Genomic DNA, 229,881 nt, shown 5'->3' on the forward strand with positions numbered 1-229,881 from the left:
CGCGATCTATACCGCGATCTATGCCCATGCCCGGGGCAAACTGCGCCGTGAACTGATCGCCTGCCTGCGTCATGGCCGCAGTACGCGCCTGCCACGCGGTCGTGGCACCGATAGCCGTGGCCGCTCCCAGACATGGTCAGCATCCACGTGCGCCCGCCGGAAGTCGAGGGCCGCATCATGCCGGACCACTGGGACGGCGACCTCATAAAGGGTGCCGGCAACTAGTCCGCGACCGGCGTGCTCGTTGAGCAGACTAGCCGTCCAGTGTTGCTTGCGCGCATGGAAGATGCGACTGCTGCAGCATTGGCAGCCTTCATGTCCAAGCTCACTGCCATCAGTGCACCGTTGCGCCAGAGCCTGACCTACGATTAGAGCAAGGAAATGACCCGCCATGCCGACCTAGCGACCAACACCGGCGTGCGCGTGTATTTTTTGCGACCCACATAGTCCCTGGCAGCGCGGCACGTGCGAGAAGACCAACGGACTCTTGCGCCAGTATCTGCCCTCAAGAGAACGGACCTGTCGGTCTATAGCCAAGAACAGCTCGATGCCATCGCTGACTCGTCGTTCGGCACTTCTAAAGAGCGGGTTTCATGCATTTAGCCTACTTGAGTTACCGCCGGTGTGCTGGATGGCATGATTTGCGCAATAAAAACCCCTTTGGTAGATCAACGCCAAAGCAAAGGGAGAATTATCTCTATTTAAATTTAATAGGGATAATTCTGTGTTTACAGCTTACTTTTATCCATATTATTAGTTACTTTAGGGGAGGGGCCGTGGCTGCTGCCCCGTTACTCTACCGTGACCGACTTCGCCAGGTTCCTCGGCTTGTCGACGTCGGTGCCCCTGGCCAGCGCGGTGTGATAGGCCAGCAGCTGCAGCGGCACCACGTGCAGGATGGGGGAGAGCACGCCGTAATGCTCGGGCAGCCGGATCACGTGGATGCCTTCGCTGGAGGTCATGTGGGAGTCGCCGTCGGCGAACACATACAGCTGGCCGCCGCGGGCCCGCACTTCCTGCATGTTGGACTTGAGCTTTTCGATCAGGGTGTCGTTCGGCGCCACCGTCACCACCGGCATTTCCTCGGTCACCAGCGCCAGCGGGCCGTGCTTGAGTTCGCCGGCCGGATAGGCTTCGGCGTGGATGTAGGAAATTTCCTTGAGCTTCAACGCGCCTTCCAGCGCGATCGGGTAATGCAGGCCGCGTCCGAGGAACAGCGCGTTTTCCTTGCGGGCGAAGGCTTCCGACCAGGCGATGATGTGCGGCTCCAGCGCCAGCACGCTCTGCAGCGCATTGGGCAGGTGGCGCAGGTTCTTCAGGTGGAAGGCTTCGGCGTCGGCGTCCAGGCGGCCGCGCAGCTTGGCCAGGGTGGCGGTGAGCAGGAACAGCGCGGTCAGCTGGGTGGTGAAGGCCTTGGTCGAGGCCACGCCGATCTCGGCGCCGGCGCGGGTCAGGTAGGAGAGCTCGGTTTCGCGCACCATGGCCGAGGTGCCGACGTTGCAGATCGCCAGCGAATGCTTGTGGCCCAGTTCCTGCGCATACTTCAGCGCGGCCAGGGTGTCGGCGGTTTCGCCGGACTGGGAAATCACCACCACCAGGGTCTTCGGATTGACCGCCGGCTTGCGATAGCGGTACTCGCTGGCGATTTCCACGCTGGTCGGCAGGTTGGCCAGCGATTCGAGCCAGTAACGGGCAGTCATGCCCGAGTAGTAGCTGGTGCCGCAGGCAAGGATCAGCACGCTGTCGATATCGTTGAACACCTGCTCGGCGCCGTCGCCGAACAGGTCGGGCGAAAAGCCCAGCACGCCTTCCAGCGTGTCGGAAATCGCGCGCGGCTGCTCGAAGATTTCCTTCTGCATGTAATGGCGGTACGGGCCCAGTTCGATCGCGCCGGAATAGGCCTGCACGGTCTGCACGCGGCGCTCGACCGGCAGGTCCAGCTTGTCATGGATGCGCACGCTGTCGAGGTGCACGTCGACCACGTCGCCGTCTTCCAGGTAGATGATCTGGTCGGTGCTGCCGGCCAGCGCCATCGCGTCGGACGCGAGGAAATTCTCGCCATTGCCCAGGCCCACGATCAGCGGGCAGCCGAGGCGGGCGCCGACGATGCGCTGCGGCTCGTCCTTGGCGAACACCGCAATGGCGAAGGCGCCGTGCAGCTGCTTGACCACCCGCTGCACGGTGCGCAGCAGGTCGCCGTCGTAGTGATGGTTGATCAGGTGGGCAACCGCCTCGGTATCGGTCTGCGACTCGAAGACGTAACCCAGCGCCTTCAGCTCGGTGCGGATTTCCTCGTAGTTCTCGATGATGCCGTTGTGCACCAGGCCGATGCGCTGCTCGCCGTCCTTGGTCGAGAAATGCGGATGGGCGTTATTGGTCGCCGGCGCGCCGTGGGTCGCCCAGCGGGTATGCGCGATGCCGGTATTGCCTTCGAATTCGGTGGCGGCGACCTGCTCCTGCAGTTCAGCCACCCGCGCCACGCTGCGCGCGCGCTTCAAGCCATGGTTGTTGACGGCCACGCCGCAGGAGTCGTATCCGCGGTATTCCAGACGCCGCAGGCCTTCGAGGAGGATGGGGACAATATTGCGTTGCGCAACCGCGCCGACAATGCCGCACATGGTGTTTTTCCTATTTGGGTTGTTTGACGGGGCGCTTCCAGCCCTCGATCGTGGTCTGGCGGCCGCGGGAGACGGTCAGGCTGCCGGCCGGCGCATCCTTGGTCAGCGTGGTCCCGGCGCCGAGCGTGGCGCCGCGGCCGACCGTCACCGGCGCCACCAGCTGGGTGTCGCTGCCGATGAAGGCATCGTCCTCGATTACGGTGCGCAGCTTGTTGGCGCCGTCGTAATTGCAGGTGATGGTGCCGGCGCCGATGTTGACCCGCGAACCGACCGTGGCATCGCCGACATAGGCCAGGTGATTGGCCTTGCTGCCGGCGGCGATCTGGCTGTTCTTGACTTCGACGAAGTTGCCGATATGGACATCTTCCGCCAGCATGGTGCCGGGACGCAGGCGGGCATACGGCCCGATCACCGACTTCGCGCCGATGGCGGCGTCTTCAAAGTGGCAGAACGGCTTGATGCTGACGCCATCGCCAACCCGGACATTCTTCAGCACGCAGTTGGCGCCTATCGTCACGCCGTCGCCCAGCGTGACATCGCCTTCGAACACGCAGCCCACATCGATGCTGACGTCGCGGCCGCAGGTCAGGCTGCCGCGGATGTCGATACGCGCCGGGTCGGCCAGGGTTACGCCCTGCTCCAGCAGCCGGTAAGCCAGGTTGCGCTGGTGGATGCGCTCCAGCTCGGCCAGCTGCACCTTGCTGTTGACGCCCAGGGTTTCCCAGACCGCATCGGGCTGGGCCGATACCACTGGCACGCCGTCGGCAACCGCACGCGCGACGATGTCGGTCAGGTAGTACTCGCCCTGTGCATTGTCATTCGACAGCGTGGACAGCCAGGCGCGCAGGCGGGCGGTAGGCGCCACCATGATGCCGGTGTTGACTTCAGTAATCGCGCGTTCCTGCTCGGATGCATCTTTTTGCTCGACAATACGCACGATTCTGTCGTTATCGCGCACAATCCGGCCATAACCGGTCGGATCTTCCATATTCACCGTCAATATGGACAACTTGTCGCCGCCGGCCTGGTCCAACAGGCGACGCAGCGACTCCGACCTGGTCAGCGGCACGTCGCCGTACAGGATCAGGGTGGGCACGTCGTCCTGCAGCTGGGGCAGCGCCTGCATGACCGCATGGCCGGTGCCGAGCTGGGGTTCCTGGCGGGCGAATCCGAGATTGTCAGATCGCAACATCTGCGGCACCATGTCGCCGCCATGGCCGTAGATCACGCAGATGGAAGTGGGTGAGAGGGTGCGGGCGGTATCGATGACGTGGGACAACAGGGCCTTGCCTGCCAGCGGGTGCAGAACCTTGGGAAGCGCAGACTGCATCCGTTTTCCCATGCCTGCTGCGAGAATGACGATATTCATAAGTGATAGGTTGAAATGACGCAAAATTCTAGCATGGGGCGGTATACGGCATGGCTGCGACGGGCAGCGCTCTTGTTTCTTGTCGCATTATTGTCTTCCTGCAACATGGCGAGGCTAGGTTATAACAATGGGGAAACCATTTCCTATTTTTGGCTCAACAACTATGTCGGTTTCGATGCCGATCAAAAACCCTGGGTGAAAAAGGAAATCGGCAATCTTTTCGCCTGGCATCGCCGCACCCAGCTTCCCGACTACGTTGGACTCCTGACCCAGGCACAAAAAAGGATCGCCAGGCCGGTGACCGAGGCGGAACTGGCGCGCGACTACGAGGACATGCGTCGGCGCGTGCTGACGATTACCGACCGCGCTGCGCCATCGCTGGCGGACCTGGCGCTGGCATTGCGTCCTGAACAGATCGCCCGCATCCAGGAAAAATTCGATAGCAACAATGAAACCTTTCGCAAGGAGCATCTGCGCGGCGACCTGGCGGAGCGCCAGCGCCAGCGTTTCAAGCGCACCATGAAGCAGGCGGAACACTGGTTCGGCAATTTTTCCGGCGAACAGGAGCGCCAGATCCGCGCGCTGTCCGACGCCCGGCCGCTCAACGATGAACTGGTGCTGGCGGACCGCATGCAGCGGCAGGCGGAAATGATCAGGATGCTGCAGCGCATCGAGGCCGAAAAACCGACCCGCGAGGCGGCAGCCGCCCTGATACGGCAATATGTGTCCGGCACCATGGACCACTATGGCCACCCGGAATACCAGGCGTATTTCGAGAAATACCGCGCTGCCCAGATGCGCATGGTGGCCGGCATCATCAATGTGACCACGGCGGCGCAAAAGGAGCATTTCACGCAGGCGCTGCAGGGCTGGATCGACGATTTCCAGACCCTGTCGCGGCTCGATCCGGCGCCGGCGCAGCGCTTCAACGTTAACTGACCCGGCACCGGCCCTCTCATAGAAGAGGCTGGCGCCGGCATTCTTTCTGCCATAACCCATACGCCATTCCCGACCATGCAGATTCCCTCTTTCACCGTACTGCTGCTCGCCCTGTGCGCCGGCTCCGCCGCGCAGACCGCCCTGGCCGAGCCGGCGCCGCCGGCGCGCCAGGCGGAAGTCGCCGCCCGCGGTGCGCAGGTCATGCCGTTCGACCTGGCGGCCACCAGCCACATCTTTACCAAGAACCGCAATGGCGGACTGCAGCAGGTGCTGGTCAGGAACCCGAAGGACAAGGAGCAACTGCGCCTGGTGCGCAGCCATCTGCGCGAGATTGCCGGGCGTTTTCAGGCGGGCGATTTTTCCGCGCCGGCCCGGATACACGGCGAGGCCATGCCCGGCCTGGCCGAACTGAAGCAGGCCAAGCCCGGCGAGATCACGGTCCATTACCGCGAACTGCGCGATGGCGCCCAGATCCGCTACGCCACCTCCAATCCGGCGCTGGTGCCGGCGCTGCATCGCTGGTTCGACGCCCAGCTGTCCGACCATGGCGCCGACGCCCACGAAGGCCATGCGCATCACCACGGCGACCAGCCGCATCAGGCAAATCAGGCCCGTCAGCCATGACGGCGCGGGCGCCGGGCTGGGCCGGGTTCAGCTTGCCGCCATGCCGGTGCGGCGCAGCAGCCATTTTTCCGCTTCCACGATCAGCATCAGCGCCACGCCGAACAGCAGGATGCGGCCCCAGGCGCCGGCCTGCAGCGGCGCGGTGCCGAATGCCGCCTGCATCGCCGGCAGGTAGGTCATCAGCGCCTGCAGCACCGCCAGCACCGCCACCGCCAGCAGGATGTAGCGGTTGCCGGTCAGGCCGCGCCAGCCAAGGATGGAAGCGCCGAGGTGGCGGCAGTTGAACAGGTAGGCCATTTCCCCGACCACCAGGGTGTTGATGGCGGCGGTGCGGGCGGTTTCCAGCGTGGCGCCATGGTCCAGTTCCCACAGGTACAGGCCCATGCTGCCGGCCACCAGCAGGGCGCTGACCAGCACGATGCGCCAGGCCAGCCAGCGCGACAGCAGCGGTTCCGACGGGCTGCGCGGCGGGCGGCGCATGATGTCGCCCTCGGCCTGCTCGAACACCAGCGCCAGCGACAGCGTGACTTCGGTGACCATGTTGATCCAGAGGATCTGCACCGCCGTGACCGGCAGGGTGATGCCGAGCAGGATCGCCACGATCAGCATGCCGGCTTCGCCGCCATTGGTGGGCAGGGTGAAGGCGATCGCCTTCTTGATGTTGTCGTAGGCGGTGCGGCCTTCCTCCACCGCCGCCACGATGGAAGCGAAGTTGTCGTCGGCCAGCACGATCTCGGCCGCTTCCTTGGCCGCTTCGGTGCCCTTGCCGCCCATGGCCACGCCGACGTCGGCGCGCTTCAAGGCCGGCGCATCGTTGACGCCGTCGCCGGTCATGGCCACCACGGCGCCGCCGGCCTGCAGCGCTTCCACCAGCCGCAGCTTGTGTTCCGGGCTGGCGCGGGCAAAGACATCGGTCTCGCGCACCGCCTGGCGCAGCCGGGCATCGTCCAGCGCATCGATGCCGGCGCCCTGGAGGGTGCGGATCCGGTTGGCCAGCGCCAGCTGCTCGCCGATGGCGCTGGCGGTGGCGGCATGGTCGCCGGTGATCATGATGACGCGGATGCCGGCGGCGCGGCAGGCCGCCACCGCGCGCACCGCTTCCTCGCGCGGCGGATCGGCGATGGCCACCGCAGCCAGCAGCGTGAAGCCGCCGGCGCCGACGTCGGCGAAGTCGAGTTCGGTGCGATGGTCCGGTTCGCACCGCATCGCCAATGCCAGCAGCCGCATGCCCGACGCCGCCAGCCGCTCCATGCGCGCCGACCAGGCCGCGGCGTCGAGCGGCTCATCCCGCAGGCCGCGGCGTTGCAGGCGGCACAGCGCCAGCACCCGTTCCGGCGCGCCTTTCAGGAACACGTAGCCATGCCCTTCATGGTCGTGATGCAGCGTGGCCATGAAGCTGTGCTGCGACTCGAACGGAATGGCGTCGGTGCGCGGCAGGCCGTGGCGTTCGCCGGCGGCATCCAGCCCGGCCTTCATCGCCAGCGTCAGCAGCGCGCCTTCGGTCGGGTCGCCCGCCAGTTGCCATGCGCCGTTGCGGTTGACCAGGCTGGCGTCGTTGCACAGCACCGCCGCGCGCGCGATGTCGGCCAGTTCGGGATGCGCGGTGGCGCTGGCTTCGCGCCCGTCCAGCGCGAAGCCGCCGTGCGGCGCATAGCCGGCGCCGGAGACGGCCAGGTGCGCACCCGCCGTCAGCACCGACTGCACCGTCATTTCATTTTTGGTGAGCGTGCCGGTCTTGTCGGTGCAGATCACGGTGACCGAGCCCAGTGCCTCCACCGCCGGCAGCCGGCGCACGATGGCGCGCCGGCGGGCCATGCGCTGCACGCCGATGGCCAGGGCAATGGTCATGATGGCCGGCAGGCCTTCCGGTATCGCCGCCACCGCCAGGCCGACCGCCGCCAGGAACATCTCGCGCGGCGCATAGCCGCGCAGCAGCACGCCAAACAGCAGCACCATGCCGGCGCCGAGCAGGATGGCCGCGGTCAGCCAGCGGCTGAACCGGGCGAGCTTCCTGAGCAGCGGCGTCGACAGTGTCGATACCTGTTCCAGCATGGCGCTGATGCGGCCGATCTCGGTGGCGGCGCCGGTCGCCACCACCACGCCGGCGCCCTGGCCGCTGGTGACCAGCGTGCCGGAATAGGCCATGCAATGGCGGTCGCCCAGTTCGGCACCGGCGCCGGCTGGCGCCACCTGCTTCTGCACCGGCATCGATTCGCCGGTCAGCACCGATTCATCCACCTGCAGGTTGCGCATGTCGATCAGCCGCAGGTCGGCCGGCACCTTGTCGCCCGACGCCAGAAACACCAGGTCGCCCGTCACCAGCGATTGCGCCGGCACCTCCAGCCGCTGGCCGCCGCGCATGACCTGCGCCTGCGGCGAGAGCATGCCGCGGATCGCCTCCAGCGCCCGCTCGGCCCGGCCCTCCTGCACGAAGCCGATCAGCGCATTGATCAGCACCACGCCCAGGATCACGGCCGTATCGACCCAGTGGCCGAGCCAGGCGGTGGTGGCGGCCGAGGCCAGCAGCGCATAGATCAGCACATTGTGGAACTGCAGCAGCAAGCGCAGCACCGGCCCGCGCCCGGGCGCCGCCGGCAGGGTATTGGGGCCATGCTCTTCCAGGCGGCGCTGCGCTTCCTGCGGCGCCAGGCCCTCGCGTCGGCTGCCGGTCTGCCGCAGCACGTCGCTGGCCGGGATGGCATGCCAGGCAAGGGCATGGGTGTCGGATGCTGCCGGTCCGGGCTTTCCTTCGGCCACATCCATCGGCTTGTCCGACTGCCTATTTCACCAGCGTGACCGGCAATCCGGACGCATGCACCACGCGGCTACTGACCGAGCCAAGCGACACCGGGCCGATCACCAGCCCTACGCCGCGCATGCCCATCACGATGCCGTCGCAGCCGGCATGCACGGCATGCGCCACGATCTGCGGCGCCGCCTCGCCCTGCGCGACCTGTTCGCTGCACGGCACGGCGGCTGCCTGCAGCGCTGTGCGTGCCGGCGCCAGAGCCCGCTGCGCCTCTTCTCCCGAGATCGTTGCCAGTTCGGCATGACTGCGCCAGGCATGTTCGCGCACGCCGAACGGCTGCGAGACATGGAGCAGTTCGCAATGCAGCGATGCATTGTTGCTTGCAAGGGAAATGACGTAAGCGACTGCGCGAAGCGCGTTGTCCGAACCGTCGACCGGAACCAGAATTTTCAGCATGGAGACTCCAGGGCGGCCAGCATGCGGCGGTGCAAGGCTGGCAAGTCCATGCAGCATCGGGCCTGGCAGCCCGAAATTCCTTGCGTGACATCAAATCAGGCCGTCAACGGAAGATGCCGCCCGGCTTCGGCGCGCCCGTTCGCTCCAGCCTGCGAGGCGCGCTTGATCGCACACAAGCGGGGGAGGCGAACATCCTTTACTCTCTGCTCACTACTCTGCAGTAATCTCCGTCGACTGGGCCGCCGGCTCACGGCGCCATGCCTTGACGACAAGGCTGTCCAACAATCGGACTCTGCAAGGAGCGCCATTGCCAAACCTGCTGTTGCTCATCGTCCTGCTGCCCCTGCTTCTGTGCTGGGTGCCCATGGTCGCCGCGTCCAGCGGGCGCAACGCCAGTGCCTGGGCCGCTGCCGCCGTGCTGGCTGCGCCGCTGGCCCTGCTGCTGCTTCAGACAGGCGAGGTGTTCGGTGGCCGCACGCTGCTTGCCGGCTGGGACTGGCTGCCGCACATCGGCCTGCGTCTCTCGCTGCGCCTGGACGGGCTGGCTTTCCTGTTTTGCCTCCTGATACTGGGCATCGGCCTGCTGGTGGTGCTGTATGCCAGCTATTACCTGTCCGACGACGACCCGATCGGCCGTTTCTTTGCCTTCCTGCTGCTGTTCGCCGGCGCCATGCTGGGCGTGGTGACGTCCGAGAACATCCTGCTGCTGGTGGTGTTCTGGGAACTCACCTCACTGAGTTCCTTCCTCCTGATCGGCTACTGGCATCACCGCTCCGATGCCCGCGAGGGGGCGCGCATGGCGCTGGCCATCACCGGCGCCGGCGGGCTGTGCCTGCTGGCCGGCATGCTGCTCCTGGGACAGGCCGCCGGCGGCTTCGAGCTGTCGCACATCCTGCAGAACGGCGAGCGGGTGCGCGACAGCGCCACCTATCCCGCCATTCTCGGGCTGGTGCTGCTGGGGGCGTTCACCAAGTCGGCGCAGTTCCCGTTCCATTTCTGGCTGCCGCATGCAATGGCGGCGCCCACGCCGGTGAGCGCTTATCTGCATTCGGCCACCATGGTCAAGGCCGGCGTCTTCCTGCTGGCGCGCTTCTACCCGGTGCTGGCCGGGACCGACGCCTGGTTTGTCATCGTCACCACCACCGGCTTCATCACCTTCGCCTTCGGCGCCTATTCCGCGCTCTGGAAGCATGACCTGAAGGGGCTGCTGGCCTATTCGACCATCAGCCACCTCGGCCTGATCACGATGCTGTTCGGCCTGCAGACGCCGCTGTCGGTGGTGGCCGCCGTGTTCCATATCATCAACCATGCGACCTTCAAGGCCTCGCTGTTCATGGCCGCCGGCATCGTCGATCACGAAGCCGGCACCCGCGACATGCGCAAGCTCAATGGCTTGTGGAAATACATGCCCTATACCTGCCTGCTGGCCATGGTGGCTTCCGGCGCGATGGCAGGGGTGCCGCTGCTCAACGGCTTCCTGTCCAAGGAGATGTTCCTGGCCGAAACGGTGCATCTGAGCCGCTACACCGACTGGGGCTTCGTGGTGCCGGCGGCGGCCACGCTGGCCAGCGTGTTCAGCGTGGCCTATAGCGTGCGCCTGATCGACGATGTCTTCTTCAACGGCGAGCCGCAGGGACTGCCCAGCACTCCGCATGAGCCGCCGCGCTGGATGAAGGCGCCGGTCGAACTGCTGGTGATTGTCTGCCTGGCAGTCGGCATCTTCCCCGAACTGACGATCGCGCCGCTGCTGGCGATTGCGGCCAGCGCCACCGTCAATGGCGCGCCGCTGCCGCCTTACTCGCTGGCGATCTGGCATGGCCTGAACTGGCCGCTGGCCATGAGCGCGGTCGCGATGGCTGGCGGCGTCCTGGCCTATTACCTGTTGCAGCGCACCTATGACATCCACCGCTATGTGCATGGCCCTTTCAACGGGCACTGGATCTACCATCGCCTGCTCGGCCGGCTGCTTGCCTTCTCCGGCGAGCTGACCGCCGGCCTGGAAAACGGTTCGCTGCAGCGCTCTCTCGGCTGGATGATCGTCGTCGCGCTGGCATTGGCCGCTTCGCCCTTCCTGGCGTCGGGCTGGAGCGCGGGCGAGCGGCCGCTGCTGCCGGCCAATGGCATGGCGGTCGTGATATGGCTGATCCTGGCTGCCTGCATCGCGGCCACGGTGGCCATGCACCGGCAGCGGCTGACGGCGCTGATCATGGTCAGCGCCGTGGGACTGATTCCCTCCCTGGTCTTCGTGTACCTGTCCGCGCCCGACCTCGGCCTGACCCAGGTCACGGTGGAAGTGGTGACCATCGTGCTGCTGCTGCTTGCGCTGCACTGGCTGCCGCAGGAAACGCCGGCGCCGCCGCGCAGGCGGGTGCTGGCCAATGCCGTCGTGGCCCTGGCTTGCGGCGCCGGCATCGCCGCGCTGGCCTATGCGGCGCTGACGCGGCCGTTCCAGTCGCTGTCGGACTATTACCTCGCCAACAGCGTGCCGGGCGGCGGCGGCAGCAATGTGGTCAATGTGATCCTGGTCGACTTTCGCGGCTACGACACCTTCGGCGAGATCATCGTGCTGGCCATTGCCGCGCTGGGCATTGCGGCCATGATGGACAAGCCGCTGTCGCAGCGCCGCCTGGCCGATTGGCAGGGCCGGCCCTGGGCGCCCGATCCACACCCGCTGATGCTGTCGGTGCTGACCAGCCTGCTGCTGCCGCTGGCGCTGCTGGTGGCGGCGTATGTCTTCATGCGCGGCCACAACCTGCCGGGCGGCGGCTTCGTCGCCGGCCTGATCGCCGGCATTGCGCTGATCCTGCTGCATATCGCCAACGGCGCCGGCTGGGCCGGGGCACGTTTGAAGCTCGACTTCGCCCGGGTCACCGGCGCGGGCGTGTGCATCGCCGGGCTCACCGGCATCGCCAGCTGGCTGCTTGCGCGGCCCTTCCTGACCAGCGCGCACGGCCATCCGCACCTGCCCCTGATCGGCGAGCTGCCGCTGGCCAGCGCCATGGCGTTCGACCTCGGCGTGTTCCTGACCGTGGTGGGCGTGGTGATGCTGGTGCTGTCCAGCCTGGGCCGCGCCACGGCCGTCAACCAGGCCGAGGCCGAAAGGGAAATATGAGCATGGAACTCCTGATGGCCAGCGCAATCGGGCTGCTTACGGCCGGCGGCGTCTACCTGCTGCTGCAGGCGCACACCTTCCCGATGGTGCTGGGCCTGACCCTGGTTTCCTATGCGGTCAACCTGTTCATCTTCGTGATGGGGCGGCTGGCCTCGGGCGCGCCGCCGCTGGTGTCGGGCCAGGCCGCATCCTATGCCGACCCGCTGCCGCAGGCGCTGGTGCTGACGGCGCTGGTGATCGGCTTTGGCATGACGGCCTTCGTGGTCGTGCTGGCGGTGCGCGCCCGCCATGCGCACGGCAGCGACCACGTCGATGCGGGACCGCGCCATGAATGACTGGGGCCACTGGATCATCATGCCGGTGGTGCTGCCGGCGCTGGCGGCCGCGGCGCTGGTCATGCTGCGGCCAGGGCCGCGCGTCCAGCGCATGGTTAGCCTTGCCGTCTGCTCGGCCCTGGCGCTGCTGGCCGCATGGCTGACCAGTGTGGCGGCGCAGGGCAGCCATCATGTGTATGCGCTGGGCAACTGGCCGGCGCCATTCGGCATCGTGCTGGTGCTGGACCGGCTGGCCGCGCTGATGCTGCTGGCGACGGCGGCCATCGCGCTGTGCAGCATGCTGTATGCGCTGCGCAGCCGCGCCGCCGCCGGCGGTCACTTTTACGCGCTCTTCCTGTTCCAGCTCATGGGCATCAACGGCGCCTTCCTGACCGGCGACCTGTTCAACCTGTTCGTGTTTTTCGAGGTGCTGCTGATCGCTTCCTACTGCCTGCTGCTGCAGGGCGGCACAAAGGAGCAGCTGGTGCCGGCCCTGCATTATGTCGCCATCAACTTCACCGGCTCCTTCCTGTTCCTGGTGGGCGTGAGCCTGCTGTATGCGATGACCGGCACCCTGAACATGGCCGACATGGCGCTGAAGGTGGCTGCGGCGCCTGCCGCCAATGCCGCGCTGATCCGCGCCGGCGGCCTGCTGCTGCTGGTGGTGTTCGCCATCAAGGCGGCGCTATTCCCGCTGTACTTCTGGCTGCCGCGCGCCTATGGCGCCGCCGAGGCGCCGGTGGCGGCGCTGTTTGCGATCATGACCAAGATCGGCGTCTACGCCATCCTGCGCGTGGGCACCCTGGTGTTCGGTCCGGACGCGGGCGTCGCCGCCGCCGTGTTCGAACCGTGGCTCCTGCCCGCAGCCCTGCTCACGGTGGCCGTGGCGAGCTTCGGCGTGCTGGCAGGCCAGACGCTGCGCACCATGGCGGGCTATCTCAACATCGCTTCGGTTGGCGTGATCTGCATCGGCGTCGGCATGTTTTCGCCGGCCGCCATCGGCGCTGCGCTCTACTACCTGTTGCACAGCACCCTGGCGATCGCCCTGCTGTTCCTGCTGATCGATCTGATCCGCCGCCGTCGCGCTGAAGGCGACCGCATCGGGCGCGGCGCGGCGCCGGCGCATCCGGCCGCGCTGGGTTTGCTCTACTTCGGCGCCGCCATCGCCGCCGTCGGCCTGCCGCCGCTGTCGGGCTTTCTCGGCAAGGCCATGCTGCTGCAGGCGGCGCAGGCGCATCCCCTGGCGGTGCTGGTGTGGGCGGTGGTGCTGGCCAACGCGCTGCTGGCCTTGCTGGCGATGGCGCGCGCCGGCAGCCTGGTGTTCTGGCATACCACGCCGCCTGGCGAGGACGCGCCGCATCCGGTGGTGCGCGGGCTGGCATCCGAGGCCGCGCCGGCGATGCTGCTTCTGGCCGGCATCCTGGCGCTGAGCGCGGGCGCGCAAACCGCCGCCGCATACACGGCCGCCACTGCCGAACAACTGCTGCAGCCAGCACAGTACATCGGCAGCGTCCTGCGCCAGGGCGCGAGCGCGACGCCGGGAGCGGTGCGATGAAACGCTGGCTTCCCTATCCACAGGTGTCGCTGGTTCTGCTGGCGGTCTGGCCGATGTTGAACAGCACGCTGGCGCCGGCCCACCTGCTGCTCGGCGCTTTTCTGGCATGGAGCCTGCCGCTGCTGTGCGACAGCCTGCTGGGCCGCAGGGTGCCGCTGCGCCGGCCCCTGCACATCCTCCGGCTGCTGGCCGTGGTGATGGCCGACATCGTGATCGCCAACTTCCGGGTGGCGCGCCTGATCCTGGGGCCGGCGTCGGCGCTGCGGCCGGCCTTCATCGAAGTGCCGCTGGACCTGCGCGAGCCGTACGCGGTGCATACGCTGGCCAGCATCATCACCCTGACGCCCGGCACCATTTCCTCGCGCATCAGCCAGGACCGGCGCCGGCTGCTGGTGCATGCGCTGAACGTGCCCGACCAGCAGGAACTCATCAATGACATCAAGCTGCGGTATGAACAGCCGCTCAAGGAGATATTCGAATGCTGACCGTGTCCATCTGGATTGCATCCTCGTTCATGGGGCTGGCGCTGCTGCTGAACCTCTACCGCCTGCTGCGCGGCCCGGACATTCCGGACCGCATCGTTGCCCTGGACACCGCCTACGTCAATGCCTTGTCGCTGCTGGTGCTGTTCGGCATACAGCAGGGCAGCCGCGCCTATTTCGAAATCGCGCTGCTCATGGGCATGGTCGGATTCGTCGGCACGGCCATGCTGGCCAAGTACCTGCTGCGCGGCGACATCATCGAATGAAGGCGGAGCCATCATCATGTCTATCATCATGGAAGCGCTGATTTCCCTTTGTCTGCTGGCTGGCGCATCGTTTGCGCTGATCGGGTCATGGGGCCTGGCCAAGCTGCCCGACTTCTATTCGCGGCTGCACGGGCCGTCCAAGGCATCCACCCTGGGCGTGGGCGGCATGCTGGTCGCATCGATGCTGTATTTCGCCGCGCATGGCGCGCCGAGCCTGCATGAATTGCTGATCACCCTTTTCCTGTTCATCAGCACGCCGGTCAGCGCGCACCTGCTGGTCCGGGCGGCGCTGCACCTGAAAGTGCGCGCCGTCTGCCCGCTGCCGCATGAGGATAATCAAGACCACGCTTAACAGTTGCCCGGTTCTTGTCTTTCACGCAACCAAGGCGTCATCCGTGGGTCAGACAGCTTTGCACTCATGACACGCGGCAATGACCAACGCATTATGGTTTGTTCTGGTGGGCGTGCTGATGCTCACGCGTGGGCTCAGCGCGACTGCGATCAAGCGCCTGCCGTTCACCTCGGCCATCATCTATCTGGCCGTCGGCATCATCCTCGGGCCCATGGTCCTGGGCATCTTCTATTTCGACCCCATCGAGCAGTCGGCCCTGCTGGAGCTGCTCACTGAAATCGCGGTGCTGATCTCGCTGTTCTCCGCCGGCGTGAAGATGCCGGTGCCGGTGAAGTGGTCGACCTGGCGCGCCCCGGTGCGGCTGGCCTGGGTATCGATGACCATCACCGTCGGCCTGATCGCGGCCTGCTGCTATCTGTTCCTGGGCATGCCGCTGGGCGCGGGCATATTGCTGGGCGCCGTGCTGGCGCCGACCGACCCGGTGCTGGCCACCGACGTCCAGACCCGCCACCCGGGCGACAATGACCGCCTGCGTTTCACGCTGACCTGCGAAGCCGGCATGAACGACGGCACCGCCTTCCCCTTCGTGATGCTGGGCCTGGGCCTGCTCGGCCTGCATGAGCTTGGCGAGAATGGCTGGCGCTGGCTGGCGGTCGATGTCGCCTGGGCCACGCTGGGCGGCATTGCCATCGGCGTCATCGGCGGCATCGTGATTGCGCATGCCGGCTGGAAGCTGCGCGGCATGGAGCAAAAGCATGATGTACTGGACGACCTGGTGGGCCTGGGCCTGATTGCAGTGGTCTATGGCGTGGCAGTCCATTTCAGCGCCTGGGGCTTTCTGTCGGTCTTCTTTGCCGGCGTGGCGCTGCGGCAGGCCGAACTGAAGCTTGCCGGCTCGGCCGGCGTGAAGCGGGAACAGCTGGAAGGCGAGGACGCCGGCACGGCGTCGGCCGGCGAAGGCCAGCCGCAGCCGCCGCATATCGTCAGCGTGGAAGCGCTGGTATTCAAGGAACATCTGGAGCGGCTGTCGGAGCTGATGCTGGTGCTGCTGCTGGGCGGCATGATGGTCAGGCAATACTGGAGCTGGATGACGGTCGGGCTGGCGCTGTTCATCTTCCTGGTGGCGCGTCCGCTGAGCGTGTTCGTGGGCCTGATCGGCACCAACACCTCGATGCGCATCCGCTGCATCTCCGCCTGGTTCGGCGTGCGCGGCATCGGCTCCATCTATTACCTCAGCTACGCAATCCAGCATGGCTTGCCGACCGAGCTGGCGCGCGAGCTGATACAGATCACCCTGGTCGTCATCACCCTGTCGATCCTGGTCCATGGCACCAGCGTCAAGCCGCTGCTCAACCGTCTCTGGAAGCGGCCCGGCAAGGCTGGCAAACAGGTTCAGCGGGGCGCTGCGAACTGAGCCCCATCCACAACCGCCTTATTTGCAGACCATCCCCGGGTTCCTGAACGGCCCGGCGCGCGGGTCAAGGAGGAAACACGCATGAGCAAGGAAGAAAAATTCACATCCGCCCACCAGCCTGCCGGCGGGTGGGGTTCGGTCAAGGCCGTGACCTCCATGTTGCTCAAGGAAGGCGCGGCCCTCAACGGCAGCCGCATCCTGCTGCACCAGAACAAGCCCGGGGGCTTTGCCTGCGTCAGCTGCGCCTGGGCAAAGCCAGCGCATCCGCATCCCTTCGAGTTCTGCTCCAACGGCGCCCAGGCCACCGCCTGGGAAATCACCAGCAAGCGGGTGGCGCCGGACTTTTTCCTGCGCCATACCGCAACCGAGCTGGAAGGCTGGAGCGACCATGCGCTGGAAGAGGAGGGCCGGCTGACGGCGCCTCTGCGCTGGGACGCGGCCACCGACAGGTACCTGGAAGTGTCGTGGCAGCAGGCCTTCGACGAGATCGGCGCCGAACTGAAGAAGCTCGCGCCGCAGTCGGCCGTGTTCTATACCTCCGGCCGGGCGTCGCTGGAAACGGCCTACATGTACCAGCTGCTGGCGCGCATGTATGGCTGCAACAACCTGCCCGACAGTTCCAACATGTGCCATGAAAGCACCTCGGTGGCGCTGCCCGAGACCATCGGCGTGCCGATCGGCACCGTGGCGCTGGACGACTTCGAGAAGACCGACTGCATCTTCTTCTTCGGCCAGAACGTCGGCACCAACAGCCCGCGCATGCTGCACCAGCTGCAGGAAGCCCGCAAGCGCGGCGTGCCGGTGATCACCTTCAATCCCCTGCGCGAGCGCGGCCTGGTCAGCTTTACCAATCCGCAGGACCCGGCCCAGATGCTGACCGCCGACGAGACCGGCATCAGCACACAGTACCACCAGCTCAAGGCCGGCGGCGACAGCGCCGCGCTGATGGGCCTGTGCAAGTTCCTGGTGGAGTGGGACGATGCGGCGCAGCAGGCGGGCAGGGCGCGCGTGCTGGACGAGCGCTTCCTGGCGCAGCACACCCATGGCCATGCCGAATTCCTGGAGGCGGTGCGCGGCTGGCGCTGGGAAGACATCGAGCGCGAATCGGGCCTGGCGCGCAATGCGCTCGAAATGGCCGCCGGCGCCTATGCCAATGCGCGCGCCGTGATCGGCATCTATGGCATGGGCCTGACCCAGCACACGAAGGGCGTGCAGAACGTGCAGATGCTGTCCAACCTGCTGCTGTTGAAGGGCAATATCGGCAAGCCCGGCGCCGGCATCTGCCCGGTGCGCGGCCATTCGAACGTGCAGGGCCAGCGCACCGTGGGCATCACCGAAAAGCCGGAGCTGGCGCCGCTGGACAAGCTGGAGCAACAGTACGGCTTCAAGGCGCCGCGCGAGAAGGGCCTGGCCACGGTGGAATCCTGCGAGGGCATACTGTCGGGCGACGTCAAGGCCTTCGTCAGCCTGGGCGGCAACTTCGTGCGCGCCGCGCCGGAAACGGCCCTGCTGGAAGCGGCCTGGCGGCGGCTGCGGCTGTCGGTGCAGATCGCCACCAAGCTCAACCGCAGCCATGTGCTGCATGGCGAGGTGGCGTTCATCCTGCCCTGCCTGGGCCGCATCGAGATCGACCGCCAGGCCGGCGGCGAGCAGTCGGTGTCGGTCGAGGACAGCACCGGCCACATGCACGGCTCGCGCGGCGTGGCCGAGCCGGCGGCCGACAGCCTGCTGTCCGAACCGGCGATCGTGGCCGGCATCGCCCGCGCGCTGCTGCCGCCCAACCCCAAGCTGGACTGGGAAAAGTGGGTCGGCGACTACAGCCTGATCCGCGATGCGATCGCCGAGACCTATCCCGAGATCTTCCATGACTTCAATGAGCGCATGTGGCAGCCCGGCGGCTTTGCGCGGCCGATCGCGGCCAGGAAGCGCGAATGGAAGACCAAGACCGGCAAGGCCAACTTCATCGTGCCCGAAGCCCTGAATGAAAACCCCGACATGGCTGAGCCGGCCGACGTGCTGCGCCTGTTCACGCTGCGCTCGGACGGCCAGTTCAACACCACGGTGTACCACCATGACGACCGCTTCCGCGGCGTCTACGGCACCCGCATGGTGCTGCTGCTGAACCACGACGACATCGCGCGTCTGGGCCTGGCCGAAGGCGACCGCGTGACCGCCGCCACCCATGCCGGCGACGGCGTGGCGCGCAGCGTGGCCGGCCTGCGGGTCACGCCCTATGACATACCCAAGGGCTGCGCCGCCGGCTATTTCCCCGAATGCAATCCGCTGATCCCGCTCTGGCACCATGCCGAGGAAAGCATGGTGCCGGCGGCCAAGGCGATCTCGATTAGGCTCACCCGCATGGAGGCGGCATGAACGCCGTCGCCGACATGCAGGCGCTGGCGATGCCGGCTCCCACATGCGAAGTGGGCGCATGGCGGCATGGCATGGCGGCGCAGGCCATCGACACCGTTGTGGAGGAAGTGCCGGTGGCGCTGGTCTACAACGGCATTTCGCATGCGGTGCTGCTGGCCTCGCCCACCGACCTGGAAGACTTCGCGCTTGGCTTTTCCCTGTCCGAGGCGATCCTGGCCAGCCGCGCCGAGCTCTATGACCTGGACGTGGTGGCGGGCGAGCAGGGCATCGAACTGCGCATGACCATCGCCGGCGCCGCCATGCATGCATTGAAGCTGCGCCGGCGCACGCTGGCAGGCCGCACCGGCTGCGGCCTGTGCGGCACCGAGAGCCTGGACCAGGTGCTGCGGCCGGTCACGCCGGTGGCCGCGGGCGGCGTCGCGCAGGCATCGGCCATCCATGCCGCGATGCGGGCGCTGGCGGAGCGCCAGGCGCTGCACCAGGCCACCGGCGCGGCGCATGCCGCCGGCTGGGCGCGCTGGGATGGCGAACTGCTCTTCACGCGCGAGGATGTGGGCCGCCACAATGCGCTGGACAAGCTGGTCGGCGCCATCGCCCAGGCCGGCATGGATGCGCGGGAAGGCTTCGCCATCGTGACCAGCCGCGCCAGCGTCGAAATGGCGCAGAAGGCCGCATGCGCCGGCATCCGCCTGCTGGCGGCGATCTCGGCGCCCACCGCGATGGCGGTGCGCCTGGCCGACCAGAGCGGCCTGACGCTGGCCGGTTTCGTGCGCCAGGACAGGCAGCTGGTGTACAGCCATCCGGAGCGGGTGCGCCCGGACTGATCAGGCGCCCGGCGTTGAAGCTGTGGCCGCTGTGGCCGGTGCGGCGGCCGTGGCGGACTCGTCGCCGCGCTTGTCGGCCCGCACCTCGGCCGGCGCGCCGGCGGCGATCAGCCCTTCGCCGGCCGCATGGGTGGCGGCGTATTCGCTGTCCGGCACCAGCACCAGCTGCGCGCCGCTGGCCCTCACTTCCTCGGCCAGCCGGTCGATCGCCTCGATCCGTTCCGGGTCGGGATTCACATTGCGAATGTAGATGGCCTTGATGCGCTGCGGATGGCGCAGCACCAGTTCGCGGTAGATCTCCGGATCTTCCTGTCCGCTGTCGCCGATCAGCACGAAGGGCAGGTCGGCATACGTGCCGAAGATGCGCTCGATGCTGGCCAGCTTGTGTTCCTGGTGCCGGCCGGCGCCGAACAGGCTTTTCACGCCCAGTTCCTTCAGCATCAGCGGGCCGATCGGCAGGTTCTGGGAGCGCAGGAAGTCGACCAGCGGCGTGTACAAATGCCAGGGGCTGCTCGACACATAGAACAGCGGATTGGCTTCGTTGCCGTCGGCGCCCGCATGCAGCGCCCGGTAGAACGCGGCCACGCCCTTGAACGGCTTCCTGGTATGGGCGTTCGAGATGGCCAGCATCTTCAGCATGCGCATCTTGTTGGTCACATTGCTCCACAACACCGTATCGTCGATGTCGCTGATGATGCCGAATCTTGCGCTGGCCGGCGGCACCAGCACTTCGGCGGTGGCGCTTGCCTGGCCGGCGGCCGGCGCCGGGTCCAGCAGCTCCAGCGCCACCTGCTGCCAGCCGGCGTCCACCGGCTGCGACAGGATCAGCTCCGCCTGGAAGTAGCCGTTATCGTCGGTCACGATCTCCTGTTCCGCGCCCTGGAAACGGGCGCGCAGCCTTGCGCCGGGCACCTCGTCCGAGCCCAGCCGCTTGTACAGCTCGGTCAGGTTGCGCCAGCCGCTGTGCCCGGCTTCGGGCGTGACGAAGCCCTCGTCCTTCAGCACCCGGCCGCGCAGCAGCAGGCGTCCGGTCGTGCCGTAGCCGATATAGGGAATCACGATGGCCGCGCCGTCGGACGCGGCGAAGCGCTTGAAGCGCCGGCCTGCCAGGCGCGCCAGCCGGGCCGCGCTTTCCTGCGCCTGCTGCAGCGCGCGCGGCAGCCGCGAGGAGGGCGCCTCTTGCGACGTGTCGGCAAGTGCGCCGGCAGCGTCCGGCGGCGCGTATTCGATCCACAGCGGCCCATCGTCGGCCAGTCGCAGCGCCGCCGCCTCGCGTTCTGCCGGCGCTTGCGGATCGACCCGTTCCGGCAGCACCGCCAGCGCCACGCCCCGCTGGCGCAGCTGTTCGATCTCGTCATCCGAGATCACGTCCGGATTGACCCAGATCGCTTCCAGCGTCGCACCCTGCGCCATCAGGTCGTCGTAGCCTTGCCGGGTCAAGATCAGAAAGGTCATCGGTTCCTCCGTTGTGGCGTAACCTTATTCTGCGTAGATTCGGGGTGGACAGGCTGGTTGCGGGATATGTGGACCGGACTTTGGTCAATATGGTTGGGGTTAGCGGGCGATACGCTTTCGCGGTTGCGGTTGCGGTTGCGGTTAAAGCACGCGCAGCGACAGTTGCCGTTGCCGTTGCCGTTGCCGTTGTTTGTGAAGTGGCAGTGAAGTCCCGTTGAGCGCGCCGTGTCAGCGGTGCCCGGAGCGGGAAAAGGTGCGGCGTCTGTCTGAGCCAAGCGCAGCTTGGCGAGTTTAGCCGCGCCCCGCTCCGGGTACCGCTGGCACGGGCACCCCGCGCAGCGGGGCGCGATCACCGGGTCGCCTTTTTTTGGTTACTTTTTTTGGCGAAGCAAAAAAAGTAACCCGGCCGCCGGGACGGACTCCCGGCTTGTCTCCACGACAGTGCAGCCGTCTTGCGTCACCCGGCAAGGCACGGGCAGCACTGTCGGTGTTGTTGTTGACGTTCGTATTGAAACTTCAAACTTCAACTTCAAAAGCAACTGCTGCTTCGCAGTGACGCCTTACCCCTGGTGAAACAAGCCGACTGCACTGTCGTCATGACCAGGCCGGGTGTTCGCCCCGGCGGGCGAGTCACTTTTTTGCTTCGCCAAAAAAGTAACCAAAAAAGGCGACCCCGACTGTGCCGCCCCGCTGCGCGGGGTTCCCGTGCCGTCGATGCCCGGAGCGGGGCGCGGCTAAACTCGCCAAGCTGCGCTTGACTCAAACAGACGCCGCACCTTTTTCCGCTCCGGGCATCGCCGTCACGGCGGTACACAGACGGGGACCCTAACTGCAACGGCAACGGCCACTTCAAAAGCAACGGCAACGGCAACGGCCACTTCAAAAGCAACGTCAACGTCAACGTCAACGTCAACGTCAACGTCAACGTCAAAAGCCACCTGCACCGGCACAAGCCGCTGCGCCCACAAGCCGACGCCGGCCCGGTGTGAGAAAATACCGCCTTCGTCTGAATCCAGGCCCGACGCCGTCCGGCGCGAGTCTCCCGCAATCAGCAAGTCCAGGCCGGCGCCGCCGCGCGCCCCGCCATCCATGCCTTAACAAAGAGATCACGTATGAATACCGCTGTGAACCCGGTCAACGAGCCTGACATCGACATCGCTGCCGACACCGACGAGCAAACCTCCGCCCAGGAGATGATGCATACCGGTTCGCGGCGCTTTGAGATCCTGGAAAAGAATCTGCGCCGCCTGACCGGCAAGGCCGTGATCGACTTCGGCATGATCGAGGAAGGCGACCGGGTGATGGTCTGCCTGTCCGGCGGCGCCGACAGCTACACCATGCTGGAAACCCTGCGCTATCTGCAGCGCGTCGCTCCGATCCGCTTCGAACTGTTCGCCGTCAACCTCGACCAGAAGCAGCCCGGCTTCCCGGAGCACGTGCTGCCGCGCTATTTAGACGGCATCGGCGTGCCCTACAAGATCGTTGAGGAAGACACCTACAGCATCGTCAAGGACAAGATCGCGCCCGGCAAGACCACCTGCTCGCTGTGCTCGCGGCTGCGGCGCGGCATCCTGTACCGCACCGCCAAGGAGATCGGCGCGACCAAGATCGCGCTCGGCCATCACCGCGACGACATCCTGCACACCTTCATGCTCAACCTGTTCTATGGCGGCACCATCAAGACCATGCCGCCCAAGCTGCGCGCCGACGACGGCGAGAACATCGTGATCCGTCCGCTGGCCTACTGCAAGGAGTCCGACATCAAGAAGTACGCGGCGGCGATGCAGTTCCCCATCATCCCCTGCAACCTGTGCGGCTCGCAGCCCAACCTGCAGCGCCAGGCCATGAAGGAAATGACGAAGCAGTGGGAAGCGAAGAACCCGCTGTGGGTCAAGAGCATGTTCACCGCGATGGGCAATGTGACGCCGTCCCACATGCTGGACCGCGACCTGTTCGACTTCAATGCCTTCACGCTGAAGGAAGGCGCCCCGGTGGAAGGCGACCGGCTGTTCGACCCGGAAGAAACGCCGGCGCAGGGCGGCAGCGTGGTCAAGCTGATCTGAGGCGTTGCCCGCTTTCTGCACGGCGCTGCCACGCCGCCTTGTGCGGGATCAGCGGCCTGAAACGCTCACCTCGGAAACTGGATTCAGCTCTTCGCCGCTGCTTCATATTCGGTTCGCCAGTCGGAAATGACTTTTACCGTATTCCCCAGCAGGTAGCCTTGAAGCGCACGCAGCCTTTGTTGTCCGGCCTGCATTTCGGCTTTGGTAATACAGCCCCTGACTGCCTGCGCGAGTGTTTTCCTCGCTCTTGATGTCGCTATGCTTATGGCGGATGCGGGGAGTTGTCCGGCTCTCCATTGCCTGAGTTCCATCTCGGAAAAGCCGCATAGGCTGGCGACCATTTTTTCGTCGACGATGCGCGGATAGCCGGTTTTTTCATCCCTCAGAGTCCAGTTCAGACCCTCAAATAAAAACCCGAAATATTTCGGCTCTCCGCTTCTGGCAGGCCAGGACTGATCGTTGTCGATGCCCTTGACCTCTCCTTGGGCAGTTAAACGCATGTTGTCCTCATTACGGTCTATCTGGCCGCTGGCTTGGTCGAGCAGCATTAGCCACGTCAGATTCCGATAAAGTTCGGCGCCGGCGTCGGAACCGGCATCCGGCTTGGCCAATTCAGCACCTTGGAACCGGCGATAGGTTTCCTCCGCTTTTTCCATCATGACGCCTGGCATGAAGACGAAATCAGGAGCTTGGCGCCCTGTCCTGGCCTGGTATTCGGATTTTTCCGTGTCAGTAAGAGGCACAGTCGAAATCGCAAGTTCGGATTCAACGATAACGTCCGCTCCGAATGCCTTTGCCAAACGATAGGAAGCAAGATTGCGGCCAATAATGCGCGGATCCGCAAGCGTTTCCGGTCCTATCAGTCCAAAGATATGCAAGGTAAGCAGCCCCGAGTCGTTGCCTTCTCCCGCGATCAGCTCGCCAGCTTGCAAATCGCAACTCCTGACTGTGCCGTTGCCATTTGATGTCGCTGAAGCGGCAATGAATTTTTCCGGTTTGAATATTCTTTCCGCTTTCGCTGCGTGCACTGCTCTGACTGCAGGGTTTGGATGTTGCCCGTCCTTGATGAAGAACCTTGCAAAGACGGTATTGAATGCTCCGTTGCCGAATTCCCGTCCTTGGTTTTCTGCCCATGCGTCATGATGGTCCTGAAGAAAAAGCTCTGCCTGGGCCAGACTCGCTCGCTTGCCGAGCGTCTCCTCGAAAAATTCCCTGGTGTAACCGCGCTGTATCAGTTGCTTTGCAATTTGCCCTGTAATGCCGGTGCGTTTCAGATGAAGCACCTGTTCAGGCGCATAGCCGGCGTTTTTGAATGACAAGGCCTCCCTTGCTGAAAATCCCTTTTTTCGCCATGCGCGGAGGTAAGTCGGGTCTTTGGCTGCATGCTCGAATTCTGCCGGCGACACGCCCAGCATTTCCCAGTAACGCCAGTCAGTTCTTAACCCGCGAAGGATGTCCGCTTCACGCAAGCCGTTACGCAAGGCCTGGAATGCGCCACCCCGGCTGCTTCCCGGCTGATCAACGGCATTTTTCAGCGCCTCGTCCAGCGCTGTCAGTTTGCCTTGCAACTCCGTCTCTCGGACGTCGCAGTGCCAATAACGCCTTAGTTTGTCATTGTTGTATTCATTTGCCAGGGCGTTGTATTGATCCAGTAAACTGGCGGTTTCAGTTAGCACAGGATCATCCGGAGCAGGAAGCGCGGTGCCATCCGGCCCAACAATGGTATTGATCAGACGTAGCTGTGCCCCGGTTGGGAAACTCAGCAGGTAGGCATCGGTTCGCAGCTTTTCCAGCGAGGCGGATTTATCCGCGCTGACGGCGTCTATGCCTCCAAGGCATTCCCAGTCCTCGCTGGTCGGGGGGTGGATGGAATCAATGGATCGTGAGACTTCAGCCGACCTGCTTCCCGCATGCACAGGACGGTAAGGGCTCGCGCGCTTGTCACCTTGCACCGTATCCTCACGCGGTATCGGTGCTCGATCCCACCGGCCAAATCCTGTCCCGATCATTGTTCCCCCAAAAAGCTTCGTTATGGATTACTTGCGTAAACCATTTTGGAAACGAGGTTCGTAATTTTGGGAAACCGGAAAGTCAGTGAATGTCGTTCAAATCGGGACTCGACCCATGCTCTTTAATTGGTCAGCTGCACGGGAGGTGGCTGGCCCGGCAACCTGTACCAGGCTGATGAGTGTACGGGCCGCCTCAACCCTTCTTCACCTGAAACACCTCCACCCCCACCGATTCGCAGTCCGGATACACATCCGGCTTCTCGGTCGACACCCTGACCGCGCGCACTTTGGGATGGGCCAGCATCGCGCGCGCGACGTCATCGCACAGGGTTTCCTGCAGGTGGATGTGGCCTTCGGCCATGCGGCGGGCGATGGTGTCGCGCATGAAGTCGTAGTCGACCACTTCATCGAGCTGATCGGCCTGCGGCGTCGACATGGCCAGCGGGATGAAAAGGTCGACGTTGATCAGCACCCGCTGCTCGCCCTTCTTTTCAAATTCATGCACGCCGATGTTGATCTGCACTTCATAGTTGCGCAGGAACAGGCGGCGGCAGTCGGACAGTTCGGGGTAAAACAGGGTAGGCAGCATGGGTTTCTCTACAGGTTATGAAAAGGGTCACGTTCAGGTGGCAAGGAACATTACGTCGCGCGGCAGCGGCATCAGGTGCTGGCCGCCGTCGACCAGCAGCGTCGTGCCCGTCACCGCGCCAGCCTGTGCAAGGTAGCAGACCGCGGCGGCTACATCTTCCGGCAGGCTGGAGCGGCCCAGGGGCGTGACCTTGTGGGCTTTCGCGAAGGCTTCGGGCGTCTGGTCGCCCGACTGCAGCGTGATGCCGGGCGCCACGCCCACCACCCGCACCCTGGGCGCGAGCGCCTGGGCCAGCATGGTGGTGGCGGTTTCGAGCGCCGCCTTGGACAGGGTATAGGACAGGAAATCGGGGTTCAGGTTGTGCAGCTTCTGGTCCAGCAGGTTGATCACCACGGACTGCTCGTCCTCCGGCGTGATCGCATGGAGCGCCTGCGCCAGCAATACCGGCGCGGCCAGGTTGGCATGCATGTGCGCATCCAGCCGCGCCGTCGAAAAATCATCCGCGCCGTCCTCTTCGAACAGGGCGGCATTGTTCACCACGCAGGACACCCGGCCGAAGCCGGCCGCGCGCGGCAGCAGCGCCCGCACCGCGGCCTCGTCGGACAGGTCGCACTGCAGCGCCAGCGCGCGCCGGCCGCGGCTTTCGATGTCCAGCACCGTCAGGTCGGCGTCATCTTCGGAATGCCGGTAGTGCACCACGATATCCCAGCCCTGGTCGGCCATGGCCAGCGCAATGGCGCGGCCCAGGCGCTTGCCGGCGCCGGTCACGAGTGCAACTTTCCGGGCATTCGTGGTCTGATGTCTGCGTGCAAGCCTTCCGGCGCCGCGTAGATTCATGTACAACCTCCAAGCCTATTTGACTACAATACCGTCTATGCAACTGCAACTGCCTGATCCTGGTCTCGACGCGCTGATGGCCTCGCGCGCGCTGCAAAACCTCATCGCGAACGACATCCGCCACAACTCCGGCTGGATTCCCTTCTCCCGATTCATGGAGCTGGCGCTGTATGCGCCGGGCCTCGGTTACTACAGCGGCGGCGCGGCCAAGCTCGGCAGGGACGGTGATTTTACAACCGCCCCCGAGATGTCGCCCCTGTTCGGCCAGACCCTGGCCCACGTGGTGGCCGACCTGATAGGCAGGACCACGCCGCAGATCATGGAGTTCGGCGCCGGCACCGGCAAGCTCGCGCGCGACATCCTCAACGAACTCTCGGCCATGGGCGTGGCGGTGCACCGCTATTCCATCGTCGAGCTGTCCGGCGAACTGCGCGCCCGCCAGCAGGAAACCCTGCGCGGCTTTCCGCAGGTGACCTGGCTGGACCAGTTTCCGGCGGTGTTCTCGGGCGTCGTGCTGGGCAACGAGGTGCTGGACGCGATGCCCGTGCAGCTGGTTACCAAGACCGCGCACGGCTGGCGCGAGCGTGGCATCGGCCTGTCGCCCAGGGGCTTCGTCTACCGCGACCGGCCATGCGATGCGTCGCTGCTGGCGCAGATTCCGCATGCCGAGCTTTTGCCGGAAGGTTATCTGACCGAGGTGCATCCGATCGCGCTGGGCTTCGTGCGCACGCTGGCCGGTATGCTGCGCGCCGGCTTCGACTACACCGGCCACGGCGGCGCGGCCCTCCTGATCGACTATGGCTTTCCGGCGCATGAGTACTATCTGCCGCAGCGCACCGAAGGCACGCTGATGTGCCACTACCGCCATCATGCGCATCCCGACCCGTTCTACATGCCGGGCCTGCAGGACATCACTGCCCATGTCGACTTTACCGCCGTGGCGCAGACCGCGGTCGCCAACGGCCTGGACGTGCTGAGCTATGCAAGTCAGGCCGCCTTCCTGATCGACGCCGGCATCGCCGACATCCTGCAGCGCACCCCGGCCAGCGACCGCCTGCGCTATCTGCCGCGCTCCAACGAGGTGCAGAAGCTGACCTCGCCGGCGGAAATGGGCGAGCTGTTCAAGGTGATTGCGCTCGGCACCCGGGTCGAATTGCCGCCGCAGTTCGCGCGCAACGACCGCAGCCATCGGCTTTGAGTACAATCGGGCTTTCGCCGTCGACGTTCCACCTCACAGAAAGCCGCGCATGTTCCGCTGGGTCCTGACCATCTTCATTGGCCTGATCGTCTTTTCCGCGCTGCTGCCCTGGCTGGAAAAGCTGGGCGTGGGCCGCCTACCGGGCGATGTCAGTTTTTCATTGTTCGGCAAGAGAATCTTCCTTCCCTTCGCTTCCACCATCCTGCTCTCCACCGTGATTTTCCTGGTCGCCCGCTTCCTCTAGAACGAAGCGTAGGCCCGGCGCAAGCAGGGCCGCCATGCAACTGGGTATACTGCCCGGCCAAACAATAAAACCAGAGACACATGGCCCTGACCCGGGAACAACTGCAGGCGCGCTACGGCGAGCGACACAAATGGCTGGTCCTGGTGACCGTGATGATCGGCTCGATGGCGGCGATCATGTCCTCCACCATCGTCAATGTCGCGGTGCCCGACCTGAGCCGCCATTTCACGCTGGGCCAGGAACGCGCCCAGTGGGTATCGACCAGCTTCATGCTGGCCATGACGCTGTCCATGCTGACCACGCCCTGGCTGCTGTTGCGCTTCGGCCTGCTGCGCACCTATGCCGGCGCAATGCTGCTGCTGCTGGCCGGCGGCATCTTTGGCGGCATCTCCGTCAACTACGCGATGCTGATCGCCATGCGCGTGGCCGAAGGCCTGGCCTGCGGCGTGGTGCAGCCGATACCGGCCATCATGATCCTGCGCTCCTTCGCCAAGGAAGAGCAGGGCAGGGCGATGGGCCTGTTCGGCTTCGGCGTGGTGCTGGCGCCTGCGATCGGCCCCAGCATCGGCGGCTTCCTGGTCGAGCATTTCGGCTGGCGCTCGATCTTCTTTATCATGGTGCCGTTCTGCCTGACCGTGCTGGCCATGGCCAACCGCTACCTGCCGCTGGGCGGCAGCGGCGGCAACGGCAAGCCGCTCGACTGGCGCGGCCTGCTGCTGGCGGGCGTGGCCATCATCTGCCTGTTGAACGGCCTGGTGGAGGTGCGCCAGCAGGGCACGCTCGCGCTGGTGCTGCTGGCGCTCGGCGTGGCCGGCCTGGCCGGCTTCGTCGCCTACCAGCTGCGCACCGCCAACCCGCTGATGAACATGACCCTGTTCCGCTATCCGCAGTTCGCCATGGGCGCGCTGGTCGCCTTCATCTACGGCATGGGCCTGTTCGGCTCGACCTACCTGCTGCCGGTGTACATGCAGATCGGCCTGCATTACCAGCCGTCGCAGGCCGGCCTGGTGCTGCTGCCGGCCGGCGGCGTGCTGGCGGTGACGATCTGGCTCGGCGGCCGGCTGGTGGACCGCTACCGGCCGCATGTGCTGGTCGCCGCCGGCGTCTCGCTGCTGGCGCTGTCGTTCGCGCTGATGGCCATGGTGCAGGCCGATACCAGCTATGTCGTGCTGATGCTGTGGGCCATCGTCGGCCGCATCGGTCTGGGCCTGGTGCTGCCGGCGCTCAGCCTGGGCGCGATGCGCGGCGTCGACTACAACCTGATCGCGCAGGGATCCAGCACCATCAATTTCCTGCGCCAGCTGGGCGGCGCCATCGGGGTGTCGCTGGTGGGCATCGTGCTGGAATGGCGTCTGGCGCTCTACCCGGCCGGGGGCGCGCATCCGCTGCGCGCCTTCGACGAGACTTTCCTGTTCATCGCCGTGGTGTCGGCGCTGGCGGTGCTGGCGGCCTGGCGCATGCGCGAGCCGCAGGCGGCCGCGCCGAACTGATCCTGCCTAATCGTCCCATCCGCCGCGGCGTTTCTCGCCGCGCGCCGCGGCGTCGCGGGCGAACATGGCTTCCAGCTCGTCGCGCGCCTGCCGCGCCATCGACACGTACTGCTGCTGGTCGCGGTAATACGGATAGACGTCGAGCAGCGACTTCAGGGTATGGGCGCGGAATTTCATCGTCGCCTGGCGCGCCTGCCAGGCGCTTGCGCCGAGATGCTGCATCACGCGCCGGCCCAGCAGCAGAGCGCTCTCGAAGGTTTCGCGCTCGATCACGGTGACGCCGCGGTCCATCAGGTCGTAGTAGTGGCTGACGTTGCGGGCGCGGGCCAGGATGGGCAGGTCGGGAAACACCTCGCGCGCCGCGTCCACCAGCTTCAGGCTGTCCTCCACGTCGTCGATCGCCAGCACCAGCGCCCGCGCACCGGCGGCGCCGGCGGCATGCAGCAGGTCGATGCGGGTGGCGTCGCCATAGAACACCTTGAAGCCGAAGCGGCGCAGCAGGTCGATCTGGTCCGGGTCATGGTCCAGCACCGTCAGCGACACGCCGTTGGCATGCAGCAGGCGGCCGACGATCTGACCGAAGCGGCCGAAGCCGGCAATGATCACATGGTCTTCCTTGGCTTCCGGCTTGTCGTCCGGGCGTTGTTTCCCAGCCGCGTGGCGCGGCGCGATCACCTTGTCATGCCAGAGCAGCAACAGCGGCGTGGCCATCATCGACAGCGTGACCGTCACCACCAGCACCGCCGCCTGCTCCTGGCTGAACACCCGCGCCGTGGCGGCGGCGCCGAACACCACGAAGGCAAATTCCCCGCCCTGGGCCAGCACGAAGGCAAACAGCGCCCGCTGGCCGCGGGCAACGCCGAGCTTCATCGCCAGCAGATACAGCACCAGTCCCTTGATGACGAGAAACAGGACGACCATGCCCAGGATGCGCCACGGCTGGGCCAGGAACACGGCGAAATCCACCGACATGCCGACCGCCGTAAAGAACAGCCCCAGCAGCAGGCCCTTGAACGGCTCCAGGTCCGACTCCAGCGCATGCCGGTATTCCGAATCGGCCAGCAGCACGCCGGCGAGGAAGGTGCCGAGCGCCATCGACAGCCCGACCCATTGCATCAGCATCGCGATCGCGATCACCAGGAGCAGCGCAAAGGCGGTGAAGATCTCGCGCATGCCGGTTCCGGCGATCATGCGCAGCGCCGGGCGGATCAGGAAGCGCCCGCCCAGCACCAGCGCCGCGATCACCGCGATGATCCGCGCCGCGTCGACCCAGCTGGTGCTGTCCTGTCCGGACGACACGCCCAGCATCGGGACGATGGCAATCATCGGAATCGCCGCGATGTCCTGGAACAGCAGGATGGAAAAACCGGCCGCGCCGGCCGGCGTGGCCATCAGGTTGCGCTCCTCCAGCGTCGCCAGCGCAATCGCCGTCGACGACAGCGACAGCCCCAGGGCTGCGATCAGCGCCACTTTCCAGTCTATGCCGAACAGCAGCGCCGTCCCGGCCAGCGCCGCCGCCACCAGCAGCACCTGCGCGCCGCCGCCGCCAAAGATCGGCCGGCGCATCGCCCATAGCCGCTTCGGCTCCAGTTCCAGTCCGATCAGGAACAGCAGCAGCACCACGCCGAATTCCGAGAAGTGCAGAAGATTTTCCACACCGCTGATCAGGCCCAGGCCCCAGGGCCCGATGGCGATGCCGGCCAGCAGGTAGCCCAACACCGCACCCAGGCCGAGGCGCTTGGCGATCGGCACCGCCACGACCGCGGCCAGCAGGTAAATCAGGGCGTTCTGCAACAGGCTGTGATCCATCGCTTGTCCTCTTTTCCTTCTTAATAGCGCGGGGCGCCGGTGTCAGTGCGTTGCGCTAGGGAAGCGGGAAAGCCGGCCAGCAGGCTGCGGTAAGCCTCGACATGCGCCGCCACCGCCTCCTCGCCGGCCCGGCGGGCGCCATGCAGCACCAGCGGCGGCAGCCAGCGCATGCCGCATAGCGCCGCAGTTTGCCGGTAGGGCGGCAGGAACGCCGAAAAGGGGTGGCCGTGTTCGCCGCCTTCACTGTAGGACTGCGCGCTGCCGCCGGTCGTCACCGCCAGCAGGAAATGCTTGCCCGCCAGCGCGCGGCCATTGCGGCCATGCGCCCAGCCATATTCCAGCACCTGGTCCAGCCATTCCTTCTGCAGCGAAGGCATGCCATACCACTGCATCGGATGCTGAAGCACGATCAGTTCCGCCTGCGCCAGCAGGTTCTGCTCATGGTCGACATCGATCACGAAGTCCGGGTACAGCTCATAGAGCTCGCTGACGGTCACGTCCGGCACGGCGCGGGCAGCGGCGATCATGCGCCGGTTCACGCGCGAGGCGTTCGGCGCGGCATGGGCATATACGATCAGGATTCGGGACATGACAATCTGCAAGAAGGGCGATGCCGCATTATCAACGCCCGGCGTGGTTTTTTCAGCACAATACCGTCTTGTATGCCGCCAGGAACCGAACAGACGAAACTTTTTGCATCCGCAAGGCAAAACGCACTTTTATTTCCTGTGCGGCTGGTGCTATGATTCGGCTCCTTCGACATGAAGTGCAGCAAGAAAACACTTCGATGTTGACAGGCCGAGGGTTTCCCAATATAGTTCGGGGTTCCCTGCGGAGGGGTGGCCGAGTGGTTAATGGCAGCAGACTGTAAATCTGCCCTCTTACGAGTACGCTGGTTCGAATCCAGCCCCCTCCACCACAGGCGAGTAGCGGTAGGTGATAGTAATTTAGTTGTGAGTGGCTGTCTGGTCACCCTTGCGGGTGTAGCTCAATGGTAGAGCTGAAGCCTTCCAAGCTTATGACGAGGGTTCGATTCCCTTCACCCGCTCCAGTTTTCGGCTGTTGACGTTGCTTCAGGGCGTCAGGAGTCAAAGGTTTTGCCCTTTTAGCTCAGTGGTAGAGCACTCCCTTGGTAAGGGAGAGGCCACGTGTTCAATCCACGTAAAGGGCACCAAATTCAGTACGGGGCGCATCGCATCGCGCGATGCGCCCTTGGCAATGCGCACATCAGCAAGATAGTCGGGCCAGTGCCTGGACATTCTCATCAAATCGTTAGGAGTCTAAGATGGCAAAAAGCAAATTTGAGCGGACCAAACCGCACGTGAATGTGGGCACCATCGGCCACGTCGACCATGGCAAGACCACGCTGACCGCGGCAATCGCAACGGTTCTGTCGGCCAAGTTCGGCGGCGAAGCAAAGAAATACGACGAGATCGACGCAGCGCCGGAAGAGAAGGCACGCGGCATCACTATCAACACCGCTCACGTCGAATACGAAACCCAGAACCGCCACTACGCGCACGTTGACTGCCCGGGCCACGCCGACTATGTGAAGAACATGATCACCGGCGCCGCCCAGATGGACGGCGCGATCCTGGTGTGTTCCGCAGCCGACGGCCCGATGCCGCAGACCCGCGAGCACATCCTGCTGGCGCGTCAGGTTGGCGTTCCGTACATCATCGTCTACCTGAACAAGTGCGACATGGTCGACGACGAAGAGCTGCTGGAACTGGTGGAAATGGAAGTGCGCGAGCTGCTGTCGAAGTACGAGTTCCCTGGCGACGACCTGCCCATCATCAAGGGTTCGGCCAAGCTGGCGCTGGAAGGCGACAAGGGCCCGCTGGGCGAGCAGTCGATCATGGCGCTGGCCGATGCGCTGGACAGCTACATCCCGACGCCTGACCGTGCCGTTGACGGCGCGTTCCTGCTGCCGGTGGAAGACGTGTTCTCGATCTCTGGCCGCGGCACGGTTGTGACCGGTCGCGTCGAGCGCGGCATCGTCAAGGTTGGCGAAGAGATCGAAATCGTTGGTATCCGCGACACCCAGAAGACCACCTGCACGGGCGTGGAAATGTTCCGCAAGCTGCTGGACCAGGGTCAGGCTGGCGACAACGTTGGCGTTCTGCTGCGCGGCACCAAGCGTGAAGACGTCGAGCGCGGCCAGGTTCTGGCCAAGCCGGGTTCGATCAAGCCGCACAAGCACTTCACCGGCGAGATCTATGTTCTGTCGAAAGACGAGGGCGGCCGTCACACCCCGTTCTTCAACAACTATCGCCCGCAGTTCTACTTCCGTACCACGGACGTGACCGGTTCGATCGAGCTGCCGAAGGATAAGGAAATGGTCATGCCTGGCGACAACGTGTCGATCACCGTGATGCTGATCAACCCGATCGCGATGGAAGAAGGTCTGCGTTTTGCAATCCGCGAAGGTGGCCGTACCGTCGGCGCCGGCGTCGTTGCAAAAATCATGGACTAAGGAAAAGTCTGCTGCCTGCGCCGGTTCCCGGCGCGGCAGTCTCGACGGTTCCGGGTTTTACCGTTTTAACGTAGGGGCGTAGCTCAATTGGCAGAGCGTCGGTCTCCAAAACCGAAGGTCGGGGGTTCGAGGCCCTCCGCCCCTGCCACCGTTTCAGGTGCAGGGCACCGAAAGTAAAATTGTATGGCTAATCAACCCGTGCAGACCGTCAATACGTCAGGCGACAAGATGAAGGTCGGCCTGGCTATTTGCGCTGCTATTGCCGGTGTAGTGGGTTTCTATCTGTTGGCAGGCCAGTCCACCTTGGTGCGCACCGGCGCACTGCTTGCCGGTCTCGTGGTTGCCATCGGCCTGCTCTGGACTTCACTGTCCGGCCAAGGCTTTCTGGCATTCGCCAAAGAATCTGTTCGTGAAACCAAGAAAGTCGTGTGGCCTACCCGCAAGGAAGCCATGCAGATCACCGCAGTCGTCTTCGGCTTCGTGCTGATGATGGCAATCTTTCTCTGGGGTACGGACAAGATACTGGAATTCCTGTTGTACGACTTGATCCTGGGCTGGAAACGATAATGAGCGACAATCTGCAAGACGGCGTGCCGAGCGAGGCCGCAGTCACCGCGCCGACCGGCAACAAGCGCTGGTACGTGGTGCACGCTTATTCCGGAATGGAAAAGAGCGTACAGCGCGCGCTGACCGAGCGTATTGCTCGCGCCGGCATGGAAGACAAGTTCGGCCAAATCCTGGTGCCGACCGAGGAAGTCATCGAAGTCAAGAATGGTCACAAGTCCGTGACCGAACGCCGCTTCTTCCCTGGCTATGTGCTGGTCGAAATGGAAATGACCGACGACACCTGGCACCTGGTCAAGAACACCAGCAAGGTGACCGGCTTCATCGGCGGCAAGTCCAACAAGCCGACGCCGATCCCGCCGCACGAAGTCGACAAGATCCTGCACCAGATGCAGGAAGGCATCGAGAAGCCACGTCCCAAGGTGCTGTACGAAGTGGGCGAGCTGGTCCGCATCAAGGATGGTCCGTTTACCGACTTCAACGGCAACGTCGAGGAAGTCAACTACGAAAAGTCCAAGGTCCGCGTTTCTGTCACGATCTTCGGGCGCGCAACGCCGGTCGAACTCGAATTCGGCCAGGTCGAAAAAGTTTAAGCAGCAACCGCAGCGAAAGCGCCCATGCCGGGCGCTGCATCCATTGCGAAACCGGCATGCATCAAACGAGGAGCCCCCGCGAGGGCTAGTACTTCGCAGCGGCGCTAACACTCACTCAAACTGGAAGCATCATGGCAAAGAAAATCATAGGCTATATCAAGCTGCAAGTGCCAGCTGGTAAAGCAAATCCGTCCCCTCCGATCGGCCCGGCGCTGGGTCAGCGCGGCCTGAACATCATGGAATTCTGCAAGGCGTTCAACGCCCAGACCCAGGGTGTCGAGCCAGGTCTGCCCATCCCTGTCGTGATCACCGCGTTCGCCGACAAGTCCTTCACCTTCGTGATGAAGACCCCGCCGGCAACCGTGCTGATCAAGAAGGCAGCCGGCATCACCAAGGGTTCGGCTCGTCCGCACACCGACAAAGTCGGCAGCATCACCCGCGCACAAGCTGAAGAAATCGCAACAACCAAGCGGCCAGATCTGACCGCTGCCGACATGGATGCAGCCGTGCGCACGATCGCTGGCTCCGCACGTTCCATCGGTATCACGGTGGAGGGTCTGTAATGGCTAATCTGTCCAAGCGCGCCAAGGCAATCAAGGCAAAAGTTGACCGCACCAAGGTTTATCCCTTCGACAACGCCATCGCGCTGATCAAGGAATGCGCCACCGCCAAGTTCAACGAATCGATCGACGTCTCGGTTCAGCTGGGCGTGGATGCAAAGAAATCGGACCAGGTTGTCCGCGGTTCCGTCGTGCTGCCTGCCGGCACCGGCAAGAGCGTGCGCGTGGCCGTGTTCGCCAGCGGCGACAAGGCTGAAGCAGCCAAGGCTGCCGGCGCCGAAGTAGTCGGTATGGAAGACCTGGCAGAACGCATCAAGGCCGGCGACATGCCGTTCGACATCGTGATCGCTTCGCCGGACACCATGCGTATCGTCGGTACCCTGGGCCAGATCCTGGGACCGCGCGGCCTGATGCCTAACCCCAAGGTTGGCACCGTGACCCCGGACGTCGCAACCGCCGTGAAGAATGCCAAGGCAGGTCAGGTGCAGTATCGTACCGACAAGGCCGGCATCATCCACGCGACCATCGGCCGCAAGGATTTCGCCGACGCCGACCTGAAGAGCAACCTGGTTGCCCTGATCGACGCATTGAACAAGGCCAAGCCGGCCACCAGCAAGGGTATCTATCTGCGCAAGGTTTCGCTGTCGTCCACCATGGGCGCCGGCGTACGCGTTGACCAGACCACCCTGGCTGCTTGAGTACTGAATCAAGACCCTGCGCGAAATACCGCGTGGGGCGCATCTTTGGGCCGGGCCGGAGTCGTTGTCGGATGAAGGCCCGGGCAATCAAAGACCGTTGGGCGGAAGTGCATGCAGCTTGTGCACCATGTTAATAGCCAAGGGAGCGATCCCGAAGCACCCAACGCAGATGGCGAGCCCGAACAAGTTTTGTAGTCTGCCCGCTGTGCATGCAGTACCGCAACAGCAGTGAACTCCTGACTTCGGACGCCGTGTTCGAACCGATGCAAGGCAAGCAGCCAACTGGCTGTGTAGGCGCCAAGCATCATTTTTGGAGCTTGACCGTGGGTCTCAATCGGAATGAAAAACAGGCCGTAGTCGAAGAAATCTCTGCCAAGATCGCATCGGCACAGACCATCGCCCTGGCTGAATACCGTGGCATCCAAGTCGGTCAAATGACGCAACTGCGTTCCAAGGCGCGTGACCAGGGCGTGTACCTGCGTGTGTTGAAAAACACGCTGGCTCGCCGTGCAGTAGAAGGTACCGCGTTCTCCGGACTCGCCGACGACATGACCGGTCCGCTGATCTATGCGATCTCGGACGATGCTGTCGCCGCTGCCAAGGTCCTGTCGGACTTTGCCAAGGGCAATGACAAGCTGGTCATCCGTGGTGGTAACTACGCAGGCAAGCCGCTGGACAAGGCAGGCGTAGCAGCGCTGGCTAACATCCCGACCCGTGAAGTTCTGCTGTCCCAGCTGATGGGCATCATGCAGGCGCCGGTATCCGGATTTGCCCGTGCACTCGCCGCCCTGGCGGAAAAGAACGGCGGCGGCGCCGCAGCCGAAGAGGCTGCAGCACCGGCGGAAGCAGGCTAATCAGGCCTGTTTCGTTCGCGTCAATGACGACTTGATGTAACTATCGAATCAATTTAGGAGTTTCAAATGGCAATTAGCAAAGAAGACATCCTCGAAGCCGTAGGTCAGATGTCCGTGATGGACCTGAATGACCTGGTGAAGGCATTCGAAGAGAAGTTTGGCGTTTCCGCAGCAGCAATGGCCGTCGCTGGCCCGGCAGCTGGTGCAGGCGCTGGTGCAGCCGCTGCTGAAGAGCAGACCGAGTTCACCGTGATCCTGGCCGACTTCGGCGCAAACAAGGTTGGCGTCATTAAGGCAGTCCGCGAAATCACCGGTCTGGGCCTGAAAGAAGCCAAGGACCTGGTTGACGGTGCACCGAAGCCTCTGAAGGAAGGTGTATCGAAGGCTGACGCTGAAGCAGCGAAGAAGAAGCTGGAAGAAGCTGGCGCAAAAGCAGAAATCAAGTAATTGCGGCCTGCTAGCGCGACATACAGCGCATGAGTCAAAGCGCAGAGCCCTTTCCAAAAAGGAAGGGCTCGGCTTTGGCTCCTTTGTCGTTTTCGGACTTTGAAGACGATCGTACTGGAACCATGCAACACCCGCCCACAAAGGCGGTCTATTAAATCACAGATTTGAAGGGCCGAGACTTGAGGTTTCGCAGATCCCGGGAAACGCAGCCATATCGCGCCATCCGTGTCGAATCCTGAATTCTCTATCCTTCCTGTCACTCACGGAGTGTTCATGCACTACTCATTTACTGAGAAGAAACGCATTCGCAAATCATTTGCGAAGCGCGCCAACGTTCACCACGTACCATTCCTGCTTGCAACCCAGCTCGAATCCTATACCGGCTTTCTGCAGGCGGACAAGGCCCCGTCGCTGCGCAAGAACGAAGGCCTGCAGTCTGCCTTTTCATCGATTTTCCCCATCGTTTCGCACAATGGCTTTGCGCGTCTCGAGTTTCTTTCCTATGTGCTGGGCGATCCGCCGTTTGACGTCAAGGAATGTCAGCAGCGCGGCCTGACCTTTGCGTCGCCGCTGCGCGCCAAGGTGCGCCTGGTGATTCTGGACAAGGAATCGCCGACCAAGCCTGTCGTCAAGGAAATGAAGGAGCAAGAAGTCTACATGGGCGAACTGCCCCTCATGACCACCACCGGCTCCTTCGTGATCAACGGCACCGAGCGCGTGATCGTGTCCCAGCTGCACCGTTCCCCGGGCGTGTTCTTCGAGCATGACCGCGGCAAGACCCACTCATCGGGCAAGCTGCTGTTCTCGGCACGGATCATTCCCTACCGCGGCTCCTGGCTGGACTTCGAATTCGATCCGAAGGACATCCTGTTCTTCCGCGTCGACCGTCGCCGCAAGATGCCGGTCACGATCCTGCTGAAAGCCATCGGCATGACGGTCGAGCAGATCCTGGCCAACTTCTTCGTCTTCGACAACTTCACCCTGCGTTCCGATGGCGCCGAACTCGAGTTCGTGTCCGAGCGGCTGCGCGGCGAAGTCGCGCGCTTCGACATCACCGACCGTGAAGGCAAGGTCATCGTCGCCAAGGACAAGCGCATCAACGCACGTCACGTGCGCGAGATCGAATCGTCGGGCATCAAGCACATTTCCGTGCCGGAAGACTATCTCCTGGGCCGCGTGCTGGCGACCAACATCGTCGACGCCGACACCGGCGAAGTCGTGGCCAACGCCAATGACGAGTTGACCGAGGAACTGCTGGGCCGCCTGCGCGACGCCAACGTTGCCAACATCCAGACGCTGTACACCAACGATCTGGACCAGGGCGCCTATATCTCGCAGACCCTGCGCACCGACGACACCGCCGACCAGACTGCCGCCCGCATCGCGATCTACCGCATGATGCGCCCCGGCGAGCCGCCGACCGAAGATTCGGTCGAGGCGCTGTTCAACGGCCTGTTCTACAACGAAGACCGCTACGACCTGTCGGCCGTGGGCCGCATGAAGTTCAACCGCCGCATCGGCCGCGATGAACTTACCGGCGCCATGACGCTGTCTAACGAAGACGTGCTGGCCGTGATCAAGATCTTAGTCGAGCTGCGCAATGGCCGCGGCGAAGTCGACGATATCGATCACCTGGGCAACCGTCGCGTGCGTTGCGTCGGCGAACTGGCGGAAAACCAGTTCCGTGCCGGCCTGGTGCGCGTCGAGCGCGCCGTCAAGGAACGCCTCGGCCAGGCCGAAGCGGATAACCTGATGCCGCACGACCTGATCAATTCCAAGCCGATCTCGGCAGCCATCCGCGAGTTCTTCGGTTCGTCGCAGCTGTCGCAGTTCATGGACCAGACCAATCCGCTGTCGGAAATTACGCACAAGCGCCGCGTTTCCGCCCTCGGACCGGGCGGTCTGACCCGCGAGCGCGCCGGCTTCGAGGTGCGCGACGTGCATCCGACCCACTACGGCCGCGTCTGCCCGATCGAAACGCCTGAAGGCCCGAACATCGGCCTGATCAACTCGCTGGCGCTGTATGCCCGCCTGAATGAATACGGCTTCCTGGAAACCCCGTACCGCAAGGTCGAGGGCAGCAAGATCACCAACCAGATCGACTACCTGTCCGCGATCGAGGAAGGCCGCTACATCATCGCCCAGGCGAACGCGACCATCAACGAAGAAGGCACGCTGTCGGACGAGCTGGTGTCGGCCCGTGAAGCTGGCGAGACCATCCTGGTGTCGCCGGAGCGCGTGCAGTACATGGACGTGGCGCCTGGCCAGATCGTGTCGGTCGCGGCATCGCTGATCCCGTTCCTCGAGCACGATGACGCGAACCGCGCGCTGATGGGCGCCAACATGCAACGTCAGGCGGTGCCCTGCCTGCGTCCTGAAAAGGCGCTGGTCGGCACCGGCATCGAGCGCACGGTGGCGGTCGACTCCGGCACCACGGTGCAGGCGCTGCGTGGCGGCGTGGTCGATTACATCGACGCCGGCCGTGTGGTGATCCGGGTCAACGACGATGAAGCGCAGGCTGGCGAAGTCGGCGTCGACATCTACAACCTGATCAAGTACACCCGTTCCAACCAGAACACCAACATCAACCAGCGTCCGATCGTGCAGGTGGGCGACCGGGTTGCCCGCGGCGACGTGATCGCCGACGGCGCATCGACCGACCTGGGCGAGCTGGCCCTGGGCCAGAACATGCTGGTGGCCTTCATGCCGTGGAACGGCTACAACTTCGAAGATTCGATCCTGATCTCCGAAAAAGTCGTTGCCGACGACCGCTATACCTCGATCCACATCGAGGAACTGTCGGTGGTGGCGCGTGACACCAAGCTGGGCGCGGAAGAAATCACCCGTGATATCTCCAACCTGGCGGAAAACCAGCTGGCGCGCCTGGACGAGTCGGGCATTGTCTACATCGGCGCCGAAGTCGAGGCGGGCGATACCCTGGTCGGCAAGGTCACCCCGAAGGGCGAGACCCAGCTGACGCCGGAAGAGAAGCTGCTGCGCGCGATCTTCGGCGAGAAGGCATCCGACGTGAAGGACACCTCGCTGCGCGTGCCATCCGGCATGGTCGGCACCGTGATCGACGTGCAGGTCTTTACCCGCGAAGGCATCCAGCGCGACAAGCGCGCCCAGCAGATCATCGACGATGAACTGAAGCGCTATCGCCTGGACCTGAACGACCAGCTGCGCATTGTGGAAGGCGACGCCTTCCAGCGTCTGGAAAAAATGTTGATCGGCAAGGTGGTCAACGGCGGTCCGAAGAAGATCGTCAAGGGCACCGCGATCGACAAGGCCTATCTGGACGATCTGGACAAGTACCACTGGTTCGACATCCGTCCGGCCGACGACGATGCCGCTGCAGCGCTGGAAGCCATCAAGGAATCCATCGCCGAGAAGCGTCACCAGTTCGACCTGGCGTTTGAAGAGAAGCGCAAGAAGCTGACCCAGGGCGACGAACTGCCGCCGGGCGTGCAGAAGATGGTCAAGGTCTACCTGGCAGTGAAGCGCCGCCTGCAGCCTGGCGACAAGATGGCAGGCCGCCACGGTAACAAGGGTGTGGTTTCCCGCATCGTGCCGATCGAGGACATGCCCTATATGGCGGACGGTACCCCGGCCGACATCGTGCTGAACCCGCTGGGCGTGCCGTCGCGGATGAACGTCGGTCAGGTGCTGGAAGTCCACCTGGGCTGGGCCGCCAAGGGCCTGGGCCTGCGCATCGGCGAAATGATGGCCGCGCAAGCCAAGGCAGCCGAGCTGCGCACTTTCCTGACCACGATCTACAACGAATCGGGCAAGCCGGAAGACATCGAGAGCATGTCCGACGTGGAAATCCTGACGCTGGCGGAAAACCTGAAGAAGGGCGTTCCGTTCGCCACGCCGGTGTTCGACGGCGCGCACGAGAAGGAAATCCATCGCATGCTGGATCTGGCCTATCCGGACGACATCGCCGCCAAGCTGGGCATGACGCCGTCGAAGAACCAGGTCACGATGTACGACGGCCGCACCGGTGAAGCCTTCGAGCGCACCGTGACGGTCGGCTACATGCACATGCTCAAGCTGCACCATCTGGTGGACGACAAGATGCATGCCCGTTCCACCGGCCCGTACTCGCTGGTGACCCAGCAGCCGCTGGGCGGCAAGGCGCAGTTCGGCGGCCAGCGTTTCGGCGAGATGGAAGTGTGGGCACTGGAAGCCTACGGCGCGTCCTACGTGCTGCAGGAAATGCTGACGGTGAAGTCGGACGACGTGAACGGCCGGACCAAGGTGTACGAGAACCTGGTCAAGGGCGACCACGTGATCGATGCCGGCATGCCGGAATCCTTCAACGTGCTGGTGAAGGAAATCCGCTCGCTGGGTATCGACATCGACCTGGAGCGCGACTGATCTGCCTGCCCCGGAGCGGCGTCCTGCAAGGGATGCCACTCCGGGGGATAATGGCCGGTTGCCGCTCGGTCTTACAAACAAGTTTTTTCACGCCTACCTGGAGTGATAGATGAAAGCACTGCTCGATCTATTCAAGCAAGTTCAGCAAAATGAACAATTCGACGCGATCAAGATTGGTCTCGCGTCGCCCGACAAAATCCGTTCCTGGTCCTACGGCGAAGTCAAGAAGCCGGAAACCATCAACTACCGTACCTTCAAGCCAGAGCGCGATGGCCTGTTCTGCGCCAAGATCTTTGGCCCGATCAAGGACTACGAGTGCCTGTGCGGCAAGTACAAGCGCCTGAAGCATCGCGGCGTCATCTGCGAAAAATGCGGCGTGGAAGTCACGCTGGCCAAGGTGCGCCGCGAGCGCATGGGCCACATCGAACTGGCTTCGCCGACCGCGCATATCTGGTTCCTGAAGTCGTTGCCGTCGCGTCTGGGCATGGTGCTCGACATGACGCTGCGCGACATCGAGCGCGTGCTGTACTTCGAAGCCTACGTCGTGACCGATCCCGGCATGACCCCGCTGAAAAAGTGCCAGATCATGTCGGAAGACGATTACGCCGCCAAGTACGAAGAGTACGGCGACGACTTCACCGCTTTCATGGGCGCCGAGGGCATCCGTGAACTGCTGCGCTCGATCGATATCGACCGCGACGCCGACACGCTGCGCCAGGAACTGAAGGACTCCAAGTCCGAAGCCAAGATCAAGAAGTACGCCAAGCGCCTGAAAGTGCTGGAAGCGTTCCAGCGTTCCGGCATCAAGCCCGAGTGGATGATCATGGAAGTGCTGCCGGTGCTGCCGCCGGAACTGCGTCCGCTGGTCCCGCTGGACGGCGGCCGCTTCGCGACCTCCGACCTGAACGACCTGTATCGCCGCGTGATCAACCGTAACAACCGCCTGAAGCGGCTGATGGAACTGCGCGCGCCGGAAATCATTACCCGCAATGAAAAGCGGATGCTGCAGGAAGCCGTCGACTCGCTGCTCGACAACGGCCGCCGCGGCAAGGCCATGACCGGCGCCAACAAGCGTCCACTGAAGTCGCTGGCCGAGATGATCAAGGGCAAGGGCGGTCGTTTCCGTCAGAACCTGCTGGGCAAGCGCGTCGACTACTCCGGCCGTTCCGTGATCGTGGTGGGTCCGCAGCTGAAGCTGCACCAGTGCGGCCTGCCGAAGCTGATGGCGCTGGAACTGTTCAAGCCCTTCATCTTCAACAAGCTCGAACTGATGGGCCTGGCAACGACGATCAAGGCTGCGAAGAAGCTGGTGGAAGTGCAGGAGCCGGTGGTCTGGGACATCCTGGAAGACGTGATCCGTGAACATCCGGTGATGCTCAACCGTGCGCCGACGCTGCACCGCCTGGGCATCCAGGCATTCGAGCCGGTGCTGATCGAAGGCAAGGCCATCCAGCTGCATCCGCTGGTCTGCGCCGCCTTCAACGCCGACTTCGACGGCGACCAGATGGCTGTGCACGTGCCGCTGTCGATCGAGGCGCAGATGGAAGCGCGCTCGCTGATGCTGGCGTCGAACAACATCCTGTTCCCGTCCAACGGCGAACCGTCGATCGTGCCGTCCCAGGATATCGTGCTGGGCCTGTACTACGCGACCCGCGAAAAGATCAACGGCAAGAACGAAGGCATGCTGTTCCAGGACGTGTCCGAAGTGATCCGCGCCTATGACAACAAGGAAGTCGAGCTGACCACCCGCGTCACGGTGCGTATCGTCGAGTATCCGCGCAATGCCGAGGGCAATGGTTTCGACCGCACCGTGACTCGCTACGAGACCACGGTCGGCCGCGCCATCCTGTCCGAGATCCTGCCGAAGGGTCTGCCGTTCTCGGTGCTGAACCGCGCGCTGAAGAAGAAGGAAATCTCGCGCCTGATCAACATCTCGTTCCGCAAGTGCGGCCTGCGCGCCACCGTGGTGTTTGCCGACCAGCTGATGCAGTCGGGCTTCCGCCTCGCGACCCGCGCCGGCATCTCGATCTGCGTCGACGACATGCTGGTGCCGCCGCAGAAGGTCACCCTGATCGCAACCGCCGAGCAGGAAGTCAAGCAGATCGAGCAGCAGTATGCTTCCGGTCTGGTGACGGCCGGCGAGCGCTACAACAAGGTGGTGGACATCTGGGGCAAGGCCGGCGACGAAGTCGGCAAGGCCATGATGGAACAGCTGAAGGTGGAAGACGTCGTCAAGCGCGACGGCACCCAGGGCGTCCAGGAATCGTTCAACGCGATTTACATGATGGCCGACTCCGGCGCCCGTGGTTCGGCCGCCCAGATCCGCCAGCTGGCCGGCATGCGCGGCCTGATGGCCAAGCCTGACGGCTCGATCATCGAGACGCCGATTACCGCGAACTTCCGCGAAGGCCTGAACGTTCTGCAGTACTTCATCTCGACCCACGGCGCCCGTAAGGGTCTGGCCGATACCGCGTTGAAGACCGCGAACTCCGGTTACCTGACCCGTCGTCTGGTCGACGTGACCCAGGACCTGGTGGTGATCGAGGACGATTGCGGCACCTCCAACGGCGCGTCGATGAAGGCGCTGGTCGAGGGCGGTGAAGTGATCGAAGCGCTGCGCGACCGTATCCTGGGCCGCGTTGCCGCGACCGACGTCGTCAATCCGGAAAGCCAGGCTACGCTGTATCACGCCGGCACCCTGCTGGACGAAGACATGGTCGAAGAGATCGAGCGTCTGGGCATCGACGAAGTCAAGGTCCGCACGCCGCTGACCTGCGACACCCGTTACGGCCTGTGCGCGAATTGCTATGGCCGCGATCTGGGCCGCGGCGTGCTGGTCAATTCCGGCGAAGCCGTCGGCGTGGTGGCTGCGCAGTCGATCGGCGAGCCGGGCACCCAGCTGACCATGCGTACCTTCCACATCGGTGGCGCGGCGTCGCGTGCGGCGGTGGCTTCCTCGGTGGAAGCCAAGTCCAACGGCACGGTGCGGTTCACGGCGACCATGCGCTACGTCACCAACGGCAAGGGCGAGCAGATCGTCATTTCCCGTTCCGGCGAAGTGCTGATCACCGACGACATTGGCCGCGAGCGCGAGCGTCACAAGGTGCCTTACGGCGCCACCCTGATCGTCAAGGATGGCATGACGATCAAGGCCGGCACCGCGCTGGCAAACTGGGACCCGCTGACCCGCCCGATCATTACCGAATACACCGGTACGGTGAAGTTCGAGAACGTCGAAGAGGGCGTGACGGTGGCACGCCAGATCGACGAGGTCACCGGCCTGTCGACCCTGGTGGTCATCGATGCGAAGCGTCGCGGTTCGGCGACCAAGTCGCTGCGTCCGCAGGTCAAGCTGCTCAACGAGCAGGGCCAGGAAGTGAAGATCGCCGGCACCGAACACGCCGTGACGATTGGCTTCCAGGTTGGCGCGCTGATCACCGTGAAGGACGGTCAGCAGGTGTCGGTGGGTGAAGTGCTGGCCCGTATCCCGACCGAGTCGCAGAAGACCCGTGACATCACCGGCGGTCTGCCGCGCGTTGCCGAGCTGTTCGAAGCACGTTCGCCGAAGGACGCCGGCATGCTGGCGGAAGTCACCGGTACCGTGGCATTCGGCAAGGAGACCAAGGGCAAGCAGCGTCTCGAGATTACCGACATGGACGGTAACAAGCATGAGTTCCTGATCACCAAGGACAAGCAGGTGCTGGTGCATGACGGCCAGGTGGTGAACAAGGGCGAGATGATCGTTGACGGCCCGGCCGATCCGCAGGACATCCTGCGCCTCCTGGGTATCGAAGCGCTGGCCCGCTACATCGTCGACGAAGTGCAGGACGTGTACCGTCTGCAGGGTGTGAAGATCAATGACAAGCACATCGAAGTCATTGTTCGTCAGATGCTGCGCCGCGTGCAGGTGCTGGACGCCGGCGACACCAGCTACATCACGGGCGAGCAGGTCGAGCGCTCCGAGCTGCTGGACGAGAACGACCGCGTGATCGCAGAGAACAAGATCCCTGCGACTTACGAGAACGTGCTGCTGGGTATTACCAAGGCATCGCTGTCGACCGACTCCTTCATCTCGGCCGCATCGTTCCAGGAAACCACCCGCGTGCTGACGGAAGCCGCGATCATGGGCAAGCGCGACGGTCTGCGCGGCCTGAAGGAAAACGTGATCGTCGGCCGTCTGATCCCGGCTGGTACCGGTCTGGCGTTCCACCGCGCCCGCAAGGAGAAGGAGTCGTGGGAAGCGGAAGAGCGCACCGCGCTGCTGCAGTCCGAGAAAGCGGCCCGCATCGCCGAGGCGGAAGCCGAAATGGCGGCTGCCGGCAACAACATCGGCAACACGGACGAGCAGGGCTGATCAGGCTTTTCGCTCAAAACAAAACCCCGCAGAAATGCGGGGTTTTTTTATGCCTGTGAGGGCAGCATGAATGTCATCGATTCCAGAGGTATTGAGGTTAGTCCGACGCCAGGCACGTTGCTAACCACTTGCAGCCTGTATCGCTTGCCGTATCGTTGAGCAGGAACGGGATGCCCAGCAAACCCATGTGGGCATACCTGTTGCGGCAATCCGCACGTGCAGAACGAGACATGGCCCGTTCCACCTTGTCCTCGTTGGCTCGGCCCTCAAGATTGGACCTGGCGACGCCGGACGGCACTGAGTCCGCATGTCGCGGCAGCCAGCGCTGGTCCAATGCGCCGGCATTCGATGTCGAGCTTGGCGGCTGCACGCTCAAGTCCGCATTGTTGCAGGAAGCGGCGCGTTCGCCGGTGCCTGCAGTGTTCGCCGCATTGGTTTCCGGCGCCTCGCTGACAGCTTCTTCCATATCAATTCAACGGTGCACCGTTTCATCTGTAGGCCTGATGCGCCGATGCGCGGCAGGCAATCTGCTCGACGGCTGGGAAAGATGCTGTGCATGCTGCGACCCCCTTGGCGAAATCGGAGGTAATGAATCCGGGTTTTTGGCAGGTGCCAGAGTGACCGTCAACAGTTGCTCCGGAGCAGGCGGCTGAACACGGTCAGTTGACTGCAGGCCATGCAGGTAGGCGAGCAGCAGAATATGTAATGTTATAACTGCAAGAACGACAACGCATCTCGTGCGAGTCGCTGCATGGCCATAAGGCATGTTGGAAGCAAGGGGCCGGAAAAGGGAAGCAAGGGAAACAAAGGTCTGCTCTGCCACAGACCTCAACGAGGTGAAATGCTCTTCCAGCCACTGCGGAGATACGGTTTGCGCGGCGCCAGAATCAAAATTCAAGTCGCAGCTTGGCAATTTCTTCCAAAGGCAGCAGGGCCTCCGCCAGCTTGTCTGCGGTGAGTTCTACCGTGCTGATACTGAAGCAGGCCAGCAGCCGGTTCTCGTCCATATCCATGCCCAGCCAGACCGGCAAGCCAAAAGACTCTGACAATGTGGCGTTCATATACATGGCATAAAGCAGCTGGGTGCCTGACTCCTCGACGACCAAGGGTGCCAACTGCATCCTGCCAGCGACATAGGAACCGGCAGGGCTGTTCAATACGCCCAGAAAGAGAGGCGCTCCATAAACCTCGCACTGGCATCCCTCAAGCGAAGAATCAATCACCTTGCCACGCATTAGGCTAACTGCTTCCAGCATCATCGCGCTGTAGTCTTGTGGTGCCATACCGTTCTCCGCTTGATGGCGATGCTTCAGAATGCTTACTTATTTGTTCGCCTTGTTTGCCTGATCCGTGATTTGTGCATAGGCTTTATTGATCTCCTGCATTTTTTCGGCTGAGCCACCTCTATCCGGTTGGTTTTCCCTTGCGGCCTTGAAATAAGCCTTCTTGATCTCGGCCGGGCTCGCGTCTGCTTTCACTCCCAGTACCTTGAACGGGTCGGCAATGGGGTTGGAATCGGGTTGTGCCGGCCCTGCCTCGTCGGAACCGGCAGGCTTGGACTGGCTATAACGCGGCGCGTCGCTTGGGCGCTGCTGCGGTTTCTGCGTATGCTGCCGTTGGGTGTGGGCGTAAGAGCCCGAGGAGGACGAGGCCTTCGATCGGCTTTGCTCGTTGGATGCAGAACGTGTACTCGATCGACTTGAACTGCCTGATGCATAGGCTGATGCCTTCGGACTGTGCTCACTCCTTCTCTGGCTGGCAGAGGGTGACGGCCGCTGCAAGCCTTGCATTGTTTTCAAAACTTGCAACAGGATCAGCAGGCTCTTGGCCTGCCGTACAAGCAGGGCACGCTGCGCCGGCGTCCCGCGCAGCATTGCCAATGCTGCCGTACGGGCCTGGCCTGCATTGTGGCTGGACAGATGGATGTAGGGAGCACTCGCGTGACCCATCCGGGTCTTGGCGAAGTGCAGGCTTGCCACATAGGCGGCGGCCGGATTCTTTAGAGCCTGTGCAATGAAATGTGACTGCAGGCCCCTGTGCGCTGCATTGAATGCTGCAAATGACATGGATTTATCCCTTTCGAAGGTGAGCGACGATGATCAAACTGCCTCATCGCTTTCCAACTTGGTAAGGGAAACGGTAAGCAGGGTTCCTTGGCAGCTCGCCTTTGTCTGTGATATGGGGATCAACAGCTGGTAGTGATGTCCCGCTCCGCGCACTCTCGCCGCCGCCAGACTAGTCCCGCCGTTTCGTTCGTTTCAGGTCATCGACTTCTGTCGCGCAGACGCTTAACGGTCCCGAGGTAACGGCGTCTTCCGGCCAATGACTTCCCTGCAGTCACCCCTGAAGTCGGCGTCGTCGTAGTTGGTCCAGCCGTAGCTGTCAACGTAGCGCACATGACGTTCCAGTCGCCCGCTGAAGACGCTCATGCCCGGCTTCTCATCCGCATAGTGAATGTCGGCCATATCCAGCAGCGAATGAAACACGTTCTCGGTCGACAGCGGCATGGCCTTGTGGCGACGCAGCTGCGTCACCTTGTCCGGATAGGCCGCGCCATACAGGTCCGAATACCAGACCAGCCCCGGCACATGAAACTCGAACTGGGTGTTGTGGCCATGGAAAGCCAGCTTGCAGCTGCCGTCATACAGCGTTTGTCCGTGGTCGGCGACATACATCATTGCCGTTGCGGCTGGCATAGCTTTCAACTGCGCGATGACCTGCGCAAGCAGCCAGTCGGTATAGAGAATCGCATTGTCATAGCTGTTATTGATTTCAGCCTTGAGTTTCAAATCGGTATAGGCCGGCTTGTCCACGCCAAACAGCGAGGGCCGGAAGCGATCGAACTGGCGCGGATAGCGCTGGCTGTAATTCCAGTGGCTGCCCAGCGTATGCAGCACGATCAGTTTTTTCCCGGCGGGATCCCGCATCGCCTGCGCCAACGGCGCAAGCAGCACCTCGTCATGGCTGGAGTCGTTCCTGAATCCGCCCAGGTTGAAGAAGCGGGTGACGTCCGCTTCCTTGGCAAACACCGATACCGGCGTATCGAATTCGCCGAACGACATCTGGTTGGAAAGCCAGAATGTCTTGTAGCCCGCTTCCTTGTAAGCCGACAGGAAGGATTTCTCGGAAAACCCGGCGCGCAGGCTCTGCATTGCCGGCTTGCGCGACAGGATGACCGGCACCGACAGGCGCGTCGCCGAAACGGGTGTGATCAGGTCGCTGAAGCTCACCAGATTGCGCTCCAGTTCAAGCAGGGGGTTGGTGTGGCGGGAATAACCGTTCAGGCTCCACCGGTCCGCGCGGGAGGACTCGCCGAGCACCATGACTACTACCTCCGGCGACCTGGCGCCCGTGTCCTGACGGGCATGAAACCGGAATGCGTCGCTGCGCCCGGCCAGCTGGCTCAGGTAGCGCCGTTCCCGCCAGAATGCATAGGCCTGAAATCCCAGCCCGTAAGGCCAGCTGCTCGCCAGGAGCGGAACGTTCACCGATATCCGCGCCCATGCGGGCAGTTGATGGTGTTCGGGCGTCGATGCCTGGCGCAGCGCCGGGCTTGAGCCCGAAACTGCCGCTCCGCCGTAAAGCCAGACGGCCGCGCCGACGCAAAATGCAGCCAGCACGATCCGCCGCGAGGCGCCGCGCCAGTCAAGCTCATGGTTACGCAGGGCTGCGCGCCAGACCAGCATGAACCAGCCGCACACCAGCAACAGCAGCGCAACCAGCAGCCACAGGCCGCCGCCTACAAATTCCAGCGCTTCCATTGGCCCCGTTTCCGCGATTACGCCAAGGTGGTGACTCGAGATGCCCTGCCCAAAGTACAGTTGCAGATAGACTTCCACCGGCAGCGCCAGAAAGGCAGGGAACAGTAGCAGATGAAAAAGCGCAGGGCGGCCGAACAGGGCCCAGACCGCCAGCCACGCCAGTAATGTTCCTCCCAGCACCGGCGCGGGGGCGGCCGGTGGCCTGCCAAGCAGCGCCGGCAGCAATGGCAATGCCGACAGCAACACGTAGCTGGACAGAATGAGACGCGAGGAAGGGTTGAAGGGGATGCGCATGCCGCGAAGCGAAAACGAGGTCCGCCATTATCCCGTAAAGCAACCCCATTTCCTGTGCGCCGGCGTGGGATTCCCGCACAAGGCCGTTCAAAGAACAGTTGACCCATGCTCTTGACAAGCATATACTCGCGAGTTCTCGAATTTAAGCTTTCCCGGCTTAAGCGCTCTTTGGTCCGCAACATCCCGCCCACGGCACGCTTTACGCCCTGCAGCTGAATCGAAAGCGTCATGAACGTCCTGTCCATGCGCAAGTTTCCCAAGTTTTCGTCCCCGAACCCGTCAGGTATTCGGGTTTGTGTCTTTAATGCAGTAATTTTGTTGGATTTGAAACGATGCCAACCATCAATCAACTGATTCGCCACCCGCGCGTTTCCGCCGCGGTGAAGAGCAAATCGCCGGCGCTGGAAAACAGCCCGCAAAAGCGCGGCGTCTGCACCCGCGTATACACCACGACCCCGAAGAAGCCGAACTCGGCGCTGCGTAAGGTCGCCAAGGTGCGTCTGACCAACGGTTTCGAAGTCATTTCGTATATCGGCGGTGAAGGCCACAACCTCCAGGAACACAGCGTCGTGCTGCTGCGCGGCGGCCGTGTGAAGGACTTGCCGGGTGTGCGTTACCACATGGTGCGCGGTGCACTGGATACCCAGGGCGTCAAGGACCGTAAGCAGGCCCGCTCGAAGTACGGCGCCAAGCGCGCCAAGGCTGGCAAGAAGTAATCGAATTTCCGCCGCAAGCCGGTGGAACAGGTATCGGCCCCCAATGGGTCGAGTAAGTGGTCAGTCTGCATGGCTGGCCGCGGGCGGGCAGCAAAGATCGCGCTGCAGCTCAACTGAAGATCGAAAGGAATTGAAATGCCACGTCGTCGTGAAGTACCCAAACGGGAAATCCTGCCGGATCCGAAATTCGGCAATGTTGATGTCGCCAAGTTCGTCAACACCCTGATGCTGTCGGGCAAGAAGTCGGTTGCCGAAAACATCATCTATGGCGCCTTCGAATACATCCAGAGCAAGTCGGGCAAGGACCCGCTGGAAGTGTTCTCCGCCGCGCTGTCCAACTGCAAGCCGATGGTCGAAGTCAAGTCCCGTCGCGTTGGCGGCGCCAACTACCAGGTGCCGGTTGAAGTGCGTCCGGTCCGTCGCGCCGCGCTGTCCATGCGCTGGCTGCGCGAAGCTGCCAAGAAGCGCAGCGAAAAATCGATGCCGCAGCGTCTGGGTGGCGAACTGATGGAAGCCGCCGAAGGCCGTGGCGGTGCGATGAAGAAGCGCGATGAAGTCCATCGCATGGCTGAAGCGAACAAGGCGTTCTCGCACTTCCGCTTCTAAGAATAGAGAGAGCCCGCAGCCGCGCTGCGCGCAGCGGGTTTCCATCTCTGCAATCTGTACGAAGCCGGGCACATTTTTCAATGAGTTTTCACTGAATTAATGGCGCCCGGTTTTGTTCATTAAACGATTTAGGATCAATCATGGCTCGCAAGACCCCCATTGAGCGTTACCGCAACATCGGCATTTCCGCTCACATCGACGCAGGCAAGACGACCACCACCGAACGCGTGCTGTACTACACCGGCGTCAATCACAAGATTGGCGAAGTGCATGACGGCGCAGCGACCATGGACTGGATGGAGCAGGAGCAGGAACGCGGCATCACCATTACTTCCGCAGCAACGACCTGCTTCTGGAAGGGCATGGGCAACAACTTCCCAGAGCACCACATCAACATCATCGACACCCCGGGCCACGTCGACTTCACCATTGAAGTTGAGCGCTCGATGCGCGTGCTCGACGGCGCGTGCATGGTTTACTGCGCAGTCGGCGGCGTGCAGCCGCAGTCGGAAACCGTATGGCGCCAGGCCAACAAGTACAAGGTGCCCCGTCTGGCGTTCGTCAACAAGATGGACCGTACCGGCGCGAACTTCTTCAAGGTCTATGACCAGATGCGCGCTCGCCTGAAGGCAAACCCGATCCCGCTGCAGATCCCCATCGGCGCGGAAGAGAACTTCCAGGGCGTGGTCGACCTCGTCAAGATGAAGGCCATCTACTGGGACGACGCTTCGCAGGGCATGAAATTCGAATACCGCGACATCCCGACCGATCTGGTTGACCAGGCCAACGAGTGGCGCGAAAAGATGGTCGAAGCCGCTGCCGAAGCGACCGAAGAGCTGATGAACAAGTATCTCGAGGAAGGCGAACTGACCGAAGCCGAGATCAAGAGCGCGCTGCGCCAGCGCACCATCGCCGGTGAAATCGTGCCGATGATGTGCGGCACCGCGTTCAAGAACAAGGGCGTGCAGGCCATGCTGGACGGCGTGATCGAATACCTGCCGTCGCCAGTGGACATCCCGCCGGTTTCCGGCCTGGACGAAAACGACGAGCCGGTCACCCGCAAGGCGGAAGACGACGAGAAGTTCTCGGCGCTGGCATTCAAGATCATGACCGACCCGTTCGTCGGCCAGCTGATCTTCTTCCGCGTCTACTCGGGCACCATCAAGTCGGGCGACACCGTGTTCAACCCGGTGAAGAACAAGAAAGAGCGTCTCGGTCGTATCCTGCAGATGCACGCCAACCAGCGTGAAGAAATCAAGGAAGTCCGCGCCGGCGACATCGCCGCTGCAGTCGGCCTGAAGGATGCAACCACCGGCGAAACCCTGTGCGATCCGGCATCCGTGATCACCCTGGAGCGCATGGTGTTCCCGGAGCCGGTGATTTCGCAGGCCGTCGAGCCGAAGACCAAGGCCGACCAGGAAAAAATGGGCCTGGCGCTGAACCGCCTGGCACAGGAAGATCCGTCGTTCCGCGTGCGTACCGACGAAGAGTCGGGCCAGACCATCATCGGTGGTATGGGCGAGCTGCACCTGGAGATCATCGTCGACCGTATGCGTCGTGAGTTCAACGTCGAGGCAACCGTCGGCAAGCCGCAGGTTGCGTACCGCGAAACCATCCGCAAGTCGGTTTCCGACGTGGAAGGCAAGTTCGTCAAGCAGTCCGGTGGTCGCGGTCAGTACGGCCACGCGGTTGTGACGGTCGAGCCGCAGGAGCAGGGCAAGGGCTTCGAGTTCATCGACGCCATCAAGGGCGGCGTGATTCCTCGCGAATTCATCCCCGCAGTTGAAAAGGGTGTCCGCGAATCGCTGAACAACGGCGTGATGGCCGGCTACCCGGTGGTTGACGTGAAAGTCACGCTGACCTTCGGTTCCTACCATGACGTTGACTCGAACGAAAATGCATTCCGCATGGCCGGTTCGATGGCATTCAAGGAAGCTTGCCGCAAGGCCAGCCCGGTCATCCTCGAGCCGATGATGGCCGTGGAAGTGGAAACGCCGGAAGACTACGCCGGTACCGTGATGGGCGACCTGTCGTCCCGCCGCGGCATGGTGCAGGGCATGGATGAGATCGCCGGCGGTGGCGGCAAGATCATCAAGGCTGAAGTGCCTCTGTCGGAAATGTTTGGCTACTCGACCACGCTGCGTTCCGCAACCCAGGGTCGTGCAACCTACACGATGGAATTCAAGCACTACGCCGAAGCGCCGAAGAATGTCACCGAGGCAATCATCAGCGCCAAGAGCAAGTAATACACGCTTTCCGGCCCCGATAGAACGGGGCCGGACTTTTGCAGTCACAGACATCGTTCTTTTTGAAGGAAGAATCAAATGGCAAAGAGTAAATTCGAGCGGACCAAACCGCACGTGAACGTTGGCACCATCGGCCACGTCGACCATGGCAAGACCACGCTGACCGCGGCAATCGCAACGGTTCTGTCGGCCAAGTTCGGCGGCGAAGCAAAGAAATACGACGAGATCGACGCAGCGCCGGAAGAGAAGGCACGCGGCATCACTATCAACACCGCTCACGTCGAATACGAAACCCAGAACCGCCACTACGCGCACGTTGACTGCCCGGGCCACGCCGACTATGTGAAGAACATGATCACCGGCGCCGCCCAGATGGACGGCGCGATCCTGGTGTGTTCCGCAGCCGACGGCCCGATGCCGCAGACCCGCGAGCACATCCTGCTGGCGCGTCAGGTTGGCGTTCCGTACATCATCGTCTACCTGAACAAGTGCGACATGGTCGACGACGAAGAGCTGCTGGAACTGGTGGAAATGGAAGTGCGCGAGCTGCTGTCGAAGTACGAGTTCCCTGGCGACGACCTGCCCATCATCAAGGGTTCGGCCAAGCTGGCGCTGGAAGGCGACAAGGGCCCGCTGGGCGAGCAGTCGATCATGGCGCTGGCCGATGCGCTGGACAGCTACATCCCGACGCCTGACCGTGCCGTTGACGGCGCGTTCCTGCTGCCGGTGGAAGACGTGTTCTCGATCTCTGGCCGCGGCACGGTTGTGACCGGTCGCGTCGAGCGCGGCATCGTCAAGGTTGGCGAAGAGATCGAAATCGTTGGTATCCGCGACACCCAGAAGACCACCTGCACGGGCGTGGAAATGTTCCGCAAGCTGCTGGACCAGGGTCAGGCTGGCGACAACGTTGGCGTTCTGCTGCGCGGCACCAAGCGTGAAGACGTCGAGCGCGGCCAGGTTCTGGCCAAGCCGGGTTCGATCAAGCCGCACAAGCACTTCACCGGCGAGATCTATGTTCTGTCGAAAGACGAGGGCGGCCGTCACACCCCGTTCTTCAACAACTATCGCCCGCAGTTCTACTTCCGTACCACGGACGTGACCGGTTCGATCGAGCTGCCGAAGGATAAGGAAATGGTCATGCCTGGCGACAACGTGTCGATCACCGTGATGCTGATCAACCCGATCGCGATGGAAGAAGGTCTGCGTTTTGCAATCCGCGAAGGTGGCCGTACCGTCGGCGCCGGCGTCGTTGCAAAAATCATGGACTAATTGCAGTAAATAAAAGTCATTTGACTAAACATCACCGCGGACGCCAAGCCGTCCGCGGTTCGCTCTTTTAAGGATAATTCCCATGTCGACCCCAGTTACCAAGCTGAACCAGAAAATCCGCATCCGCCTGAAGGCATTCGACTATCGCCTGATCGACCAGTCCGCACTGGAAATCGTTGACACCGCCAAGCGTACCGGCGCCGTCGTCAAGGGTCCGGTTCCCCTGCCGACCCGCATCCAGCGCTACGACATCCTGCGTTCCCCGCACGTCAACAAGACTTCGCGCGACCAGTTCGAAATCCGTACCCACGTTCGTCTGATGGACATCGTCGATCCGACCGACAAAACCGTTGACGCTCTGATGAAACTCGACCTGCCGGCTGGCGTCGACGTCGAAATCAAGCTGCAATAAGTCGTTTTTTCGTCGCGCAGGGCTTTGACTTCATCAACTTTCTGTTGTATGGAGCAAAGTCCCGCGTTATAATTGCCGGCTTAGTTTAAGGCCGGCGTCGTTATTTGCGGCGTCGGTAGCCAAGTAGTACAAACATCAGCCCCACCCAATCGCAGGTGGGAATGGAGAAAAAATGAACCAAGATCAAGGCCAAGGCCTGGTTGGTCGCAAGGTTGGCATGATGCGCATCTTCACGGATGACGGGGATACCATTCCCGTTACCGTGCTGGACGTGTCCAACAACCGCGTGACTCAAATCAAAACGCCTGAAACAGACGGCTACACCGCTGTTCAGGTCGCATTCGGTCAGCGTCGCGCTTCGCGTGTGAACAAGGCAGCCGCCGGTCACTACGCAAAAGCAGGCGTCGAAGCTGGCACCGTCCTGAAGGAATTCCGCGTCAGCGCAGAACGCATCGCCGAACTGAAGGTTGGCGACGTCGTTCCTGTCAGCCTGTTCGAAGTGGGTCAGAAAGTGGACGTGCAGGGCACCTCCATCGGTAAGGGCTACGCCGGTACCATCAAGCGCTACAACTTCTCGTCGGGCCGTGCAACCCACGGTAACTCCCGTTCGCACAACGTGCCGGGTTCGATCGGTATGGCGCAGGATCCGGGTCGTGTTTTCCCAGGTAAGCGCATGACCGGTCACATGGGTGACGTCACCGTGACGACCCAGAACCTCGAAATCGCACGTATCGACGCCGAGCGCCAGCTGCTGCTGGTCAAGGGTGCCGTTCCTGGCGCCAAGAACGGCCAGGTCGTGGTTTTCCCGGCTGTCAAAGTCAAAGCTAAGAAGGGAGCATAAACGATGGAACTCAAGCTCCTGAACGACCAGGGCCAGGCTGCATCGAACGTTGCTGCGCCGGACACCATTTTCGGTCGCGACTACAACGAAGCGCTGATTCATCAGATCGTGGTGGCTTATCAAGCCAACGCCCGTAGCGGCAACCGCAAGCAGAAGGACCGCGAAGAGGTCAAGCACACTACCAAGAAGCCGTGGCGTCAAAAGGGTACGGGCCGCGCTCGTGCCGGTATGTCGTCCTCGCCGCTGTGGCGTGGAGGCGGCCGGATTTTCCCGAATTCGCCGGAAGAAAACTTCACCCACAAGGTCAACAAGAAGATGTATCGCGCAGGTATCTGCTCGATCCTGTCTCAGCTGGCCCGTGAAGACCGTTTGTCCATTATTGAAGACCTGTCGGTCGATGCGCCCAAGACCAAACTGCTGGCGCAGAAGCTGAAGGGCATGGGGCTGGACTCCGTGCTGGTGATCACTGACAACCTTGATGAAAACCTGCTGCTGGCATCGCGTAACCTGCCGCATGTGCTGGTTTGCGAGCCGCGCCACGCCGATCCGGTGTCGCTGGTTCATTACAAGAAGATCCTGATCACCAAGGCCGCACTGGCCAAGATTGAGGAGATGCTGGCATGAACAACGTTAAACACAGCGAAGAGCGCCTGCTGAAGGTACTGCTGGCCCCGGTCATTTCCGAGAAGGCCACCTTCGTCGCCGAGAAAAACGAGCAAGTCGTTTTCCTGGTCACGCCTGACGCCAACAAGCTCGAGATCAAAGCCGCCGTCGAGATGCTGTTCAAGGTCGAAGTGGAATCGGTTCAGGTTGCAAACCGCGCTGGCAAGCAAAAGCGCGCAGGCCGTTTCATGGGCCGTCGCAACCACACCCGCCGCGCCTTCGTCAGCCTGAAGCCCGGTCAGGAAATCAATTTCACCGAGGAGGCTAAATAATGGCTCTCGTTAAAATGAAACCAACCTCGCCGGCACGGCGCGGTATGGTCAAGGTGGTAACGCCCGACCTGTACAAGGGTCGTCCGTTTGCTGCCCTGGTCGAAAAGAAGTCCAAGACCGCTGGTCGTAACAACAACGGTCACATCACCACCCGTCATATCGGTGGTGGTCACAAGCAGCACTATCGCGTGGTTGATTTCCGTCGCAACAAGGACGGCATCCCGGCGAAGGTCGAGCGTATTGAATACGATCCGAACCGCAGCGCGCATATTGCACTGCTGTGCTACGCCGACGGCGAGCGCAAGTACATCATTGCTACCAAGGGTATGTCCGTTGGTGACACCGTGATGAACGGTTCCGAGGCGCCAATCAAGTCGGGTAACTGCCTGCCGCTGCGCAACATCCCGGTCGGCACCACGATGCATTGCGTCGAAATGTTGCCAGGCAAGGGTGCCCAGATGGCGCGTACCGCTGGCGCTGGCGTCGTGCTGATGGCACGCGAAGGCACCTACGCTCAGGTTCGCCTGCGTTCCGGTGAAGTGCGCCGCGTGCACATCGAGTGCCGCGCGACGGTTGGCGAAGTCGGCAACGGCGAGCACAACCTGCGCAAGATCGGTAAGGCCGGTGCAATGCGCTGGCGCGGTGTCCGTCCGACGGTTCGTGGTGTGGTCATGAACCCGATCGATCACCCGCACGGTGGTGGTGAAGGCCGTACCGCAGCTGGTCGTCATCCGGTATCGCCATGGGGTCAACAGACCAAGGGCAAGAAGACGCGTCGCAACAAGCGCACGACTTCGATGATCGTCTCTCGCCGCGGCAAGAAATAAGGATAAACCATGACACGTTCATTGAAAAAAGGGCCGTTTTGCGACGCCCACCTGGTGAAAAAAGTCGAGGCTGCCCAGGCGACCAAGGACAAGAAGCCCATCAAGACCTGGTCCCGTCGTTCGACCATCATGCCGGACTTCATCGGTCTGACCATCGCGGTTCACAACGGCAAGCAGCACGTGCCTGTGTATGTTTCCGAGAACATGGTCGGTCACAAGCTCGGCGAATTCGCACTGACCCGTACGTTCAAGGGCCATGCGGCTGACAAGAAGGCTAAGAAATAGGTCCGATATGGAAACTAAAGCTATCCTCCGTGGCGTGCGCCTGTCGGCCCAAAAAGGCCGCCTTGTCGCCGATCTGATCCGCGGCAAAAAAGTTGATCAGGCTCTCAATATCCTGCAGTTCAGCCCGAAGAAGGGCGCTGTGATCATCAAGAAGGTTCTGGAGTCCGCTATTGCGAACGCCGAGCACAATGATGGCGCGGATATCGACGAGCTGAAAGTTACGACCATCTACGTCGAGAAGGCTTCCGTATTGAAGCGCTTCACCGCACGTGCTAAGGGCCGTGGCGATCGTATCTCTAAACAATCCTGTCACATTTTCGTGACTGTCGGTAACTAAGGAGTCGCGATGGGACAGAAGATACATCCAACCGGTTTCCGTCTTGCAGTGAGCCGCAACTGGGGCTCGCGCTGGTACGCCGGCAACAGCAACTTCGCCAGCATGCTGGGCGAAGACCTGAAAGTGCGCGCTTACCTGAAGAAGAAGCTGAAGAACGCATCCGTCGGCCGCATCGTCATCGAGCGTCCTGCCAAGAACGCCCGCATCACGATTTACAGCTCGCGTCCTGGCGTTGTCATCGGCAAGAAGGGTGAAGACATCGAAGTGCTGAAGTCGGCGCTGACCAAGATGATGGGCGTGCCCGTGCACGTCAACATCGAGGAAATCCGCAAGCCGGAAACCGATGCACAGCTGATCGCCGATTCGATTGCTCAGCAACTCGAGAAGCGCATCATGTTCCGCCGCGCCATGAAGCGTGCGATGCAGAACGCAATGCGTCTGGGCGCCCAGGGCATCAAGATCATGTCGTCCGGTCGTCTGAACGGCATCGAGATTGCCCGTACCGAATGGTATCGCGAAGGCCGTGTGCCCCTGCACACCCTGCGCGCTGACATCGACTACGGCTTCGGCGAAGCGGAAACCACCTACGGCATCATCGGTATCAAGGTATGGGTCTACAAGGGTGATCGTCTCGCAAGCGGCGAAGCTCCGACCATCGAGACGCCGGCTGATGACGACAAGAAGCGCCGCGGTCCGCGTCGCGATGATGGCAAGCCAGGCTCCGGACGTCCTCCGGCACGCGGCCGCCGTCCTGAAGGTCAGGCAGCAGCGCCTGCTGCTCCTGGCGCTCCGGGCGCAGCCAAGCGTGTACGCGCTACCAAGGCAGGAGAATAAACATGCTGCAACCAGCACGCAGAAAATATCGTAAAGAGCAGAAAGGCCGCAACAAGGGCATTTCTCACGAGCGCGGCACTGCCGTGTCGTTCGGTGAATTCGGCCTGAAGGCCGTCGGCCGCGGCCGCATCACCGCACGTCAGATCGAAGCAGCGCGTCGTGCCATGACCCGTCACATCAAGCGTGGCGGCCGGATCTGGATCCGTGTTTTCCCAGACAAGCCGATTTCCAACAAGCCGGCTGAAGTTCGTATGGGTAACGGTAAAGGTAACCCGGAATACTACGTCGCCGAAATCCAGCCGGGCAAAGTCCTGTATGAGATGGACGGTGTGGATGAATCCCTGGCGCGCGAGGCATTCCGCCTGGCCGCAGCCAAACTGCCGCTGATGACGACTTTCGTTGTCCGCCAGGTTGGCCAATAATCGGAGTGACATATGAAAGCATCTGAACTCCTCGGAAAAGACACGGCAGCCCTGAACAAGGAACTGACCGACCTGCTGAAGGCACAGTTCAGCCTGCGCATGCAGATCGCAACGCAGCAGCTGAGCAACACTTCGCAGCTGAAGAAAGTGCGTCGCGACATTGCACGTGTCAAGACTGTACTGAACCAGCAGAAAGGCGCCACGAAATGAACGACCAAGTTAAACAAACTCCCAAGCGGACGCTGATCGGCGAAGTCGTCTCTGACAAGATGGACAAGAGCGTCACTGTGCTGATCAAGCGCCAGATGAAGCACCCGCTGTACGGCAAGATCATCGAGCGCTCGAAGAAATATCATGCGCACGACGAATCGAACCAGGTCAAGGCAGGTGATGTCGTTGAAATCCAGGAAGGTCGTCCGATTTCCAAGACCAAGTCCTGGACTGTCACCCGCGTGGTACAAGCAGCACAAATCGTGTAATTGGGTATTGCAGATTCAGCGACGAGCTGACATAATGCTTGGCTTCCCCGGGTAATGATTTTCTGCCCGGGGAAATCGCTTTTCTGCAGTAGCATTGAACAGCAAGTAGTTTTGGAAATCGTCCACCTAATCGGCGCCCTTTTGCTTAAAGAGTGCTGACGGGACCAAGACTGACCGTGAAGTCCGCATTGTGCGGATGAGCGGGTAAAGTTGGGAAAGAAAATATCATGATTCAAACTGAAAGCCGGCTCGAAGTAGCCGACAATACCGGCGCGCGCGAAGTTTTGTGCATCAAGGTCCTGGGTGGTTCCAAGCGCCGCTATGCAAGCATCGGCGACATCATCAAGGTCACCGTCAAGGAAGCCACGCCCCGTGGTCGCGTCAAAAAGGGTGAGATCTACAACGCAGTCGTCGTTCGTACCGCCAAAGGCGTGCGTCGTCAGGACGGCTCGTTGGTGAAGTTCGATGGCAACGCCGCGGTGTTGCTGAATGCAAAGCTGGAGCCGATTGGTACGCGTATTTTTGGACCGGTTACACGTGAGCTGCGCACTGAGCGCTTCATGAAAATCGTCTCCCTCGCACCAGAAGTTCTGTAAGGAGTCGACATGAGCAACATTCGAAAAGGCGACGAAGTCATCGTCCTGACCGGTAAAGACAAAGGCAAGCGCGGCACCGTCGCGCAGCGCGTCAGCGCAGATTACGTTGTTGTGGAAGGCGTAAACGTTGCCAAGAAGGCGACCAAGCCGAACCCGATGGCGGGTACCACTGGCGGCATCGTCGACAAGTTGATGCCAATTCACGTGTCCAACGTCGCGTTGTTCAACGCAACGTCGGGCAAGGCAGATCGCGCGGGCTCCAAGGTTGTGGATGGCAAGAAAGTCCGCACCTTCAAGTCCAATGGCGAAGTCGTTAAGGCATAAAGATCATGGCACGTTTCCAGCAGCAATATAAAGAAAGAGTCGTTGGCGAGCTGACCGAGAAGTTCGGTTACAAGTCGCCGATGGAAGTGCCGCGTTTGCTGAAGATCACCCTGAACATGGGTCTGTCCGAAGCCGTGGCTGACAAGAAGATCATCGAGCACGCCGTCGGCGACCTGACCAAGATCGCTGGTCAGAAGCCAGTGGTAACCAAGGCTCGCAAGGCAATCGCAGGTTTCAAGATCCGCGAAGGCTATCCGATCGGTTGCATGGTGACCCTGCGCGGCGCCCGCATGTACGAATTCCTGGATCGCTTCATCACCGTCGCGCTGCCGCGCGTCCGTGACTTCCGTGGCGTGTCCGGTCGTGCATTCGACGGTCGTGGCAACTACAACATCGGTGTGAAAGAGCAGATCATCTTCCCCGAGATCGAGTACGACAAGATTGACGCACTGCGTGGCATGAACATCAGCATCACCACGACTGCGAAGACCGACGACGAAGCAAAAGCGCTTCTCGCCGCATTTAAATTCCCGTTCAGAAACTGAGGTTGCCATGGCAAAACTCTCACTGATTAACCGTGAAAAGAAGCGTGCCGACCTGGTGGCGAAATATGCCGGCAAGCGCGCTGAACTGAAGGCAATCATTGACGACCAATCGAAGTCGGAAGAAGAGCGCTACGAAGCGCGCCTGAAATTGCAGGCGCTGCCACGTAACTCGGCTCCGACCCGCCAACGTAATCGTTGCGCACTCACCGGTCGTCCACGTGGCACCTTCCGTAAGTTCGGGCTTGCCCGCACGAAGCTCCGTGAAATCGCCATGCGTGGCGAAATCCCGGGCATGACCAAAGCCAGCTGGTAATAGGAGAACAAGCAATGAGTATGAGCGATCCTATCGCCGATATGCTGACCCGTATTCGCAATGCGCAAGGCGTGAAGAAGACCACGGTCGTAATGCCGTCGTCCAAAGTCAAGGTTGCTATTGCCAACGTCCTGAAGGACGAGGGTTACATTGAGGATTTTGCTGTCGCAGAAGCAGACGGCAAAGCAGAACTGAAAATCGGTTTGAAATATTACGCCGGCGCCCCGGTTATCGAGCGCCTGCAGCGGGTGTCCCGCCCTGGCCTGCGTATCTACAAGGGCAAGGACGACATCCCCAGCGTGATGAACGGCCTCGGTGTGGCCATCGTGTCGACCCCGAAGGGCGTCATGACTGACCGCAAAGCGCGCGCAACCGGTGTCGGTGGCGAAATCATTTGCTACGTGGCCTAAGGAGAAGAAACATGTCTCGTGTAGGTAAAATGCCGATAGCACTGCCGCAGGGCGCGGAAGCGACCATCGCCGCAGATCAGATCACCGTCAAGGGCCCGCTGGGCACGCTGACCCAGGAGCTCAAGGGCAACCTGGTTCGCATCACCAACGACAATGGCACGCTGAATTTCGAAGCCGCCAACGAAAGCCGCGAAGCCAACGCGATGTCCGGCACGCTGCGCGCGCTGGTCAACAACATGGTTGTTGGCGTCACCAAAGGCTTCGAGCGCAAGCTGAACCTGGTGGGCGTGGGCTACCGTGCTCAAGTTCAGGGCAACAGCCTGAACCTGTCGCTGGGTTTCTCGCATCCGGTCGTGCACCAGATGCCGGAAGGCGTGACTGCAACCGCTGCGACACCGACCGAAATCGTGATCAAGGGCGCTGACAAGCAGCGCGTTGGTCAGGTCGCTGCCGAAGTGCGCGCATACCGTCCTCCCGAGCCGTACAAAGGCAAGGGCGTTCGCTACGCAGATGAGCGCGTAGTGATTAAAGAAACCAAGAAGAAGTAACAGGGGCTGACGATGGACAAGAAACAATCACGTCTGCGTCGCGGACGTCAGACTCGCGCGAAAATCGCCGAGCTGAAAGTAAATCGCCTGGCAGTGCACCGTACCAACTCGCATATCTATGCGCAAGTCATTGGTCCGGACGCCAAGATCCTGGCATCGGCTTCCACGCTGGAAGCCGAAGTGCGGCAGCAGCTGGCTGGCGAGTCGGGCAAGGGCGGCAACACCGCTGCTGCGGCTCTGGTAGGCAAGCGCGTGGCCGAGAAGGCCCTGCAAGCCGGTATCGCCGAAGTTGCATTCGACCGCTCCGGTTTCCGTTATCACGGCCGTGTCAAGGCAGTGGCAGAAGCCGCTCGCGAAGCCGGTCTGAAGTTCTAAGGAAGAATCGATATGGCAAAGATGCAATCGAAAATGCAAAGCGACAAGCCGGACGACGGCATGCGCGAGAAAATGATCGCGGTCAACCGTGTGACCAAAGTGGTCAAGGGCGGCCGTATCATGGGCTTCGCAGCGCTGGCAGTGGTAGGCGACGGCGATGGCCGTATCGGCATGGGCAAGGGCAAGTCGAAGGAAGTGCCAGTAGCCGTGCAGAAGGCAATGGAAGAAGCCCGTCGCAAGATGATCAAGGTCACCTTGAAGAACGGCACGCTGCAGCACACCGTGACCGGCAAGCATGGCGCTTCCTCGGTTCTGATGTCCCCGGCGAAAGACGGTACCGGCGTCATCGCCGGCGGCCCGATGCGCGCAATCTTTGAAGTGATGGGCGTGACGAACGTGGTGGCCAAGTCCAACGGTTCGACCAACCCCTACAACATGGTTCGCGCCACGCTGAACGGTCTGTCGAAAATGAATACCCCGTCGGAGATCGCTGCCAAGCGCGGCAAGTCCGTCGAAGAAATCCTGGGCTAAGGTGAACGACATGGCAAACACTATCAAAGTGCAACTGGTCAAAGGCCTGATCGGCACGCGTGAGTCGCATCGCGCCACCGTTCGCGGCCTGGGCCTGCGCGGTATTAATTCCGTTCGTGAACTTGAAGATACGCCGGCAGTGCGCGGCATGATCAACAAGGTTTCGTATCTCGTGAAAGTGGTGTCGTAAGCCCTCGGGCTTGCGCACGGAGCAAAGCATGGAACTGAACAACATTCAACCGGCAGATGGCGCCAAGCACGCAAAGCGTCGTGTCGGCCGCGGCATCGGCTCGGGTCTGGGCAAGACCGCAGGTCGCGGTCACAAGGGTCAGAAGTCCCGTTCGGGCGGCTTCCACAAGGTCGGCTTCGAAGGCGGTCAGATGCCTCTGCAGCGTCGCCTGCCGAAGCGTGGCTTCAAGTCGCTGGCAACCCCGTACAAAGCCGAAGTGCGCCTTTCCGATCTGGAAAAGCTGCCGGTCGGCGACGTTGACCTGCTGGCACTGAAGCAAGCTGGTGTGGTTTCCGAAATGGCTCGCGTCGTTCGCGTGATCGCTTCCGGTGAACTGACCAAGAAAGTCAGCCTGAAGGGTCTGATTGCAACCAAGGGCGCCAAAGCCGCAATCGAAGCCGCTGGCGGCTCCGTTGCTTAAATCGGCATCCTGATCGGAGTACCAATTGGCGACAACTCCTCAACTGGCCAAGGGTGCGGCAAGCGGGTTTCCGTGGAATCGTTTGTGGTTCCTGCTTGCGGCCCTGGTGGTATACCGCATTGGCGCGCACATTCCGGTGCCGGGCATTGACCCGACCCAGTTGGCGCAGCTGTTCAAGCAGAATCAGGGCGGTATTCTGGGGATGTTCAACATGTTCTCGGGCGGAGCGCTGTCGCGCTTCACGATTTTTGCGCTCGGGATCATGCCGTACATCTCGGCGTCCATCATCATGCAGTTGCTCACCGTGGTGTCTCCGCAGCTGGAAGCCATCAAGAAGGAAGGCGAGTCCGGACGGCGCAAGATCACGCAGTACACCCGTTACGGCACCCTGGTGCTGGGCACCTTTCAGGCGCTGGGCATTGCGGTTGCGTTGGAAGGGCAGGCGGGTCTGGTCATCGATCCCGGCTATGCATTCCGCTTCACGACGGTTGTCACGCTGATCACCGGCACCATGTTCCTGATGTGGCTCGGCGAGCAGATCACGGAGCGCGGCCTGGGTAACGGTATTTCGATCATCATCTTCGCGGGCATCGCAGCAGGTCTGCCGAGCGCGCTGGGTGGTTTGTTTGAACTGGTTCGCACCGGTTCGATGAGTGCGATCTCTGCAATCCTGATCTGCATCATCGTCGCCGCAGTGACCTTCCTGGTGGTGTTCATTGAACGCGGTCAGCGCAAGATCCTGGTGAACTATGCCAAGCGCCAGGTTGGCAACAAGATTTACGGCGGCCAGAGCAGCCATCTGCCGCTGAAACTGAATATGGCTGGCGTGATTCCGCCGATCTTTGCATCGTCGATCATCCTGTTTCCGGCAACGTTGACCAGCTGGTTCACCACAGGCGAGACCACGAATCCGTTCGTGCGCTTCCTGAAGGACCTGTCTGCCTCGCTGGCGCCGGGCGAGCCGATTCATGCGCTGCTGTATGCAGCTGCGATCGTGTTCTTCTGCTTCTTCTATACCGCTCTGGTATTCAACAGCAAGGAGACCGCGGACAACCTGAAGAAAAGCGGCGCCTTCGTGCCAGGTATTCGTCCAGGTGAGCAGACTGCGCGTTACATCGATCGCATCCTGATGCGTTTGACCCTGGCTGGCGCCGTGTACATCACCCTGGTGTGCCTGTTGCCTGAATTCCTGGTGGCGCGCTGGAAGGTGCCGTTCTACTTCGGTGGAACGTCGCTGCTGATTATCGTGGTGGTGACGATGGACTTCATGGCGCAGGTACAGAACTACGTCATGTCGCAGCAGTATGATTCGTTGCTTCGCAAGGCTAATTTCAAGGGCGGCATCCCGACGCGCTGAAGCGCCCAGGGCTGACAACAGATCGCATGGCAAAAGACGACGTTATTCAGATGCAGGGCGAGATTCTGGAGAATCTGCCGAATGCCACGTTTAGAGTGAAGTTGGAAAACGGGCATGTGGTGTTGGGACATATTTCCGGAAAGATGCGGATGAACTATATCCGCATCCTCCCGGGTGACAAGGTGACAGTGGAATTGACGCCTTATGATTTGAGTCGTGCACGTATCGTGTTCCGTACCAAGTAATTCAAACGAACCAAGAAACTGGAAGAGAGAGGGCAAAAATGAAAGTGCTCGCATCAGTCAAGCGGATCTGCCGCAACTGTAAGATCATCAAGCGCAAAGGCGTTGTTCGTGTTATCTGCATCGAACCGCGTCACAAGCAGCGCCAAGGTTAATTAACGTTATTGATCGAGGAATAACGAATGGCACGTATTGCAGGGGTTAATATCCCCAACCATCAGCACACCGTGATCGGCTTGACTGCGATTTATGGCATCGGCCGTCCCCGTGCAGAAGAAATCTGCGAAAAAACCGGCGTGGCGACCAACAAGAAGGTCAAAGACCTGGACGACAACGAGCTGGAAAAGCTGCGTGACGAAATCGGCAAGTTTGTTGTCGAAGGCGATCTGCGCCGTGAAGTCTCGATGAGCATCAAGCGTCTGATGGACCTGGGCTGCTATCGCGGTCTGCGTCATCGCAAGGGCTTGCCGGTTCGTGGTCAGCGTACCCGTACCAATGCACGTACCCGCAAAGGTCCGCGCAAGGCAGCACAATCGCTGAAGAAATAATCCACAGCAGCATCGGGATTCAAGGAAATCATTATGGCAAAAGCACCAAACAACGCCGCCGCTTCACGCGTGCGCAAGAAAGTCAAAAAGAACGTTGCCGAAGGCATTGCGCACATCCACGCATCCTTCAACAACACCATCATCACGATCACTGATCGTCAGGGCAATGCATTGTCGTGGGCAACCTCGGGCGGCGCAGGCTTCAAGGGTTCGCGTAAGTCGACCCCGTTCGCAGCGCAGGTCGCAGCGGAAGCAGCCGGCAAGGTGGCAGTGGAGTTTGGTGTGAAGAACCTGGAAGTCCGCATCAAGGGCCCAGGTCCTGGCCGCGAATCCGCCGTGCGCGCTCTGAACAACCTGGGTATCAAGATCACCCAGATCCAGGACGTGACCCCGGTTCCGCACAACGGCTGCCGTCCGCCGAAGCGTCGTCGTATCTAAGTCGCTTCTCGCAGCAGCAGGCAATTCGTAGTACTATGTTTGCCCGCCAGAAATTCGAGGCGGGCTTTCTTCTTAAGACCACCGTTCGGTTGCGGCATGACCGGACTAGCGCCTGGCACATGGACTGAACCATGAGCCCGGGGCGTCAAACCTAAGGAAATTCTCGTGGCACGTTATATCGGACCAAAAGTAAAGCTGTCCCGCCGTGAAGGCACCGACCTGTTCCTGAAGAGCGCACGCCGCTCGGCAGACTCCAAAGGCAAGATGGATTCCAAGCCTGGCCAGCATGGCCGGACTTCCGGTGTCCGCACCTCCGACTACGGCAACCAGCTGCGTGAAAAGCAGAAGGTCAAGCGCATGTACGGCATCCTCGAGCGTCAGTTCCGCCGCTACTTCGCAGAAGCCGACCGTCGCAAGGGCAACACCGGCGAGACCCTGCTGAAGCTGCTGGAAGCACGCCTGGACAACGTCGTCTACCGCATGGGCTTCGGCTCGACCCGCGCAGAAGCGCGTCAGCTGGTGTCGCACAAGGCGTTCACCGTGAACGGTATCGTGGTCAACATCGCTTCCTACCAGGTCAAGCCGGGCGACGTCGTCGCTGTCCGTGAGAAGGCCAAGAAGCAGACCCGTATCGTCGAAGCCCTGTCGCTGGCCGAACAGATCGGCATGCCGTCGTGGGTTGCGGTCGACAGCAAGAAGATGGAAGGTACGTTCAAGTCGCTGCCGGAGCGTAGCGACATCGCTGGCGACGTCAACGAATCGCTGATCGTCGAACTGTACAGCCGTTAATCCGCGCAGTATCGCAGTCATTGTAGTAGCCTCCCGCCCGCCACACTCGTGGCGGGCTTTCTCGTAATGCCATCAGCCTTATCGGTGTAATGAGCCGAGGGTATTGAAAAGGACATTCCATGCAAAACAGCCTGTTGAAACCCCGTATCATCGAAGTAGAAGCACTTGGCGCCGGCCATGCGAAAGTCGTCATGGAACCGTTCGAGCGCGGCTACGGCCACACGCTCGGCAATGCGCTGCGCCGCGTGCTGCTGTCTTCGATGGTCGGCTATGCGCCGACCGAAGTCACCATCGCCGGTGTCGTGCACGAGTATTCGTCGCTGGACGGCGTGCAGGAAGACGTGGTCGACATGCTGCTGAACCTGAAGGGCGTGGTCTTCAAGCTGCATAACCGCGATGACGTGACCCTGACCCTGAAAAAGGATGGCGAAGGCGCCGTGCTGGCTTCCGACATCGACCTGCCGCATGACGTCGAGCTGGTCAATCCGGATCATGTGATCGCTCACCTGACCGCTGGCGGCAAGCTGGACATGCAGATCAAGGTCGAGAAGGGCCGCGGCTATGTGCCGGGCAATGTGCGCCGTCTGGCGGAAGACACCAACAAGACCATCGGCCGCATCATTCTGGATGCATCGTTCTCGCCGGTGCGCCGCGTGTCGTATGCCGTCGAGTCCGCTCGCGTGGAGCAGCGTACCGACCTGGACAAGCTGGTGATCAACATCGAAACCAACGGCGTGATCTCGCCGGAAGAAGCGATCCGTCAGTCGGCTCGCGTTCTGGTTGATCAGCTCAATGTGTTCGCCGCACTGGAAGGCACCGAAGCCGCCGCCGAAGCGCCTTCCCGCGCACCGTCGGTCGATCCTATCCTGCTGCGTCCGGTCGACGACCTGGAACTGACGGTCCGTTCCGCCAACTGCCTGAAAGCCGAAAACATTTACTACATCGGCGATCTGATCCAGCGCAGCGAGAACGAACTGCTGAAAACGCCTAACCTGGGCCGCAAGTCGCTCAACGAAATCAAGGAAGTTCTTGCTTCGCGCGGCCTGACCCTGGGCATGAAACTGGAAAACTGGCCGCCCGCTGGCCTGGAGAAGTAATTCGTAGCGTGAAATAGCTGGAGGCACCGCGTGCCTTCGGCTATCATGCTGCACTCTTTAATTTTTAAACCCTGCTTACCGGTCCGCGACGCCTGATGGCGCCGATAGAAGAACTGGAATCAAACTCAAAACCGAAAGGAATCACCATGCGTCATCGTCACGGCCTTCGCAAGCTGAACCGTACCTCTTCCCACCGTCTGGCCATGCTGCGCAACATGACTGTTTCGCTGCTGCGCCACGAAGCCATCAAGACCACCCTGCCGAAAGCCAAGGAACTGCGCCGCGTCGTCGAGCCCATCCTGACCCTGGGCAAGACCGACTCGCTGGCCAACAAGCGCTTGGCATTCTCCCGCCTGCGCGACCGCGAGATGGTCGTCAAGCTGTTCGCTGAACTGGGCCCGCGCTATGCAAACCGCAACGGCGGCTACCTGCGCATCCTGAAGATGGGCTTCCGCGTTGGCGACAATGCACCGATGGCCTTCATCGAACTGGTCGACCGTCCGGAAACCACCGAAGCAGTGGAAGACACCAGCGCCGAGTAAGAACAGCGCCGCAAGGCGTTTCTCGTAGCCGTTGTACAATCGAAAGCCAGGCACTTGCCTGGCTTTTGTCGTTACTGAACTGGCAGAACGTTCAGGGTAACGACATCATCAGCGGCATTCCTGCCGCATCAAGGAAATCTGATCTGCATGCGCGCATCCGCCATTCTTTCCGTTGAAGATCTTCACAAGTCCTATGGCAGTGGAGCATCCCGCCATACCATCATCGATGGCCTTTCCTTCTCGCTGCGGCGAGGCGAATGCTATGGCCTGCTCGGTCCGAACGGCGCCGGCAAGACCACGACCCTACGCCTGTGCCTGGGCCTGACCGAGCCCGACAGCGGTTATGTGACCCTGGTAGGCCGGCCGGTGCCCGACGATGCCCGTGCGGCGCGACTGCGTGTCGGCGTGGTGCCACAGGGAGACAACCTCGATCCCGATTTCACCGTTGCGGAAAACCTGCTGGTGTTCGGCCGCTATTTCGGCATTGCCGATGCGGTGATCCTGGAGCGCATCCCGCGCCTGCTGGAGTTTTCCAACCTCACGGCGAAGAAGGATGCCCGCATCAGCGAGCTGTCGGGCGGCATGCGGCGCCGGCTCACGCTGGCCCGCGCGCTGGTGAACGATCCTGACCTGATCTTCATGGACGAGCCCACTACCGGCCTCGATCCGCAGGCCCGGCACATGATCTGGGAGCGGCTGAAGGCGCTGCTCGCCGACGGCAAGACCATCCTGCTGACCACCCACTTCATGGATGAAGCCGAACGCCTGTGCGACCGCCTGGCCGTAATTGACCACGGCAGGATGATCGCCGAAGGCGGGCCGCGCGAGCTGATTGCCGCGCACATCGAGGCCCAGGTAATCGAAGCGTACGGCGAGAATGCGCTTGCCTGGGGCGAGGCGCATGGCCGCAGGCTGTCGGAGCGCTTCGAGATCAGCGGGGAAACCGTTTTCTGCTACACCAACAATGCGCAGCCGCTGCTCGACAGCCTGGCCACCGTCAGCGGCGTGCGCTACATTCATCGTCCGGCCAATCTGGAAGACCTGTTCCTGAAGCTGACTGGCCGCGAAATGAGGGACTGAGATGAGCACTACTGCACTCTATGCGCTGCCGGCATTCTCGCTGCGCTTCCTGCCGATCTGGCGCCGCAACTTTCTGGTCTGGAAAAAGCTGGCAGTGGCCAGCGTGCTGGGCAATATCGCCGACCCGCTGATTACGCTGATCGCCTTCGGTTACGGGCTGGGCAGCCTGCTGCAAACCATCAACGGCATTCCCTATATCCACTTCCTGGCGTCGGGCTCGATCTGCATGTCGGTGATGATGGCTTCCTCTTTCGAGTCGCTCTATTCGGCTTTCTCGCGCATGCATGTGCAGAAGACCTGGGAGGCGCTGCTCAATGCGCCGCTGGCGCTGGACGACGTGGTGCTGGCCGAGATGCTGTGGGCAGCCACCAAGTCGCTGTTCTCCGGCATTGCCATCCTGTGCGTGATGTTCCTGCTCGGCATAGGCCTGCATCCGCATACGCTGCTCACCTTGCCGCTGCTGTTCCTGATCGGCATGACCTTCGCCTCGCTGGGCCTGGTATTCAATGCCATTGCACAGGGCTATGATTTCTTCACCTACTATTTCACGCTGGTGCTGACACCGATGATCTTTCTGTCGGGCGTCTACTATCCGGTGGCGCAGCTGCCGGGCTGGCTGCAACTGGTGTCGCAATTCCTGCCGCTGGGCGCGGCGGTGAACCTGGTACGGCCGCTGATTCTGGGCACATGGCCGGCAACGCCGCTGGCGGACCTGGCCATCCTGCTGGTTTATTGCATCGGCGGGTTCTATCTGGCGACCATGCTGACCCGCAAGCGCCTGCTGAAATAGGCAAGGGCTGAGTAAGGAGTAGAAACATGGAACAGGCAATGCTCGTTCTGACCAATATGGCCGACGCCACGAGCGCGCGCGGTCTCGCCAGGGCGCTGGTGGAGCGCCGGCTTGCGGCCTGTGTCAATCTGTTGCCGGGCGTGCAGTCGGTGTACCGCTGGCAAGGCGCCGTCGAGGAAGCCGAGGAAGTGACCTTGCTGATCAAGACCAGCGTCGACCGTTACGATGAGCTGGAACAGGCAATCAGGCAACTGCATCCCTATGCGCTGCCGGAAGTGATTGCCGTGCCGGTGCAGGCCGGCTTGCAGCCCTATCTGGATTGGATCACGCAGGAAACCAGGAAAGACATCAATGCTTGACAAGGTACTACGCCATCGCGTGCCAGTATGGTTCGCGCTGCTTGCCCTGGTGCTGGGCCTGTTTGCGCCCGCTGCACGGGCTGCTGAAGATTACCTGGAACCGGAAGCGGCATTCCGCTTCGCCAGCCGGATGCTCGATCCCGGGACGATCGAAGTCACTTACCGGATCGCCGACGGTTATTACATGTATCGCGAGCGCTTCGCGTTCCGTGCCGAAGGCGCGACACTGGGCGAACCAGTGATCCCGCCGGGCAAGGTCAAGTTCGACGAGACGTTCCAGAAGGATGTCGAGACCTACAGGAAGACGGTGGTCATCACGATCCCGGTACAGGCGACCGGCCCATTCCTGCTGGTTGCCAGCAGCCAGGGCTGTGCCGACAAGGGCCTGTGCTATACGCCGATGGACTCCCAGGCCCGGCTGTCGCCTACCGGAGGCGGCGGCCTCCTGGCCGCGGCGCGCGGGCCGGATGCACAGGGTGCGCAGGGTAGCAGCTCCTCCGCTGCCGCAGTATTGCCGGACGCAGACTCCGAGATGGGGCGCATCGAATCCTCGCTGCGCAGCGGCCGCCTGCTGGCGATCATGCCGCTGTTCCTGCTGCTGGGGCTTGGGCTGTCGTTCACGCCCTGCGTGCTGCCCATGGTGCCCATTCTGTCTTTCATCATTGTCGGCGAGGGCGCAAAGGCGACCCGCCTGCGCGGCTTCCTGCTATCGGCCACCTACAGCCTGGGCATGGCGATCGTCTATACCCTGCTGGGCGTATCGGCCGGCCTGCTGGGCGAGGGACTGTCGGCGGCGCTGCAAAACCCCTGGATACTGTCCGCCTTCGCGCTGCTGATGGCCATGCTGTCGCTGTCCATGTTCGGTGTCTATCAGCTGCAGATGCCGGCCATGGTGCAGACGCGGCTGACCCAGCTTTCCGAAAAGCAGACCGCTGGCAAGCTGGCAGGCGTGTTCGTGATGGGCGCGCTGTCGGCGCTGATCGTCGGGCCCTGCGTGGCAGCGCCGCTGGCCGGCGCCTTGCTCTACATCAGCCAGACGCGCGACGTCGTGGTTGGCGGCAGCGCCCTGTTCGCAATGGCGGTCGGCATGAGCATTCCGCTGCTCGCCATTGGCCTGTCGGCAGGTACCTTGCTGCCGCGTGCTGGCGCCTGGATGGAGGCGGTGAAACGCTTCTTCGGCGTGCTGATGCTGGCAGTGGCGCTGTGGATGGTGGCGCCGGTGCTGCCGGGCTGGCTGCAGATGGCAGGCTGGGCCGCGCTCGGCATCGGCTATGGCGCATGGCTGATCATCCCGCGCGGCGCCGGCTGGCGCGGCAAGCTCGCGGGCTTGCTGTTCATGCTGCTGGGCGCGGTGGAACTGGCCGGGCTGGCAAGCGGCGGACGCGATCCGCTGGCGCCATTGGCGCACCTGGGCAGCGACCATCATGTCACCCGCTTCGAGCGCGTCCGCTCCATTGCCGAGCTCGACGCCGCACTGGCGCAGGCAAAAGCGCAGGGCAAGCCGGCGATGCTGGACTTCTATGCGGACTGGTGCGTCTCGTGCAAGGAAATGGAAAAGCTGACCTTTACCGATAACCGGGTGCGGCAACAGTTCGAAGGCATGGTGCTGCTGCAGGCCGACGTCACCGCCAACAATGCCGACGACCGGGCGCTGCTGAAGCGCTATCGCCTGTTCGGCCCGCCAGGCATCATCCTCTTCGGCAAGGATGGCGTGGAAGCCGCCCAGGGCCGCGTGATCGGGTATCAGGATGCCGATCGCTTCCTGCGCTCGCTGGCCCTGGTCAGCCGCTGACCTGCGGACAGGTAATTTGCATAATCGGTAAAAATCGTTGGAGCCGCGCCGGCACAGGCGCTATAGTTTTCATTTCTATAACAAGGCAAGGAGAGCAAGATGAGCTTACGTTTAGGCGATACCGCACCAGACTTCGAGCAGGATTCCTCGATCGGCCGCATCCGCTTCCACGAGTGGGCTGGCGACTCATGGGTAGTGCTGTTCTCCCACCCGGCCGACTTCACGCCGGTCTGCACCACCGAACTGGGCCTGACCGCCAAGCTGAAGTCGGAATTCGACAAGCGCAATGTCAAGGCGATTGCGCTGTCGGTCGACCCGGCCGAGAAGCATGTGGACTGGATCAAGGACATCGAGGAAACCCAGAAAACCGTGGTGGGCTTTCCCATCCTCGCCGACGCCGACAAGACCGTGGCGACGCTGTACGACATGATCCACCCGGAGCAGTCCGAAACCATGACGGTGCGCTCGCTGTTCGTGATCGACCCGAAGAAGAAAGTGCGCCTGATCATCACCTACCCGATGAGCACCGGCCGCAATTTCGATGAGGTGCTGCGCGTCATCGATGCGCTGCAGCTGACGGACAAGTACACGGTGGCCACGCCAGGCAACTGGCGCGATGGCGACGACGTCATCATTCCGCTCAGCATCCAGGATGAAGCGGTCATCAAGCAGAAATATCCGAAGGGCTATACCGCGCCCAAGCCCTATCTGCGCCTGACGCCGCAGCCCGACAAGTAATGAGCAGCAAGTAAAAGGTAAGAAGCACCAATAAAAAGCGCCTCCAGTCGGAGGCGCTTTTTATTTCGGGCGGACGTCCGTCTTGACGAAGTCGCGCACCCGTTCCTCGATATAGCGCTTGCGGCGGAAGAAGAACAACAGCACTGCCACCATCACCACCATGGCGCCCATGGTGATCCAGAAACCTTCCCGGTTCTTCAGCAGCGGCATGACTTCGAAATTCATGCCGAAGATGCCGGTGATCAGCGTCAGCGGCATGAATAAAGCGGTGATCACGGTGAGCGTGCGCATGATCTCGCTGGTGCGGTGGGCCATGGCCGCGAAGTGGATCTGCACCGCAGACTCGATCGACGATTCAAGCCGGCGGGCATGGTTGAGCACGCGGGTGATGTGCTCCATCACATCGTTGATGCGCACCAGCAGCAGGTCGTTGGCGCGGCTGTCATCCTGGCTATGGAAGGTGTCGACGAAATGGTCGCGCAGTTCCTGCAGCGCGTCGTGCTGCTCCTCGCAGAGATGATCGAGCTTCCTGAGTTCGATGCGCGCATCGAGCAGCGCCATCCAGTCATTGAACGGGCGCTGGGTGTTGAGCAGCGCCCGCTGCCAGCGATCGATTTGCTGTGACAGCGGCGCGCGCAGGTCCAGATACTGATCCACCATCGCATTGAGCAGGCGCAGCATCAGTTCGCGCGGCGAGGAAGGCGGGCGGCCGCTGTGGCTGCTGCCATTGGCCTTGGGCCGGTACTCCAGCATCCGGGTCCGGGCAGCTTCGATGGTGCGGCTATGTGCCGCCCGCACCGTCACCAGCGCATTGTCCATCACCAGGAAGGTGACTGGACGGGTGAGTATCCTGGTGTTGCCGCCCGGCGTTCTGGCGACCTCGGTGCCGCCAGCCTCGCCATTGAGCGCTAGCTTGCGGAACACCACCATTTCGTAATCCTGGGTGGCGTCGAAATAGGAAGGATGCCGCAGGTTGACGGCATCGGTCAGATGCGGGTCGTAGACGGAGACGCCGGTTGCCCGCTCCACCGCCGCCCGCCATTCCTCGGGCGCCGCCGCCACTTCCTCATGGCTGGCATCGAGCCAGAGAAAGCCCTGCGGCGGAAGGATGGATGGCAATGCGTCCAGGCGGCTTACCTGCGCGTGGGTAACCAGAAAGAGATCCATGCAGGCAGACTGCTCCGGGCGTGATCAGGGGTTGTGCTTCAAGCGGCGCGCGACATCCAGCGCGAAGTAGGTGAGGACGCCATCCGCGCCGGCGCGCTTGAATGCCATGATGGATTCCATCATGGTCTTGTCGTGGTCCAGCCAGCCGTTCTGCGCGGCCGCCTTGATCATCGCGTATTCGCCGCTGACCTGGTAGGCAAAGGTCGGCACCCGGAACTCGTCCTTCACCCGGCGCACGATATCCAGGTAGGGCATGCCGGGCTTAACCATCACCATGTCGGCGCCTTCGGCCAGGTCCAGCGCCACCTCGCGCAGCGCTTCGTTGCTGTTGGCCGGATCCATCTGGTAGGTCGACTTGTTGGCCTTGCCCAGCGTGGCCGAAGAACCCACCGCGTCCCGGAACGGGCCATAGAAGGCCGACGCATACTTGGCCGAGTAGGCCATGATGCGGGTATGGATGTAGTGATGCGATTCGAGCGCACTGCGGATGGCGCCGATGCGGCCGTCCATCATGTCGGACGGCGCCACGATATCGACGCCGGCCTCGGCCTGGGTGAGCGCCTGGCGCACCAGGATGGCGGTGGTTTCATCGTTCTGCACATAGCCGTCGGCATTAAGCACGCCATCCTGGCCATGGCTGGTGTAGGGGTCGAGCGCGACATCGGTCAACAGGCCCAGTTCGGGGAAGCGTTGCTTCAGCTCACGCACCGCGCGCGGCACCAGGCCCTTCGGGTTGGTTGCCTCGATGCCGTCCGGCGTCTTCAATGAAGGGTTAATGACGGGGAACAGCGCCATCACCGGGATGCCCAGCGCCACGCATTCTTCCGCCACGCCCAACAGATGATCGATGGACATGCGCTCCACGCCGGGCATCGATGCAATCTTCTCGCATTGGTTCTTGCCGTCCAGCAGGAAAACGGGGTAGATCAGGTCGGCGGCGGTGATGACGTTCTCACGCATCATCGCGCGCGAGAAGGCATCCTTGCGCATGCGGCGCATGCGAATGGCAGGGAACTGGGGCGGGGCAGGGAATTGGGCCATGGCTGTTCTCTCAGGAAAGGAAATCAGGGGCGGAAAAAAATTTGAAACTTTTCAGGAATATGCATCTCATACCGACAGGTGCGTCAAGTACCTCCCGCTTCTCCTCCCTGAGCGGGGCCTTTCGTTCTTGACGATAGGCGTTACTACCCTGGAGATACTCCCCTTTCTCCAGGGTTTTTTTATGCCTGTTCGTCATCCTTCGGCGCATCCTCGGCTTCAGGCGCTTGCGCGGCTTGCGGCGGCAGATTCAGTCCCAGCAGGGTTTCGATGCGTTCGGTCGCTTCTTCCAGGCCAGTGCGCTTCAATGCCGAAAACAGCTGGGCAGTAAACGGGCATGGGCTGCCGTCTTCCTGCACATAGCTGCCCAGCAGGGTACGCGCCTGGCGCAACGCATTGGCAGCGTCATTGCGGTTGAGCTTGTCGGCCTTGCTGAGTATGCAGTGGATGGGCTTGCCGGTTGGCGCAAACCATTCCAGCATCTGGATATCGAGATCGGTGAAGGGGCGGCGTGAATCGACGATCAGCACCAGCGCAGCCAACTGCTCGCGCCGCTGCACATAGTCGCCCAGCAGCCGCTGCCAGTGCAGCTTCGCGTCGCCCGAGACTTCGGCGTAGCCGTAACCCGGCAGGTCCACCAGCAGGCCGCGGATCTCATCGACGCGGGTTTCATCCTTGCGATGCTGGCCCACGTGGGCGCCACCGATGGAAAAGTAGTTGATATGCTGCGTGCGGCCGGGCGTCTTTGAAGCGAACGCCAGCTTTTTCTGGTTGCACAGCACGTTGATCGCGGTGGACTTGCCGGCATTAGAGCGGCCGGCAAAGGCAATTTCGGGCACCCGCGTGCCGGGAAGGTCGCGCAGATGGTTAACGGTAGTAAAGAAGCGTGCCTGCCAGAGTTGGGACATGGTTTGTACAGAATATACTGCTGGGAAGGCGAAAGCCGGAAAGCTATTGTACAATAGGCGGTTAAATGCTGTCGTGCCAGTCAATGAGATTCAGCGCAGGGCAGAATGGACGGCGGTTAAGAATCTAAAATCAAGCCTCAGGGTGTCTGAATGAATCGTGCGTTTCTACCAGTTGCAAAATCCTTGTTTATCGCAATGCTGGCAGTATCCTCCCTGGCTGGTGCTGCCGAAGGCGCCAAAGCCGTGAAAGCGGATCCTGCCAAGGGCGAAACCATTTACACCAATGGCGATGCGTCCCGCAACATTCCCGCATGCGTGGCATGCCATGGCGCTGCCGGTAACTCCACCATCGTCCAGAACCCGAAGCTGGCTGCCCAGCACGAGTCCTATCTCTACAAGCAGCTGAGCAATTTCCGTACACCCGAGCGCAACAATCCCATCATGACGCCGATCGCCAAGGCCATGACGGAAGAAGACATGCACAATGTCGCAGCCTGGCTCGACAAGCAGGAAAGCAAGCCGGGCGCAGCCAAGAACAAGGCCTCGATCGACTTGGGCAAGAAGATTTACCGCGGCGGCATTGCCGAGAAAAACGTGCCGGCCTGCGCAAGCTGCCATGGCGCCAACGGCGCTGGCATCCCGGCGCCTTACGCACGGCTGGCTGGCCAGCATCAGGAATATACGTCCGCGCAGCTGACTGCCTTCCGTGGCGGCGCCCGCAACAACAGCCAGCAGATGACCATGATCGCCAGCCGCCTGTCGGATGCGGAAATAGCAGCAGTTTCGGATTACATCGCCGGCCTCAAATAACAAAACAAGAACAACAAGACCGAATGAAGGGGCGGCCGTGGCTGCCCCTTTTTTTTCGTAATGCAGTCTTGTAGAAACAGCAACGCACAGAGATAGAAACATGAGCACCAGCACCGCAGGCATACAGTTGAAAACCGAGCGCCAGAAACTGGCCGGCGTGGTCGAACTGTTGTCATCCATGCGTTTCGCCATCAGCCTGTTGTCGGTGCTGGCGATTGCTTCCGTGATCGGCACGGTGATGAAGCAGAACGAGCCGATGACGAACTACGTCAATCAGTTCGGCCCGTTCTGGTTCGATGTGTTCGGCAAGCTCGGCCTGTACAGCGTCTATTCCGCCTGGTGGTTCCTGCTGATCCTGGCTTTCCTGGTCATTTCCACTTCGCTGTGCATCATCCGCAATGCGCCGCGCATGCTGGCCGACATGCGCAGCTGGCGCGAGAACGTGCGTGAGCAGTCGCTGCGCAACTTTCACCACAAGGCCGAATGGCGCGGCGAACAGGGCGAGGCGCAATTGGTGCAGCAGAGCGCCGAGCGTATTGCGGCGCATGGCTACAAGGTGAAAATCGTGCAGAAGGACCAGGCCACGCTGATCACCGCCAAGCAGGGCGCCGCCAACAAGTGGGGCTACATCTTTGCGCATAGCGCCATCGTGATCATCTGCGTGGGCGGCCTGCTCGACTCCGATCTGCCTATCCGCTTCCAGGAATGGATGTATGGCAAGACGCCCTTCATGGGCAATGGCGTGATTGCCGAGATCCCGGCCCAACACCGGCTTGGACTGGCCAACCCCACTTTCCGCGGCAATACCCTGATTCCGGAAGGCGGCAGCAGCAGTACGGCCATCATCCCGCGCCAGAACGGGGTGCTGCTGCAGGACCTGCCATTCACCATCAAGCTGGACCGCTTCATCATCGACTTCTATTCCACCGGCATGCCCAAGCTGTTTGCCAGCGAGGTGCAGGTTACCGACCATGAGACCGGCAAGAGCTTTCCGGCCACTATCAAGGTCAACCAGCCGCTGATCTACAAGGGCCTGGCGGTCTACCAGTCCAGCTTCGAGGACGGCGGCAGCAAGCTCAAGGTGACCGGTTACCCGATGAAGGGCGCGGGCAGGGACAGTTTCGTTCTCAATGGCGAAGTCAGCGGCACCACGCCGCTGGTCAACCGCGGCCAGGGCGGCAATGCCGAATACACGATCGAATGGTCGGGCTTCCGGCCCTTCAACGTGGAAAACATGGCGCAGAACGGCCAGGACCTGCGCGCCGTTGCCAAGGGCAAAAGCCTGGCCGATGAACTGCAGCAGCAACTCGGTTCGGCCGGCAAGGGCGCCAATACCAAGGACCTGAAGAATGTCGGCCCCAGCCTGCAGTACAAGCTGCGCGACAAGACCGGCCAGGCGCGTGAATTTCACAACTACATGCAGCCCGTTCTGGTGGACGGCAGCTACGTGTTCCTGACCGGCGTGCGCGATACGCCCAACGAACAGTTCCGCTATCTGCGTATCCCGGCCGACGACAATGATTCGGTCGACGAATGGATGCGCTTACGGGCGGCCCTTCAGAGCCCGGCCATGCGCCTGCAGGCGGCTGAACGCTATGCGCAACGGGCCTTGCCGGGCGGCAGCGATGCGGTGCGCCGGCAACTGGTCGAGTCCTCCCAGAAGGGCATGGACATCTTCGCCGGCAACGACAAGGAAGCAGGCTATGTCGCCGTTGCGCGTTTCCTGGAGCGCATTCCACAGGCGGACCAGGAAAAGGCAGCCGACATCTTCATGAAGATACTCAACGGCAGCCTGTGGGACCTGTGGCAGGTCGCGCGTGAAAAGGACGGCCTGAAGGCGGTGGAGGCGGACGACAAGCACGCCCGCTTCCTGCAGCTGGCGACCAATGCCTACGCCGACGCCTTCTTCTATGGCTCGCCGGTTTACCTCAATCTGACCTCGTTCGATGAGGTCAAGGCATCGGTGTTGCAGGTCACCCGGTCGCCGGGCAAGAATGTGGTCTATCTGGGTTGCCTGTTCCTGGTGCTGGGCGTATTTGCGATGCTCTACATCCGGGAACGCCGGGTCTGGGTATGGATCAAACCCGGAGGCGATGGCCATGCCCATGCGCTGATGGCCATGAGCACCCAGCGCCGCACGCTGGATTTCGACAAGGAATACGACAAGCTGAAGGCAGCCCTGCTGCATGGGCAGGCCGCTTAGTCCAATCAGCGATCCACTATACTGGCAGCCTGTAGGGAATAACGCATCAATGTGGCGCCGCAGGCCGGCGCAACCGGAGAAGAAAGATGGAACTCACGCAGCAACGCACCGCGCAAGGCGTCGCCTATACCCAGCCACCTGGACTGTTCCGGCGCCTTGGCGCCATTGACTGGTTGTACGCACTGGCGCTGGTGGCCGGCGCACTGTTCGCGCTGAACCGGTATGGCGCCTACATGGACATCTACGAAAAGGGCATTCTGCTCCTGTCGGCGCCGACCTTTACCTGGCTGGGCTGGCAATGGAAGCCGGTGCGCTGGCTGATGGCCCTGCTGGCCGTGCTGTCGCTCTCCGCAATATGGATGTATGCCGGCTCGCTGGACATGGCCAATACCCGGTTTTTCCTGAAATACATGTTGTCCAGCCAGTCCGCCATCCTCTGGATGAGCACCCTGTTTTTCCTGTCCACGCTGTTCTACTGGGGCGGCCTGCTCGCCCGCTCCGACTTTGGCGGCGCCATCGGCAGCAAGCTGTGCTGGGCGGCAGTGGTGCTGGGCTTTACCGGCATGCTGGTGCGCTGGTACGAGTCCTATCTGGTCGGCGCCGACGTCGGCCATATTCCGGTCTCCAACCTGTATGAAGTCTTCATCCTGTTCTGCATGATCACCGCGCTGTTCTATCTCTACTACGAGCAGCGCTACGCGACGCGGCAACTGGGCGCCTTCGTGCTGCTGGTCATTTCCGCCGCGGTTGGCTTCCTGCTGTGGTACACCGTGAGCCGCGGCGCAGCCGAGATCCAGCCGCTGGTGCCGGCGCTGCAGAGCTGGTGGATGAAGATCCACGTGCCGGCCAACTTCATCGGCTATGGCACCTTTGCGCTGGCCGCCATGGTCGGCACGGCCTATCTGTGCAAGTCCCATGGCATCCTGGCCGATCGTCTGCCGGCGCTGGAGCTGCTGGACGATGTGATGTACAAGGCAATCGCGGTCGGCTTCGCCTTCTTCACCATTGCCACGATCCTGGGCGGCCTGTGGGCCGCGGAAGCCTGGGGCGGCTACTGGTCCTGGGACCCGAAGGAAACCTGGGCCCTGATCGTCTGGCTCAATTACGCCGCCTGGCTGCACATGCGGTTGATGAAGGGCCTGCGCGGACAGATCGCCGCCTGGTGGGCCTTGGTCGGCTTGCTGGTCACCACGTTTGCTTTCCTGGGCGTGAACATGTTCCTGTCGGGCCTGCATTCCTACGGCCAGTTGTAACCCCTGACTGAGGCCAGCCGGCGTACAACGCGCACGCCGGTTTTGGTGTACTGTTCTCCAGTTAATTCATGCACCCTGGAGCAACACCATGCTGATCAAACGCGGCCCCAACGGCATCGACCTGCCGTACGCATCCGAAATCACGCCCCGTCATGTCTTCGAGTCCCGGCGCCGGTTTGTCCAGCAACTCGCGCTCGGCACCATCGCCGGCGGCGCCCTGCTGGAAATGGCGACCCGCGAAGCCTTTGCGCAAGGCGCCCAGAAGCTCGCGGCCAAGCCCAATCCCGCTTTCGTGGTGATGGACAAGCCCACCAGCTACAAGGACGCCACCACCTATAACAACTTCTATGAATTCGGCACCGACAAGAGCGACCCGGCTCGTTATGCCGGATCGCTCAAGCCGCGGCCATGGACGATTGCCATCGAAGGCGAGGTCAACAAGCCGATGACGCTCGACCTCGACAGCCTGATGAAGCTGGCCCCGCTCGAAGAGCGCATCTACCGGCTGCGCTGCGTCGAAGGCTGGTCCATGGTCGTGCCGTGGGTCGGCTTTTCCCTGTCGGAGCTGATCAGGAAAGTCGAGCCGACCGGCAACGCGAAGTTCGTCGAATTCGTCACCCTTGCCGACAAGGCGCAGATGCCCGGCCTGTCGAGCCCGGTGCTGAAATGGCCTTACGTGGAAGGCCTGCGCATGGACGAGGCCAATCATCCGCTGACCTTGCTGACGGTGGGCATGTATGGCGAAGTGCTGCCGAACCAGAACGGCGCGCCGGTGCGCATCGTGGTGCCGTGGAAGTATGGCTTCAAGTCCGCCAAGTCCATCGTCAAGATCCGCTTCACCAGCAGCCAGCCGAAAACGGCATGGAATGTATCGGCGCCATCGGAGTACGGCTTTTACTCCAACGTCAATCCGGATGTGGATCATCCGCGCTGGTCGCAGGCCAGCGAGCGGCGCATCGGCGAAGACGGCCTGTTCGCCAAGAAGCGCAAGACGCTGATGTTCAATGGCTATAACGAGGTGGCCAGCCTGTACACCGGCATGGACCTGAAGAAGCAGTTCTGATGGCAACCACGCTTGCCAGCCTGGATGCCAGGCAGCTGAAGCTGTTGAAAGGCGTGCTGTTCATCGCCGCCTGCCTGCCTTTCCTGCGTCTGGTGATCTTCACCGTTACCGATCAGCTGGGCGCCAATCCGGTCGAGTTCATCACCCGCAACACCGGCGACTGGACGCTGTATTTTCTCTGCATCACGCTGGCCGTCACGCCCTTGCGGCGTTTCACCGGCTGGAACTGGCTGGTGCGCCTGCGCCGCATGCTGGGCCTGTTCGCCTTCTTCTACGCGTCGCTGCACTTCCTGACCTTCCTCTGGTTCGACCATTTCTTCGATGTCGCGGAAATGCTGAAGGATGTGGTCAAGCGGCCCTTCATCACGGTGGGCTTCGGCGCCTTCCTGCTGCTGATCCCGCTGGCGGCCACCAGCACCAATGCGATGATCAAGCGCCTTGGCGGCAAGCGCTGGCAGTTGCTGCACCGGATGATCTATCTGATCGCGCCGCTGGGCATACTGCATTACTGGTGGATGAAGGCGGGGAAGAATGATTTTTCACAGCCCATCCTGTTCGGGCTGATCGTGGCGGCCCTGCTGCTGCTGCGCCTGTACTGGCGATTCATGCAAGGGCAGGGCGTGCGCGCCCGGGCCGCTGGCTAACGCTGCGCCACCCCGGCGCGCAACCTGCATGGCAAGCCGCGCGCCGCGAGGGGCATGGCAGGCTCAGGGCAGCAGGGACTCCAGCGCGAACAGATCGGCCGGATTCTCGCGCTTGCGCACCAGGTGCAGCTGGTCGCCGTCCACCATGACTTCGGCAGCGCGTCCGCGGGTGTTGTAGTTCGACGCCATCGTCATGCCATACGCGCCGGCCGACATGATGGCCAGCAGGTCGCCGCTTTCGATGGCTAGCGAGCGCGAACGGGCCAGCCAGTCACCTGATTCGCAGACCGGGCCCACCACGTCATAGATCCTGGCTTCCTCTGCGCGCTGCGTCACCTGTTTGACGCCATGCCAGGCTTCATACATCGCCGGACGCATCAGGTCGTTCATTGCCGCATCGACGATCGCGAAGTTCTTGCTTGCGCCATGCTTGAGATACTGGACTTCGGTCACCAGCACGCCGGCATTGCCAACGATGGAGCGGCCCGGCTCGAACAGCACCTTGATGGGCTTGCCCTGATGCTTCCCGTCGCGCCATGCATTGATGCGCGCGAATAGCCGGCCCAGGTAATCGCCAACCGCGACAGGCTGCTCTTCATCATAGGTAATGCCCAGGCCGCCGCCGATGTCCAGGTGGTGCAGCGGTATGCCCAGCGCTTCGAGCTGGTCGACCAGTTCGATCACTTTGTCCAGCGCCTCCAGCAGCGGCGCATCATCCAGCAGTTGCGAGCCGATATGGCAGTCGATGCCGACCACGTGCAGATTCTCCAGGCTGGCCGCGACCTGATAGGTCGACAGCGTATCCTCGTAGGCCACGCCAAACTTGTTTTCCTTCAGCCCGGTCGAGATGTAGGGATGGGTCTTCGCATCGACGTTGGGATTGACGCGCAGCGATACCGGCGCTTTCTTGCCCACTCCGGCCGCAACTTCGTTCAGGCGGTGCAATTCAGGAATGGATTCGACGTTGAAGCACAGGATGTCATGCTCCAGCGCCAGGCGCATTTCCTCGCGCGACTTGCCGACGCCGGAAAAGATCACCTTGCGCGGATCGCCGCCGGCGGCAATGACCCGCAGCAGTTCGCCGCCCGACACGATATCGAAACCCGAGCCCTGCGATGCCAGCAGGCTGAGCACCGCGAGATTGGAATTGGACTTCACCGAATAGCAGACCAAAGCGGCATCGGCGCCGCGCGCATGCTGGCGGCACGCCTGGGCATAGGCGGAAAAATTGTCGATCAGTGCGGCCTTGGAATAGACATAGGTCGGCGTGCCAAAACGCTGGGCGATGGTTTTCAGTGATACGGCTTCGGCGCAGAACTCGCCGTCGCGATAGGAAAAATGCGGCATGGTGAACAGGAGTCAGGGGGTAACGGGCTGGGGCGGTGTTGCGGTGGCGGGCAGGGTCGGCGCCGTGTTGGCCGGACCCGTCTGACGCGGCGCCGGCTTGACCGGCATGTACAGCGGTCCGGTCTGGCCGCAGCCAGCCAGCATCACGGCCAGCGCAATGGCACAGGAACCAGGCAAGTGGAACGGGAAGTTCACGATTAGAATCACGGGTGAATAAACTTAGCGGAGTGTAGCATGACGGATTCAGAATTCCTGGCGCTGGCCGAGGCCACGCTGGACAACATCGAAGGCGCATTCGAGCAGGTCGCCGAGGAAACCGACGTCGACATCGAGTGCAGTCGCAGCGGCAATGTGCTGCAAATCGAGTTTGCCGACAATGGCTCCAAGATCATCGTCAACAGCCAGGCGCCCATGAAGGAAATGTGGATCGCGGCGCGTTCCGGCGGCTTTCATTACCGTCGCGTTGACGACCGCTGGATCAATACCCGCGATGGCTCCGAATTCTATGAAGCGCTGTCGCGCATGGCCAGCGAGCAGGCCGGCATCCCGGTAACGCTGAAGGATGCCGGCTGAGCCGGCTCAGAACAGCTCGTTCTTGACTTCGTCCCGAGTCTTCTCAGGCTCGGTGCCGGCGCCAGTGCCTGGCCCGGCCACGCCCAGTGCGCCAACGCCGGTGCCGGGCGGATATTCGGCATAGTAGTAGTCGCCGCCTGCGGTGATCAGGCCGTCCGGCATGGTCCGCTCATCCACCGGCACGCTCTTGAGCGCCTTCTGCATATAGCTGATCCAGATCGGCAACGCCAGTCCGCCGCCGGTTTCCTTGTTGCCCAGGTTGCGCGGCTGGTCGAATCCTATCCATGAAATGCCCACCAGCTTGGACTGGTAGCCTGCAAACCAGGCATCGATGGAATCGTTGGTGGTGCCGGTCTTGCCCGCGATGTCGGGCCGCTTCAGCACCAGCGCCTTGGTGGCGGTGCCGTGCTTCACCACGTCTTTGAGCATGCTGTCCATCACGTAGGCATTGCGCGCATCGATCACCCGATTCGCTTCGACGCCGGCGCGGTCCGGCTGCACTTCCGACACCACCTTGCCGGAGGCGTCGGTGATGCGGGAAATCAGGTAGGGATTGACCTTGTAGCCGCCATTGGCGAAGACCGCATAGGCCCCAGCCATCTGCAAGGGCGTGACGGCGCCCGCGCCCAGTGCCAGCGTCAGGTAGGCCGGGTTCTTGTCGGCGTCAAAGCCGAAGCGGGTCGCGTATTCCTGCCCATACTTGGCGCCGATGCGGTTGAGGATGCGGATCGAGATCATGTTCTTGGACTTGGTCAGGCCCTTGCGCATGGTCATCGGTCCTTCATACTTGCCATCATAGTTCTTCGGCTCCCATGCCTGGCCGCCGGTCTGGCCGGCATCGAAGGTGAGCGGCGAGTCGTTGATGATGGTGGCTGGCGACAGGCCCTTTTCCAGTGACGCCGAATAGATGAAGGGCTTGAACGACGAGCCGGGCTGGCGCCATGCCTGGGTCACATGATTGAACTTGTTGCGGCTGAAATCGAAGCCGCCGATCAGGGCGCGGATCGCGCCATCTTCCGTGCTGGCCGATACGAAAGCCGATTCCACCTCGGGCATCTGGGTGATGCTCCAGGCCTTGCCTTCCTGGATCACGCGGATGATCGCACCGCGCTTGACGCGCCGGTTGGGCGGCGCCTTGTCGCTCAGCAGATTGCTGGCGAACGCCAGGCCGGGCCCGGTGATGGTGATCTCCTCGCCATTGGCCAGCACCGCGCGCAGAGTCTTAGGATTGGCATCGAGCACCACTGCCGCGATCAGGTCGTCGCTGTCCGGGTGATCCGCCAGCTCGGTCTCGATCGCGTCTTCGGCTTCCTCACGCGCTGCGGGGATGTCCATGTAACCTTCCGGGCCGCGATAGCCATGGCGCTTCTCGTAGTCCATCACGCCGCGCCGCAGCGCGATGTAGGCGGCATCCTGGTCGGCCTTGGTGATGGTGGTGAATACATTCAGGCCACGGGTATAGGTTTCATCGCGAAACTGCTCATAGACCATCTGGCGCGTCATTTCGGCGACGTACTCGGCATGAATGCCAAATTCGGTGGTTTCCGACTTGATCCGCAGCTCTTCCGATTTCGCCGCTGCATAGGCTTCATCGCTGACATAACCCAGGTCATGCATGCGCTGCAGGATGTATTGCTGACGCGCCTTGGCCCGCTTCGGATTGACGACAGGGTTGTTGGCCGACGGCGCCTTGGGCAGGCCGGCCAGCATTGCCGCCTCGGCCAGGGTGATGTCCGACAGCTTCTTGCCGAAATAGACCTGGGCGGCGGAAGCGAAGCCATAAGCGCGCTGTCCCAGGTAGATCTGGTTCATGTAAACCTCGAGGATCTGGTCCTTGCTGAGGTTCTGCTCGATCTTCCATGCCAACAGAACTTCATACAGCTTGCGCTTGAGGGTCTGCTCGCTCGACAGGAAGAAGTTGCGTGCCACCTGTTGGGTGATGGTGGACGCGCCCTGGCGTGCGCCGCCGGACAGGTTGTGTATCGCCGCGCGCAGGATACCCACGTAATCAACGCCGCCGTGCTCATAGAAACGGTCGTCCTCGATCGCCAGCACCGCCTGCTTCATCACATCCGGGATTTCCTTGAAGCGAACGACATTGCGCCGTTCCTCGCCGAACTCGCCAATCATCACGTTATCGGCGGTGAAGATGCGCAGCGGGATCTTGGGACGGTAATCAGTGAGCGTATTGAGTTCGGGCAGATTCGGATACGCCATCGCGAGCATAAAGCCCAGCAATAAAACGCCGATAACAGCTAGGCCTGCGAGCAACCCCATGGTGCCCAAGGCAAGGCGCGCAAACAGATTCATGCGTGGCTTGGGTGGCGGAGCCTTGCGGGAAGGGGAGCCGGAAGTGTTGGGATGGTTCATGCGGGGGGAGGGAAGAAAAGAAGGGGGCGGAGAGAAACAGCAAGTGCTCATTATAACGGCAGCCTGCTTCCCGGAGCTACCGGGGCCGGCAAATCGCTATCCCGGGCAATACCCAAGCCTGGCGTGGGGTTTTGGCAACGGCAAATAGTGTTACCCTACGGAAATTGCTTTACATCCAGAGATTCTTGTTGCTACGATCTGCCGACACTCTTTAAATGCGCTAAATACCGGTATTTAAAGGATTTTTTGACATGTCCGCCGGTGTAACAAATATTAGACAGGCGCACAAATTTCGCGTTCGCTCAGGAAAATTTTCGGAAAGAAACGCTCTTGGCCATGGACCTTACCTCCTTATTGCAAAAGAAAAACGCTCCCCTGATCGGACTAGATATCAGTTCGTCCAGCATCAAGCTGGTGGAGTTGTCGGATGCCGGCAAAGGGGTGCTGCGGCTGGAGCGCTATGCCAGCGAGCCGTTGCCGCGCGGTGCAGTCGTTGACGGCAATATTGACAACATCGAGCAGGTATCGGAAGCCGTCAGGCAGGTTTGGGCAAAAAGCGGCACGCGCGCCAAGCTTGCCGTGCTGGGCATGCCGCCGGCAGCCGTCATCACCAAGAAAATCGTGCTCCCGGGCGGTTTATCGGAAGACGAACTCGAACTCCAGGTGGAAAACGAAGCCAGCCAGTACATTCCGTTTGCGCTCGAAGAAGTCAGTCTCGATTTCGATGTGATCGGCCCGCTGCCCAACTCCCTGGAAGATGTCGAAGTGCTGCTGGCTGCGTCCCGCAAGGAAAAGGTCGAGGACCGTGTGGCGGTCGCCGAGGCTGCCGGCCTCAAGCCCAGGATCATGGATATCGAGTCCTATGCAGCGCGAGCGGCACTGGAACGCGTCATGCGCCAGTTGCCCCAGGGAGGACAGGGACAGATCGTTGCGCTGTTCCAGATCGGCGCGCAGGTCACCCATATTTCGGTGCTGCTGGACGGCCAGCCGCTGTATGAACGGGAGCAACCGTTCGGCGGCAATCAACTGACTCAGGAAATCGCCCGCGCTTACGGCATGACCCCGGAGCAGGCGGAACACAGCAAGCGTTCCGGCGAACTGCCGGAAGGCTACGAGCGCGAACTGCTGGAGCCGTTTCTGGAAAGCGCCGCGGTCGAGGTTACCCGGGCCATCCAGTTCTTCTATACCTCCACTCCCTATACCCGCGTCGACCAGATTTACCTGGCTGGCGGCTGTGCAAGCATTCCCGGACTGGTCGACATCGTCGCCAGCCGCACCAAGGTGTCCACGGCTGTCGTCAGCCCCTTCCAGGGCATGCAGCTGGGTACGTCGATTCGTGAAAAACAATTGCGCGCCGAAGCGCCGGCATATCTCGTTGCCTGCGGACTGGCCATGCGGAGGTTTGACTGATGGTCAGAATCAACCTTCTTCCCCACAGGGAAGCCCGGCGCAAGGAGCGCAAGACCGCCTTCGTCGCCATGCTGGTCGCGGCGATGTTTGCCGGCGGCCTGCTGGTGATCGTCGTTGGCGGCGTGATCTCGTCGCGCATCGCAGTGCAGAACGAGCGCAATGAATTCATCCAGGCGGAAAACACCAAGCTTGATGTGCAGATCAGGGAAATCGCCACCCTGAAGCAGGAAATCGCGGCCCTGAAGGCGCGCCAGCAGGCGGTGGAAGACTTGCAGAGCGACCGCAACCAGCCCGTGTATCTGATGGACGAACTGGTCAAGCAGGTGCCGGATGGAATCTACCTGCGCGCATTCAAGCAGGCCGGACAAAAGGTCACGCTCAATGGCCATGCGCAGTCGAACGAGCATGTTTCCACGCTGTTGCGCAACCTGGGCAATGTGTCGCCCTGGCTGGAGCAGCCCGAGCTGGTGGAAATCCGTGCCGCGACGACAGGGCAGGGCAAGGACCTGCGCCGGGTATTTGAATTTACCGTGAACGTGGCGATCAAGCGCTCGCCCAGGACGGAAGCCACGCCGGCAATTGTGCCGGTATCCGTTGCTTCCAATCGCCCGTAAAGCCAGGGACACCAGATGGCAACTATGAAACGCTTCGACATCGCCGCTCAGTTCCAGAATCTGAACGGGCGCCACCCTGGGCAATGGCCCCTGCTGCCGCGCGCGCTGTGCGGCGTGGGCGTGCTGACGGCGGTGCTGGCGCTGGGCTGGTTCTTCTACTGGGATGCGCAGCTTGAAGACCTGAGCCAGGGCGAGCGGCGGGAACAGGAACTGCGCGAGGCCTACAAGAGCAAGGTGCAGCAGGCGGTCAATCTCGATGCGCTGAGAAAGCAGAAGGAACAGGTCGGCGAATATGTCGCCACCCTGGAAAAGCAGTTGCCCAGCAAGGCGGAAATGGACGCGCTGCTGTCGGACATCAATCAGGCAGGCCTGGGACGTGGCCTGCAGTTTGAATTGTTCAAGCCCGGGCAAGTCGTGGTGAAGGACTACTACGCCGAACTGCCGATCGATATCAAGATCACCGGCAACTATCACGATGTCGCCGCCTTCACCAGCGACATTGCCAACCTGCCACGCATCGTCACCCTGAATAATCTGAGCCTAGCCACGGGTAAGGACAACAACATGTTGAGCATGGAAGCGGTGGCCAAGACATTCCGCTATCTGGACAAGGAAGAAGTGGCTGCGCAACGCAAGGCCGAAGCGGACGCCAAGAAGGGAGCGAAGAAATGACGCTACTGCGGATCGGGCGAGCGCTTTGCTGCTGCCTGTTGCCTTCCATGCTGGCCGCATGCGGCGACGGCGGCATTGCCGAAGTCAGGCAATGGATGGATGAAACCCGCCGGCAGGCCCGGGTGGTGGTGCCAAAGCTGGCCGAGCCCAAGAAATTCATTCCCTTCACCTATGCCGGCAGAAGTGCGACCGATCCCTACAGCCCGGCCAAGTTCATCAATGCGGCGCCGGTAGCGGGGACTGGTGGCGCTTTCAAGCCCAATCTTGACCGCCGGCGCGAAGCGCTGGAGTCCTACCCGCTGGATAACCTGAAAATGGTGGGCACGCTGCAGAAACAAGGGGCAAGTTTTGTGCTGGTACAGGCAGACCGCACCGTATTTCAGGCCAGGGTTGGCAATTACATCGGTCAGAACATGGGCCAGATCACCAAAATTACCGACAGCGAAGTGGAACTGAAGGAAGTCGTACAGGATGCGTCCGGCGAATGGGTCGAGCGCACAGCCAAGCTGGAGCTGCAGGAGAACAAAAAATGATCAATCAAAACTATCGTGCCCTTGTCCGTGGCTCTGTCGCAGTCTGCATTGCCGGCGCTTTCGGCATCAGCCATGCGCAGGAAAATACCATCGAGTCCATCGCCGCCAATCAGCAGGGTTCGAATGTGATCGTCAAGGTCGCCATGAAGAATCCGGTACAGAAGCCGCCCATCGGATTTTCGATCACGAGTCCAGCCCGCATCGCACTGGATTTCGCCGGGACTAACAGCGCCATCAAGACGCCCATGCAGGAAATCGGCGTTGGCGATGTGCGCAGCGTCAATATCGTTCAGGCGGGCGAGCGTTCGAGGCTGGTCTTCAACCTGAATCGCCCGCTGAATTACGCAACGGCGGTTGATGGCAATATCGTCACGGTCACCATCGATGGCTCGGGCGGCGTTGCGCGCGCAGTCAATGCCGCTGGCGTGCCGGTGGTGCAGGCAGTGCCGGCGCCGGCACCTGGGGCTGCCATCGCAGGCAAGCCAGCAATACGCGACATCGATTTTCGTCGTGGCGTGGCGGGCGAAGGCCGGGTCGTGATCGATCTGCCTGCCAGCCAAGTCGGCGTCGACGTGCGGCAACAAGGTCAGAAAATCGTGGTCGATCTGATGAAGGCCAGTTTGCCCGAGGTCTTGCGGCGTCGCATGGATGTCGGCGACTTCGGCACGCCAGTGCAAACCGTGACGGCGACAGCGCAGGGTGAAAATGTCCGGATGGTGATCGAGCCCAAGGGCCTGTGGGAACACAGCGCCTATCAGAGCGACTCGCAACTGGTCGTCGAGGTGCGTCCGTTGAAGGAAGAAGCGAACAAGCTTAGCCAGGGTAACCAGGGATATCGCGGCGAGAAGCTGTCGCTCAATTTCCAGAACGTGGAAGTGCGTGCGGTGCTGCAGGTGATTGCCGATTTCACGGGGCTCAACATCATTACCAGCGACACCGTCGCCGGCAACCTGACCTTGCGCTTGAAAGACGTGCCGTGGGACCAGGCGCTGGACATCGTGATGCAGGCCAAGGGCCTGGACATGCGTAAGAACGGCAATGTGCTGTGGATAGCCCCGAAAGACGAACTGCTGACCAAGGAAAAGCTGGAACTGGAGCAACGGTCGCAGATCGCGGAACTCGAACCGCTGCGCACCGAGACATTCCAGCTCAATTACCAGAAAGCCGAATCATTCAAGGGCATCCTGGACAATGCCGGAGGCAGTGGCCGGACCATCCTGTCCAAGCGCGGCAGCGCCGTGATCGATCCGAGGACCAACCAGCTTTTCGTCACCGACATCGGTTCCAAGGTCGAAGAAATCCGCAAGCTGGTGCAGAAGACCGACATTGCAAGCCGGCAGGTGCTGATCGAAGCGCGGATCGTCGAAGCGAACGACACTTTCAGCCGCAATCTCGGTGCAAAGCTCGGCTTTGGCGTGCAGAACAACAATGCCAACATCGGCGGCCAGCAAGGACTGACGACCAATGTGCCTACGCCCATACAGGGAAATTCCGTCAATCTGCCAGCGGCCGCAATCAATGGCGCTACGGCAGGCTCCGTCGCGCTGACGCTGTTCAATTCGGCGGCGACACGCTTCATCAGCCTGGAACTGTCCGCGCTCGAGTCGGATGGCAAAGGCAAGGTGCTGTCCAGTCCGCGCGTGATTACCGCCGACCAGCTCAAGGCCACCATCGAACAGGGCACCGAGCTGCCTTATCAGACCGCAACCAGCAGCGGCGCCACTGCCTTGTCGTTCCGGAAGGCAAATCTGAAACTCGAAGTCATTCCGCAAATCACGCCTGACGGCAATGTGATTCTCGATGTCGACGTCAACAAGGACAGCGTCGGCCAGCAAACCACCAACGGACTGGCAATCGATACCAAGCATGTCAAGACCCAGGTTTTGATTGAAAACGGCGGCACCGTGGTGATCGGCGGTATTTATATCCAGGAAGATCGCGATACAATCAACAAAGTACCGGTGCTTGGTGACATACCGGTCATGGGGAACCTGTTCAGGCAAACAGCACGCAAGGCCGACAAGACTGAATTGCTGATCTTTCTGACGCCCAAGGTTCTCAGCGATAAACTGGCCGTGAGGTAAAAGAGAATTGAATTTCCTGAAGGCAGTGTCCAGCACTGCACGAAGCCCGTGGTAATCCCGAAAGAGGGAACGGGCAACATCTTTCTGGTAGGACTGATGGGTTCCGGCAAGACGACAGTCGGTCGCGCGCTCGCAAAAAAACTCAATAAACGCTTCTTTGATTCCGACCACGAAATTGAAGCGCGTACCGGCGCGTCGATTCCCCTGATCTTCGAAATCGAAGGCGAAGCCTCATTCCGGCAGCGGGAAGCGGACATGATCCGCGACCTGACTGCCTGTGACGGCATCGTGCTGGCCACCGGCGGCGGCAGCATTCTCAATCCGCAAAGTCGTGAATATCTGAAGTCGCGTGGACTGGTGATCTATCTGCGTGCCGGTGTCAGCAGCATCCTGCAACGCACCGGGCACGACAAGAATCGCCCCTTACTGCAAACAGCCGACCCGCGTCGCCGGCTGGAAGAACTGACCATTCAGCGAGAGCCCTATTACAGGGAAGTGGCGGACATCGTGATCGAGACCGGGCGCCCTAACGTACAATACTTGGTTCAATCCATTGTGGCGCAACTGGATAGTCTTGCAGCAACACGCGAGCCTGCCGCTGTGCCTGTGTCCTGTACCGATACCATGAACCAAGCTGTCTCTGCTGCCGAAAGCGTCTCCCTCAATGTCGACCTCGGCGAGCGTAGTTACCCGATCGTCATCGGCCAGTCCCTGCTGGCCCGGAGCAATGGCGTCGCGGATGCCGTTGCTGGGAAGCGCGCTGCAGTCGTGACCAATACGATCGTTGCTCCAATTTACCTTGAAGTCGTCGAACAGTCCCTGCTTGCCGCTGGCAAGCAGCTAACACGCATTATTCTGCCGGACGGCGAAGAGCACAAAAATTGGGAAAACCTGCAGCGCATCTATGATGGATTGCTGGCCGACCAGTGCGACCGCAAGACCACCATCATTGCCCTGGGCGGTGGCGTCATCGGTGACATGGCAGGCTTTGCAGCGGCAACCTACATGCGTGGCGTGCCCTTCGTGCAGGTGCCGACCACACTGCTTGCTCAGGTGGATTCATCTGTTGGCGGCAAGACAGGCATAAACCATCCGCTGGGCAAGAACATGATAGGCGCGTTCTACCAGCCCCAGGCCGTCATCGCCGACACCTCCACGCTCAATACCCTGCCCGCCAGGGAACTGTCCGCCGGCCTTGCCGAAGTGATCAAGCACGGCGCAATCATCGATGCGGCATTTTTTGACTGGATCGAAGCGCATATCGACGAACTGCTGGCGCGTGATCCTGCTGCGCTGGCCTATGCAATCAAGCGGTCATGTGAAATCAAGGCGGACGTCGTGCGTCAGGACGAGCGCGAGGGAGGCTTGCGCGCCATCCTTAATTTCGGACATACCTTCGGCCATGCGATCGAATCCGGCATGGGCTACGGTGAATGGCTCCATGGCGAAGCCGTGGGTTGCGGCATGGTGATGGCGGCAGACCTGTCTCATCGGCTGGGCTATATCGATGCCAGCGAGCGGAACCGGATTGCAGCACTGGTGCGGGCGGCAGGCTTGCCTGACGTCGCGCCTGACTTGGGCGCGGAGCGCTGGCTCGAACTGATGCAAGTCGACAAGAAAAACGAAGGCGGGCAGATTCGCTTCATTCTGCTCAAGCCGCTGGGCAAGCCCATCATTACGACTGTTCCGCAAGACGTGCTGCTTGAAACCCTGAAAGCCTGTACCAGAAGCTGATCATGGACTTTGAAGCCTACCTCGCCCCGTACGCTGCGACATCATCGCATTCCAGGGGGCGGCGGTATGCCGAGCCCGCAAGCACATCCCGCACGGAGTTCCAGCGCGACCGCGATCGCATCGTGCATTGCGGCGCTTTTCGCCGGCTGGAATACAAGACCCAGGTATTCGTCAACCATGAGGGTGACCTGTTCCGGACCCGGCTGACGCATAGTATCGAAGTCGCCCAGATTGCCCGCTCGATTGCGCGCAACCTGGGCCTCAATGAAGACCTGGTGGAAGCGATCTCCCTGGCGCACGACCTTGGCCATACGCCGTTCGGCCACGCCGGCCAGGATGCGCTGCATGTCTGCATGAAGGAGTACGGCGGATTCGAACACAATCTGCAGAGCCTGCGGGTGGTGGATATGCTCGAACAGCGTTATGGCGGTTTCGACGGGCTCAACCTCATGTTTGAAACACGCGAGGGGATCCTGAAGCATTGCACGGCTGCCCATGCCGCGGAGCTAGGCGACATCGGAAAGCGGTTTCTGGAAAAGAAGCAGCCAACGCTGGAAGCGCAGTTGGCCAACCTGGCCGACGAAATTGCCTACAACAACCATGATATCGATGACGGCCTGCGCTCGGGGCTGCTGACTGTCGAGCAGCTGGAAACCATCGATTTCTTCGCTCGTCACAAGCGCGAGGCGGAAGCGGCGTTTCCAGGAATCGGTGGGCGCCGGGCCATCAATGAAACGGTGCGCCGGATGATCAATGCATTGATCATCGATCTGATCGACACGTCCAGAGAACGCATACGCGCAAGCGGCGTGCAAACCGTTGAAGAAGTGCGCATTGCCGGCCCGCTGATTGCTTTCTCTGAGAGCATGCGCAGCGAAGCGTTGCTGCTCAAGCGCTTCCTGCGCAAGAACCTGTATCAGCACTACCAAGTCAATCGGATGACCAGCAAGGCACGTCGTGTCGTGACGGAGCTATTCCATATCTTCATGGAAGAGCCAGCGCTCCTGCCGCCTTCCTACCAGACTGCGCGCGATGCCGGCATCGATGACACACAGCACACCGCAGTGCAGGCGCGCAGCGTCTCGGACTACATTGCGGGCATGACGGACCGTTACGCGATGCGGGAGCACCGGCGCCTGTTTGCGATCGAGGAAACCTGAAGCTGCCGTGCCCGATGGCACGGCAAACAGCAATGCGATCAGGCCAAGTCGCGTAGTGGATGGGCGTAATCAGGCCAGACGTCGATGAAATAGCCGCTGACCTGTTCAGGCCGCACTTCTGACAGATCGGCAGGTGACCAGCGCGGTGCATTGTCTTTTTCAATCACGCGTGCCCGTATGCCTTCCAGCACTTCGGTGCCTTCAAATGAGCGTCGGATCATCACGCGTTCCATGCGAAGGCAATCGGCCACTGACAGCGTGGCGCCACGCCGCAGCTGTTCCAGGGTCACGCACAACAGCAGGGGAGAGCCGCGGCGCATGGCATTGAGTGACTTGTCTGCGAAGTCACTGCTGTCACTGGCAAGCGAATCCACGATGGCGGCGACGCTGTCATGCGCAAAATGGCGATCGATTTCCGCACGCTGCCGGGCCAGCATGCTGTTTCCGGGATCGGCTTCCGAAAGATAGGGCGCTGCGAAGCGGCGTATCTTTTCAGTGATTTGCTTGCCGGTTGCCATCGGCTCTGTTTCGAGCATGGACAGCAGCTCGGGCAGTACGGAGGAAGGAACGAAAACATCGGCCAGTCCGGCGTAGAGTGCATCGGCGGCGGCAATGGTCTGTCCCGTCAGTCCCAGCCACACGCCCAGTTCGCCAGGCAGACGGGAAAGGAAATAGCCGCCGCCTACATCCGGGAAAAGACCGATATGCACCTCAGGCATCGCCATCGCAGTCTTGTCGGTCACGATGCGCAACTGGCTATGCGCGCTACCCTGCGAGATTCCCATGCCGCCGCCCATGACGATGCCGTCCATCAGGGCGATGTAAGGCTTGCTGTAATGGTGAATCAGATGATTCAGTGCGTACTCTTCAGTGAAGAAGTCTTCCAGCAAGGCGCTGCCACCGGCCGGACCCGCAGTGCCGACATCGTAGAAAAAGCGGATGTCGCCACCCGCACAGAAAGCGCGCTGGCTGCTTGATCGTATGACGACTGCGAATACATCATCATTGGCTTGCCATTCGCGCAGGAGCGCAGTCAGCGCTCTTATCATGTCCAGCGACAAGGCATTCAATGCCTTGGCCCGATCAAGGGTAATGAATCCGATATGGTTTGTTATGGTGCCTGTAAGGTGTGCGCTCATGTTGGGCTGATCAGGAGCGCCTGACAAAAGATGCCTTCATCGTTCTTGAGGCTTGATTACCTGTGCAAGTACCTGCTATTGGTCCGGATGAGCGTCGTTGTCAGGCGCGTTAATGAAAGTGCACAGTTTAGCAACATTCAAGAAACGCAGCTTTGTATAGACCGGGCTGCAAGCATGAGCGCACCAGCCTGCCGGGAATTAATGTGCTGCGTTTGCCTTGGCCAGTACCACGGTCCAGCGATTGAACAACAGCATCTGCAGGTGGCCAGGATCGTCGCCAGGACGGCAATCGATGATGGGATTGACGCTGTACTGGTTTTTCCGCACTTCGCGGCGGATCTGCATTTCGCGGCGACCTACGCGCAGCATGAAACCGGCTGGTGCCTGGTCGAGATAGAGGGGGTTGCTTGCGGTGGTATTGAATTGCGCCATGACGTCTTCTCCAAAGCAGAAACGTTGAACATGGCGTTAATGTATCATAAGTACTGTATGAATAAACAGTATTTTTGAACTGTGGTTTTTTATGCAGGGTGCCTTGGGCACCCTGCGGTCACGCGTTTACGGGAAGAATCGTAAGATTCAGGCGGTCGGCGCCGCCGCGGCGCCATCGTCATCTTCCCCGATCATGCGCTTGATGCCGGCATGCTGATGGTCCTGGATCTTAGTCTTGTATTTCAGGACCTGCCGATCAAGCTTGTCGATCAGCGTGTCGATGGCGGCGTACAGGTCCTGTGCGATGCTGGCCACATGCACATCCTTGCCCCGTAGCCTCAGGGTGATTTCGGCGCGCTGGCGCCTTTCTTTCTCAGGGAGGTTATCAACGGCCAGGATGACCGCTATATCAATGACATGATCGAAATGGCGCTTGATCCGCTCAAGCTTGCCTTGCACGTATTCACGAATTGCGGGAGTCACTTCGAGATGATGTCCACTGATGGTGAGATTCATACTACGCTCCTGTGAAAGGCCGGCAGAGGTTTCACTGAGGATGAAACATGTCAGCGAGTTACATGCTGCAAAGAACTACAAGGACTTGCGCAGATTGACTGGAGGGATTTTCAGGGCTTCCCGATATTTTGCGACGGTACGGCGTGCTACTACCATACCCTGTTCCGCCAGCATTTCTGCGATGCGACTATCGGAAAATGGGTTCTTCGGGTCTTCGGCTCCTATGAGTTGTTTGATCAACGCCCGGATTGCAGTCGATGAGGCTTCGCCGCCTGCATCGGTTGCAACATGGCTGCCGAAGAAGTACTTCAACTCGAACATGCCATGCGGCGTGAGCATGTATTTCTGTGTGGTCACACGCGAGATGGTGCTTTCGTGTAAACCCAGTGTATCAGCTATTTCTCGTAACACAAGAGGTCGCATTGCCACTGCGCCATGGGAGAAAAAGTTGCGCTGGCGGTCCACAATGGCCTGGGCGACGCGCAGGATGGTATCGAAACGCTGGCGCATGTTCTTGATCAGCCATTTCGCTTCTTGCAGCTGCGAACTCATCGAGCCTTCGCCCTTGCTCTGCTTGAGGATGTTGGCATACAGCGCATTGACGCGCAGGCGCGGCATGACGTCATGATTGAGCATCACCTGCCAGCCGTTCTTGCCGCGCTTGACGATCACGTCGGGCACGACATAGTCCGACGCGTCGCTGGCGAACATGGCGCCAGGGTGCGGATTGCATTGCCGGATCACTGCCTGCGCCTCGCGCAGGTCTTCCTCGTCACAGTCCAGGCTCTTCTTCAGCTTGTTGAAGTCGCGCTGCGCAAACAGCTGCAAGTGCTTCTCGACGATCTGCAGTGCGGTGCGGCGCGTCACCATGGGAACGCGCGGCATGCGCCGGATCTGCAGCGCCAGGCACTCCGACGCGTCGCGCGCGCCGACGCCGGCCGGGTCGAAGCTTTGCAGCAGCTTCAGCGCCATCGACAGCTCCTCGATCTCGACTTCCAGTTCCTCCGGCAGGCGGGCGTGGATCTCTTCCAGCGGCTCGGTCAGATAACCGTTGTCATCCAGCGCGTCGATCACCAGTTCAACCAGCGCCCGGTCGCGCGGATTCTGGACAGTTACGCGCATCTGTTCCAGCAGATGCTCGCGCAGGGTCAGCTCATGCGCTTCCATCTGCGGGCGGGCATCGTCGTCTTCCGGGGCCTTGGAGGTGCGAGCAACGTCGTCGAAACTCCAGTCGGCGTCGGCGCCGCTATCGCTGCCTTCGCCGCCACCCTCGCCGGCTTCGAAACCGCCTTCGCCTTCCGTGGCAGGGGCAGCGTCGGAAGCAGGTGCGTCGCCGCTTGGCGTGGAAGTCGGCGCGCTGCTGACGGAGCCGTCGGCGAGCAGCCTGATCGAATGGTCAAGTGGATCATCCAGACGTTCAAGCAGCGGATTCTCGGACAGGATCTGTTCCAGTTCCTGATGCAGTTCCAGCGTTGAAAGCTGCAGCAGCCGGATCGACTGCTGCAGTTGCGGCGTCAGCGCGAGATGCTGGGATACGCGGAGTTGAAGTGTCTGTTTCATTTTTGCCTTTTCTCACATCCGGAAGTGCTCGCCGAGATAGACGCGGCGCACCGACTCGTCGGCAATGATGTCGTCCGGGCGGCCGCTGGCCAGCACTACGCCCTGGTTGATGATGTAGGCATGGTCGCAAATGCCCAGCGTCTCGCGGACATTGTGGTCCGTGATCAGCACGCCGATATTGCGTTCCTTGAGGAAGCGCACGATGCGCTGGATTTCGATGACGGCGATCGGATCGACGCCGGCAAAGGGCTCATCCAGAAGGATGAAGCGCGGGCTGGTAGCCAGGGCGCGCGCGATTTCAACGCGCCTGCGTTCGCCGCCGGAGAGCGACATCGCCTGGTTGTCGCGCAGCTTTTCGATCTGCAGTTCGGAGAGCAGGGCATTGAGCCGGTTCGCGATCTGTTCCTTCGACAGCGGCTTGCCTTCATAGCGCTGCAGCTCCAGCACCGCGCGAATGTTTTCCTCCACCGTAAGCTTGCGAAATACCGATGCTTCCTGCGGCAGGTAGGACAGGCCCAGCACGGCGCGGCGGTGGATCGGCAGGCGCGAGATGTCGACGCCGTCCAGGTCGATGGCGCCGGCGTCGGACGGCACCAGGCCGACGATCATGTAGAACGACGTGGTCTTGCCGGCGCCGTTCGGCCCCAGCAATCCGACCACCTGGCCGCTTTCGACATGCAGGGAGACATCACGCACCACCTGGCGCGCGCCATAGCTTTTTTGCAGGCCCTGCACGTTGAGAATGCTGTTCTCCATCTCAGGGCGCCTTGGTGTCGTTGCGTGGCTGGATGATGGCCTTGATGCGTCCGGCGCCGGCCTTGCTGGTGCTGCTGGGCGTGTTGTTGACCGAGTAAAACTCCTGCTTGCTGTCGTAGGAAATGAATTCGCCTTCGACCTCGTCGGTCGGGCTGGCGCCTTCGAGAAGACGGATCTTGGCGTTCACATAGAACTTCGCGACCTCGGTCTTGGTGTCGTACTCGATGCGGTCGGCCGCTTCGCCTTCGATCCAGAGGTTCGGGCCGCCATCGCGTTTTTGCCGGAAAGTGGCTTTCTCGCCGCGCTTGGCGTAGACGGTGGCGTATTGGTAGCCGGCCGGGTCCTGGGTGACGACCATGCGGTCGGCTTTCAATATCAGGGTGCCGCGCGTGAGCACCACATCGCCGGTGAAGGTATTGATCTGCTTGACGTCGTCGTAGGCCATCTGATTAGCCTCGATGTTGGTTGGCTTGGTCATGTCGGCCTTTTCAGCCAGCGAGCTGCCCGCCGCGGCCATGCCTATCAGCAGAATGAACCATGCGTGAAGTTGTTTCATCACTCTTCTCTAAGGAAATGCGTTGTTGATTGTCCGGTCGCGCTTTCAGCGGACGGCGGTCTGGCGCGGCGGCAGGGTTGCCTGGACCCGGCTGGCAAGGCTGAGTTCGCCGGTGGCATTGTTGGCCACCATGCCCGCGCCGTTGAGCGTCGAGCCGCCCAGGGTGAGGCGCACCGGCCTGTCGGTGCGCATGATGTCCTCGTCGGGCAAGATCATCAGGTAGTCGGACTCCAGGTGGAAATTTTCCGCCTGCGGCGTTTTCGGGCGATCTATCTTGACATCGTCATACATGTGAATCTTGACGCCACCGGGTTCCACGATGGCCCGCTCCGAGCGGGCTGTCATCGGCGGCCTCTCGCGCGAAAGGCTGTTAATCACAGGCAAATCGATCGTGTGCGTGTCGTCGGCCGGATTGTGCACCATGCGCTTGCCGGCGATGTTGTACTGCGCCTCGCCAGTGGCGGACAGCCGCACGAAATTGAAATTGTCGACGTAGTAATCGGGTTCGGTGCGCGCCGCCGCCGGGCCGCCGCCGTTGTCCGGCGTGCGCATGATCTGCAGCAGCCAGAAGCTGCCCAGCGCCATCAGCGTGACCAGCAGCAGCATCGGCGCCATGCTGAAGCGGCGGCGATCCTGTTTCATCTCAGATACGGCGCCAGCGCCGCCTCGTAATTGCCCTGCGCCCGCAGGATGAAGTCGCACAGTTCGCGCACGGCGCCCCGGCCGCCGCCGGCGGTGGTGACGTAATGCACCCGCGAGCGCACCTCGGGATGGCCGTTCGGCACGCTGGCGGCAAAGCCCACGCGGGTCAGCACCGGCAGGTCGATCACGTCGTCGCCGATGAAGCCGCTGGCCTCGGCCTCGACGCCGCATTCGGCCAGCAACGCTTGATAACCCGATAGCTTGTCATGCACGCCCTGCTGCACATGGGTAATGCCGAGATCGGCCGCGCGCCGCGCCACCAGCGCCGACTGGCGCGCACTGATGATGGCGGTGATGACGCCCGACTGCTGCAGCAGCTTGATGCCGTGGCCGTCCAGCACATTGAAGGTCTTGATCATTTCGCCGTCCGCGCCGAAATGCAGGCTGCCGTCGGTCAGCACGCCATCGACATCGAACACCATCAGCCGGATGCGGCGTGCCCGCGCCATGCTTTCCTCAAGTGACTGCTGCATCAGATCACCTTTGCGCGGGTCAGGTCATGGATGTGGAGGGCGCCGACCAGGATGCCGTCGCCGTCGGTGACCAGCAGCTGGTTGATGCGATGCTGCTCCATCATTTCGACCGCCTCGACCGCCAACTGGTCCGGGCCGATGCTGCGCGGGCCGGGATGCATCACGTCGGCGATCACGATCTTGCTGAAGTCCTGCACTTGCTCGATCATGCGACGCAGATCGCCGTCGGTGAACACGCCGATCGGCCGTCCTTCTGGATCGACCACCGCGGTCATGGCCATGCCCTTGTGGCTGATTTCCAGCAGCGCCGCGTTGAGCGAGACTTCTGGCGCCACCCTGGGCACAGCGTCGCCGCTACGCATGACGTCGCGCACATGGGTCAACAGTCGCCGGCCCAGCGCGCCGCCCGGGTGGGAACGGGCAAAATCCTCTTCCCTGAAGCCGCGCGCATCCAGCAGCGCCACGGCAAGCGCATCGCCCAGCGCCAGCGTGGCGGTGGTGCTTGCTGTGGGCGCCAGGTTCAGCGGGCAGGCTTCCTTGGCCACGGCCGTATTCAGGTGCACGTTCGACAGCAGCGCCAGGCTGGAAGCGTCGTTGCCGGTCATGGCCACCAGCTTGGCGCCCATGCGCTTGATGATGGGCACGATGGCCAGCAGCTCGGCGGTTTCGCCGGAATTGGAAATGGCGATGAAGGCATCGTTCTCGGTGACCATGCCCAGGTCGCCATGGGCCGCCTCGGCAGGATGGACGAACAGGGAAGGGGTGCCGGTCGAGGCCAGCGTGGCGGAGATCTTGCGGGCAATATGGCCGGACTTGCCCATGCCGGAGACCACCACCCGGCCGCTGCAGCCCAGCAGCAGGCCAACCGCCTGCGCAAAACTGCCGTCGTCGGCGGTGACGCGGTCCTTCAGGGCCAGGATGGCGTCGGCTTCGATCTGCAGGGTTTCACGCGCCATTTCGGTTGCGCGTGCCGCCTGCGCCGTGTCGAAAGACTTCGACAATGGTTTTTCATGGGTTACACTCATGCCCGAAGTATAAACGAATTACGAAAGCAAAAAACCTGCCAGAAATAACAAAAACCCGGTGATTTGATTGGTCACTTATCGGCACATATGCATCTGCCGTTTCAGTTTTTCAACAATCACCGGAAAGTCCGCCTGCCCAATGTTTTCTGCTCTCGAACTTACCTTGCTGCTGCTGGGCTCGGCCGTGCTTGGCGTGGTCGGTTTTCGCATGCTGCATCTTCCACCCATGCTGGGCTACCTGGCTGTGGGTATCCTGATCGGCCCGCACGCGCTCGGGCTGGCCGAGGAGAACGCCACCACCCACACCCTGGCGGAATTCGGCGTTGTCTTCCTGATGTTCTCTATCGGACTCGAATTTTCCCTGCCCAAGCTTTCCTCCATGCGCAGGACGGTGTTTGGCCTGGGCATGGCGCAGGTGCTGCTGACCATTGCGGTGACCATGCTGTTCGGTGCGCTGTCGGCCTGGATATTGCCGTCGCTGTTCCAGATCAGCTGGCGGGCCGCCTTTGCGCTGGGCGGCGCGCTGGCCATGTCGTCCACCGCCATCGTCTCCAAGATGCTGACCGAAAGGCTGGAACTGGAAAGCGAGCATGGGCGCCGCATCATCGGCATCCTGCTGTTCCAGGACCTGGCGCTGGTGCCGCTCTTGATCCTGGTGCCGGCGCTGGCCAATCCGCGCGACCTGCTGCCCACGCTGGTGTGGGCCGGCCTGAAGGCGGTGCTGGTGCTGGTGCTGCTGCTGGTGATCGGGCAGAAGCTCATGCGCGGCTGGTTCCAGATCGTGGTCAAGCGCCGTTCGCAGGAACTATTCATGCTGAACCTGCTGCTGATCACGCTGGGCGCGGCCTGGATCACCGAGCGCGCCGGCCTGTCGCTGGCGCTGGGCGCCTTCGTCGCCGGCATGCTCATTTCCGAGACAGAGTACAAGCACCAGGTGGAAGAGGACATCGCGCCTTTCCGCGACGTGCTGCTGGGGCTGTTCTTCATCACCATCGGCATGCTGCTCAATGTGCCGCTGGTGCTGGAAAACTGGTGGCTGGTGCTGCTATTGCTGCTGGTGCCGGTGCTGGTGAAGTTCGCGCTGATCGCGGCGCTGGCACGGCTGTTCGGCGCCTCGCCAGGCGTTGCGCTGCGCACCGGCCTGGCGCTGGCGCAGGCCGGCGAATTCGGCTTCGTGCTGCTCAACCAGGCCGGCGGTCTGCAGCTGGTCGACCCGTTCCTGGTGCAGCTGATCCTGGCCTCGATGGTGCTGTCGATGCTGATCACGCCGCTGATCCTGGCCAAGTCGGATGCCATCGTGCTGAAGCTCTCGGCCAATGACTGGATGCTGCAGTCGCTGGCGCTGACCCGCATTGCCACCCGCACCATGTCGACCCAGAAGCATGTGATCATCGCCGGCTTCGGCCGCAGCGGACAGAGCCTGGCCAAGCTGCTGGAGGAAGAGAAGATCGCCTATCACGCGCTCGACCTCGATCCCGAACGGGTGCAGGAAGCGCAGGCGGCCGGCGCCAGCGTGTCGTATGGCGACGCCACGCGCCGCGAAAGCCTGCTGGCGGCAGGCATCCATCGGGCCGAGGCCATGGTGATCACCTATGCCAGCACGCCGTCGGCATTGAAGACGCTGCACCATGTGCATGAGCTGGCGCCGCAACTGCCGGTCATCGTGCGCAGCCATGACGATACTGACCTCGACAAGCTGCGCGGCGCGGGCGCGGCCGAAGTGGTGCCGGAAGCGATCGAGGGCAGCCTGATGCTGGCTTCGCATGCGCTCCTGATGCTGGGCGTGCCGCTGCGCCGCGTGCTGCACCGGGTGCAGGATGTGCGCGGCCAGCGCTATGCGGCCCTGCGCGGCTACTTCCACGGTGCCGACGATGCGGCCGACCATTCCGAACACCTGAATGTGCGGCTGCATTCGGTGTCGCTGTCCGAGCATGCGCATGCAATCGGCAAGCCGCTGGCGGAGCTCGGGCTCAACGAGGTGGGCGCCGAGGTGACCGCCATCCGGCGCAGCAGGAGCCGCATCGATGTCACGCCGGAGACGGTGTTCCACGGCGGCGATATCGTGGTGCTGCGCGGCGCGACCGAAGCCATCGCGCTGGCCGAAGCGCGTTTGCTCAAGGCATAGCGGCGGAAGAACAAGCGCCTGTGCCAATTCCCATTCACATCATTCACTTCATCATTGCTGCGGTCTGGCCCATGCCTGCGCGCATGCGGAAAAAGGACTAGCGGCAGTGGACATGTTTCAACGCATTCTCAGCATCATCTTGCCGGTATTCGCCATCATTGCGGTGGGCTATGGCTATGCGCGGCTGCGCGGCGAGAGCGTGCGCGCCGACATGGGCGCAGTCAACCGGGTCAGCATGGAAGTGCTGTGCCCGCTGCTGGTGTTTACCGCGCTGGCGGCCAAGGATTTCGATGTTGGCCACAACCTGGTGCTGATCCTAGCCGGCGTGCTGATCTCGCTGGGTTCGGGCCTGCTGGCATGGCCTGTGGCGCGCCTGCTGGGCTACGACGTGCGCAGCTTCGTGCCGCCGATGATGTACAACAACTGCGGCAACATGGGCCTGCCGCTGGCGGCGCTGGCTTTCGGTCCTGCCGGCCTGTCGGCGGCGGTGGCGCTGTTCATGGCCGCCAACCTGGTCTACTTCTCGGTCGGCATCAAGATCATCGAGACCGGGCGGCATGGCCGCCGCAGTTCCTTCTTCAAGTTCATGACCAGCCCGATGATGCTCTCCATGATCTTCGGCATGCTGTGCGCGGTGTTCAAGCTGAGCCCGCCGGCGCCGCTGCTGTCAGCACTGCGGATGCTGGGCGACGCCTGCATTCCGCTGATGCTCTTTTCGCTGGGCGTGCGCATGATGGATGTGAATTTCCGCAGCTGGCACATCGGCCTGATCGGCGCGATTGCCTGCCCGCTGACAGGCCTGGCCAGCGCCGGCCTGCTGGACCTGGTGCTGCCGTTGAGCGACATGCAGCGTGGCCAGATGTACCTGTTCGCCTCGCTGCCGCCGGCGGTGTTCTGCTTCATGATTGCCGAGCAGTACAGGCAGGAGCCGGACAAGGTGGCTTCCATCGTGCTGCTGGGGAACCTGGCGTCGCTGGGATTCGTGCCGCTGGGATTGTGGCTGGGACTGGCCTGAACGGGCAGGGGGCTTCAGGCAGTCGGACGTATTTCCATCACGCCGGCGCGCACGCTGCCGGCGTCGCATGGCGCGGCAAGCACCTGCTGCACGCTGGCGCCGGCCGGACCCTGGCGCGCCCAGGCCTCGACCTGCGCCAGCGCGCCGGCGTCGCCGTCGACCACGGCTTCCACCGAGCCGTCATGCCGGTTGCGCACCCAGCCTGACAGCCCGAGCAATGTGGCCTGGCGCTCGAACGCGGCGCGGTAGCCCACGCCCTGTACCCGGCCGGTGATCTGCAGATGCAGCGCCATTGCCTTACTTCTTTTTCTTCAGCATCGGCGCCAGATACTTGCCGGTGAAGCTGGCAGGCGTCTTGGCCACATCCTCCGGCGTGCCGGCGGCGATGATCTGGCCACCGCCCGCGCCGCCCTCCGGACCGAGATCGATGATCCAGTCGGCGGTCTTGATCACGTCGAGGTTGTGCTCGATGATGACCACGGTATTGCCCTGGTCGCGCAGGCGGTGGATCACCTTCAGCAGCAGGTCGATGTCATGGAAGTGCAGGCCGGTGGTAGGCTCGTCGAGGATATAGAGCGTGCGGCCGGTGTCGCGCTTGGACAGTTCCAGCGACAGCTTGACCCGCTGCGCCTCGCCGCCCGACAGCGTGGTCGCGCTCTGGCCCAGGCGAATGTAGCCCAGGCCGACGTCCAGCAGGGTCTGCAGCTTGCGCGCAATCACCGGCACCGGCTTGAAGAACTCATGGGCTTCCTCCACCGTCATGCCGAGCACCTCGGTGATGTTCTTGCCCTTGTACTGCACTTCCAGGGTTTCCCGGTTGTAGCGGTTGCCGTGACAGACATCGCAGGGCACATACACGTCCGGCAGGAAGTGCATTTCCACTTTCAGCACGCCATCGCCCTGGCAGGACTCGCAGCGCCCGCCCTTGACGTTGAACGAGAAGCGACCGGCCGAGTAGCCGCGCTCCTTGGCGGTGGGCACGGTGGCGAACAGGTCGCGGATCGGCGTAAACACGCCGGTGTAGGTGGCCGGATTGGAGCGCGGCGTGCGGCCGATCGGCGCCTGGTCGACCGAGATCACCTTGTCGAAATGCTCCATGCCGGAGATCGAGTCATGCGGCGCCGGTTCGGCCTGCGAGCCGTACAGGTGGCGCGCGGCGGCATGGTACAGGGTGTCGTTGACCAGGGTCGACTTGCCCGAACCGGACACGCCGGTCACGCAGGTGAGCAAGCCCACCGGCACCTTGAAGGTCACGTTCTTGAGGTTGTTGCCGGTGGCGCCGGTGATGATGAACTGGCGCTTGGGGTCGGGTTTGGTGCGCTGCTCCGGCACCTTGATCTGGAAGGTGCCGTTCAGGTACTGCGCGGTCAGGGACTTCTTGTTCTTCAGGATCTGCGGCAGCGTGCCCTCGGCGATCACGTCGCCGCCATGCACGCCCGCGCCCAGGCCCATGTCGACGATGTAGTCGGCGCAGCGGATCGCATCTTCATCATGCTCGACCACCAGCACGCTGTTGCCGATGTCGCGCAGATGCTTCAGGGTTTCGATCAGGCGGTCGTTGTCGCGCTGGTGCAGGCCGATCGAGGGCTCGTCCAGCACGTACATCACGCCTGTCAGGCCGGAGCCGATCTGCGATGCCAGCCGGATGCGCTGCGCTTCGCCACCCGACAGGGTGTCGGCGCTGCGTTCGAGCGACAGGTAGTCCAGGCCGACGTTGTTCAGGAAGGTCAGGCGCGCAATGATTTCCTTGATGATGCGGTCGGCGATCTCGCGCTTGGAACCCTTGAGCTTCAGGGTCTCGAAGAACGACAGGGTGTCGCGCAGGGGCGTGGCCGCGACTTCATAGATCGCGCGTTCCTGCGCGCCGTTGCCGACCTTCACATGGCGCGCCTCTTCGCGCAGCCGGGCGCCGTTGCAGGCCGGGCATTCCTTCTTGTTGATGAACTTGGCCAGCTCTTCCTTGACGGCGATCGAGTCGGTCTCGCGATAGCGCCGCTGCAGGTTGTTGACCACGCCCTCGAAGGTATGCTCGCGCACCACGGCGCGGCCGCGTTCGTTGATGTAGGTGAAGGGCACGGTCTGCCGGCCGGAGCCGTGCAGCACCACGTCCTGCGCCTTCTGCGGCAGGTCTTCGAAGGGCACGTCGAGGTCGAACTCGAAGTGGGATGCCAGGCTGGACAGCATCTGGAAGTAGAACTGGTTGCGCCGGTCCCAGCCCTTGACCGCGCCGGAGGCCAGCGACAGGTTGGGGAAGGCCACGATGCGGCGCGGATCGAAGAACTCGATATGGCCGAGGCCGTCGCATTCCTGGCAGGCGCCCATCGGGTTGTTGAACGAGAACAGCCGCGGCTCCAGTTCCTGCAGCGAGTAGCCGCAGTCGGTGCAGGCGAACTTGTTGGAATAGACGCTCTCGATGCCGGTGTCCATGTCCACCACCATCGCCCGGCCGTCGGCCAGGCGCAGCGCGGTCTCGAAGCTTTCCGCCAGGCGCTGCTTGATCTCGACCTTGACCTTCACGCGGTCGATCACGACGTCGATGGTGTGCTTCTCGGTTTTCTTCAGCTTGGGCAGGTCGTCGATGTCATGGATGTGCGCGCCGCCGGTGCCGGACTGCACCCGAAAGCGCACGAAGCCCTGCGCCTGCATGTGCTCGAACAGCTCGAGATGCTCGCCCTTGCGGTTGGCCACCACCGGCGCCAGGATCATCAGCTTGGTGTCTTCCGGCATGGCCAGCACGGCGTCCACCATCTGCGACACCGACTGCGCCGCCAGCGGCCGCTGCGGATGGCGCGGGCAGTAGGGCGTGCCGACGCGGGCATACAGGAGGCGCAGGTAGTCGTGGATTTCAGTGACGGTGCCTACCGTCGAGCGCGGATTGTGCGACGTGGCTTTCTGCTCGATCGAGATGGCCGGCGACAGGCCCTCGATCAGGTCGACGTCCGGCTTTTCCATCAGCTGCAGGAACTGCCGCGCATAGGCCGACAGCGACTCTACATAGCGCCGCTGGCCTTCGGCATACAGGGTGTCGAAGGCCAGCGAGGACTTTCCGGAACCGGACAGGCCGGTAATGACAATCAGTTTATTGCGCGGCAGGTCGAGATTGATGTTCTTGAGGTTGTGCGTACGGGCGCCTCGAATGCGAATTTCTTCCATGAATACTTTCAGCGTTAGTATCCCGGCTGCTTGTGAAATGTTGTGCAATCAATCGCGGCAGGAGCGGGGTTCAAGCGGGTCAACCTGATACTATAACGGGTTTTGAAGTTCGCCGTATTACCCGGTATTTGCCGCTAAATCCTACCCATGTCATCCAGTCAATCCCCCTTGCCGGACAGCCGCATGAACCGCACCGAAGTCCGCGCCAGCGCCTCGCTGGCCGCGATATTCGCGCTGCGCATGCTGGGCCTGTTCCTGATCCTGCCGGTGTTTTCCGTGCATGCCCGCAGCATGCCCGGCGGCGACAATGCGACCCTGATCGGCCTGGCGCTGGGCGTGTATGGCCTGACCCAGTCGTTCGGGCAGATCCCGTTCGGCATCGCCTCCGACCGTTATGGCAGGAAGCGCATCATCATCATCGGCCTGCTGCTGTTCGCGATCGGCTCCTTCATCGCCGCCATGGCCAGCCATATCGGCTGGGTCATCGTGGGCCGGGCGGTGCAGGGCGCCGGCGCGATCTCGGCGGCCATCACCGCGCTGATTGCCGACAGCACCCGGGAGGAGCACCGGACCAAGGCCATGGCCATGGTGGGCGGCTCGATCGGGCTGTCGTTCGCGCTGTCGCTGGTGGCCGCGCCGCTGCTCTACAGCGCCATCGGCATGAGCGGCATGTTCGCGCTGATCGGCCTGATGTCGGTGGCGGCCATCCTGGTGGTGCTGTACGTGGTGCCGCCCGCCGCGCCGCTGCCGCCGGGCCGGGTGCGCTTTGCCGAAGTGCTGAAGAACCGCGAGCTGATGCGGCTCAACTACGGCGTGTTCGCGCTGCACCTGACGCAGATGGCGATGTTCGTGGTGGTGCCGGCGGCGCTGGTGCAGAGCATGAATATGCCGGTGTCGACGCACTGGAAAATTTACCTGCCGGTGGTGCTGGCGTCCTTCGTGCTGATGCTGCCGCCGGTATTCGTCGGCGAGAAGCGCGGCTGCATGAAGCAGGTGTTCATCGGCGCCATTGCGCTGCTGCTGCTGGTGCAGGGCGGCATGTGGTTCACGCTGTCGCAGGCCACGCCGGGCGCGCCCGCCCTGGTCGGCCTGCTGCTGGCCTTCTTCATCGCCTTCAACATCCTGGAAGCGAGCCAGCCGTCGCTGGTATCGCGCCTTGCGCCGCCCGGCGGACGCGGCGCCGCGCTGGGCGTCTACAACACCTTGCAGGCCCTGGGCCTGTTCTGCGGCGGCGCCGCCGGCGGCTGGCTGACCCAGCATGCGAGCCGCTCGGCGGTCTTCATTCTGGGCGCGGGCCTGACCGTGGTGTGGCTTATAATTGCGTCCAATATGCAAAACCTGCCGCGGCGCGGCCCGAAACAGCAGCCAGCCGCCGTCTAAACAGTTAAGGAGAGTTATCCATGGCTTCGGTCAACAAGGTCATCATCGTTGGCAACCTCGGGCGCGACCCGGAGACCCGCTACATGCCCAGCGGCGACGCAATGACGTCGATCACGGTCGCCACCACCGACACCTGGAAGGACAAGGCCACCGGTGAAAAGAAGGAACAGACCGAGTGGCATCGCATCAGCTTCTTCGGCAAGCTGGCGGAAATCGCCGGCCAGTACCTGAAGAAGGGCAGCCAGGTCTATGTCGAAGGCTCGCTGCGCACCCGCAAGTACACCGACAAGGACGGCGTCGAGAAGTATGCGACCGACATCCGCGCCGATACCATGCAGATGCTGGGCAGCCGCCAGGGCATGGGCGGCGGCGCGGGCGCCGGCGGCGGCATGGGCGGCGGCATGGGCGGCGGCATGGATGACGGCGGCTACGGCAGCGCGCCGCCGGCACGCCAGAACACCGGCGGTGGCGGCGGTGGCGGCAGCCGCCCGGCGCCGCGTCCGGCGCCGAATTTCTCGGATATGGATGACGATATTCCGTTCTGAGGAAGCTGGTCCAGCCCGGAACGTCCAGCAAACCCCTGACCTTGCCTCACAGCCGGTCAGGGGTTTTTCATTTGGGTTGCGGCACGGCAGCTGCTGGTATGGCCAGTGCGCAGTGCCGGCTCCGGCGTCGATCGAAACCGGCAGCCTCGCCAGGCTGCAGGCCTTTGCTTCGCGGTCAAGACGGCCTGCCTGACCAGGGACACGTCAGTGCGCATCCCGCCTGTTTCCCCGCGCAGCCCCGACAACGCGGGTCAGCACAGGCTCGCACAGCATCAGCAGCAGCGCTGCGCAGATCAGGCCGAAGCACAGCGCGCTATTGGCCGACAAGGTCTGGTGATAAACCAGCACGGCGACCAGCAGCTGCGTTACTGGCAGCACGAACTGGAAAAAGCCCATGATGGTGATCGGCAGGCGCGCCGCCGCGAGCGAGAACAACCAGAGCGGCAGCACGGATACCAGGCCGCTGGCGGCAAGCAGCGCCCAGGTGGCGCTGGTCAATGGCGGCGGCCATGCCAGGTGCAATGCCCCGCTCCAGGCCAATGCCGGCAGCAGCAGCGCCAGCACCAGCGTTTCGCACAGCAGGCCGCCGAAGGCGTCCAGCGTGGCGATTTTCTTCAGGCAGGCGTAGGCGCCCCAGGTGATGCCGATGATCAGGTAGACCCGGTGCTGCAATTCCTGGCTGCGGAACGCGAGCAGCAGGACGCAGCCGGCAATCAGCAGCAGGGCGGCCAGTCGGGTGGGGCTCATGGTTTCTCCGAACACCAGGCGCCCGGCGGCGATGGCCACGAAAGGCGCCAGCAGGTAACCGAGGCCGCTTTCCACCACGTGGCCCTGGATAGAGGCCCATATGAAGGTAAGCCAGTTGCAGGCCACCAGAATCGCCGCCGTCACGTGGATCGCCACATCGCGCCGGCTCACGCGCTGCGCCAGTGCGCGCAGCCGGCCCAGAGCGCCCATGATCAGCAGCAGGGCGGCCAGCGAGGCAATGATGCGCGCGGTCAGCAGCGTCAGAGGGGGCAGCGCGCCCAGCGTCTTCCAGAACAGCGCTGACAGGCCCAGCAGCACATTGGCCGTGATGCCGGCGCAGGCGGCTGCCATGTGGCGCGAGGCCAGGGCCATCATGCCCTTCCTGCCTTGCCAGCGCGGCAGCCGAGCGATACAACAAACCATGACAAGCCACCATCGGTATGCATCAGGCAAGCGGCCCGTGTCCGGTGCGGGCTGTTGTTGTCAGGCCATGGAAGCCGCTGCATGCGACGCGGCCAGTCATCAGCCATGACATGTGTCCAGGCAAGGTTTCTGGCGCGCCCGGGGATAGGCAAGACGATAGTATGGCGGATGCCGGCATGGTGATATTCCTGTTGATGAAGCGATTTTGCAAAGCGCGTTGGCAAGGCTAGGATACGCGCCGCATGCAAGGATAAGCCCCGCTTGGTAATCCGGGTGCGTCGATGCGCAGGAACAGGCAGACCTGCCTTGAAACGCTGACAAGCCATCGACAGGCCAGGCGCCCATGCCACGTACGATGCGCACAGCAAGCCATGCGCCGTGGCCAACCATGCCCGACCTGATCAGCTTGCCCGGCACGGCGCCGGTCCCGCAGGGCTGTCGCTTATTGCCATAGGCTTTTTTCACCCCCATACCCCTACCCATTCGGTCTACAATCCCGGTTCTGCGCACCGTCGAGTGCGGATGCCGGATGCATGTTCGTCACACAATAAAAAATGAAATCCCAGCAAAACAAGCATGGACGCCTGGCCAGCATTGCCGGCAGCAAGCCGGTACTGGCAGTCGGGGCGCTTGCCCTGACCTATCTGGCAGGCGGCCTGTTCATCGTGCCGGCGCTGCTCAAATGGCAACTGCCCGAGCAGGCCCAGAGCCGGCTGGGCGCCACGCTAAGCCTGGGGCATGTCTATTTCAATCCGCTGACCCTGACGCTCGAACTGGGCGATGTCAGCCTGCGCACGGTGCGCGAAGGCACGCTGCTGGCCGCCGAAAAACTGCGCGCCGACTTTGAATTTTCCAGCCTGTTCCGCCGCGCCTGGACCTTTACCGACATCCAGCTCGAACAACCCAGCCTGCGCATTGAATTCGACAAGGACGGCGGGCTCAACCTGCAGCCGCTGCTGGCGGCATTGAAGCGGCCCGGCGCCAAACCGGAACAGGCGCCGCCAAGGCTGCTGGTGCGTCACCTGGGCGTGAAGAACGGCCGGGTCGACGTGGCTGACCAGCGCCTGGAGCAGCAGCTCATCGCCCGCATCAATCCGCTCACGCTGGAGGCAACGAATATCGGCACGCTGGCGCCGGACAGCGGCAACTGGCAGCTGTCGGCGCGCAGCGAGGCCGGCGAGGTGCTGCGCGCCGGCGGAACGCTCGGGCTGCAGCCATTTTCGCTCAATGGCAACCTGGACCTGGCCGGCATGCAGGCGGGCACCCTGGCGCGCGGGCTGCACACCCGGCTGCCGCTGAGCGACGTGGCAGGCACGCTGGGCCTGTCGGGCAAGTACAGCGCGGCCATCAGGGATGGCGCGCTGCATGCGGTGCTGGAACAGCTTGAACTGACCCTGGCCGGCTTCACCGCCACGGCGCAACGCCAGGTCATCGCGCTGGAATCGGGCCGGCTGGCCCTGCCGCGGGCAGAGTGGTCGCCGGCGGCGGACGGCATGCAGCTGACCCTGACCGGGCCGGCGCTGACGCTGGGCGCAGCCAGCCTCTCCAGCGGCGCCGACCGGCTGCAGTTGCCCGAGGCCAGCCTGGGCATGCGGCAGCTGCTGGCCAGTGTCGGCGACGCCACCGCGCTGACGCTGGAAGACACCGCGCTGGCATTGCCGCGCCTGCAATGGAAACAGGCAGGCGGCGACATCGACGCTGCCGCGCCATCGCTGAAACTTGACCGGCTTGCGCTGCGCCTGTCGGCAGGCGCGATGGAGGCGCAGGCCGAGGGCGCCGCGCTGTCGCTGGCCAGCCTGGCGCAGCGGGCCGCCGGCCAGGCGGTGCGCACCGGCGCCGTCAGGCTGACGTCGCGCCAGATCCGGTCCGGCCGCAAGGAAGGCGACAAGGCGGTCTTGTCGGCGCAGATGCTGGCGACCCGGCTGGAAGCGGCCGGCGTCGCCGTCGGCGCGGCCGGGCGCCAGGGCGCGCGCTACAGCCTGGCCCAGGGCAGCAGCGCCGCCGACACGCTGACCTTGTCCTTGCCCGCGTCCGGACCGGATGTCAGCGCCGACGGCCTGTCGGCCAGCCTGAAGAAGCTGGCGATCAACGAGGCGCGCCAGGCCGGCGAACTGGCGCATGCGGACGATGTGCAGCTCAAGGGCGCGAAGGTGCGGCTGGGCGAGCGCCGGCTCGATCTCGGCAGCCTGGCGCTGGCCGGCGGCGCCGCCCAGGTGCGCTTCGACAAGGATGGCAGCCTGAACTGGACCGGACCGGCAACACCCGTACCCGTAACGGACGCAGCCCGCCAGCCGGATCAGAAGTCTGCAGCCAGGTCAGCCAAGTCAGCCAAACCCGTCAAGTCCGCCACTCCTCCCAAACCCGCTGCACCCGTCAAGTCTGTCGAGCCCGTCGCGCCCGCCAGGCCCGGCAACGCGCCGGCCGCAGCGCCCTGGCGCATCACTGCCAGCAAGCTGGCCCTGCGCGATTTCAGCCTGGCCTATGCCGATGCGCGCCAGGAACCGCCGCTGGCGGTCAAGGTGGATGACATCGCCGCCACCATGAGCGAGTTCGATACCGGCGCCCCCGGCCCGGCGCGGCTGCAGCTATCCGGCCGCAGCGGCGGCGGCACGCTGCAGGCCGAAGGAAGCATCGCCCTGACCAATGGCGCCGGCGACCTCGGCATCCGCGCCGCCGGCCTGCCGCTGGCGATGCTGCAGCCCTACCTGACCGAAGCGGCGCGGCTGGCGCTGACCGGTGGCACCCTGTCCGGCGCCGGCCGGCTGCGCTTTGGCGATGCGCAGGGGCCGAAGCTGGCTTACACCGGCACCGCATCGCTGGACAAGGTGGCGATCGAGGAAACCGCGCCGCGCCGGCACTTCATGTCCTGGGATGCGGTGGCCGCCAGCGACATGCGGCTGACGCTGTCGCCGAACCGGCTCGACATTGGCCAGCTGCGCATCGCCGGCCCGGTCGCCGAGCTGATCATTGCCGAAGACCAGAGCGTGAACCTGGCGCGCGTGTTGAAGCGCAAGCCGGAAGCGGCCGGGCAGGGCGCAGCGGCAAAAGGCGGGAATGCGCCCGCAGCGCCAGGCCAGGAGGCCGACGCCTTCCCGGTGTCGATCGCCCGGCTGCGGGTGGAGCGCGGCGTGCTGACCTTCGCCGACTTCAGCCAGCAGCCGCAGTTCAGCACCCGCATGCACCACCTGCAGGGCGTGATGACCGGCCTGTCGAGCGCGCCGGGCAGCCGTGCCCGTCTGCAGTTCAATGCCGCCATCGCCGACTATGGCGATGCCCGCATCGAGGGCAGCATGAACCCGTTCAAGCCGGCCTATGCCACCGACGTGCGCATGAACTTCCGCAATGTCGATCTCTCTGCGCTCACGCCCTACGTGGTGCGCTTTGCCGGCTACCGCGTCAGTGCCGGCACGCTGTCGATGGACCTGCGCTACCAGGTCAGGGAGAACCGGCTGGTGGGGGACAACCGCTTCGTGCTCAACAAGGTGCAGCTGGGAGAAAAGGTCGACAGCCCGACCGCGATGGACCTGCCGCTGAAGCTGGCGCTGTCGCTGCTGGAAGACGAAAACGGTGTCATCAACATCGGCGTGCCGGTCAGGGGCGACCTGCAGAACCCGCAGTTCAGCTTCGGCGCAGTGGCGCGCCGCGCGATCGGCAATGTGCTGCGCAGCGTGGTCACCGCGCCGTTTCGCGCGCTTGCTTCATTGTTTGGCGGCAGCGGCGAAAAGCTCGATACGATTGCCTTCGACGCCGGCAGCGCGGAACTGGCGCCGCCCGAACAGGAGAAGCTGGCCAAGCTGGGGCAAGGCCTGGCGAAACGTCCCAATGTGCGGCTCGTGGTGCATCCGGCCGTGGATGCCGCACAGGACGCGCAGGCGCTGCGGTCGGTGGAGGCGCGCCGCCTGCTGCTGGCGCGCATGGGCGTGCGCCTGGCGCCGGGGGAAGATCCGGGCCCGATCGACACCGCCAGCGTCGCCGCGCAGAAAGCCATTGCCGCCATGTACGCCGAACGTTATCCCGGCCCCTTGCCCACGCCGCCGGCCGACCAGGCGGCCGACGCCTGGTATGGGCAACTGCTGGACAAGGTGATTGCCGCGCAGCCCTTGCCGCAGGACGCGCTGGCGCAGCTGAGCCAGGCGCGCGGCGCCGCGGTGCGGCAGCAGCTGGAACAAGCGGCGCTGCCGGCGCAGCAGGTGGCGCTGGGCAACGCGGACGAATCCGCCTCGGACGGCACGGCAACCCGGCTGGAGCTGGCGCCGCTGTAGCCGCTGCCGGGGAGCAGTCAGGCAAGGGGGGAATATCCTGAAGGGGCATTCCACCAAGCCGTTGATCACTGCCAGGGGCAACCAGAAGCAATCAAGCCTGCGCGGCCTGGTCCGGCATCGTTGCGTTGCCCTGGTCGAGAAACCAGTCCAGCGCCCGCTGTGCGATCCCGGGCGGCACCACATGCCCGCCCGCGAACTCGACATACGTCACCGGATAGCCCTCTCTTTCCAGGCGCGGCACGATGCGCCGGCTGCAGATTGCCACCGGCAGCACGTCATCCGCATCGCCGTGCGCGATGAACATTCGCGGCAAACCGCGGCTGGCCAGCGGCAGGATGAAGCCGGGCGAGAAGGCGATCACATGGGAAAACAGGTCGCCATTGTCCATGCCCAGCGATAGCGCATAGGAGGCGCCGTCGGAAAAGCCGCCGACGGCGAGACGGGTCGTGTCGATGGCATAGTCGGCGAAAACCATGGCCAGGCTGCGTTCTATCAGTTCCACGTCGGCGCCGTAGTAATGGCGGGCGATCAGGTCCCAGGTCGAGTCGCGCGATGCCGGCGCCAGCAGGATCAGGCCGGCGGCGTCGGCATGCTCGCGCAGCAGGTCCAGGCCATGCAGCGCATGGCCGCCGGCGCCGTGCAGCAGCAGCGCCATCGGGGCCGGGCAGTCGGGCCGGTAGCCTGGCGGCACATACAGGTAGCTGTCGCGGCCGTTGGCATCGGGCAGCGCCTGCAGGCCGGTCGGTGCCGCATGACTGATGTGTTTGGGGCGGGAATGCAGGTGGGAGTCGGCAGGCATGGGTCGGCTGCATCCTTCGGAAGATTAGAAAAATCTCGACATGGAACAGATGCTTGGAATGTTCGCCTGCACGTCGGTTCAACCCGATGGCGGCGTTATTGCCGGAATTTGACGCAGCAACAACCCGGATGCTGCGATGCGGCCGTCAGAACGACGCCGAATACAGGATGGCGGCAAACGACAGCACGATTAATGAAATGCAAACCAGCTCCCCAATGGACTTCATGACAATCTCCCTGTACTTATGTTAACGATAGTGCAATGGGCAGACGGAAAAACAGTTGATCAAGCGCAACTATAGCGCGCGTCTTATTGCCGGGCAGAACATTGTGTTCGGCGAAATCAAGGGATTGTTCCCGACTCGTCGTCCGATCCAATGATCAATTGGTAAAAAATTCCGGATTTCCCGCCAGAACGGTGGACAATAACGCCGCGGCGGGTCCAGCCTTCGCCGCAGTGTCGAACCGGATTGCGGATTATTCATGAAGTTTTCATCGTTCCAGCGTCTCTCCCTGCCCCTGCAGACGCTTCTGCTGCTGGCCTGCACCTTGCCGATACTGTGGGCCCTGCTTCTATTCGACCTGCATCGGCTCGATCACCAGGCGCGCACCCTGAGCGGGGCGCAGGTGGACAACCTGGCTCGCGCCTTCGCCGAGGAAGTGAAGTCCTCCATCAGTTCGATCGACCTGACGCTGGTGGAACTGCGGGATGAATGGCAGGGCGGCTACAACGATTTTTCGCAGGTGGTCAGCCGGCGCCAGGCCTTCCTGGAAAAGGACATCGGCTTCCAGGTGGCCATCATCAATGCCGCCGGCAACCTGGTGTTTTCCAGCGTGCGCTCGCCGTCGATGTCGATGAACCTCGCTGACCGCGAGCATTTCCGCGTGCATCGCGGCCTGGCATTCGGCGACCGGCTGTTCATCAGCAAGCCGGTGATGGGCCGCCTCTCCAAGCGCTGGAGCATCCAGTTCACCCGGCCCCTGATCGATGCCAGCGGCAATTTCTCCGGCGTCATCGTGCTGTCGGTATCGCCGAATTATTTCGGGCGCTTCTATAACACGATCGACCTCGGCAAGGATGGTTCGATCACCCTGGCGCGCGCCAGCGGCGAGATCCTTGCGCAATCGCCCGATTCGGAAAACGCGATGGGCAAAGCGGTCGCCGATGCGCCCTTTCTTCAGCCCGGCCAGGCCGAGTATGGCCAGTACGAGGGCCGCTCCGGCCTCGACGACATCGAGCGGCTGTCGAGCTGGCGCCTGCTGCCCAAGGAGGAGATGGTGGTGGTGGTCGGCCAGTCGCTGGACACCATCCTGGCGTCCTACCGCCAGCAGCGAACTGCGTATTTCTCGATCGGCGCCGCGATCTCGCTGCTGCTGGCCACGGTAGGCTATTTCCTGCTGGCCGGCATGCGCCAGCGCGCCATCGCCACCGAGGCGCTGGTCGACAGCGAGGCGCGCTGGAAATTCGCGCTGGAAGGCGCCGCCGAAGGCGTGTGGGACTGGGATGTGCGCAGCGGGGAGGTCCAGTTCTCCCGGCGCTGGAAGGAGATTCTCGGCTATGCCGACGACGCCATCGGCAGCCATATCGACGAATGGAACGGCAGGATCCACCCGGAAGACAAGCCGCGGGTTCTGGCCGAACTGGAATCCCACCTCTATGGCACGGCCCCGACCTACAACAGCGAACACCGGATGCGCTGCCAGGACGGCGGCTGGAAGTGGGTGCTGGAGCGCGGCATGGTGGTGAGCCATACGGCCGACGGCCAGCCGCTGCGCATGGTGGGAACCTTTTCCGACATCAGCCAGCGCAAGGAGGCCGAGCAGCTCGACCGGGAACGCCTGCAGGCTCTGGAAGAAAGCCGGCGCGCGCTGCAGCAGGCGCAGAAACTGGAGGCGCTGGGACGCCTGACCGGCGGCATCGCCCATGACTTCAACAACATCCTGCAGACCCTGACCACCGGCATCCAGCTGTCGCTGTTTTCCGTGAAGGACCAGGGCATCCAGACCGCGCTCCTGGCGTGCCAGCGCGCCGTGGAGCGCGGCGTGCAGCTGACGCGGCAACTGCTGGTGTTCGGCCGGGTCCAGGAGGCGCACTTGAAAGCGGTGCACCTGCCGCGGCAGATGCAGGAAATCCATTCCCTGCTGCGCGGCGCGCTGCCCAGCAATATCGAATTCTTCGTCGGCATGCCCGAGACCCTGTGGCCGGTGCGCATCGACCCGCTGCAGTTCGAGCTGGCCATGCTGAACCTGGCCATGAACGCCCGGGACGCGATGCCGCAGGGCGGCCAGTTCAGCATCAGCGCCAGCAACGTCACCATCGCGGTCGCCGCCAATGGCCTTGCCACCGGCGACTATGTGCATCTGCGGGTCCGGGACACCGGCGAAGGCATGAGCGAAGAGGTGATGCAAAAGGCGCTGGACCCGTTCTTCACCACCAAGGTGGTGGGCAAGGGCTCGGGTATGGGGCTGGCGCAGGCTTACGGCTTTGCCAGTCAGATGGGCGGCACGCTGACCCTGCAGAGCAGCAAGGGCGAAGGCCTGGACGTGGCGATCTACCTGCCGCGCAGCCTGCAGGAAGCGCCCGCGGCAGCGCCGGCGGCCAGGGCCGCGGCGCCGGCGGCCCGGTCGCGCGGCCGCATCCTGCTGGTGGAGGACGATACCCTGGTCAGCCAGACGGTGAGCCCGGCGCTGCAGAAGGCCGGCTTCACGGTCGATGTGGCCGACAATGGCGAGGAAGCGCTGCGCTGCCTGGAATCGCAGCAGCCGTTCGACCTGGTGTTCTCGGACATCGTCATGCCGGGCGCCATCAGCGGCATCGAGCTTGCCGAGATCGTGCGCAGCCGCTTCCCGGCCATGCGCATCATGCTGGCGACGGGCTACTCGGAGCGCCGCGTGGAAACGGCGGGGATACGCACCCTGGCCAAGCCGTACGCGGTCGACACGCTGGTGACTGCCCTCAACGAGGAACTGTATGGCGCCGAGGGGCCGGCCGATGCCGAGCCCGCCCGGCACGTGCATTGATGCAGGTCGGCGCCGGGACGCCCGTTACGCCAGGGGCCGGCTTGCCGACAGGCCGTCCGTACCGGACGCATAGCTGAGTTCGGGCGCGATCTCCACCCGGTTCTTGCCCAGCTTCTTGGCGATGTAGAGCGCCCGGTCGGCGCCCTCGATCATCTGCGCCACTTCCAGCGCGCCCTGTTCGGCCGACTGCACGCCCAGGCTGACGGTAAATGGCGGCATGCCGTCGAAGGCACCCTCGCTGAACCTGGCGCGGATGCGCTCCGCCACGGCAGTCGCCTCGTCCAGCGCGGTGTCGGGCAGGAGCAGCGCGAATTCCTCGCCGCCATAACGGCAAAGCAGGTCATGACCGCGCAGTTCGCCGGCGGTGACGGTGGCGAAGGTCCTGATCACTGCGTCGCCCACCGGATGGCCATGGCCGTCGTTGATGCGCTTGAAGTCGTCGATGTCGATCAGCAGCAGCGACAGCGGCCGGCGCTGGCGGCGCGCGCGCAGGACTTCGCTGGTCATCATCCTGAAAAACGTGGCGCGGGTACAGGCGCCGCTGAGATCATCATGCGAGGCGGCATATTCCAGCTTTTCCTGCACCCGGGTAGTCACCATGAGCATGAAGCCGAAGCTCAGGCCGACCAGCGAGATCGAAAAGCTGGCCAGGTAAAACATGTGGACCATCGAGTTGTCGTTCCAGTAGTCCTCGCTGCTCTGCCCCGCAAGGGCAAAATAGAACCGTCCCAGCGATACCAGCGCCTCGACGGCAAACAGCGTGCCGGTGAAGCGCTCGGCAAAGCCCTGCTTCTTCATCCGGAACAGGAACCATGCGCTGAGCCCGAACAGCAGCGTGTTGACGGCAGTGACGAACTCAAGCCGGCCGCGGTAGTCGTCGACCACTACGGTCAGCCACAGCAACGCCGCGGCCACGGCCAGCAGCAGGCCCGTCGCCCAGCGGTGTCCGGCGCGCAGGCCGGTGAAACGGCGCAGGCTGATGTGCATCAGCACAATGCCGCCGACGATCAGCGTATTGGCCAGCACCACCGTCAGAAGCGGCGACAGCGTACCGCGGGAACTGAACAGAAACGCGCCGCCCACCATCGCCACGCAACCCCAGCCCCATTCGCCGATGCCGCCGACCTCCCTGGGGAAACTGCGGCGCAGGACGAAAAAGATCATCGAGCAAAGTATGCCGGCGACTGCGGAGGTGATGATGAAGGAGCGGGGATCGAAGGTAGGCATGTCTGTAACGATTCAGGAGCTTTTCTCATCCGGGAATGTGCAGGAAGGCCGGACCGGAACGGATGGGAAAGCGACGCGCAGGCAGGGCCTGGAAATCATCGTCACGCAAATATACAGTGAAAATATTTCTAAGGGTAAATATTGTTAGCCAACTAACGATCATGTCGCTTCAGGACGGCTCCTCTCTGAGCCTCATCGCTTTTCACGCGCTGCCAGTGCCTGTCATCTGTTTCGGTGGCTGGGCTACGCCCCCTTTGTCGAGACGCATGACAGGGGCCTGGAGCTGATAATGATGCAAAATAGCAACATCTTCCCATACGTTGCAGCCGCTGTCTTTCCGCCGCGCGGGCGCCTAGATCCTTGCCCTGACTGCGGACAGCGTGGCGCCGCATAGGAAGAGCAGGGCAGCGATGGCCGCGAACAGCGCGGAAATTTCCTGGCTTTTCTTTTCGGCGGAAAGGTTCTGGGCGAGGCGGCTGTAGATCTGCGTCAGGTCGGGCGCCGAGCCGGCATAGAAATAGTCGCCCTTGGTGATTGCCGCCATTTCCTTCAGGGTTTCCTCGTCGGGCACGACCCGGATTTCCGCGCCGTTGGGCAGCGTGACGCGGCCATTCGGCGTGCCTACGCCAACCGTGAAGATGCGCACGCCGGTCTCGGCGGCAATGCGCGCCGCCTCGATCGGATGCACGCCGGTGGTGGCGCTGCCATCGCTCAACAGGACGATCACGGCCGACTTGTACGAGCCCGGCGCCACCGGCTTCGGCGCCGATTCCTCGACGGCGGCGCGATCCCGTTCGGCAAGCAGTGCGCGCGCGCCGCGGCTGTTGCGGTACAGGTCGAACTGCCGCTCCGGAAAGATCGCGCCGAGCGACACCAGCACCGCGGTGCCGATCGCGGTCGAGTTCTGCAGCTGCAGCTGGTCCAGCGCCGCGAGAACGCTTTCGGCGTCGGTGGTGGGCGTCTGCACGACTGCGGCCGTGCTGGCAAACGCCACCAGGCCGATGCGGGTATGGCGCGGCTGCCCGGCGATGAAGCCACGCACGGCCGCCTGGGTTGCCGCCAGCCGGGTCGGCTTCACATCGTCGGCGGCCATGCTGCGCGAGATGTCCAGCGTCAGGATCACGGTGTCATAGGCATAGGGCAGCCGCAGGCTGGCCGCCGGCCTGGCCGCCGCCAGCAGCGCAGCGGCCAGGCCGATGAAGAACAGCAAGGGCGGCAGGTGGCGCCGCAGCGAAGCGCGCGGCCCGATTGCGTCGCGCACCAGCGCCAGATTGGAAAACTGCGCCACCAGCTTCTTGCGGCGGCGCAGCAGCAGCACATAGGCAAGGGCGACTGCGGGCAGTAAAGCCAGCAGCCACAGCATTTCCGGTAGCAGAAAGGTCATGGTGGTCCGATTTGCTTGAGGCGCCGCCATGCAGCCGGCGGACCATGGTCACTGTTTGAAAGCCGAAGGGGGAAAACGGTTCCTGCGACAGCAGCGGTCCTCTTCGCGGGATCGTTGCCAGCTTGCGGATGGTGACCGGGCTGGTCTGCCGGATACGTGGTGCATGAATTGGAATGTAAACCCGATTCGGGAATTTTGCAGGACAGACGAACGGAACCTTGCGTATTGCCTGATGCCGGACCGTTTACTGCTTTAAAAAGCAAAAAGGGGTGGCGATGCAAGGGCGTTCAGAGGAACTACTTTCCCAACCCTCGCCCAGCATGGAAACTGCGCTTCTGCGCCATGAGTCGGAAGTCTTGACGTTGCGCTACCGTATGCTTTTCAAAAAACGTAGACGCGTTGTTGCAGGAATAGAACGATTTTTGAGGGGAAATCCGTATGGGGCCTTGTTGGCTTTTTATCCCATTCGATAATTTTCAGCATCCGGTGAACGATTGCGAAAAAAGCTTTTCAAATCGTACTTTTCCCAAGCTTGTTCAATTGCCAAGGCGCACAGTACGCATAAGAAAGGCATCAACGGCTCTCTATAGCGAAATACTACATAGAACAACATATGTATCGCCGTATATCCTGTTACTGTGGCCCACACGATCAGGGTTGTCCTATTTCTCAGCGCTTTGAAGAAAAGTCCGCTAATTGCGCCAATGACCAGCACGAGAAACTGGGCAAGCCATGCCATACGGACGAGAGATTCAGATTTCGATTGTTCTCCTTTCCCTTCGTGTACCGGTGGCATCCAAAACAAAATTGCTTTCTTTACGCCTAGCTTGAGTGCGTTTGCTGGATGTTCTTTAATCCACTCAAGCGCTAGCTGACCGAGTACCCTGGAAGCGCCCATTTCTCCTTTTTCTTTCCGCAATGTCTCCCATTCCGGTCCAATAGGTGTGTCCTTAACCGAGACGAATAGTCCGTCGGCACTGGGATTATTCCCTATGTAAAGGTTGAAGCCGCTATTGGAATTTACAACGGGCGCACCTATGACCAAATAATTGCGTACTATCCAAGGCGATGCTGTAATAACCGCCAACATCATAATAACGAATAAGCATTTAATCTTGTGGCCTGGTTTTTCCATCACAAAAAAGAGTGCGAGTACCACGGCGCCAGCAATCGACAGCGCGGCGTTTCCAACGAGCGAGAGCAGACCAAGTAGCACCCCACAAAGCATTGCCGTGGAAAACAGGGCTTTCTGCATCAATTTCAACGCGCACCATATGACAGCCAGCATCAACGGCGTCATCAGGTTTTCCTTGGCCAAATACTCGGCGTACACCCATGACGGAATGTAAAGGGCAAACAAACTCGCAGCAATCAAGCCACCCAGTCGGCCTGCGCCTGCCTGGCGTGTCACCATGTAGCAAAGCAGCACGCTAATGGTGCCAAGTAATGCATTAACTAACTGGGCTGCGAGAATATTATTTCCGGTAATGGCGAAAACTGGAGCGAGGATGAGAAGTGGGTAGCCGGCGCTCAGAAATGCCATGTTCACGCCATCAGTCATGCCGGCGCCAGAAATAAAGTTCTGGGCCATCGACTGATAGCCGGCGTAATCGCTCTCCGCCGCTAAATTCAGCGATACCACGGTTATAACGCGCAAACAAAGCGCAACAAGAAGAATGATGAGTAGGTAAAAACGGGGAAATCTGGTTGGCATATACGCGTTGAAAATTAATCTATTGATTTTATGAAAGCTGCTTCAAGTGCGCGCGACAACTGCGACACCGCCAACGATCAATACGATTCCTGCTATTCGGAGGAAGGAAATATTCTCGCCCTGTATCAGGCCGATCAGTGCGGCGAGCACGAAACCGAACCCAACAAGAGGGTACGCTTTGCTGACGTCCCAGCGCGCCAGAACGGCAAGCCATATCATTGCGCCCATCCCATAAAGCATGAAGCCGGCAATGATATAGGGGGACGAAATAAGCGCAACGACCCCTTGAATAGATAGCTTGGCTTCCATCGCCATTCGGATATGACCGCTCGACATTCCTGCTTTCAAGCAGAATTGCGCTGCAACTGAAAAAACGATGCTGATCAACGCTATAAGCAAAACAGTCATATTTGTTTTCATGGCAAAAATGCCGCAAGTAAGGTTACGCCAACCATCCCGCAAACCGTGACCCGGCTGCCAAAATCCTTGAATGCAAAAACAATAGGATCGTCATGCATCTCGCCACGTACTGTCTTGATCCAGAGGCGGCCTGTCCAATAGAGAAGGCCAACCCCGACAAGCCAAAGCAGGCCGGGATGCGCATAATGATTTTCAGCCCTTATCGAACCGATATAAAGGCCAAAAACCACGACGGAACAAAGACTTGCTGCTATGCCTAGTGGATAAAGTACAAACAGGTCTTCAACTTGGTAATCACGACCATGAGCAGCCTGTTTTTTAGATTTGCGCAGGCTGATCAACTCGGCACAACGCTTGACTAGCGCCAAGCTGAAAAACGTGAAAATGCTGAACAGGAAAAGCCAATAAGTCATGCTTAAATCGGAGGCAACCGAACCGGCTAGTACGCGGAACGTGTACAAAAGCGCCAGAGTGATGACATCAATCAGCACGTAACGCTTCAATACCCAGCTGTAAAGAGTGGTAAGCACAACATAGGCAGAAACCATTATCAGCAAGGGGACGGAGATCTGCGCTGCTATTACCAAGGCACTGGTTAATAAAGCCGCCGCCGCCGCGATGCCTTTTGTTATGGGAATTCTTCCGCTGGCAAATGGCCGATTCTTTTTTCTCGGGTGAGCTCGGTCGTTGTCTATGTCCCAGAGGTCATTGCCGATATAGGTTGCAGACGCTGCAAGAGAAAAGGCAATGAATGCAAAAATGGACGCTATAACGGCGTAAGTATTGGAAAAAGCAAAGCCAGTTAATAATGGGACGAAGATCAGCAAGTTCTTCACCCATTGATGACACCTTAGCGCCTGCGCCCAGACTTTCCAATCCAGAGGCGGGGAAGCAAATTCCTTCTCCAGTCTCGTGCGTTCCTTTACCTGGCGCGTAGTGGAGGAACTGGTGTCGACCGTGATTGCCGATTTGGATGCGTGCCATATTGGAATATCTGAGGAGCTATCCCCGGCGTAAACAAATTCCGGTCCAACGAGTTCATTGATGGCATCAAGCTTTTGAGTTCCTTTCAGATTCCTTTTGGCGTCGCTTGCAATCACATGGTCGAAAACGTCAAGGTGGGAGGCGACTGCGTTAGCTATTTTGTGATGGGCGGCGGTAGCCAGAACGATTTTTCTGCCGCGAGCTTTCTCTTCAATAATGTATTCAAGAAGATCTGCACGGTATGGCAAGGAATTTACCCAAAGAGTAGTATTTTCCGCCACAAAATTCTTTAATTCGGCGCGACCCTTGGGGAGGTAATATAAAAGGCAAAGTGCTGTGAAAGGACGAGTTTTGATTAATTGAAGAACGGATTCGATCAAGCTGTCGGTCAGAATCAAAGTGCCGTCCAGATCAACCACTAATGGCGAAGTGGTTGACGGAGAAATGTATGGAATCGCGGATGCTTCAGGCGGGTCAAGTAAAGGGAGTAGAGACAGGTTTTCAAACGCAAGACGGCGCAAATCGGTATCGTCCAAAGAAAAGTTTTCCCCCGTCATATCAAGCGCCTTTCCATGGTTCCGCAATTTTATTAAGGTGACCGATCAATGCTGAAATTACCCCAATTATGTTATCATGAAGAAACATTTCGCGTGAACAATTTAGTTTCAGTTATGTAATTTCGAGAAAAAATTCCAACATCTATTGCTGGATGCGAGACAGCAGTAGTGCGTCAGGCCATGCCTCAAGAATCAGAGCTCATCTGCGTGCTTGATTAGTGAGCCGGGGCCGGCCGTAAAAACCAGGCAGCTGCGCATGCAAACGGTCTGCATGTAAATTATGGAGTCCGCGACCTTGACCACTAAATAGCTGGGTTGCGAGAGCATTTCCATTCTGCTGCTGTGCCTCATCTACTTCAGCAGGGTCGGTTATGAGGTTTTTCAAACCCTGGTTAAAACATGCAGCGTCATATATGGTCGATGCCATAGATCGATGGAAACGAGCATGTCAATTGCGAAACGGACACATTGGCAAGGACTTCCCGCTGGCCGTTTTCTTGCTGATGGCAACTTACACACATCCACCATGGCAACCATGCACCACCATCCGACTGCTCGCTTCCCGCAGCAACGTCCATTGATGCTGCCAGACTTCCCACTGCCGGCACAGCCCAGCATTGTCGTGCTGGCGCCGCATCCGGACGACTTCGACGCCATTTGCATCACGCTCCAGCACTTTCACCAACAGGGCCATGACATTCACCTTGCGGTCCTGACGTCCGGCGCGAACGGCGTTGAAGATGGCTGGCAGGGCGCACACACCGTAGCGGAGAAGGCCGCCCTGCGCGAGGCCGAGCAGCGGGCAAGCTGCGACTTCTTTGGCCTGCCTGCGCAACGCCTGACATTCATGCGCTTGTGGGAAGGCGATGATGCCCAGGCTAGCGAACAGGCCAGCAGCGACGCGCTACGGACCTACCTGCACGCCACGCGTCCCGACCTCGTCTTTCTACCACATGGCAATGACAGCAATCGCACGCACCGTCGCACCTATCAACGCTTTCATGCCATTGCCACTGAAGATGGGCTGCGCCTCCATGCCGCCCTGAATCTCGATGCCAAGACCGTCTCCATGCGTCCAGACCTGTATGCCTATTTCGGCGGAGAGGAAGCCGCATGGAAAGCGCAGCTGCTGCGCTTTCATCGTTCTCAGCAGGAGCGCAACCTGAAGACCAGGGGGCAGGGTTTCGACCAGCGGGTGCTGGAGGTCAACCGGCAGGCCGCTGCGGATGCGGGAGGCCCGATGCCGTATGCGGAAGTGTTTGAGCTACAGGCCTTTGGCCTATAGGCACTTCACAGCACGCTTGTGGGCGCATGCACTTGGGCGGCATCGCCGGGAAGTCCCCGATGGCGTGGCGGCTGGCCGGATTTGTTTGCGATCCGTAGCCTGCCATCGCTTTACTCGGCATGACATCCCCTGTTTCCCTTGGGATCCAGGTTGTCCCATGTCGAGTTTCTTTACAGAAAAGAAATGGTACTGAAAAAGCATGCAGTAAGTGGTTGATTTAAGGAACTAATTTATTTCAGGCACAATTTCTGCTAGGAACTGGAAAGTAAAACTTACCAGGGAGAATAAAATGAATATCTTTGCTAACATCAAACGCAGCCTGGCGATCCTTGCTCTTGCCGCAGCTTCTTTTGCCGCGCCTGCGCATGCGGAACTGTTCCAGGACTTCACTGTTAATCTGAACGGACGGACCATTACCGCTGACAAGATGGTCATGGGCTACCAGGAAATCCTGACCATCGATAGCGCGTCCACGTTCAAGACGTCGGCATTTGCAGCAATGCCTGCTTTTTGGGCCAACGAGGCTAGTCGCCCAGTGGCAACCGATATGAACGTCTACGCAATCTTCACGGCAACCGGTCAGGTTATCGACAATGGCGGCAAGTTTGTCGGAACCTCCGGCAGCATCCAGCTTTATCTGGACCAGGGCGCCTTCACGGAACTCACGCTGCCTGGCGTTGGCGGCGGTGTTGTCAGTGTCGCTAATGGCGACACCGACCTGCTGCTTGCTTCCACTGAGAACTTCCGTTTTGGTTCCGGCTCTCTGCGCCCTGGAAGCATTACTAACGCAAATGGCGATTTTTCGCTGACCTTCGATGACCTGGTGCTGACGGCCGCAGGCGCTGCGTATTTCACTTCTCCTACGCCGTTCTATTCGCAACTGACCATCGATGGCAATTTCAGCAGCACTGAGCCAATCAACCTCAACGGCACAAGCTCGCTCATAACGGGCGCTGCCAATGTGTTCTTCGTGCCAGAGCCCAGCGCAGTGGCGCTGTTCGGCATCGCTTTGCTCGGTCTCGGCATGAGCCGCCGTCGCCGCGCCTGATTCCCAGCGCAAGGCATGTAATGACGATGGGCCAGCATATGCTGGCCCATTTGCTTTTGGCGCCTGCAAACATCAACATATTGCACTCGCCTGAACCGCGCCTGACTCACTGAATGCGCGGGCCGGGAACTGCTTGCCATGCACCCGAATTGCGGAACCGGCGTTCAAGCCGGGAGAATACGCAAGGACATCATGGCGCGGCCCGGCAAGCCGCTCCTGGCCGCACCACTACCATCTCCCTCGCAACGCCAGCCTGCCTGAGGAGGCGCAGTACATTGCCCCCGTTTCTCGTGCTGACGGCGTTTGTGACGCATCAAGGAAATCCACGACGCGCCGCGTAAGGTTCAAACCCTGGGCATGAAGCCTTGAACCGGGGCGTGCAGCCTCGCCAACATGCGAAAGACCATCGGTCCGCCCAGGCAGGGTGCATGACCACTGCCGCCTGCATCCACCTGCCAGCCCGATCATCCGCATATCTCATCCGTAACCACTTCCGTTCATTCGCGAAAGGTGTTGTCATGAATACGAAGAACAAACTGGTATCCGGCGCAACTGCCGTTGCAAGTGTGCTTGCCTTCATGGCTGGTCCATCGGCCCATGCGGGTCCCAGCGTTCCCCTGACCGGCGGATTCTCCTATACCAGCACGCTGGATGCGGCCAAGGACCCCGCATGTCCGCTTGCGGGCATGATGGTAGGCATCGGCAACCTGAGCCATCTCGGCAAGTCGGCTGTCGTCGCCACGGACTGCATCACGCAGGCATATGGGAGCTTCGTCATCCTGCATGGCTCCATCACGGTGACGGCCGCCAATGGCGACAAGCTGACCGCCACCTACACCGGCAGCTTCATTCCGGCGGGCGGCACGCTGCTCCAGACCAGGGATGTCACCTACAGCATCACCGGCGGCACCGGCCGCTTCGAGGGCGCAAGGGGCGCAGGGCGGCTGGAGGGATCGGAGGATATGGCGACGCATCAGGGGGCGCTGAGCGTGGTGGGGACGATTTCGTATTGAGGGAGGGGAGTACAGGTAAAGCGAGTTGGTGTGACTGGCGATAGCAAAAACAAACTGCTTCCCTGCAGATGCTGACAGGCCGGCGCAAAGCCGGCCTGTCAGCAGCATCATCGAATGACTCAGTCGGTAACCGAGAACGACCGGGTAGTAATCAGACCCAGCGGCGTCGTCACCTTCACTGTAAGCAGGCCGCTGCTTACCTGGTTGCTGCAGACATAGCCGGTTGTGGCATCGGTTTGCGTAGCATCGCTCTGCAGCAGCACGGCGTAGGTCCATACGGCTGAACTCGGCTCGGCGGTGTTGGGAACAATGAAGCTCCCTTCGCTCAGAAGCTTGCCGTTGGATACCGTGAATTCGATCTTGGTCCCGGCGGGCAAGATATTGCCGGACAAGGTATTGGGCGCGAAGATCGTTGGATTGGTATCCCTCACCGCGAAGCGGAATGCCTGGGCTGCATTGGCAAAAGCCACGCCGTTCTGGCACTGGCTGAGCGGAAGCAAGTTGCCATCCAGCGGCGTGATCGCTGCCTCGCTGCCCGACAGCACTTGCACCAGCGAGCCACGGACGTGGATCGTGTTGAGACCCGTCGTATTGACACTGGAGGGCGATTTCAGCACGCCGTTATATTGTCCGTCCCCGGTCCGACTCCAAACGGTGTCGGCATTCGAATCAATATAGGTTTCGCCGGGCACCCATGTCGCATTGCCGCTGGACCAGATGTCGTCGATGCCATTCGCATTGGCTCCGCTGATTGCCCGATCATTACGGAAGGGATCGCCTAGATCCTGCTTTGCAGCATCGAACTCATTGGCGTCCACCAGGTTATTGCCGTTGAAGTCGGTGAAGTCCTCCTCGCCCAGCGCATAGGCAAGGATGGTGATGCGTCCATCGGCGGGGCGCGGCTGGGCGGCGCAGAAGCGCACGCTGCATTCGCCCGGCACGCCTTTCTGCCTGATCACGGTGCCATCGGTCAGCGTGGTTTCCGTCAACCCTGTCAGACAGGATGCATCGACGGTGCCGCCTTCGGCCGTGAAGCTGACCGCGGTGCCATCCGGCGCCGGGTTGTTGAAATGGTCAGCCAGCCGCACTGTCACGTTCGAACCTACTGGCGCCGGGCAGCCATCATGGTTCATGCCCTCGACGTTGAAGATCTTGGTGCTGAGCGAAAAGCTGTTCTGGTCAGGCACGCCCGTGGAGACGACGAGCTGGTCGGACAGCGTGGAAATAGTGCCCAGGGTCGCGGTCACACGCACCGGCGTATTGACCGTGCCGGCCGCCACCACGGTGCTTACCGTGCCGTCCGCCCCAGTCGTGGCCGAGGCCGGGCTCAATGTCAGGCCGCCCACAGTCGTGTTGAGGCTGAAGCTGACAACCTGGCCCGAGACCGGGTTGCTGTTCCTGTCGAGCACCTTGAAGGTTACTGTCGACGTCTCCTGGCGTCCGGCGCCGCCCGTGCCCTTCAACGCGATGTTTTGCGGAAGCGCTGAAACGAAGGTCAGCTGTCCGGCAGTGGCAGGCTGCACATTGACCGTGCCAGTTTTGGTGATGGTCGAGCCAGACAGCGTGGTGGACGCGGTGATCACGTCGCTGCCGCCGCATCCCTTGTCGGTGTAGGAGGTGCTGGCCACGCCATTGACGGTGGTGACCGGCGAACTGATGGTGGCCTTACCGGCCGCCACGCAGGGCGAGGTGAAGCTGACCGACTGCGCCGGCGTGAACGCCGTGCTGCCATTAAGCACCGTGACCGCAAGGCTGGCTGTACCCCCAGCCGACAGTGTGGCCGGCGCAATGGCGAGATTGCTGAACGTCAGTGTCGGGAAGGTGACGTTGTAATTGGTCGTGCCTAGGTAGGCTTTGCCATCGACCGTGGTGCTTGCCGTCACGGTGAATGCGCCGGCCTGAGTGCCTGCCGGCAGGCTCACGCGGGCCACGCCGCTGGCATCGGTCATCGCGGTGCCGGAGGAGGGGATGAACACGCCCGTCTTGTCATTGGTGGTAAAGGTTACGACGGCATTGGGCACAGCTGCGCCGGTGCTGGTTTTTACCGCTGCCTGCAGGGTGGCCGGCTGGTCTGGCGATACGGCCTTGGTCGTGCTGCCGGTGCTGCTGGCCATGGAAAGGGTGACGGTAGCCGCGGCTGCAGTCGTGGCTGCCTGCGTCCCGGTGCCCGTGCCGGTGCTGCAGGTGGGCAGGTTCGAACTGCGGCCGGGAAGGCTGTTGCAGCCGTCGCTGCCACCTCCGCCGCCGCAGCCCGCTAGCACTGCCACTGCCGCGCCGATCACAACGAGATCGGCTTTTCTTGACCATCCTGACTTCCCGAACATAAATCCCCCTGGTGTTATGAATGCCGGACCGGCATGGCGGCCCGTTTCTCTGATTTGTTGCCGCTTACTTGCGGCTGTCGCTATAGGCCAGCAGCGGCGCTTCTCCCATCAGCGCCACATGGCCCGCCGCGTCTCGGCCCAGCACCAGTCGCACGTCCTGCGTGCCGGCAATGACGGAGACCGGCTTCATCGTCACGTGGGACGCCATCGCAGTCCTGACCCGCTCGGCTTCCTTCTCGAAGCCGGCGAGGTACTGGATCTCGGTGCTCTGGGTGTTGAACGGCCGCTTGTTGGTGACGCGCACTGCGTGGATGCCGCGCCGTGCCAGCGCGTCACGCATCTTCAGGGCCATGCCGGGCACGCCGTTGCCGTTGGCAACGTCGAAGCGGAAGGCGCGTGGCTGCGGCGGCGTCGCGGTCAGCGACTTGCTCTCCACCACAGCCGCCTTCTGCGTCTTTTCCTCGCGCCGCTCGGCCACCACCGGCTGCGCCGGCTGGCGCTGCCGCAGCTCGATCACATTGGGCAGCAGCTGCACGACTTCCATGCGCGAGGTTGGCGACAGCACTTCAGGCATGGCCGGCTTGGCTACAACCGGCGCGGGTGCGGGCGTCACCAGCGAGGTCGCCTGCCTGGCTGCGGCGAGTGCGGTAGCGGCGGCTTCCTCGGCCGGCTTGCCAGCGGTGTCATTGGCGCCGGCAACTTTTTCCACGATCACATCGGCCAGGCCCAACGCGGCCGTCAGGCGGTCGCGCTTTTCCACCAGGGCGGTTTGCACCAGGCCCAGGTTGTTCAGCGCGCGGGCATTGCCCGGCTCCAGCGCCAGCGCCCTTTCCAGAGAAGGAATGGCGGCATCGGGCTCGCCGCGCAGCAGGTGCACATAGGCCAGGTTGTTATGCAGATAGGCCATGCGCGGATAGTCCTGCACCAGCTGCGTCAGCATGGACAGCGCCTCGTCGAGCTTGCCGTCTTCGGAATTGAGCACCGCCAGCGCATTGCGCGCCTCTATTTGGCGCCGGTCCAGTCCGATCGACTGTTGGTAGGCGGTCCGCGCCCCCGCCTTGTTGCCGCGTGACTGATGGAACTTGCCGAGCTGGTAATAGGTGGCGGCCGTCTGGTCGCCGGAACCGCGCACCTGCAGCAGCGGTTCCATCTTCATCGCGCGCGGCTCGGTGGGCGCCGGCGCGGTGGCGCAGGCCTGCAGCAGGCAGAGCGATGCAACGGCGGCCAGGATAGGGCTGGGTGTTGGCATGATTTCCCCTTTTTTTGTGGTTATTGGCCGCCGCCCATCGTGGGCAGAAGCACGCGGTAGATCTGGATGAACGCAGGCCCCATCAGCACCACCAGCAGCGACGGGAAAATGAAGAAGATCAGCGGGAACAGCAGCTTGAGTGCGATCTTTGCCGCCTGCTCCTCGGCGCGCTGGCGGCGCTTGGTGCGCAGCATCTCGGACTGCACCCGCAGCGAGTCGGCCACGCTGGTGCCGAAACGCTCGGCCTGGATCAGCATCGCCACCAGCGCATCCACGTCGTCCACGCCGGTGCGCAGCGCCAGGTTGCGCAGCGCCTTTTCCTTGCCGCTGCCGGCACGCAGTTCCAGCGTCACCAGCTGCAGTTCCTCGGCCAGCACTTCGCTCTTCAGGCTGATTTCCGTGGCCACCCGCGCCAGCGCGGCATCCATGCCCAGGCCTGCCTCCACGCAGACCGTCATCAGGTCCAGGGCATCGGGGAAGGTTTCGAAGATTTCCCGCTGGCGTCGGGAAATCAGGTTGCGCAGGATGATGTTGGGCAGGTAGTAGCCCAGGCTGGCGGCGAGCAGCAGCCAGAACAGCAGCGCATTGGTGCCGTAGCTGGAGCCCGACGTGCTCAGCGCGATGAACAGCACCGAGGGCAGGGACAGGGCCAGCAGCGTCTTGGCACCGAAGAAGATCGCGGGCGCCGAAGGGCTGCGCAGGCCGGCGTTCATGAAGCGGGTGCGCAGGGCCGAATTTTCCCAGCCTTCCTCTGGCACCGAGAGCCTTGCCAGCGGGCCGGTCAGCTTGATGATACGGGCCAGCCATTCGTTTTCCGTGCTGCCGGGCGCGGGAGTGACAGGGCCGATTACCGCGTCGAGCCGGTCACGCACCGGGTCGCCGGCGAACAGGCGCATGGCCAGCAGGGCGGCGCCCATCACGGCCACGAAGATCATTCCGAGATATACGAGGTGCAGGGTGCTCATGGTGTTTTCACTTTTAAAAAATACGCGTTGTCCTATCTCACACCCGTATCTTGATAATTTTTCGCATCACGACGACGCCGACGAACATCATTACTCCAGCAAAGGCAACCATCTTGCGTCCACCCGGGTCGGTATAAAGTACTGCCAGAAAATTTGGGTTAATTAGCTGCATCATTAGTGCGGCGCCAAAAGGCAAAAGTCCTAGAATCCAGGCCGACATCCTGCCCTCTGCCGACAGCACCCGAACCTGCCCCAGCAGCTTGATGCGGTCGCGTATGATCTTGCTGATGTTTGCCAGCAGCTCGGACAGGTTTCCGCCGGTCTCCCGCTGTATCAGCACCGCGATCACGAAATAGCGCAGGTCGGTGCTGGGCACACGGGTCGCCAGGTTCATCAACGCATCCTGCATCGCAATGCCGAAGTTCACCTCGTCGAACACAATGGCAAACTCGCTGGCCAGCGGCTCGGTTGCTTCATCCGCCACCATCTTCAGCGCGGTCGGAAACGCATGGCCGGCGCGCAGCGCGCGGCCCATCAGGTCCAGCGCGTCAGGCAGCTGCTGGTCGAAGCGGGTAAGGCGCTTGTCGCGGGCGCGCACGACATACAGATAAGGCAGGGCAGCCAGCGCGGCCGCGCCCGCCAGCTTGATCAGCACCGGAATGGCGAACAGGCCCATCAGGAAATAGGTCACCACGAACAGCGCCAGGCTGATGCCAAGCAGGGTCGCCACATTCCATGACAAGCCGGACTGCTGCAGCAGCCGATCAACGGCATGCACGCGCGGCAGCCTCAGCAGCAGGCGCTGCATGGTAGGGCTGTTGCTGAGCAGCCTATCCTTCACGATGGAGACATCGCCGCCTTCGCCGTGCGCGCCGGCTGACAGAATCCGCAGTCGGCGCGCAATGCGGTTCGCCTCCGGCCCCTTGCTGGAATTCCAGGTCAGGTAGGCGCCTTCGATGAACAGCACCACCGCAATGAAGATCAGTGTGCCGAACAGGTAGTAGAGGGTATCCATGGCGCCGGGCTCAGTGGTACTGGCGGGTCGGGTCGAACAGCGTGTCCGGCACCGCGATGCCGAAGGCGCGCAGCCGCTCCAGGAAGCGCGGCCGTATGCCGGTGGCGCTGAAATGGCCGATGATGGCGCCGTTCTGGTCGGTGCCGGTCTGCTTGAAGGTGAAGATCTCCTGGGTGGTGATGATGTCGCCTTCCATGCCGGTGATCTCCAGTATCGACAGCACCTTGCGCTTGCCGTCGGTCAGGCGGCCGATCTGCACCACCACGCCGACTGCCGAGCTAATCTGCTGACGCACCGCCTTGGTGGGCAGGCTGGCGGCCGCCATGCTGACCATGTTCTCCAGCCGGGTCAGCGCATCGCGCGGCGTGTTGGCGTGGATGGTGGCCATCGAGCCTTCATGGCCGGTGTTCATCGCCTGCAGCATGTCCAGCGCCTCGCCGCCGCGTACCTCGCCGAGGATGATGCGGTCTGGCCGCATCCGCAGCGCATTCTTCACCAGCGCCCGCTGCGATACTTCGCCCTTGCCCTCGATGTTGGCCGGCCGGGTTTCCAGCCGCACCACATGGGGCTGCTGCAGCTGCAGCTCGGCCGCGTCCTCGATGGTGACGATGCGCTCGGAATGGCTGATGTAGCCCGACAGCACGTTGAGCATGGTGGTCTTGCCGCTGCCGGTGCCGCCGGAAATCACGATGTTGATCTTGGCCTTGCCCAGGCCCTGCAGGATCTCCGCCATTTCCGCGGTCAGGCTACGGTGGCCAATCAGGTCGTCCATCTTCAGCGGCACCGCGGAGAAGCGGCGAATTGACATGCAGGGTCCGTCGATGGCCAGCGGCGGGATGATGGCATTGACCCGTGAGCCGTCCGGCAGGCGGGCATCCACCATGGGGCTGGACTCGTCGATGCGGCGGCCCACACGTGAGACGATCTTGTCGATGATCTTCAGCAGGTGGGCATCATCGAAGAACACCACGTCTGTCAGCTCCAGCCGGCCGCGCCGCTCCACGTACACCTGCTTGTGGCTGTTGACCAGGATGTCGGACACGCTCGGGTCGGCCAGCAGTTCCTCCAGTGGCCCGAAGCCCAGCATTTCATTCTGGATATCGCGCACCAGAGTCTTGCGCTCGATGTCGTTGAGGACGGCGGATTCCTCTTCCAGCAGCCGCTCCACCAACGCCTGCAGCTCGCGGCGGATCTGGTCCTGCGACAGCCGCTGCAGGCTTTCCAGGTCGATGCGGTCCATCAGCACCTGGTAGATATGGTTCTTCAGTTCCTGGTAGGCCCGGTTCTCGATGTTGCCGGTGCGCGTTGAAACGACAGCGGCATTGCCGTTGACCGGGGTGCTGCGCAGGCGGTCCCTGAGTGACATGTTTTCCGCGTTCATGATGCAGTGGTCCTTTCGTCGCTATTCGATGGTGTGCCGTGCGTCAGGCGCGCTTGAGCACGCGCGAGAGCCAGCCGGATGAGGCGCTCGCTTCCTCGGGGCAGAGCGCATCCGCGAATTCCGCCAATGCCTTGGATATCGGGCTGGACTTGGCCAGCTTCAGCACCGGCACGCCCTGGTTCACCGAGGCGGCGGCGGCGTCGTAATGGTTGGGTATGGTCCGGATGTCGGTGGCGCTGAAGGCCGTCTCCACGTCGCGCAGCTTGATGTCGCCGTTCTTTTCATGGCGGTTCACGATCAGCTGCACCTTGTCCTTGCGGTAGTCCAGCGAGCGGAACACGCCCAGCAGCCGCTTGCCGTCGCGGATATAGGGCAGGGTGGTCTGCAGCACCGGGAAGATAGTGTCGGCATGGTCCAGCGCATGGATGCTGACCGCGTCCAGGCTGCGGCCCAGATCGAGAATGACGAAGTCGTAATGGCGGCGCACCAGCTTGATCAGCTGGTCCACATGCTCGGGCTTCACGTCATTGGCATGCGCCGGGTCTTCCGGCGCGGCCAGCACACTGAAGTTGGGCGTGACGCTGAGCATGCTGGCCTGCAGGAAGGAGGCATCCAGCCGGTGTATCTGCTGCGAGATGTCGGCGATGGTAGCGCCGGGCTTCTGGTCCGACACGAACAGCGAGGCGTCGCCGAACTGCAGGTTCAGGTCGATCAAGGCCACCCGCTTGTTCTTCAGCGTGGCCAGCGCATAGGCCAGGTTGGTGGCCAGGAAGGTGGCGCCGCTGCCGCCCTTGCAGGAAATGAAGGCCAGCACCTTGCCATGGGTTTGCGCCTGGCTGCCGCGCTTTTCCTCGATGCGGCGCACCGCCGCCGCCAATGCGTCGCCATCCAGCGGCAGCGGTAGCACTTCGCGCACGCCGGCGCGCATGGCGCGCATCAGGAATTCCGGCGAGGTCTGCTGCGACAGCACGATGAAGGCCAGGCGCGGATGCACATGGCTCAGGCGCTCCAGCTGGTCGAGGTCGCCCTCGCCCAGCGAAGGCGCGTCCAGCACCAAGACGTCGGGCGTGCTTGCTCCCGCGCCTGCCGCCAGCACGTGGGGAAGACCGGCAATGGCCTCGACATCGTCCGACGGGCTGCGCTCGCGCAGCCGCCGGACGATGTCCATGACTAGCCTGTCATTGGGTGATACGACGGCAATTTTCAAGGTAACTCCTGTTCGTGATGCGCTATACAAACTACTCACGGCGTCTAGCTACACACTGGATTCCCCACGCTACCGGCAGCACTCTGCATGCTTTCCCGTGGCAAGCTGGTGGAAAAGGGTGGAAGGCTAAGGGAAAGAGGCACATAGGGAATGAAAGTGGCGATCGACACTCCTGCCAATATGCTGACTGTTACGGACTGGCAGGTATTTATCGTGCAGCCGGCCGGTTCATAGTCGATTGAAATTTTGTCCGGGGGCAGGATAGGTAAGCGTTCTCGCACACGCGTCTTCACCAAGCCCTGATCCGCCTGATCGCAGACGACCGCCATACGGGCGCCGAAGCGGGTGGCTTCGGCAGCGGAGTTCCAGTAGAACAGCATGCGCCCCATTTCCATCATCCCAATCAGGAGCATGAAGAATATGGTGCAAACAAGCGCAAATTCCACGGCGGCCACGCCTTGCTGTCGGCGATAAGGGCCGTGAAAGGAGTTCGACGATGCTCTCATAACACCTGCCGCATGGTTGTGCTAATTGGCCCAAACGTGATATCCGGCACCAAGAACGGCACCATCGAACTGAATGGATAGCCGGTTATGGTGACGGTAACGAGATTGATCACGCCAGTAGTGGTACTTTGATTGAGATGGTCTGCACAGTTGCTGCTATCGCAAACCGTCACCATGCCTTGAGTAAGCCCAGGTAAAAGCACACTGCCTGAACAGGTCCTTTTGCCATAAACAGCGAGGCACTTTGCCGTAGCTAGATCTACCGCGTCGCCTGGACCTTGGGAAGATAAAAAACGCACTGCGTCTCTGGTTGCTTTTGCCAAGCTGTTGTACTGATAAAAAGCACGGCCCAGTTCTGTCACGCCAAACGTCAGCAATAGCAATGGAAAAAGGAGGATTCCCAGTTCCACCGCTGCTACGCCTTTTTGCTTACAAAGAAATTTCATGGCGCATCCTCATTGCACCAGTGCGGGGACGAGTGGACCGACACTTCCGGGGCCTCCAACCATGCCCGAGGTCGCACATGGGCTGCCAGGATCAGTCGATCTCCCACGGTATTCCAAAAACACTTCCTCCGTGCCGCTTGGACCATTGTCGCTAGACATCGGATGAAGCATCAACACGCAGGCGTAGCCCAAAATAGGCACCGTTTGCGGACTCGATCCAGCCCACGAGGAGCAATCAACGATTGGAGCCACCGCAAGACGACGGTCAGCTCCTGATGTACTCAAGGTAGTGGAAAGCGCGGTTGAGTAGCCATTAAGCGCGTTTCTTGGAAGGCCAGCTGCTGTCTCTCCCTGAAACGGCGTGAAGGCCGCTCTTGCGCTTTGGAAGTTGCTGAATGCATCAGTTCGGGACGGCCATGAGGTTGGCGTATATGCGTAACCGGTGTAATCGGGCGGCGCGTTCGCTGCTGTATTACTTCCTTTATAAAGTCCAAAGCGGGTATTCCACGCCTTGCCCAAAGCGTTTTTGTTGCCTTGGGCGCCAACGCATCCTGGCGTACCGGCACCGCCCGACGAGCAAGTAGCAGGGCCCGTAGGAGGCAGATTACACTGCCCAGTACCCGTAAGCATGTCGGCCAGTTCACTAGCGCCACCGCCACTGGCTGGCGTGTAATCGATCCAGTCAAAGCTTCCGGTCGAGGACGAGCTCATTCTGCTTGTAAGCCATTGCCCAACGCTGAAGCCAGCGTATGGGTTCGTAGCGCTTCCCCCTGATGCAAGGCATACACCCAAAGGTATGGCGCAGTTTGATTGTGCAGCGACCAGTGTGGCGACAGCCTGGGCAGAAACCGACTGCTCCCCTATTCCAAGAATACGCATGAACCAGGGAATAATGCCCGTTTGGTACGCTGTGCACATCACATACTTTGAAGCTGGATTGGCAGCGTCTTTGTCCAGATAGGCGGAGTTCGGCGCTATGGTCAAACTAAACTTGATGTCCGACGCCGAAATTTGCGCATTCGAAATTTGATTGCCTTGAAAATCAATTCTGTTACGTCGGGCCACGGTGAGGCCGCTGTTCACAGCCGCTTCCAGGTACGACGAAGGACATGGGCCGGCCGCCGGATCGCAGGTCAATTCCCGGGATGCTGCAAGGGCACACGCATCGGTAGCATTTTGTAGTTCCGTTTTCTCGATATACATATGCCCGAGGTCGAGAGCCAGTCCTGCGAACCCAATGAGGATTGGCAGCGCCAATGCGGCAATAATGGCCACTGCGCCGCCTTGCCGGGTCCAATGAAACGAAAGCCTTTCCATTACATCTCCTCCATGTAGCAGTGCGGCGGAACTCAGCGCCCGCTGCTTATTCCTATCGTGAAGGCATTGCGTGGCGGTGGAGCCGCCGGTGTCTTGAACGACTGCTCGTATCGGTCGTTTGCAATTTGCGCCGACCGGGCATCCATGCCGGCGACCGGGTCAGTGTTGTTCGAGGCTTGCGGATTAACGGTCTGCTGCGCCCTGAGCATGTTCAGCGACTGACCCATCTGGCTTTCCAGACGAGGCGCACGCTGCGCGCAGCCAGCTGCCAGCAGGGCCACAGTGCTGATGAGCGCCAAGCGGGTGGACAGGTTGTTCATCATCGTTCTCCTATTTCACTTCAAAGCCGGCTGCCGGATCACTTGGCCGGGTCGGCTGCGGCGGCCGACTGCCTTCCATTTTCCCGCTGAGGAAGAACTCGGCACGCGTCGGTTCGATATAGCCGTCGGTGGGCAGCGGATAGTCCTGCGCCAGCGGCTTGACCAGGCGCGGCGTCACGATGAACACCAGTTCGGTCTTGTCGCTCTGGAAGTCGTTGCTGCTGAACAGCGGCCCCAGCACCGGCACTTCGCCCAGCACCGGCAGCGCCTTAATGTTGGCTGTCACGTTGTTCTTGATCAGGCCGCCGATGGCAAAACTCTGGCCGTCGAACAGCTGCACCACGGTGGTGGCGCGGCGGGTGGTAAAGGAAGGCAGGATGGCAGTCGTGTTGACGCCGGTGGCGGTAATGCCCACGCCTTCGCGGTTCAGGTCAGACACTTCGGGCGCTACTTTCAGGTTGATGCGACCGCCGGCCAGCACGGTGGGCGTGAACTTCACCGCCACGCCGAATTCCTTTTCCTCAAGTGAGATGGTCGGTATGCCATTGTTGTTGGTCTGGCTGACCGGAATAAAGATTTTGCCGCCGGCCAGGAAGCTGGCCTCCTGGCCACTGATGGCCATTACGGTCGGCTCGGCCAGCACCTTTACCAGGCCGTCGCGTTTCTGAGCGTCCAAAGTGGCGAAGTTGCCGTTCCGGTTGTTGAAGCCGTCGACCAGGCTGGGGCTGCCGGTCAGCAGGTTGGACAGCAGGGTATAGGTCCAGCTGCCGCGGCTCTTGCTGGCACCGATGCTGGCACCGAGCTGGTCGACCAGGGTCTTCGATACTTCCGCCACCTTCACTTCCAGCATTACCTGCTGCGGCGCGGCGATGCCCATCATGTTAACCACCTTGGGCGCCGCGCCGGACTGGCCACCGGCCGCCGCGCCTTGATCGCCGCTACCCGCCGCGCCGCCGGGCTGGGCGCCCTTGACGCTGCGTTGCACATAGGCGTTGGCCAGCGCCATCGCCTGCTCGGCCTTGCCGACGTCGGAGACCATTCCGGACAGGATCAGGGTATCGGCCGCGGTGGTGATCTTGATGTCCTTTTCTTCGGGCATCAGCAGGTTGATGCGCGACTGCAGCGCGGTTGTGTCGAGGCTGACCGCGATGTCGATGATGGTGGCGTCATTGTTCCTGTTCCACAGCATCAGGTTGGTGGAGCCTACCGACTTGCCTAGCATGTAGATCTCGCTGGGGTTGAGCAGTATCACGTCGGCCACGGAGGCGTCGCCCACTGACAGCCGGGAAGCCGGGTAGGGCAGGCGCATCAGCGTGGACTTGCCTTCAGCCAGGAAGACCTGGGGCGCCATGTCGACATTGCCGGTAGCGGGCATCCGCGGCTGCTGGATGCGCGGTTGCTGCTGCGGCGCGGTTGCTGCTGCGGCAGTTGCCGCTGCCGCAGCAGCAACCGCGTTGCCCGGCTTGCCCGGTTGGGCAACCGGCTTTGCCGCAGCCGGCAGCGACGCCGCGGCTTTCACGGGCGCGGTGCGGGTGCCCACGGTGCCGTATTCCACGGCCGTCTGGCCATGCGCCGCAAGGGCGGCCACGGCGCCGGCCACCGCCAGCGCCACGCGCAGCACGGCCGGCCTTACCTCGGTCCAGGATCTGCTCATCGATACTCTCCCTTGCTTTCTTGTTCTTGACATGGCTTGTGCTTCAAAACTGCTGCGTGGTGCGCGCCAGGCCCTTGATGATTTCAACATGGTCAGCCGGCGGCCTGGGCGCGGCGGCCTGCCTGATCACGGGCCGGGGCCTGGGTGCGGGCTCGGATTTCGGCGCCGGCGCCGCTGGCGCCTGCACATTGAACAGAGTGGCCTTGGTCGCGCCGCCGGTATTCACGGGGTCTGGGTCGATCTGGTTGCGCAGCACCAACGACAGGCTGCCCACGCTGCGCGCGAGGTCCAGCCGCTCGGCCTGCTCGGGCGAGACTTCCAGCGTCACCGCATTGACCACCTTGGGCTTGGTGTCGTCGCGGTTGGACTCCTGCGCAATGGCCAACACAAGGATGCGCTCCAGCACGATCTTGGAAATGGTCGAGTCACGGGTGGGACTCTTGGCGCCTTCTTCCTGGGTATTGACCAGGATGTCCACGTAATTGCCCGGCAAGGCAAAGCCCGCCACGCCCACTACGTCATTGACACGCACGGTGATAGCACGCTTGCCCTCGGCCACGACAGCGGACAGGCCGCCCTTGGTGCCGGGTGGCGCCAGCTTGCCTTCCATGATAGGCTCGCCGCGCTGCATGCTGCTGCGCGCAACACGGGAATCCAGTTCCTTTGGGTCGGTGAAAGCGCCCGGAGGCATCGCGCCGGTAGGCCAGTCGACCATGCGCACCATCTCGGGATTGATGCGCGCACCCAGTCCGATATCGACCAGTGCCACCGCTATCTTGCCGGAGTTGCCTTGGATCTGCGCCCCTATCCAGCGTGCCGCAACGATCACGGCTGCGAACGCCAGCAAGACGGCAATCGCCATCATCATCAATGCGCGTGTGTTTCTCATTTCCGTTCCTCTGGTCGGGCCAGCAGGTGTTGCCTGCTGCGGCTGCGGTTGGGTTTAACAATGCTACGTTTCATGCTCGTCTCCAGCTGCTAGCGCTCGGTGAAATAGTTGGCCCAAGCCCAGTCCAGGGCCTGCCGGTTTAGCTCGGCTGGCCTGCCTTCATAGCGGGCCAAGTCCCGCACCTGCGACACCAGGTCACGCGGGTAGCAGGCGAGCAGCGGCTTTCCTTCCTTCCCATGCCGCTCGCGCAGTAGATACTGGAAGGCATCGTGCGAGTAAGGCACGCCATACCGTTCGCAGGCTTGGCGGAAAATGCGCTCATATTCCTGCTCGGTCTGCGCGCTGATTTCGATCTTGTAGCCCAGCCGCCGCAGGAAGGCACCGTCGCCCAACTGGTCCGGCGCGACGTTGCACGAGAACACAACTATCACGTCGAAGGGCACCATGAACTTGTGGCCGGTGTGCAGCGCCAGGTGATCCATGCGTCGGTCCAGCGGCACGATCCAGCGGTTCATCAGCTCGGTGGGCGAGCAGCGCTGGCGGCCGAGGTCGTCGATGATGAAGATGCCGTTGTTGGCCTTCAGGTGCGGCGGCGCCTGGTAATAGCGGGTGCCGGGATCGAACTGCAGTTCCAGCATGTCCAGCGTCAGCTCGCCGCCGGTCAGTACCGCGGGGCGCTTGCAGCGGACCCAGCGCGGATCCGGTGCATCGCGCTTGTCCAGCAGGCTTGCGTTCGCTACTTCGTTCACTGCTTGATGGTGAACAGCCGGGTCGTAGACCTGAACCACTTCGCCATCCACCAGGATTGCATAAGGCACCCAGATATCACCCTTGAGCAGGCCGGCCAGGCATTCCGCAAGGAAGGTCTTGCCGCTGCCGGCCGGGCCATGGATGAAGATGGCGCGACTGGAATTCATCGCGGCGCCGAATCTGTCCAGCACCTGAGGGCTGACGACAATGCCTTCAAATTCCCGGCCGATGTCTTCCCGCAGTACATGCATGTGGGCCACGCTTTGCGCGTCGATTTGGGCGCAATAGTTTTGCACAGTCACTGGGGCTGGGCCCGCATAGGCGCTGCGGCTCAGGAATTCGGTCGCGCGCACGCGGCCCGTGTCGGTCAGAGTAAAGGTGAGGTCGGCATCGGTGTTGCTGCCGCCACGTCGGCTGACCTCGCAAAGCTTCTCGGCGCGCATGAAACTGACAGCTGCATCAACAATGGTGGCGCTTAGCTTTAAATATGCGGCCAGATCAAGCAGCCGGATTTGGCCACGTAGAAAAAGCGTTTTCGAAACCAGTTCAACTAGAAACAGAAAAGGTAATCCGGTTTCTTCAGGTGTCCGTGGTGCCCGGGGAGACTTGGCATGGGCGCGTCTTGGCTGCGCTTGATTGTCTTTTTCTTTAAATTGAGTAAGCATAATGGCTCATTTGGGCTTTATGACATTTCCCTAGGTCAGCAAGAGGCCGCTTTAGAACAAAAAAGGAATGATCCGGTACCGAACCCGACGCATGTAAGCGGCATATCCCTGGTCAACGGAGAGATGATTTTCTTCCCGGAAGATACGCAACACCATGCACCCTATTGCAAACAGATAAATCATCAGGTTTTCAAAATTTGTATTGGCTAACAAATATCCGGAATAGGTCAGCAGGTAACTGGCATACAAGGGGTGCCGGACAAAGCGGTACATGCCTTTGGTTTTTATTTCACGCTTGGCTGCAACGATGGCGAAGCTGCGGTTAAGGGAAATCATTCCGAATATCTGCAACAATGTGCCTAATGCGATGGCGTACTTTGCAGAGGGCAGTATTCCCCATGTCGCAGGCAGGAAAAGAAGGGTGGAGAAAGTGCCAACTATGGCCACGATCCAATCAAGTGGTATTTTTGATACGGACTTCGGATAGGTCCTGATCAACAGAAAGCCTACAGTCAAAGTCTCTGAGATGCACAGGAATAAATAAGACCATTCGTCCGTAACAGAGAATGCAACTATGTGGCGATATCCAAACCAAGCCCACATTGGAATCAGCAGGGCTGCGGCGGCAATCTGTGTGATCGGGTGGCTGCCCATTGTAGATAAGCGGTTCATTTGCTTGATGGCCTTTTTGTGATCGGCAATACTCAATGGCTATACAAACGCGTTACGATAAAAGCGCATGCCCATTCTTGATCAGCAGAATATGGGCGGTAGTGCCAACTGCGATTGCAATTCCGTAAGGGAGTTTTCCTGCTGAGACAGAGCGGATGTCGGCATAGATACGCGTTCCGGTCGCGGCTCCAACCAGAGCATGGGCCATCATGGCCCGAATATTATTCAGCATGCGTTGGGCCGATTTATTTCTTATCGCTGCCGCAATGGCTAAGGCACCGCCGGCAATAAAGGTGGTCATGATGGCGCCGACGGCTGACATGGGGCCAAGAAAGGCGCCCACCATCGCCATCAACTTGACATCGCCGGCACCCATTGCCCGGATCATGTAGAGCGGGAGCAAAGCTGCGAGCCCGACAGCCAATCCGCCCATTGAACCGAAGAACCCGATTCCGTACGGCGACATGGTGTGATATGCGATTGCTGCAAGAGCGCCTGGGAAAACCAGCTTGTTCGGTATGCGCCGGGACTTTATATCGAATAGAGCGGCAGTCACAACAAGAAGGAAAAGAGCAGCCTGTTCGAGTTCAATGAAGGAAGTGCCGAAGAAAAGAACTAGGCCATCTTGGAACAAAACTATATTTTCCATATGATTCCGGCTGCTTGTGCCAGTCCTTTTTGTTACGATTTTTAAAAATTTCCAGGTTTAGCTAGCGAAAATTTTTGCTAAAAGATCTTTTTAAAAACCTTAGTTACGAGAATCGTTGTGTTGAAACATTTAAAAGTAAGAATATGCTCGTGCAAAATTTTAAAAACAAGGGAATGGGTCTCTCCCATTCCCTTGTCTAGGTCAACCGTTAAGCAACGGCTGCACAAGCGCCACCGGATGGTGCAGCAATGCAGTCTGCAATTCGTTGGAAAATTCCATTGAGATTGGTTCCTAGAGCGGTTGCCCCAACAATAATGGCAACTGCCACAAGTGCGGCAATCAGGCCATATTCGATTGCTGTTACGCCCTCTTCTTCATGAACGAAATTTCCTATTGCATTCATGGCATTCATGGAATTCATGGCATTAAGCTACCAGTGAACATACCGCTTGTGTCGGGGTTGCCATGCAGTTCGCAATGCGTTGGAAAAGGCCGTTCAGGTTTGTACCCAACGCGCCTGCGCCCACCACAATAGCAACGGCGACTAATGCTGCGATCAGGCCGTATTCAATAGCCGTAACGCCATCTTCTTCCTGCATAAAATTCTTGATAATTTCCATGATGTTTTCCTTTCAAAGTTGTCTACAAGAGGTCAATGAATCAACTGCCAATACCACTGCGCGGATTTTATTGTTAGCCGTTGTCCACCCTTAAAACCACAAACCCCGGCGACCTCCCGCTCCTTGTCTGTTTATTCCACTGCCGTAGCCCGGAATAAGAACCAGCCTTACATCACCTTGCCCAGCGCCAGAAGCCCAATACCTGCAACCACTGCCACAAGCGAGGCCACGAGTGCGCATTCGATAAAGGAAATGCCGTCTTCTTCCTGCAGGAAGCGCATGAAGCCATACGGCACGCCCTTTAATGAAAACATCACACTCTCCGATTTTTAAAACCGCTTTGAACGCTTACCAGGCAGCGGAAAGTGCTTCCTGATGGGATGAACTATAAGGAGGGGTGTGTAGGAGCGAGACTGACAAAACTACTTTTCGACGTAGGACTCGATAACCCTTGTTTGATGGAATACCCAGTACTTTTGTACCTGATGCGTATGGGAAAAATTGCCCACCGGGTGTCCTAAGTAGCAGGCTATTGCGTTTGTTTAATTGATGAGTAAGCTTGCAGCCCGCTCCGGCGGGATGGTTCATCAATAAGAGTCCGGCAAGGCTCTCATTCTCCTGCTTGCGGCATGCGCTGCCTTCGCAAGAGGTGTATTGCGTGCCACGGCAAGCGCATGGCCATCAGCAGCGAAGGGGGACGGGCCGCTGTTGTGGCCCTCATCTCCAGTTGGGCAGTACCCCGGCAGTTGGCGCGTAACGCGGTTGGCGCGAGCCAGCGCCTGCCAACCTTACCCCGCCGACTTCATCTTCTCCTGCTCTACCCCCAGCCCATGCTTCACCGCATACACATACAGCTCCAGCCGGTTCGCCACCTGCAGCTTCTGGTAGATGGACGTCAGATGATTCCTCAGCGTGTATTCCGATATGAAGAGCCGTTCCGCGATGGCCTTGTTCAATGCGCCGTTGCCTTCCACCACGGCCTGGATCACCTTGCGTTCCTTGGCTGTCAGGCTGGCGCGGCGGTGGGCGTCGGGGTCGGGCTTGGGGGCGGCGGCCGGGTTCAGCAGGTGGCCCAGCACACGGCCCAGCGCGGCCTGGTCCAGCCAGAGTTCGCCGTGGTAGACCTTGTCGATCGCCTTGATCACCTCGGCCGGCGATGCCCGCTTGTGCAGGACGCCGCGCGCACCGCGCTTGACGGCCTGGTCCAGCGCTTCCTGGTCGCTGCTGCCGGTCAGCAGCAGCACCCGCGAGACGCCGTTGGCGATCAGCGCGGGAACGATGTCGACCGAGCAGCAGCCGCCCAGGTCCACGTCCAGCAGGATCACGTCCGGCGCCAGCCGCGCCGCCGCGCTCACGGCCTCGTCGCAGGTGCGCGCCGTGCCTGCCACTTCCATGCGCGGCGCTTCGCTGCGTATCAGTTGCTCCAGTCCCCACAGCATGGTCTGGTGGTCGTCCACCAGCATGATCCTGATGGCGCGCTGCATGGTATCCATCCCTGTTCCCGTTTGTGTTGTTGATGTGGTGTTCATGGTTTGTTCCGGTTCGGCTAGACCGGTATCTTGATATGCACCGCGGTGCGGCCGCCGTTGGCCCTGAGCACCTTGGCCCGGCCGCCCAGCGCTTCCGCGCGGTCGGCGATGGAGCGGGGCGTGAAGTCCGCCGGCTGCGGGCTTGCGCCCTCGTTTTCGATGTGAATGTTGAGCCAGCCTTCCGTGCAGCCTACCCGGACGGCGCCGCGGCGGGCGCTGGTGTGCTTGCGGATGTTGGCCAGGCCTTCGCTGATGACGTGATACACCTCGGCGGCCAGCCGGTCGCTGACGCTGAAGCTGCCGTCCACGCTGATGGTGATGTCGATGCCATAGAACTTGCGCACCTGCTCGGCCTGCCGGTGCAGGCTGGCCAGGAAAGCCGATTCGCTCTGCACCGCGCCGCTGTTAAAGCGGCCGGCATACTGCCGCAGCTCGGTGATCACCTGGCCGGCCATGTCGCTGATGCGCTGCAGGTCTTCCGCCAGCGGGTTGCCCGGCGTCGCCTTGCGGCTGATGGCGTGCAGCGCGATCTTCAGGCCAATGTAGGGCTGGATCACGGCGTCGTGCAGGTCGTGGGCGATCTTCTTGCGTTCCTGGGAGGCGGCTTCCGAGGCGATCCGGTCCAGCAGTTCGATGTTCTCGATCACGGGAAAGGCCTGGGCGGCGATATGGGCAAGAAACAGGGCGTCGGCCCGGGTGAGATCGCTGTGCTTCGATGCCACGTAGATGCGGCATTCATTGCCGCGCCGCAGCGGTACCGGCGCGGCAATGAATGCCGGGCTGCCCAGCAGTTCCACCACGCTGTCGCCATCATGGCCGGCGTCCTTGCTCCAATGGCCGGTGGCGTTGTCATGGATGCGCCAGCCCGCCCGCAGCCTGACGCCGGGCAAGGCGGGAGACTGGTACAGCGCCACCTGTTCGCGGGCGAAGTCGAGCAGCGGCGCCATGGCCCGCGCGTCCACATGCTGCGCCCTGGCGATCTCGTCCGGCGCGTTGCGCTTGACGCTGCGGTAGATGCAGGCGGCCTGGTCATCATTGCGCACCACCAGCACGCAATTCTCGCCGCCAAAGAATTCCAGGGTCTTGCGCATCACCGAGGTCACGGTATGGTCGACGCCGAAACGCGGGTTGGACAACTGGTTCACGTCGCGCAGCAGCGCCAGCCGCTTGCGCAGCGCCATTTCCGACTGTCCCCAGCGCGCGATCATGTAGCCCAGCGCCAGCAGGAAGGTGGCGCGCAGCAGCAGGGTCGAAGGCACGTCGACGGTCTGCTCCAGGCCGCATGCAGCAAAGAAGAGCAGGGTGGACGCCACGGTCATCCGCGCGCCTTCCTCGAAGCCCCAGCGGAAGGAAGCGGTCAGGATGGCGAAGAAGAAGAACAGGAAGAACAGGCTTTCGCTGCCGCCGGTGGAGATCACCATCATCGCGTACCAGCAGGCGTCGAGCCAGGGGATCAGCTTGCTGCGGGCAATGGGCTTGTGCAGCAGGGAAAGCACGAACAGGGCGGTGGTGTGCAGCGTGTAGCCAATGAACACGGCCCAGCCCAGGCGGTCCGGTTCGGGTGCCGACTCGGTGAAGATGGTGAGCAGCGCCGAGACCGCAAGCAGTAGCCGGATATGGGTCACCATGGACCCATCCGAAAAATCCAGCCCTAACTGGCCATGACTGTCGTTCTTGTTGTTGAACATGCTCGGTTCACACAGTGATGGCATCGCAAACAAGTCAGCAAGTTCTTCGCTTTTTGCATCAAGCGAGCGTGAGATTGCTAACGAATTAAACAAACCTTTATTTAACGTTGGATAACTGCTAGTAGCCTGCAACAATCTTACCACTGGAAAATTGATGCGAACAGCAAACGTTCTGAAAATTAGATTAACTCGCAAGATGTTGATATATAGCAACAGGTTTTGGCAGGGAATTCTTTCCCCTTTTTACCGTTGAAAACAGGTGACTTTGCGTGGCGGGGCATTTGGCATTTGCAGGAGAAGCGGGATGGTGCTGGCTTGGGGCAAATCCGGTGTGGGAGTCCGGCCCGGTTGGGCTCCGATCGCCTGATAGCGATGTCGTCTATATAAGGTTCATTCAGCTTGCAATGCGTTCCTTAATCTCCAATCGGGAATGACCGAAGATGTTTTTCCATGTTGCTTGCTTATCAAGTCACTTTCGTGCTGAAGGTGAGGCCCTGGTTTTAATCTCAGGTTAAATGAAAACCGCCCAGAAACAGCTCCGATTTATTCGTTTATAAGAATGGAAAGATTTGTAACTGAAAATAGATGTTTTAAACGAGGGGTGTTTTTTTATCCTGTCTGTCACGTTCATTACACAAGCCGGGAATTATTGCGTTCACAATCGAAAACAGTACAAATCGACTGGTGACCTATCATAAAAACAGGCGCTTTCTCCTATGCACAGCGGTACATAACAAGATTGTATGGCTTCAAGTTGCTATTTATTATCGGTCAGCGTTTGTAGGAATGAGTGAACCGTTTTGTCGGGTTTTGTCCTACGTGCCTGAAATTCAGAATTGATTTTTAAAAACCGAAGATTTGCTAGCTGAAGCAATACCCAACATATCCGCTTGTATATTTAAAAAGAGAAAATAATGGCTGACACCACCACCTCCTCGGGCATAAAGATTTCGATATCCAACACGCCGCAGGCAAATTCTGACAGCTACAACTTCGTCGAAGATCAACAGACGGTCTACTACCTCGACGTGATGACCAATGATCTTGGCGGCGCCGCGAAAACGCTTTACTCGGTTGACGACGGCTTTAACAGCGCGACTGATCTGCTGGCAAAAGACGTCATTGTTGGCGAAGCCAGCGGGGAAAGAAGTTCTCAAGGCGCACGGCTTTGGATAACAAGCCAGGGAACGGTTGCCTATGACACTTCCACGATCAACGACAAACTGCAGGCCCTGGCGGAAGGGGAGTCTTTTGTTGACACCTTCAGCTATGCGATTCGCCTGGGCAACGGCACGCTCAGCTGGTCCACCGTGAAGGTAACGATCAATGGCGTCAATGATGCGCCCAAGGTGACCGGCGTCGTCGCCGGCACAGCCATCGAGGATGGCCCGGTCAGCATGCTCGATGCGCTGGCCTATGCGTCGGACGTGGATCATGGCACCACGCTGAAGGTGGTGAATGTGCCGGACGCCGGCAGATTGCCGGCTGGCGTGACCTACGATGCAGCCACGCATAGCTTCACACTGGACCCGTCGGCTGCGGCATACCAGTCGCTGGCCAAGGACGCAACAATGACCGTGACCGTCAGCTACGGCGTCTCCGACGGCACGGCTACCGTGCCTGCATCGGTGAGCTGGACCATCACCGGCACCAACGATAAGCCGACAGTCACTGGCGCGCTGACGGCGAACGCTGCTGAAGGCGATGCCGCTTTCACCAGGGATCTGCTGGCTGGCGCGAGCGATCCGGACCAGGGCGAGACCGCTGCGCTGACCGTGACTGACGTGCGCTACAGCGTCAACGGCGGCGCATATTCGGAAACCGCGCCAGGCGGCGTGAGCGTGTCAGGCCATACCCTGTCCGTCGATCCGGAACATGCCGTCTTCAACAGCCTGGCCCAAGGCGAGACCAGCACCATCGTCGTCAGCTACAAAGTCACGGATGCGCATGGCGCCACCGTCACCCAGACTGAAACCATTACCGTCACCGGCACCAACGACGCCCCGGTGATCGGCGTGCTGGAGAACGATAGCGCGGCAGCCGTATTGAGCGAGACAAATGCCGGCCTGAGCACATCGGGCACCCTGACCGTGACCGACGCGGACCTGAGCGACACGAGCACGATCATGGTTGAGTCGGTGTCGGTTGGCGGCGCAACAGCAGGCCTCGATGCAAGCGACGCTGCGCTCAAGGCCATGTTGACGCTAGTGCAGAACAGTCTGGAGGCCGATCCTGGCACCGCGAATAATCTGACGTGGGCATTCAACTCCGGCAGCGAAGCGTTCAATTATCTGGCCGATGGCGAGCAGTTGACGCTGACCTACAAGATCAAGGCCTCCGACGCCTACGCCAGCGACACGCGGGACGTGACTATTACGATTACCGGCACCAACGATGCGCCCGTCATCCATACCGCAGCAACCAATGCCACGCTCGCCGAAAGCGATGCGGTCCTGAGCAGTTCAGGCAAGGTCGGCTTCAGTGACGCTGACCACAATGCGGTTGTCGAAGCTGCCCTTGCTACCGCGACAGTGACTGCTACAGGCATCGTGTTGACGCAGGCGCAGGCGACAGCATTTGAAAAGGCATTCGCAATCGCCAAGGATGGCCAGTGGAGCTTCAGCCTGGCTTCGCCTGATTACCTGGCGGAAGGCCAGTCGGTCAAGGTGGCTTATCAGGTGACCGTTACGGATGACAAGGGCGCTACTGCCACTCAGGTTCAGGCCATTACGGTAACCGGCACCAACGATGCGCCTGTCGTATCGGGTGCCGTGACCGGCGCAGCCACCGAGGATGGCGCCACTAGCACGCTCGATGCGCTGGCCAAGGCTTCGGACGTGGACAACGGCACGACGCTTGAGGTAGTCGAAATTGCGGCCGGAGCCAATCTGCCCGCGGGCGTGACGTACGACGCCGCCACGCACAGCTTTACGCTGGATCCGTCCAATGCGGCATATCAGTCGCTGGCCAAGGATGTCACTACGACTGTCACGGTCAGCTACGGTGTCTCGGACGGCAAGGTCACGACGCCAGCCTCGGTTTCCTGGACTGTCACCGGCACCAACGACGCTCCGGTAGCCGTCGTCGATGCCGCTTCCGGCACGGAAAACCAGACGCTCGCCATTGACGTCCTGAAGAACGATACCGATGCCGACGACAACCATCTCTTCACGCTGCTGTCCGGCGAGACAGCCAAGGGCGGCGTCAGCGTGGTGAACAACCAGTTGGTGTTCAATCCGGGAAGCGACTTCGACCATCTCAAGGCAGGCGCGACCGAGGAGGTAACGCTGACCTACACGATGCGGGACGAACATGGTGCGCAGTCCTCCAGCACGGTAGTAGTGACTGTTACTGGCACCAACGACGCGCCTGTTGCCCAGGCCAGGACCGATACGGCTGTCGAAGGCGGCCCCGTCGTCAACGGGCAGGTGAGCGCAAGCGACGTGGATGACGGGCAGACTGCCAGTTTGACCTACAGCCTGACGGCGGCAGCGCCGGCCGGCCTGACTTTCAATGCGAACGGCAGCTACAGCTTCGACCCAACCGTGGGCGCGTACGACCATCTGGCTGCCAACCAGACCCAGCAGGTGCTAGTGCAGTTCAGGGCTTATGACGGCACCGATTATTCCGCCGCGCAGACATTGACCATCACAGTCACCGGCACCAACGATGCGCCGGTAGTGACTTCGATTGACGCGGCAGCCAGGGGCACAGTGATGGAGGCCGGCAATCTCGACGACGGCACCGCGCTGGCGGGGACGCCAGAAGCATCCGGCAAGCTTGCTGCGAGCGATGTGGACGATGGCGCAAGCGTCACCTGGAGCGGCAGCACCAGCGGCACCTTCGGCACTTTTGCGATTGCAGCAGATGGTAAGTGGACCTATACGCTGAACAACGATGCAGGCGGCGCTGCCGACAAGCTGGCTGAAGGCGATAGCAGGACCGAAACCTTCACTGCGACCGTGACGGATGACAAGGGCGCCACGGCAACGCAAGCCGTGACCATCACCATCGATGGCACCAATGACAGCCCGGTGGTGAATGGGGCGCTGACCGCGTCAACCGACGAAGGCGCCGCCACCTTCACCAGGGATCTGCTGGCCGGCGCAAGCGATGTCGACAATGGCGAGACCGCCACCCTGACCGTGACGGACGTGCGCTACAGCATCGATGGCGGCGAGGCCACAGGCGCCGCGCCGGCAGGCGTGAGCGTGACAGGCCATACCCTGTCGGTGAATCCGGCCGCTGATGCCTTCAACAGCCTGGCACAAGGCCAGACCAGCACCATCGTCGTCAGCTACAAGGTCATGGATACGCACGGCGCCACGGTGAATCAAACCGAGACCATCACCATTACGGGCACCAACGATGCGCCGACCGTCACGGCGGCGCTGTCAGCGGGGGCACATGAGGATGACAGTGCCTTCACGTTGAACCTGCTCGACAAGGCAAGCGATGTGGACCAGGGTGCCACGCTGTCGGTGGCGAATGTCACTGGCCTGGTTGCCGGCCTGACCCTGGCGGACAGCATCCTGACCGTGAACCCGAAGGATGCGGCATTCCAGGCGCTAGCCGCCGGCGTGGAGCAGAAGATCACCGTCAGCTATGACGTGGTGGACCAATACGGCGCAAAGGCCGCGCAAACCGCCACCATCACCATTACCGGGACCAACGACGCGCCGCGAGTCACCAGCGCAGTTGCGGCCACAGTCAATGAAGACGCATTGCCGGTGACGGTGAACCTGCTCGCCAACGCCAGCGACATCGACGCAGGCGATGACATCGACGTCGCATCGGTGGGCTATACCGTCACTAGCGGCGCCTGGGCGAGCAGCGTGGCCTACAGCGTCGACAATGAAACCGGCGCACTGACGCTCAACCCCGCCCAGTTCAATGCGCTGGGCGCGAACCAGAGCGTGCAGCTGACATTCAGCTATAACGTGGTCGATGGCAACGGCGGCTCCACGCCGGCTACATCGGTGCTGACGGTCACCGGCAGCAATGATGCGCCGGTGATTTCCGGCGCGGTGGTCGGCACCGCCACGGAGGACGGCGCAGCCATCACGCTCAGTGCGCTGGCCAATGCATCCGATGCAGACCGCGGCACGATCTTGTCTGTCGTGGACCTCCCTGCTTCCCTGCCAGCCGGCGTCAGCTACGATGCCGCCAGCAAGAGCTTCACGCTGGATCCGACCAATGGCGCATACCAGTCGCTGGGCCAGGGACAGACTGCAAACGTGACAGTCAGCTATGGTGTCTCGGACGGTACGGCAAGCACGCCAGCATCTGTGAGCTGGACCGTCACTGGCATCAATGACGCGGCGGTGATTGGCACGCCGACCGTCGCTTCCGTCACCGAAGACGTTGGTGTGACGAATGGAAAACTCACTGCGTCGGGCAGCATCTCGATCAATGATGCCGATACTGGCCAGTCGCAGTTCAAGACCGGGGTAAGCGCGAACGCGTCCAATCTCGGCAGTCTGGTGCTCAACCCCAACGGCAGCTATACCTACTCGGTGGACAATAGCGCCGTGCAATCCCTGGGCCTCAACAGCACCAAGGTTGATTCCTTTACCGTCGAAACCCTGGACGGCACCACCAAAACGGTCAGCTTCACCATCAATGGCGCCAACGACGCCGCTGTGATCGGCACGCCTAGCGTGTCTTCCGTGACGGAAGACGTCGCTGTCACTGCGCAGGGCAACCTGGTCGCCACCGGCGTCATTGGCATCAGCGACGTGGATGCCGGTCAGGCGGCGTTCCAGACCACGGTGGTCCCGACCCAGGGCAATTTGGGCAGCCTGGTGCTCGATGCTGCAGGCAGCTATACCTATACGGTGGCAAACAGCGCCGTCCAATCGCTGGCTTCCGGGCAGATCAAGGTCGACAGTTTCACCGTGAAGTCGATCGACGGCACCGAGAAGCTTGTCAGCTTCACGATCAATGGCGTCGACGAACCTGTCACCAACAAGGCGCCGGTCATTACCTCCAATGGCGGCAATGCGACAGCGGCAGTTGCGATTTATGAAAATTCGACCTCTGTCACAAAGGTTACTGCTACTGACGACGGCCCTGCGTCGTCGCTGACCTACAGTATCGTGGGCGGAGCGGATCAGTCTAAATTCAAGATCGACGCAAGCGGGAACCTCTCCTTTTTGACGGCGCCGAACTTCGAAGCCCCCGCCGATACCGGCGCCAACAACGTCTACGATGTTGTGGTGCGGGTCTCGGACGGCTCCCTGTTCGACGACCAGGCGATCGCCGTGACCGTCCTCAATAATAACGATGCGCCTTCCGGGACCAACAATACGATCACCATCTTTGAAGACCAGGGCTATACCTTCAAGGCAGCCGATTTCGGCTTCAGCGACAGCGGTGACAGTTCCGGCAACGCCTTGCTCGCCGTGAAAATCACGGCACTGCCAAGTGGCGCAAATGGCGCCCTGCTGCTGAACAATGTAGCCATCACCGCGGGGGCATTCATCCAGGTGGCCGATATCAACGCGGGCAAGCTGACATTCGTGCCTGCCAACGACTATTCCGGTGGCGCGAACTTCACCTTCCAGGTGCAGGACAATGGCGGCACGCTCAACGGCGGCGTCGATCTCGATCCGACGCCAAACCTGATGAGCTTCGTGATTAACGCCGGAGCGGATTTGTCCGACAGCAAGACCAACGGCCAGGCTGCCAACACGACCTTCGACATCACGATCAACTCCGGCAACATATCCATTCTGGATCATGGAGGCACTGATGTAGTGAGTGAGAACACCAGTACGGCATTCAGCACGTTCAAGTTCGAGCGGTACGGCGATAACCTGGAGTTCACCGCAGTCAGCAGCGCAGGTGCGGTGCACCTTTCCATCCTGGACCAGTACGTGGCCAACTCCACGATCGAGACGATGACCTTTAAAAATGGCGGCACGGTTGCCGGCTACGATCTGGGAACGGGCGCCTACAATCTCTCGACGTCGCTGTCTGGCGGTACCGGCAACGACATCATCGCCGGTTCGAGCGCCGACGATGTGATCAACGGCGGTGCAGGAAAAGACCTCCTGTTCGGCGGCGCCGGCAATGACAGGCTTATTGGCGGAGCAGAAAACGACTTGCTGTTCGGGGGGCAGGGCGCCGATACATTCGTCTTCGACGCCGCACTGAACGGGTTGACGAACGTCGACACGATCGGCGACTTCCAGGCGGGCATCGACAAGATCGAGTTGAGCGCCGCGATTTTTGGCGCATCGAATTTCACCGCGGGCACGCTGAATTCGGGCAACTTCCGTGCGGCATCGGGCGGTGATGCGAACAACCAGAATCAGCACATCCTGTACGACACAGCCACCGGCAACCTGTTCTACGACGCCGACGGCAACGGTGGACAGGCGAAGGTGCTGTTCGGTCACATCGACCTGCCCGGCTCGACAGGCACCGTGAGCAGCAGCGACTTCAAGCTCGGCTAATGGCTTTGATCCTGCGCCTTTACCCGAGTGTTCGATGAAATCGCTCCTATCGCTTCTGCGCCGCCCGCTCGCGCATGTGTTCGGGCTGTCCTTCTTCACCAACCTGCTGCTCCTGGCGCCGGCGCTGTTCATGCTCCAGGTCTTCGACCGGGTGCTGACCAGCCAGAGCCGCGAGACCCTGCTGGTGCTGCTGCTGGGCATGGTTGTCGCTCTCGGCATGAGCCTGCTGCTCGACTACCTGCGCAGCCGGCTGCAGGGCGTGGCCGGCAACATGGTGGCCGAGCAGCTTTCGCCGGTGGTGGCGCGGGTGATGCTCGCCCGCTCGGCCGGCAATGCGGGGCAGGGCAGCGCCGAAGGCCTGCGCGACGTGGCGGCCCTGCGCAACCTGCTGTCGGCGCAGGGCCTGCTGGCCCTGTTCGACACGCCCTGGGCCGTGGTCTATATCGCCGTGATCTGGCTGGCCCATCCGGTGCTGGGCATGGCCGCGCTCGCGGCGGCCGTGCTGATGCTGGCGCTGGCGGTGATCAATGACCGCATCACCCGCAGGAACATCAAGGCGCTGCAGCAGGAAGCGGCCAGGTCGACGCGCTACCTGGAAAGCTCGATGCAGAACGCGGAAGTGGTGCAGTCGCTGGGCATGGGCGGCGCGCTGATTGCGAAATGGCGCGCGCTCAATGCCCGGGTCACCGAACTGCAGCGGCCCACCGCGCGCCGGTCGGTGGCGATGGCCGCGCTGACCCGCGCCACCCGCCAGATGGTGCAGATCCTGATGCAGTCGCTTGGCGCCTACCTCGTCATCACCGGCGACGGCACGCCGGGCATCATGGTGGCCACCACCATCCTGCTCGGCAAGGCGCTGTCGCCGGTGGAGCAGATCGTCGGCAGCTGGCGCGTGCTGGCCGAGGGCCGGCTGGCGTATGCCCGCACCAGCGCGCTGCTGGAAGCCATCGACAGCCAGCCGCAACGCATGAAGCTGCCGGCGCCCAGCGGCAGGCTGCAGGCCAGCGGGCTGGTGTTCCGGCCGCCCAAGAGCGAGCGGCTGATACTGGCCGGCGTGTCGCTGAGCCTGGAGCCGGGCGAGGCGATGGCCATCGTCGGTCCCAGCGGCGCCGGCAAGTCCACCCTGGTGCGCCTGCTGACCGGCCTCTGGCAGCCGGCCGCCGGCGTGGTGCGGCTCGACGGCGTCGACCTGGCGCAATGGGACCGTGAGGAACTGGGGCCCTGGCTGGGCTACGTGCCGCAGGACGTGGAGCTGTTTGCCGGCACGGTCGCGGAAAACATTGCGCGGCTGGGTGTGCCGGACCCGGCGGCCGTGGTGCGCGCCGCCCAGCGCGCCGCCATCCATGACATGGTGCTGGGCCTGCCCAATGGCTACGACACCGTGATCGGCAGCGCCGGGGTGATGCTGTCGCCGGGCCAGCGCCAGCGCATCGCATTGGCGCGCGCGCTGTATGGCGAGCCCAAGCTGCTGATCCTCGACGAGCCCAATTCCAATCTCGACGGCGGCGGCGAACTGGCGCTGGGCGAGGCGCTGAAGGCATTGAAGGGGGAGGTGACGGTGGTGGTGGTCACCCATCGCAGCACCCTGGTGCAGCACATGGACAAGATGCTGGTGCTGGAAGCCGGCCGTGCCCAGCATTACGGCACCGTGGCCGAGGTGCTGCAGGCCATGCGCCAGCCGGCCGGCGGCCAGGTGGTCAGCATGCCGCGCGCGGCACAGGACGCGGCCTGATATCGGCGGCTTGCAGGGCCTGCAAGCCGGGAAGCACAGCATGAAGAGAGCACAAGTATGAACAGCAGCATGAACAGCATGACAGGCAACGGCATGACGATGACCATGGCGGCCGACGCGGCCAACGATCCACTGCTGCCCCATGTCCGGGAAGCGCGCAGCCTGGCGCGCTGGGGCAGCCTGGTGCTGCTGGGCGGCCTGCTGCCGATATTGGGCTGGATGAGCCTGGCGCCGCTGTCGTCGGCGGTGGTGGCGCCGGCCTATGTGAAGGTCGATCTGAACCGGCGGCCGGTGCAGCATGCTGAGGGCGGCATCGTGCGCGAGGTGCTGGTGCGCGACGGCCAGCGGGTGAGGAAGGGCCAGCCCCTGCTGGTGCTGGGCGACGTGGCGGTGGATGCGGACCGGAACCGTCTGGACTACCGGGTGCTGGCGGAACGGGCCAGCCTGGCGCGGCTGGAAGCGGAGCAGGCCATGGCGGCCGGCGTCGTGTTCCCGGCCGAGGTCGTGGCCGCCGCCAGGACGGATGACAGGCTGCAGGCGCAGGTGGCCAAGGAGCAGTCGCTGTTCCAGGCGCGGCGGCAGGCGCTGACCAGCCAGGTGGCGCTCCTGCGGGCCCAGCGCGAAAAGATTGCCGAGGAAACCGTGTTCCTGCAGGCGCAGATCCGGCAGGCGATGGAATCGATGGCGTTCCAGAAGAACGACCTGGAGAACAACCGCAAGCTGCTCAAGGACGGCTATATCGCCGTGACCCGCATCGCCCAGCTGGAGGGCGTGGTCGCGGACTACGGCGTGAAGCTGGAGGAGCGGCGCTCGGAGCTGGCGCGCGCGGGGCAGCGCATGCTGGATGCCGACCTGCGCGTGCGTTCGCTGGAAAGCGAATACCGCCAGCAGGCAAGCGACCAGCTGAAGCTCAGCGCGGCCAGGCTGGCCGAGATCGAACAGGAACAGCGCAAGTCGGCCGATGCCTCGGCGCGCCAGACCATCGTGGCGCCGTCCGACGGTGAAGTGATCGACCTGAAATATGCGGCGCCTGGCGCCGTGATCCCACCGCGGGAAACGATTGCCGAGATCGTGCCCGACGACACCCGCCTGGTGACCGAAGCCCGCATCCGCACCGAGGACATCAACCAGGTGCACAGGGGGCAGGAAGCGGACATCCGCTTCACCGCCTTCCGGGCGCGCACCACGCAGCTGGTGCATGGCAAGGTGATCTATGTGTCGGCCGACCGCCTGGTGGACCGGGCCACCAATGTGCCTTACTACACCGCGCTGGTGGAGGCCGACCCGGCCTCGCTGTCCAGCGCCGGCGAGCTCAAGCTGCTGGCGGGCATGCCGGCCGAGATCTACGTGAAGGGAGCGGAACGCACGCCGCTGCAGTACCTGGCCGAACCTGTCACGCAGGTGATGCGACGCGCCGCGCGGGAGCGCTGAGGCGCTGGCTTGCCGAAGCGGGAAAGTCTGGAACGCGGCCGCGGCGCAGCCGAACGAACGCTGCGGCCTGCTTCAGGAAGAACACGCTTCGGCTACGGCCACCTGCGGCGCGGGACGAGCCGGACTTGCCTTCGTGGCGTCATACCATGCTGCAAACAGGTCGCGCTCAAGCGATATCCTGCGAATCTCTTCCTTCTGTATCTGCACCAGCAGTTCGAGCTGAACCAGCCGGTTAAGTAAGGTGTCGCTGCTGTCGTCCGGTTGCATGTCTTGTTTTTGGGGATTGCCGGGAAGACAGGCAGTATATTGGGCGCGGCGCGCGGCCTTGCCCGGCCAGGCGATGATGGTTTGCGGAAATCGATATGCCGGGTTGCGGGATGGCATTGCATCGTTCCGTTGATCGAGGCAGGCGTGGCGCCAGGGTGCACTAACGCCACCGCGGCGTAATCCCCTTTGAATAGCACGCCCTGCATTATCTGCAAGCGTTTTCCCATCCACAGAGACCGTGCCGGCCCTACCTGTCATTCCTGACCTCTTCCTCGCAGTTCGCAAATTGCAATTAACAGCTTGCAAACACCTTTCGTTTCTGTTGCGAAACTGCACGTTCCTTCGTTAAATATTGTTTCCTGCAAGAAAATATACTCATAATTCCTCTAGGAAATATGATACAAGGAAACAAATTTCGGGTGCGCCGCATTGGATGCCCCATCCGGTTTCGAATTGGAGCGAAGCAGTCATGAATACTGCCGTCGAAGAAAAAAGCAAGGAAACATCATTGCCGCCGCTGGCCTATAACGCGGAGGCGCTGGAGCTGCTCGCGCCGCAGGAGCTGCCGCAGCCCGAGGTAAAGCCGCTGGAAAAGCCGGCGGCGCCGGTGGCCACGAGCCGTAAATTCTATCTATCGGTGCGGACCAAGTTCGCCATCACCGTGGCCTTCTCCGTGCTGTGGGCGGCGCTGTCGGTTTACCTCTCGCTGCCCTGGACCCGCGACCTGGCCGCCTACATCGGCTACCCGCTGGCGTACACCGTCATTGCCGGCATCGCCATCATTCCCGGCTTCATGAATGCCTTCATGGTGGCCGCCCTGGTGCTGGACCGGCGCCCGCCGCGCGCGCCGCTGCCATCGCTCTATCCGCCGCTGTCGATTCTGATCGCGGCCTACAAGGAAGAGGAAAGCATCCTGGGCACGCTGGAAAGCGTGGCCAAGCAGGGTTATCCGGGCAGGCTGCAGGTCATCGTGATCAATGACGGCTCGCCCGACCGCACCGCCGAGCTGGTGCGCGGCGCCCAGGCCGACTATCCCTGGCTGGAGCTGGTCGACCTGGAAAAGAACGCCGGCAAGGCCAATGCGCTGAACCAGGGCCTGAAGCAGGCGAGGCATTCGCTGGTGCTGACCGTGGACGGCGATTCCTATCTGTACAAGGATGCGCTGAAGAACATCGTCGAGCGTTACCTGAACGACCCGCCGCATACGGCCGCGGTGGCCGGCTGCATCCTGGTGCGCAACTCGCGTTTGAACTGGCTGGCCAAGGCGCAGGAATGGGACTATTTCCATGGCATCGCCTGCATCAAGCGCATCCAGTCGCTGTTCCAGGGCACGCTGGTGGCGCAGGGCGCATTCTCGCTGTACCGCAAATCGGTGCTGGAGGAAGCAGGCGGCTGGCCGGAGTGCGTGGGCGAGGACATCGTGCTGACCTGGGCGATCCTGAAGAAAGGCCACCGCGTCGGCTTTTGCGAGGACGCCTGCGCTTTCACCAATGTGCCCACCACGCTGACGCAATTCATCCGGCAGAGGCAACGCTGGTCGCGCGGCATGATCGAGGCCTTCAAGCAGCATCCGCAGATCCTGGTCGCGCCCCGGCTGTCAACCTTCTTCGTCTACTGGAACGTGCTGTTCCCGATGCTGGACCTGATCTTCACCATCGTGTTCCTGCCCGGCCTGGTGGCCGCGCTGTTTGGCTATTACTTCATCGCCGGACCGATGACGCTGGTGCTGCTGCCGCTGGCCGGGCTGATCAATATCCTGATGTTTTCCATCGGCCGCAAGATGTTCGACGCCAATGGCTTGACGGTCCGGCGCAACATCGCCGGCTTTCTGACGTACACGCTGGCCTACAGCGTGTTCCTGCAACCCGCCTGCCTGCTGGGCTACGTTTCCGAGTTACTTGAATTGAAAAAGAGTTGGGGCACGAAATAATGGGTACGACACTGTGCCGTCGCGGTTTTTCCGTTTTGTTCATGGGCCTGGGCCTGCATGCGGCCGGCGCCATCGCCGCCGATGCCGAGCCGGCCGCGCCCACCATGGCGGCCGGGCCGACCTTCTTCGCCGCCAACGACAATGAACATTTCAACACCCGCAGGACGGGCGTCGATTTCTTCCCGTCGCTGCAGGCCCAGGACGCGGCCACCGGCGTGCGCTACCGCCATCATGAGTTCAGCCAGGACGGCTGGTCCAGGAGCGGCGAGCAGCTCGCCCTTGCGGCGAGGGGGCCGCTGGCAGCCGGCGTGCGCAGCTGGCAGCTGGAAGCCGGCGCGATGTCGCAGGGCGGCCATACGCTGTTGACGGCCGACGGCAGCTACCTGATGCCGATCGCAAAAGGCACCTCGGCCGAGTTCTTCATCAACCGCGACTTCGTCGAGACCAGGACCGCGCTTGACCGCGGCATCCATTTCACCTTCGCCGGCGCCAGCCTGGAGCATCAGCCGCATCCCAAGGTCACCCTGATCGGCACCTTGGGCTACCAGGACTTCAGCGACGACAACCACCGCAGGCATGCACGGTTCAGGGCGGTGTTCCAGCCCGACCTCGACCTCGGCCTGACGTTCCAGTACCGCTTCCGCCATTACGACAGCACCCCCAACGAAACCCGGCGCGGCTATTTCAATCCCGAGCGCTACACGGAAAACATGCTGCTGGCCGGATGGCGCTACCGTTACAGCGGCTGGGTCGGCAGCCTGCTGGCCGGCGCCGGCACGCAAAGCATCGCCGAGACCCCGAGCGGGCCGTCGCGCCTGTTGGAGTTCGGCCTCAGCAGCCCGCTGGCCGGCCAGCAGCGGCTGGACCTGCGGGCGGGATATCTGCGCACGGCCTCGTTTGGCGGGCCGGATTACCAGTACCGGTACATTCAGGCGAACTGGGTGATCCGGTTCTGATGGCGGCTGGCCCCGGTCCGGGCGCCATGATGGTTGTCTGTCTGTTGCCCGCGAATTGATCCCTGTGCCGGCAATGGTTAATCAAGAAAGGATGCCGGGCAAGCCTGCGCATCCTACCCATTCATTCTTGAGGAGGACATCCATGAAAAATCCGGGATCCCGGGCCGGACGGCCCGAAGACAATCATGTTGCCGCCCACGCCGATGGAGCGCTGGACGAGCATGAACTGGACAGCATTGTGGGCGGTGATATCGACTACGCGAAATGGAGCGACGCTGCTCTTAGGCAAAAGGTGTCACAGCTGACGCTGGCTACCCAACGTACCATCAACTCCAACTTTTCTGGCGTGGCCAAGGATATGTCGCACAGGCTTTACGATATGGAGACCGAGCTCATCAATCGCCATATCTATGGTGACTACTCGCAGCCGGCCCTCTATTGGAGGCAGTAGTTTCCTGGCGCGGCCGATATTTGCGCCAGGCGAGAACGGCGCTCTCCCGCTTTCTCGCGCCTGGAGCACGCAAGAGCAGGGAGCGCCGTTCCTGCTCAGAGGCCACCGGGCAAGCTGCCTTGTTCAGGCAGCTTGCCCGGTGGCCAGTGCGTTCAACGAGTGAAGCGCATTAAACGCCGGTACGCTTGGCTGCCTTGCGGCGTGCTGCAGCAACACCCAGCAGGCCCAGGCCGAGCAGGGCGGCGGAAGCGGGTTCAGGAATGTTGGCGCCAGGAACCACAGCGTCCGCAGCCGTAGCAATGTTGAACACGACTGTCGAGTTCTTGTTTGAGGCAACGACGTTGGAGAAGTCGAGAACAATGCTGTTATCGGTGTGCTTATAGTTGCTGACGAGGCTGCCCGTGAAAGTCGGGTTGACCGCAGAGAGCGTCAAGCCGGTGATTTTGTCGTCGAAGCCAGAGAAGGTGAACAAGCCGTAGTTACCAAGCGTATCCTTCGTTTGGTTGAAGGTCGATACCAAGGAAACCGTCAGGGTGAGGTTGCTGAAGTCGAAGTTGTAGTAGCCATTAACCGCACTGAATTCAAGGCCATTGCCGACCACAGCACTCGCGTTTTTAGTTACAACGGACGGGCCGCTCAAAGTGATATTGTCTTCAATGATTGCTGCCTGCACGCCGCTCGACAGGCCTGCTGCTACCGCAGCTGCGAAAATCACCTTCTTGAATTTGTTCATATCATTTTCCTCGTTAATTAGTTGAGTGTTGCTCTCATCACTCAAGAATGCGAGAAGTGCGCCAGCAAGAAAATATTTATATAAATCAACTACTTGTATTTGGGAAACCTATTTTCAAATTACACATTGTAAATATTACCGAAAAGAAATGGTTTTGTTGCCGTTTCGTATTGATGCAAGCGCTAGGATTTTTGCGACGCCGGTATAAGAATAAAAACCTCACGCCCTCCGTCTGTACAATGTCGCCTCCCCAACAGGCACGCCAGTTCCCATGGCCCGACTTCCCCGACTGGTAATTCCCCACCAGACCCACTACCTCAGCCAGCAGGGCCACGACCGCCAGCAGGTATTTCGCGACAGCGACGATTACATCGCCTACCTGGCCTGGCTGCGCGAGGCGAGCCGGAAATTCGGCGTCGCCATCCATGCCTATGCGCTGCTGCCCGAACAGATCGACCTGCTGGTCACGCCATTGGACGAGGAAGGACCGGGGAAAATGATGCAATGGATAGGACGCCATTACGTTCCCTTCTTCAACCGCAAGTACAAGCGCACCGGCACCTTGTGGAGCGGGCGTTACCAGGCCACCGTGGTGGAAGCGCGGGCATGGTTCCTGGAATGCTGTCGTTACATGGAAATGCGCCCGATGCTGGAAAACGCCGCGGCGGAGCCGGCAGACTACCGCTGGTCCAGCTATGCCCATCACGCAGGCATACAAGCCGATCCGCTGCTGACCGATCATCCGCAGTACTGGCAACTCGGGAATACGCCTTTTGAACGGGAAGCCGCCTATCGCCAGATGATGGAGCATGGCATGTCGCGGGCGGAGATCGATCGCATCGCGGCGGCGGTGCGCGGCGGCTGGCCGCTTGGATCGAAAAACTTCAAGCACGAACTGGAAAAGCAGACAAATCGCCCCGTTGCGCCGGCGCGGCGGGGCAGGCCGCCTTCACTTCCATCGTTGCCATCCAAGAAAGCAGATGACGCCGATAAGTGAACATATGCACCGGAATGACTCTGTCCCCAATTAAAATGACCTCGGATGAGGCATATTTTTAATTGCACTCTGACCCTAATTATTTCCATTGAACTATCTGATTCTTTGCACTATTCTGCACGGTCAATTCTTATCAGCAGTGGAGAAACCCCATGCACGCGCAAGGTCTATACGATCCAGCCAATGAACACGACGCCTGCGGCGTCGGTTTCATCGCCCATATCAAGGGCAAAAAAAGCCATTCCATCGTCGAGCAGGGTCTGCTGATTCTGAAAAATCTCGATCACCGCGGTGCGGTAGGCGCAGACAAGCTGATGGGCGACGGCGCCGGCATCCTGATCCAGATTCCCGACCAGTACTACCGTGAAGAGATGGCCAAGCAGGGCGTGACCCTGCCGCCGCCTGGCGAATACGGCGTCGGCATGGTGTTCCTGCCCAAGGAAAGCGCCTCGCGCATCGCCTGCGAGCAGGAAATCGAGCGCGCCGTGCTGGCCGAAGGCCAGGTCGTGCTGGGCTGGCGCGACGTGCCGGTTGACATTGACATGCCGATGTCGCCCACCGTGCGCGAAAAAGAGCCGGTGATCCGCCAGATCTTCATCGGCCGCGGCCAGGACATCATGGTGACCGACGCGCTGGAACGTAAGCTCTACGTGATCCGCAAGTCGTCCGGCCATGCGATCCAGGCGCTGAACCTGTTGCACGGCAAGGAATTCTTCGTGCCCTCGATGTCGGCCCGCACCGTGGTCTACAAGGGCCTGCTGCTGGCCGACCAGGTCGGCGTGTACTACCGCGACCTGCAGGACGAGCGCTGCATCTCCGCGCTGGCCCTGGTGCACCAGCGCTTCTCCACCAACACCTTCCCGGAATGGCCGCTGGCCCACCCGTACCGCCTCCTGGCGCACAACGGCGAGATCAACACCGTCAAGGGCAACTTCAACTGGATGCGCGCCCGCGAAGGCGTGATGAAGTCGGCCGTGCTGGGCGACGACCTGAAGAAGCTGTTCCCGCTGATCTATGAAGGCCAGTCCGATACCGCCTGCTTCGACAATGCGCTGGAACTGCTGGTGATGTCGGGCTACCCGATCGCCCAGGCCATGATGATGATGATTCCCGAAGCCTGGGAAAACCACACCCTGATGGACGACAACCGTCGCGCCTTCTATGAATATCACGCGGCGATGATGGAGCCATGGGACGGCCCGGCCGCGATGGCCTTCACCGACGGCCGCCACATCGGCGGCACGCTGGACCGCAACGGCCTGCGCCCGGCCCGCTACATCGTCACCGACGACGACTTCGTGGTGATGGCTTCCGAATCCGGCGTGCTGCCGATTCCGGAGTCCAAGATCATCAAGAAATGGCGCCTGCAGCCGGGCAAGATGTTCCTGATCGACCTCGACGCCGGCCGCATCATCGACGACAAGGAACTGAAGGACACCTACGCCAACGCCAAGCCGTACAAGCAGTGGATCGAGTCGGTGCGCATCAAGCTCGACGACCTCGAAGCCGAAGCCGCCGCGCCGCAGGCCGACGTGCCGCTGCTGGACCGCCAGCAGGCCTTTGGCTATACCCAGGAAGACCTGAAGTTCCTGATGTCGCCGATGGCGGTGCAGGCCGAGGAAGCCACCGGCTCCATGGGCAACGACTCGCCGCTGGCCGTCATGTCCAACAAGAACAAGACGCTGTACCACTACTTCAAGCAGCTGTTCGCGCAGGTGACCAATCCGCCGATCGACCCGATCCGCGAAGCAATGGTGATGTCGCTGGTGTCCTTCATCGGCCCCAAGCCCAACCTGCTCGACACCAACAACATCAACCCGCCGATGCGGCTGGAAGTCTCGCAGCCCATCCTGGACTATGCCGACATCGCCCGCCTGCGCGAGATCAGCAAGCACACCGGCGGCAAGTTCCGCTCGCATGAGCTGGACATCTGCTATCCGCTGGCATGGGGCAAGGAAGGCATCGAGGCGCGCCTGGCGTCGCTGTGCGCGCAGGCCGTGGACGCGGTGCGCTCCGGCCACAATATCCTGATCATCTCCGACCGCCGCGTGAGCGCCGAGAACGTTGCGATCCCGGCGCTGCTGGCGACTTCCGCCATCCACCTGCACCTGGTCAGCAAGGGCCTGCGCACCTCCACCGGCCTGGTGGTGGAAACCGGTTCGGCACGCGAGACGCATCACTTCGCGCTGCTGGCGGGTTATGGCGCCGAAGCCATCCATCCGTACCTGGCGATGGATACCCTGGCCGACATGGCGCGCGGCCTGCCGGGCGACCTGTCGGAAGAAAAGGCGATCTACAACTTCCAGAAGGCCGTGGGCAAGGGCCTGATGAAGGTCATGTCCAAGATGGGCATCTCGACCTACATGTCCTACTGCGGCGCGCAGATCTTCGAAGCCATCGGCCTGAACAAGGCGCTGGTGGACAAGTACTTCAAGGGCACCGCGTCCAACGTCGAAGGCATCGGCGTGTTCGAGGTGGCCGAGGAAGCGCTGCGCCTGCACCGCCTGGCCTTCGGCAACGACCCGGTGCTGGCCAACGCGCTCGACACCGGCGGCGAATATGCCTACCGCGTGCGCGGCGAAGACCACATGTGGACGCCGGACGCGATCGCCAAGCTGCAGCACTCGGCCCGCGCCAACAACTTCAGCACCTACAAGGAATACGCCCAGATCATCAACGACCAGTCGCGTCGCCACATGACCCTGCGCGGCCTGTTCGAGTTCAAGCTCGACCCGACCCGTGCGATCCCGCTGGAGGAAGTCGAGCCGGCCAAGGAAATCGTCAAGCGCTTCGCCACCGGCGCGATGTCGCTCGGCTCGATCTCGACCGAAGCCCATGCCACGCTGGCGATTGCGATGAACCGCATCGGCGGCAAGTCCAACACCGGCGAAGGCGGCGAGGACGAGAACCGCTATCGCCAGGAACTGAAGGGCATCCCCATCAAGCAGGGCGACACCCTGGCGTCCATCGTTGGCAAAGAGCAGATCGAAGTCGACATGCCGCTCCTGGCAGGCGACTCGCTGCGTTCCAAGATCAAGCAGGTGGCGTCGGGCCGCTTCGGCGTCACCGCCGAGTACCTGATCTCGGCCGACCAGATCCAGATCAAGATGGCGCAGGGCGCCAAGCCCGGCGAAGGCGGCCAGCTGCCCGGCCACAAGGTCTCCGAGTACATCGCCAAGCTGCGTTTCTCGGTGCCTGGCGTGGGCCTGATCTCGCCGCCGCCGCACCATGACATCTATTCGATCGAGGATCTGGCGCAGCTGATCCACGACCTGAAGAACGTCAATCCGCAGGCATCGATCTCGGTCAAGCTGGTGTCCGAAGTGGGCGTGGGCACCGTGGCCGCGGGCGTGGCGAAAGCCAAGGCCGACCACGTGGTGGTGGCAGGCCATGACGGCGGCACCGGCGCATCGCCGCTGTCCTCGGTCAAGCATGCCGGCACGCCGTGGGAACTCGGCCTGGCCGAAACCCAGCAGACGCTGGTGCTGAACCGCCTGCGCAGCCGCATTCGCGTGCAGACCGACGGCCAGATCAAGACCGGCCGCGACGTCGTGATCGCCGCGATGCTGGGCGCCGATGAAGTCGGCTTCGCCACCGCGCCGCTGGTGGCCGAAGGCTGCATCATGATGCGCAAGTGCCACCTGAACACCTGCCCGGTGGGCGTGGCCACGCAAGACCCGGTGCTGCGCAAGAAATTCACCGGCAAGCCGGAACACGTGGTGAACTTCTTCTTCTTCGTTGCCGAGGAAGCGCGCCAGATCATGGCGCAGCTGGGCATCCGCACCTATGACGAACTGATCGGCCGCACCGACCTGCTGGACAAGTCGCGCGCCGTGTCGCACTGGAAGGCCAAGGGCCTGGACTTCAGCCGCATCTTCCATCAGCCGGAACTGTCGGACGACATCCCGCTGTACCAGGCCGAGTTCCAGGACCATGGCCTGGAGTCCGCGCTGGACCACAAGCTGATCGCACAGGCCAAGCCAGCGCTGGAGAAGGGCGAGCGCGTTTCCTTCATCACGCCGATCAAAAACCTGAACCGCACCGTTGGCGCGATGCTGTCGGGCGAAGTGGCCAAGCGTTACGGCCATGAAGGCCTGCCGGATGACACCATCCACATCCAGCTGCACGGCACCGCGGGCCAGTCGGCCGGCGCCTTCCTGGCGCATGGCATCACGCTGGACCTGGTGGGCGAGGGCAATGACTATGTCGGCAAGGGCCTGTCGGGCGGCCGCATCGTCGTGCGTCCCAACACCGAGTTCCGCGGCCGCGCCGTGGACAACATTATCATCGGCAACACCGTGCTGTACGGCGCGATCGCCGGCGAAGCCTTCTTCAACGGCGTGGCCGGCGAACGCTTCGCGGTGCGCAACTCCGGCGCAGTGGCCGTGGTGGAAGGCACCGGCGACCATGGCTGCGAATACATGACCGGCGGCACCGTGGTCGTGCTGGGCAGCACCGGACGCAACTTCGCAGCCGGCATGTCGGGCGGCATCGCCTACGTCTATGACGAGGACGGCGACTTCGCGAAGAAGTGCAACATGTCGATGGTGGCGCTGGACGGCGTGCTGTCGGCCGCGGACCAGGAAGCCAGGATGCCGAAGGCAACCTGGCACAGCCAGCTGCGCGGCGGCCAGAGCCAGGCCGACGAGGCGATCCTGAAGGGCCTGATCGAGCGGCACTTCAAGTACACCGGCAGCACCCGCGCGCGGGCCCTGCTGGACGACTGGACCAACGCCCGCAGCAAGTTCGTCAAGGTGTTCCCGACCGAGTACAAGCGGGCGCTGGGCGAAATGGATGCGGCGCGCATCGCCAAGGCAGCCAAGGACAAGGTTCCGGCTTAACGATCAACAATCCCGCGCGGCACGACGCCGCGCGGTTGACGAGGTGAGTAAAACAAATGGGTAAAGTAACCGGCTTTCTGGAGTTCCAGCGCCTGCAAGAAGCGGCCGAACCATCGACCGCGCGCATCAAGCATTACAAGGAATTCACTGTCCGCCTGTCGGACGACCAGGCCAAGGTGCAGGGCGCACGCTGCATGGACTGCGGCATCCCCTTCTGCAACAGCAGCTGCCCGGTCAACAACATCATTCCCGACTGGAATGACATGGTGTACCGCGGCACCTACCGCGAAGCGCTGGACAACCTGCATTCGACCAACAACTTCCCGGAGTTCACCGGCCGCATCTGCCCGGCGCCCTGCGAGGCCGGTTGTACGCTCAACATCAACAACGACCCGGTGGGCATCAAGTCGATCGAGCATTTCATCATCGACAAGGGCTGGGAAAACGGCTGGGTAGTGCCGCTGCCGGCTGAGAACAAGACCGGCAAGAAGGTCGCCGTCGTCGGCTCCGGCCCGGCCGGCATGGCCGCGGCGCAGCAGCTGGCCCGCGTCGGCCATGACGTGACCGTGTTCGAGAAGAATGACCGGGTCGGCGGCCTGCTGCGCTACGGCATTCCCGACTTCAAGATGGAGAAGTCCCATATCGACCGTCGCGTCGAGCAGATGAAGGCCGAAGGCGTGACCTTCCGCACCGGCGTGCTGGTGGGCAAGGACTTCCCGTCCAACGTCACCAACTGGGCCAAGGAAACCATCTCGCCGGAACAGCTCAACGCAGAGTTCGACGCAGTAGTCATCGCCGGCGGCGCCGAGCAGCCGCGCGACCTGCCGGTGCCTGGCCGCGAACTGGCCGGCGTGCATTTCGCGATGGACTTCCTGCCGCTGCAGAACAAGGTCAATGCCGGCGACAAGCTGAAAGACCAGATCAAGGCCACCGGCAAGCACGTGGTCGTGATCGGCGGCGGCGACACCGGCTCCGACTGCGTCGGCACCTCCAACCGCCATGGCGCGGCATCGGTGGTGCAGTTCGAACTGCTGCCCCAGCCTCCGGAAGAGGAAAACAAGCCGCTGGTATGGCCGTACTGGCCGACCAAGCTGCGCACCTCGTCCTCCCACGAGGAAGGCTGCGAGCGCGACTGGGCGGTGGCCACCAAGCGCCTGGAAGGCAAGAACGGCAAGGTCGAGAAGCTCATCGCCGCCCGCGTCGAGTGGAAGGACGGCCGCATGCAGGAAGTGCCGGATTCGGAATTCGAACTGAAGGCCGACCTGGTACTGCTGGCCATGGGCTTCGTCTCGCCGGTGCAGCAGGTGCTGGACGCGTTCGGCGTCGACCGCGATGCCCGCGGCAATGCCCGCGCCAGCACCGAAGGCGAAACCTCCTACAAGACCTCGGTCGACAAGGTGTTCGCCGCCGGCGACGTGCGTCGCGGCCAGTCGTTGGTGGTCTGGGCGATCCGCGAAGGCCGGCAGTGCGCCCGCGCAGTGGACGAGTTCCTGATGGGCTCGTCGGTGCTGCCGCGCTGATACGGCGGCCTGGCACATGAGGAAAGCCTGCGCGAGCAGGCTTTTTTCCTTTGCGCAACAGTCTGCGTGGTGGCCGCAAGCAGCTTGGCTGCAGGAAAGGTTATAATCGCGGCCAATTTGCTGTCGAGTCAGTAGATTGTTGTAGTTGAAAATTTCGTCACTTCAAGGAATGTTTCTCCCGGTAGTGTCACTATCACCGGCCGTTCGCAGCTGTCTTGTAGACTCTTGCAGCCTAGCGGATGGTGAATGTCATGGTGCCTGCCACGCACAACGGCGAAGTAGATTTCTTAATTGCAACTAAGTGTAGCCCTTTTGTGCGCAGAATTTGCCTCTCAGCGTTACCTGGCGCTCCAAGCCGAAACGGCGTTCTGCTCTACAATCACGTATTTTTAAATTCCGCCACCATCCGTGTCCAATCTCGTAGAAATTCGCGACCTGCACTTTGCCTATGGAGACCGACCCATCCTATCCGGGCTGGAAATGGATTTCCCACGCGGCAAGGTGATCGCGGTAATGGGCGGTTCCGGATCGGGTAAAACCACCATCCTGCGCCTGATCGGCGGGCAGCTTGCGCCCACCCGCGGCAGCGTCACGGTGGACGGCAAGGCGGTCGATACCCGCAACCAGGCGGCGCTCTACCAGATGCGCCGGCGCATCGGCATGCTGTTCCAGCACGGCGCGCTGTTTACCGACCTGACCGTGTTCGACAACGTGGCCTTCCCGCTGCGCGAGAATGCCAACCTGCCGGAAGAACTGCTGCGCGACCTGGTGCTGATGAAGCTGCACGCGGTCGGCCTGCGCAATGCGGCCATGCTGAAGCCCGCCGAGATTTCCGGCGGCATGGCGCGCCGGGTCGCGCTGGCGCGGGCGGTGGCGCTGGACCCGCAGCTGATCATGTATGACGAGCCATTCGCCGGACTCGACCCGATCTCGATGGGCGTGACCGCCAACCTGATCCGCCGCCTCAACGACGCGCTGGGCTCGACCTCGATCCTGGTCTCGCACGATGTGCATGAGTCGTTTTCGATTGCCGACTATGTCTATTTCCTGTCGCAGGGCAAGATCGTCGCCCACGGCACGCCGCAGCAGATGCTGGCGTCGAGCGACCCGTATGTGAAGCAGTTCGTCCATGCCGAGGCCGACGGCCCGGTGCCTTTCCATTACCCCGGTCGCAGCCTGGCCGACGATCTCGGCCTGGGAGCGCGCTCATGATCATGGCCCTGCTGGCCGCGATCGGACGCGGCGTTCGTGAATTCGTGGTCAACCTGGGCTACGGCACCCGCACCTTCTTCGCGGTGCTGGGCGCATCGGGCGGCCTGCTGCGCCGTTTCCGCCTGGTGACCGACCAGATCCATTTCATCGGCAATTATTCGCTGGTCATCATCAGCGTCTCCGGCCTGTTCGTCGGCTTCGTGCTGGGGCTGCAGGGCTACTACACGCTGAACAAATACGGCTCCGAGCAGGCGCTGGGCCTGCTGGTGGCGCTGTCGCTGACCCGGGAACTGGGGCCGGTGGTGACTGCGCTGCTGTTCGCCGGCCGCGCCGGCACCTCGCTCACGGCCGAAATCGGCCTGATGAAGGCGGGCGAGCAACTGGCGGCGATGGAAATGATGGCGGTCAATCCGCTGCAGCGGGTGCTGGCGCCCCGGTTCTGGGCCGGCGTGATCGCCATGCCCATCCTGGCCGCGATCTTCAGCGCCGTCGGCATCCTGGGCGGCTACGTGGTCGGCGTGCTGCTGATCGGCGTCGACGAGGGCGCTTTCTGGTCGCAGATGCAGGGTGGCGTCGATATCTTCAAGGACATTGCCAATGGCGTCATCAAGAGCATTGTCTTCGGCATAGCGGTAACGTTCATCGCGCTCTACCAGGGTTATGAGGCCCGGCCGACGCCGGAAGGCGTGGCCCGCGCCACCACGCGGACCGTAGTGATCGGTTCGCTCACCGTGCTGGCGCTGGACTTCCTGCTCACAGCGCTGATGTTCAATACATAACGGTTTCGAAGGGTGTAAGCATGCAACGTAAATCTCTGGATGTCTGGGTTGGCCTGTTCGTGGTGCTGGGCGCGGCCGCCTTGCTGTTCCTGGCCCTGAAGGCCGGCAACATGAGTTCGATTTCCTTCGCCAAGACCTACGAGGTGACGGCCCGCTTCGACAACATCGGCGGCTTAAAGCCCGGCGCGCCGGTCAAGAGCGCCGGCGTGGTGGTCGGCCGGGTCGACAACATTGGCTTGAACAGCAAGACCTTCCAGGCGGAAGTCAGGCTGAAGATGCAGGAAGGCTACCCGTTTCCGAAGGACAGCTCGGCCAAGATCCTGACCTCGGGCCTGCTGGGCGAGCAGTACATCGGCCTGGAGCCGGGCGGCGACACCAATAATCTCGCCCAGGGCGACCGCATTACCATGACGCAGTCCGCGATCGTGCTGGAAAATCTGATCAGTCAATTCCTCTTCAGCAAGGCTGCTGAAGGGAAAGAGGAACAAAAACAATGAATACCCTGGGCCGTCCCCTGCTCGCGCTGAGCATGGTCACCATCCTGTCCGGCTGCGCCACCACGGGCGCCACCGGTTCCGACGCTTCCGCGCGGAACCCGGTGGACCCGTTCGAAAGATTCAACCGGACCATGTTCACCTTCAACGACAAGGTGGACCAGTACGCGCTGAAGCCGGCGGCCATCGCCTACAAGCGCGTGGTGCCTTCCTTCATGCAGACGGGCGTCTACAACTTCTTCGGCAACCTCGGCGATGTCTGGACCGCGGTCAACAATCTGCTGCAGGGCAGGGTGGCCGATGGCGTCTCGGACGTGATGCGCTTCACCATCAATTCCACCTTCGGCCTGGCCGGCCTGATCGACATCAGCAGCGATGCCGGCCTGCCCAAGCATAACCAGGACTTCGGCGCCACGCTGGGCGTCTGGGGCGTGCAGTCCGGGCCTTACGTCGTGCTGCCGCTGCTCGGTTCGTCCACCGTGCGCGACTCGGCGGCGCTGCCGGCCGATTTCGCCGGCAATCCGTGGACCTACGTGTCGCCCGACACCACCCGCTACCTCGGCACCGCGCTGCGCGTGATCGACCTGCGCGCCGGCGTGCTGGATGCGTCCAACCTGATCGAGGATGCCGCGCTGGACCGCTACGAATTCATCCGCGACGCCTATCTGCAGCGCCGCGCCAACAAGATCAGCAGCAACCGCGAACGCGGCGCCGACTCGGTGTACCGCGCGCTGCCCGACGACGAGGACCTGGATTCGAAAACGGACAATGGTTCGTCATTGAATGGCGGTTCGGCAGCCCCATCTGCGGAACCGGCGACCAGGGGCGATGCCCAACAGGAAAAGGCGCCGGCCGCGCCTGCCGCCAACGGCAGCCAGCCGGCATTCATTCCCGCCCCCGACGGGGACACCCGCAAATAATCGTGACGGCGTGCGGGCAGGCATGCCGCCGTCACTGTCAATTTCAGGAAAAAAACCATGTTTAAAAAATTCATCGCAGTTCTCACCCTCGGCATGCTGGGCTTTACCGGCGCCGCCGTCGCGCAGGAAGCGCCGGACGTGTTCATCAAGCGCATCAGCCAGGAAGTGCTGGAAACGGCCAAGAGCGACAAGGACATCCAGAGCGGCAACCAGCAGAAGATCCTGGACGTGGTGCAGAGCAAGATCCTGCCCAACGTCGACTTCAAGCGCATGACGGCGCTCGCCGCCGGCCGTTACTGGCGCGAAGCCACGCCGGACCAGCAGAAGCGGCTGACCGAGGAATTCCGCGACCTGCTGGTCTACACCTATGCCGGCGCAATCGCCCAGATCCGCGACCAGCAGCTCGAATTCAAGCCGATGCGCAACGACCCGTCCGACACCGACGTGGAAGTGCGTTCGCAGGTGGTGCAGCAGCGCGGCGAGCCTATCCAGCTCAACTACCGCCTGGCCAAGTCCGGCAATACCTGGAAGATCTACGACCTGAACGTGCTCGGCGCCTGGCTGGTGGAAACCTACAAGGGCAACTTCGCCAGCGAGATCAGCAAGGGCGGCATCGACGGCCTGATCAAGACCCTGGCCGAGCGCAACAAGAAGCTGTCGGCCAACGGCATCGCCAAGAACGCGAAGTCCTGAGCATGTACCAGCCGGCCGAATCGCTGACCCTGGCCGACGCCAGGGCCGTACTGGGCGCAGGCCTGCAGGCGATCGCCGGCGGCCAGACCGAGATCGACCTGGCGCGCATGGCCACGGTCGACTCCTCGGCGGTGGCCACCCTGCTGGCCTGGAAGCGGGCGGCGGCGGCGCGCAATGCGCCGCTGGCGCTGCGCAACGCGCCGGCCAGCCTGCGCAGCCTGGCGCAACTGTACGGCGTGGCTGAACTCCTGCAATTGTCCTAGCTGCAAGGTCGCGCAGCTGCCTGCGCGCAGCCCGGTGTGGGCCGGCGACATGCCGTCCCCATCCTCCGGTAAACGGCCCGCCGCTTGCCTCCCGCACCCCGGCCCGCAGTGCCTGTGCGGAAATCCCCTATAATCAAGCCCTTTCGCCGGCCGGCATTTCCTGCGCCGGTTCATCCGCAACAACAATGAAGCCCGCATGGCCGCCATTCAGATAGACCAGGTAAAGAAACGCTACGGCACGCTGCAAGCCCTGGGCGGCGTCACATTCTCCATCGAGGAAGGCGAGTTTTTCGGATTGCTGGGACCCAACGGCGCCGGCAAGACCACGCTCATTTCCATCCTCGCCGGCCTGAACCGGGCCGATTCCGGCAGCGTGAAGATCATGGGCCACGACGTGGTCCGCGATTACCGCCAGGCGCGCAGCCTGCTCGGCGTGGTGCCGCAGGAACTGGTGTTCGATCCCTTTTTCACCGTGCGCGAAACCCTGCGCATGCAGTCCGGCTACTTCGGGCTGAAGAAGAACGACGACTGGATCGACGAGATCATGCACAACCTCGACCTGACCAACAAGGCTGACGCCAACATGCGCGCGCTGTCCGGCGGCATGAAGCGCCGGGTGCTGGTCGCGCAGGCGCTGGTGCACAAGCCGCCGGTCATCGTGCTCGACGAGCCGACCGCCGGCGTCGACGTCGAATTGCGCCAGACGCTGTGGAAGTTTGTCTCGCGCCTGAACCGGGAAGGCCATACCGTGGTGCTGACGACGCACTATCTGGAAGAGGCGCAGGCGCTGTGCAACCGCATCGCGATGCTGCGCGGCGGCAAGGTGGTGGCGCTCGATTCCACCGCCGCGCTGATCCGCCGCATTTCCGGTTCGCAGCTGGAAGTGCAGCTGGCCGGCGAATTCCCGGGTTCGCTGGCGCCGCTGCTGTCGCATCCGGCCGAGCCGGGCAGCAACAAGTACGTGTTCCGCATCGCCGACTATGCCGACGTCGAGCCGATACTCGCCACGCTGCGCCAGAATGGCGCGCAGATCGAGGACATGCAGCTGCATCAGGCCGATCTGGAAGATGTGTTCATCGAAATCATGGAAGGCAGCAAATGACGGGCTTTCGCACGCTGTTCTACAAGGAAGTCTTGCGTTTCTGGAAGGTCGCCACGCAAACCCTGACGGCGCCCATCGTCACCGCCATGCTCTACCTGCTGATCTTCGGCCAGGTGCTGGAAGGTCGGGTCGAGGTCTATCCGGGCGTCTCCTACACCGCCTTCCTGGTGCCGGGCCTGGTGATGATGAGCGTGCTGCAGAATGCCTTCGCCAATTCCTCGTCGTCGCTGATCCAGTCCAAGATCACCGGCAACCTGGTGTTCATCCTGCTGCCGCCGCTGTCGCACTGGGAAATGTTCAGCGCCTATGTGCTGGCGGCCATGGTGCGCGGCCTGGCGGTCGGCCTGGGCGTGTTCGTCATCACCGCCTGGTTCGCCCACCTGTCTTTTGTCGCGCCGCTGTGGATCTTCGCCTTCGCGCTGCTGGGCTCGGCGATCCTGGCGACCATGGGCTTGATCGCCGGCATCTGGGCCGAGAAATTCGACCAGCTGGCCGCCTTCCAGAATTTCCTGATCATGCCGGCAACCTTCCTGGCCGGCGTGTTCTATTCGATACACTCGCTGCCGCCTTTCTGGCTGGCAGTGTCGCACGCTAATCCGTTTTTTTATATGATTGACGGCTTTCGCTACGGTTTCTTCGGCCATTCCGACGTGGCGCCCGGCATCAGCTTTGCGATCGTGACCACCTTCTTCGTGGTGCTCGCCGGCGTTGCCATCACCATGCTCAAGAGCGGCTACAAGCTGCGCCATTGACCATCGAATACACCGCAATGCGTTCGACCATCATCAACCTCAACAAGGCAGAAATCATGTTGCCCACCCCCGATCTCGTGAAGAGCTATATCGCCGCCGGCCTGGACTGCACCCACCTGCAGGTCGAAGGCGACGGCCAGCATTTCACTGCCGTCATCGTGTCGCCGGCCTTTGCCGGCAAGCGCCTGATCCAGCGCCATCAACTGGTCTATGCGGCCCTGGGCGACCGCATGCGCGAGGAAATCCACGCCTTGTCGATGAAGACGCTGACCCCTGACGAATTTCAAACGTAATGCAAAAACTGTTAATCACGGGCGGCAAGCGCCTGGCTGGCGACATCGCCATTTCCGGCGCCAAGAATGCAGCGCTGCCCATCCTGTGCGCCGGGCTGCTGACGGCCGACACCGTGCAGCTGTCCAACGTGCCGCGCCTGCAGGACGTGGCCACCATGCTGAAACTGCTGCGCCAGATGGGCCTGCGCGCCGAGGAAGAGGGCGATCGCATTGCTCTCAACGGCGGCCGCATCGACAAGCTGGAAGCGCCCTATGAAATGGTGAAGACCATGCGCGCCGCCATCCTGGTACTGGGACCGCTGGTGGCGCGCTTCGGCGAAGCCCGCGTCTCGCTGCCGGGCGGCTGCGCCATCGGTTCGCGTCCGGTCGACCAGCACATCAAGGGCCTGCGGGCGATGGGCGCCGAGATCCAGATCGAGGCCGGCTATATCCATGCCCGCGCCAAGAAGCTCCGCGGCGCGCGCATCGTCACCGACATGATCACCGTCACCGGCACCGAGAACCTGCTGATGGCCGCCACCCTGGCCGAAGGCGAGACCATATTGGAAAACGCCGCGCGCGAACCGGAAGTGACGGATCTCGCCAACCTGCTGGTGGCCATGGGCGCGCAGATTTCCGGCATCGGCACCGACCGCCTGGTGATCCAGGGCGTGCCCAGCCTGCATGGCGCCTCGCACGCGGTGATTCCCGACCGGGTCGAGACCGCCACCTTCCTGTGCGCGGTGGCTGCCGCCGGCGGCGACGTGACGCTGACCAACGTGCGCACCGACATCCTCGACGTCGCGCTCGACAAGCTGCGCGAAGCCGGCGTGGTGCTGACCAGCGGCCCGGACTGGATCCGCGCCCAGATGGCGGCGCGGCCGAAGGCAGTGAGCTTCCGCACTACCGAATACCCCGGTTTCCCGACCGACATGCAGGCCCAGTTCATGGCGCTGAACTGCATCGCCGAAGGCAACAGCCGCGTCACCGAAACCATCTTCGAGAACCGGTTCATGCACGTGCAGGAAATGAACCGCCTTGGCGCCTGCATCGGCATCGAGGGCCATACCGCGATCATCGAGGGCGTGCCGCAACTGGTCGGCGCGCCGGTGATGGCGACCGACCTGCGCGCCTCCGCCTCGCTGGTGATCGCCGGCCTGGCCGCCCGCGGCGAAACCCTGGTCGACCGTATCTATCACCTCGACCGCGGCTACGACCGCATGGAAGTCAAGCTGTGCGCCGTCGGCGCCGACATACAGAGGGTGAACTGATGAATCGCCAATTAACGCTGGCCCTGTCCAAGGGCCGCATCTTCGAGGAAACCCTGCCGCTGCTCCAGGCAGCCGGCATCACGGTGACCGAGAACCCGGAAACCTCGCGCAAGCTGATCCTGCCGACCAATGACGAGGCGCTGCGGGTGATCATCGTGCGCGCCTCCGACGTGCCGACCTATGTGCAGCATGGCGCCGCCGACTTCGGCGTGGCCGGCAAGGACGTGCTGCTGGAACACGGCGGCGAAGGCCTGTACCAGCCGATCGACCTGAACATCGCGCGCTGCCGCATGTCGGTGGCGGTGTCGGCCGGCTTCGACTATGCCAGCGCGGTGAAGCAGGGCGCGCGGCTGCGGGTGGCCACCAAGTACACCGAGACGGCGCGCCAGCATTTCGCCGCCAAGGGCGTGCATGTGGACCTGATCAAGCTGTATGGCTCGATGGAGCTGGCGCCGCTGGTCGGCCTGTCGGACGCCATCGTCGACCTGGTCAGCACCGGCAGCACGCTCAAGGCCAACCACCTGGTCGAAGTCGAGCACATCATGGATATTTCCTCGCGCCTGGTGGTAAACCAGGCTGCGCTGAAACTGAAGCGCGAGCGCCTCCAGCCCATCATCGACGCCTTCGAGCAGGCGTCGAAACGTTAACCCATCCTCTATCGCCATGTCCGCACCGATACGCACACTCGATTCGACCGACGCCGATTTCAATGCGCAGCTGCGCGCCGTGCTGGCCTTCGAGGCCAGCGAGGATGACGCGATCGACCGCGCCGCCGCCGGCATCCTGGCCGATGTGAAGGCCCGCGGCGACGCCGCCGTGCTGGAATACACCAACCGCTTCGACCAGCTGGAAGCAGCGTCGATGCAGGCACTGGAAATCCGCCAGGACGAGTTGCATGCGGCGCTGGCCGGCCTGCCCGAGGCGCGCCGCGAGGCGCTGCAGATCGCGGCCGACCGGGTGCGCGCCTATCACGAGCGGCAGAAGGAGGAGTGCGGCTCCGACGGCTTCCTCTATACCGAGGACGACGGCACCGTGCTGGGCCAGAAGGTAACGCCGCTGGACCGGGTCGGCATCTACGTGCCGGGCGGCAAGGCGGCCTATCCCTCGTCCGTGCTGATGAACGCGATCCCGGCCCATGTCGCCGGCGTGCAGGACATCATCATGGTGGTGCCCACGCCCGCCGGCGTGAAGAACGAGCTGGTGCTGGCCGCCGCGGCGATTGCCGGCGTCAACCGCGTCTTCACCATCGGCGGCGCGCAGGCGGTGGCTGCGCTGGCCTATGGCACCGCCACCATTCCCCAGGTCGACAAGATCGTCGGCCCCGGCAATGCCTACGTGGCTGCCGCCAAGCGCCGGGTGTTCGGCACGGTGGGCATCGACATGATCGCAGGTCCCTCCGAGATCCTGGTGCTGTGCGACGGCAGCACCGACCCGGACTGGGTGGCGATGGACCTGTTCTCCCAGGCCGAGCATGACGAGCTGGCGCAGTCCATCCTGGTCTGCCCGGACGCCGACTACATGGCGCGCGTGCAAGAGAGCGTGGACCGCCTGCTGGAAGAGATGCCGCGCAAGGACGTGATCCGCACCTCGCTGACCAACCGCGGCGCGATGGTCAAGGTGCGCGACATGAACGAGGCCTGCGAGATCGCCAACTTCATCGCGCCCGAGCACCTGGAAATTTCGGCCGAGAATCCGCTGGCCTGGTCGCACCGCATCCGCCACGCCGGCGCGATGTTCCTCGGCCGCTTCTCGTCCGAATCCATCGGCGACTACTGCGCCGGCCCCAACCATGTGCTGCCGACCTCCCGCACCGCGCGCTTTTCCTCGCCGCTGGGCGTCTACGACTTCCAGAAGCGCTCGTCGGTGATCCAGGTCAGCGAAGCCGGCGCCCGCACCCTGGGCCAGGTGGCGGCCGAGCTGGCCTACGGCGAAGGCTTGCAGGCGCATGCCCGCTCCGCCGAATACCGCTACAAGAAATGATGCGCGGGCAGGCCGTTGGACAACGATAACTGGCGCAACCGCGTTTTCTGCGAAAACGCGTTGGCCGGCATCGCGCGCCTGCCCGACGGCGCGGTGGACCTGATCATCGCCGATCCGCCATACAACCTCGGCAAGGACTACGGCAACGATTCCGACCGCATGGAAAGCGCGGCCTACCTGGAATGGACCGAAGCCTGGGTCGACGCCGCGCTGCCCAAGCTGAAGGCCGGCGGCAGCCTGTACGTGTTCCTGACCTGGCGCTATTCGCCGGAAGTGTTCGTGATGCTCAAGCAGCGCATGACCATGATCAACGAGATCGTCTGGGACCGCCGGGTGCCGTCCATGGGCGGCAGCACCCGCCGCTATTCCTCGGTGCATGACAACATCGGCTTCTTCGTCAATGCTCGCGACTATTACTTCGACCTCGACGCGGTGCGCATTCCCTATGACGCCCAGACCAAGAAGGCGCGCTCGCGCTCGATCTTCGTCGGCGCCAAGTGGCTGGAGCTGGGCTACAACCCGAAGGACGTGTGGAGCGTGTCGCGCCTGCACCGGGAACACCGGGAAAGGGCCGACCATCCGACCCAGAAGCCGCTGGAAATCATCGAGCGCATGATCAAGGCATCCTGCCCGCCCGGCGGCCTGGTGCTCGATCCGTTCATGGGCAGCGGCACCACCGCGGTGGCGGCGCGCCGCTGCGGCCGCGACTTCGTCGGCTTTGAATTGAACGCCGATTACTGCAAACTGATAGACCAGCGGCTGGCGGCGCTGGAACCCGCCGAACAATCCGCCGCCGACAACGTGAGCACACCATGTCCCTGATCGAAAACCTTATCCGTCCCGATGTCCTTGCCTTGTCGGCCTACCACGTGCAGGACGCGGCCGGCTGCGTCAAGCTCGACGCGATGGAAAACCCCTACCAGCTGCCCGAGCCGCTGCGCGCCGAACTCGGCCGCCGGCTGTCCGAAGTAGCGCTGAACCGCTATCCGACGCCAAGCTACACCGAACTGAAGGCCGGCATCTGCGGCAAGCTCGGCGTGCCCGACGGCTACGACGTGGTGCTGGGCAACGGCTCGGACGAACTGATCTCGATGGTGTCGGTGGCTTGCGCCAAACCCGGCGCCAAGGTGCTGGCGCCGGTGCCGACCTTCGTGATGTATGCGATGTCGGCCCAGTTCGCCGGCCTGCAGTTCGTCGGCGTCGACCTCAGGCCCGACTTCAGCCTCGACCGCGACGCCATGCTGGCCGCCATCGCCGCGCACCGGCCGGCGGTGACCTACCTGGCCTATCCGAACAACCCGACCGGCAACCTGTTCGACGACGCCGCGATCGTCGATATCCTGCGCGCAGTGGGCGAGACCGGCATCGTGATCGTCGACGAGGCCTACCAGCCGTTCGCACAGTCCAGCTTCATGCCGCGCCTGGCCGAGTTTCCCAACCTGGTGGTGATGCGCACTGTCTCCAAGCTCGGCCTGGCCGGCATCCGGCTCGGCTACATGTCGGCCAGCGGCGCGCTGCTGGAGCAGTTCGAGAAGGTGCGCCCGCCGTACAACATCAACGTGCTGACCCAGGCCACCGCAGAATTCGTGCTGGAGCACAGCGAGGTGCTGGATACCCAGGCCGTCGCGCTGCGCGAGGAACGCGGCCGCGTGGCTGCCGAACTGGCCGCGCTGCCGGGCGTCGAAGTCTTTCCGTCGGCCGCCAATTTCCTGCTGCTGCGCATTACCCGGCCCGGCCTGGATTCGGCCAAGGCGCACGCGCGCCTGCTGGAACAGAAGGTGCTCGTCAAAAATGTCGGTAAAATGCACGCTTTGCTGCATAATTGCCTGCGTGTGACGGTCAGCACCCCGGAAGAAAACACCCTGTTCCTGAATGCCCTGAAGGCCGCGCTCGCTCCCTAACCTGGTTCAAACATGTCTACGCCACGCATTGCGGAAGTCGTCCGCAACACCAACGAAACCCAGATCCGCATCGCCATCAACCTCGACGGCAGCGGCAAGCAGAACCTCAACACCGGCGTGCCTTTCCTGGACCACATGCTGGACCAGATCGCCCGCCATGGCCTGATCGACCTCGACGTCGAAGCCAAGGGAGACCTGCATATCGATGCGCACCACACGGTGGAAGACGTGGGCATCACGCTGGGCCAGGCGGTTGCCAAGGCGGTCGGCGACAAGAAGGGCCTGCGCCGCTACGGCCACGCCTACGTGCCGCTCGATGAAGCGCTGTCGCGGGTGGTGGTCGACTTCTCCGGCCGTCCCGGCCTGGAATTCCACGTGCCCTTCACCCGCTCCATGATCGGCGGCTTCGACGTCGACCTGACCCGCGAATTCTTCCAGGGCTTCGTCAATCATGCGCTGGTCACGCTGCACATCGACAACCTGCGCGGCGCCAACGCCCACCACCAGTGCGAAACCGTTTTCAAGGCATTCGGCCGCGCGCTGCGCATGGCCAGCGAACTCGATGCCCGCGCCGCCGGCACCATTCCGTCGACCAAGGGCAGCCTCTGATTCCGGCTGACCAGCTTAATTTCTGACATGAACAAGATCGTGGTAGTGGATTACGGCATGGGCAACCTGCGCTCGGTGGCGCAGGCGCTGCGCCATGTCGCGCCGGAAGCCGATGTGCGCATTTCCGGCGAAGTCGCCGACATCCGCGCTGCCGACCGGGTGGTGCTGCCCGGCCAGGGCGCGATGCCGGACTGCATGCGCAGCCTGCGCGCCTCCGGCCTGGAAGAAGCGGTGAAGGCCGCCTCGCAGACCAAGCCGCTGTTTGGCGTGTGCGTCGGCGAGCAGATGCTGTTCGACTGGAGCGACGAGGGCGACACGCCCTGCCTGGGCCTGTTGCCGGGCAAGGTGGTGCGCTTCAATCTGGAAGGCCGGCTGCAGGACGATGGCTCGCGCTTCAAGGTGCCGCAGATGGGCTGGAACCGGGTGCATCAGACCGCCCCGCATCCCATGTGGGAAGGCGTGGCCGACAACGATTATTTCTATTTCGTCCACAGCTACCATGCCGCGCCCGCCAATCCGGCGCATGTGCTGGGCGAGACCGATTACGGCGGCGCGTTTGCATGCGCGGTCGGACGCGACTATATTTTCGCTACCCAGTTCCACCCGGAGAAAAGCGCTGCCGCCGGCCTGCAGCTCTACAGAAACTTTGCCAACTGGAAGCCCTGAGCCAGCTCAGTCCTTGTTTATCCAACCACCAACCTTAACGTCCCACTCACTGTAGCCATGCTGCTTATACCTGCTATCGATCTCAAAGACGGTCATTGCGTACGCCTGAAACAGGGCGACATGGAGCAAGCCACCGTATTCTCCGACGACCCGGCCGAGATGGCGCGGCACTGGCTGGCCCAGGGCGCGCGCCGGCTGCACCTGGTCGACCTGAATGGCGCCTTCGCCGGCAAGCCCAAGAACGAACTGGCGGTCAAGTCCATCATCAAGGCCGTGCGCGAATTTGCGATCGACAACGATGTCGACGAAATCCCGATCCAGCTGGGCGGCGGCATTCGCGATCTCGACACCATCGAGCGCTACCTGGACGGCGGCCTGTCCTACATCATCATCGGCACCGCCGCAGTGAAGAACCCCGGCTTCCTGCACGATGCCTGCAGCGCCTTTCCCGGCCAGATCATCGTCGGCCTGGATGCCAAGGACGGCAAGGTCGCCACCGACGGCTGGAGCAAGCTGTCCGGCCATGAAGTGCTGGACCTGGCCAAGAAATTCGAGGACTACGGCTGCGAAGCCATCGTCTACACCGACATCGGCCGCGACGGCATGATGGGCGGCGTCAACATCGACGCCACCGTGCGCCTCGCCCGCAGCATGACGATCCCCGTGATCGCCTCCGGCGGCGTGCACAACATCAAGGACGTCGAAGCGCTGTGCGCGGTGCAGGACGAAGGCATCGAAGGCGTGATCTGCGGCCGCTCCATCTACGAAGGCACGCTGGACCTGCGCCTGGCGCAGGAAAGGGCGGACGCGCTTTCCGGCGTGGAAGAGGGCGAAACCGACTGATCATGACTCTTGCAAAACGCATCATCCCCTGCCTCGATGTCACCGCCGGACGGGTGGTCAAGGGCATCAACTTCGTCGAGCTGCGCGACGCCGGCGACCCGGTGGAAATCGCCCGCCGCTATGACGAGCAGGGCGCCGACGAACTGACCTTTCTCGACATCACCGCATCGAGCGACGAGCGCGACCTGATCCTGCACATCATCGAAGCGGTGGCCTCCCAGGTCTTCATTCCGCTGACGGTGGGCGGCGGCGTGCGCGTGGTGGAAGACGTGCGGCGGCTGCTCAATGCCGGCGCCGACAAGGTCAGCATCAACACCTCGGCCGTGACCAACCCGCAGCTGGTGCAGGACGCGGCCGACAAGTACGGCTCGCAATGCATCGTGGTGGCGATCGACGCCAAGCGCTCCGGCGAAAACCAGTGGCAGGTCTATACCCACGGCGGGCGCAAGGCCACCGGTCTGGACGCGGTGGAATGGGCGCGCAAGATGCAGATGCTGGGCGCGGGCGAGATCCTGTTGACCAGCATGGACCGCGACGGCACCCGTTCCGGCTTCGACCTGGCGCTGACCCAGGCCGTGTCGGACGCGATCACCATCCCGGTCATCGCCTCCGGCGGCGTGGGCGGGCTGCAGGACCTGGCCGACGGCGTGAAAAAGGGCCATGCCGACGCGGTGCTGGCAGCCAGCATTTTCCATTACGGCCAGCACACCGTGCAGGAAGCCAAGCAGTTCATGGCGGGCCAGGGCATACCGATGAGGCTGGCATGAGCGTCAAGGCGAAATGGTTGAACAAGGTGCGCTGGGACGAGCACGGCCTGGTGCCGGTGATTGCCCAGGAAGTCGGCAGCAACGACGTGCTGATGTTTGCCTGGATGAATCGGGAGGCGCTGGCGCGCACGGTGGAGTCCGGCCAGGCGGTCTACTGGAGCCGTTCGCGCAAGAAGCTGTGGCACAAGGGCGAGGAGTCCGGCCATGTGCAGAAGGTGCATGAACTGCGCCTGGACTGCGACGAGGACGTGGTGCTGCTCAAGGTGGAGCAGGTGGACGGCATTGCCTGCCACACCGGCCGGCATTCCTGCTTCTTCCAGAAATTCGAGGGCAGCGCGGCCGAAGGCGAGTGGGTCGCGGTCGATCCGGTCTTGAAGAATCCCGACAGCATCTACAAGTAAAGGCAAAGCGGCACAATGAGCGACACCCTGAACCGCCTGGCGCAAGTCATCGAGTCACGCAAGCCGGCCAACGGCGGCGACCCGGAGAAATCCTACGTCAGCCGGCTGTTTGCCAAGGGCGACGACGCGATCCTGAAGAAGATCGGCGAGGAAGCCACCGAAACCGTGATGGCGGCCAAGGACGCCCGCGTCGACGGCGACGCCTCCAAGGTGCTGTATGAGTGCGCCGACCTCTGGTTTCATACGCTTGTCATGCTGGCGCAGTTTAATCTCACGCCGGACGATGTGCTGAAGGAACTGGCGCGGCGGGAAGGCATCTCCGGCATCGAGGAAAAGGCCAGCCGCGGCCAGAAGCCCTGAGCGCCAGGGCAGGGTAGGGAAAGACGGGAACGGGCACATCACTATCAACGGAGACTGGTTTTGGACAACTGTATTTTCTGCAAGATCGCCTCGGGACAGATTCCCTCGAAGAAGGTGCATGAGGACGAAGATCTGATCGCCTTTCACGACATCAACCCGGCGGCGCCCGTGCATGTTCTTATTGTGCCGAAGCAACACATTCCGACACTGGCCGACTGCACGGAACAGCACTCCGCTTTGTTGGGTAAAATGATGCTTCTCGCGCCCAGGCTGGCGCAACAATTAGGCTGCGGATACGAAGCCGATGGCGGCGACAACGGCTCCGGTGGCTTCAAGACCCTGTTCAATACTGGTCCGGATGGTGGACAAGAGGTATACCATCTCCATCTGCATGTGATCGGCGGACCGCGCCCCTGGCGCGGCCAACGGTAGTCCGGTCGGATCCGGACAAATTCAACCTGGAACGCAGCGTTCCGCAAGGAGAAACAAATGGGTTCATTTAGCGTCTGGCACTGGCTGATCGTTCTGGTCATCGTGATGCTGGTATTCGGCACCAAGAAGATCGGCAACATGGGTTCCGACCTCGGCAAGGCGGTCAAGGGCTTCAAGGATGGCGTCAAGGGCGAGGAAGACCGTGTCGCCGGCGCGCCGCCGACAGTGGCCGACAAGGGCACCATCGACGTCGAGACCAAAGAAAAGAACCGGACCTGAGCCGATGCGCATTCTGCACGGTAGCGCCACATGATCGATCTCGGCCTGACCAAGATCGCCCTGATCGGCGTGGTGGCGCTGGTCGTCATCGGGCCGGAGAAACTGCCGCGCGTGGCGCGCATGGCGGGTTCGCTGTTTGGCCGCGCCCAGCGCTACATCAATGACGTCAAGCAGGAAGTCAGCCGGGAAATCGACCTGGAGGAATTCCGCAAGATGCAGCAGGATGTGCGCGAGGCCGCCAGCACGGTGGAGCAGTCGATCTCGCAGAATGCCGCCGAAGTGCGCGACGCCGTCAGCACCGGCTGGAATGACGACTTCACCAGCGCGTCCAATCCGCTGATGGAGCCGCCCACGCCCGACCAGCATGCGGTCAAGGCCAAGGATTTCCGCAGGAAGAAACTGGCGCGCACCTCGGCCGTGCCGTCCTGGTACAAGCGGCAGAACGGCCGCCGGTCGCGCGTGCTGTCAGGCGCGGCCCGCGTCGCCCGGTATCGCCCTTCGGGCAGCCGCAAACCCACCCAATCGTTCCATTAAATGGCTGAAGACACACAAGCCGACGCGCAGGACACCTTCATCTCCCATCTGGTCGAACTGCGCAACCGCCTGGTCAGGGCAGTCGCCGTGGTGCTGGCGGTCTTCCTGGTGCTGGTCGCCGTCTGGCCCGGTCCGGGCGCGGTCTACGACTTCATCGCCCGGCCGATGATGATCGCGCTGCCCGGCGACGCGAAGATGATCGCCACTGGCGTCATCACTCCCTTCATGGTGCCGATGAAGGTCACGCTGCTGGCGGCCTTCATCATCTCGCTGCCGTGGGTGCTGTACCAGGCCTGGGCCTTCGTTGCGCCTGGCCTGTATGCGCATGAGAAGCGGCTGATTGCGCCGCTGGTCATTTCCTCTTCCTTCCTGTTCATGGTGGGCGTGGCGTTCTGCTACTTCCTGGTGTTCGGCAAGGTATTCCGCTTCATCTATGACTTCGCACCCAACTCGATTACCGTGGCGCCCGACATCGAGAACTACCTCGATTTCGTGATGACCATGTGCCTTGCCTTCGGCATCACCTTCGAGGTGCCGGTGGTGGTGGTGGTGCTGGTGCGGATGAACCTGATGACCGTGGAAAAGCTCAAGGCGATCCGGCCCTATGTGATCGTCGGCGCCTTCGTCGTGGCTGCCGTGGTCACGCCGCCGGACATCATGAGCCAGCTGTTCCTGGCCGTGCCGATGTGCCTGCTGTTTGAATTGGGACTGCTGCTGGCGCCGATGTTCGTGCGGGCCACCCAGGCGCCGGAAGAGCATCCCAGCAGCACCGGCAGCTAAAACCGGCAGCCGAAGCGGTCTCGCTTCGCTGCCCCGTTGCATTCTCCCTAAGCGTTCGGCACCTGCCGCAGCCACTGCACCAGTGGCTGCGCATCCCTGAAATTCTTCAGCACCACCTGTTCCAGTTCATCGCCGGTCATGCCGTCCACGCTGCGCTCGTTCCAGACGATGAAGCTCTTGTGGCGCACATACTCGGCATGCGGCGTATCCGCATCGAAACCCTTGGGCGGCCGCGTCAGCTTGCCTTCCTGCTGCAGGTCGCCAAAGGCGGCGCGCAGCTTGCGGTTCTTGAGGACCGCTGAAAAGCCGTCGGCGTCGGCAACCACCTGCTGCCGGATCCGGCGCAGCCGGTCGGGCGGCGGCAGGTATTCGCCGCCGGCGATCAGCAACTGGGCCTTTTCATCGACGTGGAAGTAGTAGGCCGGACCGCCGCCCTGGCTGGGCTTCTTCAGCCCGCTGGCGGTGATGGCGGCCGAAAAGTGCGTCTTGTAAGGCTTGGGGTCGCGCGAGAAGCGCAGGTCGCGGTTGATGCGAAACAGCGCCTTCTTCGGATTGCAGGCCGCCACCGCCGGATCGAAGCGGGCAATGCCCTTGATCAGGCGCGTGGTCAGTTCGAGAAACTCGGCGCGCAGGATGTCGTAGCGCGGCTTGTTCATCACGAACCAGGCGCGCTGGTTGTTCTCGTCCAGTTCCGCCAGGTATTGCCTCAGGTCGCGTACATGCATGCTCACTCCGCGGGACGTGTCTGCATCTTGGGACGGACGCCCACCGTCACATCCAGGCTGGTTTCGGCATTCTTGCGCAGCACCTTCATGCTGGCTTTCCTGCCGGGCTGCAGCTGGGCGATCAGGTTCAGCATCGAGGTGGTGTCGTCCACCGGCCGGCCGTCGACTTCCACCAGGATGTCGCCCGGCCGCATGCCGGCGCGGTCGGCCGGGCCGTTGCGCAGCACGCCGGCGATGATGGTGCCCGACTTGCGCTGCAGGCCGAAGCTTTCCGCCAGTTCCGGCGTGATGTCCTGCGGCTCCACGCCGATCCAGCCGCGCACCACCTGCCCGGTCTTGATGATCGATTCCATCACCGTCTTTACCGTGGTGACGGGAATGGCGAAGCCGATGCCCAGCGAGCCGCCGGTGCGGGAGTAGATCGCGGTATTGATGCCGAGCAGATTGCCGTTGGTGTCGACCAGCGCGCCGCCGGAGTTGCCGGGGTTGATGGCGGCGTCGGTCTGGATGAAGTTCTCGAAGGTGTTGATGCCGAGGTGGTTGCGGCCCAGCGCCGAGACGATGCCCATGGTGACCGTCTGGCCGACGCCGAAGGGATTGCCGATGGCCAGCACCACATCGCCGACGCGGGTCTGCTCGATCTGGGCCAGCGTGATGGTCGGCAGGTCCTTGAGATCCACCTTGATCACCGCCAGATCGGTTTCCGGATCGGTGCCGACCAGGCGGGCCGCGGCCTTGCGCCCGTCGGCCAGTGCGATCTCGATCTCGTCGGCCGCTTCCACCACGTGGTTATTGGTCAGGATGTAGCCTTCGGAGCTGACGATCACGCCTGAGCCCAGGCTGGACTGCTTCTCCTCCTGCTCGCCCTGGCGCTCGCCAAAGAAGCGGCGCAGGAAGGGGTCGTCCAGCAGCGGATTGCGCGCCGGGCGCACGCCCTTGCTGGTGAAGATGTTGACTACCGCGGGCATGGCCCGCTGCGACGCGTCACGATAGCTGCTGCCCTGCTGTACCCTGGGCGGCGCGGTGGCTTCCTGCATCGGGACATTCCCCGTATTCAGGGTGACCGGCTGGGCGCCGCCATGGATGCGCGGCGCCCAGTCCGGCTTGAGTGTCGCTACAATGAACCACAGCGCCAGACCGACAGTGACGGTTTGGGCAAACAATAACCAGAGACGTTGCATAAAGAGAGAAGGGTGAATGAATTGAGTGAGCCATCCGTGGATCGCCGGGCGCTGTCGGATTATCTGGCTTGTCTGCTTGATATCAACCGCATCCGTGATTTTAGCCCAAACGGTTTGCAGGTCGAGGGACGTGACTGTATCGCCAGCATCGTCACCGGCGTCACCGCCAGCGCCGCGCTGATCGACGCCGCCCTGGCCGAAGGCGCCGATGCGATTCTTGTGCATCACGGCTATTTCTGGCGCGGCGAGGACGGCCGGATTACCGGCATCCGGCGCCAGCGCCTGAAGCGGCTGCTAGCCAACGACGTCAATCTGTTCGCTTATCACCTGCCGCTGGATGTGCATCCGGAGTTGGGCAACAACGCCCAGCTGGGGCGGCAGCTCGGCCTGAGCGCGCAGTCCCGGTTTGGCGAAAACGACCTCGGCTGGCTGGGCGTGCCGGAAGACGCCGCGGTGCGCACGGTCGGTGATCTGGCGCAGTTGGTCGATCAGCGACTGGGGCGCTCGCCCATGGTCATCGGTGACGCCGCGCAGCCTCTGGGCCAGGTCGGCTGGTGCACCGGCGCCGCGCAGGGCTATCTCGACGATGCCATCGCCGCCGGCGCCGGCACCTATCTCAGCGGGGAAATCTCCGAGCAGACCGTGCACCTGGCGCGCGAGACCGGCGTCGCCTACCTGGCCTGCGGCCATCATGCAACCGAGCGTTATGGCATACAGGCGCTCGGCCAGCATCTCGCCGGCCGGTTCGGCATCAGGCATCGATTCATCGATATCGATAATCCGGTCTAGAAACAGCCCGTTTTCCGTCGCGCCGTTTCTGCAGTGGCAACGGGCCTGCGGCCCTGCAGGCGGTGACCAGCCAGAAATCTCTGTTGCGTTCGCATTTTTTCCGGCCGGATGTTACGAAGGCCCGGCTTTATCCAGATTGCGTAACTTCGGCATGCGCCTACCGGTAATCGTTCGACAGTTCGCAGCGAGGCGCTGACCAAGGCGCTCATCCAGGCGCTCACCACGGCGCTCAATCACGGCACAGACAGGAAAACCATGATGTCGCAAGCGGCAGCCCGGCAACCGATTAACGTCATGATCGTCGAGGACGATAACGTTACCCGCAAGTATCTCGCAGCGGCCATCCAGTCCGAGCCAGCGCTCCAGCTGGTTGCCGCCTTCGACAGCGTTCAGCCGGCGCTGGCCTGGCTGGTGTCCACCCCGGTGGATCTGCTGCTGACCGACCTTGGCCTGCCCGACGGATCGGGCGTGGACGTCATCCGCGCCTGTGTCGATCGCTGGCCGAACTGCGGCATTCTGGTCATCACCATGTCGAGCGACGAGGACAGCGTCCTGGCGTGCATCGAGGCCGGCGCCGCCGGCTATGTGCTCAAGGATGCCGGACGGCTGGACATCGTGCGCGCCTTGTTGGACCTGCACTCGGGTGGCTCGCCCATCAGCCCGCTGATCGCCAGGAAAGTGCTCGGCCGGATGCGCGACGCCATGCCGGCATCGTCCGCGCCACCCGGCAATGCGCAGGCGCGCTCCCTGCTCACGCGGCGCGAGGCGGCGATTCTCAATCTGATAGCGCGCGGCGACAGCTATGGCGAAGTGGCGCGGACGCTGTCGGTGTCGGTCGGCACGGTGCAGACCCATGTGAAGAACATTTACGGCAAGCTGTCCGTGCATTCCCGCGGAGAAGCGGTATTCGAAGCACAGCGCCGCGGCTTGCTCCATATGGCGACATTGAAAGCGCGCGAACCGGGCTGATGCCGCGTCTGTTCGGATTGCGGGTGACGGGTGACGGGTGACGGGCGACGGGTGACGGGTGACGGGCGACGGGATGGCTGTCGTGTGCCGCTGGTTCAGCGGCACACGACAGCGTTCAGGATGGAGGCGCGAGGATAGGCTTGCTGCGGTTTCAGGCTGCTCAGCGCGGATTTTCCGACCGACGCAGGGCATCACGGATTTCGCGCAGCAGCAGGATGTCCTCGGACGGCGGCGCGGCCGGTGCGGCATCCTCGACTTCCTGCTGCTTGCGGAAGGACAGGGTGCGCGCCTTGTTGATCAGCCTGACCATCTGGAAAATGATGAAGGCCAGAATGATGAAGTTCAGCAGGATCGTCACGAAATTGCCATAGGCCAGGACGGCGCCGGCCTTCTTGGCCTCGGCCAGGGTGAGATTCATTGCCTGATTATTCAGCGGCAAATAATAATTCGAGAAATCCAGGCCGCCGAAAATTTTCCCCACGATCGGCATGATCACATCCTGCACCAGGGAATCGACGATCTTGCCGAATGCGGCGCCGATGATGACGGCGACCGCAAGGTCGACCACATTGCCCTTGACTGCAAATGCCTTGAATTCCTGCAGCATGCTCATTGCAAATCTCCTGTTGGGGTGAAGGAAGGGAGTAACGGAAGCGCTGATCGGTAATGAAGCCGGTTTTGCCAGATTGTTACGCGACAGTATCCCACAAGACCATACAGGTCACCTCATTGGTGCGTTTATCGAGCTATGTGCATGTTTATTGCACAACGGAAGATGTATTTTCTTTAAATCAGGTCGACGGTCCGATATAATTTAAGGTTGCTAGAAGTTTCGTTCAGATTTCGCATTTTGACTGATTGGGGTTGGTATGAGTAACGATAAACAGGTCGACTCCGGTCGACGTGTCCTGCTTGCTGCCACATGTGCGGCTGGCGGAGTTGCAGGGCTGGCTACGGCAGGGGCCTTTGTGTCCACCTTCCAGCCGTCAGAGCGCGCGAAGGCCGCCGGCGCGCCGGTTGAAGTCGATATCGCCGGCATGGCGCCGGGCGAGCTCAGGACCGTGGAGTGGCGCGGCAAGCCGGTATGGATCCTGAAGCGCTCGCAGGAAATGGTCTCGGCGCTGCCGAAGCTGGACGATCAGCTTGCCGATCCCAAATCGCAGCGCAATCCGGACGAACTCACGCCGGAATATGCGCGCAACGAATACCGTTCCATCAAGCCGGAGATCCTGGTGGCGGTCGGCATCTGCACCCATCTGGGCTGCTCCCCGACCACCAAGCTCCAGCCGGGACCGCAGCCATCGCTGCCCGACGACTGGCAGGGCGGCTTCCTGTGCCCCTGCCACGGCTCGACCTTCGACCTGGCCGGTCGCGTCTATAAGAACAAGCCGGCGCCTGACAATCTTCAGGTGCCACGTCACATGTATGCCGGCGACACCAAGCTCGTCATCGGCAAGGACGAGAAAGGTGAGGCATAAATCATGGGATTCGTGGAGAAGAAGTTGCCGGCCGATGCGCCAGTCAGCGCCAAGGCACTGAACTGGGTCGATTCTCGCTTTCCGCTGAGCAAGCTGTGGAATGACCAGTGGGGCCAGTACTACGCGCCCAAGAACTTCAACTGGTGGTACATCTTCGGTTCGCTGGCCATGCTGGTGCTGGTGATCCAGATCGTCACCGGCATTTTCCTGGTGATGCATTACAAGCCCGATGCCAACCTGGCCTTCGCCTCCGTTGAATACATCATGCGCGATGTGCCGTGGGGCTGGCTGGTGCGCTACATGCACTCGACCGGCGCTTCCGCCTTCTTCATCGTGGTCTACCTGCACATGACCCGCGCGCTGCTGTACGGTTCGTACCGCAAGCCGCGCGAGCTGATCTGGTTGTTCGGCGTCGGCATCTTCCTGGCGCTGATGGGCGAGGCCTTCTTCGGCTACCTGCTGCCATGGGGCCAGATGTCCTACTGGGGCGCGCAGGTGATCGTGAACCTGTTCTCTGCCATTCCCTTCATCGGTCCCGACCTGTCCCTGTGGATCCGCGGCGACTACGTGGTGTCCGACGCCACCCTGAACCGCTTCTTCGCCTTCCACGTGATCGCGATTCCGCTGGTGCTGCTGGGCCTGGTTGCCGCCCACCTGATCGCGCTGCATGAAGTGGGCTCGAACAATCCGGACGGCATCGAAGTCAAAGACAACCTCGGTCCTGACGGCCATCCGGTTGACGCGATTCCTTCGCATCCGTACTACACCGTGCACGATGCGTTCGGCGTGGTGATCTTCCTCACAATTTTCAGCGCAGTGATCTTCTTTGCGCCGGAAATGGGCGGCTATTTCCTGGAATACAACAACTTCCTGCCGGCCGACTCGCTGAAGACGCCGCCGCATATTGCCCCGGTCTGGTACTTCACGCCGTACTACTCGGTGCTGCGTGCCACCACCTCGCAATTCATGTATGCGCTGATCGCGGGTGTGGCTGCCTATGTCGCGCTGCTGATCCTGAAATCGCGCCTGTCCGGCGCGATGAAAATGGTGGCGGCGGTGGTTGGCCTGGCCGTGATCATCGGCATGCTGGTGTTTGACGCCAAGTTCTGGGGCGTGGTGCTGATGGGTGCGTCGGTCGTGATCCTGGCCGGCATGCCCTGGCTCGATCATTCCCCGGTGCGGTCCATCCGTTATCGCCCCACCTGGCACAAATATGTGCTGATCCTGTTCGGCATCACCTTCGTCGTGCTGGGCTACCTGGGCGTGCAGGCACCGACCGCCGGCCGTACCCTGCTGTCGCAGGTCTGCACCTTCATCTACTTCGGCTTCTTCCTGCTGATGCCATGGTGGAGCCGCGCCGGCCAGTTCAAGCCGGTCCCGAGCCGCGTTACGTTCCATCCGCACTAAGCCGCAAAGGATCACAAGAATGAAATTTTTCAAGAAACTGATTGCGGCATTGGTCCTGTTGCCAGCGTTTGCGCTGGCAAGCGAAGGCGGTTTTCCGCTGGACCACGCGCCTGAGCGAACCGACCTGGCTTCCCTGCAGAACGGCGCGAAGCTGTTCGTCAATTACTGCCTGAACTGCCACTCGGCATCGGCCATGCGTTACAACCGCCTGCGCGACATCGGGCTGTCGGAAGACCAGATCAAGGCCAACCTGCTGTTCACCACGGACAAGGTGGGCGACCTGATGAAGTCGGCAATGACGCCGGCCGACGGCAAGGCCTGGTTTGGCGCCGCGCCGCCGGATCTGTCGGTCATTTCGCGCGCCAAGTCATCCGAAGCCGGCAGCGGCCCCGACTATATCTACACCTATCTGCGCACCTATTACGCCGACAACACCCGCCCCACCGGCTGGAACAACCTGGTCTACCCGAACGTCGCCATGCCGCATGTGCTGTGGCAGCTGCAGGGTATCCGGAATGCCAAGTTCGTCGAAGAGAAGGATGAGCACACCGGGGAGGTCGTGCACAAGTTCGCCGGTTTCGAACAGGTCAAGCCAGGCACGATGTCCGCGCTCGATTACGATACTGCGGTGGCAGACCTGGTGTCGTACATGAGCTGGATGGCCGAGCCGGCGCAGAACAAGCGTCGTCAGCTGGGCGTCTGGGTGCTGCTGTTCATGGGTATTCTGCTGGTGCTGGTATGGCGTTTGAGCGCAAGCTACTGGAAGAGCGTCAAATAAAGAGTCTGGCCTGTCACCTGCTTTTTCCGGCAGGCGACAGGTGATCCAGGGGTGAGGCGTTCCGGCCTCACCCTATTTGTTTTTAAGGAACTGCAAAAATGATGGTTCTCTATTCGGGCACAACCTGCCCATTTTCCCAACGCTGCCGTCTGGTCCTGTTTGAAAAAGGCATGGACTTCGAAGTGCGTGACGTCGACCTGTTCAACAAGCCGGAAGACATCTCCACGATGAATCCGTATGGCCAGGTGCCGATTCTGGTCGAGCGTGAACTGGTGCTCTATGAGTCCAACATCATCAATGAGTACATCGACGAGCGTTTCCCGCATCCGCAGCTGATGCCGGCCGATCCGCTGATGCGGGCACGCGCGCGTCTGATGCTGTTCAACTTTGAAAAAGAGTTGTTCATCCACGTGCACACGCTGGAAAACGAAAAGACCAAGGCAGGCGACAAGAGCCTGGACAAGGCGCGCAATGAGATCCGCGACCGCCTGACGCAACTGGCGCCATTGTTCCTGAAGAACAAGTACATGCTGGGTGACGAGTTTTCGATGCTGGACGTGGCAGTCGCGCCCTTGCTCTGGCGGCTCGACCATTACGGCATCGAGCTGTCCAAGACTGCTGCGCCACTGATGAAATATGCGGAACGCATTTTCTCGCGTCCGGCTTATATCGAAGCGCTGACCCCGTCCGAGAAGGTCATGCGCCGGTAATTGCTGTTGCTCCCAGTCTGTTCCTGTCCTATGGTGCATGTGGCGCCTGCATAAGCAGCGCCATTTGCGCCCAGACATCCCTTTTCGTGTCAGCCGGTAACCCTGAACCATGTCAGAAACGTCAACCAAACCCTACTTGTTACGCGCGATCTACGAATGGTGCACCGATAACGGCTACACGCCCTACCTGGCCGCGATGGTGGACGGCCAGACGCAGGTGCCGATGGAGTTCGTCAAGAACGGCGAAATCGTGCTCAACATCAGCTTCAGCGCGACCAGTGGTTTGAAGATGGACAATGACTTCATTCACTTTCATGCGCGATTTGCAGGCGTATCCCGGGAAATCTTTGTGCCCGTCGACAACGTCGTAGCCATCTACGCACGCGAGAATGGGCAGGGCATGGCATTTGAAGTCACCCGCAAATCGGACGCCGGCGAACAGCCATCCGCGCCGCAAGCCGAGCCGCCGACGCTCACTGCGGTGCCGTCATCCCAAGCGGAAGGCGCCGAGACGGAAGTCAACCCGGCGCCGGACGACACGCCGGAACCACCGAAAAAGGGCGGCCGCCCGACCCTGACACGTATCAAATAACGTATAATCCCGCTCTTTGCCGGCTTAGCTCATCAGGTAGAGCACATGATTTGTAATCATGGGGTGGCGGGTTCGAGTCCTGCAGCCGGCACCAATCAATTCAAACACTTGGCCCAGACTTTATGGTTGGGCTTTTGTTTTTCCGGGCCTGTCGGTCGGCATGCATGGCAGCGATAAGGCAGCCATGTTGCCTGCTTGCGCACCGTAAGCAGGGCGTTGATACGCAATGGCCCGGTCAAATACGCAAAGTCCCTTTCCCTCAATAAAGACCGTGACGCAGGGAAACGCCTGTTCCCTGACTTGGCGCACATATGGGGCATATAGTTAATTTTGCTGTGTCGATAAAAATTACAAAAAAGAAAGTTTTGCACGGGCATTTATTGCAAGCATTTGTTTCTAAATAGAATAGTTTCTGGGTGTAAATGTTGCTCAGTGTTTATGCCTTTAATTATTCTAAGAAACGATAATGAAAATCCAGCTCAGCAACATTCGCAACAGATTTATCCTCGCAGTCACTCTGATGGGCGCCTGCGCTACATCGATGGCGGCAACCGTCGTCGTTACGCCAGACAGCCCGCTGTGGGGCACTCCGGCCGGTGAAGACAAGAACGGCGGTTCCAGCGCCATCACCATGACCATGCCAAATGCCGGAAATGGATCGCTTGAAATGACGGGCGATCGCACGCGCTTCGTTGGTCTTGGAGATTTTTATTCTCCCAGCAGCAACTTGGGCCTGCTGGATACCGTTCGCGCACTGACGTACCAGTGGGCGATTGCCACGAGCAGCCAGGCCACGCTGCACCCGGACTACACACCGGCGCTGCGCCTGCATATCTTCGACGGCGCACAGCGCAGCGAACTCATCTGGGAAGGCGCCTACAACGGCATCTACGGCAATACCACCAAGGGCGAATTCCATGAGTCGGGCGTTAATGACAATTTCTACCGGTTCGTCAGCGGACCGGGAGTGACGACGCTCAACGGCTCGCAGGTGAACCAGTCGATCGCCGACTGGGCAAACGGCACTACCTGGTACAGCGACGCCGCTTATGTGTCGGCAATCAGTGTGGGCGTGGGCTCCAGCGCCGGCAGCCTGTATCGTGCGTTCGCAGACAATGTCACGCTCGACATCAACGGCGTGTCGACGACCTATAACTTCGAAGCATCCGCCGCTGCGGTGCCAGAACCGGCAAGCGTCGCACTGATCGGCCTGGGCCTGCTCGGCGTTGCCGCATCGCGCCGCAAGGCCGCAAAGCGCGGCAACTAGGACCAGCTGCCGGACGCCCTTCGCCGCATGCCGGCACGGCACCCGGCACACGGCTGACATGCGCGGCGCTGCGGGTCAATCCTGTTGGCTGCAGCCCGCGCTCGGGAAGCATTACCGATATATCCGGTCCGGCCATGCCGCCCGGCTCCCGGAGAGGGCGAGACACTCTCTCCGGTTTCGCATGACGGGTATCGGGCACCGACCTTCCTTCGATGACATCTATCCTGCACGCACGCCTTATCCGATTGCCGTCTCTGCAGCGGTTGCCTGCCGCGGGTTGGCTTGCCGGCAACCAGTCCCCGCCGCCCGCACGAGCGCGCGTGCATGGTCCTGACGGTGTTCGCGTCTAGCGGAATCGTTTCTCCCACGCTCGCGGCTTTCCTGAATTCGATTCGCTACCGTAGTTCTACTAATGATCACCTTCAGGCGCTGCCGTCGATTGACAAGGACTAACAATTGCATTATCCATAACGAAGTTGTCTTTCGGTAAAAACATCGTCCGCCGGGCTGGTTTTCCGCCGGCGGTGTTTTACCGAAATGCCAGCCGCAGCAATTGGAAGAAAAAAATCCAACCCAGGAGACAGATATGCCAAGAAGAAAAGTACTGCTGAGCCAGCTGTTCGCCGTTTCGCTTGTCAGCGCCTCGCTGTTCGGCTGCGGGGGCAGCGGCAGCGATAGCGGTAGCCAGGCCTCGGCGGGCGTGACGATGAAAGGCGTGGCCGCCGAAGGCATGGCCATCGCGAATGCCACGATCGCCATCAAGGATGCCAACGGCGCCGCCCGCAGCGCCACCACCGACGACAGCGGCAATTTCAGTTTTTCCACCGCCGGCCTGACCTTTCCGCTCATGCTCAAGGTGGCCGGCAGCGGCGGCACCTATTACACCCTGCTGACCAGCGACGACATCAACAAGCGCGTCAACATGACCAACTTCACGCATGTCATTGCGCAGTTGGCGCTGAATGCGGCCGACGATGCCGCGCTCGATGCCAGCTTCAGCAGCGGCGAATTCCGCGGCGTGGCCAGCGCCAGGATGGTCGAAGCCGAAGATGCATTCAAGGCGCTGATGAAGCAGGAATTCGGCGTGATTGCCGGCGTGACCGACACCAGCCCGCGCACCATCGTATTCGTGCCGTCCAGCAAGCTGCAGGACGGGGACGAGGTCGATCGCATGCTCACCCTGTTCAAACCCCAGCGCGGCAGCATCAACAGCCTGCGGTCGCTCAACCGCAAGCCGGAATTCATTAGCGATATCGGTATCGCCAGCTATGACGGCGCCACCGACGACCTGCTGACGGCCGGCCTGGGCAAGACCGGCCTTCTGGCGGCCGCTGCGCCCGGTTATGCCGACAAGGCCAACCCGACCGCGGCGGAACTGCGCAGAAACGCCATCTATAACAACTACCGCGCCGTCATCGACGCATCCGCCAACAGCGGCTTCGGCGCCATGTATGGCCCGAATGTCGACAAGAACGGCGTGGCGGGCGCAGGCGAAGGCAAGATCGCCGGCAAGGAATACATCACCTACGTGGGCGACAGCAGCGGCCGCCGCAACGTGACCCTGATGGTGCAGATCCCGTCCACCTTCGACAAGGCCAAGCCCTGCATCGTTACCGGCGCGTCGTCCGGTTCGCGTGGCGTGTACGGCGCCATCGGCACTGCCGGCGAGTGGGGATTGAAGAACGGCTGCGCCGTGGCCTACACGGACAAGGGCACCGGCACCGGTCTGCATACCCTGGATGACGATACCGTCAACCTGCGCAATGGCCTGCGCGCCACCGCCGCGGTCGCCGGCAAGGACTCGCTGTTTACCGCGGCATTGCCGGGCACGACGGCAGCTGCCCTGAATGCGCAGCTGCCCAACCGGATCGCCTTCAAGCATGCCTATTCCCGGCAAAATCCGGAAAAGGACTGGGGCAGGAACACCCTGGACGCAGTGGCCTTCGCCTTCTATGCGCTCAACGAGGAATACGGAAGCGGTGCGGCCGGCCAGAAATCCCGCGTGATCACGCCGGCAAATACGACTGTCATCGCGTCCTCGATTTCCAACGGCGGCGGCGCTGCGCTGCTGGCCGCCGAACAGGACAGGCTGGGCCTGATCGATGGCGTGGCCGCCAACGAGCCGCAGATCCAGCCGCGCAAGCCGGATGGCTACACCATCCAGCAGGCGGGCGTGGCGGTCGGCGCGCAAGGCAAGCCGCTGTATGACTACTCCAGCTTCGCCGCGATCTACCAGCCCTGCATCGCAGGCAACGCCGGGCGTTGCACCAGCCTGGTCCAGAAAGGCCTGCTCACTGGCGGCGACCTCGCCAGCCAGCAGGCGGATGCCCGCAAGCGGCTGCGCGACTACGGCTGGACCGCCGACAGCGATGCCTTCCAGACCGCCCTGGCGGCCGCGGCGGGCGGCGCGTTCGCCGGCTTCAATGCCAACACCAACTTCCTGGTGACCGTCACCTATGCCAACGCCTACGGCCGCTTTACCCCAGCCGACAAGGTATGCGGCTTCACCTTCGCCAAGACCGACGGCGCCGGTGCGCCGGCAGCCCTGACGGCGGAGGAGCGGGCGCAGAGCTTTGCCTCCCAGAACGGCATCATCGGCAACCCGGTCTATGAAGACTCGGTGGGCGGCGCCAAGGCTTACGCCCTGGGCATATCGCCTTCCACCAGCCGCGCCGACCAGTCGCTCGACGGCGCACTGTGCCTGCGTTCCCTGATGACGGGCCGCGATCCGGTCACCAACAATGCGCTGAGCGGCAGCCTGGCCGAGCAGAGCAACCGGGTGCGCGCCGGCATCGCCGAGGTGCTGGCAAGCGGCAATCTGCGCGGCAAGCCGGCAGTGATCGTCGCCGGCCGCAGCGACCATCTGGTGCCGGTGAACCATGCCTCCCGCGCTTATCTCGGGCTCAACAGCTCGGTGGAAGGTGCCGCCAGCAAGCTGCGCTACGTGGAAGTGACCAATGCCAACCACTTCGACCTGTTCAGCACCTATGTGCCGGCGACCATCGTTCCCATGCACGTCTACCTGTTCCGGGCGCTCGATGCGGTGTATGCGAACCTGAATGGCTCGGCGGCGCTGCCGGCCAGCCAGGTGGTCAGGACGGTGCCGCGCGCCGATGCCTTGACGCCGATCACCAACGCAAACCTGCCTCCGATCGCTATCAACCCGGTTGCAGGGGACCGCGTTGCGATCAGCGGCACGACGGTAAATGTGCCAGAGTAAGAACAGCGCCGGCACGAGGTAATTGGCCCGCATAGGGACACAGGAGCACAGGGCGGTGGCACAGTCACCGCCCTTTTTTATTGAATAGTTTCCTTGCTGAAACAGATAACGTATATCGTGCCGATTCGCTCACAATGAACGGCCGGCCTAAGTGCTAACGTTTGCTATCGCGTATAGGCGATAGGAGATTGTTTGCATGAAAAATGTTGTACCGCGCCAGCATCAGTTGCTAGAAGGCATTCAGTATCTACGTGGCATTGCCGCCATGATGGTGGTGTTCCACCATGCGCGTCATGAGTTTGGCGGTGCGATGTCGATCACCTTCGGCGGTCGTGGCGTGGAAATATTCTTCGTCATCAGCGGCCTTGTCATGATGTATTCGACCCGGGGTGGGCAACTTGCCACCGGGAGTTCATTCCGCGAGCGGCTGGCGGAAGCAATGCTGTTCTGGAAACGCCGCATTGCACGCGTGGTTCCTTTGTACTGGATAGCGTTATTCATTTCGGCTCCGCTGGCCTACCGCACTGCACTGAGCGATCCTGTCCTGCTGCAGGATGCCCTTTTCATTCCGCACTGGAACCACGTTCATCCCGACCAAATCTGGCCTACGCTGGTGCCGGGATGGTCGCTTAATTACGAGATGTTTTTCTATTTCCTGTTCGGCTTTGCGCTGCTGCTGGGACGCTTCAGCATTCTTTTCGTGTCCACGGCGCTGCTCAGCCTATGCCTGCTGAACTCCGTGGCAGAAGGCCAATCGGCCGCATTTCACTTTTACACTGCCCCGGTGATGCTGCATTTTCTCGCAGGCATTCTGCTTTATTACGTAGTGGAATACCTTAGGCAGTGGTCTGCGTGGCAGCCGCCACGCTGGTCCATGCTGTTACTGCTGCTTGCCGGGTTTGTCGCGCTGGCCATCCTTCCGCAGCGGATGGGCGATAGCGCTCTTTTGCTATCGTCGTCACTCATCGTGTTCTCGGCCGTCTTCCTGTTCGATGGCGTCAAGCTGCCGCTTCTCCGGCTGCTAGGCGATGCTTCCTATGCGATTTATCTGTTCCATGTGCTTGCCTTGATGATGGTCACGCAAGCGCTCGCTTCCACTGGCTTAGGAGCAACGACACCATGGGAAGTGATGGCGCACTTTGCCATTTATCTGGCGGTGTCGGGCATTGTCGGCGTGCTGGCGCACCTTGCGGTGGAGAAACCAATGACGGCGCATGCCCTATCTTTCATCCGGCGTGCGCCGCCCATGGTGCCGGCGACGCGACGCTAGGGCGCTTTCGGCCTGACCGGCTTAGGCAAGACCAAGGCAGTGGCCCCGGAACTAGTGGCCGCATAAGGGCAATCTTTCCTGGAGCAACAATGCAAAAAGCCCGCTTAGAAAGCGGGCTTTTTGCAGGCGGATACAGTTCAGGCTTTTTTCAGCTTGCGGCGCGAGGCTGCAAAGCCCAGCAGGCCCAGACCGAGCAGGGCAGCGGTTGCCGGCTCGGGGACTTCGCCATTGCCGTTGCCGCCGCCATTGACGTCGTTGAAAAGAGTGTAATGGCTCAGACGGCCGATATTGCAATTGTCTTGTCCGCACTCACCGATCAGACCGTTGACATTGGCGGCAGTAAAGACCAGCTTGTTCATTTCCCCAATGTTTTCAAAAAGAAAGGTGTCTGGTCCAGTAAAGCCGCCACCGCCAAACTTCACTAGGAAGTAGCCTGGCAGAGGCGTGAAGTTGGACAAGTCAATCACATATTGATTGGGCGAGCCTGGCACCAGCGTTGCAAGGGAACCCGCGGGGCTATCAATGGAGTCGGTCAGCTTGAGCTGTTCCTTCGTGATGGACTCTGCAAAAGCCAACTCAGTACCGGCGCCTGAATTTTTCGAATCAGTGCTGTCCAGGAACTTGTCGAGCGTGTACGCGGATGCGGATGATGCAGTGACCATAACCATTGCAGCGGTAACTACGAATTGCTTGAGCAGCTTGGCTTTTGCGAAAGACATTTCATTCCCCTTTGATTGTCGTTTGGACAAGTTCCAATGAGCAAGAGATGTGCCAGGGAAATTATTCCTAGAGTAAACATGGACTTAAGGTTTAAAACATTTTTTGGATGTTGGTAGCTGTAAAAAATCCCGACAGAAATATTCTTCAAAAACAAGATTTTTTAAAAGAAACAAAAAGCAGCGCAGTGCCGGAAAGCTACTTGGCGCCTGAGTCGCCTGCCGCAACCGTCTGGAGCGCCCCCGGCACGGTTGGCTTCATGTCCAGCATCCGCCACCTGGCCGGATGCGCATATTCCCCCTTCGGAACCAGGCTGATGCCCTTCACATCGTCAGGCAACACGAACTTGCCATCCAGGCCGGACTTGGGCAGCAGGCGGTAATCATGGCGCACCGGCAACGCAAAAGCGCTCCAGTCGACATTGAAGTTATTGATGAAACGTCCGTCGATGCCGGCTTTCGTCCACAACAGCTTGCTGTCCTGGTAGTAGGCTGCCTTGGCGAGGTCGCGCAGGCGGTCGCGCCAGCCCTTGACCTGTCCACCGTCAATCCTGCCCTGGCCGACCAGCAGGTTGTTGACTGCGTACACCTGACGATCGCCGTCGGCGACCCTGAGCATGATGCCGCCCTGCGGACGGTCGTCGACGATGGTGTTGCTGGCCAGGTGGAGCGCATTGAGCGGCGAACGGTAGCCTTCGGCGCCGAAGGAAATGACGGTGGAATTGTCGGTGGTGGCGGACTGCTCGATGATATTGCCGACCACGTAAGCCATGCCGCCGTTGGGAAATTCGAGTTCATAGCTGGCCTGGCCGCCCACTTCGTCGGTCAGGCGGTTGTAGAAAATCAGGTTTTCCCTGGCCCGGCTCTTCAGCAGATGGCCTTGCCGGGCATGGTGGAAATAGCTTCCGGTTACTTTCAGCATGCCGATGTCGCCCACGTACAGATTGTGGGTGCTGCCGCTGCCGTCGCCGTTGTTGCCGAATTCGCTGTTCTCGATTTCCAGGGTGGCGGTCGGATCGCCGGCGGTCAGGATGCCGTTCTCGCTGTCCTTGAACGAGCAGCGCTTGACCACCAGATGGCCTTTTTCGAAGCGGATGCCGGCGCCGTTGCGGTCGGGTACCCGCGCGCCGACGAAATCGATGTCCTCCACCGTCACGCGGCCGCCGCCGATGACCCAGATGCCCTTGCCGGCCGCATGGGAGCCGGCGGCAATCAGCTTGACCCTGCCGCCGGCGCCGGCGCGGATGGTCAGCCGGTCCTGGCGCCAGCTGGCGACGTCGCCATAGTATTCGCCCGGCGCAATGACGACCGTATCGCCGTCTTCCGCCAGCGCGGCCGCCTCGGCGATGGTGCGGATCTGGCTGTTGCCTCCGACCTGGATGATCCTGCCGGCCGGCGCAGCCTGATTGGCCGTTGGCGCCGGAGCAGCCTGTTTCACCTTCGGCGCTGGCGCGGCCTGCGCTGGGGAGGGCAGGGCAAGCAGTGCGGGAACGACGAGCGCGCTGCGAAGCAGCCGAATGCCGGCAATGCAAAGTTGCTTGGGAAAAGGCGGGTTCATGGTCGTCCTTGCGCTGCAGGTCATTTCCGGGGAGGAATGATTGTACGGTAATCGGATAGTCAGAGACAGCCGTTAGCCGCTTGCATGCCAAAGAACGTGGGGGTGCCACACGCCAAGGCTTGCGTTGGCATGCCCGGAAAGAAAAATGGCGGCTGACCGGACGCGCCGGTCAGCCGCCATTGGCGGGAAGCAGGGAATCAGCCCTTGATCAGGCTTTGCAGTTCGCCCGACTCATACATCTCGTTCATGATGTCCGAGCCGCCAACGAATTCGCCCTTCACGTACAGCTGCGGTACGGTCGGCCAGTTGGAATAGTCCTTGATGCCCTGTCGCACTTCCGGGTCTTCCAGCACGTTGACGGTGACGATGTTCTCGGCGCCGCTGGCCTTGAGCAACTGGATCGCCTTGCCCGAGAAACCGCATTGCGGGAATTGCGCAGTGCCTTTCATGAACAACACGACCGGATTGCCGGTCACCGTTTCTTTAATCCAGTTTTGTACATCGCTCATTGCTGCCTCGCTTTTTAAGAGATTGCTCATTATAGGAAAAACCGCCTTTGTGCGCTGAACGGCCTGTCAGTCCAGATTTTTAGTCCAGCCTTTCGGTCGGACCTCCCGGTCGTCAGCGCGCTATCCCTTCAGTTTGGCAAATGCCGCCGCCATCGCGCCGGCCGGCGCCGCTTTTTCCTGGCGCTGGTGCTGCGCCAGGCGTTTGCCATCGGTGCGGTCGCCGCGCTGTTCAGGCTTGCTGCCGGCAACCGGTACGCTGTCGGACAGGCGCATGGTCAGCGCAATGCGCTTGCGCTTGGCGTCGACTTCCAGCACTTTCACCTTCACCACCTGGCCTGCCTTGACCACCGTGTGCGGGTCCTTCACGAAGCTGTTGGACAGTGCCGAGATATGGACCAGCCCGTCCTGGTGCACGCCAATGTCGACAAAGGCGCCGAACGCCGCCACATTCGTCACCACGCCTTCCAGCACCATGTCGGGCCGCAGGTCGCTGATTTCCTCGACGCCTTCCTTGAAGGTGGCCGTGGTGAATTCCGGGCGCGGGTCGCGGCCGGGCTTGTCCAGTTCCTTCAGGATGTCGGTGACGGTCGGCACGCCGAACCGCTCATCCGAATATTTTGCCGGATTCAGCGATTTCAACAGCCGGCTGTCGCCGATCACCGATTTCACATCCTTCTTCAAATCCGCCACGATTTTTTCGACCAGCGGATACGACTCCGGATGCACCGCCGACGCATCCAGCGGATTGTCGCCATTCATCACCCGCAGGAAGCCGGCAGCCTGTTCGAAGGTCTTGTCGCCCAGGCGCGGCACCGACTTCAGCGCCGCGCGCGAACCGAACATGCCCTTCATGTCGCGGTAGCTGACGATGCCCTGGGCCACGCTGGCATTCAGGCCCGACACCCGCGCCAGCAGCGGCGCGGAGGCAGTGTTGACATCCACGCCGACCGCATTGACGCAATCCTCGACCACCGCGTCCAGCGTGCGCGCCAGTTGCGACTGGCCGACGTCATGCTGGTACTGGCCCACGCCGATCGATTTCGGATCGATCTTCACCAGTTCGGCCAACGGGTCCTGCAGCCGGCGGGCGATCGACACCGCGCCGCGCAGCGACACGTCCAGGTCAGGCAGCTCGCGCGAAGCGAATTCGGACGCGGAATAGACCGAGGCGCCGGCTTCGGACACCACGATCTTGGTCAGCTTCATCTCCGGATGGCGCTTGATCAGGTCCTGCGCCAGGCGGTCGGTTTCGCGCGAGGCGGTGCCGTTGCCGATCGAGATCAGCGCGACCTGATGCTTCGCGGCCAGCTGCGCCAGCGCATGCAGCGCGCCGTCCCAGTCGTTGCGCGGCTGGTGCGGATAAATGGTGGCGGTGTCGACCACCTTGCCAGTGGCGTCGACCACCGCCACCTTCACGCCGGTGCGCAGGCCCGGGTCCAGGCCCATGGTGGCGCGCGGGCCGGCGGGCGCGGCCAGCAGCAGGGATTTCAGGTTCAGCGCAAAGACGTTGATCGCTTCCTGTTCCGCCTTTTCGCGCAGGGCGCCCATCAGCTCGGTTTCCAGGTGCATCATCAGCTTGACCCGCCATGCCCAGCGCACCGTGTCGGCCAGCCATTTATCGGCCGGGCGACCCTTGTTGCTGATGCCGAAGCGGCTGGCGATGCGGCCTTCGCAGGGGTTGTGCGGCGCATCCCATTTCGGCTTTTCCTCCTCGCTGTCCAGGCGCATCGTCACCGTCAGCATTTCTTCGCGGCGGCCGCGGAACAGCGCCAGCGCCCGGTGCGACGGGATGGTGGCGATGGCTTCGGCATAGTCGAAATAGTCGGCAAACTTTTCGCCGGCGTCCTGCTTGCCTTCCACCACCTTCGATTCCACCACCGCATGTTCCTGCAGGTACTCGCGCAGCGAACTGAGCAGGGTGGCGTCTTCGGCGAAGCGCTCCATCAGGATCTGGCGGGCGCCGTCCAGCGCGGCCTTCACGTCGGGCACGCCGGGATTGTCGGCGCCGTCGGTCTTGAAGGCCGGCTTCAGGTATTTTTCGGCTTCCTGTTCCGGCGACAGCGCCGGGTCGGCCAGCAAGGCGTCGGCCAGCGGCGTCAGGCCGGCCTCGGCGGCGATCTGGGCCTTGGTGCGGCGCTTCTGGCGATAGGGCAGGTACAGGTCTTCCAGCCGGGTCTTGTCCTCGGCCAGGCTGATCGCCTGCAGCAGCGCCGGCGTCATCTTGCCCTGTTCCTGGATCGAGGCGATCACCGCGGCGCGCCGGTCCTCCAGTTCGCGCAGGTAGCGCAGTCTTTCTTCCAGCAGGCGCAGCTGGATGTCGTCCAGGCCGCCGGTGGCTTCCTTGCGGTAACGGGCGATGAAGGGCACGGTGGCGCCCTCGTCGAGCAGGGCGATGGCGGCGGCAACCTGCGCCGGACGGGCGGCCAGTTCGTTGGCCAGGCGTTGTTCAATGGAAGGCAGCATCGTGTCGGATAGGGAAAATCAAGCGTTGGATGATACGCAAAGTACGATTGTTAGCGAACTCTGTTAGCGATTCGCGAGGACGCCGCCGCTGGCGCGCTCGATGCCGGCCAGGTCGCGCCAGCTCTGCACCTGGTTCCAGCCCTGCAGCAGCGCCCGCACCGCCTGCGCCTGGTCGTAGCCGTGCTCCATCAGCAGCCAGCCGCCCGGCGCCAGAAAGGCCGGCGCGCCGGCGACGATGGTGCGCAGGGCCGACAGGCCATCGGCATGGTCGGTCAGTGCGTCCACCGGCTCGAAGCGCAGGTCGCCCTCGGACAGGTGGCGGTCGCCGGCGACGATATACGGCGGATTGGAGACGATCATGTCGAAGCGCCTCGGCGCCAGCGACAGCGCCGCATACCAGTCGCTTTGCAGGAAATCGACGTGGACGCCATTGCGCGCCGCATTGCCACGAGCCACCTCCAGCGCGGCGGCGCTGGCGTCGAGCGCGCTGACCTGCGCGTCCGGCCTGGCATGGGCGATCGCCACGGCGATGGCGCCGGAGCCGGTGCCCATGTCGAGCACGCTGCCGCCACGGGGCAGGCGCTCACAGGCCAGTTCCACCAGCAGCTCGGTATCGGGACGTGGAATCAGCACCGCCGGCGTGACCTGGAAAGGCAGCCCGTAGAACTCGCGCTCGCCCGTCAGGTAAGCCACCGGCTCGCCCGCCGCGCGACGCGCCAGCAGGGCTTCCAGGCGCGCCGCTTCGGTGTCGTTCAGCAGGTGGTCGGCGCGGGTGATCAGCTGCACCCGGGTGAGATGGAGCGCATGGCACAGCAGCACGCGGGTATCGAGCGCGTCGAGCGGCGATTGCGCCAGCACTTCGGCGATCGAACGTCCGGCCAGAGGACCGTTCATCCGCGCGCGACGCGGCGCCAGGCGGTCCAGCCCAGCGCGATGGCGAAGATCGCGAACCAGATGAAGGACCACTGCGGTATCGACAGGCCCAGGATGGGTTCGTATTCGGTGGTGCACAGGCCGTCGGCCTGGAACAGGAAGGGCAGCAGGCGCGCGGTGGGAATCGTGTTGAGCGAGGTTTCCAGCGGGTCGATGCCGCAGGAAATCGTGGGATTGGCCTTGATGTAGAGGTGATAGCCGGCCACGCCCAGGCCAGCCAGCGCGGCGACAGCGGCCAGGCCGGTGCCGGTGCGCTGGGCGCCGGCGCTGCGGCGGCCGGCGGCGACCAGGCAGATGATGGCCACGGCGGCGAAGGCATAGCGCTGCAGCACGCACAGCGGGCAGGGCAGCATGTTCATCACATGCTGCAGGTACAGCGCCACGGCCAGCAGGATCATCGAGACCAGGGCAACGGCGAGCAATACGGGGCGGTAAGGATTCATTGCTTGTTCCAGGAAAAAAGGATTATTCGTCGTCGCCCAACGCGGCCAGAAGTTCGGCCTGGTGTTCGGCGACCAGCGCGCCGGTCAGTTCGTTGAGGTCGCCGTCCATGATGAAATCGAGCTTGTAGAGCGTCAGGTTGATGCGATGGTCGGTCATCCGGCCCTGCGGGAAATTATAGGTGCGGATGCGCTCGCTGCGGTCGCCCGAGCCGATCAGCGACTTGCGGGTCGCCGCTTCCTTGGACTGCTGCTCGCGCAGCTGGGCATCCTTCAGGCGCGCCGCCAGCACCTTCAGCGCCGAGGCCTTGTTCTTGTGCTGGCTGCGGTCGTCCTGGCATTCCACCACCAGGCCGGTCGGCAGGTGGGTGATGCGCACCGCCGAGTCGGTCTTGTTGATGTGCTGGCCGCCGGCGCCGGAAGCGCGATAGGTGTCGATGCGCAGATCGGCCGGGTTGATGTCCACATCCTCGATCTCGTCGGCCTCGGGCATTACCGCCACCGTGCAGGCCGAGGTATGGATGCGGCCCTGGGTCTCGGTGGCCGGCACCCGCTGCACCCGGTGGCCGCCGGACTCGAACTTCAGTTTCGAATAGGCGCCCAGGCCGACGATGCGCACGATCACTTCCTTGTAGCCGCCCAGCTCGGACGGCGACTCCGACACCATTTCCACCTGCCAGCGCTGGCGTTCGGCATAGCGGGTGTACATGCGCAGCAGGTCGCCTGCGAACAGCGCCGACTCGTCGCCGCCGGTGCCGGCGCGGATCTCGAGGAAGATGTTGCGTTCGTCGTTCGGGTCCTTGGGCAGGAGCAGCTTCTGCAGGTCGACTTCCAGCGCTTCCATGCGCGCCTTGCTGCCGGCGATTTCCTCCTGCGCGAATTCCTTCATCTCGGGATCGGCCAGCATGTCCTGCGCGGCGACGATGTCGCGGTCGGCCTGGGTGTACTGCTGATACAGCTCAACCAGCGGACCGAGTTCGGCATGCTCGCGGTTGAGCTTGCGGTACTGGTCCATGTTGTCGGTGATGCCTTCCTGCATCAACAGCGTATTGACTTCTTCCAGCCGGTTGGCGAGCTGGTCGAGTTTGGCGAGCATGGATGGCTTCATGGCATTTTCCGGCTAGGGCAACACAGGGGAGCGGCGGGGCCGCGGACGATCGGGAACGGCGACAGGACGGCGTCGCTAGCGACGGGTACGGAACAACTGCGGCAGCAGGGTTGCCAGGCGAGCGCGCTCGTCGCCCTGGGCATGGTGCAGCGCCTGCTGCGAGCCATGCAGGAATTTGGCGGTCAGGCCGCGGGATAGCGCTTCGAGCACCGCGTCGGCGCTGTCGCCGCGCGCCAGCATGCGCCGGGCCCGGTCCAGTTCGGCCAGGCGGATCTGCTCGCTGTTCTCATGCAGCTCCTGGATCACCGGCACCACGGCGCGGCTGTCCATCCAGTGCATGAAGGCCTGGACCCGGGTCTCGATGATGGCCTCGGCCTGGCTGACCGCGGCCTGGCGGTTTTCCATGCCAGTCTGCACCGCCGCGCCGAGATCGTCGACGGTGTAGAGAAACACATCGTCCAGGCGGCCGACTTCGGCCTCGATGTCGCGCGGCACGGCCAGGTCCACCATGAAGATCGGCTTGTGGCGGCGTGCCTTGATCGCTCGCTCGACCAGGCCCAGGCCGATGATTGGCAGCGAGGACGCGGTGCAGGACACCACGATATCGAAATTGGCCAGCTGTTCGGGCAGGTCGGCCAGCATGATGGCCTGGCCGTTGAAGCGGTGCGCCAGCAATTCGCCGCGTTCCAGCGTGCGGTTGGCAATCGTCAGGGTCTTGGGGTTTTGCGCGCTGAAGTGGGTGGCGCACAGTTCAATCATTTCGCCGGCGCCGATGAACAGCACATTCTGGTCCGATATCCGGTCAAAGATGCGCTGCGACAGCCTGACCGCCGCCGCCGCCATCGAGACGCTGTGGGCGCCGATCTCGGTGGTGCTGCGCACTTCCTTGGCCACCGCGAAGGTGCGCTGGAACATCTGGTGCAGGTAGGTGCCAAGGCCGCCGGCCGCTTCGGCCTGGCGCACCGCATCCTTCATCTGGCCCAGAATCTGCGGCTCGCCCAGCACCATCGAGTCCAGTCCCGACGCGACGCGGAAGGCGTGGCGCACGGCATTATCCTGCGGCAATGTGTACAGGTAGGGACGCAGTTCGGCGTAGGGAAGCTGGTGATAGTCGGCCAGGAAGCGGGCGGTGCTGTCGATCGAGTGATCGACGCCGGCATTGAGCCGGTTGGCCGAGTACAGTTCAGTGCGGTTGCAGGTCGAAAGTATCGCCGCTTCGCCGCCGCCGGGCACGCTGCCGCCGAACCAGTTGCGCGCGGCGGCAACCGCGTGACCTATCCGGTCAGCGGGGAAAGCCACCTTCTCGCGCAGCGCAAGCGGCGCAGTGTGATGATTAAGCCCGACGGCAAGGAGTTGCATTGAAAAATGGCGAAAAATTGAGCCGTTATTATACCGTGTCGCTCTTGATCCATCTTTCTATGGTTCGATCAGCGAACCTAACGCGCCTGACAAATGCGCGTGACAGCCGCTGCAAAGGCGGGGAGGCAGACAGGGCGGCCGCGGCGGGCACTACGGCAAGCGTACGCATCGATGCCGAAACGCCTCTTTCGGGCACGCTTGGCAGGCGTGCTCAGCCGCCGTTGTCGCTGCCGTTCCCATTGTTCTGCGACATTTGCTCGAGCCGGTAGCCATAGCTGTAAACCGGCGCCAGGCGGAAGCCATGTTCCGGGCGCAACTGCAGCTTGCTGCGCACCCGCGACACATGGGTGTCCATGGTGCGTGACGGAATCTGCACATCGCGCGCCCAGACCGCTTCGAGGATGAAGGCGCGCGACAGCGGCCGGCCGAGGTTGCGGAAGAACAGCAGGGCGAGGTCGAATTCCTTCTGCGTGACGTCGATTGGCTTCCCCTTCATCGTCACCCGGCCGGTGCGGGCCTGGAACACGTAGGAGCCGAACTGGATCTGTTCCACCGCATTCTGGGTGGGATAGGCCCGTCGCAGCAGGGCCTGTACCCGTGCCACCAGTTCGCCGCGCCGGATCGGCTTGATCATGTAGTCATCGCCGCCCGCCGCCAGGCCGGCCACGATGTCATCCTCGTTCGAGCGCCCGGTAATGAACAGCACCGGCAGGGTGGGCGACATCTTTTCCCTGATCCATTTGATGATCTCGGCGCCGTTGTTGTCGGTCAACTGCCAGTGCAGCACCAGCAAGTCGAAGCTGTCGCGCTTGGCTTGTGCCATCAATTCCTTGCCTGACGCATAAGTGTGGCAGGCATGTCCCGCTGCGGAGAGAACCTGACATACCAGTTCGCTCTGGCTACGATCGTTATCAAGTACGGCAATTCTCATGGCATTGGAAGTGTTAATAAGTTTGGCAAATGTTAATTACATATACCAAGTATCAACTTTCCTTACTCCAAAGTAAATTTCTACCTATCAATCTTTCACATATTCAACATATTTACAACACTTGTCATTGTATTATCGGTCAGAAAAGTTCTGTTACGAATGTTCGCTCATAGAAAGACCGTCTCGTTCATGGTCCGGCATTCGGCAAGAAAATCTGTGCAATTTACAAGTGAGCCAACAAATGAAACTGGGATTTTCCATGAAAAGTTTGCGCAAATCGAACATTTGAGCAAATGCAAGCCACTTTGAATAGTTGATGTATTTGCAATAATTACTTAAGGTAAGTTTTCTCGTGCAATCGAAAGTTGTGTTTTTTTTAACAATATAGTCATGCTATATTGTTTCAAAATGTAAATGTTTACTTGAGCAGGCTGCGAGGGAAACTGTCATGGATTTTCAGGTTTTCTCGATGCAAGCAAAGCCGATCAAGTTAACAAATCGAATTGCCGCTTGTAACTGGTAGTTATTGGAGTTGCTTAATGGTCAAGATTTCTAGTGAGCGGGAGCAGTTCAGTCTGCGGCTGCAGCAACTCTTGCGGGATGCGCATCACTCCCCAGACAGTCCGACCGAGCTGGCCAGGGAATTCAACATCCGTTATCCCGGCACACCCATCACCGTGCATGCGGCCCGAAAATGGCTGATCGGCGAGGCCATACCCACGCAGGACAAGATGCGCACGCTGGCCGACTGGCTGATGGTGCCGATCGACTGGCTGCGTTTCGGCGCCGACGCCAGCCGCAAGGAGGTGCCCAATCCGGCGGCGAACGCCAGTTCGGTCGACCTGAAGCTGATTGCCGACATGCAGCTGCTCGACGAGCCGCACCGGCAGATCGTGCGGGAAGTGGTGCGCATCCTGATACGCACCACGCGCGGCAAGGCTGCAGGCTGAATGCCCGCCGTCCTGCCGGCGGCCATGCCCTGATGCCGCCGTCACGGCGGATCGCGATGGACGACGGGATGCAATAATCCCTGACCTGACGCGCAGCCCGGAGCGTCGCCATACCGATCAGATCAGGATGCAAGAACGTGCCCCATAACGACGCATTGCCTTTCCTGCGCGAAGCGCTGCTGTTCCTCGCGCTGGCCGGCATATTGATGCCGCTGCTGCAACGCCTGAAAATCAACCAGGTCCTTGGATTCCTTGCCGTAGGCGCGCTGGTCGGCCCTTACGGCCTGGGACTGTGGGCGGGGCAGCATGCGTGGCTGTCGTATTTCGTGTTCCAGCGCCCGGAAGGCATCGCGCCGCTGGCCGAACTCGGGGTGCTGTTCCTGATGTTCATGATCGGACTCGAACTGTCGGCCTCGCGCCTGTGGGCCATGCGGCGCTGGGTATTTGGCGCCGGCGGCGCGCAGGTGCTGCTGTCGGCGCTGGTCATCGGCTTTCTGGCCTGGCTTTTCGGCAACCGGATGGAAGCGGCGCTGGTGCTGGGACTGGTGCTGTCCCTGTCGTCCACCGCGGTGGTGATGCAGCTGCTCACGGAACGCCAGGCGCTGGGTTATCCGCTGGGCCAGGCCGCGTTCGCGATCCTGATGCTGCAGGACCTGGCGGTGGTGCCCATTTTCATCCTGCTGGGCGTGCTGACCGCGGGCGGCGACACCGCCGCCTGGCTGCCCATGGTGCTGCTGGCGGTGGCCAAGTCGCTCGGCGCGGTGGTGCTGATCTACCTGCTCGGCCGGCGCGCGATCGGGCCTCTGCTCCACATGTTCCTGCGCCAGCGCCAGCCGGAAATCTTCATGGCGCTGACGCTGCTGATCACCCTGGGCATTGCCGCACTGACCGCTGCCGCCGGGCTGTCGCTGGCGCTAGGCGCCTTCCTGGCCGGCCTGCTGCTGGCCGAGACCGAATTCCGGCATGAGGTGGAAGTGGTCATCGCGCCATTTCGCAGCCTGCTGATGGGCCTGTTCTTCATGTCGGTCGGCATGCAGGTCGATTTGCGGGAAGCGGCCAGCACGCCGCTGTGGCTGGCGCTGTCGGTGCCGGGCCTGTTCCTGATCAAGGCGCTGGTGACGGGCGCCGTGCTGCGGCTGGGCGGCTTTTCCACCGGGCGGGCAGTGGAAGGGGGACTGCTGCTGGGGCAGGGCGGCGAGTTCGCCTTCATCGTGGTGGGGCAGGCAGTGGCTAGCCGGCTGCTGGCGCCGGAAGTGGGCCAGTTCATGACGCTGGTGGTGGCCTGCAGCATGTTCGCCACCCCGGCCATGGCGCGCCTTGGCCGCGCCTTCGGCGACTGGTGGCAGCAACGGCATCCGCTGCCTGCTGCCGCAGGCCAGGCGGCCGCGCCGCAGAAGGGGCATGTGGTGATCGTCGGATTCGGCCGCATCGGCCGCATGCTGGCTCAGATTCTGGACCGGCAGGGCATTGCCTATGCCGCCATCGACAACAATCCGCAATTGGTGGCGCAACTACAGGAGCATGCGGGCCGCCTGCATTATGGCGACGCCGCGCGCGGCGAACTGCTGCGCCGGGTGCATGCCCAGCATGCGGCGGCGATCGTGCTGACCATGGACCATCCGGCGTCGGTGCTGCACGCGGCTCGGGCGATCCGGCGCGATTACCCGCAGGTGCGGCTGTTTGCCCGCGCCCGCGACGAGCAGCATGCGCAGGCCCTGCTGCGCGCCGGCGCGACGCTGGTGGTGCCTGAAACTCTGGAATCAGGCCTGCAGTTGTCGGAGTTCGTGCTGCACAGCCTGGGCTTCCCGGCGTCGGCCGCCGCGCAGGTGATTCAGCTGGAACGGGAAAAACGCATCGGCGCCACGCGCAGCGAGGTCGGCTGACCCGCTGCGCGCTTGCGGCCGCCGGCGCTTACTGGCGGCAATGGTCGTAGACCTTCGCGTAAGCTTGCTGGGAAGAACTGAGGGAGCGGTCGTCATAGATCGACACGATCGCCTCCTGCGCGTCTTCCAGTGTTTCCGGTTTGCTTTGGAGAATGGTCTTGACCTCGTTCAACACCCGGTCCATCGGATAGCCGTCGGCACGGGTACGGAATGCGCTGGCGCCGATCTGCGCCAGCTTGCCGCAATACTGCTGGTTGGCCTGGCCCTGCGCCTGGGCTTCCCCTGAAAAAGCCGTTGCCGAAACGGATACGGTGCATAGGGCAGAAAGAAGGAGTTTTCTGATCATCTGCAATGCCTTTAAAAAGAACATGCTTGTCAGGACATCGATTTCGTCAAAAGATTCCTTGTTAAGGCAAATCAAACCAAAAGTTGCATTGACGGCCATGTTATGCAGACATGACCATATCCGGCTGGGAAAATCCGCGATAAAAGAAGGCGATGCAATGAAGAAGGCTACCCATGATCGGGGTCAGAAGGAAATGATGTCAGTTTATCCGGCCGGTCATGGCTGATTCCATCGTTGCATCACAGCGCCAGTTGCGCGTGCTGGTCATCGACGACCAGGAAGTCGCCGCCAGCCTGGCATGCGAGATGCTGAGCGCCGAGCCGGACATCGAGGTGGATTGCATGTACGACGCCAGGGAGGCGCTGGCACGCGCCACGCTGTTCCAGCCCGGCGTGATCCTGATCGACCTGTGCATGCCGACCATGGATGGCTTTTCGGTCATCATGCAATTGCGCGCAGCGCCGATGACGGCGAAGATTCCCATCATTCTGGTGTCGTCCGAGGACGCGCCGCAGCAGAAGGTGCGCGGCTTTGCCGCCGGCGCCAATGATTACCTGGTCAAGTGGCCGGCGCGGGCCGAGCTGGTGGCCAGGGTGCGCTACCACGCCGAAGCGCACCGCGCCCGTACCGAGCGCGATGAAGCCTATGCCTCGCTGCAGACCAGTCAGGAGCAGTTGCTGCAGCGTACCCGCGAACTCGAACTGAGCCAGGCGGCGCTGCACCAGGCCCAGAAGCTGGAAGCCATCGGTCAGCTCACCGGCGGGGTGGCGCACGACTTCAACAATGTGCTGCAGATCATCGGCGGCAACCTGCAGTTGCTGAGCCAGTCGTGCCAGTCGCATGAAACCGACGGCAACCGCATCAGGGTGGCGATGGCCGCGGTGGAGCGGGGCGCCAACCTGGCTTCCCAGTTGCTGGCCTTTGCCCGCCAGCAGCCCCTGCAGCCCGTGGTGGTGCGGCTGGACGGCATCCTGCGCAACATGCACCAGATGGTGCATCACACCCTGGGCGACGATATCGAAGTGCGCACCGAGATCGCCGACGGCCTGTGGAACAGCCTGGTCGATACCAGCCAGCTCGAGAGCGTGATCCTGAACCTCGTGCTCAATGCGCGCGACGCCATGCGCGGCCTCGGCCGCCTGACGCTGTCGGCCGCGAATGTCGAGCTCGACGACCGCTACGCGGCCATGCATCCGGAAGCGCGGCCCGGGCAGTACATCCGGATTGCCGTGTCCGACACCGGCTGCGGCATGTCGCCGGAACTGATCAGCCGGGTCTTCGAACCCTTCTTCACCACCAAGCTGCCCGGCGAAGGAACGGGCCTGGGCCTGTCGATGGCCTACGGCTTCGTGCAGCAGAGCGGCGGCCACATCGTGCTCGACAGCGTGCTTGGCGAAGGCACCACGGTCAGCATCTACCTGCCGCGCAGCACGGCTGATGCCGAGCAGCCCCCGGCTGCCTTGCCTATGAGCGCCACCGGCGGCAGCGAACGCATTCTGGCGGTGGAAGACGATCCGGCGCTGCGCGCAACCGTCGTTGAAATGCTGGAAGGACTGGGCTACCAGGTAGTGCAGGCGCAGGATGCCGCTTCCGCACTGGCCATTCTCGAATCCGGACAGCGCTTTGACCTGCTGTTCTCGGATGTGATGATGCCCGGACCCCTGCGCAGCACCGAGCTGGCCAACCGCGCGCGCGCCTTGTCCCCGGCCATGGAGGTGCTCTATACCTCGGGCTATGCGGAAAATGCGATCGTCCACGGCGGCCGTCTCGACCCCGGCGTCAACCTGCTGTCCAAGCCCTATCGTCGCGAGCAGCTCGCCGCCAAGGTCAGGCACGTGCTGGACCGGCGCGCCGGGTCGCCATCGGACGCCGGCAATGACAATGGCACTGGCGCCGGAGCGGAAGCGCCGCCGGCCGGCATCGCGCCGCGGGTGCTGCTGGTGGAAGACAATGCCGATCTGCTCGACCTGACGCTGATGATGCTGGAGGAACTCGGCCATGACGCCGTTGGCGTGCCGACCGCGGAGGAAGCGCTGGCACTGCTGGAAGCCGGGCCGTATGCGATGCTGGTGACCGATGTCACGCTGCCCAAGATGTCCGGCATCGAGCTCGTTCATCGGGTGCGCCAGCGCTATCCGGAGATGCCGCTCGCGGTCGCGTCCGGCTATGGCCGCTCATCCGAACTCGATGGCACCAACGTGCATTACCTGAAGAAACCGTATCAGCTGATGGACCTGAAGTCCGTGGTCGAGGAAGGCCTGCTGCAGAAGACGGCAGCCCGCGCCACGGCCTGAACGGGCGTTACACCCGGCGCAGCACCTTGGTATGGCCTGGCGGCGGCTCGTTGAGCACCGCCCAGAAAATGCCGAGGTCGGCGATGGCCTTGACGAATTCGCGGAATTCCACCGGCTTGACGACATAGGCGTTGACGCCCAGCTCGTAGCTGCGCACCAGGTCCTGTTCCTCCTTGGACGAGGTCAGCATCACCACCGGCAGGCTGCGCAGCTCCGCCGAGTCGCGGATTTCCTTGAGCACTTCCAGCCCGTCCACCTTCGGCAGCTTCAGGTCCAGCAGCACCACCGCCGGCTTGCCCGGCGGCAGGTCGGCGTACTTGCCGCGCCGGTGCAGATAATCCAGCGCCTCGGCGCCGTCTTCCACGACGATGACGTCATTGGCAAGCTGGCTGCGTTCCAACGCAATCAGCGTCAGTTCGAGGTCCTTGGGATTGTCTTCAACCAGCAGGATGGGTTTGAGCATGGCGGTCATTCTTATACAGGTAATCGCTTCGGTATCGAAAATGAAAAAACGGCGCCCTCGTTGGGTACGCCTTCTGCCCAGGCCCGCCCGCCATGGCGCTCGACGATGCGGCGCACATTGGCCAGGCCGATGCCGGTGCCTTCGAATTCCTCCATGCGATGCAGCCGCTGGAATACAGCGAACAGCTTGTGGGCGTAGTCCATGCTGAAGCCGACGCCATTATCGGCGACATGGAAAATGAACTCGTCCGGGGTTTGCTCTGCCTGGATGGAAATGACGGCGACGGGCCGGTTGCGGCTGTATTTTACGGCATTGGCCACCAGGTTATAGACAGCCAGTTCGATGAAGGTGGCGTCGCAGCGGATCACCGGCAGCGTCCCGACCTTCCATTCGATGCTGCGCCCCTGCGTATCCTGCCGCACCCGCTTGATTGCCGCCTGCACCACCTGGTTCATGTCGGTGGCGGCGGCATGCAGCGCCGAACGGCCCATCTGCGAGAAGCTCAGCAGATCGTCGACCAGCTTGCCGGCGAAGCGGGCCGAATCGGCGATGTTTCTCAGATAGCGGTTGGCGCGCTCGTTGAGATTGGCGCCCTCGAACTCGATCAGCAGGTCGGTGAAGCCAACGATGTGGCGCAGCGGCGCGCGCAGGTCATGCGACACCGAATACGAAAACGACTCCAGCTCCTTGTTGGCGCGGCCCAGCTCGTCGGCCAGTCCCGCCATTTCCTCGGCCCGCGCCAGTACGATGCCCAGGATCGCGCTGCGGAATTCCAGCGCCACTTCCAGTTCATTCTTTTGCCACGGCTCGGAGGTGTTGCGCACGGTCTCGCGCCAGGTGTCGAAGCTCTGGCGCGGCGTCAGCGGACGCGCCTCCTCCTGCTGTGCCGCCTTGTGCGCCGGATTGCCGGCCCATTCCACCGTCTGCACCACCTCGGGCCGGAACCAGATCACATAGTGACGGTAGTTGCGCGAGATCGACATGGCCAGGATGCCGCTGGCGCGGGCAGCGTAATCGGCAGCCCGCGGATATTCTTTCGGCAGCGCGCTGCTGTGATACAGCTCGCCGTTGCCGCTGGCGGCCAGCCATTCCACCAGCTGCGCTATCTGCTCATGGCTGGGGGTGTCGCCGAACAGCACCGTGTTGCCTTCGAATACCAGCGCCGCACCGGATGCGCGCATCAGCATCAGGAGGTCATGCGAGACCGTGCTCATGTTGTGCACGAATTCCTCGCCCTGGCTCAGCGCGGCAAGGATGGAGACCAGCTTGCTGCGCAGTTCCAGCCGGTAGGCGTATTCGTTGCTCTCGATGATGGATTCGATGCGCAGCGCCAGGATCTGGCCAAGCTGCTCGCACGCGGTGCGCACTTCAAACGGCACGAACTGCGGCGCCTTGTCGTGGCAGGAAATCATGCCCCACAGCCGGCCCTTGATCACCAGCGAGATCGACATGGAGGCAATCGTCCCCATGTTCTTCATGTACTGCACATGCACCGGCGACACCGCGCGCAGCCCGGAAAAGCTGAGGTCGGTCGGCTGGCTGGTGTCGGGGTCCATCTCCGGCACCAGCCGCGCCGGCTGATAGTTGGCGTCGGCGATCAGCCGCACATGATTAGCCAGGTACAGGCGCCGCGCCTGCTGTGGAATGTCGGAAGCCGGAAAGCGCTGGCCGCTGTAGGACGGATAGCCTCGGTCCAGCGTTTCGGCCAGCACGCGGGCATCGTCGTTCTGGTCGAAGTTGTACAGGAACACCCGGCCCATGCCGGTGATTTCCTTGATGGTGCGCACCGCATACTCGCAGATCGCATCGACCGAATCGACATGCGACAGGGTCTTCAGGAAACGTCCCATCAGGGTATAGAGCAGGCGGAAATCGGCGGCGCCGCTGCGCTGCACCGGCTCGAACTCGATCAGGGTGGCATGGTTGCAGCGGTGGGCGATGACGTCGAAGTAGCCGACCTTGCCCACTTCGATGGCGCCGACGTAGATCGGCTGCGCCAGCGCGCTGGCATTGAGCAGGGCGCGCGCCACGAGGCCGGCATGCTCGCTGCCGATCAGGTCGTCGAGCCGGCGATCGAGGATGGCGGAAATGTCGCGTCCGAACAGCGCGGTCGCATTCTCGCTGACCTGGCGCACGCTGAAGTCTTCGGGATTGACATTGATCAGGAAGCCATGCGGCTGTATGCCGCCCGGAATATGGATCGGTTCGCGGTCGCAGGAAGTAACGTCAATGCCGTTTGATGAGGATGGGGAAGTCATGGGAAAAGCGCATCTGCATCAAGGAAGGCGGCGTCGGGCCGGCTCAGGTGAATAAAGGCAATCTTGTAAGTGCCGCCATTCTCGCAAATTTCGGCGATTCTTGCCGCCGGGGCAAGCGCCTGGCTTGTCGCGATCGGGTTAGGGAAGGGAATTGCTTCAAGTCAGGTAGCTTCATGTGCGGTTGTGGGGGGCGGCGATCACGCATGGTGCAAAGCATGCGTTTCGGTAGATGGTGCCTGCCAACGAAGCGAGTCGCCGGATAAAGACCATAGCCGCTTTTATCCAACGGATGACGCAACAGCCTGGGCGTAAGGCCAGATATGGATGCAGTACGGGTCTTGCTGTGCAGCCATCGCTGACGGGGAACAGGGACGACTGAGCAAAAAAACGCGCCTGCCCGCGCCGGCAGCCAGACTTGCCGGCCTGACGTGCCCGAAGCCCGGTCACTTGGCCACACATGCTGCATGTCATGCCAATTCATTCTTTCACCGAACGGAATATCGTCGATTTAGGTACTGCGCGTTAAACCCTTATTCATCGCAAGTCACCCACGTCGTTCGTTTTTGTTCCATCTCGTTCCATTCAAAAGCGCCATGACCCGCCTTCGGCGGCCAGGTATTTCGGGGCATGTCCCTTCCCGCCGCAGTGCACCCCTGTTCAGAGGTTTCATTCCATGTCTACTTCTTTCACTTTTTCCAGCATTGCCGACCAGCGCGTTTTTATTCCGGTCGCCGATATGACAGACAGCGCGCCTACTGGCGCCGGCACGCCGGTACTGGCCAGCGTACCGCAGCAAAATCCGTCAGCATTGCAGCAGCTACCAGGCAATGCAGGCCAGCACAAGCCGCCGCCACTCGCCACCCAACCGGTCCTTATATCCGGACACTCCGGCACACAGACATCGCCCACGCCGCATAATGGCATCCAGGACGTTCCATCGGTGAGCGCCAGCAGTGAAACCAGCATCGGGAACAGTGACGATGTTGCCGCCTCACTTAGTGAAATCGGGGAGACGCTGCAGAGCCAGGGCAAGCTGGAACAGCCGCTGGAACACTATCTGAAGGCGCTCTCCGTCCAGGACGTTCCATCGGTGAGCGCGAGCAGTGAAACCAGCATCGGAAACAGCAACGATGTTGCCGCCTCACTTAGCGAAATCGGAGAGACGCTGCAGAGCCAGGGCAAGCTGGAGCAGGCGCTGGAACATTATCTGAAGGCGCTCTCCATCAAGGAAAATAACATAGGCACCAACCCCTACTCTGTCGCCGCGTCGTGTTCGCAAGTCGGCGCTCTGCTAAAGGTTCAGGGCAGGGGTGCCGAGGCGCTGGTCTATTTTCTCAGGGTGCTAGCCATCTTCGAAAAAAGCCAGGGCAACGACTATGCACCCACCACCGCCGTGGTGCATGAAGCCGTCGCATCGCTGCTCCATGCGCTAGGTCAGCATGCACAGGCGGTGGAGCACCAGATTAAGGCACTCTCCATTCGAGCAAAGATCCACAGCGACCATGCCGAGGTCGGCAAAGTCTATACACAAATCGGATTCCTGCTCCATGAGCAAGGCAGGCATACCGAGGCGATGACGTACTACGTCAAGGCGCTCGCCATCACCGAGAAACGCCTGGGCGTCAACCATATAGCCACCGCCACGTCGTATAACAACATTGGAATGCTGCTCAAGGACCAGGGCAAGCATGCCCACGCGCTGGCTTATTGCCTCAAGGCGCTGGACATCCAGGAAAAAGTTCTCGGCACTAACCACGCAGATACCGCCACATCGTATAACAACATTGGAGGACTGCTCCAGCACCAGGGCAAGTATGCCCTGGCGCTGGAGTACTACTACAAGGCGCTTCTCACCTGCGAAAACAATCTCGGCGCAGACCATCTGGATACCGCTAGAACGTACAACAACATCGGACTGCTGCTGAAGGACCAGGGCAAGCATGACCAGGCTCTGCAAAATTGCATGAAGGCACTCGCCATCTGGGAAAAGTTCCTTGGCACCGGTCATGCCAGAACGGCTGTAGCGTATGACAACATCGGATCGCTGCTACAGGATCAAGGCAGGTACGTCGAGGCAATGAAGTACCACTTAAAGGCGCTGGCCATCAAGGAAAAAGAGTTCGGCACCGACCATCCCGATACCGCCACAACGTACAACAACATCGGTGTGCTGCTACAGCGGCGGGGCAAGCATGCCGAGGCACTGGAGTACCTGCTCAAGGCGCTCGCCATCCTGGAAAAGTTATTCGGTGTCGACCACGCTAACATCGCCACGTCGTATGACAACATCGGATCGCTACTGCATGAACAAGGCAAGCATGCCGAGGCCCTGGATTACCTGCTCAAGGTAGTCACTATTAGGGAAAGGATGCTCGGCTCCACCCATTCCAGCACCCTCACCTCTCGCCGCAACCTGCAATTGCTGCTGGAGGAACAAGGCCTGCATGCCCAGGCCCTGGCCTACTTTCGCAAGGCCCTCGCCGACGCGATCGCTATCGGCAATGACGCGGAGGCAGCGATATATCAGTGCTATATCAATGCCGTGACAGGCACCAACCGGCGGTCCTGAGCGTGGTTCCCGGCCGAGGCCTTCGAATAGGAGGTCGACTGCCTGGCCTTTGTCTGCCGTGACAGAGCTGCGAAACGGTGAGCAAAAAGCCGCTGGACCAACTGACCCGCTCATATATTTGCGAAGGCTTCAATGGGCAGATGAGTAACCTAGGCTAGAACTTGCTGGAGGATGTGGTGCTGTGGCAAGTTTAAGCCAGCCATGTAACGCTGGCCGACAGCTTCGGTTTGCACATCAAACTGCCCTTTTGGCAGCCTTGGCCGGCGACATCGCGCTGCCGGAGGCTAGTGTCCATCAGGCTCGCGCAACTTGGGCTGGAAGCGCTGTTTCAGCAGCGGCTACAACAACGTCACCAGGAACGCCAGGCCAGGCAGGCTCAAGCAAGGCGGAAAGAAAGAAACAGTCGTCCTGCAGCAGCTCGCCGCCTTGCTGCGTGCGTTCGGCGGGATGGTTGCCGCGGGCGTCGATGGTGGCGACCTTGTTGCCGAAGGCGTCGTACTGGTGGGTGACGATGCCGCCGTCGGCCTGCAGCTCGGCTTGCAGCTGGCCGGCGTTGTCGAAGCGTCAGGGGGTGAGGTTGCCGTTGGCGTCGCGCATGCCGATCAAGATGCTGGCTGCGAAGTAGCAGCCAGGAAGAACAGTGGCATGATGACCGCCACGTAGCGCCCGCGTTTTAGCCGCTAAAAAGAGAAGCCGCTCCACAACCCCTTGCAGCTAGTGGGGTGGGAGCGGTTTTTTTATTTAAAGAATTGGGATAAAAACGCCATTCCAATAATTCCGAATACCACCACAACTAATATCCAATAAATTTTCCGCGCCATTGGACTCATCTTCTTCCAAGTTTCTTCATCGGGACCGCCAGGTGCCACCATCATTTCCCCTTTACTTTGGCGAATAAATTACTTTTGAATGACTGATCGGAACGACGCCAGCCGATAAATTTCCCGGTGAGGCAACGCCCAATTCAAGCGCATATCCACCACCATATGCGTGCGTTACAGCGACGAAGCCATTTACTTTCCAAGGAGTTGGAACGGAAATGTATGCTTGATTTCCATTCCCGTTTAAAAAGTTGTTAGTTCCTTCTGCACTATTTGAGCCAAAGATCCATCCAGCTGTAGCAACGAGACCTGGTTTCCATCCTATGGAACGAGGATCGCTCTGCGTCACTCCGCCTGCCAAATAAGTTGTACCATCCCGCACATTTAATGCGATTGAACCGCTACCAGACAACGATGTTCCACCCAATACAACGAAGTCAGGCTGAGCAGTCCCTCCCGCAGGCAGCCCAGCGGAATTTTGTCCCATATAACTCCATCCCGGCGCTGGGTCAAAGTTAGGCGTTGGTATCGAAAGTGCCCTTTGCGAAACCGCGTTCATGTTTAATGCCGTGATCGATGCTCGCTGCCCAGCATAGTAGGCATTGTTCGCCAACTGCTGGTAAGTGTCTCCCGCCTGCCGATTGCCTTGGCCGTATGCCCATTGCGCCGCATTGGCGAAGATATGCGCATTGCGGCCGAGCTGATTACCTTGTGCCTCATAGTCGCTTGCCAGCATAGGACCTGGCATTGTCATTGGCCCTTGCGACGATGCAGCTCTCGCTTGCGCTGCCAGCCTTGCCTGCGCATAGCTCGCATCGTCGGCCGCGAAGGTTTGCAGTTGAGCTTCCGTGATCGGCGTATTGCGCAACTGCTCCAGGCTCGGGCTTACGATCTCCCGATTTATCGAGACATCATTCACATTGCTCAGGTTGTTGTAGTTGCCGTACTGGATCAGCTCGGCCGGCATGGGCGCATACCCATAATTCTTCAGGAAGAGCGCACCCATCGTGTCCCTCTTTCCGGTGATGTCTAGCTTGTTGAAATCGCCCTGCTGATAGCTGGCCTTCTCGAATCGCATGAGGTCGCTCGGCGTAACGTCTGCGCCGTTACCTGTTACCGGCATCGATTCGGGCAGCCACACATTGATGCCCTCGTTGGATGCCATCGGGTACATCGACAGATAGCGCTGCGCGGCAGCCAGGTTAGTCGGGTCGCTGGCGCGATTAGTCAACGCAGAACTGAAGCGGTTGTTTTCCAGCGTATAGTCCTGCACCTGCTCTTCCGGTGTGTACGACACCGCTTGTCTTCTCATCCCACCCCAATCCGTCTGAGCAACCGACTCACCCAGCGCCTGCCCAAACGCATCCACCGCCACCTGCTGCACCGTCACCCGCCCGCCGCGCGCAATCGCGGCCGCAGCCCCTGCCGCCAGGCCGCTCAGCGTGGACTTTGCCAGCCGCTCGCCGAAGCCGGCCGTGGCGAAGTCCTGCGTGCGCATGCCTAGGGCATCGCCGGCCAGATAGCCCACCGCCGAGCCGACGCCGGCCGCCGCCACGTTGGTCCAGCTGAACTTGTCCTGCAGACCGGTTGCCACTGCCACGCCCTGGGTGATGGCATTGCCCAGCATGCTGCGCGCCACCGTCGGCGCCAGCGTCGGTCCGCCCAGCCAGGTGGCGCTGGCGCCTTGCGCGCCCACGCCGGCTGCCGCGCCGATCTCGGAGGCCACGCCGCCGCTGAGCGCACCCAGTGCCACGGCATTCCAGTTGAAGTCCTTCTGGATGCCTGTGGCCACCGCCACTATCTGGCCCACGGCCGAGCCCACGGCGCCGGCGATGAAGCCGACCGCGAAGCCGCCCGAGGCCAGCGCCGATGCGCCGGCCGAGAAGATGCCGGTTAGGCCCGCGCCAGCCGCAGGGGCCATCAGGCCGGCGGTGAAGATCGTGGCCACTACCACGATCACAATGATCAGGATTGCGCCCAGTATCCCGCAGCCATCGTCCGGAGGCGGCAGGGTCGGCGTAGTGTCGCCGATCACGATGCTGGCGTCGTAGGGACGGAAGCTATCGGCGCGATTGAAGGTGGTGCCGGTGATGGAAGGGATATCGAGCTTGCGGCCCACCACCAGCGCGCTGTCGCCATCAAGGCCGTTGGCCAGGGCGATCTGGTACCAGTAGCCGGCGTCTCCATACTGGCGGCGAGCAATCGACTGCAGGGTGTCGCCGGCGGCGACGAGGTAGCTGCCGGGGGCGCTGCCGGGGTGCGTGGCGTTGACGATCTGGTAGCTGAAGTTCAGGTCCTTGATCGTGGCGAACTGAGGATGATTGTCGTCATCCTTGGCGTCGTAGGGGTTGACGCCGTTGCCGTAGCGGCCCAGGACTTCGCCGTTGACGATCAGCTGGCGCAGGGTGCGGCCGTTCTGGTGGATCGCCAGGGCGCGGCCGAAGGCGTCGTTGCGGTAGCTACGGTTGTTGGCGCCCTCGGCATCGTCGGTGATGGTGATCAGGTCGCCGTTGACGTCGTAGCGGCGGTGGCTGGCGCCGTCGTCGTTGACGGTGCTGCTACCGCGGGTGTCGGTGATGACGTCGCCTTCGTACTGGGCATAGGTATGGACGAAGGTGTTGGTATAGCCGTCGTCACTGTAGCCATGGACCTGGTAGCTCAGCACATTGCCGACGGCGTCGTAGGCATTGCGGTAGTCCATGTCGTAGTCGCGCCCGCCGTCGAGGTGCAGCACCTGCAGGTAGGTCATGCGGCCGTTGGCGTCGTAGCTGTAGATGCTGCGGCGCTCGGGCAGGCGGTCGGTTTCGGGCAGGGCGCTGTTGAGTTGCTTGACGGTGTCTTCATCGACCGTGCCGCCGGTCTCGATGGCCAGGCGGCCGGCGGCGTCGTATTGGCGCTGCTGTACCAGCTGGCCGTCGCGCCAGCTGGCGATCAGGCGGTTCTGGGCATCGTAGGCATAGGTGGCGGTGGTGTCGCCGTTGCCAGTGGTGCCCGCTTGGCCGATCAGTCCGAGGGCAAGTGCCGACAGTTCTGTATCCCCACCGGCGGCAGCGGCGCCGCCCAGTGACGCCCCATGCCAGGTGTCGCTGATGCGGTTGCCGTTGAAGTCGTAGGCGATGCGGCGGCCCTGGGTGCCCAGCGTGCCTTGGGCGTCGAGCGCATTGACCACGGTCTGGCGGTGCATCGCGTCATAGACATACCAGCCATCGACATGCTGGCTGGCGCCATCGACGGCGATGTCGGTGACGATGTGCCGGCGGTTGCCGGCGGCATCATAGCCAATGGCGATGCTGATGCGGCCGGCGGCGCTGTCGGTGACGCGCACCAGGCGGCCGGCGCTATCGTAGGCGAGGCGGTTGTCCTGCAGCAGCTCGCCACCCTGCAGCGTGCGTTCGGCGAGATGGTTGCCGAGGGCGTCGAGCCGGTAGGTGGTGAGCTTGCCGGTGGCGCGGTCGTCGATGCGGATCTGGCGGCCGGCAGCGTCGTAGCCGTAGAGGATGTGCTGGCCGCGGCTGTTGCTTTGCTCGACGAGCTGCCTGGCGGCGTCGTAGTGGTAGGTGTAGACGGCGCCGCCGATGTCGGTGTGGGCCAGCAGCAGGCCGAAGTCGTCGTAGGTCCAGGTCGCGGTGCGGCCGTTGGCGTCGGTCATGGCGACCTGGCGGTTGTGGGTGTCGTAGGCGTATGCGGTGGCCTGGCCCATGGGCTGGATCACGGCCACCACGTTGCCATGCAGGTCGTAGCGGTAGCGCAGCATCTCGCCCGCACCGTTGCCGCTGGCGCTCATGCGGCCGGCGTCGTCGTAGCTGACGCTGGTCACCAGCGCGCCATCGATGCGGGTGTCGATACGGCGGTCAAGCGCGTCGTAGCGCATGTCCTGGCGATGGCCGCGGGCGTCGATGGTGGCAACCTTGTTGCCGAAGGCGTCGTACTGGTGGGTGACGATGCCGCCGTCGGCTTGCAGCTCGGCTTGCAGCTGGCCGGCGTTGTCGAAGCGCCAGCGGGTGAGGTTGCCGTCGGCGTCGCGCATGCCGATCTGGCGGCCCAGGGCGTCGTACAGGAAGCGGGTCACGGGGCGCACGGTCTCGCCGGTGGCCAGCTGCATGGCCGGTGCGGCCTGTTCGGTGACGTGGTTGTCGGCGTTGTAGCGGGTGCTGGTGACCCAGGCCAGCGAGCGGGCATCGT

Annotated in this window: 208 protein-coding genes, 5 tRNA genes and 1 pseudogene (2 of these 214 only partly in view); 138 read left to right on the plus strand and 76 right to left on the minus strand. The window is 62.1% G+C overall.

The genetic code is table 11. The features are described 5' to 3' along the window. Positions 1-564: pseudogene (locus ABC383_RS15775) on the plus strand (IS30 family transposase) (its annotated part extends 311 nt beyond the left edge of the window); the annotation flags it as partial. A 227-nt stretch (positions 565-791) separates the two neighbouring features. On the opposite strand, the gene glmS reads toward ABC383_RS15775, so the two are convergent. Together glmS and glmU are read right to left on the minus strand one after the other, a co-directional pair. Further along, positions 792-2,618, minus strand: coding sequence for a glutamine--fructose-6-phosphate transaminase (isomerizing) (gene glmS / locus ABC383_RS15780; protein WP_413015034.1), 1,827 nt, complete (start codon positions 2,616-2,618; stop codon positions 792-794). A 10-nt stretch (positions 2,619-2,628) separates the two neighbouring features. Further along, positions 2,629-3,987, minus strand: coding sequence for a bifunctional UDP-N-acetylglucosamine diphosphorylase/glucosamine-1-phosphate N-acetyltransferase GlmU (glmU, locus tag ABC383_RS15785; RefSeq protein ID WP_413015035.1), 1,359 nt, complete (start codon positions 3,985-3,987; stop codon positions 2,629-2,631). 33 nt (positions 3,988-4,020) lie between these two features. On the opposite strand from glmU, the gene ABC383_RS15790 reads away from it, so the two are divergent. Both ABC383_RS15790 and ABC383_RS15795 read left to right on the plus strand, forming a co-directional pair. Continuing rightward, positions 4,021-4,926, plus strand: coding sequence for a DUF6279 family lipoprotein (locus tag ABC383_RS15790; protein WP_413016388.1), 906 nt, complete (start codon positions 4,021-4,023; stop codon positions 4,924-4,926). A 75-nt stretch (positions 4,927-5,001) separates the two neighbouring features. Continuing rightward, on the plus strand, positions 5,002-5,550 hold the full coding sequence (locus tag ABC383_RS15795) for an aspartate carbamoyltransferase (protein ID WP_413015036.1): 549 nt from the start codon (positions 5,002-5,004) through the stop codon (positions 5,548-5,550). A gap of 27 nt (positions 5,551-5,577) precedes the next feature. Here ABC383_RS15795 and ABC383_RS15800 read toward each other — a convergent pair whose 3' ends face one another. Both ABC383_RS15800 and ABC383_RS15805 read right to left on the minus strand, forming a co-directional pair. Next, positions 5,578-8,313 carry a cation-transporting P-type ATPase gene (locus tag ABC383_RS15800; protein WP_413015037.1) on the minus strand — a complete coding sequence of 912 codons (2,736 nt, stop codon included), beginning with the start codon at positions 8,311-8,313 and terminating at the stop codon, positions 5,578-5,580. A 16-nt stretch (positions 8,314-8,329) separates the two neighbouring features. Next, positions 8,330-8,755, minus strand: a complete 426-nt coding sequence (locus ABC383_RS15805) for a universal stress protein (RefSeq protein ID WP_413015038.1) — start codon at positions 8,753-8,755, stop codon at positions 8,330-8,332. Between the two features lie 307 nt (positions 8,756-9,062). Here ABC383_RS15805 and ABC383_RS15810 point away from each other — a divergent pair, with 307 nt between their 5' ends. The 9 genes from ABC383_RS15810 (at position 9,063) to fdhD (ending at position 19,447) form a co-directional block, all read left to right on the plus strand. Next, entirely contained in the window at positions 9,063-11,867 is a 2,805-nt protein-coding gene (locus ABC383_RS15810) for a monovalent cation/H+ antiporter subunit A (RefSeq protein ID WP_413015039.1), read from the plus strand. A 2-nt stretch (positions 11,868-11,869) separates the two neighbouring features. Then, entirely contained in the window at positions 11,870-12,202 is a 333-nt protein-coding gene (locus tag ABC383_RS15815) for a Na+/H+ antiporter subunit C (protein ID WP_413015040.1), read from the plus strand. Then, a complete protein-coding gene (locus ABC383_RS15820) occupies positions 12,195-13,736 on the plus strand; it encodes a monovalent cation/H+ antiporter subunit D (RefSeq protein ID WP_413015041.1) in 1,542 nt (513 codons plus the stop codon). Before ABC383_RS15815 ends, ABC383_RS15820 begins: the two co-directional genes overlap by 8 nt. Then, positions 13,733-14,221: a Na+/H+ antiporter subunit E gene (locus ABC383_RS15825; protein ID WP_413015042.1), complete on the plus strand. Its 489-nt coding sequence runs from the start codon at positions 13,733-13,735 to the stop codon at positions 14,219-14,221. Before ABC383_RS15820 ends, ABC383_RS15825 begins: the two co-directional genes overlap by 4 nt. After that, entirely contained in the window at positions 14,215-14,484 is a 270-nt protein-coding gene (locus tag ABC383_RS15830) for a K+/H+ antiporter subunit F (RefSeq protein WP_413015043.1), read from the plus strand. The genes ABC383_RS15825 and ABC383_RS15830 overlap by 7 nt, the downstream gene beginning before the upstream one ends. A 16-nt stretch (positions 14,485-14,500) precedes the next feature. Beyond that, entirely contained in the window at positions 14,501-14,836 is a 336-nt protein-coding gene (locus tag ABC383_RS15835; protein ID WP_413015044.1) for a Na+/H+ antiporter subunit G, read from the plus strand. A 79-nt stretch (positions 14,837-14,915) separates the two neighbouring features. Next, the gene (locus ABC383_RS15840) at positions 14,916-16,250 is read left to right on the plus strand and encodes a cation:proton antiporter (protein WP_413015045.1); all 1,335 of its coding nucleotides are present in this window, start codon (positions 14,916-14,918) and stop codon (positions 16,248-16,250) included. An 81-nt stretch (positions 16,251-16,331) separates the two neighbouring features. After that, positions 16,332-18,623, plus strand: coding sequence for an FdhF/YdeP family oxidoreductase (locus ABC383_RS15845; RefSeq protein ID WP_413015046.1), 2,292 nt, complete (start codon positions 16,332-16,334; stop codon positions 18,621-18,623). Then, complete coding sequence (fdhD, locus tag ABC383_RS15850) at positions 18,620-19,447, plus strand: formate dehydrogenase accessory sulfurtransferase FdhD (RefSeq protein WP_413015047.1); 828 nt, start codon at positions 18,620-18,622, stop codon at positions 19,445-19,447. Before ABC383_RS15845 ends, fdhD begins: the two co-directional genes overlap by 4 nt. Here the strand turns inward: fdhD and ABC383_RS15855 are convergent, their stop codons facing one another. Continuing rightward, positions 19,448-20,902 carry an App1 family protein phosphatidate phosphatase gene (locus ABC383_RS15855; protein ID WP_413015048.1) on the minus strand — a complete coding sequence of 485 codons (1,455 nt, stop codon included), beginning with the start codon at positions 20,900-20,902 and terminating at the stop codon, positions 19,448-19,450. It lies immediately after the preceding gene. Between the two features lie 1,112 nt (positions 20,903-22,014). On the opposite strand from ABC383_RS15855, the gene ttcA reads away from it, so the two are divergent. After that, positions 22,015-22,965, plus strand: a complete 951-nt coding sequence (gene ttcA, locus ABC383_RS15860; protein WP_413015049.1) for a tRNA 2-thiocytidine(32) synthetase TtcA — start codon at positions 22,015-22,017, stop codon at positions 22,963-22,965. Positions 22,966-23,048: 83 nt separating this feature from the next. On the opposite strand, the gene ABC383_RS15865 is transcribed toward ttcA, so the two are convergent. From ABC383_RS15865 to ABC383_RS15875, 3 genes are all read right to left on the minus strand, one after another. Continuing rightward, positions 23,049-24,917 (minus strand): hypothetical protein, encoded by a 1,869-nt coding sequence (locus ABC383_RS15865; protein WP_413015050.1) that lies wholly within the window; start codon positions 24,915-24,917, stop codon positions 23,049-23,051. Positions 24,918-25,167: 250 nt separating this feature from the next. Beyond that, the gene (locus ABC383_RS15870) at positions 25,168-25,563 is read right to left on the minus strand and encodes a dihydroneopterin aldolase (RefSeq protein ID WP_413015051.1); all 396 of its coding nucleotides are present in this window, start codon (positions 25,561-25,563) and stop codon (positions 25,168-25,170) included. Between the two features lie 33 nt (positions 25,564-25,596). After that, complete coding sequence (locus ABC383_RS15875; RefSeq protein ID WP_413015052.1) at positions 25,597-26,400, minus strand: SDR family oxidoreductase; 804 nt, start codon at positions 26,398-26,400, stop codon at positions 25,597-25,599. Between the two features lie 37 nt (positions 26,401-26,437). Between ABC383_RS15875 and ABC383_RS15880 the strand changes: the two genes are divergently transcribed. From ABC383_RS15880 to ABC383_RS15890, 3 genes are all read left to right on the plus strand, one after another. Then, on the plus strand, positions 26,438-27,598 hold the full coding sequence (locus ABC383_RS15880) for a class I SAM-dependent methyltransferase (RefSeq protein WP_413015053.1): 1,161 nt from the start codon (positions 26,438-26,440) through the stop codon (positions 27,596-27,598). 49 nt (positions 27,599-27,647) lie between these two features. Then, entirely contained in the window at positions 27,648-27,842 is a 195-nt protein-coding gene (locus ABC383_RS15885) for a DUF2905 domain-containing protein (RefSeq protein WP_413015054.1), read from the plus strand. An 80-nt stretch (positions 27,843-27,922) separates the two neighbouring features. Beyond that, on the plus strand, positions 27,923-29,332 hold the full coding sequence (locus ABC383_RS15890; protein WP_413015055.1) for a DHA2 family efflux MFS transporter permease subunit: 1,410 nt from the start codon (positions 27,923-27,925) through the stop codon (positions 29,330-29,332). 6 nt (positions 29,333-29,338) lie between these two features. Here ABC383_RS15890 and kefC read toward each other — a convergent pair whose 3' ends face one another. Further along, a complete protein-coding gene (gene kefC / locus ABC383_RS15895; protein ID WP_413015056.1) occupies positions 29,339-31,141 on the minus strand; it encodes a glutathione-regulated potassium-efflux system protein KefC in 1,803 nt (600 codons plus the stop codon). 20 nt (positions 31,142-31,161) lie between these two features. Further along, positions 31,162-31,731, minus strand: coding sequence for a glutathione-regulated potassium-efflux system oxidoreductase KefF (kefF, locus tag ABC383_RS15900; protein WP_413015057.1), 570 nt, complete (start codon positions 31,729-31,731; stop codon positions 31,162-31,164). 243 nt (positions 31,732-31,974) lie between these two features. Here kefF and ABC383_RS15905 point away from each other — a divergent pair. The 13 genes from ABC383_RS15905 (at position 31,975) to rpoC (ending at position 46,067) form a co-directional block, all read left to right on the plus strand. After that, positions 31,975-32,060: transfer RNA gene (locus ABC383_RS15905), tRNA-Tyr, on the plus strand. Positions 32,061-32,118: 58 nt separating this feature from the next. Further along, positions 32,119-32,192: transfer RNA gene (locus ABC383_RS15910), tRNA-Gly, on the plus strand. A 48-nt stretch (positions 32,193-32,240) separates the two neighbouring features. Then, positions 32,241-32,315: transfer RNA gene (locus ABC383_RS15915), tRNA-Thr, on the plus strand. Positions 32,316-32,426: 111 nt separating this feature from the next. Then, complete coding sequence (tuf, locus tag ABC383_RS15920; protein ID WP_194713605.1) at positions 32,427-33,617, plus strand: elongation factor Tu; 1,191 nt, start codon at positions 32,427-32,429, stop codon at positions 33,615-33,617. A 72-nt stretch (positions 33,618-33,689) separates the two neighbouring features. After that, positions 33,690-33,765, plus strand: a tRNA-Trp gene (locus tag ABC383_RS15925). 35 nt (positions 33,766-33,800) lie between these two features. Beyond that, positions 33,801-34,184 (plus strand): preprotein translocase subunit SecE, encoded by a 384-nt coding sequence (gene secE, locus ABC383_RS15930; RefSeq protein ID WP_194713594.1) that lies wholly within the window; start codon positions 33,801-33,803, stop codon positions 34,182-34,184. Beyond that, positions 34,184-34,774, plus strand: a complete 591-nt coding sequence (gene nusG / locus ABC383_RS15935) for a transcription termination/antitermination protein NusG (protein ID WP_194713595.1) — start codon at positions 34,184-34,186, stop codon at positions 34,772-34,774. Before secE ends, nusG begins: the two co-directional genes overlap by 1 nt. A gap of 131 nt (positions 34,775-34,905) precedes the next feature. Next, entirely contained in the window at positions 34,906-35,337 is a 432-nt protein-coding gene (gene rplK, locus ABC383_RS15940) for a 50S ribosomal protein L11 (protein ID WP_194713596.1), read from the plus strand. Continuing rightward, a complete protein-coding gene (gene rplA / locus ABC383_RS15945) occupies positions 35,337-36,032 on the plus strand; it encodes a 50S ribosomal protein L1 (protein WP_194713597.1) in 696 nt (231 codons plus the stop codon). Before rplK ends, rplA begins: the two co-directional genes overlap by 1 nt. A 263-nt stretch (positions 36,033-36,295) precedes the next feature. Continuing rightward, positions 36,296-36,886 carry a 50S ribosomal protein L10 gene (gene rplJ / locus ABC383_RS15950; RefSeq protein WP_413016390.1) on the plus strand — a complete coding sequence of 197 codons (591 nt, stop codon included), beginning with the start codon at positions 36,296-36,298 and terminating at the stop codon, positions 36,884-36,886. A gap of 66 nt (positions 36,887-36,952) precedes the next feature. Next, positions 36,953-37,333, plus strand: a complete 381-nt coding sequence (gene rplL, locus ABC383_RS15955) for a 50S ribosomal protein L7/L12 (protein ID WP_194713598.1) — start codon at positions 36,953-36,955, stop codon at positions 37,331-37,333. Between the two features lie 273 nt (positions 37,334-37,606). Beyond that, entirely contained in the window at positions 37,607-41,713 is a 4,107-nt protein-coding gene (rpoB, locus tag ABC383_RS15960; RefSeq protein WP_413015058.1) for a DNA-directed RNA polymerase subunit beta, read from the plus strand. 109 nt (positions 41,714-41,822) lie between these two features. Then, a complete protein-coding gene (rpoC, locus tag ABC383_RS15965) occupies positions 41,823-46,067 on the plus strand; it encodes a DNA-directed RNA polymerase subunit beta' (protein ID WP_413015059.1) in 4,245 nt (1,414 codons plus the stop codon). Positions 46,068-46,164: 97 nt separating this feature from the next. Here the strand turns inward: rpoC and ABC383_RS15970 are convergent, their stop codons facing one another. The 4 genes from ABC383_RS15970 to ABC383_RS15985 form a co-directional block, all read right to left on the minus strand. Beyond that, complete coding sequence (locus ABC383_RS15970; protein ID WP_413015060.1) at positions 46,165-46,533, minus strand: hypothetical protein; 369 nt, start codon at positions 46,531-46,533, stop codon at positions 46,165-46,167. Positions 46,534-46,954: 421 nt separating this feature from the next. Further along, positions 46,955-47,350, minus strand: coding sequence for a hypothetical protein (locus tag ABC383_RS15975; RefSeq protein ID WP_413015061.1), 396 nt, complete (start codon positions 47,348-47,350; stop codon positions 46,955-46,957). A gap of 39 nt (positions 47,351-47,389) precedes the next feature. Further along, positions 47,390-48,133: a J domain-containing protein gene (locus ABC383_RS15980; protein ID WP_413015062.1), complete on the minus strand. Its 744-nt coding sequence runs from the start codon at positions 48,131-48,133 to the stop codon at positions 47,390-47,392. Positions 48,134-48,355: 222 nt separating this feature from the next. After that, positions 48,356-50,122 carry a phosphoethanolamine transferase gene (locus ABC383_RS15985; RefSeq protein WP_413015063.1) on the minus strand — a complete coding sequence of 589 codons (1,767 nt, stop codon included), beginning with the start codon at positions 50,120-50,122 and terminating at the stop codon, positions 48,356-48,358. Positions 50,123-50,454: 332 nt separating this feature from the next. Between ABC383_RS15985 and rpsL the strand changes: the two genes are divergently transcribed. From rpsL to ABC383_RS16175, 38 genes are all read left to right on the plus strand, one after another. Next, the gene (gene rpsL, locus ABC383_RS15990) at positions 50,455-50,838 is read left to right on the plus strand and encodes a 30S ribosomal protein S12 (protein ID WP_194713602.1); all 384 of its coding nucleotides are present in this window, start codon (positions 50,455-50,457) and stop codon (positions 50,836-50,838) included. A 135-nt stretch (positions 50,839-50,973) separates the two neighbouring features. After that, positions 50,974-51,444: a 30S ribosomal protein S7 gene (gene rpsG / locus ABC383_RS15995; RefSeq protein ID WP_194713603.1), complete on the plus strand. Its 471-nt coding sequence runs from the start codon at positions 50,974-50,976 to the stop codon at positions 51,442-51,444. 140 nt (positions 51,445-51,584) lie between these two features. Next, complete coding sequence (gene fusA, locus ABC383_RS16000; protein WP_194713604.1) at positions 51,585-53,690, plus strand: elongation factor G; 2,106 nt, start codon at positions 51,585-51,587, stop codon at positions 53,688-53,690. Between the two features lie 78 nt (positions 53,691-53,768). Continuing rightward, on the plus strand, positions 53,769-54,959 hold the full coding sequence (gene tuf, locus ABC383_RS16005; protein ID WP_194713605.1) for an elongation factor Tu: 1,191 nt from the start codon (positions 53,769-53,771) through the stop codon (positions 54,957-54,959). Positions 54,960-55,041: 82 nt separating this feature from the next. Then, positions 55,042-55,371 (plus strand): 30S ribosomal protein S10, encoded by a 330-nt coding sequence (rpsJ, locus tag ABC383_RS16010; protein ID WP_217346523.1) that lies wholly within the window; start codon positions 55,042-55,044, stop codon positions 55,369-55,371. 172 nt (positions 55,372-55,543) lie between these two features. Next, entirely contained in the window at positions 55,544-56,212 is a 669-nt protein-coding gene (gene rplC, locus ABC383_RS16015; RefSeq protein ID WP_413015064.1) for a 50S ribosomal protein L3, read from the plus strand. A gap of 3 nt (positions 56,213-56,215) precedes the next feature. Beyond that, positions 56,216-56,836, plus strand: coding sequence for a 50S ribosomal protein L4 (gene rplD, locus ABC383_RS16020; RefSeq protein WP_194713608.1), 621 nt, complete (start codon positions 56,216-56,218; stop codon positions 56,834-56,836). Continuing rightward, positions 56,833-57,147, plus strand: a complete 315-nt coding sequence (gene rplW / locus ABC383_RS16025; RefSeq protein ID WP_194713609.1) for a 50S ribosomal protein L23 — start codon at positions 56,833-56,835, stop codon at positions 57,145-57,147. Before rplD ends, rplW begins: the two co-directional genes overlap by 4 nt. Next, the gene (gene rplB, locus ABC383_RS16030; RefSeq protein ID WP_194713610.1) at positions 57,147-57,974 is read left to right on the plus strand and encodes a 50S ribosomal protein L2; all 828 of its coding nucleotides are present in this window, start codon (positions 57,147-57,149) and stop codon (positions 57,972-57,974) included. The genes rplW and rplB overlap by 1 nt, the downstream gene beginning before the upstream one ends. Before the next feature lie 9 nt (positions 57,975-57,983). Continuing rightward, positions 57,984-58,259 (plus strand): 30S ribosomal protein S19, encoded by a 276-nt coding sequence (gene rpsS, locus ABC383_RS16035; protein ID WP_007875308.1) that lies wholly within the window; start codon positions 57,984-57,986, stop codon positions 58,257-58,259. A 7-nt stretch (positions 58,260-58,266) separates the two neighbouring features. After that, positions 58,267-58,596, plus strand: a complete 330-nt coding sequence (gene rplV, locus ABC383_RS16040) for a 50S ribosomal protein L22 (RefSeq protein WP_194713611.1) — start codon at positions 58,267-58,269, stop codon at positions 58,594-58,596. A 9-nt stretch (positions 58,597-58,605) separates the two neighbouring features. Next, complete coding sequence (rpsC, locus tag ABC383_RS16045; RefSeq protein WP_413015065.1) at positions 58,606-59,430, plus strand: 30S ribosomal protein S3; 825 nt, start codon at positions 58,606-58,608, stop codon at positions 59,428-59,430. A gap of 2 nt (positions 59,431-59,432) precedes the next feature. Beyond that, complete coding sequence (gene rplP / locus ABC383_RS16050; RefSeq protein WP_194713613.1) at positions 59,433-59,852, plus strand: 50S ribosomal protein L16; 420 nt, start codon at positions 59,433-59,435, stop codon at positions 59,850-59,852. Positions 59,853-59,864: 12 nt separating this feature from the next. After that, on the plus strand, positions 59,865-60,062 hold the full coding sequence (rpmC, locus tag ABC383_RS16055; RefSeq protein WP_217346527.1) for a 50S ribosomal protein L29: 198 nt from the start codon (positions 59,865-59,867) through the stop codon (positions 60,060-60,062). Then, positions 60,059-60,331 carry a 30S ribosomal protein S17 gene (rpsQ, locus tag ABC383_RS16060; protein WP_194713615.1) on the plus strand — a complete coding sequence of 91 codons (273 nt, stop codon included), beginning with the start codon at positions 60,059-60,061 and terminating at the stop codon, positions 60,329-60,331. Before rpmC ends, rpsQ begins: the two co-directional genes overlap by 4 nt. A gap of 227 nt (positions 60,332-60,558) precedes the next feature. After that, positions 60,559-60,927: a 50S ribosomal protein L14 gene (rplN, locus tag ABC383_RS16065; protein ID WP_194713616.1), complete on the plus strand. Its 369-nt coding sequence runs from the start codon at positions 60,559-60,561 to the stop codon at positions 60,925-60,927. A 9-nt stretch (positions 60,928-60,936) separates the two neighbouring features. Then, complete coding sequence (gene rplX / locus ABC383_RS16070) at positions 60,937-61,251, plus strand: 50S ribosomal protein L24 (RefSeq protein WP_413015066.1); 315 nt, start codon at positions 60,937-60,939, stop codon at positions 61,249-61,251. A gap of 5 nt (positions 61,252-61,256) precedes the next feature. After that, positions 61,257-61,796: a 50S ribosomal protein L5 gene (gene rplE / locus ABC383_RS16075; protein WP_194713618.1), complete on the plus strand. Its 540-nt coding sequence runs from the start codon at positions 61,257-61,259 to the stop codon at positions 61,794-61,796. A 7-nt stretch (positions 61,797-61,803) separates the two neighbouring features. Beyond that, the gene (gene rpsN / locus ABC383_RS16080) at positions 61,804-62,109 is read left to right on the plus strand and encodes a 30S ribosomal protein S14 (protein WP_194713619.1); all 306 of its coding nucleotides are present in this window, start codon (positions 61,804-61,806) and stop codon (positions 62,107-62,109) included. Between the two features lie 14 nt (positions 62,110-62,123). Continuing rightward, positions 62,124-62,519 (plus strand): 30S ribosomal protein S8, encoded by a 396-nt coding sequence (rpsH, locus tag ABC383_RS16085; protein ID WP_194713620.1) that lies wholly within the window; start codon positions 62,124-62,126, stop codon positions 62,517-62,519. A gap of 11 nt (positions 62,520-62,530) precedes the next feature. After that, complete coding sequence (gene rplF / locus ABC383_RS16090) at positions 62,531-63,067, plus strand: 50S ribosomal protein L6 (protein WP_194713621.1); 537 nt, start codon at positions 62,531-62,533, stop codon at positions 63,065-63,067. 12 nt (positions 63,068-63,079) lie between these two features. After that, positions 63,080-63,442: a 50S ribosomal protein L18 gene (rplR, locus tag ABC383_RS16095; RefSeq protein WP_194713622.1), complete on the plus strand. Its 363-nt coding sequence runs from the start codon at positions 63,080-63,082 to the stop codon at positions 63,440-63,442. Positions 63,443-63,454: 12 nt separating this feature from the next. After that, positions 63,455-63,973, plus strand: a complete 519-nt coding sequence (gene rpsE / locus ABC383_RS16100; protein WP_194713623.1) for a 30S ribosomal protein S5 — start codon at positions 63,455-63,457, stop codon at positions 63,971-63,973. A gap of 10 nt (positions 63,974-63,983) precedes the next feature. Then, positions 63,984-64,163 carry a 50S ribosomal protein L30 gene (rpmD, locus tag ABC383_RS16105; protein WP_217346529.1) on the plus strand — a complete coding sequence of 60 codons (180 nt, stop codon included), beginning with the start codon at positions 63,984-63,986 and terminating at the stop codon, positions 64,161-64,163. 28 nt (positions 64,164-64,191) lie between these two features. Next, positions 64,192-64,623 carry a 50S ribosomal protein L15 gene (gene rplO / locus ABC383_RS16110; protein WP_413015067.1) on the plus strand — a complete coding sequence of 144 codons (432 nt, stop codon included), beginning with the start codon at positions 64,192-64,194 and terminating at the stop codon, positions 64,621-64,623. Between the two features lie 25 nt (positions 64,624-64,648). Then, the gene (secY, locus tag ABC383_RS16115) at positions 64,649-65,980 is read left to right on the plus strand and encodes a preprotein translocase subunit SecY (protein ID WP_217346530.1); all 1,332 of its coding nucleotides are present in this window, start codon (positions 64,649-64,651) and stop codon (positions 65,978-65,980) included. A gap of 26 nt (positions 65,981-66,006) precedes the next feature. Then, positions 66,007-66,225 (plus strand): translation initiation factor IF-1, encoded by a 219-nt coding sequence (gene infA / locus ABC383_RS16120; RefSeq protein WP_005663428.1) that lies wholly within the window; start codon positions 66,007-66,009, stop codon positions 66,223-66,225. 38 nt (positions 66,226-66,263) lie between these two features. Next, on the plus strand, positions 66,264-66,377 hold the full coding sequence (gene rpmJ, locus ABC383_RS16125) for a 50S ribosomal protein L36 (protein ID WP_012081231.1): 114 nt from the start codon (positions 66,264-66,266) through the stop codon (positions 66,375-66,377). Positions 66,378-66,404: 27 nt separating this feature from the next. Next, the gene (gene rpsM / locus ABC383_RS16130) at positions 66,405-66,770 is read left to right on the plus strand and encodes a 30S ribosomal protein S13 (RefSeq protein ID WP_194713627.1); all 366 of its coding nucleotides are present in this window, start codon (positions 66,405-66,407) and stop codon (positions 66,768-66,770) included. A gap of 33 nt (positions 66,771-66,803) precedes the next feature. Beyond that, on the plus strand, positions 66,804-67,208 hold the full coding sequence (gene rpsK / locus ABC383_RS16135; protein WP_194713628.1) for a 30S ribosomal protein S11: 405 nt from the start codon (positions 66,804-66,806) through the stop codon (positions 67,206-67,208). Between the two features lie 165 nt (positions 67,209-67,373). Further along, positions 67,374-67,997: a 30S ribosomal protein S4 gene (rpsD, locus tag ABC383_RS16140; RefSeq protein WP_194713629.1), complete on the plus strand. Its 624-nt coding sequence runs from the start codon at positions 67,374-67,376 to the stop codon at positions 67,995-67,997. Between the two features lie 119 nt (positions 67,998-68,116). After that, positions 68,117-69,094 (plus strand): DNA-directed RNA polymerase subunit alpha, encoded by a 978-nt coding sequence (locus ABC383_RS16145; RefSeq protein WP_413015068.1) that lies wholly within the window; start codon positions 68,117-68,119, stop codon positions 69,092-69,094. 146 nt (positions 69,095-69,240) lie between these two features. Continuing rightward, positions 69,241-69,636: a 50S ribosomal protein L17 gene (gene rplQ, locus ABC383_RS16150; protein WP_194713631.1), complete on the plus strand. Its 396-nt coding sequence runs from the start codon at positions 69,241-69,243 to the stop codon at positions 69,634-69,636. Positions 69,637-69,783: 147 nt separating this feature from the next. Next, complete coding sequence (locus ABC383_RS16155; RefSeq protein ID WP_413015069.1) at positions 69,784-70,716, plus strand: ATP-binding cassette domain-containing protein; 933 nt, start codon at positions 69,784-69,786, stop codon at positions 70,714-70,716. A gap of 1 nt (position 70,717) precedes the next feature. Further along, a complete protein-coding gene (locus ABC383_RS16160) occupies positions 70,718-71,506 on the plus strand; it encodes an ABC transporter permease (protein ID WP_413015070.1) in 789 nt (262 codons plus the stop codon). Between the two features lie 26 nt (positions 71,507-71,532). Further along, a complete protein-coding gene (cutA, locus tag ABC383_RS16165; RefSeq protein WP_413015071.1) occupies positions 71,533-71,865 on the plus strand; it encodes a divalent-cation tolerance protein CutA in 333 nt (110 codons plus the stop codon). Continuing rightward, entirely contained in the window at positions 71,858-73,657 is a 1,800-nt protein-coding gene (gene dsbD / locus ABC383_RS16170) for a protein-disulfide reductase DsbD (RefSeq protein ID WP_413015072.1), read from the plus strand. Before cutA ends, dsbD begins: the two co-directional genes overlap by 8 nt. A 99-nt stretch (positions 73,658-73,756) precedes the next feature. Further along, positions 73,757-74,395, plus strand: a complete 639-nt coding sequence (locus tag ABC383_RS16175) for a peroxiredoxin (protein ID WP_413015073.1) — start codon at positions 73,757-73,759, stop codon at positions 74,393-74,395. A gap of 60 nt (positions 74,396-74,455) precedes the next feature. Here the strand turns inward: ABC383_RS16175 and ABC383_RS16180 are convergent, their stop codons facing one another. From ABC383_RS16180 to yihA, 3 genes are all read right to left on the minus strand, one after another. Next, entirely contained in the window at positions 74,456-75,562 is a 1,107-nt protein-coding gene (locus tag ABC383_RS16180; protein WP_413015074.1) for a magnesium transporter CorA family protein, read from the minus strand. Positions 75,563-75,586: 24 nt separating this feature from the next. Beyond that, positions 75,587-76,603: a porphobilinogen synthase gene (hemB, locus tag ABC383_RS16185; protein ID WP_413015075.1), complete on the minus strand. Its 1,017-nt coding sequence runs from the start codon at positions 76,601-76,603 to the stop codon at positions 75,587-75,589. 179 nt (positions 76,604-76,782) lie between these two features. Further along, positions 76,783-77,508: a ribosome biogenesis GTP-binding protein YihA/YsxC gene (gene yihA / locus ABC383_RS16190; RefSeq protein ID WP_413015076.1), complete on the minus strand. Its 726-nt coding sequence runs from the start codon at positions 77,506-77,508 to the stop codon at positions 76,783-76,785. A 150-nt stretch (positions 77,509-77,658) separates the two neighbouring features. Here yihA and ABC383_RS16195 point away from each other — a divergent pair, with 150 nt between their 5' ends. The 5 genes from ABC383_RS16195 to ABC383_RS16215 all read left to right on the plus strand — a co-directional run bounded on the left by ABC383_RS16195 (position 77,659) and on the right by ABC383_RS16215 (position 83,481). Next, a complete protein-coding gene (locus ABC383_RS16195; protein WP_413015077.1) occupies positions 77,659-78,318 on the plus strand; it encodes a c-type cytochrome in 660 nt (219 codons plus the stop codon). Positions 78,319-78,418: 100 nt separating this feature from the next. Next, positions 78,419-80,521, plus strand: a complete 2,103-nt coding sequence (locus ABC383_RS16200) for a cytochrome c biogenesis protein ResB (protein WP_413015078.1) — start codon at positions 78,419-78,421, stop codon at positions 80,519-80,521. 86 nt (positions 80,522-80,607) lie between these two features. Further along, complete coding sequence (gene ccsB / locus ABC383_RS16205; RefSeq protein WP_413015079.1) at positions 80,608-81,774, plus strand: c-type cytochrome biogenesis protein CcsB; 1,167 nt, start codon at positions 80,608-80,610, stop codon at positions 81,772-81,774. An 88-nt stretch (positions 81,775-81,862) separates the two neighbouring features. After that, complete coding sequence (gene msrP / locus ABC383_RS16210; protein WP_413015080.1) at positions 81,863-82,837, plus strand: protein-methionine-sulfoxide reductase catalytic subunit MsrP; 975 nt, start codon at positions 81,863-81,865, stop codon at positions 82,835-82,837. Then, on the plus strand, positions 82,837-83,481 hold the full coding sequence (locus ABC383_RS16215; protein WP_413015081.1) for a protein-methionine-sulfoxide reductase heme-binding subunit MsrQ: 645 nt from the start codon (positions 82,837-82,839) through the stop codon (positions 83,479-83,481). Before msrP ends, ABC383_RS16215 begins: the two co-directional genes overlap by 1 nt. Positions 83,482-83,544: 63 nt before the next feature. Here the strand turns inward: ABC383_RS16215 and lysA are convergent, their stop codons facing one another. Next, positions 83,545-84,828 (minus strand): diaminopimelate decarboxylase, encoded by a 1,284-nt coding sequence (gene lysA / locus ABC383_RS16220; protein WP_413015082.1) that lies wholly within the window; start codon positions 84,826-84,828, stop codon positions 83,545-83,547. 12 nt (positions 84,829-84,840) lie between these two features. Further along, complete coding sequence (gene lptM / locus ABC383_RS16225; protein ID WP_413015083.1) at positions 84,841-85,023, minus strand: LPS translocon maturation chaperone LptM; 183 nt, start codon at positions 85,021-85,023, stop codon at positions 84,841-84,843. A gap of 39 nt (positions 85,024-85,062) precedes the next feature. On the opposite strand from lptM, the gene cyaY reads away from it, so the two are divergent. Further along, entirely contained in the window at positions 85,063-85,401 is a 339-nt protein-coding gene (gene cyaY, locus ABC383_RS16230; protein WP_413015084.1) for an iron donor protein CyaY, read from the plus strand. Positions 85,402-85,407: 6 nt separating this feature from the next. Here the strand turns inward: cyaY and ABC383_RS16235 are convergent, their stop codons facing one another. Further along, positions 85,408-87,771, minus strand: coding sequence for a penicillin-binding protein 1A (locus tag ABC383_RS16235; RefSeq protein ID WP_413015085.1), 2,364 nt, complete (start codon positions 87,769-87,771; stop codon positions 85,408-85,410). A 336-nt stretch (positions 87,772-88,107) separates the two neighbouring features. On the opposite strand from ABC383_RS16235, the gene ABC383_RS16240 reads away from it, so the two are divergent. From ABC383_RS16240 to ABC383_RS16270, 7 genes are all read left to right on the plus strand, one after another. Then, positions 88,108-89,181, plus strand: coding sequence for a pilus assembly protein PilM (locus ABC383_RS16240; protein WP_413015086.1), 1,074 nt, complete (start codon positions 88,108-88,110; stop codon positions 89,179-89,181). Next, entirely contained in the window at positions 89,181-89,795 is a 615-nt protein-coding gene (locus ABC383_RS16245) for a PilN domain-containing protein (RefSeq protein WP_413015087.1), read from the plus strand. The genes ABC383_RS16240 and ABC383_RS16245 overlap by 1 nt, the downstream gene beginning before the upstream one ends. A 15-nt stretch (positions 89,796-89,810) precedes the next feature. Beyond that, positions 89,811-90,467: a type IV pilus inner membrane component PilO gene (locus tag ABC383_RS16250; protein WP_413015088.1), complete on the plus strand. Its 657-nt coding sequence runs from the start codon at positions 89,811-89,813 to the stop codon at positions 90,465-90,467. Beyond that, positions 90,464-91,000, plus strand: a complete 537-nt coding sequence (locus ABC383_RS16255; protein ID WP_413015089.1) for a pilus assembly protein PilP — start codon at positions 90,464-90,466, stop codon at positions 90,998-91,000. Before ABC383_RS16250 ends, ABC383_RS16255 begins: the two co-directional genes overlap by 4 nt. Beyond that, entirely contained in the window at positions 90,997-93,084 is a 2,088-nt protein-coding gene (locus tag ABC383_RS16260; protein ID WP_413015090.1) for a type IV pilus secretin PilQ, read from the plus strand. Before ABC383_RS16255 ends, ABC383_RS16260 begins: the two co-directional genes overlap by 4 nt. 96 nt (positions 93,085-93,180) lie before the next feature. Next, the gene (gene aroKB / locus ABC383_RS16265; protein WP_413016391.1) at positions 93,181-94,818 is read left to right on the plus strand and encodes a bifunctional shikimate kinase/3-dehydroquinate synthase AroKB; all 1,638 of its coding nucleotides are present in this window, start codon (positions 93,181-93,183) and stop codon (positions 94,816-94,818) included. A gap of 2 nt (positions 94,819-94,820) precedes the next feature. Beyond that, the gene (locus tag ABC383_RS16270; protein ID WP_413015092.1) at positions 94,821-95,978 is read left to right on the plus strand and encodes a deoxyguanosinetriphosphate triphosphohydrolase; all 1,158 of its coding nucleotides are present in this window, start codon (positions 94,821-94,823) and stop codon (positions 95,976-95,978) included. A 38-nt stretch (positions 95,979-96,016) separates the two neighbouring features. On the opposite strand, the gene ABC383_RS16275 is transcribed toward ABC383_RS16270, so the two are convergent. The 9 genes from ABC383_RS16275 to ABC383_RS16315 all read right to left on the minus strand — a co-directional run bounded on the left by ABC383_RS16275 (position 96,017) and on the right by ABC383_RS16315 (position 103,137). After that, complete coding sequence (locus ABC383_RS16275) at positions 96,017-97,117, minus strand: enoyl-CoA hydratase/isomerase family protein (protein ID WP_413015094.1); 1,101 nt, start codon at positions 97,115-97,117, stop codon at positions 96,017-96,019. Between the two features lie 198 nt (positions 97,118-97,315). Beyond that, a complete protein-coding gene (locus tag ABC383_RS16280) occupies positions 97,316-97,549 on the minus strand; it encodes a hypothetical protein (protein WP_413015095.1) in 234 nt (77 codons plus the stop codon). A 147-nt stretch (positions 97,550-97,696) separates the two neighbouring features. Next, positions 97,697-98,065 (minus strand): ribosome hibernation-promoting factor, HPF/YfiA family, encoded by a 369-nt coding sequence (gene hpf, locus ABC383_RS16285; RefSeq protein WP_413015096.1) that lies wholly within the window; start codon positions 98,063-98,065, stop codon positions 97,697-97,699. A 75-nt stretch (positions 98,066-98,140) separates the two neighbouring features. Next, entirely contained in the window at positions 98,141-99,625 is a 1,485-nt protein-coding gene (locus ABC383_RS16290; protein WP_413015098.1) for an RNA polymerase factor sigma-54, read from the minus strand. Positions 99,626-99,637: 12 nt separating this feature from the next. Then, positions 99,638-100,381, minus strand: a complete 744-nt coding sequence (lptB, locus tag ABC383_RS16295; protein ID WP_413015100.1) for an LPS export ABC transporter ATP-binding protein — start codon at positions 100,379-100,381, stop codon at positions 99,638-99,640. 1 nt (position 100,382) lies between these two features. After that, positions 100,383-100,937: a lipopolysaccharide transport periplasmic protein LptA gene (gene lptA, locus ABC383_RS16300; RefSeq protein ID WP_194713658.1), complete on the minus strand. Its 555-nt coding sequence runs from the start codon at positions 100,935-100,937 to the stop codon at positions 100,383-100,385. Positions 100,938-100,982: 45 nt separating this feature from the next. After that, entirely contained in the window at positions 100,983-101,579 is a 597-nt protein-coding gene (gene lptC, locus ABC383_RS16305) for an LPS export ABC transporter periplasmic protein LptC (RefSeq protein ID WP_413015102.1), read from the minus strand. Continuing rightward, complete coding sequence (locus tag ABC383_RS16310; protein WP_413015104.1) at positions 101,576-102,112, minus strand: KdsC family phosphatase; 537 nt, start codon at positions 102,110-102,112, stop codon at positions 101,576-101,578. Before ABC383_RS16310 ends, lptC begins: the two co-directional genes overlap by 4 nt. Continuing rightward, positions 102,112-103,137 (minus strand): KpsF/GutQ family sugar-phosphate isomerase, encoded by a 1,026-nt coding sequence (locus tag ABC383_RS16315; protein WP_413015106.1) that lies wholly within the window; start codon positions 103,135-103,137, stop codon positions 102,112-102,114. Before ABC383_RS16315 ends, ABC383_RS16310 begins: the two co-directional genes overlap by 1 nt. A 139-nt stretch (positions 103,138-103,276) precedes the next feature. On the opposite strand from ABC383_RS16315, the gene ABC383_RS16320 reads away from it, so the two are divergent. Together ABC383_RS16320 and ABC383_RS16325 are read left to right on the plus strand one after the other, a co-directional pair. Then, positions 103,277-105,262 carry a monovalent cation:proton antiporter family protein gene (locus tag ABC383_RS16320; protein WP_413015107.1) on the plus strand — a complete coding sequence of 662 codons (1,986 nt, stop codon included), beginning with the start codon at positions 103,277-103,279 and terminating at the stop codon, positions 105,260-105,262. Between the two features lie 112 nt (positions 105,263-105,374). Then, complete coding sequence (locus ABC383_RS16325; protein ID WP_413015109.1) at positions 105,375-106,277, plus strand: AEC family transporter; 903 nt, start codon at positions 105,375-105,377, stop codon at positions 106,275-106,277. A 14-nt stretch (positions 106,278-106,291) separates the two neighbouring features. Here the strand turns inward: ABC383_RS16325 and ABC383_RS16330 are convergent, their stop codons facing one another. Beyond that, positions 106,292-106,570 carry an acylphosphatase gene (locus ABC383_RS16330; RefSeq protein WP_413015111.1) on the minus strand — a complete coding sequence of 93 codons (279 nt, stop codon included), beginning with the start codon at positions 106,568-106,570 and terminating at the stop codon, positions 106,292-106,294. 4 nt (positions 106,571-106,574) lie between these two features. Beyond that, on the minus strand, positions 106,575-109,430 hold the full coding sequence (gene uvrA / locus ABC383_RS16335; protein WP_413015112.1) for an excinuclease ABC subunit UvrA: 2,856 nt from the start codon (positions 109,428-109,430) through the stop codon (positions 106,575-106,577). Positions 109,431-109,613: 183 nt separating this feature from the next. Here uvrA and ABC383_RS16340 point away from each other — a divergent pair, with 183 nt between their 5' ends. Further along, positions 109,614-110,810 (plus strand): MFS transporter, encoded by a 1,197-nt coding sequence (locus ABC383_RS16340; RefSeq protein ID WP_413015113.1) that lies wholly within the window; start codon positions 109,614-109,616, stop codon positions 110,808-110,810. Positions 110,811-110,830: 20 nt separating this feature from the next. Further along, the gene (gene ssb / locus ABC383_RS16345; RefSeq protein ID WP_413015115.1) at positions 110,831-111,355 is read left to right on the plus strand and encodes a single-stranded DNA-binding protein; all 525 of its coding nucleotides are present in this window, start codon (positions 110,831-110,833) and stop codon (positions 111,353-111,355) included. Positions 111,356-111,559: 204 nt separating this feature from the next. Here the strand turns inward: ssb and ABC383_RS16350 are convergent, their stop codons facing one another. Further along, on the minus strand, positions 111,560-112,477 hold the full coding sequence (locus tag ABC383_RS16350) for an EamA family transporter (RefSeq protein WP_413015116.1): 918 nt from the start codon (positions 112,475-112,477) through the stop codon (positions 111,560-111,562). A gap of 602 nt (positions 112,478-113,079) precedes the next feature. Here ABC383_RS16350 and ABC383_RS16355 point away from each other — a divergent pair. Further along, positions 113,080-116,787, plus strand: coding sequence for a DUF748 domain-containing protein (locus tag ABC383_RS16355; RefSeq protein WP_413015118.1), 3,708 nt, complete (start codon positions 113,080-113,082; stop codon positions 116,785-116,787). A 91-nt stretch (positions 116,788-116,878) separates the two neighbouring features. Here ABC383_RS16355 and ABC383_RS16360 read toward each other — a convergent pair whose 3' ends face one another. Further along, the gene (locus ABC383_RS16360) at positions 116,879-117,586 is read right to left on the minus strand and encodes an alpha/beta hydrolase (protein WP_413015120.1); all 708 of its coding nucleotides are present in this window, start codon (positions 117,584-117,586) and stop codon (positions 116,879-116,881) included. A gap of 482 nt (positions 117,587-118,068) precedes the next feature. On the opposite strand from ABC383_RS16360, the gene ABC383_RS16365 reads away from it, so the two are divergent. After that, positions 118,069-120,606, plus strand: a complete 2,538-nt coding sequence (locus ABC383_RS16365) for a PAS domain-containing protein (RefSeq protein ID WP_413015122.1) — start codon at positions 118,069-118,071, stop codon at positions 120,604-120,606. 24 nt (positions 120,607-120,630) lie between these two features. On the opposite strand, the gene ABC383_RS16370 is transcribed toward ABC383_RS16365, so the two are convergent. The 5 genes from ABC383_RS16370 to ABC383_RS16390 form a co-directional block, all read right to left on the minus strand. After that, positions 120,631-121,833, minus strand: a complete 1,203-nt coding sequence (locus ABC383_RS16370; protein WP_413015123.1) for a GGDEF domain-containing protein — start codon at positions 121,831-121,833, stop codon at positions 120,631-120,633. Between the two features lie 352 nt (positions 121,834-122,185). Beyond that, positions 122,186-123,217: a VWA domain-containing protein gene (locus ABC383_RS16375; RefSeq protein ID WP_413015125.1), complete on the minus strand. Its 1,032-nt coding sequence runs from the start codon at positions 123,215-123,217 to the stop codon at positions 122,186-122,188. Positions 123,218-123,674: 457 nt separating this feature from the next. Beyond that, positions 123,675-124,931 (minus strand): ArnT family glycosyltransferase, encoded by a 1,257-nt coding sequence (locus tag ABC383_RS16380; RefSeq protein WP_413015126.1) that lies wholly within the window; start codon positions 124,929-124,931, stop codon positions 123,675-123,677. A gap of 42 nt (positions 124,932-124,973) precedes the next feature. Further along, positions 124,974-125,351, minus strand: coding sequence for a DMT family transporter (locus ABC383_RS16385; RefSeq protein WP_413015128.1), 378 nt, complete (start codon positions 125,349-125,351; stop codon positions 124,974-124,976). Beyond that, a complete protein-coding gene (locus tag ABC383_RS16390; protein ID WP_413015129.1) occupies positions 125,348-126,892 on the minus strand; it encodes a UbiA family prenyltransferase in 1,545 nt (514 codons plus the stop codon). Before ABC383_RS16390 ends, ABC383_RS16385 begins: the two co-directional genes overlap by 4 nt. Positions 126,893-127,337: 445 nt before the next feature. Here ABC383_RS16390 and ABC383_RS16395 point away from each other — a divergent pair, with 445 nt between their 5' ends. The 3 genes from ABC383_RS16395 to ABC383_RS16405 all read left to right on the plus strand — a co-directional run bounded on the left by ABC383_RS16395 (position 127,338) and on the right by ABC383_RS16405 (position 130,238). Continuing rightward, positions 127,338-128,177, plus strand: coding sequence for a PIG-L deacetylase family protein (locus tag ABC383_RS16395; RefSeq protein ID WP_413015130.1), 840 nt, complete (start codon positions 127,338-127,340; stop codon positions 128,175-128,177). 289 nt (positions 128,178-128,466) lie between these two features. Next, positions 128,467-129,225 carry a flocculation-associated PEP-CTERM protein PepA gene (pepA, locus tag ABC383_RS16400; RefSeq protein ID WP_413015132.1) on the plus strand — a complete coding sequence of 253 codons (759 nt, stop codon included), beginning with the start codon at positions 128,467-128,469 and terminating at the stop codon, positions 129,223-129,225. Between the two features lie 518 nt (positions 129,226-129,743). Beyond that, entirely contained in the window at positions 129,744-130,238 is a 495-nt protein-coding gene (locus tag ABC383_RS16405) for a hypothetical protein (protein ID WP_413015134.1), read from the plus strand. Between the two features lie 119 nt (positions 130,239-130,357). Here ABC383_RS16405 and ABC383_RS16410 read toward each other — a convergent pair whose 3' ends face one another. From ABC383_RS16410 to ABC383_RS16505, 20 genes are all read right to left on the minus strand, one after another. Beyond that, on the minus strand, positions 130,358-132,505 hold the full coding sequence (locus ABC383_RS16410; RefSeq protein WP_413015136.1) for an Ig-like domain-containing protein: 2,148 nt from the start codon (positions 132,503-132,505) through the stop codon (positions 130,358-130,360). Between the two features lie 121 nt (positions 132,506-132,626). Beyond that, positions 132,627-133,811, minus strand: a complete 1,185-nt coding sequence (locus tag ABC383_RS16415) for a LytR C-terminal domain-containing protein (protein ID WP_413015138.1) — start codon at positions 133,809-133,811, stop codon at positions 132,627-132,629. A gap of 20 nt (positions 133,812-133,831) precedes the next feature. After that, positions 133,832-134,776 carry a type II secretion system F family protein gene (locus ABC383_RS16420; RefSeq protein ID WP_413015140.1) on the minus strand — a complete coding sequence of 315 codons (945 nt, stop codon included), beginning with the start codon at positions 134,774-134,776 and terminating at the stop codon, positions 133,832-133,834. 37 nt (positions 134,777-134,813) lie between these two features. Beyond that, positions 134,814-135,791: a type II secretion system F family protein gene (locus tag ABC383_RS16425; protein ID WP_413015141.1), complete on the minus strand. Its 978-nt coding sequence runs from the start codon at positions 135,789-135,791 to the stop codon at positions 134,814-134,816. 10 nt (positions 135,792-135,801) lie between these two features. Next, positions 135,802-137,157: a TadA family conjugal transfer-associated ATPase gene (locus ABC383_RS16430; protein WP_413016393.1), complete on the minus strand. Its 1,356-nt coding sequence runs from the start codon at positions 137,155-137,157 to the stop codon at positions 135,802-135,804. Positions 137,158-137,215: 58 nt separating this feature from the next. Continuing rightward, complete coding sequence (locus ABC383_RS16435) at positions 137,216-138,379, minus strand: CpaE/TadZ family protein (protein WP_413015143.1); 1,164 nt, start codon at positions 138,377-138,379, stop codon at positions 137,216-137,218. A 44-nt stretch (positions 138,380-138,423) separates the two neighbouring features. After that, positions 138,424-138,885 (minus strand): TadE/TadG family type IV pilus assembly protein, encoded by a 462-nt coding sequence (locus ABC383_RS16440; RefSeq protein WP_413015145.1) that lies wholly within the window; start codon positions 138,883-138,885, stop codon positions 138,424-138,426. Then, the gene (locus ABC383_RS16445; RefSeq protein WP_413015147.1) at positions 138,882-139,331 is read right to left on the minus strand and encodes a TadE/TadG family type IV pilus assembly protein; all 450 of its coding nucleotides are present in this window, start codon (positions 139,329-139,331) and stop codon (positions 138,882-138,884) included. Before ABC383_RS16445 ends, ABC383_RS16440 begins: the two co-directional genes overlap by 4 nt. 9 nt (positions 139,332-139,340) lie before the next feature. Further along, on the minus strand, positions 139,341-140,648 hold the full coding sequence (locus tag ABC383_RS16450; RefSeq protein WP_413015149.1) for a pilus assembly protein TadG-related protein: 1,308 nt from the start codon (positions 140,646-140,648) through the stop codon (positions 139,341-139,343). A 32-nt stretch (positions 140,649-140,680) separates the two neighbouring features. Further along, on the minus strand, positions 140,681-140,971 hold the full coding sequence (locus ABC383_RS16455) for a hypothetical protein (RefSeq protein WP_413015151.1): 291 nt from the start codon (positions 140,969-140,971) through the stop codon (positions 140,681-140,683). A 7-nt stretch (positions 140,972-140,978) separates the two neighbouring features. Next, the gene (locus ABC383_RS16460; protein WP_413015153.1) at positions 140,979-142,622 is read right to left on the minus strand and encodes a type II and III secretion system protein family protein; all 1,644 of its coding nucleotides are present in this window, start codon (positions 142,620-142,622) and stop codon (positions 140,979-140,981) included. 43 nt (positions 142,623-142,665) lie between these two features. Beyond that, positions 142,666-143,511: a Flp pilus assembly protein CpaB gene (cpaB, locus tag ABC383_RS16465; RefSeq protein WP_413015154.1), complete on the minus strand. Its 846-nt coding sequence runs from the start codon at positions 143,509-143,511 to the stop codon at positions 142,666-142,668. An 89-nt stretch (positions 143,512-143,600) separates the two neighbouring features. Next, on the minus strand, positions 143,601-144,704 hold the full coding sequence (locus tag ABC383_RS16470) for an ATP-binding protein (protein WP_413015156.1): 1,104 nt from the start codon (positions 144,702-144,704) through the stop codon (positions 143,601-143,603). Between the two features lie 273 nt (positions 144,705-144,977). Next, the gene (locus ABC383_RS16475) at positions 144,978-145,598 is read right to left on the minus strand and encodes a methyltransferase family protein (protein ID WP_413015158.1); all 621 of its coding nucleotides are present in this window, start codon (positions 145,596-145,598) and stop codon (positions 144,978-144,980) included. 52 nt (positions 145,599-145,650) lie between these two features. Further along, positions 145,651-146,247, minus strand: a complete 597-nt coding sequence (locus ABC383_RS16480) for an A24 family peptidase (protein WP_413015160.1) — start codon at positions 146,245-146,247, stop codon at positions 145,651-145,653. Positions 146,248-146,455: 208 nt separating this feature from the next. Beyond that, entirely contained in the window at positions 146,456-146,659 is a 204-nt protein-coding gene (locus ABC383_RS16485; RefSeq protein ID WP_413015162.1) for a Flp family type IVb pilin, read from the minus strand. Positions 146,660-146,672: 13 nt separating this feature from the next. Further along, complete coding sequence (locus ABC383_RS16490; protein WP_413016395.1) at positions 146,673-146,870, minus strand: Flp family type IVb pilin; 198 nt, start codon at positions 146,868-146,870, stop codon at positions 146,673-146,675. 164 nt (positions 146,871-147,034) lie between these two features. Next, positions 147,035-147,181, minus strand: coding sequence for a Flp family type IVb pilin (locus ABC383_RS16495; RefSeq protein WP_413015164.1), 147 nt, complete (start codon positions 147,179-147,181; stop codon positions 147,035-147,037). Between the two features lie 474 nt (positions 147,182-147,655). Next, positions 147,656-148,360: a response regulator gene (locus ABC383_RS16500; protein WP_413015166.1), complete on the minus strand. Its 705-nt coding sequence runs from the start codon at positions 148,358-148,360 to the stop codon at positions 147,656-147,658. A gap of 53 nt (positions 148,361-148,413) precedes the next feature. Further along, a complete protein-coding gene (locus ABC383_RS16505) occupies positions 148,414-150,084 on the minus strand; it encodes a sensor histidine kinase (protein WP_413015168.1) in 1,671 nt (556 codons plus the stop codon). A gap of 914 nt (positions 150,085-150,998) precedes the next feature. On the opposite strand from ABC383_RS16505, the gene ABC383_RS16510 reads away from it, so the two are divergent. From ABC383_RS16510 to ABC383_RS16520, 3 genes are all read left to right on the plus strand, one after another. Further along, positions 150,999-157,544 carry a VCBS domain-containing protein gene (locus ABC383_RS16510; RefSeq protein WP_413015170.1) on the plus strand — a complete coding sequence of 2,182 codons (6,546 nt, stop codon included), beginning with the start codon at positions 150,999-151,001 and terminating at the stop codon, positions 157,542-157,544. Positions 157,545-157,578: 34 nt separating this feature from the next. Beyond that, entirely contained in the window at positions 157,579-159,276 is a 1,698-nt protein-coding gene (locus tag ABC383_RS16515; RefSeq protein WP_413015172.1) for a type I secretion system permease/ATPase, read from the plus strand. 69 nt (positions 159,277-159,345) lie between these two features. Continuing rightward, positions 159,346-160,707 carry an HlyD family type I secretion periplasmic adaptor subunit gene (locus ABC383_RS16520; RefSeq protein ID WP_413015174.1) on the plus strand — a complete coding sequence of 454 codons (1,362 nt, stop codon included), beginning with the start codon at positions 159,346-159,348 and terminating at the stop codon, positions 160,705-160,707. Positions 160,708-160,779: 72 nt separating this feature from the next. Here ABC383_RS16520 and ABC383_RS16525 read toward each other — a convergent pair whose 3' ends face one another. Continuing rightward, entirely contained in the window at positions 160,780-161,091 is a 312-nt protein-coding gene (locus ABC383_RS16525) for a hypothetical protein (RefSeq protein WP_413015176.1), read from the minus strand. A 352-nt stretch (positions 161,092-161,443) separates the two neighbouring features. On the opposite strand from ABC383_RS16525, the gene ABC383_RS16530 reads away from it, so the two are divergent. From ABC383_RS16530 to ABC383_RS16540, 3 genes are all read left to right on the plus strand, one after another. Further along, the gene (locus ABC383_RS16530; protein ID WP_413015178.1) at positions 161,444-162,904 is read left to right on the plus strand and encodes a glycosyltransferase family 2 protein; all 1,461 of its coding nucleotides are present in this window, start codon (positions 161,444-161,446) and stop codon (positions 162,902-162,904) included. Continuing rightward, complete coding sequence (locus ABC383_RS16535) at positions 162,904-163,860, plus strand: hypothetical protein (protein WP_413015180.1); 957 nt, start codon at positions 162,904-162,906, stop codon at positions 163,858-163,860. Before ABC383_RS16530 ends, ABC383_RS16535 begins: the two co-directional genes overlap by 1 nt. A gap of 142 nt (positions 163,861-164,002) precedes the next feature. Beyond that, positions 164,003-164,311: a hypothetical protein gene (locus ABC383_RS16540; protein WP_413015182.1), complete on the plus strand. Its 309-nt coding sequence runs from the start codon at positions 164,003-164,005 to the stop codon at positions 164,309-164,311. Between the two features lie 169 nt (positions 164,312-164,480). On the opposite strand, the gene ABC383_RS16545 is transcribed toward ABC383_RS16540, so the two are convergent. Further along, on the minus strand, positions 164,481-165,044 hold the full coding sequence (locus tag ABC383_RS16545; RefSeq protein ID WP_413015183.1) for a PEP-CTERM sorting domain-containing protein: 564 nt from the start codon (positions 165,042-165,044) through the stop codon (positions 164,481-164,483). Positions 165,045-165,315: 271 nt separating this feature from the next. Between ABC383_RS16545 and ABC383_RS16550 the strand changes: the two genes are divergently transcribed. From ABC383_RS16550 to tatC, 27 genes are all read left to right on the plus strand, one after another. Next, the gene (locus ABC383_RS16550) at positions 165,316-166,041 is read left to right on the plus strand and encodes a transposase (protein WP_413015185.1); all 726 of its coding nucleotides are present in this window, start codon (positions 165,316-165,318) and stop codon (positions 166,039-166,041) included. Between the two features lie 152 nt (positions 166,042-166,193). Continuing rightward, on the plus strand, positions 166,194-170,882 hold the full coding sequence (locus ABC383_RS16555) for a glutamate synthase-related protein (RefSeq protein WP_413015186.1): 4,689 nt from the start codon (positions 166,194-166,196) through the stop codon (positions 170,880-170,882). A 56-nt stretch (positions 170,883-170,938) separates the two neighbouring features. Beyond that, on the plus strand, positions 170,939-172,402 hold the full coding sequence (locus ABC383_RS16560; protein ID WP_413015188.1) for a glutamate synthase subunit beta: 1,464 nt from the start codon (positions 170,939-170,941) through the stop codon (positions 172,400-172,402). Positions 172,403-172,810: 408 nt separating this feature from the next. Next, the gene (locus ABC383_RS16565; RefSeq protein WP_413015190.1) at positions 172,811-173,614 is read left to right on the plus strand and encodes an ABC transporter ATP-binding protein; all 804 of its coding nucleotides are present in this window, start codon (positions 172,811-172,813) and stop codon (positions 173,612-173,614) included. Continuing rightward, positions 173,611-174,393 carry a lipid asymmetry maintenance ABC transporter permease subunit MlaE gene (gene mlaE / locus ABC383_RS16570; RefSeq protein ID WP_413015192.1) on the plus strand — a complete coding sequence of 261 codons (783 nt, stop codon included), beginning with the start codon at positions 173,611-173,613 and terminating at the stop codon, positions 174,391-174,393. Before ABC383_RS16565 ends, mlaE begins: the two co-directional genes overlap by 4 nt. 20 nt (positions 174,394-174,413) lie before the next feature. Continuing rightward, complete coding sequence (gene mlaD, locus ABC383_RS16575; protein ID WP_413015194.1) at positions 174,414-174,890, plus strand: outer membrane lipid asymmetry maintenance protein MlaD; 477 nt, start codon at positions 174,414-174,416, stop codon at positions 174,888-174,890. Beyond that, entirely contained in the window at positions 174,887-175,807 is a 921-nt protein-coding gene (locus tag ABC383_RS16580; protein WP_413015196.1) for an MlaA family lipoprotein, read from the plus strand. The genes mlaD and ABC383_RS16580 overlap by 4 nt, the downstream gene beginning before the upstream one ends. Positions 175,808-175,864: 57 nt before the next feature. Beyond that, positions 175,865-176,500: an MlaC/ttg2D family ABC transporter substrate-binding protein gene (locus tag ABC383_RS16585; RefSeq protein ID WP_413015198.1), complete on the plus strand. Its 636-nt coding sequence runs from the start codon at positions 175,865-175,867 to the stop codon at positions 176,498-176,500. Positions 176,501-176,502: 2 nt separating this feature from the next. Then, positions 176,503-176,763: an STAS domain-containing protein gene (locus ABC383_RS16590; RefSeq protein WP_413015200.1), complete on the plus strand. Its 261-nt coding sequence runs from the start codon at positions 176,503-176,505 to the stop codon at positions 176,761-176,763. A gap of 196 nt (positions 176,764-176,959) precedes the next feature. Continuing rightward, positions 176,960-177,865, plus strand: a complete 906-nt coding sequence (locus ABC383_RS16595) for an ABC transporter ATP-binding protein (RefSeq protein ID WP_194714367.1) — start codon at positions 176,960-176,962, stop codon at positions 177,863-177,865. Next, positions 177,862-178,617, plus strand: a complete 756-nt coding sequence (locus tag ABC383_RS16600; RefSeq protein ID WP_194714366.1) for an ABC transporter permease — start codon at positions 177,862-177,864, stop codon at positions 178,615-178,617. The genes ABC383_RS16595 and ABC383_RS16600 overlap by 4 nt, the downstream gene beginning before the upstream one ends. A 56-nt stretch (positions 178,618-178,673) precedes the next feature. Then, positions 178,674-178,910 carry a BolA family protein gene (locus tag ABC383_RS16605; protein ID WP_413016396.1) on the plus strand — a complete coding sequence of 79 codons (237 nt, stop codon included), beginning with the start codon at positions 178,674-178,676 and terminating at the stop codon, positions 178,908-178,910. Continuing rightward, positions 178,910-180,160 (plus strand): UDP-N-acetylglucosamine 1-carboxyvinyltransferase, encoded by a 1,251-nt coding sequence (gene murA, locus ABC383_RS16610; protein ID WP_413015201.1) that lies wholly within the window; start codon positions 178,910-178,912, stop codon positions 180,158-180,160. Before ABC383_RS16605 ends, murA begins: the two co-directional genes overlap by 1 nt. Beyond that, positions 180,160-180,807, plus strand: a complete 648-nt coding sequence (gene hisG, locus ABC383_RS16615) for an ATP phosphoribosyltransferase (protein WP_194714364.1) — start codon at positions 180,160-180,162, stop codon at positions 180,805-180,807. The genes murA and hisG overlap by 1 nt, the downstream gene beginning before the upstream one ends. A 16-nt stretch (positions 180,808-180,823) precedes the next feature. Then, on the plus strand, positions 180,824-182,140 hold the full coding sequence (gene hisD, locus ABC383_RS16620) for a histidinol dehydrogenase (RefSeq protein ID WP_413015204.1): 1,317 nt from the start codon (positions 180,824-180,826) through the stop codon (positions 182,138-182,140). A gap of 15 nt (positions 182,141-182,155) precedes the next feature. Next, a complete protein-coding gene (locus ABC383_RS16625) occupies positions 182,156-182,962 on the plus strand; it encodes a DNA-methyltransferase (protein WP_413015205.1) in 807 nt (268 codons plus the stop codon). After that, positions 182,953-184,041 (plus strand): histidinol-phosphate transaminase, encoded by a 1,089-nt coding sequence (gene hisC / locus ABC383_RS16630; RefSeq protein WP_413015207.1) that lies wholly within the window; start codon positions 182,953-182,955, stop codon positions 184,039-184,041. The genes ABC383_RS16625 and hisC overlap by 10 nt, the downstream gene beginning before the upstream one ends. A 12-nt stretch (positions 184,042-184,053) precedes the next feature. Then, a complete protein-coding gene (gene hisB, locus ABC383_RS16635; RefSeq protein ID WP_194714360.1) occupies positions 184,054-184,650 on the plus strand; it encodes an imidazoleglycerol-phosphate dehydratase HisB in 597 nt (198 codons plus the stop codon). A gap of 27 nt (positions 184,651-184,677) precedes the next feature. After that, positions 184,678-185,316, plus strand: coding sequence for an imidazole glycerol phosphate synthase subunit HisH (gene hisH / locus ABC383_RS16640; protein ID WP_413015209.1), 639 nt, complete (start codon positions 184,678-184,680; stop codon positions 185,314-185,316). 57 nt (positions 185,317-185,373) lie between these two features. Further along, positions 185,374-186,159 carry a 1-(5-phosphoribosyl)-5-[(5-phosphoribosylamino)methylideneamino]imidazole-4-carboxamide isomerase gene (gene hisA, locus ABC383_RS16645; protein WP_217346647.1) on the plus strand — a complete coding sequence of 262 codons (786 nt, stop codon included), beginning with the start codon at positions 185,374-185,376 and terminating at the stop codon, positions 186,157-186,159. Between the two features lie 2 nt (positions 186,160-186,161). Continuing rightward, positions 186,162-186,926, plus strand: a complete 765-nt coding sequence (gene hisF / locus ABC383_RS16650; protein ID WP_413015210.1) for an imidazole glycerol phosphate synthase subunit HisF — start codon at positions 186,162-186,164, stop codon at positions 186,924-186,926. Next, positions 186,923-187,327 (plus strand): phosphoribosyl-AMP cyclohydrolase, encoded by a 405-nt coding sequence (gene hisI / locus ABC383_RS16655; RefSeq protein ID WP_194714356.1) that lies wholly within the window; start codon positions 186,923-186,925, stop codon positions 187,325-187,327. Before hisF ends, hisI begins: the two co-directional genes overlap by 4 nt. Before the next feature lie 15 nt (positions 187,328-187,342). Continuing rightward, positions 187,343-187,687 carry a phosphoribosyl-ATP diphosphatase gene (locus ABC383_RS16660; protein ID WP_413015213.1) on the plus strand — a complete coding sequence of 115 codons (345 nt, stop codon included), beginning with the start codon at positions 187,343-187,345 and terminating at the stop codon, positions 187,685-187,687. A 60-nt stretch (positions 187,688-187,747) separates the two neighbouring features. Continuing rightward, complete coding sequence (locus ABC383_RS16665; RefSeq protein ID WP_413015215.1) at positions 187,748-188,119, plus strand: histidine triad nucleotide-binding protein; 372 nt, start codon at positions 187,748-187,750, stop codon at positions 188,117-188,119. Between the two features lie 57 nt (positions 188,120-188,176). Next, complete coding sequence (gene tatA, locus ABC383_RS16670; protein WP_194714353.1) at positions 188,177-188,398, plus strand: Sec-independent protein translocase subunit TatA; 222 nt, start codon at positions 188,177-188,179, stop codon at positions 188,396-188,398. Between the two features lie 30 nt (positions 188,399-188,428). After that, a complete protein-coding gene (gene tatB, locus ABC383_RS16675; protein WP_194714352.1) occupies positions 188,429-188,932 on the plus strand; it encodes a Sec-independent protein translocase protein TatB in 504 nt (167 codons plus the stop codon). Continuing rightward, positions 188,933-189,712 carry a twin-arginine translocase subunit TatC gene (tatC, locus tag ABC383_RS16680; protein ID WP_413015217.1) on the plus strand — a complete coding sequence of 260 codons (780 nt, stop codon included), beginning with the start codon at positions 188,933-188,935 and terminating at the stop codon, positions 189,710-189,712. It abuts the gene before it with no gap. Between the two features lie 47 nt (positions 189,713-189,759). Here the strand turns inward: tatC and ABC383_RS16685 are convergent, their stop codons facing one another. Then, the gene (locus ABC383_RS16685; RefSeq protein WP_413015219.1) at positions 189,760-190,437 is read right to left on the minus strand and encodes a DUF2461 domain-containing protein; all 678 of its coding nucleotides are present in this window, start codon (positions 190,435-190,437) and stop codon (positions 189,760-189,762) included. Between the two features lie 2 nt (positions 190,438-190,439). Continuing rightward, positions 190,440-191,618: a Do family serine endopeptidase gene (locus ABC383_RS16690; RefSeq protein WP_413015221.1), complete on the minus strand. Its 1,179-nt coding sequence runs from the start codon at positions 191,616-191,618 to the stop codon at positions 190,440-190,442. A gap of 36 nt (positions 191,619-191,654) precedes the next feature. On the opposite strand from ABC383_RS16690, the gene ABC383_RS16695 reads away from it, so the two are divergent. After that, positions 191,655-192,407: a Nif3-like dinuclear metal center hexameric protein gene (locus ABC383_RS16695; RefSeq protein WP_413016398.1), complete on the plus strand. Its 753-nt coding sequence runs from the start codon at positions 191,655-191,657 to the stop codon at positions 192,405-192,407. A 255-nt stretch (positions 192,408-192,662) separates the two neighbouring features. Further along, positions 192,663-193,376: a response regulator gene (locus ABC383_RS16700; protein WP_413015222.1), complete on the plus strand. Its 714-nt coding sequence runs from the start codon at positions 192,663-192,665 to the stop codon at positions 193,374-193,376. Between the two features lie 160 nt (positions 193,377-193,536). Here ABC383_RS16700 and mscL read toward each other — a convergent pair whose 3' ends face one another. Then, positions 193,537-193,989 carry a large conductance mechanosensitive channel protein MscL gene (gene mscL, locus ABC383_RS16705; protein ID WP_413015224.1) on the minus strand — a complete coding sequence of 151 codons (453 nt, stop codon included), beginning with the start codon at positions 193,987-193,989 and terminating at the stop codon, positions 193,537-193,539. Positions 193,990-194,245: 256 nt separating this feature from the next. On the opposite strand from mscL, the gene petA reads away from it, so the two are divergent. From petA to ABC383_RS16750, 9 genes are all read left to right on the plus strand, one after another. Continuing rightward, a complete protein-coding gene (petA, locus tag ABC383_RS16710) occupies positions 194,246-194,854 on the plus strand; it encodes a ubiquinol-cytochrome c reductase iron-sulfur subunit (RefSeq protein ID WP_194714345.1) in 609 nt (202 codons plus the stop codon). A 3-nt stretch (positions 194,855-194,857) separates the two neighbouring features. Continuing rightward, the gene (locus ABC383_RS16715; protein ID WP_194714344.1) at positions 194,858-196,261 is read left to right on the plus strand and encodes a cytochrome b; all 1,404 of its coding nucleotides are present in this window, start codon (positions 194,858-194,860) and stop codon (positions 196,259-196,261) included. 19 nt (positions 196,262-196,280) lie between these two features. Beyond that, a complete protein-coding gene (locus ABC383_RS16720) occupies positions 196,281-197,039 on the plus strand; it encodes a cytochrome c1 (protein WP_413015226.1) in 759 nt (252 codons plus the stop codon). Between the two features lie 98 nt (positions 197,040-197,137). After that, the gene (locus ABC383_RS16725; protein WP_194714342.1) at positions 197,138-197,749 is read left to right on the plus strand and encodes a glutathione S-transferase N-terminal domain-containing protein; all 612 of its coding nucleotides are present in this window, start codon (positions 197,138-197,140) and stop codon (positions 197,747-197,749) included. A 109-nt stretch (positions 197,750-197,858) separates the two neighbouring features. Next, a complete protein-coding gene (locus ABC383_RS16730) occupies positions 197,859-198,341 on the plus strand; it encodes a ClpXP protease specificity-enhancing factor (RefSeq protein ID WP_413015228.1) in 483 nt (160 codons plus the stop codon). Between the two features lie 18 nt (positions 198,342-198,359). Next, a tRNA-Thr gene (locus ABC383_RS16735) sits at positions 198,360-198,435 on the plus strand. Positions 198,436-198,807: 372 nt separating this feature from the next. Next, complete coding sequence (locus tag ABC383_RS16740; protein ID WP_413015230.1) at positions 198,808-199,608, plus strand: PEP-CTERM sorting domain-containing protein; 801 nt, start codon at positions 198,808-198,810, stop codon at positions 199,606-199,608. 586 nt (positions 199,609-200,194) lie between these two features. Continuing rightward, positions 200,195-202,828, plus strand: coding sequence for a 3-hydroxybutyrate oligomer hydrolase family protein (locus tag ABC383_RS16745; protein ID WP_413015231.1), 2,634 nt, complete (start codon positions 200,195-200,197; stop codon positions 202,826-202,828). Between the two features lie 196 nt (positions 202,829-203,024). Next, positions 203,025-204,098, plus strand: coding sequence for an acyltransferase family protein (locus tag ABC383_RS16750; protein ID WP_413015233.1), 1,074 nt, complete (start codon positions 203,025-203,027; stop codon positions 204,096-204,098). Positions 204,099-204,235: 137 nt separating this feature from the next. Here ABC383_RS16750 and ABC383_RS16755 read toward each other — a convergent pair whose 3' ends face one another. The 9 genes from ABC383_RS16755 to ABC383_RS16795 all read right to left on the minus strand — a co-directional run bounded on the left by ABC383_RS16755 (position 204,236) and on the right by ABC383_RS16795 (position 214,115). Beyond that, a complete protein-coding gene (locus ABC383_RS16755) occupies positions 204,236-204,817 on the minus strand; it encodes a PEP-CTERM sorting domain-containing protein (RefSeq protein WP_413015235.1) in 582 nt (193 codons plus the stop codon). 196 nt (positions 204,818-205,013) lie between these two features. Further along, entirely contained in the window at positions 205,014-206,372 is a 1,359-nt protein-coding gene (locus tag ABC383_RS16760; RefSeq protein WP_413015237.1) for a right-handed parallel beta-helix repeat-containing protein, read from the minus strand. A 197-nt stretch (positions 206,373-206,569) separates the two neighbouring features. Further along, positions 206,570-206,881, minus strand: coding sequence for a Grx4 family monothiol glutaredoxin (gene grxD, locus ABC383_RS16765; RefSeq protein WP_413015239.1), 312 nt, complete (start codon positions 206,879-206,881; stop codon positions 206,570-206,572). Positions 206,882-207,001: 120 nt separating this feature from the next. Further along, positions 207,002-209,344 (minus strand): Tex family protein, encoded by a 2,343-nt coding sequence (locus ABC383_RS16770; RefSeq protein ID WP_413015241.1) that lies wholly within the window; start codon positions 209,342-209,344, stop codon positions 207,002-207,004. 63 nt (positions 209,345-209,407) lie between these two features. Beyond that, complete coding sequence (gene prmC / locus ABC383_RS16775) at positions 209,408-210,238, minus strand: peptide chain release factor N(5)-glutamine methyltransferase (RefSeq protein WP_413015243.1); 831 nt, start codon at positions 210,236-210,238, stop codon at positions 209,408-209,410. Further along, complete coding sequence (locus tag ABC383_RS16780) at positions 210,235-210,720, minus strand: disulfide bond formation protein B (RefSeq protein ID WP_413015245.1); 486 nt, start codon at positions 210,718-210,720, stop codon at positions 210,235-210,237. Before ABC383_RS16780 ends, prmC begins: the two co-directional genes overlap by 4 nt. A 22-nt stretch (positions 210,721-210,742) precedes the next feature. Beyond that, positions 210,743-211,825 carry a peptide chain release factor 1 gene (gene prfA / locus ABC383_RS16785; protein ID WP_413015247.1) on the minus strand — a complete coding sequence of 361 codons (1,083 nt, stop codon included), beginning with the start codon at positions 211,823-211,825 and terminating at the stop codon, positions 210,743-210,745. Positions 211,826-211,900: 75 nt separating this feature from the next. Beyond that, on the minus strand, positions 211,901-213,184 hold the full coding sequence (gene hemA, locus ABC383_RS16790) for a glutamyl-tRNA reductase (RefSeq protein ID WP_413015249.1): 1,284 nt from the start codon (positions 213,182-213,184) through the stop codon (positions 211,901-211,903). A 211-nt stretch (positions 213,185-213,395) separates the two neighbouring features. Then, a complete protein-coding gene (locus ABC383_RS16795; protein WP_413015251.1) occupies positions 213,396-214,115 on the minus strand; it encodes a response regulator transcription factor in 720 nt (239 codons plus the stop codon). A 539-nt stretch (positions 214,116-214,654) separates the two neighbouring features. Here ABC383_RS16795 and ABC383_RS16800 point away from each other — a divergent pair. Both ABC383_RS16800 and ABC383_RS16805 read left to right on the plus strand, forming a co-directional pair. Next, positions 214,655-215,065, plus strand: a complete 411-nt coding sequence (locus ABC383_RS16800; RefSeq protein ID WP_413015253.1) for a hypothetical protein — start codon at positions 214,655-214,657, stop codon at positions 215,063-215,065. Positions 215,066-215,202: 137 nt separating this feature from the next. Beyond that, the gene (locus ABC383_RS16805) at positions 215,203-216,948 is read left to right on the plus strand and encodes a cation:proton antiporter domain-containing protein (protein WP_413015254.1); all 1,746 of its coding nucleotides are present in this window, start codon (positions 215,203-215,205) and stop codon (positions 216,946-216,948) included. A gap of 28 nt (positions 216,949-216,976) precedes the next feature. Here ABC383_RS16805 and ABC383_RS16810 read toward each other — a convergent pair whose 3' ends face one another. After that, complete coding sequence (locus ABC383_RS16810; protein WP_413015255.1) at positions 216,977-217,393, minus strand: hypothetical protein; 417 nt, start codon at positions 217,391-217,393, stop codon at positions 216,977-216,979. A 119-nt stretch (positions 217,394-217,512) separates the two neighbouring features. On the opposite strand from ABC383_RS16810, the gene ABC383_RS16815 reads away from it, so the two are divergent. Then, positions 217,513-219,588: a response regulator gene (locus tag ABC383_RS16815; protein WP_413015257.1), complete on the plus strand. Its 2,076-nt coding sequence runs from the start codon at positions 217,513-217,515 to the stop codon at positions 219,586-219,588. A gap of 7 nt (positions 219,589-219,595) precedes the next feature. Here ABC383_RS16815 and ABC383_RS16820 read toward each other — a convergent pair whose 3' ends face one another. Then, positions 219,596-220,051 (minus strand): response regulator, encoded by a 456-nt coding sequence (locus tag ABC383_RS16820; protein WP_194714325.1) that lies wholly within the window; start codon positions 220,049-220,051, stop codon positions 219,596-219,598. Positions 220,052-220,062: 11 nt separating this feature from the next. Then, positions 220,063-222,309 (minus strand): ATP-binding protein, encoded by a 2,247-nt coding sequence (locus ABC383_RS16825; protein ID WP_413015259.1) that lies wholly within the window; start codon positions 222,307-222,309, stop codon positions 220,063-220,065. Positions 222,310-222,982: 673 nt separating this feature from the next. Here ABC383_RS16825 and ABC383_RS16830 point away from each other — a divergent pair. Together ABC383_RS16830 and ABC383_RS16835 are read left to right on the plus strand one after the other, a co-directional pair. Continuing rightward, the gene (locus ABC383_RS16830) at positions 222,983-224,878 is read left to right on the plus strand and encodes a tetratricopeptide repeat protein (protein WP_413015261.1); all 1,896 of its coding nucleotides are present in this window, start codon (positions 222,983-222,985) and stop codon (positions 224,876-224,878) included. A 309-nt stretch (positions 224,879-225,187) separates the two neighbouring features. After that, entirely contained in the window at positions 225,188-225,541 is a 354-nt protein-coding gene (locus tag ABC383_RS16835) for a hypothetical protein (RefSeq protein ID WP_413015262.1), read from the plus strand. Positions 225,542-225,760: 219 nt separating this feature from the next. Here ABC383_RS16835 and ABC383_RS16840 read toward each other — a convergent pair whose 3' ends face one another. After that, on the minus strand, positions 225,761-229,881 hold the 3' end of the coding sequence (locus ABC383_RS16840) for a polymorphic toxin type 22 domain-containing protein (protein WP_413015264.1). Its footprint extends 9,208 nt past the window's final position; 4,121 of the gene's 13,329 nt are visible here — the last part of the coding sequence; its start codon lies off the right edge, out of view; its stop codon occupies positions 225,761-225,763.

The sequence above is a fragment of the Noviherbaspirillum phoenicis genome (assembly GCF_047237965.1).
GTDB lineage: Bacteria > Pseudomonadota > Gammaproteobacteria > Burkholderiales > Burkholderiaceae_D > Noviherbaspirillum_A.

Excerpts from the sequence above, each read along its gene's own strand:
- ABC383_RS16340 (WP_413015113.1), top strand. The coding sequence starts at position 109,614 with ATGAACCGCACCGAAGTCCGCGCCAGCGCCTCGCTGGCCGCGATATTC.
- rplK (WP_194713596.1), top strand. The coding sequence starts at position 34,906 with ATGGCAAAGAAAATCATAGGCTATATCAAGCTGCAAGTGCCAGCTGGT.
- ABC383_RS16380 (WP_413015126.1), bottom strand. The coding sequence starts at position 124,931 with ATGCCAACCAGATTTCCCCGTTTTTACCTACTCATCATTCTTCTTGTT.
- ABC383_RS16155 (WP_413015069.1), top strand. The coding sequence starts at position 69,784 with ATGCGCGCATCCGCCATTCTTTCCGTTGAAGATCTTCACAAGTCCTAT.
- ABC383_RS16815 (WP_413015257.1), top strand. The coding sequence starts at position 217,513 with ATGGCTGATTCCATCGTTGCATCACAGCGCCAGTTGCGCGTGCTGGTC.
- tatC (WP_413015217.1), top strand. The coding sequence starts at position 188,933 with ATGGCTGAAGACACACAAGCCGACGCGCAGGACACCTTCATCTCCCAT.
- ABC383_RS15855 (WP_413015048.1), bottom strand. The coding sequence starts at position 20,902 with ATGACCTTTCTGATCTTGACCCGGCAAGGCTACGACGACCTGATGGCG.
- ABC383_RS16175 (WP_413015073.1), top strand. The coding sequence starts at position 73,757 with ATGAGCTTACGTTTAGGCGATACCGCACCAGACTTCGAGCAGGATTCC.
- ABC383_RS16595 (WP_194714367.1), top strand. The coding sequence starts at position 176,960 with ATGGCCGCCATTCAGATAGACCAGGTAAAGAAACGCTACGGCACGCTG.
- ABC383_RS16740 (WP_413015230.1), top strand. The coding sequence starts at position 198,808 with ATGAAAATCCAGCTCAGCAACATTCGCAACAGATTTATCCTCGCAGTC.
- hpf (WP_413015096.1), bottom strand. The coding sequence starts at position 98,065 with ATGAATCTCACCATCAGTGGACATCATCTCGAAGTGACTCCCGCAATT.
- ABC383_RS16730 (WP_413015228.1), top strand. The coding sequence starts at position 197,859 with ATGTCAGAAACGTCAACCAAACCCTACTTGTTACGCGCGATCTACGAA.
- ABC383_RS15985 (WP_413015063.1), bottom strand. The coding sequence starts at position 50,122 with ATGCGCATCCCCTTCAACCCTTCCTCGCGTCTCATTCTGTCCAGCTAC.
- ABC383_RS16600 (WP_194714366.1), top strand. The coding sequence starts at position 177,862 with ATGACGGGCTTTCGCACGCTGTTCTACAAGGAAGTCTTGCGTTTCTGG.
- ABC383_RS16745 (WP_413015231.1), top strand. The coding sequence starts at position 200,195 with ATGCCAAGAAGAAAAGTACTGCTGAGCCAGCTGTTCGCCGTTTCGCTT.
- ABC383_RS16750 (WP_413015233.1), top strand. The coding sequence starts at position 203,025 with ATGAAAAATGTTGTACCGCGCCAGCATCAGTTGCTAGAAGGCATTCAG.
- hemB (WP_413015075.1), bottom strand. The coding sequence starts at position 76,603 with ATGGCCCAATTCCCTGCCCCGCCCCAGTTCCCTGCCATTCGCATGCGC.
- ccsB (WP_413015079.1), top strand. The coding sequence starts at position 80,608 with ATGGAACTCACGCAGCAACGCACCGCGCAAGGCGTCGCCTATACCCAG.
- ABC383_RS16315 (WP_413015106.1), bottom strand. The coding sequence starts at position 103,137 with ATGAGTGTAACCCATGAAAAACCATTGTCGAAGTCTTTCGACACGGCG.
- ABC383_RS16235 (WP_413015085.1), bottom strand. The coding sequence starts at position 87,771 with ATGAACCATCCCAACACTTCCGGCTCCCCTTCCCGCAAGGCTCCGCCA.
- fusA (WP_194713604.1), top strand. The coding sequence starts at position 51,585 with ATGGCTCGCAAGACCCCCATTGAGCGTTACCGCAACATCGGCATTTCC.
- rplL (WP_194713598.1), top strand. The coding sequence starts at position 36,953 with ATGGCAATTAGCAAAGAAGACATCCTCGAAGCCGTAGGTCAGATGTCC.
- ABC383_RS16245 (WP_413015087.1), top strand. The coding sequence starts at position 89,181 with ATGGTCAGAATCAACCTTCTTCCCCACAGGGAAGCCCGGCGCAAGGAG.
- ABC383_RS16605 (WP_413016396.1), top strand. The coding sequence starts at position 178,674 with ATGTTGCCCACCCCCGATCTCGTGAAGAGCTATATCGCCGCCGGCCTG.
- ABC383_RS15890 (WP_413015055.1), top strand. The coding sequence starts at position 27,923 with ATGGCCCTGACCCGGGAACAACTGCAGGCGCGCTACGGCGAGCGACAC.
- nusG (WP_194713595.1), top strand. The coding sequence starts at position 34,184 with ATGAGCGACAATCTGCAAGACGGCGTGCCGAGCGAGGCCGCAGTCACC.
- ABC383_RS16255 (WP_413015089.1), top strand. The coding sequence starts at position 90,464 with ATGACGCTACTGCGGATCGGGCGAGCGCTTTGCTGCTGCCTGTTGCCT.
- rplV (WP_194713611.1), top strand. The coding sequence starts at position 58,267 with ATGGAAACTAAAGCTATCCTCCGTGGCGTGCGCCTGTCGGCCCAAAAA.
- rplQ (WP_194713631.1), top strand. The coding sequence starts at position 69,241 with ATGCGTCATCGTCACGGCCTTCGCAAGCTGAACCGTACCTCTTCCCAC.
- ABC383_RS16535 (WP_413015180.1), top strand. The coding sequence starts at position 162,904 with ATGGGTACGACACTGTGCCGTCGCGGTTTTTCCGTTTTGTTCATGGGC.
- ABC383_RS16240 (WP_413015086.1), top strand. The coding sequence starts at position 88,108 with ATGGACCTTACCTCCTTATTGCAAAAGAAAAACGCTCCCCTGATCGGA.
- ABC383_RS16310 (WP_413015104.1), bottom strand. The coding sequence starts at position 102,112 with ATGCAGCAGTCACTTGAGGAAAGCATGGCGCGGGCACGCCGCATCCGG.
- hisH (WP_413015209.1), top strand. The coding sequence starts at position 184,678 with ATGAACAAGATCGTGGTAGTGGATTACGGCATGGGCAACCTGCGCTCG.
- mlaD (WP_413015194.1), top strand. The coding sequence starts at position 174,414 with ATGCAACGTAAATCTCTGGATGTCTGGGTTGGCCTGTTCGTGGTGCTG.
- ABC383_RS16330 (WP_413015111.1), bottom strand. The coding sequence starts at position 106,570 with ATGGCGCTGCATCTGCAGATCACCGGCCGGGTACAGGGCGTGGGCTAC.
- rplB (WP_194713610.1), top strand. The coding sequence starts at position 57,147 with ATGGCTCTCGTTAAAATGAAACCAACCTCGCCGGCACGGCGCGGTATG.
- ABC383_RS15975 (WP_413015061.1), bottom strand. The coding sequence starts at position 47,350 with ATGGCACCACAAGACTACAGCGCGATGATGCTGGAAGCAGTTAGCCTA.
- ABC383_RS16550 (WP_413015185.1), top strand. The coding sequence starts at position 165,316 with ATGGCCCGACTTCCCCGACTGGTAATTCCCCACCAGACCCACTACCTC.
- lysA (WP_413015082.1), bottom strand. The coding sequence starts at position 84,828 with ATGCCGCATTTTTCCTATCGCGACGGCGAGTTCTGCGCCGAAGCCGTA.
- grxD (WP_413015239.1), bottom strand. The coding sequence starts at position 206,881 with ATGAGCGATGTACAAAACTGGATTAAAGAAACGGTGACCGGCAATCCG.
- kefF (WP_413015057.1), bottom strand. The coding sequence starts at position 31,731 with ATGTCCCGAATCCTGATCGTATATGCCCATGCCGCGCCGAACGCCTCG.
- ABC383_RS16585 (WP_413015198.1), top strand. The coding sequence starts at position 175,865 with ATGTTTAAAAAATTCATCGCAGTTCTCACCCTCGGCATGCTGGGCTTT.
- ABC383_RS16385 (WP_413015128.1), bottom strand. The coding sequence starts at position 125,351 with ATGAAAACAAATATGACTGTTTTGCTTATAGCGTTGATCAGCATCGTT.
- prfA (WP_413015247.1), bottom strand. The coding sequence starts at position 211,825 with ATGAAGCCATCCATGCTCGCCAAACTCGACCAGCTCGCCAACCGGCTG.
- ABC383_RS15880 (WP_413015053.1), top strand. The coding sequence starts at position 26,438 with ATGCAACTGCAACTGCCTGATCCTGGTCTCGACGCGCTGATGGCCTCG.
- rplR (WP_194713622.1), top strand. The coding sequence starts at position 63,080 with ATGGACAAGAAACAATCACGTCTGCGTCGCGGACGTCAGACTCGCGCG.
- cyaY (WP_413015084.1), top strand. The coding sequence starts at position 85,063 with ATGACGGATTCAGAATTCCTGGCGCTGGCCGAGGCCACGCTGGACAAC.
- ABC383_RS16795 (WP_413015251.1), bottom strand. The coding sequence starts at position 214,115 with ATGAGAATTGCCGTACTTGATAACGATCGTAGCCAGAGCGAACTGGTA.
- ABC383_RS16260 (WP_413015090.1), top strand. The coding sequence starts at position 90,997 with ATGATCAATCAAAACTATCGTGCCCTTGTCCGTGGCTCTGTCGCAGTC.
- tuf (WP_194713605.1), top strand. The coding sequence starts at position 32,427 with ATGGCAAAAAGCAAATTTGAGCGGACCAAACCGCACGTGAATGTGGGC.
- ABC383_RS16280 (WP_413015095.1), bottom strand. The coding sequence starts at position 97,549 with ATGGCGCAATTCAATACCACCGCAAGCAACCCCCTCTATCTCGACCAG.
- ABC383_RS15970 (WP_413015060.1), bottom strand. The coding sequence starts at position 46,533 with ATGGAAGAAGCTGTCAGCGAGGCGCCGGAAACCAATGCGGCGAACACT.
- ABC383_RS16470 (WP_413015156.1), bottom strand. The coding sequence starts at position 144,704 with ATGCGCGCCGAGAAGCTTTGCGAGGTCAGCCGACGTGGCGGCAGCAAC.
- ABC383_RS16515 (WP_413015172.1), top strand. The coding sequence starts at position 157,579 with ATGAAATCGCTCCTATCGCTTCTGCGCCGCCCGCTCGCGCATGTGTTC.
- ABC383_RS16320 (WP_413015107.1), top strand. The coding sequence starts at position 103,277 with ATGTTTTCTGCTCTCGAACTTACCTTGCTGCTGCTGGGCTCGGCCGTG.
- rpoB (WP_413015058.1), top strand. The coding sequence starts at position 37,607 with ATGCACTACTCATTTACTGAGAAGAAACGCATTCGCAAATCATTTGCG.
- ABC383_RS15875 (WP_413015052.1), bottom strand. The coding sequence starts at position 26,400 with ATGAATCTACGCGGCGCCGGAAGGCTTGCACGCAGACATCAGACCACG.
- kefC (WP_413015056.1), bottom strand. The coding sequence starts at position 31,141 with ATGGATCACAGCCTGTTGCAGAACGCCCTGATTTACCTGCTGGCCGCG.
- ABC383_RS16660 (WP_413015213.1), top strand. The coding sequence starts at position 187,343 with ATGAGCGACACCCTGAACCGCCTGGCGCAAGTCATCGAGTCACGCAAG.
- uvrA (WP_413015112.1), bottom strand. The coding sequence starts at position 109,430 with ATGGAAGAAATTCGCATTCGAGGCGCCCGTACGCACAACCTCAAGAAC.
- rpmC (WP_217346527.1), top strand. The coding sequence starts at position 59,865 with ATGAAAGCATCTGAACTCCTCGGAAAAGACACGGCAGCCCTGAACAAG.
- lptB (WP_413015100.1), bottom strand. The coding sequence starts at position 100,381 with ATGGAGAACAGCATTCTCAACGTGCAGGGCCTGCAAAAAAGCTATGGC.
- rpsQ (WP_194713615.1), top strand. The coding sequence starts at position 60,059 with ATGAACGACCAAGTTAAACAAACTCCCAAGCGGACGCTGATCGGCGAA.
- ABC383_RS16830 (WP_413015261.1), top strand. The coding sequence starts at position 222,983 with ATGTCTACTTCTTTCACTTTTTCCAGCATTGCCGACCAGCGCGTTTTT.
- ABC383_RS16500 (WP_413015166.1), bottom strand. The coding sequence starts at position 148,360 with ATGGATACCATGCAGCGCGCCATCAGGATCATGCTGGTGGACGACCAC.
- ABC383_RS15830 (WP_413015043.1), top strand. The coding sequence starts at position 14,215 with ATGCTGACCGTGTCCATCTGGATTGCATCCTCGTTCATGGGGCTGGCG.
- rpmJ (WP_012081231.1), top strand. The coding sequence starts at position 66,264 with ATGAAAGTGCTCGCATCAGTCAAGCGGATCTGCCGCAACTGTAAGATC.
- ABC383_RS16415 (WP_413015138.1), bottom strand. The coding sequence starts at position 133,811 with ATGCCAACACCCAGCCCTATCCTGGCCGCCGTTGCATCGCTCTGCCTG.
- ABC383_RS15870 (WP_413015051.1), bottom strand. The coding sequence starts at position 25,563 with ATGCTGCCTACCCTGTTTTACCCCGAACTGTCCGACTGCCGCCGCCTG.
- rpmD (WP_217346529.1), top strand. The coding sequence starts at position 63,984 with ATGGCAAACACTATCAAAGTGCAACTGGTCAAAGGCCTGATCGGCACG.
- aroKB (WP_413016391.1), top strand. The coding sequence starts at position 93,181 with ATGGGTTCCGGCAAGACGACAGTCGGTCGCGCGCTCGCAAAAAAACTC.
- hemA (WP_413015249.1), bottom strand. The coding sequence starts at position 213,184 with ATGCAACTCCTTGCCGTCGGGCTTAATCATCACACTGCGCCGCTTGCG.
- cpaB (WP_413015154.1), bottom strand. The coding sequence starts at position 143,511 with ATGAGAAACACACGCGCATTGATGATGATGGCGATTGCCGTCTTGCTG.
- hisA (WP_217346647.1), top strand. The coding sequence starts at position 185,374 with ATGCTGCTTATACCTGCTATCGATCTCAAAGACGGTCATTGCGTACGC.
- ABC383_RS16460 (WP_413015153.1), bottom strand. The coding sequence starts at position 142,622 with ATGAGCAGATCCTGGACCGAGGTAAGGCCGGCCGTGCTGCGCGTGGCG.
- rplN (WP_194713616.1), top strand. The coding sequence starts at position 60,559 with ATGATTCAAACTGAAAGCCGGCTCGAAGTAGCCGACAATACCGGCGCG.
- ABC383_RS16215 (WP_413015081.1), top strand. The coding sequence starts at position 82,837 with ATGGCAACCACGCTTGCCAGCCTGGATGCCAGGCAGCTGAAGCTGTTG.
- rpsH (WP_194713620.1), top strand. The coding sequence starts at position 62,124 with ATGAGTATGAGCGATCCTATCGCCGATATGCTGACCCGTATTCGCAAT.
- glmU (WP_413015035.1), bottom strand. The coding sequence starts at position 3,987 with ATGAATATCGTCATTCTCGCAGCAGGCATGGGAAAACGGATGCAGTCT.
- rplE (WP_194713618.1), top strand. The coding sequence starts at position 61,257 with ATGGCACGTTTCCAGCAGCAATATAAAGAAAGAGTCGTTGGCGAGCTG.
- lptA (WP_194713658.1), bottom strand. The coding sequence starts at position 100,937 with ATGAAACAACTTCACGCATGGTTCATTCTGCTGATAGGCATGGCCGCG.
- ABC383_RS16355 (WP_413015118.1), top strand. The coding sequence starts at position 113,080 with ATGAAATCCCAGCAAAACAAGCATGGACGCCTGGCCAGCATTGCCGGC.
- rpsE (WP_194713623.1), top strand. The coding sequence starts at position 63,455 with ATGGCAAAGATGCAATCGAAAATGCAAAGCGACAAGCCGGACGACGGC.
- mlaE (WP_413015192.1), top strand. The coding sequence starts at position 173,611 with ATGATCATGGCCCTGCTGGCCGCGATCGGACGCGGCGTTCGTGAATTC.
- ABC383_RS16485 (WP_413015162.1), bottom strand. The coding sequence starts at position 146,659 with ATGAATGCCATGAATGCAATAGGAAATTTCGTTCATGAAGAAGAGGGC.
- yihA (WP_413015076.1), bottom strand. The coding sequence starts at position 77,508 with ATGTCCCAACTCTGGCAGGCACGCTTCTTTACTACCGTTAACCATCTG.
- ABC383_RS16520 (WP_413015174.1), top strand. The coding sequence starts at position 159,346 with ATGAACAGCATGACAGGCAACGGCATGACGATGACCATGGCGGCCGAC.
- ABC383_RS16250 (WP_413015088.1), top strand. The coding sequence starts at position 89,811 with ATGGCAACTATGAAACGCTTCGACATCGCCGCTCAGTTCCAGAATCTG.
- hisD (WP_413015204.1), top strand. The coding sequence starts at position 180,824 with ATGTCCGCACCGATACGCACACTCGATTCGACCGACGCCGATTTCAAT.
- lptC (WP_413015102.1), bottom strand. The coding sequence starts at position 101,579 with ATGAAACAGGATCGCCGCCGCTTCAGCATGGCGCCGATGCTGCTGCTG.
- ABC383_RS16390 (WP_413015129.1), bottom strand. The coding sequence starts at position 126,892 with ATGACGGGGGAAAACTTTTCTTTGGACGATACCGATTTGCGCCGTCTT.
- pepA (WP_413015132.1), top strand. The coding sequence starts at position 128,467 with ATGAATATCTTTGCTAACATCAAACGCAGCCTGGCGATCCTTGCTCTT.
- ABC383_RS16690 (WP_413015221.1), bottom strand. The coding sequence starts at position 191,618 with ATGCAACGTCTCTGGTTATTGTTTGCCCAAACCGTCACTGTCGGTCTG.
- ABC383_RS16270 (WP_413015092.1), top strand. The coding sequence starts at position 94,821 with ATGGACTTTGAAGCCTACCTCGCCCCGTACGCTGCGACATCATCGCAT.
- ABC383_RS16770 (WP_413015241.1), bottom strand. The coding sequence starts at position 209,344 with ATGCTGCCTTCCATTGAACAACGCCTGGCCAACGAACTGGCCGCCCGT.
- ABC383_RS16425 (WP_413015141.1), bottom strand. The coding sequence starts at position 135,791 with ATGGATACCCTCTACTACCTGTTCGGCACACTGATCTTCATTGCGGTG.
- ABC383_RS16820 (WP_194714325.1), bottom strand. The coding sequence starts at position 220,051 with ATGCTCAAACCCATCCTGCTGGTTGAAGACAATCCCAAGGACCTCGAA.
- secE (WP_194713594.1), top strand. The coding sequence starts at position 33,801 with ATGGCTAATCAACCCGTGCAGACCGTCAATACGTCAGGCGACAAGATG.
- rpsL (WP_194713602.1), top strand. The coding sequence starts at position 50,455 with ATGCCAACCATCAATCAACTGATTCGCCACCCGCGCGTTTCCGCCGCG.
- mscL (WP_413015224.1), bottom strand. The coding sequence starts at position 193,989 with ATGAGCATGCTGCAGGAATTCAAGGCATTTGCAGTCAAGGGCAATGTG.
- ABC383_RS16495 (WP_413015164.1), bottom strand. The coding sequence starts at position 147,181 with ATGTTTTCATTAAAGGGCGTGCCGTATGGCTTCATGCGCTTCCTGCAG.
- ABC383_RS16290 (WP_413015098.1), bottom strand. The coding sequence starts at position 99,625 with ATGAAACAGACACTTCAACTCCGCGTATCCCAGCATCTCGCGCTGACG.
- ABC383_RS16275 (WP_413015094.1), bottom strand. The coding sequence starts at position 97,117 with ATGAGCGCACACCTTACAGGCACCATAACAAACCATATCGGATTCATT.
- ssb (WP_413015115.1), top strand. The coding sequence starts at position 110,831 with ATGGCTTCGGTCAACAAGGTCATCATCGTTGGCAACCTCGGGCGCGAC.
- glmS (WP_413015034.1), bottom strand. The coding sequence starts at position 2,618 with ATGTGCGGCATTGTCGGCGCGGTTGCGCAACGCAATATTGTCCCCATC.
- tatA (WP_194714353.1), top strand. The coding sequence starts at position 188,177 with ATGGGTTCATTTAGCGTCTGGCACTGGCTGATCGTTCTGGTCATCGTG.
- ABC383_RS15840 (WP_413015045.1), top strand. The coding sequence starts at position 14,916 with ATGACCAACGCATTATGGTTTGTTCTGGTGGGCGTGCTGATGCTCACG.
- prmC (WP_413015243.1), bottom strand. The coding sequence starts at position 210,238 with ATGAACGGTCCTCTGGCCGGACGTTCGATCGCCGAAGTGCTGGCGCAA.
- dsbD (WP_413015072.1), top strand. The coding sequence starts at position 71,858 with ATGCTTGACAAGGTACTACGCCATCGCGTGCCAGTATGGTTCGCGCTG.
- rpsG (WP_194713603.1), top strand. The coding sequence starts at position 50,974 with ATGCCACGTCGTCGTGAAGTACCCAAACGGGAAATCCTGCCGGATCCG.
- ABC383_RS16430 (WP_413016393.1), bottom strand. The coding sequence starts at position 137,157 with ATGTCACTCAGGGACCGCCTGCGCAGCACCCCGGTCAACGGCAATGCC.
- ABC383_RS16715 (WP_194714344.1), top strand. The coding sequence starts at position 194,858 with ATGGGATTCGTGGAGAAGAAGTTGCCGGCCGATGCGCCAGTCAGCGCC.
- ABC383_RS16195 (WP_413015077.1), top strand. The coding sequence starts at position 77,659 with ATGAATCGTGCGTTTCTACCAGTTGCAAAATCCTTGTTTATCGCAATG.
- ABC383_RS16800 (WP_413015253.1), top strand. The coding sequence starts at position 214,655 with ATGGTCAAGATTTCTAGTGAGCGGGAGCAGTTCAGTCTGCGGCTGCAG.
- ABC383_RS16450 (WP_413015149.1), bottom strand. The coding sequence starts at position 140,648 with ATGGAAAGGCTTTCGTTTCATTGGACCCGGCAAGGCGGCGCAGTGGCC.
- ABC383_RS16755 (WP_413015235.1), bottom strand. The coding sequence starts at position 204,817 with ATGTCTTTCGCAAAAGCCAAGCTGCTCAAGCAATTCGTAGTTACCGCT.
- rplA (WP_194713597.1), top strand. The coding sequence starts at position 35,337 with ATGGCTAATCTGTCCAAGCGCGCCAAGGCAATCAAGGCAAAAGTTGAC.
- ABC383_RS16540 (WP_413015182.1), top strand. The coding sequence starts at position 164,003 with ATGAAAAATCCGGGATCCCGGGCCGGACGGCCCGAAGACAATCATGTT.
- ABC383_RS16420 (WP_413015140.1), bottom strand. The coding sequence starts at position 134,776 with ATGAGCACCCTGCACCTCGTATATCTCGGAATGATCTTCGTGGCCGTG.
- rplC (WP_413015064.1), top strand. The coding sequence starts at position 55,544 with ATGAACCAAGATCAAGGCCAAGGCCTGGTTGGTCGCAAGGTTGGCATG.
- infA (WP_005663428.1), top strand. The coding sequence starts at position 66,007 with ATGGCAAAAGACGACGTTATTCAGATGCAGGGCGAGATTCTGGAGAAT.
- ABC383_RS16200 (WP_413015078.1), top strand. The coding sequence starts at position 78,419 with ATGAGCACCAGCACCGCAGGCATACAGTTGAAAACCGAGCGCCAGAAA.
- ABC383_RS15795 (WP_413015036.1), top strand. The coding sequence starts at position 5,002 with ATGCAGATTCCCTCTTTCACCGTACTGCTGCTCGCCCTGTGCGCCGGC.
- ABC383_RS16725 (WP_194714342.1), top strand. The coding sequence starts at position 197,138 with ATGATGGTTCTCTATTCGGGCACAACCTGCCCATTTTCCCAACGCTGC.
- ABC383_RS16455 (WP_413015151.1), bottom strand. The coding sequence starts at position 140,971 with ATGATGAACAACCTGTCCACCCGCTTGGCGCTCATCAGCACTGTGGCC.
- murA (WP_413015201.1), top strand. The coding sequence starts at position 178,910 with ATGCAAAAACTGTTAATCACGGGCGGCAAGCGCCTGGCTGGCGACATC.
- rpsC (WP_413015065.1), top strand. The coding sequence starts at position 58,606 with ATGGGACAGAAGATACATCCAACCGGTTTCCGTCTTGCAGTGAGCCGC.
- rplO (WP_413015067.1), top strand. The coding sequence starts at position 64,192 with ATGGAACTGAACAACATTCAACCGGCAGATGGCGCCAAGCACGCAAAG.
- rpsN (WP_194713619.1), top strand. The coding sequence starts at position 61,804 with ATGGCAAAACTCTCACTGATTAACCGTGAAAAGAAGCGTGCCGACCTG.
- rpsK (WP_194713628.1), top strand. The coding sequence starts at position 66,804 with ATGGCAAAAGCACCAAACAACGCCGCCGCTTCACGCGTGCGCAAGAAA.
- ABC383_RS16685 (WP_413015219.1), bottom strand. The coding sequence starts at position 190,437 with ATGCATGTACGCGACCTGAGGCAATACCTGGCGGAACTGGACGAGAAC.
- ABC383_RS16700 (WP_413015222.1), top strand. The coding sequence starts at position 192,663 with ATGATGTCGCAAGCGGCAGCCCGGCAACCGATTAACGTCATGATCGTC.
- hisC (WP_413015207.1), top strand. The coding sequence starts at position 182,953 with ATGTCCCTGATCGAAAACCTTATCCGTCCCGATGTCCTTGCCTTGTCG.
- rplW (WP_194713609.1), top strand. The coding sequence starts at position 56,833 with ATGAACAACGTTAAACACAGCGAAGAGCGCCTGCTGAAGGTACTGCTG.
- fdhD (WP_413015047.1), top strand. The coding sequence starts at position 18,620 with ATGAACGCCGTCGCCGACATGCAGGCGCTGGCGATGCCGGCTCCCACA.
- ABC383_RS16545 (WP_413015183.1), bottom strand. The coding sequence starts at position 165,044 with ATGAACAAATTCAAGAAGGTGATTTTCGCAGCTGCGGTAGCAGCAGGC.
- rpsS (WP_007875308.1), top strand. The coding sequence starts at position 57,984 with ATGACACGTTCATTGAAAAAAGGGCCGTTTTGCGACGCCCACCTGGTG.
- ABC383_RS16370 (WP_413015123.1), bottom strand. The coding sequence starts at position 121,833 with ATGCCTACCTTCGATCCCCGCTCCTTCATCATCACCTCCGCAGTCGCC.
- ABC383_RS16560 (WP_413015188.1), top strand. The coding sequence starts at position 170,939 with ATGGGTAAAGTAACCGGCTTTCTGGAGTTCCAGCGCCTGCAAGAAGCG.
- ABC383_RS16395 (WP_413015130.1), top strand. The coding sequence starts at position 127,338 with ATGTCAATTGCGAAACGGACACATTGGCAAGGACTTCCCGCTGGCCGT.
- ABC383_RS16760 (WP_413015237.1), bottom strand. The coding sequence starts at position 206,372 with ATGAACCCGCCTTTTCCCAAGCAACTTTGCATTGCCGGCATTCGGCTG.
- hisF (WP_413015210.1), top strand. The coding sequence starts at position 186,162 with ATGACTCTTGCAAAACGCATCATCCCCTGCCTCGATGTCACCGCCGGA.
- rplD (WP_194713608.1), top strand. The coding sequence starts at position 56,216 with ATGGAACTCAAGCTCCTGAACGACCAGGGCCAGGCTGCATCGAACGTT.
- msrP (WP_413015080.1), top strand. The coding sequence starts at position 81,863 with ATGCTGATCAAACGCGGCCCCAACGGCATCGACCTGCCGTACGCATCC.
- ABC383_RS16480 (WP_413015160.1), bottom strand. The coding sequence starts at position 146,247 with ATGGAAAATATAGTTTTGTTCCAAGATGGCCTAGTTCTTTTCTTCGGC.
- ABC383_RS16530 (WP_413015178.1), top strand. The coding sequence starts at position 161,444 with ATGAATACTGCCGTCGAAGAAAAAAGCAAGGAAACATCATTGCCGCCG.
- ABC383_RS15800 (WP_413015037.1), bottom strand. The coding sequence starts at position 8,313 with ATGGATGTGGCCGAAGGAAAGCCCGGACCGGCAGCATCCGACACCCAT.
- rpoC (WP_413015059.1), top strand. The coding sequence starts at position 41,823 with ATGAAAGCACTGCTCGATCTATTCAAGCAAGTTCAGCAAAATGAACAA.
- ABC383_RS15885 (WP_413015054.1), top strand. The coding sequence starts at position 27,648 with ATGTTCCGCTGGGTCCTGACCATCTTCATTGGCCTGATCGTCTTTTCC.
- rplX (WP_413015066.1), top strand. The coding sequence starts at position 60,937 with ATGAGCAACATTCGAAAAGGCGACGAAGTCATCGTCCTGACCGGTAAA.
- ABC383_RS16780 (WP_413015245.1), bottom strand. The coding sequence starts at position 210,720 with ATGAATCCTTACCGCCCCGTATTGCTCGCCGTTGCCCTGGTCTCGATG.
- tuf (WP_194713605.1), top strand. The coding sequence starts at position 53,769 with ATGGCAAAGAGTAAATTCGAGCGGACCAAACCGCACGTGAACGTTGGC.
- rplF (WP_194713621.1), top strand. The coding sequence starts at position 62,531 with ATGTCTCGTGTAGGTAAAATGCCGATAGCACTGCCGCAGGGCGCGGAA.
- ABC383_RS16510 (WP_413015170.1), top strand. The coding sequence starts at position 150,999 with ATGGCTGACACCACCACCTCCTCGGGCATAAAGATTTCGATATCCAAC.
- ABC383_RS15820 (WP_413015041.1), top strand. The coding sequence starts at position 12,195 with ATGAATGACTGGGGCCACTGGATCATCATGCCGGTGGTGCTGCCGGCG.
- ABC383_RS16555 (WP_413015186.1), top strand. The coding sequence starts at position 166,194 with ATGCACGCGCAAGGTCTATACGATCCAGCCAATGAACACGACGCCTGC.
- ABC383_RS16160 (WP_413015070.1), top strand. The coding sequence starts at position 70,718 with ATGAGCACTACTGCACTCTATGCGCTGCCGGCATTCTCGCTGCGCTTC.
- rpsJ (WP_217346523.1), top strand. The coding sequence starts at position 55,042 with ATGTCGACCCCAGTTACCAAGCTGAACCAGAAAATCCGCATCCGCCTG.
- ABC383_RS16720 (WP_413015226.1), top strand. The coding sequence starts at position 196,281 with ATGAAATTTTTCAAGAAACTGATTGCGGCATTGGTCCTGTTGCCAGCG.
- ABC383_RS15980 (WP_413015062.1), bottom strand. The coding sequence starts at position 48,133 with ATGTCATTTGCAGCATTCAATGCAGCGCACAGGGGCCTGCAGTCACAT.
- rplJ (WP_413016390.1), top strand. The coding sequence starts at position 36,296 with ATGCAAGGCAAGCAGCCAACTGGCTGTGTAGGCGCCAAGCATCATTTT.
- ABC383_RS16360 (WP_413015120.1), bottom strand. The coding sequence starts at position 117,586 with ATGCCTGCCGACTCCCACCTGCATTCCCGCCCCAAACACATCAGTCAT.
- ABC383_RS16440 (WP_413015145.1), bottom strand. The coding sequence starts at position 138,885 with ATGAGAGCATCGTCGAACTCCTTTCACGGCCCTTATCGCCGACAGCAA.
- hisG (WP_194714364.1), top strand. The coding sequence starts at position 180,160 with ATGAATCGCCAATTAACGCTGGCCCTGTCCAAGGGCCGCATCTTCGAG.
- tatB (WP_194714352.1), top strand. The coding sequence starts at position 188,429 with ATGATCGATCTCGGCCTGACCAAGATCGCCCTGATCGGCGTGGTGGCG.
- ABC383_RS15825 (WP_413015042.1), top strand. The coding sequence starts at position 13,733 with ATGAAACGCTGGCTTCCCTATCCACAGGTGTCGCTGGTTCTGCTGGCG.
- ABC383_RS16825 (WP_413015259.1), bottom strand. The coding sequence starts at position 222,309 with ATGACTTCCCCATCCTCATCAAACGGCATTGACGTTACTTCCTGCGAC.
- ABC383_RS16810 (WP_413015255.1), bottom strand. The coding sequence starts at position 217,393 with ATGGCCGTCAATGCAACTTTTGGTTTGATTTGCCTTAACAAGGAATCT.
- ABC383_RS16405 (WP_413015134.1), top strand. The coding sequence starts at position 129,744 with ATGAATACGAAGAACAAACTGGTATCCGGCGCAACTGCCGTTGCAAGT.
- ABC383_RS15790 (WP_413016388.1), top strand. The coding sequence starts at position 4,021 with ATGGGGCGGTATACGGCATGGCTGCGACGGGCAGCGCTCTTGTTTCTT.
- ABC383_RS16325 (WP_413015109.1), top strand. The coding sequence starts at position 105,375 with ATGTTTCAACGCATTCTCAGCATCATCTTGCCGGTATTCGCCATCATT.
- ABC383_RS16375 (WP_413015125.1), bottom strand. The coding sequence starts at position 123,217 with ATGACCTTTCTGCTACCGGAAATGCTGTGGCTGCTGGCTTTACTGCCC.
- ABC383_RS15835 (WP_413015044.1), top strand. The coding sequence starts at position 14,501 with ATGTCTATCATCATGGAAGCGCTGATTTCCCTTTGTCTGCTGGCTGGC.
- ABC383_RS15815 (WP_413015040.1), top strand. The coding sequence starts at position 11,870 with ATGGAACTCCTGATGGCCAGCGCAATCGGGCTGCTTACGGCCGGCGGC.
- ABC383_RS15845 (WP_413015046.1), top strand. The coding sequence starts at position 16,332 with ATGAGCAAGGAAGAAAAATTCACATCCGCCCACCAGCCTGCCGGCGGG.
- ttcA (WP_413015049.1), top strand. The coding sequence starts at position 22,015 with ATGAATACCGCTGTGAACCCGGTCAACGAGCCTGACATCGACATCGCT.
- ABC383_RS15805 (WP_413015038.1), bottom strand. The coding sequence starts at position 8,755 with ATGCTGAAAATTCTGGTTCCGGTCGACGGTTCGGACAACGCGCTTCGC.
- ABC383_RS16505 (WP_413015168.1), bottom strand. The coding sequence starts at position 150,084 with ATGTTCAACAACAAGAACGACAGTCATGGCCAGTTAGGGCTGGATTTT.
- petA (WP_194714345.1), top strand. The coding sequence starts at position 194,246 with ATGAGTAACGATAAACAGGTCGACTCCGGTCGACGTGTCCTGCTTGCT.
- ABC383_RS16590 (WP_413015200.1), top strand. The coding sequence starts at position 176,503 with ATGTACCAGCCGGCCGAATCGCTGACCCTGGCCGACGCCAGGGCCGTA.
- ABC383_RS16180 (WP_413015074.1), bottom strand. The coding sequence starts at position 75,562 with ATGGATCTCTTTCTGGTTACCCACGCGCAGGTAAGCCGCCTGGACGCA.
- ABC383_RS16475 (WP_413015158.1), bottom strand. The coding sequence starts at position 145,598 with ATGAACCGCTTATCTACAATGGGCAGCCACCCGATCACACAGATTGCC.
- ABC383_RS16145 (WP_413015068.1), top strand. The coding sequence starts at position 68,117 with ATGCAAAACAGCCTGTTGAAACCCCGTATCATCGAAGTAGAAGCACTT.
- hisB (WP_194714360.1), top strand. The coding sequence starts at position 184,054 with ATGTCTACGCCACGCATTGCGGAAGTCGTCCGCAACACCAACGAAACC.
- ABC383_RS16350 (WP_413015116.1), bottom strand. The coding sequence starts at position 112,477 with ATGATGGCCCTGGCCTCGCGCCACATGGCAGCCGCCTGCGCCGGCATC.
- hisI (WP_194714356.1), top strand. The coding sequence starts at position 186,923 with ATGAGCGTCAAGGCGAAATGGTTGAACAAGGTGCGCTGGGACGAGCAC.
- cutA (WP_413015071.1), top strand. The coding sequence starts at position 71,533 with ATGGAACAGGCAATGCTCGTTCTGACCAATATGGCCGACGCCACGAGC.
- rpsM (WP_194713627.1), top strand. The coding sequence starts at position 66,405 with ATGGCACGTATTGCAGGGGTTAATATCCCCAACCATCAGCACACCGTG.
- rplP (WP_194713613.1), top strand. The coding sequence starts at position 59,433 with ATGCTGCAACCAGCACGCAGAAAATATCGTAAAGAGCAGAAAGGCCGC.
- ABC383_RS16525 (WP_413015176.1), bottom strand. The coding sequence starts at position 161,091 with ATGCCATCCCGCAACCCGGCATATCGATTTCCGCAAACCATCATCGCC.
- ABC383_RS16580 (WP_413015196.1), top strand. The coding sequence starts at position 174,887 with ATGAATACCCTGGGCCGTCCCCTGCTCGCGCTGAGCATGGTCACCATC.
- ABC383_RS16365 (WP_413015122.1), top strand. The coding sequence starts at position 118,069 with ATGAAGTTTTCATCGTTCCAGCGTCTCTCCCTGCCCCTGCAGACGCTT.
- ABC383_RS16445 (WP_413015147.1), bottom strand. The coding sequence starts at position 139,331 with ATGAAATTTCTTTGTAAGCAAAAAGGCGTAGCAGCGGTGGAACTGGGA.